Source organism: Rudaea cellulosilytica DSM 22992, assembly GCF_000378125.1.
GTDB classification, from domain to species: domain Bacteria; phylum Pseudomonadota; class Gammaproteobacteria; order Xanthomonadales; family Rhodanobacteraceae; genus Rudaea; species Rudaea cellulosilytica.
Map to the genome: position 1 here is coordinate 55,271 of NZ_KB899241.1, position 229,821 is coordinate 285,091.

Here is a 229,821-nt window from a genome sequence, read left to right on the forward strand (position 1 = left end):
CAGATCTTGTGCTGCGCCTGGGCCACGGCCATCCCGTAGCCTGGAACGATGATGACGTTGTCGGCCATGTACAGCAGCGAAGCCGCATCGTCCGCCTCGATCGGTTTTTGCGAGCCTTTGATCTCCTGTGCGCTCGCGCCACCACCACCGAAGTTCGAGAACAGGACGTTCGCGATCGAACGGTTCATCGCCTTGGCCATGAGGCGCGTCAGCAATGTACCCGCGGCACCGACGACGGTACCGGCGATGATCAGTGCGATATTGCCCTGCACATAGCCCTCGAAGCCGACCGCGAGGCCGGTGAATGCGTTGTACAGCGAAATGACGACCGGCATGTCGGCGCCCCCGATCGGCAATGTCATCAGCACGCCGAACAACAAGGCAAGGGCGAAGAACAGCACGATCCACTGCGTCTGCAGATGCCACACGCTGTAGAGGCCGATCAGCAACGCGGCGAGGAAGCAGGCGCCGTTGACGAGCTTCTGCCCGCCGAAACGGAAGGTCTTGTCCATGCGCCCGTCGAGCTTAGCCCAGGCGATGATCGAGCCGGTCATCGAGATCGAGCCGATCAGCGCACCGATCACGGCGAGCAGGGTCTGCGTCGTGGTCAGATGATTCTCGAAGTGAGTCTGCGTCGCCGCGCCGAGCAGCGCGGCCGCGCCGATCGCCGCAGCCGAGCCGCCGCCCATGCCGTTGTACAGCGCGACCATCTGCGGCATGTCGGTCATCGCGACTTTCTTGCCCCAGATCCATGCGATCGCGGTCGAGGCGGCGATCGCAATGAAGATCAGCGCGGCGTTCTCGATCAGCACGTGACCGGGAACTTCACTATGGAAAAACGTCGCGACCACCGCGATCAGCACGCCGATGCCGGCCCACTGGATGCCGCTGCGCGCGGTCACCGGCGAGGACATGCGCTTGATGCCGAGGATCAGCAGCACCGCGGCGACGAAATAGCTCGCCTGGATCAGCAATGAAACGATCTGGGCCGCTTCCATTACTTGCCCTCCGCTGCGGCCGCCGGCTTCTTCGACGACTTGAACATCTCGAGCATGCGCTCGGTGACGACGTAGCCGCCGGCCGCGTTGCCCGCGCCGAGGAACACGCCGACAAAGCCGATCAGCTGCTGCCACCAGGTCGTCGCCTCGCCGAGCGCGATCATCGCGCCGACGAGGACGATGCCGTGAACGAAGTTCGAGCCCGACATCAGCGGCGTATGCAGGATCACCGGCACGCGCGAGATGATCTCGTGGCCGGTGAAGGCGGCAAGCATGAACAGGTACAGCGCGAGGAATCCGTCGATCATGACTGCGCTCCTTCCACCAATTGCTTCGTCGGCTCGTGTTTGATCTCGCCTGCGTGCGTCACGCAGGTCTTGGCGATCAACTCGTCGTTCCAGTCGAGGTTGAGATCGCCGCCCGACGTGATCGACAGTTCGAGGAAGTTGTACAGATTCTTCGCGTACAGTTCGCTCGCGTGGATCGGCGTGGTCGCGGCGAGGTTGACCGGGCCGATGATCGTCACGCCGTTGTCGGTGACGATGGTCTTGCCGGGTTCGGTCAGCTCGCAGTTGCCGCCGGTCTCGGCAGCGATATCGACGATGACCGAGCCGGCCTTCATGCCGCGGACCATGTCGGCGCTGATGATGCGCGGCGCCTTGCGTCCCGGCACCGCGGCCGTGGTGACGATCACGTCGACACCCTTGATGTGTTCGGCCAGCGCGGCCTGCTGCTGCGCGCGCTCCTCGGCGGTGAGTTCGCGCGCGTAGCCGCCCGCGCCCGCAGCGCTTACGCCGAGTTCGACGTATTTCGCGCCGAGCGACTGGATCTGTTCCTTCGTCTCCGGGCGCACGTCGAAGCCTTCGACTTGCGCACCGAGGCGGCGCGCCGTCGCGATCGCCTGCAGACCGGCGACGCCAGCGCCGACGATCAGCGCCTTCGACGGCCGCACCGTGCCCGCGGCGGTGGTCAGCATTGGAAAGAATTTCGGACTCGCCTCGGCGGCGATCAGCACAGCTTTGTAACCGGCGATGTTCGCCTGCGAGGACAACACGTCCATCGCCTGCGCACGCGTCGTGCGCGGCAGCAGTTCCATCGCGAAACTCGTGATCTTCGCGTCACGCAGCGCCTTGATGCGCTCGGGCGCGAGATGCGGCTGCAAATAGCCGATCGTGACCGCACCGGGCTTGAGCGCGGCAATCTCTTCGAGCGTCGGCGGCTGCACGGTCAGCAACACGTCGGCTGCGGCTAGCGCACTGCGCGCGTCAGGCGCGACCTCGGCATCCTTGTACGCACCGTCGGCAAAACTCGCCGCTTTGCCGGCATCGTGCTCGATGACTAGACCGACCTGCTTAGCCTTCAGTTTCTTCGCCACGTCCGGCGTCAACGCCACTCGGCGTTCGCCCGGCACGGTTTCGCGCACCGTGCTGATCGTGATGCTCATGCGCCAATCCCCAAGGAATACGAAACTTCATCCTAGCCGAGCTTCGCAGCCGGCGCCATACGCCCTTGTGTCCAATGATATCCTGCACTTCGAATTTCAGATGCGAAGCATCCCATTAAGTGCAGACATGTCGCCACTCGATTTCTTGAATAGCCGTCTATCCGTGCCTTCGCGGCAGCTCGGCGAACCGGCGCCGTCGGTGCAACAACTCGAACAACTGCTCGCCGCTGCCGTTCGTGCGCCCGACCACGGCAAGCTTACGCCGGCGCGCCTGCTGCTGATCCGCGGCGAAGCACGCGGGAAGCTCGGCGCAGCGCTTGCGGCAATTCACCACAGGATCGAGCCGAACGCGCCCGAAGCGGCTTTCGCCAAGGATCGCGAACGCTACACCTTCGCGCCGCTGATCGTTTGCGTGGTCGCGCGCATCGACGAGGACCATCCGAAAATCCCCGCGCAGGAGCAGATCCTCTCCGCGGGATGCGTCGCCTACAACCTGCTGCTCGGCGCGCAGGCGCTCGGCTACGGCGCGCAGTGGCTGACCGGCTGGGCGGCCTATGACCGAGACGCGGCCGGACTGCTCGGACTCGCTGCGAACGAACGCGTGATCGGTTTCGTACATATCGGCACGGTGCTGAAGCCCGCCGTCGAAGGACCGCGACCCGTTCTGACAGACATCGTCAGCGAGTTGAAGTTGTGAGCGCGATGCAAACGCTGCATCTGATCGACTCGAGCCTGTACATCTTCCGCGCCTGGCATTCGCTTCCGGACGAGTTCCGCGACGTCGACGGCGCGCCGGTCAACGCGGTGCAGGGTTACACGCGCTTCCTCTGCGATTTCCTCGAACGCACGCGGCCGACGCATGTGCTCGCGGCGTTCGACGAGTCGCTCGTGTCCTCGTTCCGCAATGCGATCTATCCTGAGTACAAAGCCAACCGCGAGCTGCCGCCAGCGGAATTGAAGGTGCAGTTCGCCTACTGCAAGCAGGTCGCGGCGGCGCTCGGCGTCAGCGTGCTCGCGGACGAACAGCTCGAGGCAGATGATCTTATCGGCAGCGCGGTCGAGATGTCGCGCAAGGAAAATTTTCGCAACGTCATCGTCTCGGCCGACAAGGATTTCGGCCAGCTCATCGGCCTGCACGACGAGCAGTGGGATTTCTCGAAGAACGAGCGCTGGGATGCACAGGGTGTCAAGCAGCACCTGGGGGTGCGCCCGGACCAAGTCGTCGACTATCTCGCCCTGACCGGCGATGCGGTCGACAACATTCCCGGCGTACCCGGCATCGGACCGAAAACCGCGGCGACGCTGCTCGCGCACTTCGGTTCGCTAGCCGCGCTGCTGACGCGCATCGAGGAAGTGCCGTTCTTGCGCTTCCGCGGCGCGGCCCAGGCTTATGTGAAGATCAAGGCGAACCGCGAGCAGGCACTGCTGTCGCAACGCCTGTCGGCGATCGTGCTCGATGCGCCGCTGCCAGGCGGGGTCGAAACCTTGCGCTGGCGCGCGCCCGACCACACCGCACTCGATGCGTTGTTCGATCGTCTGCGCTTTGGCCCGCTGACACGTTCACGCTGTCGCCAACTCGCACCTACCAGCGCCTGAATTCCCGCGGCGACGACGCGCCGCGTGGCCTCAGGGATTTCCCGTCGGAGCAGGTGTCGCCGGTTTCTGCACATCTCGTTGCAGGTTGAACCCCTTCGGCGGCGCCTTGCGCATCTGCTCGAGTTCTTCCGGCGTGTACTTGTGCGGTGCCGGCATCGCCGGGGCCTTCTGGTTCCACGCATAGAGCAGGTTGGTGCGGAAGACGTGTACGGGTTCGAGCTTGCCCGCGTCGGTCAACACGCCGAGATCGCTGTAAAGCGCTTTCTGGCTGTTTGCGATGAAATAGAGATCGGTGCCCGATACGGCTCCGACCGTCGGCATCTTGAACGCCTCCTGTGCCGCGTCCAGCGGCTGGGCCTGGACGATGCTGTGTCCGTCGTTGCCGAGTCGCAGACGCATTATGCGCTTGGGCGACATTTCATTCTGGATCGCTATCAGCGTGCCGTCGTACCAGTACAGCCCGTCAATGCCACCGAGCGCGAGGTGGCTCGGATCGTACGCGATGTTGAACGGCTTGCCTTGGGCCAGGTCGATGCCGAACAAGCCGAGCGCGACGTCAGCGAAATAAAGCGTGCGCCCGTCGCCGGATACGGCAAGGCCGCGGATTCCGCTCAGGCTGGGATTGCCGGTGACGAGCTTGAGCGCGCCGTCGTCGAGCCGATAAATCTGCTGGACGACGCCGTCGGCGACATACACTTTGCCATTCCCATCGATCGTGATGCTCGACAGGATGTGCCTGCCATCGTCGACCGGCAGCATCGCCTTGCGCACGAATTTGCCGTTCGACAACACGAATTCATACACGCCGGCGCTGCCGGCCGTGGCCGCATCGAAGTGGTTGAAGTGCGGCACGCCGTTGCTGATCGCGTAGAGCCGGTCATGTGCGGCATCGACCGCGAGACCGAACACGGCCATGAGGCCATTGGCTGCCTCGGCTTTGATGAACTCCTTCACCCCGCCCTTGCCGTCTGCGACATAAATTCCTCCGTCGCGCACACTCCCGACGAGGAACTGCTTGCGCTTCGGATCCCAGGCGATCGACTCGAACAGACTGTCGGTTTTGGGCAGCTCGAAAGCGACTTTGCCTTCGCCGAACGGCTTGTTGTTGTCGTCGAACGTCTTGACGATGTAATCCCACACCTTGGTGCCATGCGCGCCTTCGAAGCGCGGATCCTTGGCGATGTCGTAGTAGTAGCCCTGGGTGATCAGGTGCAGCAGGGTATCGTAGGTTTCCGTCTTCTGTTCTCCGCCGGCATAAGCCATCGCCAACTGCAGGCGCAGGTCGCCGGAATTCGGGAACAACTGGGTCAGGCGCTGCAGCGTCCAGATGAAATGCTCGGGCTCACCGGCGTCCATGTAGATCTGGCCGAGCTTGCTCAGCGCATTGGGATCGCGCGACTGCATGATCTGCTCTTGCGTCAACGCTACCGCCTTCTTCGTCATCTCAGCCTTGGCGGCTTCCTCGGGCGTCTGCGCTTGCGCCGGGGCGACCTGTTCCTGCGCGGCCGGTGCGGGCGCAGACGCGGGCTGCGTCGTGGCAGTGTCGGGCTGCTTCGAGCACGCAGCCAAGGCAATCGCCGCGATCAATGGATAGAATCGTGTTTTCATGGGCATCAGGGAATCGGCGGCCTGCAAGGGCCCTCGGAGTCGAAAGTGAAGACCGCGCTGTGACCACGCGATGCCGGCAAAGTTCGCGGCATGGCCACGCAGGACCGGAAATCGGGAAATTGTACACGATGACAGAAACTGAAATCCTCCATCAGGGTCGCTGGCTGCGCCTGCTCAAGCGCGGACGCTGGGAGTATGCCGAACGCACCAACCCGGGCGGCGCGGTCATCATCATCGCGCTGACCGACGCGGACCGCATCCTGTTCGTCGAACAGTGGCGCGAACCGATCCAGGCGAAAACCATCGAGATGCCGGCAGGCCTGATCGGCGACGTCGCCGGCAGCCACGACGAATCCGCGATCCTTGCGGCCGAGCGCGAGCTGCTCGAGGAAACCGGTTACCGCGCTGCGCGCATCGACTACCTCACCGAAGGGCCGTCGTCGGCCGGCATGAGCAACGAGGTCATCGCCTTCGCGCGCGCCCGCGGACTCACGCGCGAGCACGCCGGCGGCGGCGACAACACCGAGGACATCGTCGTGCACGAAGTGCCGCGAGCCGATGCGCCGCGCTGGCTGGTCGGCAAGATGCGCGAGGGCTATTCGATCGATCCGAAGCTGTTCGCCGGGCTCTACTTCCTCGAGCACGGCGAGGCATTGTTCCGCGACTAGCCGTCGTTCCGAAAGGCTACTTCGTTTCGAGCCGGTTGCCGCGCTTCACGCCGGCTAACTCGACTTCACCCGCGGGCACGATGCGATAGCGCACGCGCACCGTGCCGATCTGCGGGTGCGCCGCATCGCCACCCGCATAGAGCACGCCATCGGCGACGTTGAACGTCGCCGCCATGTTCGGCGGCAGGGCGCTGGTCTTGACGGGATAGTCCTGCGCCGCTTGTGTATCGAGCAGTTTCGGATCGACGACGAGATCGCCTAGCCGGATCTCACCGGCGACAAAGCGCGCATCGGCGAACGGTGCCGGCGGATTCCCGTGCCCTTTCGGTTCACGAAACTTGCCCGAATCGACGTGCTCTGACGACCACGACTTGTCGTACGAGCACGCGCCACCGGCCAATTCGCAGCGCTCGTGCCATTGATACATTTCCACAATGCGCAAAAGTATTGCCGCGTCGGCCACGATGCCGAGCTGGGAATCGCGCGGCGGATGCTTGATGGAGAGTTTGCCGCCCAGCTTGACCGGAACAGCGGCGGTGTCGGTGGACACGACATCCGCCTTGCGCGCCGGCAATGGCAGCTCCGTACTGACCGTCGATATCGCCGACTGCACACGCGCGCGATGCTGCCATGCCCAGATTGCACCCAGGCCGAGCAGGATCAGCGCGACGAAGACCCCGATCCGGCGCGGCGAAACCTTCTGTTTGCGCTTGCGAGCCATTCGAATCCGGGCCTGGCCTACTTGACCACCGCGCCGCCCGAGGTCTGCCGCGGATCGGTGCCCGCATGCAGCTTGTTCGTCGTCCGGTCCCAGCTCACCGCGTTCATGAAGCCCCAGGTGCGCTCGGATTCGCTGACCTTGTGGCCCATCGCCTCGAGCGCCTTCACTTCGTCGGCGCTGAACGCGTTCTTCTCCGCCGAGATCACGTCGGGCAGGTACTGATGGTGGTAGCGCGGGTTGCCGACAAATTTCTCCGGCTGTTCGCCGTCGATGAAGGCGAGGATGCCTTCGAGCACCATCGTGATGATGCGGCTGCCGCCCGGCGTGCCGATCACGCCGATGCGGTCGGCACCGACGACAAAGCTCGGCGACATCGACGACAGCGGCCGACGCCCGGCCGCGGGCGCGTTCGCATCGGTGCCGACCACGCCGTAGACGTTCGGCTTGCCGGCGACCAGCGCGAAATCATCCATCTCGTCGTTGAGCAGGAAACCCGTGCCCGGCACGACCATGCCGGAGCCGAACACGAAGTTCACCGTTTGCGTCGCCGACACGCGGTTGCCGTCCTTGTCGATGATCGAGAAATGCGTCGTATGCGGACCCTGCGGTGGCGTCATGTACGGCGGTAACAGGTCGCTCGGCGTCGCCTTCTCAGGATGGATCGTCGAGCGCAGACCGGCGGCATACATCGGACTCGACAACTCGTCGAGCGGCATCTTCACGAAGTCGGGGTCGCCGAGGTACTGCGCGCGGTCGCGATAAGCGCGGCGCATCGCCTCGACGATCAGATGCGTGCGGTGCACACGGTCGAGCTTGGCCAGATCGTAGCCCGAGAGGATGTTGAGCATCTCCTCGATCGCGATGCCGCCCGAGGACGGCGGCGGCGCGGTGACGATCTGCCAGTCGCGGTACTTGAACGCGATCGGCTCGCGCTCCTTGACCTTGTAGCTGGCAAGATCTTCGAGCGACCAGCGCCCGCCGTTCTTCTTCACGTCGTCGACCAGGCGCGCCGCGAACTCGCCGCGGTAGAAACCCTCGTTGCCTTTGGTCGCAATCAGCTCGAGCGTCTTTGCGATATCGGGATTCTTGAACACCCATCCTGCCTGCGGCACTTCGCCGTCGACGAGGAACAATGACTTCGCCGCCGCATAGCGCTCGAAGATCGGCTTGCGATAGCGCACCTCGTCGACGAAGCGCTTGTCGACCGCGAAGCCCTGGCGCGCGATGCGGATCGCCGGCGCCATCGATTTCGCCAGCGGCAGCTTGCCGTAGTGCTCGGCCAGCCAGACCAGACCCGCCGGCTCACCCGGAATCGCCGCCGACAGCGGCCCGTTGAGCGAATGATCCTTGTCGAGATCGCCATTCGCGGCGAGGTAGTCCTTCGCATCGACTGCCGCCGGTGAGGTTTCGCGCGCATCGACAAAGATGTCCTTGCCGTCGCTGGCACGATGCAGCAGGAACATGCCGCCGCCGCCGATACCCGAACTCTGCGGCTCGACCACCGACAGCGCCGCCGCGACCGCGACCGCCGCGTCGAACGCGTTGCCACCCTGGGCGAGTGCCTCGAAGCCGGCATCGGTCGCGAGCTTGTGCGCGCTCGCGATCGCCGCATGCCCCGGCCTGACAGCACCTTCGGCCTGCTGCGGCGCGGCCGCCTGCGCGCCGGTGGCCACGACGATCAGCGCGAAGGAAAAAGTATACAAAATCCGTCTAGACATCATTCGGCTCCGGCTTGCCCGCCTGATCTGCGGTCAGCACGTGGTATTTTTCAAACAAGGTTTCGCGTGACTCCACGTGCGCCGGGTCGACGATGATGCATTCGACCGGGCATACCTCGACGCACTGCGGCGTGTCGTAGTGACCGACGCATTCGGTGCAGCGCGAGGGTGCGATCTCGTAGATGACCGCGCCGAGCGCAATCGCCTGGTTCGGGCAGACCGGTTCGCAGACGTCGCAGTTGACGCAGGTGTCGAGAATTATGAGAGACATGTACTTTTGCTCTCGTCCCTGATCGCGAAGTTCACAAAGCGAACATCCCTGTCCGCACATTTCAATAAAAGCCACGTCGCCCCGATAGGGAAGCCGGGGCGATGATTCGGCATGCCGATCGCGCTACGCGCTCTCGGGCCGATTCGTCACTTCAACTCGACGAAATAGTAAGTCGCGCCCGTGCGTTCGACTTCCGGCTTGACCCGCTCGGAATCGGCCGGCGTGCCGATGAACAGGATGAACACGCCCTTGAACGAACCGTCCTTCGCATCCTTGAACGCGGCGATCGCGGTGTCGGCCGTATAGGTCGAGCTCGGGCCACCGAAGGCCATGAATGCGCCCGGCAGCACGCCGCGCTGCACCGTGGTCTGGATGTTGTCGAGAGCGTTCTGGCGATCGCCTTTGGCCGCGTCGTCGTCGCCGGCCGGAATGTAGTAGATGAACGGATGGTTGGTCTTCACCGTGGTCGCATTGTCGCGCAGGAACTTGGTGATGACCGCCTTGAAATAGCCCTGCCACTTCGCCTTGTCGTTGATGTCCGTTGGCAGCACGAGCGCGGCGGTTTCCTTGGCCAGCGCCTCGGCCTTGGCGGCGGCTTCGGCAGCCTTGGCCTTCTCCTCTTCGCTCGGCCCGCAGGCGGCGAGCAGCAATACGGCGGCGAGCGCCGCAATCATACGAAAAGTATACTTTTTCATTTTATCTCCCATTACTGATTGCAAGAAAGCTGTCGAACGCAAAACCAAGCATTCGCTTCAGGCATGCCCCCAGCGCTTGCGCATCGCGTGCTGCACTGCTGGATGGACGAAGCCGGACACGTCGCCGCCCAGGCGCGCGATTTCGCGCACGAGCGAGGAGGAGATGAAACTGTACTGCTCCGAGGGCGTCAGGAACAAGGTTTCCGCACGCGGAATCAGATGGCGGTTCATGCTCGCGAGCTGAAATTCGTACTCGAAATCCGAGACTGCGCGCAAGCCGCGCAGAATAACCCCTGCGCCAACCTCTTCGACGAAATGCGCGAGCAGCGAAGAAAACCCGCGCACCTCGACATTGGCGATGTCCGCCAGCGCCTCGCGCGCGAGCGAGATGCGCTCGTCGAGACTGAAACCAGGCCCCTTGTTCGGGCTTTCCGCGACCGCCACGATGATGCGCTCGAACAACGGCGCCGCGCGTATCGTCAGATCGACATGCCCGTTGGTGATCGGATCGAACGTGCCGGGGTAGATCGCAATGCGTGCGCGTTCGGCAGGAATGTGGTTCGGCATGGGATCGCGTCCGGCTCGGGCAATGCCTTCAACTAGGCCGCAAGCTTATCCGATCGGCGATACAGCGCATAGCGCACCGCGCTGGCGTGGCCTTCACGATGCAACTGCCATGCGGACGGCAAATGCAGCGCCTGCCCCCGCGGCGTCTCGACGTAAACCAGCGCCGCGGGCGCGAGCCACGCGTTCGCCTCGAGCAGCCGAGCCGACTCGTCCCACAGATTCGATGCGAACGGTGGATCGAGAAAAACGAGGTCGCAGGGCTGCGTAGGCGACTCACGCAGCACGGTCAGCGCGTCCGTGCTGCGCACGTGCCCGCTTTCCTGGTGCAGCCGCGCCAGGTTCTCGCGCAATGCCTGGGCGAGGCGCGCATCGCGCTCGATGAAATCGACCTGCGCGGCGCCGCGCGACAGCGCTTCGATGCCGAGCACGCCGGTGCCGGCGTAGAGATCGAGGCAACGGGCGCCGGCGATGTACGGCGCGAGCCAGTTGAACAGCGTCTCGCGCACGCGATCGGGCGTGGGCCGCAAGCCCTCGGAGTCGGCGACCACCAGCTTCGATCCGCGCAGGTTGCCGCCAATGATGCGCAGTTTGCCGGTCGCCGCGATCGTGCGGCGATTGCTTGAGATCGACCTCATCGGCCCAAAATCGACGGCGGCGCCAGTGTTAGCATGGCGCCATTGTCTTTCAATTTGTAGCGAAGATGTTCAAGTTCTGGAAGAAAAAACCTGCCGAAGAGCACACGGAAGCAGAAGTCGGCAACCCCGAAGCGGAACGGCCCGAGCGAGCCGACCACGCCGGAATTCCAACCGAGGCCGTCGAAGTGCCGCCCGTCGTCGCGGAATCCGAACAATCCGACGTGGACGACATCACCTCGCCTGCCGAGGCCGGTGCACGGCAAGTCCGCGAAGCGTCCGTGCCAACCCGGCGCAGTTGGCGCGAGCGTCTCGCCGGCAGCATCTTCAACCGCAGCATCGGCAGCCTGTTCGCGCGCAAACCCAAACTCGACGACGCGCTGCTCGACGAACTCGAAACCGCACTTATCGGTGCCGACGTCGGCGTAGCGGCGACTACCTCGCTCGTTGAAGACCTGCGCAAACGCATGAACAAGCGCGAATTCGCCGATGCCGACGCACTGCTTGCCGCGCTCCGCGCCGACCTCGTCGCGCTGCTGCAACCCGTTGCGCAGCCGCTACGCATCGACGCTTCGAGAAAACCGTTCGTCATCCTCATGGTCGGCGTCAACGGCGTCGGCAAGACGACGACGATCGGCAAGCTCGCGCGCCGTTTCCAGAGCCAGGGCCACGGCGTCGTGCTCGCCGCCGGCGACACCTTCCGCGCCGCCGCGGTCGAGCAGCTCAAGACCTGGGGCGAGCGCAACGGCGTGCCCGTCGTTGCGCAGGGCTCGGGCGCCGACTCGGCCAGCGTGATCTTCGACGCCCTGCAGTCGACGCGCTCCAAACAACTCGACATCCTCATCGCCGACACCGCCGGGCGCCTGCACACGCAATCGGGCCTGATGGACGAACTCGCCAAGATTCGCCGCGTGCTCGGTAAGCTCGATGCCGAGGCGCCGCACGAAGTGTTGCTCGTGATCGACGGCACCACGGGCCAGAACGCGGTCAACCAGACGCGTCAGTTCCGCGCCGCGATCGGCGTGACCGGCCTTGTCGTCACTAAGCTCGACGGCAGCGCCAAGGGCGGCGTGGTGTTCGCTCTGGCCAAGGAGTTCGGCCTGCCGATCCGCTACGTCGGCCTCGGCGAAACTGCGGAAGATCTGCGTGAGTTTGAACCCACCGAGTTTGTCGACGCGTTGCTGCCGGCGAGCCTCGGCAACGGCGAAGCCGCGGCGACGTGAGTGACGATTTCGCCCCGCGCTTGCTGCACTGGTTCGACGCGCACGGGCGCCACGACCTGCCCTGGCAGCATCCGCGCACGCCTTATCGTGTCTGGCTTTCCGAGGTGATGCTGCAACAGACCCAGGTGGCCACGGTCATTCCGTACTTTTTGCGCTTTGTGGAAAAGTTGCAAAGTATAGAATCGCTTGCTGCGGCGTCCGAAGATGAAGTCTTCGCACTGTGGTCGGGGCTCGGCTATTACAGCCGCGCGCGCAATCTGCATCGCGCAGCGCAGCTCTGCGTCGAATACCACGGCGGAGAGTTGCCCGAAGACTTTGACGCACTGCTCGCGCTGCCGGGTATCGGCCGCTCGACCGCAGGTGCCATCGCAGCACAAGCCTTCGATCGTCGCCGCGCGATTCTCGACGGCAACGTCAAGCGCGTGCTCGCGCGTTTCCACGGCATCACGGGCTGGCCCGGCGAAACGGCGACGGAAAACCGCCTATGGACGCTCGCCGATGCGCATACGCCGCACGAGCGCGCGGCTGACTACACGCAGGCGATCATGGATCTCGGCGCGACCGTGTGCACGCGCGCGACGCCGCGCTGCGACGCCTGCCCACTCAGTACCGATTGCGTCGCGCATCGCGATGGCCTAACTGCCGCCCTGCCTGCGCGCAAATCCGCAAAGGCACGGCCGACGCGCCGCACGATCATGCTCGTGCTGCGCGACGCACACGGCCGCCTGCTGCTCGAACGGCGCGCGCCCACCGGCGTCTGGGCCGGCCTGTGGAGCCTGCCCGAGGCCGCGGACGAAATTTCCGCGCGCAGCGAAGTCGCGCGTGTGCGCGGCTCCGATGCGGACGCAATCGTCTTTCACGCATTGCCGCCATTCGTGCACGGCTTCAGCCACTACTTGCTCGACGTCACGCCGCTCGCGCTCGACATCGACCCCGCCCCCGGCATCGCCGACGGCGCCGGCCGCCGCTGGCTGCATCCTCGCGACGCCAGCGCGCTTGGCCTGCCCGCGCCGGTGCGCAAGCTGATCGAATCACTTTCCTGAAGATCGAGACTCACCATGTCCCGCACCGTTCATTGCGTCAAACTGCAACGCGAAGCCGAAGGCCTCGCCTATGCACCCTACCCCGGCGAACTCGGCAAGCGCATCTTCGACAACATATCCAAGGAAGCATGGTCACAATGGCTCGCACATCAGACCATGTTGATCAACGAAAACCGCCTGTCTCCGCTCGATCCGAAGGCGCGCAAATTCCTTGAGGGCGAAATGGAGAAATATTTCTTCGGCTCAGGCTCGGCCGCGCCGCAGGGCTATGTCGCGCCGGACGGTTGAGACTTTCTACGACGCCTCGCGAACCATCCTACCTATGGTTTCGCGCAGCTGGGGCCGCAGACGTCCGAACAGGCCGCACTTCACGCCGGCCAGCACCTTGAGCATCTCGCCGCGCAGAATCGGCGCGCGGCCGAGCGGCCCGAACAAAGCATCGCGCCCGCGCGCAACGAGGTCGTGGTCGGACTGGAACAGCGGTGTCAACCAGCGACTGATGAACTGGTAGATCGGCACGTGCGCGCGGCGCGCGCGTGTGTAGGTCGCAAGCGCGGCGTCGATGTCCGCCTCGCGCTGCAGCGCCGTCGCCAGCGCCTGCGCGTCGAGCAAGGCCATGTTCGCGCCCTGCCCGAGTTGCGGACTCATCGCATGCGCCGCATCGCCGAGAAACACGACGCGGTCGCGATACGGCCGGCGCATCACCACGTCGCGATACGACGCTCGCGCAAATTGCATGGGGCTGTGCTTGCCCTCGATAAGTTCCGCGATCTCCGGCCAGTACGCGCGCAAGTCTGTTTTCCACGCATCGAGGTCTTGCTCGGGCCAGCGCGCGAGTGCGTCACCGCGCAGGCTCCAGAAGAAACTGACGCGATGCGCTTCGACGCCCTCATCCGGCAGAATGCCGACGGGCAGCACGCCGCACATGCGCCTCGCGAGGCGGTAGCGTTGCCGCAACTCGCCGTCGAAGCGTCGCGCCGGGTCCGCGCACAGACACCATACCGCGCCCCAGGGATACAGTCGGTCGCGCACCTGCGGCATCAGCGCCTTGCGCAGCGCCGAGGCGGCCCCGTCGGCGGCGATGATCAGGTCGAAGGGTCCGTGCCTGCCGCCGCCAACATCGCGCAGGCCGCGTCCATTATCATCGACGCCGACGATCTCCGCGCCGGAAATGACATCGTTGAAGTGTACAAATCCACTTTTCAACAATTCGAACAGCGCGCCGCGCTGCATACCGAGCCCGAACCAATCCGGGGCGAGATCGCTATAACGCATGTCCATCACGCGACGCCCGGCCGCATTCGTGCCGACCAGACGATGCACCGGCGCGCCGCAGGCCAGGGCGTGACCGAGCAGGCCGAGATCGGCCAACACCGACAACCCGGTCGGCTGCAGCAGGATGCCGGCACCGACCGGACCGAGCGCGGCGCTGCGCTCGAATACCTGCAGGCGATGGCCTTGCCGCTCAAGGTAAATCGCAGCGGCCTGCCCGGCCGTGCCGTAGCCGACGATCGCGATGTCGAGTGCGCCTATCCCCATGCACAAAGCATGACACAGCGTCGCGACCGCCCGTGGCGGACGCGCCCAGCCACCGCGGGCGATTTTCCCCTTGACTCGCCGACGCCGAGCGGCTGTAATACGCGACCTTCCGCGGCCGTGCCTTCTGCGCCCCGCATAGAAAGCCTCTTCGGCCAGGTAGCTCAGTTGGTAGAGCAGGGGACTGAAAATCCCCGTGTCGGCGGTTCGATTCCGTCCCTGGCCACCATTCCAAATCAAACACTTAGCGAGAATGAACCAGACGCAAATTTGCTCGCTGTGTCAAATTTGTGTCGTCAATTCGGCACGCTGCCGCGCGTAGGTTTTCGGTCGCCAGGTGCGCATAACGCAGCACCATTTCATAGCTCGACCAGCCACCCAATTCCATCAGTTCCTGCAGCCGTGTTCCGCGCTACACGTGCCATGACGCCCACGTGTGCCGCAGATCGTGCCACCGGAAATCCTCACTGATTCCCGCGCGTGCAATTGCCTGCTTCCATGCCCTCGTCGAACATCGGTCCACGGGCTTACCCTGAAAAGTAAACACGTATACTTTGTGCTCGCCGAGACGCTCGCGTAACACGCCGAGCGCTTCCTGGTTCAAGGGAACGCCAATGGCCTTCCCGGCCTTGGCCTGGTCTGGGTGTATCCACGCCACACCGCGACTCATGTCGACCTGGTCCCATTGCAGGTACGACACATTGCGCTGTCGTAGTCCCGTGGCGAGCGAGAATCGCGCCATGACCTTGAGGTGCGCCGGCAACTCCGCGAGAAGTCGCCCCGCTTGCTCCTGGGTCAGGAAGCAAATCCGCCGCTTCGGTTCCCGATACAGCCGGACCTTGTGAATGCGATCCACCCATTCCCAATCGTCCTTCGCCCGCCGCAGGATCGAACGAATCAAAGCAAGGTAGCGATTGGCGTTGCTTCGGCTTGATTCTTTCGCTTTGTGCTCCGCAATCTTTTCGATCTCGTCCCGAGTCACCTCGTCCAACATCAGACGACCCAGAAAGCGATCGAGCCACCGCAGCTTCGCTCCCGTGCGAGCGTTTGTCGCTCGTCTCCTTCACCCACCGTACGGCCGCTTAATGTGCCAACCGGATATAGCGTCCGCAAGGCACAAAAATTGATTTACCGAGAAGGTCCTTCCTTCCAGATGAGGTTGATTGACGCGACGTGCGTTACGCGCTGAAATCGCAAAGGAGGTCAGTGATTTCAGCAACGGCTCGAACAGGCCACAGTGGAGAGCGCATGACCAAGAACGAGATGCTGGGAGCCCCGAACAATGTGCTCAACAATTTCATGTTCGGGCTCGTGATGCCGCGCATCACTCCTGACACGGCATGGCAACAGATCACCAACCAGCACGCCACATTCCAGGCTCCTGACGGCTCACTTCTTCGCATCGACCTCACTCCTATCGCGCGTAACATTGGGCGCGCTGAAGATCGCAAAATCCTCGTGAGCGAGTTTGAGAGCGGACTCAAGCGCGCTCTCCTAACTGAAGGCCACGAAGTTCTCTTGGGATACTGTGAGGTAACAAACCAAGTTGCAAAATACAAGGCGCAGTCGTGGTTTCAGTTTGCTCGCATCATGCGCAACGTCGCCTCACATAAGAGTGGCGGTACCCTGCGTCAATGACCAGGTGACCTCACAACGGCCCGGGTCACGTCGGTTGCGTGGCGCAATCGGACGTTTGAGGCATCGCAAGTTGGAAGGAGGTTTCTTTTACTCATAACGAAGCCCTGCAATTGTTCGCTGATCAGCTTGGGTTTGCTAAGCAAGAGCTCGCATGATGGTCCCGTCTACCGGCATTTCGCGATTTCTTCGTCCGTCATGGCTGCCTTGTATTCGCATTTCGGCTTGCTCGACTGCGTCGCCAACCCACCGATGCAGATGAGCCGCCCTCGTCGCCCTCGCGTGTGCCGAGCCTCTCGTAAAGGTTGTTCGTTGAGCCACGGCTCGAAATCGCCGATGCGCTACAGCCGGATGGATTCAGCCGGGCCCGGCGCCGAGCGATAGTAGTCGTGCCGTCGGCGCGCGTGAACCATTGACGTGGACGCTTTCGCCGCTGTGGGCGCCTCCGCGCGCAGGCACGGCCGTCGGAAGCAAGAGCAGCAACGCCAAGACGCTGACAATAGACAGCTTCATGATCCCCTCCCCTGTAGTCCCGACTACATCTGCGATGAAACTGGCAACCGGTTCGCTATTTCGTTGACGGTCTAACGGCACTAAGCGAAATGCGATCGGCGTATAGGCGTACCGTCGAGCGCTTGCTACCCTACCCACCGGGAAGATCTGTCGTGGCTCGATTTCGTAGGGAGATGACATGCAACGTTTAACGCGCCTGCTTTGCCTTCCGATTTTCCTTCTGCTCTCGTTGTTAGCATCCTCAACCGATGCCGCCACGTTGATCGTCACCAGCAACGCCGATTCAGGCCCAGGCACGCTTCGCGAGGCCCTTGCCGTCGCAAGCAGCGGCGATACGATCCTGTTCGACAGCAATATGACAATTGTGGTCGCGAACCTTCTCGTCGTAGCTACCAATGTCACGATCGACGCAACCGGGCATTCCGTTGTGATAGACGGTAACCACGCCGTGGGTGTGTTTTGGGTGAGTAGCGGTAGCTCTACATTTATCCATCTCAATATACAAAACGGCTGGGGTTCCACAGGCGGCGGCGGCATTACCAATAATCTCGGCACACTGACCATCTTTGACAGCTTGCTGTCAGCCAATTCGGCTGTCGGCACCTCTGGCGGTGGCATCTGGAATTCCGGCACGCTGACACTGATTCGCACCACGCTATCGGGCAATACGGCCTCTGGCGGCGTCGGCAGCGGCGTCGGAGGTGGCATCTGGAATTCCGGCACGCTGGCACTGACCAATAGCACCCTGACCGGAAATTCGGCTGGGATGGGTGGCGGCATCTACAATTCTTACGCCGGAATTTTGAATATCACCAACAGTATGTTGTCCGGCAATACGGGAGTCGAGCCCGAAACTCAAGGTGGTGGTATTTGGAATTCCGGATCGATGACGCTGACCCACTGCATCGTTGCAGGTAATAGCGTAAGCGGAATGCTCCACACCACCTATGGCGGCGGAATCTACAATAGCGATAGCGCCACGATTACTCTTGTGGACAGCACCCTTTCCGGCAATAGCGCGATCGGAAGTTTTGGCAGTGGCTACGGTGGCGGCATATTCAACAGAGGCACGATCTCCCTCACTGGCAGTACATTGTCGGGCAATAGCGCGATCGGCGGTGGCACCGCAAACGGTGGTGGCCTCTGGAATGCTGGCAACGGCACGCTGACGAACAGTACGCTTTCGGGAAATAGCGCTTCCGCCGAATTGGCCCTCGGTGGTGGCATTTACAACGTTTCCACCACACCACCCACACTGGTAAGCGTTACGCTGTCTGGAAACAGCGTCATCGGCGGCATCGCAGGTTTTGGCGATGGCATCTCAAACAATGTTGCGAACACGTTTCCGATGTCTCTGACCAATACCGTCATCGCTGATAGCTGCGCAGGGGCCTTCACCGACAATGGCGGCAATCTCGATAGCGGAACGAGCTGCGGATTCACTGCAGCGACCTCGAAGAGCAACGCCACGTTAAACCTTGGCCCGTTGGCAAACAACGGCGGACCAACGCAAACCATGCTGCCGAGCGTGGGTAGCATGGCTATCGACGCAGGAATTGACTCAGTCTGCACCGCAGCGCCGGTAAATGGCGTGGATCAGCGCGGAATTCCGCGTCCGCAAGGCGCACATTGCGATAGCGGAGCGGTGGAAGTCGTGGTGCCGCAGACTTTGTCGGTCGGTATAACGGGCAACGGAACCGTATCGGCTGGAGCCACACCTGCGCCTCAGAGTGGTGGCATCTCGAACTGTACCAACGCGGGCGGAGCGAATTGTTCGGCCATCTATGCCGTGGGACAGGGCGTGACGCTCACTGCCATAGTGCCATCGGGAGAACACGTCACCTGGGGTGGGGCCTGCGTGTCCGCAGGCAGCGCCGCATCCGCTACGGTAACGATGAGTGCAGCTGAGAATTGCACGGCCACATTCGCTTTGAACATCGCGACAACTACCCTGACCAGCCTCTCCTTAAACAGCACTTACGGCCAACCGGTAACATTTATCGCAACCATGACGGTTGCCGCTCCGCTCACGGTCCTGCCGACGGGAACGGTGACATTCCTCGATGGTGGCAGCCCAATCGGTACAGGGACTTTGACGCTTGGCGTAGCGACATTCACCACCAGTGTCCTTTTCGCCGGTTCGCACGCCATCACCGCACAGTACGGCGGGGATGGCAATTTCTTCGCTTCGGCTCCGCAGCCAGTTTCGAACACGCTGGCAATCGCGGTGAGCAAGAAGAACACGACTGTTTCTCTCGCTGCCGCACCGAACCCGATAATGATCGGCCAGCCGGTGACACTCACGGCAACCGTAGCCGGCGATCCGCCGACGGGCTTGGTGAGCTTCAGCGACAACGGCACGACGCTGTCGTGTTCGCCAGTGACCTTGGTGCCAGGCACGACGAGTTCGATCGCGAGCTGCACCGTGACGCTCACCGGCGCGGGATCGCACTCGATCGTGGCGACCTACAGTGGCGACGGCAACTTCGTGGGCGCAACGTCACCTGACCTGGTCATCACGGTGAGCTCGCCCCCGGTTACAGCGCCGACGCTTGATCGCTGCGCGCTGCTGTTGCTCGGCGGTTTGTTGAGCGCTGGCGTGTTCTGGCGACTACGTCGAGCAAATACGCAGGTCTAACAAAAGACCCGCACGTCGGCGGCTTGGCGTGTGTCGCATTGAAATGCGCTGAGCTATTAGTCAAATGACACAGCGAAAACGGGCAAACGCCGCAAATGGCTGATTTAGTTTATATTTCTCGAACTTTCGAGTCCGGCTGAAAATCCCCGTGTCGGCGGTTCGATTCCGTCCCTGGCCACCATATAGATCAATATTTTGCCGCAATTCGGCGATTAGTCCCCGTGACTCGCTGAGCACTTGGTGCCCTCAAGGTGCCCGTAGTGCAATTCCTTGGTTTGTTTCGAGCGATGCAAGCACCTTGTCAGCGCAGGGTGTGCATCGTGCGCGTTGGACTATTCGTCATGTCGGTTGTCGGAACGAAATCTCGTCTTCTGGGAAGAGGCCGAATCGAATCTCAAGTACAAACACACCGCACCAAGCGCATTGGAGCGGAGTTTTTGCTGACCGGCAAAGGCTGCCGAAGCCCACGGCATGAGAATGCCGACCCCGAATAGTTTCATGCTCCACTCAGGGAGAATGTCGATGAAACTGCATACTTTGACAACGATCACTTCGACAATGGCCTTGAGTGTCGCATGGCTTCACAGTCCTAATGCATCGAATGGCGGACGAGCTATGGATTTGTCTAGGTTAAATTCCGCACAATGTTCAAAGACTCGTTCGCGCTTGTCTTTTATCGCGATTTTGGCGTTTACCGCGCTGGCCAATTCGGCATTAGGTCAGGATAGGGGCATCGATCCACACTTCCCGGTACGAGAACCGAGCAACCTTTCGCCACCGATCGTAGACGGGCCGATTCACGAGTGTGCCCTCGAGGTCGAAGTCTCGGGATACCTGCCGAACGCGGTCGTACAAGTCTTTGCCAACGGCTCCGAATTGATCGGCAAAGAAGTGCCGAAACACCCGCCAGCGAAGATTAAGCTCAAGAGAGCCCTGCTTCTCAACGATTCGATCACCGCCACACAAACACTCGGATCGGTGACCAGCGGCCCTTCTTACGATTCGGTCCCGGTCACGGTCTATCCCCATCTCACCACACCGGTTGTGGTGCCAAAAATTTACGAGTGCGGCCAAGTCGTACCGGCCGCCAACTTGGTCGCCAGCACCCACGTGGAAGCGACCGATTCCTCGGTTGCACCCGCTGCGAAAATTGGGAGCGATGAAAACACTGGTGATTGGGATCCGATCGTCACCAGTAAGTTGACTGTCAACCATCACATCAGTGTGCAGCAAATCGCCTGTCCGAACATTCCTACGAAAACTGCGAAGAGCGACCCGTCGGCCCCGCTGCTGGTGACCGCTGCCCCGAACCCTCCACCGACTCCCTCTCTAGACAAGCCGATTCCTGGAACCACGCAAGTCGTGCTACATGGGCTTTTACCTGGCTCACAAGTCGAATTGCACTATGGGAGCACGCTGGTTCCGGCGGGTTTGGCGACAGCAGAAAGCAACGTTGCGGATGTACCTGCAATACCGCCTTCGACGCCGATCACGGTTGCCCAAACGCTCTGCACCGCAAGCGCGCCATCGCCACCGGTTGTTGCGTCCGACAAGCCTGACCCACCAATTCTTGGCGCGCCGATATGTCCCGGCAGCCACTACGTCATGGTCGACAAGACGACGCCCGGTTTGAATGTTGTGTTGCTTCGCAGCGGGTCAGTGATCGGTTATGCGGGTGGATCCCCAGGGACTTTGAAGCTCCCGGTCGGCACCGGTGTTACGCTGGCTGCTGGAGACGTCGTCACTGTCGCGCAATACGTCACGAGCAGCTTCGGCACGTTCCTGAGCAACCCTTCAAATGCAGTAACCATCGGCTGCTCTGGCGGTCGCAACGTCGTCACGCAACACAACGACAACCACCGCACGGGCGTTTATGCATCCGAAACGGTACTGACGCCTAGCGCGGTTCTGGCACGCGGCATGCGCATCAAATGGCAGGCCCCTATTGACGGAGGAATCAATACTCAGCCTCTGTATGTGCATGATGTCGAATTCCCAGGCCACACCGCCAATGGCGTTTTCATCGGCACCGTTTGGACCAACAAGGTCTATGCACTCAACGCCGATACCGGTCAGGAGCAGTGGGTCACGACACTCGTCGACGGCGATCCACACAAGCGTGGTCTCCCGCAGGGAATCGACTCGACGCCCGTGATCGACGTGGCGAATCACCGCATCTATGTGGCGTTCAGCACAAAGAACCAGCAACTCGATGCTGCAGATCGGCCCGACAGCACTCAACCGCTCAATGACGGGAAAGCACACTTCTACCAAGACACGGATCTCAAGAATCTAGATACCGCGTTCTGGATTGTTGCTCTCGACTATCGCAACGGAAAAGAACTGGCGAGAACTTTGGTGAAAGCGTCGAACTATCGGTCAGACGGCAGCACCGTTTCGTTCGAGGCGCCGTTTCAACGGCAGCATCCCGCACTGCTTCTCGACCACGGCTCGCTCTACATCGCCTTCGGTTCCATTGCGGGTTCGGAAGGATTCCTTGACTACCACGGCTGGGTCATGTCCTATCGCGCAGATGACTTGTCGTTCCAGCGATCGTTCAACACGTCCAGGAATTACGCTCCGTCGCGCTCGCCGTACATCTACAACAATCCCGACGATGCTTCGGGAATTTGGCAAGGTGGCGGTGGATTAACCGCCGACATCGACGGAAACATTTTCTTCCTCGTGGGTAACGGCACGGCTGACTTGGCCAACGAGAAATACGGGGACAGTTTCGTCAAACTCACCCCAACCGGCTCATCTTTCGTTCCCTCGGCGTTTGTTCCATCGGACGCGAAAGCCATGGTGGATCACGACGCGGACTTCGGCTCCGGCGGCGCCCTGGCCATTCCCGGAACTGGCTGGGTGATCGGCGGCGGCAAGCCAGGCTACATGTACTTACTCGACCGAAAAGACGTGACGAAGAAGCAACAGGAATTCACAGCTACCACGAACCAATATGACAAGCCTCGCCGAGATGACACATGGGACAAGGGGCCGCATTTGCATGGGTCACCAAGCTATTGGCGAGGCCCAGATCGCCGGTTCGGAAATTTGTATGTATGGGGCGAAAAAGACTATCTCCGGCGTTATCAGTTCGACACGATTTCGGGCAAGATCAACCCTATCCCAATCCAGGGCGCTGTGCTTGCTTTGAGGGACACGATGCCAGGCGGCATGATCTCCATTTCCGCCAACGGCAATCAGGCAGGCACCGGCGTCATTTGGGCGACGCTCCCAGCAGACCGTCCCGATCCGCATCCTGGCCGCTTGTATGCATTCAACGCCGAAACGTTGCAGCCGCTTTGGGACGGCCCATATCCGTCCATGGGCCACTGGCTTGAACCAACGATCGCCGATGGCAAGGTCTTCGTCGGGACATTGTCGAAATTGCTCGTTTGCTTCGAGCTTGGCGGTGAGCGAGCGCATCCGACTACAGTGTGGAAGCCCTACCAACCACACGACATCGGTTCGCAGATGTCGATGAATGGCACGATCCATCTCGACGTGGACGAGGCACCGATGACCCTGTTGCCTCAGAACACCCTGCTCGCCCTCGCGCCTCCTGACGGAGTTTCCAAATACGCGACCTTGACCGGTCACGGTGCAACCACTTTTCGTTCGAAACAAGGGGCCGATGGTAAGTTCATATGGACCGAAGAAGAGTCCTCGGTCGAAGGAATACCGTTGACGGCAGAGCAACCGCTCGGTGAAAGCGCCGAAGTAAAACTTGCGATCTCGCCGGACCTGAAGTGGGTTGCCTCGGACGGAAGCGCCGCGGTGGCGCGGCTCGTGAAGACGTTTAACGCACCCGAGGACGACGGACCTCCTTGGCAGCTCTATGAAGTGAACCATGCAGAAGGCCATGGCATGTTTAGCGATGCCGCTTTCATTGCGCGAGTCATGACACAAGGAGGTTTGCCGCCAGACACCGCTCCGACGAGTACCAGCGCCACTGCTCGATCGGCCTTTGAAGCGCAATACATTCTCTACAAGAAGGATCGACACTGAGCTGCGTCTTAGGCTACGCCGAACTCCATGGAACCGGTCGACCCAGGCAACCGATGCGGTCCGCAATGTTCGACGTTCGGGGTGGGTTACTTTTGGAGTGCGTATCCACTCGGAACAGGTAGGTTCTTGTCGTGGACGGGACCGCTCACAATCGCCAGCTCAACCCTGCTCGGGCTGTTGAATAACCGCCAATTTCACTGAATAGCTTTGTTCACATTTTTCACACTTCCACTCAGTGTCAGCTTTGATTTCGTGCCGCCAAAGTAGCTTTATTGCACCGCAAGCGCCAAGGTGTTCAATCACTCGTCGTCTCTTTGTGAACGTCATGTGGGGAATGGCATGAGAGCTCAGACTATTGTCCTACTAGCTTCATTTGCGCTCGCCGCGGGCTCAGTTCCCTTGCAAGCACAGACACTGTTCGCGTATGCCAATCCGCTATCCGGTCCGCTGAGGTTTGCAGATCACACTTGGGTCACGGATTTCTCTGCAGAGAATGCTACTTGCCCCAATCCTGCACCCAATTACTGGTATGCCACGGGAGGTTGCCATCCTTCTGCAGGCGATAAAGCACCCCGCCCGCTTGGTCAGGCAAACGCCGATCTCCAGATCGCAAACTGTATCGCGCAGCCCAACATCAGCACGTTCGATCCGGGACCGCCGACCGCGCTGATTCGATACGCGATCAACGGTGTGTGCCACCAGATCGCGAATCGTATTCTGGCTTCGACAGCGATCGACGGAACCAAGCCGATTACGGTAAGCAAAGCAAATGGCTATTCGATATCTCGATTCGTCTACGGTGTCTACGGAACGTCATCGCAATGGGCAAAACTCAGAGCTCGGTGCGGCGCATCTAGCGGCAACGCAAAGCTCTTGATGGCGAAGGAGCCGGAACTTGCCGAAGTCGCAAGACAAGCTGATGTGTTGGATAAGTTGCCGGTGCTGCAAAAGGAACAAATAAACTTGAGACGGCGCATCAATGCGATTGATGGACGCGCACGCGCGGGAAATCTAGTCGCTGAAGGGGTCGCCTTTGAAGTCAACGAAGAGGTCAACGCATCATTGCATCGACTGCAGGCCGCAATGACAAAAGACGAGTATGAACGCTTTTTCAACTGGCCTTATGGCCAAGATATCGTCTTGGCGAATCCCGAAATTGCCGAACGTGTTCGATACCAGCAATAAAGTGTTCGAGATGATTTGTCGCTCTGCTTGCTTGATTCGATCGTGATCGCCGAAGACTCGCCCAAGCCTCTCGCCCCGTCGCGGGGAGCCGATTCAAATATTAGTTGACGGCCAAGAAAAGCACGGTCAATTGTTACTGCCTTCGAGCTCGCTGATATTCGCACGAAACTAGCCGAGCACCCTTTGTGGTGCCTACTGGAAGACTGGCTAGCGCAGTTCGCAAGTCGGTTCTGGTCCATGCCGATCAATCACGGGCCACAGAGTCAGGGGGACATATGATCAGCAAACGAACGATCGCGACACGAATGAATCGCGCGAGAAAGTGTTTGGCGGATACTGTTCGATTGCCAAGGATGCTCGCTGTTGTGCTGGCGGGAATCACCGTTATGGCGGCTTCGGTGACGGCTCATGCCGCGATTTTCAACGTCAACAACTCGGCCGACACGGTGGACAGCAGTCCGGGTGACGGCAATTGCGCAGATGCGTTCGGCAACTGCACGCTACGTGCTGCCGTTATGGAGGCCAACGCGCTTCCGGGCGCCCACACGATCAACCTTCCGGCAGGAACTTATATCTTGGCTATTGCTGGAAGGGGTGAGAATGCAGCAGCGACAGGCGACCTCGACATCACTGGCAACCTTACCATCACCGGTGCCGGTGCAGCGTTGACGTTCATCGATGGGGGCACCATCGACAGAGTGTTCGACGTTCTTCCCGGTGCGGTGGCCAGGCTTGATGGCATCACCGTTCGCAATGGCAATCCCGGCCCCGGGGGCGCGACCGGAGGTGGCATATCCAATGCAGGCACGATGGTCCTGTCCAACAGCACGGTTGCGTCCAGCACAGCTGGCGATGGCGGCGGTATCTACAACGGGGGCACGATGGCAGTTGAGGGAAGTCTGGTGGTTGGAAACGCTGGAAACGGCGGAGCGTTCTCTGACACAGACGGGCTTGGCGGGGGCATCTCCAACAGCGGGACGATGACGGTTAACAACAGCACGGTGAGCGGCAATACGGCGCCCGGCGTGTATTGGTGGGGTGTAGCAGGAGGCGGGATATTCAACGATGAAGGGATGGTGACGGTGACCGCCAGCACTATCAGCGGCAACACGGTCGGCAGCGGCGTGGTCAACTTAAATGGCAACGTGATCATCGAGAACAGCACCGTAAGCGGCAACACCGGGAGTACCGGCCTTGGCGGCGGCGGCATCTTTAACGCTTCGTTCGGGGCACATGCCACCCTCAGCCTGATTAGCAGCACTGTCGCTGCGAACCTGGCCGACGCCCCGGACGGTTTTGGCGGGCGCGGTAATGCACTGGCTGAATACGGCAGTCCCCCCGGCAGTATCACGGTCAAGAACAGCATCCTAGCCAGCGTTGTAGGTGGCGGGCTCACCTGCTACACCGCGCCGCTGAACTCCCTGGGACACAACCTGGCCAGCGACAACTCGTGTGGTTTGAGTGGCAGCGGTGACCTGAACAATACGGACCCGATGCTCGGCCCACTCGCGGCCAACGGCGGTCAAACCATGACGCACGCGCTCTTGGACGCCAGCCCTGCAATCGACGCCGTCCCTGTCCCAAATTGCACGAACGCCGCGGGGGTTGCTCTAGTGATTGACCAGCGCGGTGTGAGTCGGCCTCAAGGACCGGCCTGCGACATGGGCGCATTCGAGCACCTTCCTCCGGGGCTTCCCTGTCCTTCGGGCGCGAAGGTCAACGTGCGCTGGCATTACAGCGCGAACGGCTCCTCGGGTGGATGGAGCGGCACGAAGTCGACCAGTTGCGTAGATGGCTCGGTTGCGATCGGGCCACAGGCGATGGAGGGCGACTTGAAGGTCGCGCCGGGCGCGACGCTCAAGGTTGGCTATGACTTCACGCTGCCGGGCAACACCTCACATTTTTCAGCACTCGTCAGCAATGCCAAGGTAGTCTTCCAGGCCCGTTGCGTTTCTGGTGCGGCTCCCTCGATTGCAAGCTTCACAGCGACCATGCCAAACGCCACGTACTCGGTGACCGACCAGAGCTGGTACCCGTCAGCGGATCAGAGAAGTTCGCTGGTTTTTGAGAGATCGCTTTCTGTCCCCGACCTCTGCGGTGGCGGCCAAGTGCGCCTCGACAAGGGAGGAGTGTTCAGTGCCGTGGTGCTGTTGAACTGAACGATTGCGCAAAGCGCCGCAGTTCGGCAAACAGGCTGGGCTTCGCGCTCAGACGCGCCCTTGATGCAATCCGGTCAACACGAGTGACCGAGATTGCGTCAAGGTGCGCAAGCGCGCTTGCGTCTCCACACGTGAGCGTCTGCTTCCAGCAGGCACGAAACGTCGATTCAGCCGAGAATTGCCGTTGGAAAGTCAGCTATCTCGCCCGATTGCTCGCGCACTTCCTCCTATACAGGCAAGCAATGAACTTAGCAGCACCAGCAACCAAGGAGCCAGCGTCGGCGCCACGATGACCGCTGCATTGACCTGCTGCACCTGAGTAATTACAGCGCCTGCATTGTTCGAATCCCCCGAATAGGTCGCCGTGATCGTATTTCTGCCTTGGCTCAATGCCGTAGTCGTGTAAGTCGCCATCCCGCTTGCGTTGAGCGTGACCGTAGCCAACACTGTCGCGCCATCGGCGAAAGTTATCGAGCCGGTCGGGGACGAAGCGGGCATCCCAACTGCGTTGCGCACTGCTGCGCCACCGCCAGCTGTGACTACACTAGGCACTGCGGTCGTTGCTGAAGCCGTCACACTCACTGTCGCCGTGAACGTCACTGCTTGTCCAACCGTTGAGGGGTTGGGTGCGCTGGTCAGCGTCACCTGCGTCGTGGCTGGGCGCACGCCAAGCGAGGTGGTAGCACTACTACCGGCAAAGTCGCCGGCACCCGCATAGGCGGCTGTGAGAATCAAAGTGCCTGCATTCGTCGGCGTCAAACTGCAACTCGTCGCCGGCAGTACGATCTGGCATTGTTCGCCTATCCCATCGTCGATGGTGATCGTGCCTGTCGGCGTACCCACCGCCCCCGGACTCGTCACGCTCAGTATTGTCGCAACGCTCACGCTGTTGCCCAGCGTGATCGCACTCGGCGCGGTGATCGCCAATGTCGTCGTCGCGGGATTTACCGTGATCGTCGTAGTGGCATTCACCGGTGACGAGTAGTTGGTCGCGTCGCTGGGAGCGAATGACACCGACAAAGTCTGGTTCGCGCCAGAATGAAGCACCGTACCCACTGCCGGCGTGTAGGTGAACGTGCCGGCGACCGGATTGTTGTTGAAGCTCGCCGTCGCGTTCAATTGCGCTGCACCCAGCGCGGTACCGTAGGTGATCGCAGTGGGAGACGGCCATGCCAGCATCGGTGTCGCTTGCGTCACGGTCGCGCTGTTGCTCGCCGCGGATGCGGGGCCCCGTCCCGCCGCATTGGTCGCAGCGATAACGAACGTATACACCCCCGGCGGCAGCGAATTGAAGGTCACGCTCGCGCAAGGCGCCGTGCACGAAGCCGTGGCGCCTCCGGGTGATGCCGTTGCGACATAGCTTGTAATCGGCGCGCCTCCGGTGTCTATGCCCGCAGCGAAGCTGATCGTGGCTTGCAGCGCGCCGCCGCTTGCGCTCGGCGTCGCCGGTTTGCCCGGCGTCACCGCTAAAGTCGTATACAACGCGGCGCTTGGTACGCCGTTTACCCATGCCCGTATGCGTACCGGTCCCGCAGGAAAACCCGCGAACGCGCTTGCGCTGCCGGTGAAGTTTGTATCGCTCAGCGACACTGCTTCGCCGTTCGCCACAAACAGCATCTGGTCATTGTCGATGCGCTGCACTTGAAATATCGACGCATTCGTCGCCGAGTTGTTGCTGCCTCCTCCGCTGGCCTCGAAGCGCGGTCGGAAACCTGTCGCGGCGATCGCGCCGTTCGAGTCGGTGGCGCTGCCGATTGCAGTCGCAGCCAGCGCACTGGTTCGCAAAAGGAAGGGGCTGGTCGCACTGAGGTTCGGCTGGCGCTGCGCAACCGGAGTGAGACCGGGATCCGCCAGCTCGGCAGCGCTGGCAAAGATCCCAGTATTGCCGTTGTAACCGCCTTCAAAGAGCACCTTGCCCGAGAGCAGTAAAGTTGCGGTGTGGGCGAGGCGCGCTGTCGCCAAATTTCCCGCATCAGACCAAGTGTTGCTCACCGGATCGTACAGTTCGGCGCTAGCCAGGCATCCGCCGTTATTGACGCCTCCTGCCACGAGCGTCTGACCCGAGGGCAGCAACGTTGCGGTATGACCTATGCGCGCCATCGCCAAACTCCCCGCCGACAACCAAGTATTACTTTCTGGATCGTACAGCTCGGCGCTGGCAAGGTAGCTGTTGGTGTTTTCCCAGCCTCCCACCACTAGGAGCTTGCCGGAGCCCAACAAAGTCGCGGTATGGTCGAAGCGCGCGATCGTCAAGCTCCCCGCCGGCGACCAAGTGTTGCTCGCCGGATCGTACAGCTCGGCGCTGGCGAGGGGTGTGGTGCCATTGCTGCTGCCACCTACTACCAACACCTTGCCGGAGGGCAACAACGTGGCGGTGTGGAGATAGCGCGCGGTCATCAGACTCCCCGCGGACGACCAAGTGTTGCTCGCAGGATCATAAAGCTCGGCGCTGGCGACGACATTGTTGCCGCTGCCAGAGCCAGCCACCACGAGTACTTTGCCCGAGGGAAGCAAGGTTGCTGTGTGGAGTCGACGCGCGGTCGTCATGTCTCCCACGGACGACCAACTGTTGCTTTCCGGATTGTACAGCTCGGCGCTTACCAGATAGCCGCTATCGTCGGCGCCCCCAGCCACGAGCACCTTGCCGGAGGGTAACAAGGTTCCGGTGTGATCGATCCGTGCCATCGCCAAACTCCCTGCGAACGACCAATTGTTACTCTCGGGATCGTACAGCTCGGCGCTGGCTAAGAGGTCGTAACCACCGTGGCTGCCGCCGCCGCCTGCAATAAGCACCTTGCCCGAAGGCAGCAAGGTCGCGATGTGCTTTTGGCGTGCCGTCATCAAACTCCCCGCCGCCGACCAGTTGGCGCTCGCGGGATCGTACAACTCGGCACTTGCCAGGGTGCTGCCGTCGGAGCCTCCGGCCATGAGTACCTTTCCCGACGGCAGCAAGGTCGCGGAGTGCAAAAAGCGTATCTGCGTCAAACCGAGTGCTGGCAGCCAAGTATTGTTCGCCGGATCGTACAGTTCCGCGGTGCTGGACTGGTAGACGCCGCTGGTATTGGTCCCCCCGACCACGAGCACTTGGCCCGAGGGCAGCAGGGCCGCGGTGTGGCCCCAGCGCGACCACGACAAAAGCCCACCCCCCGACCAGGAGTTGCTCGCCGGATCGTACAACTCGGCGTTGCGGTAGGTTGTGAAACCGTCGGTGAGGCCTCCCACGACAAGCACCTTGCCCGACGGCAGCAAGGTCGCGGTGTGGTTTTGACGCCCCGTCGCCATGCTCCCTGCCGACGACCAGGTATTCGTTGCCGGATCGTACAGTTCGGCGCTGGTGATATCGCCGCTGTGGTTTGTACCACTCGCCACGAGCACCTTGCCCGAAGCCAGCAAGGTCGCCGTGTGGCGAGCGCGTTCCGTTGTCAGACTTCCCGCGGCCGACCAGGTATTGCTCGTCGGGTCGTACAACTCGGCGCTGGCGAGGTCATAGCCGGCGGCGCCGGTGGCGCCGGTTCCCCCTGCCACGAGCACCTTGCCCGAGGCGAGCAAGGTTGCAGTGTGCCAACTGCGTGCCGCCGTCAAGCTCCCCGCGGCGGACCATGTGTTGCTTGCCGGATCGTATAGCTCGGCGCTGGCCTGGACGTTACCGCCGATGACAAAACCGCCCACCACGAGCACCTTGCCCGAGGGGAGCAAGGTCGCGGTGTGGTCATGCCGCGCCGTCACTAAGCTCCCCGCGGCCGACCAGGTATTGCTCGCCGGATCGTACAATTCGGCACTGGCGAGATAGTCATTGTTTTGGGTGGCGCCACCCGCCACGAGCACCTTGCCGGAGGGCAGCAAGGTTGCGGTGTGGTTGCTTCGCGCTGCATTCAAACTCGCCGCAGCCGCCCAAGTTCCCGTTTGCGCTTGCGCAGACTGCGAAGCAAGCATTCCGCAAAGGGTCGTCAGGAAGAGACCCAGCAGCGCAATCACTTGCCACGGGTTCATTGCAAGGGCAGGCGTTGCAGGAGCAACTGACGCGACCGCGAATATCTTTGAACCCACACACATGTGCCGATCGTGACAACTGTCAAACATATTCAGCCCCTTAGAGAATATGGATTCCTTCAATCTGCGCACCCGCCCTGCTCCCAGTCGCGGTTCAGTTTGGAGTCTGGGATTACTGTAACCGAGTCTCGGCCAAATGTTTGGCATAACGCCTGGGGCAGCGTCAGGAATCACTCGGGTCACGAAACTATTCCGGCACTTGCGACCTTTTCGCAATTTGTCGCATCTATAGCGTCGTGAGCGGCTCATTCTTCGAACTCGACGTACCCCAAAGCCTCGTCGACCGCGCCCGCGGTGGCGATGTCGCGGCGTTCGAACAGCTTTACCGGCGCTTCGAGCGGCCGGTGTTCAACCTCGCCTGGCGCATGCTCGGCGATGCCGACGCCGCGCGCGAGATCCTGCAGGACGCGATGCTCAAGGTGTTCCAGCGCATCGGCCAGTACCGCAGCGACGCGCCGTTCTGGGCCTGGCTGCGCCAGATCGCGACGAACGAGGCGCTGATGCGCCTGCGCCGCGACAAGCATCTCGACGACCGCGCCGAGGTGCCCGAAATGGTCGACGACTCGGCACCGCCCTGGGTACGTGCGGATTCCGCCGCGCTCGAACGCGCGCTCGCCGGCTTGTCCGCGCTGACGCGCAGTGTGCTCTGGCTCTACCACGTCGAAGGCTACGCACACCACGAAATCGCCGAGCAGCTCGGCAAGACGGCCAGCTTTTCCAAATCCCAGGTTGCGCGCGGTACCGCGCGCCTGCGCGAGCTGCTGGAACCCCGCGATTCCACCGCATTGTCAAAGGGCACGATGTCATGTCCGATAGAACTCAACCCAGCGGCGCTGGCGAATTGAACGCACCCGCGCCGGTTTCCCTGGCCGAGGCGCTGCGTGCCTTGCCGCCGCTCGCGCCGCCCGCGGACGCCTGGACCGAAATGGCGCAGAAGCTGGCATGCGAGCCGGTGCCGGCCGGGCGCAAGCCAGCGAGCACTGCCCGCCGCCCACGCCATCGCATCTGGCCGATCGGCATCGCCGCCGCGCTCGTGCTCGCTTTTTCCGCAGCGGCGGTCCTGCGCATGCAGCATCTGCAACGCTTGCAGCAACCCGAACGCGCCGCAACCGCGCAGGTCGCTGCGACCGAATCGGGCGTCGCCGCATCTTCCGTACACAATGTCGCAAATTCCACAAATTCGCATGATGCTTCGTCCACAGGTGCTGCAGACCTCGCCGCGTTGCAGTTGCGCTCGCGTTCACTCGAGCGTTGGCTGCGCGATACCGGCGCTGCGTCCGCGCCGCAATCGACACAGGACCTTGCCGCCAGCGCGGAGATCGAGGACATGATCGGCCTCGTCGATGTGCAACTCGGCGCGACCGATCCGGCCGATGCGAATGCGGCGCTGTCGCTCTGGCACCGCCGCGTCGCCCTGCTCGAAGATCTGTCGACGCTGCGCTATAGCGCGAACGCGCTGAGCCTGCGCAATGGCATCGCCGTCAACGACGCCTCTGCGAACCGAATGGATGCGGCTCCCGCCGTCTGGAGAAACTAGAGAAACGCCATGAAACACTTTCCGACTATTTCCTCGCTGCTCGCTTTGTTGGCATTCGCTGCCGGCACTGTCGGCGCCGCCGAAACGCCCGCCGCGGCCCCCGTTGCCAAGGTCGACACTCAAACCAGCGCCAACGCCACTCCACGCGCGGACGGGAAGGTCGATGCGCAGGAGGCCCGCCGCGAGCTCGACGGCATGCGCGAACAGATGCGCGAGTTGTCGAAGAAGATGGCCGAGATGTCGGCACGGCTCGGCGACCTTGGCCCGCGCAACTATGCCTACCAGTACATCGGCGACCGGGATCGCGGCATGATCGGCGTGGTGCTGTCGAAGGACGATCGCGGCGCGCGCGTCGACGCGGTGACGCCGGGAGGCCCGGCCGACAAAGCTGGGATCAAGAACGGCGATGTGATCGTCAAGGTGCGCGGCGAGAACCTCGGCGAATCCGGCGACGCATCGCCGAAGATCCTCAACGAGAAGCTGCGCAATCTCAAAACCGGCCAGGAAGTGACGCTCACCCTGCAACGCGACAGCAAGAACGTCGACGTCAAGATCAAGGCCGAGCGCCGTGAGCCGTTCAACTTCGCGTTCTCGTTCGACAACGCCGACATCGAACGCGTCCGTGCAGATGCCGAACGGGCTGCACAGGACGCACAGATGAGCAGGGAGCAGGCCGCACAGATCCGCGAGCAGGTGCGCGAAGCAACGAGGCTTGCCACCGAGCAGGGCCGGCTCGCCGCGGAACAGGGGCGAGAGGTGGCCGAACAAGCACGCGAAATAGCCAACCAGGCGCGCCATCAGGCCTCGGCGAACCGCATTTACTACTCGACGCCGTGGTGGGGACTCAATCTCGCCAGCCTCAATCCCGACCTCGGCAGCTACTTCGGTGCGGACCACGGCGCGCTCGTGCTGTCCGCCGATGCGGAGACGACGAAGACGCTCAAGTCGGGCGACGTGCTGCTCGCGATCGACGGCAAGAAGATCGCGCGTCCCGAAGATGCGATGCGCCTGCTGCGTGAAGGCGAGGAGGGCCGCGAGGTCAAGGTAGAGGTGTTGCGCGCGCACAAGACGCAGACGCTGAGCATGAAGGCGCCGGAGTTCAAGAGTCTGTTCGTGCCCGCACCACCAGCACCTCCCGCGCCGCCCGTCCCGCTGAAACCACTGGCGCCGCTGAAGCCGCCCACTCCTCCCGCCGCACCCGCGCCTCCGGCCCCGCCCACGCCGCCCGCGCCGGTTACACCGGTCGTGCTCGCTCCGGCAATAACTGGGGCGATTGCCGGAAGTTGAACCGATCTTGCGCGATCAAGTGCGATTGATTCAACCGTCCAACGCAACGTTCTCATCACACGCGATCGCCGCGGCAACCTGCTGGCTCAGTGAGGACAATTCCATCGGCGCGCGCGCGCCGAGCACCTGCAGGCAGGGCAGGCGCATCAACGGAAAGCGAACGATGCGAGCGCGCCACGAATCACGCCGCCGCAAAGCGCAACGCAAGAATGCCGCATGCGCACGCCAGCGCGCGGGCGCATGCGCTGCCGCGCGTACAATGCCGCAATCGCCGAGCATCGCATCCCAGGCGAGGTAGTCGGCATCGGGCAGCAGGTACAGGCGCGCGAGACAGGTTGGCTGTGCGTCGATGAGCTCCAGCCATTCTCGCGGACCGTGCGACGTGACCGCGCTGTGCGCTTCGACCGCAACACTGCCCGCGATCGCCGCGAGTACAGGATGATCGAGCAGCAGCGCGCCGTGCGTGCACAGGCGCGCACGCGGAAAGACACTATCGCTGTCGGCACGATGCAGCCACAAAACGGGACCGAGCCGCGCCAGCCAGACAGCCAGGCGGCACCAGTCGATCGCGTCATGTTGCGGACCGCGCGCGCCTTCGCGCGATCTCCACTCGTAGTCGGAAGAAACGTTTGGCTCGGCGCTGCCACGCATTCCGTCGTCACGCACGCTGTCGCTCATCTTCGTTCTCCTCCCGCCATCGACAATGCTCGAGCTTGTCGCACCACCGGGGACGCAAATCGCGCTGCTAGCCGCATGCGGGCGCGGGCGTACGTTTATTTGGTCAGGATCAACTTGCCGTTGCGCGTTTGGCGCAGTCGATACTCCTGGCCGAAATGCGTGATACGCACCTCCTGCGCATCGCCGAACAAAGTGCGGCTGTCGAACTGCCGTTGCGCCGGCACGGCTTGAGCGCGCACGACGGTGCGTAAGGAAGCATCGCCCGAAGGCAGCGGTAGGGTCGCAGTGTGCATGACATGGCTCCGTGGCGAATTCGATTAAATGATAATAATTCTCATTTGCATGTCAAGCGGTTTTCACGCAATCGGCGTGGCCTGTAGGCCCGGCACCGCGTCCGGACAATGCGTATGGAGTGTGCAGTCCGTCTTGCAATTCTTTACACGAAGCGCTTCGACAACCGCGCTATGCATGCGCAAGAATGTCGCAACTCGTTGCGAACCCGCGGAGCTCCCGTGTCACGCCAATTTATTGCGATCGCCCTTTGTGCCGTGGCGATCGCCGCGATCGCTTTCTACAGCGGACGCCGCAGCGCGCCGGCGCAAGGCAGCCTGACCGAAGCCAGAGCCGATGTAGAAAAAGCGGCCATTTCCGCGAAGGAAAAAATGCAAGGGACCGCGACGGCGAAAGCAAAACTCGCCGGAATGACAAGCAATCGCATGCTCGACAGCGCCGTCTCCAACCCGAGCGAACATGCTCCGCTGCCCCCGGCGGGCACGCAGCTCAAGTCCATCCTCGCGGACCTTAAGGCGCGCGCAGATGCCGGCGATGCCGACGCCGCCTCGCGCCTGTTCAAGGACATGCAAACCTGCGCCGAAGTGCAGCGCCTGAACCAGACGATGCCGGGCATGGCCAACCGCGTGCTCAACAATACGTCCAGCGATCCGCGCAGCGGGCGCATGCTCGATTTCGTCCAACGCAATCTCGATTTCACCAAGAACAATGCTGCGATGTGCGCCGACCTCAGCGCCGACGACATGGCCAATCTCGTGCCTGCGACGCTGCAGGCCGCTCAGCTCGGGGACCCCCAAGCGGCGAACTGCTACGTCGGCGCTAACCTCAACAACTGGCCGGGGCTGGTCAACAATCCGCAGTGGGTGCAGGACTACCAGACCAATGCGCTCAATCTCGCCAACAGCGCCCTGCAGCAGGGCGACTGGTCGATGGCGATGCTGATGGCGCAGGCCTACGGCGGCAGTTCGCGCAACATGCTCAACCAGATCACCGGCACAAGCGCCGTACAGGCCTACACCTATGCGAAGCTGATGAGCCTCGGCCAGCCGACCGGCACGCAACAATCGCAACGCTCGACAAATGCATTGAGCAATTTTTCCGGCCAGTTGACGCCAGACCAGATCCAGGCGGCGGACCAGCAGGCGCAGCAGATGTATCAGCAGTACTTCAACAACACGCCGCGCCAGACCGGCCAGATCGCCAGCGCCAATCAGGCCTGCCAGGGCAGCGGACCGGGATTCTGACGCACAGCGACTTGCACGATGTCGGCGAAGTGCGCAGCATCGCCTCGCGAAGACGGGAATTCGAGGAGAGCGAATGCGACGCCATCTCTGGGTCGTTGTGGCGATCATCGCGGCACTCGCTGCGGGTTGGTGGCTTGGACGGAACGCAGCACCGGCGCGCGGCTCGATCGTCGCGGAAAACGCTAATGCCGATATCGGCAGCCCTAGCGCAAACGCTCGACCGAACGCACCGAGGCGCGCAGCTGTACATGCGCAATCAGAGCTGCCGACGAAAATGGCAAGCGCCTCGAAACCACTGCCTCCGCCTGGCACGCCTTTGAAACAGACGTTCGAAGAACTGAAGGCGCGCGCTGATGCTGGTGATGCAGAAGCGGCGTCGCGGTTGTTTCAGGATGCCCAGCGCTGCCGGCGATTCCGGCAATTGATCCGCCGCACTCCGCAGATGGCCAAACGCTGGCTAGATGAAAAGAGCGATGGGGCCACGGCGGAAGATCTGAAGATCACGGACGCGTTCCTCGGCATGGCGCAGTCACAACTGGAATTCCTTCGCAGCAATGCCGCGCTGTGCTCCGACGCGCCGGAGCAAGTCGATTCGTCGCTGCCGCTCGCGTTGCTTGCCGCACAACTCGGCGACTCAGCCGCCGCCAATTGCTATGTCGGAGGCGCGGACACTTTCGGCATCCCCAGCGGCGTGGTCGATCACCCGGAGTGGTTGTCCGAGTACAAGCAGAATGCCCTCGCCTACGCGGACGCTACTGTCGAGAAAGGCGACTGGACCATGGTCAGCCAACTCGCCTTGGCTTACGAGGGGAACGTTCCATCACTGCTCGGCCAGGTCACCGGAATCGATGCGGCAATGACCTATCGTTATCTCACGCTGAGTCGTCTCGGCGTGCAGGACAACAGTAGCGACAAGACCATCAGGTATCTCGACATGCGCCTCAAGACAATGGCGGAGAATTTGACCAACGAGCAGAAACTCGCCGCCGAGAACTGGGCACGCAACGCCTATCAAAGTTACTTCGCAAACAACAGGAAAAACGCGGCATATAACGGTTTCACTATCTGCCAATCGGACGGACCGTGATGAAAGAAGATCGGATGCGACGATAAGCCTCGTTGTGCGATAAGCCAGGTCGTCGATAAACTGCGCGCACTCCATCGGGGAGTAGTCAGCCGGGCTGATTCATAGCCCGGAGTTCCGCGTCAACACACTCGGGCGGCAGCTCGTGGCGCGGGAAACGCGATATCTTTCGCGCTCGACGAGACCTTTGGTTCGCTCGCGTCGCACCAGCCGGGGCCGCGCGGGGGAATCATTGCGTCCACTGCCCCGGCTTCGGAGTTCTTCTTGGAAACCCTACTCATCTCCACGCTGACCGTCACCCTCGGTGAAATCGGCGACAAGACGCAGCTGCTCGCGCTGATCCTTGCGGCGAAGTACCGCAAGCCTTGGCCGATCTGCCTCGGCATCCTCATCGCGACGTTGTTCAACCATGCACTCGCCGGCGCGTTCGGCGCGATCGTGAGCGAATGGCTCTCGCCGCAGACTCTGCGCTGGATCGTCGCGATCAGTTTCCTCGCGATTGCACTGTGGACGCTCAAGCCTGACAAGGCCGACGAGGACGAAGCCACGCACGGCAGTGCGCACGGCGTGCTGATCGCGACAGTGGCGAGCTTCTTCCTCGCCGAGATGGGCGATAAGACGCAGATCGCGACGGCCGTGCTCGCCGCGCAATATCATCCGCTCTGGCAGGTGGTCAGCGGCACCACACTCGGCATGCTGATTGCCGACGTGCCCGTGGTCTGGCTCGGTGCGCGCTTCGCGCACAAGTTGCCGCTGCGTGCGGCGCGCATCGGTGCGGCGCTGCTGTTCGCGGTGCTCGGAGTGTGGATTCTCGTGGGCCTGTGATTCAGCGCCAGACGAACGTCGCCACGCTGCGCGCGGGCATCTCGTAGGTGAACGCGCGCCCTGTCCCTCGTGCGACGAAACGTTGCGCCGACGGCGACGAATTCGCGACGATCATCACGAGCGAGCCGTCGTCGGCGTTGCGAAACACGACATTGTCGACGTCGTTGCGGCCTTCGCTCGACTCGACCCGCCGCGCATCAGGGCGAACGAAGCGGCTCGCGTGCGCGAGGGCGACATAGTCGACGGTGCGCGTGAAGTTTCCCGTCCTCGAATCGATCGTGACGAGGCCGCGGCAATTCTTGCATCCGCCCGCATGCGGGCCGTGGTTTTCATCGAGTGCGAGATTCCATAACAACACGCCGCGCGACCAGCCGCGCACCGATCCGATCAGCAGGCGGCGCGTGATCGTGAGCAGGCCGTCGTCCTTCATCGGCTTCCAGTCGCCGCCTGAGCATTCGGTGAGATAGGCGTCCTTGTCCGGATACGCGTCGTGCACGCGCGTCTGTGCATCGACATAGCCCGCATAGCAATGCCAGGCGACTGCGGCGACGTAGCGATTCGCTGGCGGATCGGCGAGCACGGCCAGCGGCTCCGTCTCGATGTCCCAGTTGTGATCCCAGTCGAAGATCAGCGGCGGCCGTTCGCGCTTCGCCAGTTCAGGTCCGAGATGCTCGCCGATCAGCAGCCGCCGCGCGCCCGCGCTGAGCAACATGCTCGGATAGTCGGGCGGGTTGAAGCGCGGCTCATTCTGCACGGTCAACGCGAAAATCGGCACGCCTGCGGCTGCCATCGCGTCGACGTATTTGACGAGATAGTCGGCAAAGGCGGCATGGTATTCGTACTTGAGCGTTCCATGCAGCAGGCTGTCGTTGGTCTTCATCCACGCCGGCGCGCTCCACGGCGAAGCCATGACCTTCAACTGCGGATTGATCGCAAGCGCCGCGCGAACGACGGGCAACACTTGCTCGGCGCCGGTGTCGGCGATTTTCGGCGCCAGCGAAAAATGGGCGAGCGCCGGATCGGCCTGTCCCGGCGGCATGTCGTCCAGGCTGTAGTGCGCACGCGAGAAGTCCGAGGCGCCGATGGTCAGGCGCGTGAAGTCGATGCCGAGGCCGCCGTCGCCGCGCGCGAACAGTTCGTGCAGCAGCTTGTCGCGCTGCGCGGCATCCATGCGCTTCTCGATCAACCATGCGGATGAATCGGTGATCGCCGCGCCGAAGCCGATCATCGCCTGATGACGCTTGTCTGCATCGATATCGATGATGGTGCTTGCATTCGTCGAGACGTCGAATGCGAGATCAGCTTCGCGCGCCAGTTGTTTTTCGCCATTCGCGGTGCTCAGCCAGACTTGCACCGACGCGCGCTTCGGCAGTCGCGGAGCGGTTGCGCAGGCGGCCAACGCGAGAATGCACAGAGCTGACAGGGCGCATTGGACTTTCATCTGGATAGTCAAAATGGAAACGTTCCCAACTTAAACCTGCCCGGAATATAGCAAAACCGGGAAGCGGCACGCGGCGCCCCGATTGGTCCGCGGCCGATTCCGAACCGCATTGAGGCCAGGAATTTGCTGCGCCGCACGGTGACGTTCGGTTACATCTCGTGCATATTCCGCGGCGAAATTGGTAACGTTTCCAAAAATTCTTTCTTGTTGCGAGGAAAGGGCAAGACGGGGATGCGCGCCGGCACCTGCCGCGCACCGCATGAAACGCAAATGTTTATTCCTGCGATCGTCCGTGGTCGCGAAGATAAAAAGCGGCCAGCCTTGGTCGCACTCTTCAATTTATAAACACCTTGGGAGAGCACCGATGATTCATTCCAGCACGTCGCGCACGTCCATCACGCAGGCCCGCAGGCTGCGCAAACGTCCGCTCGCTGTCGCGTGCGCGACCGCGCTTTTTCTCGTCGCGTCATCGGCAATTGCCGCCGACGAATCCACAGGCGCGATGGCAGCCGGCGGCGCGACCTCGGCCTCAGCGCCCGCCGACCAGGCGCAATCCGGTACCACGCCGGATCAGGGCAAACCCGCCGACCTGAAGAAGGGCACGGGAGATGATGCCGCCGCCACTCTCGACACGATCAAGGTAACCGGCATCAAGGGCAGTATCCAGAGTGCGTTGTCGGTCAAAGAGAACCTCGACAGCATCGCCGAAGCGATCGCGCCCGAGGACCTCGGCAAACTGCCCGATCTGTCGATTGCGGAAAGCCTGGCGCGTCTGCCCGGCCTCGCAACCCAGCGCGTCGACGGCCATGCCGAATACATCTCGATTCGCGGCCTGTCGCCCGATTTCGTCGGCACCACACTGAATGGTCGCGAGCAGGCGTCCACGGGCGAGAACCGCGGCGTGCAGTTCGACCAATATCCCGCCGAACTCATGGGCGGTGCGGTCGTCTACAAGGTGCCCGATGCCACCGTCATCGGCCAAGGTTTGTCCGGCACGATCGATCTGCACACGATTCATCCGCTCGACTTCCAGGAAATGACGATGGCCGCGAACGTACGCGGCGAGCACACGACCAATGGCAATCTCAACCCCGGCAGCGGCGTCGGCACCAACGGCAATCGCCTGAGCTTCTCGTTCGTCGACCAGTTTCTCGACCGCACGTTGGGCGTAGCGTTCGGCGTTGCCCATCTGGATTCGCCCTCGCAGGAAAAGCAGTATCAGGCGTGGTGGTGGAGCATGAACAACGGCGCCGGCAGCATCGAGCAGAACTGGGGTGGACCGCACACGCTTGGAATGCCTGACGGCGTGCTTTCCGAGGAAGGCATGCAGCTTCGCGCGCAATCGCAAGGCCAGGTGCGCGATGGCGCCATCGGCATCATCGAATGGGCGCCGAACGATCGCTACCATTCGACGCTCGACATCTACTACTCGAAGTTCGATCAGGAGAAATACAAGAACGGTCTGCAGTGGTCGAGCAGCCCATGGGACGGCATCGCCTTCTCCAACGTCGGTACATCGCTCGGCGGCCCCTACCCGATCGCCACGTCGGGCACGATGGACGGCCTGCAGCCGATCATGCAGAACGAGTACACCAAGGAGAAGGACTATCTGTTCTCCGCGGGCTGGAACAACCGCTTCGAATTCGACAACCAGTGGCAGGTGACTGCCGATCTGTCGTACTCGCGGGCGAAGGTCAAGCTGCACGACGCCTATGCGTTCACCGGCCTCGCCAACGGCGCTTTCCTTTCGACCAACTTCTCGATGCCCGCCGGCACCGGCTATCCGACGTTCACGCCCGCCACCGACCTGTCGAATCCGGCCAACGTCGTTTTCGCCGACCCGACCAACTACAGCTACAACGGCCGCGCCGAGTACGACAGCCAGAAAGACGAGATCAAGGCATTCCGTCTCGAAGCCTCGCATCCGCTGGGTTGGATTTTCGGCGGCATGAACTTCGGCTTCGACTACTCCGAGCGCACAAAGTCGAAGCAGGCCGACGTGTTCTTTGCCTATCTCAACGGCAACGGCTGCTCGACGTCCTATGGCGGTCCCACTGCGAATCCTCAATGCCAGAACGCGCCGTACAACCCGCACGACTACGTGCCGATCGGCAACCCCGACGGCAGCACCTCGCTCGCCTATGGCGGCATCGGTGGCATTCCGTACTACGACGTGTTGTCTGCCGTTGCCAACCAGTTCTATCTCATTCCCAAGAGCGGCCAGAACGACTGGAACCGCAATTATTCGGTCACTGAAAAGGTGCCGCTCGCCTACGTCAAACTCAACATCGATACCTCGCTTTGGAACATTCCGGTTCGCGGCAACATCGGTGGCCAGTTCGTGCGCACGGAAGTGTCTTCGACCGCCATTCAAAGCAACGGCGATACCTACATCGGCACGCTCCGCGGCAGCGATTCATACAACAAGTTCCTGCCCAGTCTCAACCTGGTCGGCGACCTCGGCGATCGCACCTACCTGCGCTTCGGTTTGGCCAAAACGATGGTGCGTGGACGCATCGACGATGAGAAGATCGCCTCATCCGCTTACGTGAGCCCTTGCGGCGGGACGCCACCGAACGCACAGTGTGCTTCTGTCGGCAACGATCCCACCAAGGGCACCTGGAGCGGCAGCGGTGGCAACATCTTCCTCAGGCCGTGGGTCGCCGTCGGCACCGATCTCTCGTTGGAGAAATATTTCGGCGAGGCCAGCTATCTCTCGGCGGCCGTCTTCAACAAGAACCTGCTGACCTACATCTACAACCAGACAGTCGACAATTACAACTTCGCGGGATACACGAACCCGACGCCGAACATCGCGGCGATTTCCACGATCGGTGTCAACACGATTCCTGAGAACGGAACCGGCGGCAGCATCCAGGGCGTCGAACTGGCCGCGGCGCTCGAAGGAAAGTTGTTTTCATCCTGGCTGGATGGCTTCGGCATCCAGGGCAACTTTTCCTACAACAAGAGCAAGATTCCGACGAGTTCGATCGCTGCAATTCCCGGTGGTCCGACCACCTTGCCGGGTCTGTCGGCGAAAACTGCCAACGTCACCATCTACTACGAGAAGAATGGTTTCTCGGCACGTCTCGCCCAGCGCTATCGCTCCGAGTTCACTGGTGAAGCGGTCGCGTTGTTCGATCAGATCGGCTACACCAAGATCCTCGCCGACAAACAGACAGACTTCCAGGCCGGCTACGACTTCCAGGAAGGCAGGCTGAAAGGACTGTCGGTGCTCCTGCAAGTCAACAACGTGACCGATTCGCCCTACCGTACGCAACAGGTCTCGGGCTTGCCCAATGGCGTCTCGGTAGCGCGACCGCTCGAATACGATACCTATGGCCGCACGATTCTGCTTGGACTGAACTACAAGCTGTGACGATGAGCAAGACGCCCGCGGTAGCGCGAAATCTGCTGTTCCACGCTATCGCGGGCCTTGTGCTGGCCGGCTGCACGGCCGCGACGACCAAGCAGGCTCCCACTGCATCGACGCCGAAAGCCGAGCGTGTCCGCAGCGCCGACAGCCTTGCCGACTGGCCGCAATTGACGAGTCCGATCAAGCCGGATGCAGCGATGGAAGCGCGCATCCGCGAGATTGTCGGCGGCATGACGATCGAGCAGAAGATCGGGCAGATGACCCAGGCCGACATCCGCAAGATCACGCCCGACGAGGTGCGCCGCTTCTACATCGGCAGCGTGCTCAACGGCGGCAACACGCAACCCGACGACACGCGTGGCGCGAGCTTCGCGCAATGGCGCGCGGCAACGGCGCGCTATCACGCCGCGGCGCTCGCCACCGACATGGCGGTGAAGATTCCGCTGATCTGGGGCACCGATGCGGTGCACGGCCATGGCATCGTTTCCGGCACAACGGTATTCCCGCACAACATGGGACTCGGTGCCACGCATGATGCGGGGCTCGTGCGCGAGATCGGCGCGGCGACCGCGCGCCAGGTGCGCGCGACGGGTATCGACTGGGTGTTCGCGCCGACGCTCGCGGTCGTGCAGAACTATCGCTGGGGGCGCAGCTATGAAAGCTTCTCCTCCGACCCAGCGATCGTGCGCGAACTCGGTGCGGCTTATGTCGAAGGTCTGCAGGGCAAGCTCGGCAGCGACACCAGTGCGCTTGCGACCGCGAAGCATTTCATCGGCGACGGCGGCACCGATCGCGGCGTCGACCGGGGCATCAACCTGTCCGGCCACGCTGACTTGATCGCCGTCCACGCCCAAGGTTATTTCGGCGCGCTCGGAGCCGGCGCACAGACGGTGATGGCCTCGTACAGCAGCACGCGCGATTTCGGCAAGATGCACGGCGCTGGATACTTGCTGACCGACGTGCTGAAACAGCGCATGGGCTTCGACGGCTTTGTCGTCTCCGACTGGAACGGCATCGCCGAAGTTACCGGCTGCGAGCGTGACAACTGCGCAGCCGCGATCAACGCCGGCATCGACATGGTCATGGTGCCGCAGAAGTGGGAGAAATTCATCAAGAAGACCGCGCGTCAGGTGCGTCTCGGCGAGATTCCGATGACGCGAGTCGACGACGCAGTGACACGCATCCTGCGCGTGAAGATGCGCGCAGGCCTATTCGAGCGCAAAGCGGACGCCGTGTTTGGCAATGCGAGCGACCTGCAGGCACGCGACCTCGCGCGGCATGCAGTGCGCGAGTCGCTCGTGCTGCTGAAGAACGACGGCGCGGTGCTGCCGCTCAAGCGCGGCGCCAAAATTCTCGTCGTCGGCAAGAGCGCGAACTCGCTGCGCAACCAGTCCGGCGGCTGGACGCTGGACTGGCAGGGCATGAAGAACCACAACGCGGATTTTGTCGCGGGCGATACGATTCTCGCCGGCATCCGCGAAGCGGCGGGAAAAGCGAACGTCGTCTTCGACAAGACCGCGGCGAAGGCAAATGTCGGATCCTTCGACGCGGTCATCGCGGTGATCGGCGAATTGCCCTACGCCGAAATGAAGGGCGACATCCTCGCTCCAGCCAGCCTCGCCGAAAGCGAGCACTTTCCCGAGGATTTGCAGGTGCTGCGGAAAGTCGCCGGCCATGGCAAGCCAGTGATCACCGTGCTCGTGTCCGGACGTCCGCTGTATGCGAACGACCTGATCAATCTGTCGGATGCATTCGTCGCCGCCTGGCTGCCCGGTACCGAAGGCAAGGGTGTAGGCGATGTGTTGTTCCGCGACGCACACGGCGCGATCGCGCACGACTTTCGTGGCACGTTGGCATTCCAGTGGCCACGGTCACCGTGTCAGGCTGCGTTTGCCGTGGGCGAGGGCGAGCCGTTGTTTGCACTCGGCTACGGGCTGAAGTATACAAGTCCGCGACATCTTGGACTTCTCGATGCGCCAGCGGCAACTAGCGGTTGTGCAAAGTAAGGACACGAGAACGACATGGCTACGATCAACGACGTCGCACGCCTCGCCGGAGTCGGACTCGGCACCGCCTCGCGCGTGATCAGCGGCAAAGGCTCGGTGTCGGCGAAGACCGCCGAACGCGTGCGGCGTGCGATCGAGGAACTCAAGTACCGGCCTTCGCACGCCGCGCGCACGCTGCCGACCGGCGCCTCGCACATGATCGGCGTCTACATCCCGATGCTGAAGGGTTCGTTCTACACGCCGATCCTCAACATCATCCATACCGAACTGCGCGCGAACGGACAGAACATGGTCGTCGCCTTCGGCAGCGGCAACGGCGATGCGCGCAAGCAAGCGATGGAAGGCCTCGAATTCCTGATCGAGCGCGGTTGCGACGGCTATCTGCTCGTCAGCGACGCGCTGACCGAGGACGACATCGCCGCGCTCGGCACACAGGCTTCGCGCCTCGTTCTGCTCAACCACTCGCTCAACTCCATCCACAATCAGTGCTTCTCCGCCGACCATCATGCAGGCGGTCGGCTCGCGGCGCAGGCCCTGCTCGAAATGAAGCATCGCCGCATTGCCGTGATTGCGGGTTTCGCGACTTCACGCGACAACGTGGCGCGCATCGAGGGTTTCATGGCGGAACTCGGGAATGCAGGCATCGATACGTCGTCCATTCCGGTGATCGACAGCGATTTTTCGCCCGAAGGCGGCTGGAACTCGGCCGCGGCGCTGATCGCATCGAAGCACAAGTTCACCGCGCTGTTTTGCGCGAACGACGAGATGGGCGTCGGCGCATTGTCGTACTTCCAGCAAGCCGGGATCGCCGTGCCGGGCAAGATCTCCGTGATCGGCTACGACGACACCGCGACCGCGGAATATTCCGCGCCACGCCTGACCTCGGTGCACATCCCGTGGTACGACGTGGCGCTCAACGGCGTGCGCTGGCTGCTCAACCAGTGCTACGAGACGAACAAGCCGGTCAAGCGCAAGTTCGCCGCCAGCGTGACCTGGCGTGCGTCGGTAGCGCGCGTGGCGAACGGCAAATGACGATTCAACAATCCGGACAGCGAAGTTCATGCAAACACGCAGAGAGTTTCTTCAGCTAGGCGCCGCCGGCGCACTTGGCCTCGCCCTGCCGCACGCGTTCGCCAAGGGCGCAGCGATGCGCGCCTGGACCGTGGTCGAAACATCGCGCGATGGCGCACGCCTGGCGTCCGGCACGATCGCGGGAGCGGCGATGTCGAGCGCACCGACCCTGAGTTGCGATCCATCGAAGCGATTCCAGCTGATCAGCGGTTTCGGCGGCGCGCTGACCGAGTCTTCCGCCTACGTGCTCAAACAACTTCCGGAAGCGCAGCGGCTCGAGGTGCTCAAGCGCTACTACGATCCGCACGAAGGCATCGGCTACACGCTGGCGCGCACGCACATCGGCAGCTGCGATTTCTCGCTGTCAACCTGGTCGCTCGCGCCGTCGCCCGGCGACTACGAGCTGCTCGACTTCAGCCTCAAGCCGATGCAGCGTTGGCTGATGCCACTATTGCGCGACGCGCATCGGATTGCCGGCACGGACCGCTTCAAGCTGCTCGCCTCGCCGTGGAGCCCGCCGGCCTGGATGAAGACGAACAATCAGATGGACCGCGGCGGCTCGCTGCGCGAGGAATACGCGGCGACCTGGGCAAACCATTACGTCAAGTTCCTGCGCGCGATGCGCGACGAGGAGAAGATCCCGCTCTGGGGCCTGACCGTGCAGAACGAGCCCGAGGCAACGCAGAGCTGGGAATCGTGCGTCTACACGCCTGAACAGGAGCGCGACTTCGTGCGCAAGCACCTCGGTCCCACACTCGCGCGCGAAGGCTTCGGCGGGATCAAGCTGTATGGCTTCGACCACAACCGCGACACGCTGGAGAAGCGCGCCGACGCGATGCTCGGCGATGCGGAAACGGCCAAGTACATGGCCGGCATGGCCGTGCACTGGTACGTCAGCGACGACTACGCCGCCGAGGCGCGCGTGCTGAAGAAATACCCCGGCAAGGACGTACTGTTCACCGAAGGCTGCGTCGAAGGTGGTGCCAAGCCCGGCGACTGGATGGTCGGCGAGCGCTATGCGCGCAACCTGTTCGGTGACCTCAACGCCGGCGTCTGCGGCTGGATCGACTGGAACATCGCGCTGGACATGCGCGGCGGTCCCAACCACGTCGGCAACTTCTGCGACGCGCCCGTGCTCGTCGATACTGATGGCGGCAAGGTGCTCTACCAGAGTTCGTTCCACGCGATCGCGCATTTCTCGCGCTACGTGAAGCCGGGCGCGCATCGCGTCGAACTGGCCGGAACCCCGCGCGGCCTGCAATCGTGCGCCTTCGCCAATCCCGACGGCAGCATCGCCGTCGTTGCTTTCAATCCGGGCGAGGCTGCGATCGACTTCAATCTCGACATCGCCGGCGAGAGGCGCGGCTGCCGCATACCCGCGCACGCCATCCAGACCTATTTCGCCTGAGGCAGCGCGACGCACCCGCGTTCCCGTCGAGCTTAGCGAGGTAGGTGGCCGCGCAAGTTGCAATTCGGCGCGGCAGCCCGCATTGTTCCGCTCCGTGTTCCGCCATCCCCCGTTTACATGAAGTGGTTCCTGCTCGCCCTGTTCCTCGTGCCCGCGATTTACGTGCATTTCCGCGGGCGCGTGCGCTACAACCCGTTCCGTCAGCTCGGCGACCACTCGACGATCTTCGCGCCGCTGAACCTGTTCATGTACGCGTTCTCGCGCGTGCATGCGCACCCCTACCTGCCGGCGTCCGAACTGGCAGGCATGGACAAGCTGCGCGCGCACTGGAAGGAAATCCGCGACGAGGCGCTGGCGCTGCGCTCTGCACACGAGATCAAAGCCGCGAGCCAGTACAACGACGTCGGCTTCAACTCGTTCTTCCGTTTCGGCTGGAAGCGCTTTTATCTCAAGTGGTACGACGACGCGCATCCCTCGGCGGTGAAGCTGTGCCCGCTGACCACGCAACTGCTGAAGGAACTTCCGCAGGTCAAGGCGGCGATGTTCGCCGAACTGCCGTCCGGTGCGCGCCTGATGAAGCATCGCGACCCGTACGCCGGTTCGCTGCGCTATCACCTCGGCCTGGTCACGCCGAACGACGATGGTTGCTGGATCGACGTCGATGGCCAGCGCTATTCCTGGCGCGACGGCGAAGACGTGGTCTTCGACGAGACCTACATCCACCACGCCAAGAACGAGACACAGACCGACCGCATCATCCTGTTCTGCGACGTCGAACGGCCGATGCGCTACCGCTGGGCGCAGGCGGTCAACGACTGGTTCGGTCGCCATCTCGTGCGTGCGGCTTCGTCTCCCAACGAAGCGGGCGACGCCACCGGCGGCCTCAATCGCGTGTTCAAGTATTTCTACGCGGTGCGCCTCAAGGGCAAGGCGCTCAAGGAAAGCAACAAGCGCCTGTACTACGCGATCAAGTGGTCGATCGGCGTTGCCGTACTCGCGCTGATCATCTGGCTGTAATTCCGGAGTCGCGAATATGGCCGCATTGCGCGTCGATATCTGGTCGGACTTCGTCTGCCCATTCTGCTTCATCGGCGCCCTGCGCCTCGAACAGCTCGCGGCCCAGCGCCCGCTCGACCTGCACTGGCACGCGTTCCAACTGCGCCCCGCGGGCGCGCCGCCGATGGATGCGGCCAAGCGCAGGATGATTGCCGAGCACACGCCCAAGCTCACCGCGCAGATGCGCGAGGAGTTCGGCCTCGATATCAATCGCGGTCCGTTGGACATCGACACGCGCGCCGCGCATCGTCTTTTCGCCGCGGCCGATGTCGCGGGCAAGGGTGCCGGCATGCACGACGCGCTGTTTCGCGCGTACTGGCTGCATGGCGAGGACATTTCTGATCCAAGCGTACTCGCCGCGATCGCAGCTCAGTGTGATTTCGACGGCATCGCCGCGATTTCCGGCAGCGACCAGGCGAGCGAGCGGTCCGTCGCCGCCGATGTGACGCAGGCCGCGCAATACGGATTCCAGGGTGTTCCCGCGATCGTGTTCGGGCAGAAGTACTACGTTAGCGGCGCGCAACCGCTCGCCGTGTTCGCGCAGGCCGCTGAGCAAGCTGCGGCAGAACTCGGCGCCTGACGCGGCGACGGCAATGCATCCGCGCGCCGCCGAGTTGATCGAAACGCTGCGTCTCGAAGCGCATCCCGAAGGCGGCCGCTATCGGCGCGTATACACTTCCACTTCGACACTTGTATACAACGGCGTGATGCGGCCGGTAGCGACCGCGATCCACTATCTGTTGTGCTCCGGCGAAATCAGCCGTTGGCACCGCATCGACGCCGACGAGATCTGGCAGCACCACGAAGGCGACGCGCTCGAACTGATGTTGTTCGACGCCGCAACGGGTGAATTCCAACATCATCGTCTCGGTCGCAGCGAGGCGGCGACGCAAACACGGCCCCTGGTCGGCGTACCGGCCGGAATCTGGCAGGCCGCGCGCCCGCTCGGCGACTACACGCTGGCCGCCTGCAGCGTTGCGCCGGGCTTCGACTTCGCCGGCTTCGCGCTGATCGATACCGAACCCGAAGCGCTGGCCGCACTGGCAGGGGCGATGCCGGACGCACTCCGCTATCGCTGAAGAGCGGCCGCAAGCCAACCGCATCCTGCGTGACGCGATTCGCGGATCGGATCGCTTTGTTGACAGCCCGGATCGGCGGCCGGGATAATGTCTTGATTTTCAAGCAGTAAGGACCCGCGCCTTGAATAAGCCCCGCCGGCCTGTGCTTGTGGTTATCCCCGCTTACAACGAGGCGGCGACAGTCGCTGAGATCGTGCGCAGGGTGATTGCGCACGCGGTCTGCGATGCGGTCGTGGTCAACGACGCGAGTTCCGACGATACTTCCGCACAGGCGCGCGCCGCCGGCGCGGCGGTGATCGACCTACCGCTGAATCTCGGCGCGTGGGGCGCGACGCAAACCGGCATGCGCTACGCGCAGCGCAACCGCTATGCCACGGTAGTGACGCTCGATGCCGACGGCCAACACCATCCGGAATCGTTGCCGGCGATGCTGGCCGCGCTCGAGCAGGATGAGGTCGACGTCGTGATCGGCACCTACACCCAGCGCTTGTCGGTAGCCAAACGCGTGGCCTGGTGGTATTTCCGCCTTTTGACCGGCCTGCCGGTGCAGGATTTCACCTCAGGCCTGCGCGCCTACAGCCGCCGCGCGGCGCGCGCGCTCGCTTCGCGCGAGGCAAGCCTGCTCGACTACCAGGACATGGGAGTGTTGATGTTGTTGTACCAGAAAGGATTCCGCTTGCGCGAACTGCCGACGGTCATGTCGCCGCGCAAGTCGGGCATGTCGCGCGTGTTCGCCTCGTGGTTCGTCGTCGCGCGCTACATGCTGCACACAACCGTGCTCTGTTTCGCCCGCCTGGACGTGCGCGGGCGCATTTCGCAGCGCGTGCCCGCGCGCGCAGGGGCGAGAGCATGATGGTCATCCTTGTCTCCGCAGTAATCGGCATCGCGCTGGCGAGCGTGATCCTCTATCTCGTGCGCCGCGATCACCTGCACGGCAGCTATGCGCTGTGGTGGCTGGTCGTCGCCGCGGCGACACTCCTCGTCGGCGTATTCCCGCATCTGGTCGATCGGCTCGGCGAGCTCATCGGCATCGCCTATCCGCCGATTCTCGCCATCATTCTGGGCATGGGCCTCATCCTGATTCGTATGCTGCTGATGGACGTCGACCGCTCGCGCCAGGAACGCACGCTGCGCCGGCTGACCCAGCGTCTGGCGATCCTCGACCAGGAACTGGGTGAAGCGCGCGCAAAACTCGCCGCTCTGGATTCGCCTCCCGCGGTGGAACCTGCGCTGCCCCGCAAAAGCGCACAGGTGATCGTGTTGCCCAAGTCCGGCGGCGAAGGCTGAGGCGCGGGACGCGACGCAGAATCGTGCGCGTACTCCATATCGGCAAGTTCTATCCGCCCTACGCGGGCGGCATCGAACGCTTCAGCGCCGAGTTGTGCGCCGCGCTGGCCGCGCGCAGCGTCGACGTAATGATGCTCGCGCATGCTTCACCCGGGAACGGCAGGGCAACGAGCTTCCGCAATGACGGTGTCGAAGTACGCCTCGCCGCATGCCACGGCCAACTGCTGTACGCACCGGTCAGTCCCTCGTTTCCGTTGCTGCTTTCACGCCTGATCGGCGAGTTCGCACCCGATCTGCTGCACCTGCATGTGCCAAATACTTCGGCGTTCTGGGCCCTACTCACACCCGCCGCACGGCGCCTGCCCTGGCTCGTGCACTGGCATGCCGACGTGCCGCTCGACGTCCGCCGTCCCGCGCTGCGCGCGATGTACTCGCTCTACCGCCCGTTCGAACAGGCATTGCTGCGACGCGCGGATACGATCATCGCGACCTCGGCGCCGTATCGCGACACGAGCGTCGCGCTTGCGCCCTGGCGCAGCAAGACCCATGTCGTGCCGCTGGGGATCGGCGAGTCGCCGCCGGACCACAGCAGCGTTGAAAAAATGGAAATTGCGGCAAAAGATACTTCTGCACAATCCACGGCATGGCCGGGCACGGGCTTGCGCCTGCTCGCCGTCGGCCGCCTGAGCTATTACAAGGGTTTCGACGTGCTGTTGCGCGCACTCGCGCTCACGCCGGAAGCGAGCCTGCTCCTGATCGGCCGCGGCGAATGCGAGGCCGGCCTGCGCGCGCTGGCGCGCGAGCTGGGCATCGAGCATCGTGTATGTTTCGCCGGCCACGTCGACGACGCGCAGCTCGCCCTGGCCTATGCGCAGGCCCAGGTATTCTGCCTGCCGTCGATCGAGCGCACCGAAGCCTTCGGCGTCGTCCTGCTCGAGGCGATGCGTGCGCGCCTGGCGGTGATAGCAACAACGATCGGAGGATCGGGTGTCGGCTACGTCGTCGCCGACGGTGCCAGCGGCCTGCTCGTCCCGCCAGGCGACGCGGCGACGCTTGCGTCGGCGATTCGCCGCCTCGGCGACGATGCAGCGCTGCGCGCGCGCCTCGGCGAAGCCGGGCAAGCACGCTGGCGGGCCGAATTCACGCTGGATCGCTGCGCGGATCGCGTGCTGGATTTGTACCGCTCACTGCTGCCGGAAAATTGGTATCCCGCAGCAGCAGCACCAGCACCGTCACCCACGCGGGCACGATCTGAAGAACGAGACGGTTGATCGCCGTGTAACTCTGCGCCCAAGCCGACGCGCCGGTGAACAGGAACAGGATAAACAACAACGCGGCGCAAATGCCGAGCAGCAGTGCCGGCAAGCGCAGCCAGTCCTGCGAAATCAGCGCCCGCCACCGCCACACCAACACGACGGGAGTCAGCCACCAGAGCAGATGCCAGTTCGGTTGCGCGAACAGAGTTTCGGCCGCTCCGGTCAATGCCCCCGGCTGCCATTTCAGATCGAGGATGAGCGCGAGAGGTCCCAGCGCGGACATGGCCAGGCTGCCGTCCGCGTTCATCACCCCGGCATGCATGCACCACAGGCGCAGGCCGCCGAGCGGAATCAGCGCCACGAACAGCACAACGCCACCGATTGCCGCCGCCAAACGCCAGCGCTTCGGCAACGCACCGAAGCCGAACGCGGCCAGCAGGCAGATTGCCCACACCCAACCTTCCATCTTGAGCCAGGGCAGCACGAGCGCGAAAAACACGGCTAGGCAAAACTGGCTCCTCTCGCCTTGCCGCAGCCAGCGCATCCATGACAGCACGCTGAAACCGAAGGCGGTGGCCACCCACAAGTCCGCATAGCCGGCAAGCGCAGCGTGCACCGACAGCAGCGGCAACGAACCTAATGCGTATACCGCGACCAGTGCCCGCGCGCGGCTCAGCCCGAGTGCCTGCCACTGCCCGTAGTGGGCCAGCAGCAATGCGGTCCACAGGCCAAGCCAGGGTAGGTTGATCAGCGGCTCGATCCAGCCACCGGCGGCACTCGCGAACCAGACTTCGATCCACGCCAGCGCGTTCGGATAGTGCCAGGCGACTTCGGTATACAAATCCCCTTGCATCGAATGCAACCACTCCGGCATCGACACGAACGGCACATAGTGACCGAGCAGGAACCAGGTCTTCGGCTTTACCGCCCAGGCCGACCAGGCGTCCCAGGGGTAGAGCGGTCGCAGCCAGATCTCGCGGGCAACGATCGCGGCGCGCACGACGAGCGATGCCAGCAGCGCGCCAAGCGCGACTTGTTGCCAGCGCGGCAACGGGGTTGCGCCCGCGGCCGATGCGACCCCGCTTGGGCCGCACCGTCGCCACGCGACCGCGGCGACGATGGCAAGCAAAACAAGAAGGCAAAGCCCTGCATGCACATTCGCTTGCGCCATGTCGGCAGACGCGACAATCGAAGCAGCCAGCGCAACGAACAACATACCGCCGAAGAAGCCGTAGCCGACGGCGCTAGCGTGCCAGCCAGGTGTGCGCTGCGGACTGATCGCCAAGTATGCGGCCGCGCCGGTCGACATAGGCAAGAGCCAGGCAATGAGGTAGGCCCAGCTCATGGATCGAGCCCCTGCGATCGGAAAACGCGAAGATCCTCCTTTTCGTAGACAGGCTCGACTGGGATGGTCAATTCTCCGTTGTCCAACCGTCCAGTCGCCTTGTCGTATTTCCAGTCACCGGCGTACACGACAATCAGCACGTCGCCAGATGGCACTGTTCCCGAGGTCTCCCTCATCGCCTGCTCCAGCGGCGCTGTATTGAGCGGCAGCAGGAAATAGATCAGCCGTAGCAACGTGAAAGGAGAACTGGAGTCGACGAGTACGCGCTTGACGCCTTGCTCCTCGGCGATGCGCGCCACATCGCCGGCAACCCGCGGCGTCGCTTCGTCCGGTTGCAAGGCATATCGCTGCGCCCAAGGCTTGCCGGCGTAGATGGTCTCGATGACTTGATGTTTGTCGAATAAATCCTCGAGCCAGCGCAGATCGAGACCGATCCAAGTGGCTCCGGCGATACAGCACATCACTGCGGCGGCATGTCCACGGGACAAGCGCAACAACAAGCATGCAGCAAGCCCAGAGAGCAGCGCCCCGAGTACCAGTATCGGCATCATCCAGGAACGACCCAGCGTCCCGTTCCCGGGACCAATGGTGTTGATCGATTGCAACGACCAGGGCCGATAGCCGAACCAATCGCTGCTCAAGCGCGCAAGAAGGCTATCCCATGCCGGCGTCTGCAATTGTGCCCATTCGATGCGGAATGGGCTGAACGAAGCAATCATGCTGGGCGGAACCAGTTGCGCCGTCGCATACTCGGCAAATCCCAGCTCGATAATTTCTCCGCGCCATTCCTCGAATCGGGTCAGATCGACCGTGACCTCGCCATTCCCAGGCTTCGGCAGCGAGATGGTCTGTACGTCATCCCGCGCATCGCGACGGCGGAACACGAGCGCCAGTTCGAGCACGTCTGGAAAATCGGTGATGCGGTAGCGCAGTACGGGATATTTCTCCGCGCGGACGTGCGTCAACTTCGCCGTCTGCAATCCGTTTCCACGCGTATCGAAGGCGTTTATCACCAGTTTGTCCAGCTCGATCGTGCCCTCGCCGAGCTGTAGCTGGAAATCGCGCCCCGACAACGCCAAGTGCTCATGCGCTGTCCACGGCGCGTCCCATGGCACGCCGGCCGCCCAGGCGAACAACACCACCCAGATCGCGGCCAGCACGGGGATCAGGACGAGACGGCGGATCATGCGGCGGATTGTGCCATCAAGCGGTTCATTTCCTCTTCGCTGAACCCCGCCGCGCGGCGGGCCGTTTCGTTGAACGGTGGCTTCAATACGAAGCGCGCATATTCTGTGACCAGGTGCGCAAACGTCGCCTGCGCATCGACTCCTTCGCGTGCGCAACACCAGGCGAACCAGCGCGAGCCGGCAGCGACATGCGCGACCTCTTCAGCCAGGATGACGTCGAGAATCTCTATGGTGCGCAGATCGCCGACATCGCGCAGGCGCGCGATCATGCCCGGCGTCACGTCGAGTCCGCGTGCTTCGAGCACACGCGGCACCAGTGCCATGCGCTCGAGACAGGATCCAGACGTCTTTACCGCCATTTCCCAGAGGCCATTGTGCGCATCGAAATCCCCATAGGCATGGCCCATCTCGGCCAGCCGCGCGGACAGCATTTGAAAATGGCGCGTTTCGTCGGCGGCCACCTGCGCCCAATCGAGGTAGTACTCGCCTGGCATCCCGCGGAAACGGTAAATCGCATCCCAGGCGAGGTCGATCGCATTGAATTCGATGTGCGCGACTGCGTGGACGAGGGCGGCGCGACCCTCGACACTGCTCAGGCCGCGTTGCGGCAGTTTGCGCGGAGGAACCAGCCGAGGGCGCGACGGCCTGCCTGGCTGCGCAATCGGTTGGGGCTCGACCGGGGTTTCAGTCGAGAAATCGCCGGTCGCGATCGATGCGGCGGCTGCGCTGCTGCGTGCGAGCTTGTCCTCGACGCTCGTCGCCGACAGGCAAGCTTCGGCCAAAGCAAAAACGTCCATATCCGTTCGCTACTGGAAGATCTGCTTGCACGAAGACGTGGAACGAAACAGCGAGGGTACGCCTCATCCTGTTCGCGTCTTCGTGTGAAGCCGTTTATCCCTGTGCGGTGATATTACGACACATGGCGCCGCTGCGCCTTATTTTCGTCCGCGCGCGCGAATTCGAGTTCGCGCAGATAGGTGCTGTCGACGCCGGTGACGTACTCGCCGGAAAAGCACGAAGTGTCGAAGTGCTTGATCTCCTCGTTGCCGTCGGCGACGGCGGCGATCAGATCCTCGAGGTCCTGGTATACGAGCCAGTCCGCACCGATGAACTGCTGCACTTCGTCTTCGGTGCGGCCGTGCGCGACGAGTTCAGCGGCGGCCGGCATGTCGATGCCGTAGATGTTGGCGAAACGCACCGGCGGCGCGGCCGAGGCGAAATAGACCTGGCGCGCACCGGCGTCGCGCGCCATCTGCACGATCTGTTTCGAGGTCGTGCCGCGCACGATCGAGTCGTCGACCAGCAGCACGTTTTTCTTGCGGAACTCCAGGTGCACCGGATTGAGCTTGCGTCGCACCGATTTCACGCGCTCGCTCTGCCCGGGCATGATGAAGGTACGGCCGATGTAGCGGTTCTTGACGAAACCTTCGCGCATCGGCACGCCGAGCACCTGCGCGAGCGAACTCGCCGCGGTGCGCGACGTGTCGGGAATCGGAATCACCGCGTCGATGTGATGGTCGGGCCGCAGGCGCTTGATCTTCTCGGCGAGGCGCTCGCCCATGCGCAGGCGCGCCTTGTACACCGACACGTCTTCGATCATCGAATCGGGCCGCGCGAGATAGACGTATTCGAAGATGCACGGCGCGTGCAGCGCGCCCTCGGCGCATTGACGGCTGAACAGCTTGCCATCCTCGGTGAGCAGGACGGCCTCGCCCGGCGCGACGTCGCGCACGAGGCGAAAACCGAGAATGTCCATCGCCACCGATTCGGAGGCGACCATGTACTCGCGTCCTTCGGCCGTATCGCGTTCGCCGAGTACGAGCGGGCGGATGCCGTGCGGATCGCGGAACGCGACTACACCGTAGCCGAGCACGAGTGCGACCACGGCATAGCCACCGCGCACGCGCGCGTGCACGCCGGCGACGGCTTTGAAGATGTGGTCCGGTGTCAGCGCGTGGCGCTCCTGGATCTGCAGCTCGTGGGCGAAGATGTTGAGCAGCACCTCCGAGTCGGACTCGGTGTTGATGTGGCGACGATCCTCCTCGTACATCTGTCGGCGCAACTCGACGGTATTGATCAGATTGCCGTTGTGTCCGAGCGCAATCCCGTAAGGCGAGTTGACGTAGAACGGCTGCGCTTCGGCAGCCGCTTCCGAACCCGCGGTCGGATAGCGGCAATGACCGATGCCGATGTTGCCGCGCAGTTTGAGCATGCTGTCGCGGCCGAACACGTCGTTGACCAGGCCAGCGCCCTTGTGCAGGCGCAACTTGTCATTATCGATCGTGGCGATGCCGGCCGCGTCCTGGCCGCGGTGCTGGAGCACGGTCAAGCCGTCGTAGAGCGCCGAAGCGACTTCGGATTTACCGACGATACCGATGATTCCGCACATGAGGGATACAACTCGGGAATGGAGAGGGGAGAAGCTGAGGCCATTCGGCGCGGAACAACGTGGGGCAATTTTACCAAAACTCCAGCGAAGTTTTGTTAGCTGTTCAGTGGCATCGGAACCGGATGCCCGTTCGGAGCCGCCTTTTTGCCATCGTTTTGCGGCGGCTGAGGCAGCAATCCGCGCAGATCGAGATATTTCGTGACCTCAACGGGCATGTGCGCCGAAGCCCATTGCGCAGCCTGCTGGAAGCTCGGAAGCACGCGTGATTCATGCCACCACGGATCGCGCGGGAACGGCGTGAAGCCGAGCAGCAACACGACCAGGGTCACCAGCGCCAGGCCGCGTGCAAGGCCGAACGCAGCACCGAGCAGACGATCGGTACCGCTCAAACCGCTGCCCGCGACCAACTTGCGCAGGAAAAATCCAACGATCGCTCCGGCGATCAGGACGGCGATGAAGCAGAGCGCATAGCCGAGCACGATGCGCGCCGACGGCAGACTGACCGCGGTCAGCGATGCGGCAAGCTGCGGACCTAGCGTCCAGGCGACCCATATCGCGACGAACCACACCGCCAGCGCCAGCACCTCGCCAAGGAAACCGCGCCACAACCCCATCAACACGGACAGACAGAGCGCGGCGATGATGACGTAGTCGGCCCAGTTCATGAGGCTGCTGCGATCACGGCTGGGTTTTGACGATCGCCGCTAGCTGGAACTTCTGCTTGAGCGTCGACACGGCCGCGTCGGCACCGCCACGATCGGCGTAAGGACCGGCGCGCACCTTCCAGAATGTCGTCTCGCCGTCGCCGGACTTCTCGACAAACGCCGCGACGCCGCCGTTGCGCAGCCGATCGCGCAGCTTGTTCGCCTCGTCCTCGGATTTGAACGCACCAGCCTGGACTACATAAGCGCCGGCGCGATTCGCCGGCAGGCTCGGCGCCGGCGCAGCCGGTTCCGCTGCCGCGGATTTTGCCGCCGCCGGCTTCGCCTCGCCTGCCCCGGCCTTGTCGGCGGGTTTGTCGGTGGGCTGATCCGGATCCGCGGTCTGCGCGATGCCGCTCGGCAGCTTCGCATCGATCTGTTTGATCTTCAGGCGCACATTCTCTGCCGATGCGCGTTCGGTATACGGCCCGACGCGCACGCGCTGCGCGGGCTTGCCCTGATAATCCGTGGTCTCGGCAAATGCCGGATAACCGAGCTTCTTCAACTTGTCGACGAGTGCGCTCGCGTGACCCGCATCGGCATACACGCCGAGATTGACCAGGAAACGCCCGTCTGTCGCCACGGCCGGCGCGGGCGGCGGCACGGGAGTCGGGGCCGCAGGCGCGGGAGTCGCCGGCAATGTCTGTGCGTTCGCGGATGCGGTCGTCGGCTTCGCCGCCGGTGCCGGTCGGGTCGCGCTGTCAGGGGCCTCGAAGCTCGCCGGCGCACCGGTGTCGACCGTGGCGAGCTTGTCGCCGGAAGTGGCTGCGGTCGCCGGTGGCGCACTCGGCGCCGGAGTCGGTGCAGCGCCGGGTTTCGGCGGATCGACGCTGAGATTGCGTGTCTCGAAATTGCGCTCGGGTGCCGGCGGGATACTGAGATTCTGCGTCGTCGTGCCATCCGCTTTCGGCGGCGTACCGGAAAAGAACATCGGCACGAAGATGATCGCCAGTGCGATCAGCACGGCCGCGCCGAGCAGGCGTTGTTTCAAGGCAGAATCCATAGGTTATCTCCATCGGCCTTCCCGACCGAAACTAGGCCAGCCATCCAAGCCGGTCTCTTCAAAGAAAGACCAAGTGTCGCCGATTATAGCCACTGCCTGCGCCGAACCCGCGGGCATGCGCCCGCATCGTTCACCTCAGGTTGCGGCGGTGAAGTCGTTGCGCGCGGCCCAGGCCAGCGCGGGCGCGGCGACATGGAACGAACCGAACGCAAGAATACGATCCCGCACCTGCGCCTGCGCGACCGCTGCATCGAGCGCAGTGGCGACATCGCCGAAGACTTCGTGCCGCAACGGCGCGACGGCGGCATCCATGCGCGCGAGGAGATCCGGCGCGGCGAGTCCGCGCGGCGTGTCCGCATCAAGGCCGGCAACGAACCAGCGATCGATCCGCGCGGCGAGCGGCGCGACGATACCGGCGATGTCCTTGTCCGCAAGCGCGCCGAACACGGCCAGCGTGCGTCCACCGGCGGGAGTCTGCGCGAGCCAGCGTGCAAGCACCTCGGCCGCCTGCGGATTGTGTGCGACATCGATCACGAGTTCGGCCGCGCCGGGTTTCACGAAACGCTGCAGGCGGGCGACCACGTGCGCGCTGCGCACGCCCGCAGCCAGCGCTACATCGTCGACGCCAAGCTGATCACGCAGCACGTGCAACGCGGCGATCGCCGCAGCCGCGTTCGCGCGCTGCACGGGCGCGGCGAGCTCGGGATCGGGCAGCGCGATCTCGCGCCCGTGCGCCCGCCAACGCCAACCTCGCGCGGCCGGTTCAAAATGATAATCGCGCCCCGCCTGGAAAATCGTCGCGCCGGTTTCGTGCGCGCTGTGCGCCAGCGCAGCGGGTGCATCGGCGTCGCCGATCACGGCAGGGCGTCCAGCGCGGAAGATGCCGGCCTTCTCGCGCGCGATCTGCTCGCGATCACGACCGAGCCAATCCTCGTGGTCGAGGGCGATCGTGGTCACGATCGACACATCCGCATCGACGATGTTGACCGCATCGAGGCGGCCACCGAGGCCGACTTCGAGCACGGCGACATCGAGGCGGGCATGGGCAAAAATCCACAATGCGGCCAGCGTACCGAATTCGAAGTAGGTCAGCGTGACCGGGTCGTCCGCCTGTTCCAGGCGCGCGGATTCGATGCGCTCGAACGCTTCGACGAGCACTGCATCGTCGGCATCCGTGCCGGCGACGCGCACGCGTTCGTTGTAGCGCAGCAGATGCGGCGAGGTGTAGCAGCCGACGCGCTTGCCGGCCGCGGCCAGCATCGCTTCGAGGAATGCGATCGTCGAACCCTTGCCATTGGTGCCGCCAACGGTGACGACGACCGGCGCGATGCGCGGCGCGTCCATGCGCCGCCACACCTCGCGCACGCGTGCGAGGCCGAGATCGACGCCGAGCGCGTGCACGCGCTGCTGGTAGTCCAACCATTCGTCGAGACTGCGTGGAGTCATTGCAAATTCGCCCCTTCTCTGGCGTCATGGCGGGATGCCGCAGTTGTCTCTCAGCGACCGTCTCGATTCCGCCCTCGCCAAGCTGCCGCCCGGCGCGCTGGCGGTCGGCTACAGCGGCGGCGCGGATTCTAGCGTGTTGTTGCACACGCTCGCGCGCAGCGCGTCCGCACGCGCGCGCGGCTTGCGTGCGATCCACGTCGATCACGGCCTGCATGCCGACAGCGCAGCGTGGTCCGAGCATTGCCGCGCGGTGGCGGCGGAACTCGACGTCGCGCTCGACGTCGTCCGCGTCGAAGTCGAGCGCAGTCGCGGCACCGGTCTCGAGGACTCGGCGCGCGTGGCGCGTCGGGCCGCGTTCGCGCGCCTGCTGCTTCCCCGCGAAATCCTCGCTCTCGCCCACCATCGCAACGACCAAGCCGAAACCGTGCTGCTCAAACTGCTGCGCGGCGCCGGTCCGGAGGGACTCGGCGGCATGCGCGACCTGCGCGGTTTCGGCGCGGGATACCTGTGGCGACCGCTGCTTGCCGAATCGCGCTCGACCTTGCTCGCTTACGCGCACGAATACGAACTGCATTGGCTCGACGATCCGAGCAACTCCGACATGACGTTGCGGCGCAATTTCCTGCGCGGCGACATCCTGCCGCGCCTGCGCAGGCGCTGGCGCGATGCCGACGCCGCGCTCGCGCACAGCGCAGTCTGGGCGCGCAGCGCGGCGGATTTCATCGACGGCGAGGCGCGCAAGGCACTGGCGAAAATGCAAGGCCTCGATCCGGCAACGCTGTTCTGGCGCGATTGGCTCGCGCTGCCCGATGCGCTGCGCGATCCGGTGCTGCGCCTGTGGTTGCGCGAGCTGCGCCTCGACGAACCCGCGCATTTCCACGTCGCCGAACTCGAACGCCAATTGCGCGATTCCGGCGAGGACCGCCTGCCCTGCGTGACCTTCGGCGACAGCGAGCTGCGCCGCTACCGGCATCTGCTTTACGCGTTGCGCCCGCTGCCGGCCGTTCCGGTCGACTGGGAAACCCAATGGGATGGCAGCGGCGCACTGCCGCTGCCCGCCGGCGGCCAGCTCGAGCTCGCCCCGCCACAGAAGTTCGAGCCGCCACTCGTCGTGCGCTATCGCCGCGGCGGCGAACGCATCCGCCCCGCCGGCTCGGCGCACACGCGCGAATTGCGCCTGCTGCTGCAGGAAGCCGGCATGCCGCCATGGCTGCGTGGGCATATCCCGCTGGTCTTTCGCGACGGCCAGCTGATCGCGGTCGGCGATCTGTTTTTCAACAGCGCCCTGGTCGACTCCGGCACACGCATCCGCTTCGATCCTCCCGCCGCCCCTTGACGCTGTGCGGGACGACATTTCCCGTCACGCCGCATTGATTCCGCAACGTGCTTGCGCTAGCTTGCACGCCATGTCGCAGACCGCCGAACCGAACAAGATCGCCGAATTCGAAGCCTCGCTCGACGAGTTGGAAAAACTTGTCGCGCGCATGGAAGGCGGCGAGATGAGCCTGGACGAATCCCTTCACTCCTTCGAGCGTGGCATCGCGCTATACCGTAGCTGCCAGGGCGCGCTCGACGAGGCACAGCTGCGGGTCAAGCTGCTGCGCGACCCGGCCGCGCCGGAGAGCGCCGAAGACTTCGATCCGCAAACGCCGTAAGAATCTGTCCTTAGAGCTACTGCGCTCGATAATTTGCGCGCCGGCGGTGCTCGGAATCCTCATGTACTGACATGTACACTCCGGTTCCTGCGCTCCGGCGACGCACAAATTCTCGTCGCTCGCTACGCTTTAAGGATAGATTCTGACTTACTTCCAAGTGTCCGCCGATTCCGCCAGCGCCGCTATTGCGGCATTGCAGCTGTGGGGCGCGCGCGCCGATGCAGCCCTCGCCGATGCGTTGCCGCACGAGGACGCGCCGCCGCTGGAACTGCACCGAGCCATGCGCTATGCCGTGCTCGGCGGCGGCAAACGCCTGCGTCCCGTACTCGTCTATGCCACCGGCAACGCATTCGAGGCCGCGCCCGAGGCACTCGACTCCTCGGCTTGCGCGGTCGAAATCATCCACGCCTACTCGCTGGTCCACGACGACCTGCCGGCAATGGACGACGACGACCTGCGCCGCGGCCGCCCGACCTGCCACGTGGTGTTCGGCGAAGCGATGGCGATCCTCGCCGGCGATGCGCTGCAGGCGCTGGCTTTCGAAGTGCTCGCCGACGATCCACGACTGCGGGCCGATCCGCGCAATCAGGTCGAGATGCTGCGCACGCTCGCCGCTGCCTGCGGCGCGCATGGCATGGCCGGCGGTCAGGCGTTCGATCTCGCCGCGGTCGGCAAAGCGCTGACCCCGGCCGAACTCGAGCGCATGCACATGTACAAGACCGGCGCGCTGATCCGCGCCTCGGTACGCCTCGGCGCGCTCGCCGCCGGGTGTCGCGACGCGGCCGTGCTAGCCGCGCTCGAACATTACGGCCACGCGATCGGCCTCGCCTTCCAGATCCGCGACGACATCCTCGACATCGAGGGTGATGCGGCGACGATCGGCAAGACCGCCGGCAAGGACGCCACCGACAACAAGCCGACCTACCCTGCCATCCTCGGTATGGCTGGCGCGCGCGCGCATCTCGCCGAACTGACCCGTGCGGCGCTCGATGCCATCACCCCGCTCGGCGAGCGATTCGCGATGTTGGGCGAGCTGGCCCGTTTCATCGCCGAACGCGGCTCGTAACCTGCCCCGGCAAAAAACTCGCTTTGCCCGATTCGGCATTCTGATAAAATGTGATAGATTTCACATTTTATTAAACCCTTAAATCGGTGCGGTCAGAAGCCTCGTCGCCCGACCCCATTGCATTCGGGCCGGCACCGCAACCGCGCAGTTTCATTCGCATGCTTTCTCCCCTTGATTTCACCCGCGCCGATCCCGATCGGGTCGCCCGTGCTGCCGACGAGCTGCGCAAGCATGCCTGGCCGGTGGCGGAACGCCCCGATCCGCCGAAGGCCTTCTATCTCACTGTGCGCACGAAGTACTTCATCGTGCTCGGCTGCTCGCTCGCGTGGACCTTGCTCAGCATAGGCCTTTCGCTGCCCTGGCTGCGCGAGCTTTCGCGCGTGCTCGGGTGGCCGTTGGCGCTGTTCGTGATCGCGTTCATCGCCTACTTTCCCGGCTTCATGAACGCGTTTCTCGTCGGCACGATCCTCGCCGACCGCCGGCCGCAGCGGCGCACGGCGATGCGCTATCCACCGGTGACCGTGCTCGTTGCCTGCTACAACGAGGGCGCGAGCATCCGCGATACGCTCATCAGCCTGAGTCACGAGGACTACCCGGGGCTGCTCGAGATCATCGTCATCGATGATGGATCCACCGACGCCAGCCTCGACATCGCGCGTAGAACGGCAATCGGGCTGCAGCGTGAGCGTCTGCGCATGCGCGTCCTCGCGATGCCGAAGAACGGCGGCAAGGCAGCGGCGCTCAACTACGGCCTGGCGCACTCGACTGCGGAGCTGGTAGCCACCGTCGACGGCGACTCCTGGCTATATCGTTCGGCGCTGCGCCACCTGATCGACCGTTACATGAGCGATCCGCCGGGCACCGTCGCCGTCGCCGGTGCCGTGTTCGTGCGCAACTCGCGCAACAACCTGATCTGCAAGATGCAGGAATGGGACTATTTCCACGGCATCGCCGCGGTGAAGCGCATGCAGAGCATGTATCACGGCACGCTCGTTGCGCAGGGTGCGTTCTCGGTTTACACGCGCCAGGTGCTCGAATCGGTCGGTGGTTGGCCCGAATGCGTCGGCGAAGACATCGTCGTGTCCTGGTCCATTCTCGAACAAGGCCATCGTATCGGTTACTGCGAGGACGCCTGCCTGTTCACCAACGTGCCCGAGACGGTCAAGCAATTCGCGCGGCAGAGGCAACGCTGGTCACGCGGTCTGGTCGAGGCATTCCAGCGCCACTGGCGTCTGCTCTTCCACTGGCGCATGACCACGTTGTTCATCTGGTGGAACCTGCTGTTTCTGCCGATGGATCTGGTTTACACCTGCGCCTTCATCCCCGGCGTTGTGCTCGCCTGCTTCGGCCATTTCTACATCGCCGGACCGATGACGCTCGCGGTGCTGCCGTTGGCCGCGTTCTGGAACGTCGTCATCTTCGACCGCCAGTCGCGCATGTTCCGCCGCCAGGGCCTACGCGTGCGCCGCAGCTGGCGCGGCTTCTTCCTGTTCGCCGTCGCCTACACGCTGATCCTGCAGCCGGTGTGCGTATGGGGCTACGTCAAGGAATTTTTCAAAATGCGCAAGACCTGGGGCACCAAATGAAGCGCTGCCTATGCCTGCTGTTGTTCGCGTTGACGACGACGCTGCGCGCCACGCCGGCGCTCGACGCGCAGACCTTCTACTCATCGGACGGAGCGGGTTTCGATTCCTTCAAGCAACTCGCCGGTTTCGATTTCCGCTTTCGCGACCCCGAGCACTATCTCGGCATCGCCGCGCAGCGTGCACGCTATGAAGGGCCCGGCTTCGACGCTGGCTACAACCGCCTCTATTTCGACTATGCCGACAGTCACGACAACGGCGGCGGCACGAGTTGGAAATGGAACGCACTGCTCGGCGGTGACGGCCATACCTGGCTCGGCAACGCGGAAATTTTCCGCGAGCATGCCGACGGCGGCCGCGACGATGTTTTCCTCGAGCGCGACATTGTCGAGACGCGCGGGGGAACGACGCAAGGCATCTACTACACCCTGCTCGGCATCGCCGAGGACTTCAGTTTCACCCCGCACTGGAGCGGCACCGGCCTCATTGCCGTGCAGGATTTCAGCGGCGCCAACACACGCGCGATCTTCAAAGGCCGCCTCGTCTACGTGCTGTCGGAAGACTGGGGCATCAGCGCGCAACTGCGCACACGCTGGTTCCGCGACTCACATCCCTACGAGTACGACTACTTTTCCCCGCGCTGGTACGGCGAATGGATTCCCACCTTGCAGTTGCGTAGGTTCTACGGCGGCAATCAATTCCGTCTCGCGCTCGGCTACGGCCGCCAGCGCGCCTCGGATCGCGATTGGCAGGCGACCAAACTCGCCGAGATCGGCTGGACGTCGCCCAAACGCGGCGCCTGGTACGCGAAGATCGATGCCGGTTACACGAATACACCGGTCAACACGGGCTACGCGTACGCGTACCGTTATGTCAATGCCCAGTTCGTGCTGCCTTTCCGTTGACCCGCGGCCGCATTGCGCGACCGCGGATCGGTGCAATCACTTGATCAAGCGCAGGCTGATCGGATAGCGGTAGGCCACGCCTTCGTTGGCCTTGACGGCGGCGACGATCATCAGCACGAGCCAGGCGACGCCGGCGATGATGCCGACCGGAATCGCGATCAGCAGGCCGAGGCCGAGCGTGATGATGCTGAGCACAAGCAGCGCCAAACCGACGATCGCGAGCGTGATGTTGAAATTGAGCGCCTCCTTGGCCTGATCGTTGACGAAGGGCAGCGTGTCCTTCTTGATCAGCCAGATCACCAGCGGACCGATGAAGCAGCCCCAGGCGAACATGTGTCCGGTGACGATCGCGCCGAGGAGCGCGGAGAGGTGCGCGAACATTGCCCATTGCCGCTCCTCCGCGCTCGGCGTACCGGAGGGTGCCGGCGGCGGAGTTACGATGTCGTTCGGTGCGGGACCGTTGCTCGGAGGAACGTCGTTCGGCGGAACGCTCATGCGAATCTCCTGCGTGGTTGAAGGCGCGACCAGTTTGGTTCGGACCCGCGGCGAGAGCAAGCCCCGAAGGTCATGCTTGAATTCACGAGCGTGCGCTGCATCTGCCGCGCCGGCTATTGTCCGGCGATCGTCATCCGCTCGACCAGGATCGATCCGGTCAGCACATGCGAGCGCGGATCGACATCGGCGCCGATCGCAGCGATGCCGCGGAACATCTCGCTCAGATTGGACGCAATCGTGATGCCTTCGACCGGATACGCGATCACGCCGTTCTCGACCCAGAAGCCCGAAGCGCCGCGCGAGTAGTCGCCGGTGACGATGGACACGCCCTGCCCCATCACTTCGGTGACGAGCAGGCCGGTGCCGAGCTTGCGCAGCATCGCTTCAAAATCGTCTTCGCCGGTCTTGACGACCAGATTGTGGATGCCGCCCGCATTGCCGGTCGACTCGAGGCCGAGCTTGCGCGCCGAGTAGCTGCCGAGTACGTATCGTTCGAGAACGCCGGCGCGAACCAGGGGGCGTTCGCCAGTCGCCACGCCTTCGCCATCGAAGTTGCCCGACGCATGCCCGCGCGGCAGGCGCGGTTTCTCCACGATGTCGACGAATTGTGGAAGTATACTTTTACCCGCATGATCGAGGAGGAAGCTCGACTTGCGATAGAGCGCCCCGCCTGACACCGCCGAAACGAGATGACCGATCAGGCTGCGCGCGACTTCCGGCGCAAACAGCACGGGCGCCTCGCGCGTGGTCAACTCGCGCGCGTCCAAGCGCGCCAGCGCGCGCTCGGCCGCCTTGCGCCCGATCGCGGCCGGATCGCCGAAATCGCCCTCGGCGCGCACCGATTCGTACCAGTAGTCGCGCTGCATGCCCGCCTCGTCACCGGCGATCAGCGCGCACGACAACATGTGCCGCGTGCCGCGCTCGCGGCCGACAAAGCCGGCCGAGGTGGCGAGCACCGACAGCGACTCGCCGGCCTGTACCGAGGCACCTTCCGAATTGGTGATGCCCCGGTAGGCACGCCCCGCCGCCTCGATCTCGATGCCGAGACGAATGGCGTCGTGTGGGTCGACGCGCCATGGATGCCAGAGATCGAGATCGGGAAAATCCTTCGCCAGCCGCGTCGGATCAGCGAGCCCCGCGCAGGGATCCTCCTCGGTGTACTTCGCGATCGCGCAAGCCTGCTCGATCGTCTTCGTGATCGAATCGGCCGCGAGATCAGCCGTGCTTGCCGAGCCCTTGCGCTTGCCGAAATACACAGTCACGCCGAAGCCGCGGTCGCGCGAATGCTCGACGGTTTCGACCTCGCCCAGACGCACGCCGACGTTAAGCCCCGAGTCGATGCTCGCGCCGACTTCGACCTCGCTCGCGCCGGCCGCGCGGCAGCGGCGGATCACGTCCTCGGCAAGCGAAGCGAGGCGGTCGAGCTGGGCAACACTGTCGTCCTGAGATGCGACTGGGGAATCCTGGATTGCGACGTTCACTCGGCAGTTCCTTAGTTCGATCGGCTATTATCTGTTATATGCAGATCGGCGAGCACGAACTCAATCCATCCGGGCCGGAACAAGACGATGAAGGCCCCAGCCGCAGCCAATTGCGCCGCGAGGCGCTGGACGTGCTCAAGCTCGCGCAGGCGCTGGTCGATCTGACCGATGCCCAGCTTGGCCAGGTCCCGCTGGGCGACGATCTTCTCGAAGAGGTGCGGCGCGCGCGCGCGGTGACGCAGCAGATCGCGCGCAAGCGGCAGACCCAATTCCTCGCCAAGCAGATGCGCAAGCTCGATGATGTCGACGTCGACGCCATCCGCGCCGCGCTTGATCACGACCGCAACAACATCCGCCGCGAAGCCGCGGCCCTGCATCGCGTCGAACAATGGCGCGACCGCCTGCTCGAAGGCGACGACGAGACGCTCAACGAATTCATCGCTCTGCACGCGCAGGCCGACCGCCAGCACTTGCGTACCCTCGCGCGTCAGGCGCGCATCGAGCGTGAGCGCAACAAGCCGCCTCACGCAGCACGCGAGTTGTTCCGCGCGCTGCGTGAAGCGATGGACGAAAGAGGGAAAGGCTGAGCGCGTAACGAATGCTATTCAGCTGGTCCAAATCGTTTCGTTTTCAGCCCAAAAACTCTCGCTCCAGACCAGGATTCACAGGCAAGGCCGGATTAGGCTCGCGCCCCGAATCACGCAAGCTCGAACCGATCCAGGTTCATGATCTTGCCCCAGGCGGCCACGAAATCGTCGACGAACTTCTGCCGCCCGTCGGCGCTGGCGTAGACCTCCGCAATGGCTCGAAGCTGCGCGTTCGAGCCGAAGACGAGGTCGACACGAGTGCCGGTCCACCGGAGCTCGCCCGTCTTGCGATCGCGACCCTCGTACACGTCATTCGCCTCCGAGGCCGGTTTCCATTCGATCGCCATGTCGAGCAGGTTGCGGAAGAAGTCGTTGGTCAGCGCCTCCGGCTGTTTCGTGAAAACGCCGTGCTTGCTCTGCCCGACGTTGGCGTTCAATGCGCGCAGGCCGCCGACGAGCGCGGTCATCTCGGGCGCAGACAACGTGAGCAGTTGCGCCTTGTCGACCAGTAACGCTTCCGCGGGAACGGTGTACTTGCCCTTGAGGTAGTTGCGGAAACCGTCCGCGATCGGTTCGAGCACGGCGAACGACTCCACGTCGGTCTGCTCTTGCGAGGCATCCGTGCGCCCCGGCATGAACGGCACCGTCACTTCGCGACCGGCATTCTTCGCCGCCTGCTCGACGCCGGCGCAACCCGCGAGCACGATCAGATCGGCGAGCGAGACTTTCTTGCCAGCTGACTGCGCGGCATTGAATTCGCTCTGCATGCCTTCGAGCGTGTTCAGCACCTTGGCCAACTGCTCGGGTTGATTGACCGCCCAATCTTTCTGCGGTGCGAGGCGAATGCGCGCGCCGTTGGCGCCGCCGCGTTTGTCGGAACCGCGGAACGTCGATGCCGATGCCCATGCTGTCGACACGAGCTGCGATACGGAGAGACCGGAGGCGAGAATCTTGCTTTTGAGGGCAGCAATGTCCTGCGCATCGATCAACTTATGATCGACTTGCGGAGTCGGATCCTGCCAGATCAATTCTTCGTCCGGCACTTCCGGTCCGAGATAGCGTGCGCGCGGGCCCATGTCGCGGTGGGTCAACTTGAACCACGCGCGTGCGAACGCATCGGCGAACTGATCCGGATGTTCCATGAAGCGGCGCGAAATCTTTTCGTAGGCCGGATCGAAGCGCAGCGAAAGGTCCGTCGTCAGCATGGTCGGTGCGCGACGCTTGGACGAATCAAACGCATCGGGAATGGTGCCCGCGCCAGCACCATTCTTGGCGACCCATTGATGCGCGCCGGCCGGGCTCTTGCTCAATTCCCATTCGTAGCCGAACAGGTTCTTGAAGAAGTCCCCGCCCCATTTCGTGGGCGTCGTGGTCCAGGTGACTTCGAGGCCGCTCGTGATCGCATCGCGTCCCTTGCCCGTGCCGAACGTGTTCGCCCAGCCGAATCCTTGCGCTTCGAGGCCCGCGGCTTCCGGCTCAGGCCCGACATGCGATGCGGGTCCGGCGCCATGGGTTTTGCCGAAGCTGTGGCCGCCGGCGATGAGGGCGACGGTCTCTTCGTCGTCCATCGCCATGCGTGCGAACGTCTCGCGGATATCTCGCGCCGCCGCGACCGGGTCGGGATTGCCGTTCGGCCCTTCCGGGTTCACGTAGATCAGTCCCATCTGCACGGCGGCCAGCGGATTCTCAAGCTCGCGATCGCCTGAGTAGCGCTTGTCGCCCAACCAAGTCGTTTCCGCACCCCAATACACATCTTCGTCCGGACCCCAGGCATCGATGCGACCGCCACCGAAACCGAACGTCTTGAAGCCCATCGATTCGAGCGCGACATTGCCGGTCAGAATGATCAGGTCGGCCCAGGAAATCTTGCGGCCGTATTTCTGCTTGACCGGCCAGATCAGCCGGCGCGCCTTGTCCAGGCTGACGTTGTCCGGCCAACTGTTGAGCGGCGCGAAGCGTTGCTGCCCCGACCCGGCGCCGCCGCGGCCGTCGGCGGTGCGATACGTGCCGGCGCTATGCCAGGCCATGCGAATGAAGAGCGGACCGTAGTGGCCGAAATCCGCCGGCCACCAATCCTGCGAGTCAGTCATCACGGCGAGGAGATCCTTCTTCACTGCGGCCAAGTCGAGGCTCTGGAATTCCTTCGCGTAGTCGAAGTCCTCACCCATCGGATCGGACTCGGCCGGATGTTGCTGCAGGATTCTCAGGTTCAACTGGTGCGGCCACCAATCGCGGTTGGACACGCCGCCGCCAGCGGTGTGGTGGAACGGGCATTTCGACTCGGACGACATGGAGTTCTCCTCAAGAGTTGATGCGAGGTCCAGTCTGGCGCGCCACCTTCAATAGATCAAATTGTCATTTCTGATAACTTCCATAGGAATGACGTATCGAAAGCGTCACGTTGGCCACCTGGAAGTCTGCAGATGAAGAAAACATTGCCATGACGGTATCGAAGCATGGCTGCCGTGGCAGGGCGAAATGATCGCGGCAGCTCCAGGCACGTCCGCGCGTTTGCACATAAAAAAAGCCCGCTGGAAAGCGGGCTTTGACGTGCTAGTCGACTCTTGAGGAGTCGCAAATTCTGATGGTGCCGGAGAAGGGAATCGAACCCCCGACCTACGCATTACGAATGCGCCGCTCTACCAACTGAGCTACTCCGGCACGGAGCCGCATAGTTTAGCTGCACGAACCTCTTCGATCAAGGACGCCGGTTCAGCAGCAGCTTGCCACTGCGCTGTCGGTCATTGCTGCCGCCGACAGAAGCTACGAATGTCGCTCTCGCCTGCGGCCTTTTCCTACACGGCGGCGCGCAATCCGTGGATGGAGCGATTCTGCGCAACTCCCTAGCATGTCGCCGTCCCTGAGAGCCAGGAGATCGACATGCAAGCCATCCGCACTACGCCACAGACCGGCTTCACCCTCGTGGAACTGGTGTTCGTCGTCGCCATCGTCGCCGTGCTAGCCGGTGTCGCGAGCAGCAGCGTCGCCGCCGCGATTCACGCCGCGCGCGGCAGCAACGGACTTGCCAGCTTCGTTGCCTCGCTCACCCGTGCACGCAGCAGCGCGGCGAACGCGGGCGTGGAGATCGTGCTCTGCCCGAGTCTCGATGGTGCGGCCTGCGCATCCGGCGATCATTGGGAGAACGGCTGGATCGCCTTCGCCGCCACGCACGGCGGCAGCGAGCGCCAGCCGGGCGACCCGATCCTCCTGCGCCAGGAAGCGCTACCGCCGAAAGTGCACCTGGTCAGCACAAGCGGGCGCACGCGCATCCACTTCCAGCCCAGCGGCGGCAGCGTAGGCAGCAATGTCACCTTCACGCTTTGCGACGGCCGTGGGGCAGCGAAGGCGAGTGCTTATGCGATGGGCAACAATGGCAATCTGCACCCAACGGCTTCAAACCCTGCGAATGTCGCCGAGGCATGCACCAGCTCATGAATACAGCACAAAATCAGAGATTGCACGACCCGTACGTATAGCTATAGCTAGTAGTTGTCTGGCAATTATTGCCAGCGTTATTGCAGGTAGTCGACGTAGTTAAATTACAGGTTCCTGCGACGGTGTAACTGTTGGTCGTGTTCTTAGTGAAGCCGATAGTGATCAAATCGGGACTGCTCGAATTGGTACTGGAAATTGCCGAAACAGGCAGCGTAACTGTCTGATTTGCTGTCAACCCATACTGACTGGTACCGCCCGCACCAGCTGCAACAACGGAATTCCACCCTGAAGGCGACGCACCAGCAGTCAACGCCGTTCCGTTCACCGAAACCGACGAGACGTCATAGACGAAGCATTGCGTTGCCACCACTGGTGCGCAGCCGGTACCAGTACCCCCCGAGCCGTTTATCTGCTGGTTATATTTTTCCACAGTCAACTGTACGCCTGCTTTGGTCGTACCAACTGGATTGGTCGATACCGGAGATACTGAGTTTGGCGTAGTGGAATAAGTCGTCGTGCAATTGTTCCCATTGCCATTGCAACTTTGGGTGCTAGTAACCCCGCCGACGAACAGGATCGAATACGTCGTTGTGCTTCCGCTCTTCGTACTCGTCTGGTAGATCTGCGGAGCGCCACTCCCGCTACTATTCAACGACGTCGAACCGAACCATCCAGTGACATTCGGATCGAGACTCGTCAATGAATTCGTGGCGATCTGTGGCAGACCACTCAAGGCCACATTGAAGTAGATCGAACCACTGCTGCCACCACTTGTCGCGCTGCTGATCGTGAATTGCCTCTGGTCGGTCAACGTCGTGCTGTAATCGTACGGGGAAATTTGCGGATTCGCCGTGTTGAGGATGCCGGTCAGGCTGGTATTGCCCACTCCGACAGTGCCTACCGCATAGGCACTCGCACCATTGGTCGTGCTCACAGCGCGTACGGTGCCACGGCTCGGATTCGCTGGATTGAACGCAGCGGTCGCCGTCGCCAGGTTGGGAAAGTTGATGATCGACGCCGGTGTCGAGGTCCACGTCGACAATTCGGTCATGTTCACCGTGGTGAAGGGAATTACCGGAAGAACGCAGTCCTCGACTTTTTTCTGGTCAGTCGTGCTCGTGCAGCTGGTGAAGGCATTCTTCAACGCCGTCACTGCCTCGGTCTCGAGATGATCAATGAACAGACCGCGGGTGTACACGAACCGGTTGTCCGTGGACGCGGTCGTGATCGATACCGAGGACGGGCTGAGACTGTAGCCGGCCCACAGGCTCGCCGGCGCGCCGCTGACTTGTGGGCTCGAGCTCGCCGCGTACGGGCCCGTTCCCGCCTGCAAGCTTGTCAGACTGGCGTAGAGGTAGTCCTTCACGAAAGAAGCCGCGCTCGTATCGGTTGCATCACCCGCATATGCGGTTTCCGCGGTAGAGGTCGGCAGTGGGCTGGTTGCGGGGCTGCTCACCGTGCTGGGCGAAGTCGTATTGCAGGACGTGGTTATTCCCGCGGCGACCTCGTTGGTGCAGGTGTCCGTAGTGAGGTTGCCATAGAAATAGTTGTGGAGATCGGTCGCCGTCGCATACGAACCGTTGACGCGAATCAAGCGGCAGGCATTGTCGAAGGAACCGCTTGTAACAGCGGTGAACGTACCGTCGCCGTTATTGACGTAATGCTTAAAATCGTTCGAAAAATTGTCGTACTTGACGGTATCGCTCGAACTGTCGTTGCGATCGCGACAGCAGGTATCGCAATCGGTGTCATTACTAGTCGCTGTGGAGTCGACGCCGGTCGTGGACGAAGTTTGATTTGCCACCAACGCGGGAGAAGTATACTGATAGCCGTTCCAGTACGTCGGCCGGTACGGAGCCGCCGTGACTGTCGCCAAGGAGGAATTCGAGCCCGAAACGTTCGTGGCGCCGCCGTAGGCGCACTTGCATTTGACCACCTTCGTATCCACGCGGTTGTTGATAACGTAACCGCCGTAGGTACTTGTGGTCGACTGATACGTCATCGTGCTGAAGGTGGTACCCGTATTGGTCGTGACCGGAGCCGGGTTCGTCGCCGCGGCATTCTGGCTCGTGCTGATGGCAATCGGAATGACGCCTGGACTGTTCAGATTGTTCCCGGGATTGGCCTGGCGCACGACCGGAGAAGGGATGTCGGCCGTCGTGGGAATGGTTTGCGCTGCCAAGGTATTTCCGATATCGAGCGAAGTGCCGCTCAAAGTCGTGTCGTAGACGAGCGAGCGCGATTGCCCCAGCGAGTCCTTCCAGGTCGTCGTGACGGTCACGGCCGCGTACGAGATCTGCCCCCCGTAAGAGCCGGCGGTTGTAGCTTCCGTGAACGTATTGCCATAACCATCGCCATTGAAAACCCTCGTGGAAATCGAGGTCGACAAATTGCTTACTCCAGCGGCCTGTTGGGCACAATAGGCTGCCTTGGCCTGGCTGCTCATATCCGGGCACGTCGTCGATGTTGCCGGACTGATCGTACTTGAACCTGCTGCGACCGTACCGTATCCGCCTGAACGCATTTGTTCGACCACGCCCTGTGCGTAGGCAGCGATCGTGGAACGTGCCCGCGCATCGGCGGCATTGCGCGCTAATGTGCCTTGGAATACCCCGAGCGCAAGCAATCCGGTTGCAAGCACGATGATCGCTATGAGCACGTCGATCATCGAAAACCCGCGGAGCCTTCCAAGCAAGGTCACTCTAATCGGCTTCGTAGTCACGGCGTATTCTCCGTCAATAGGCATAACGGTCTGTCCAGGAAGCTGGTAATGCCGCTGGAGTCTTCAGCGACGGCAACGTCTTAAGAGCGCCCATTACCGCCGTGCTGTAGACGATTGAAGAGGACCCGTTGAGTTTCTCGCCTGTTCCCTGGATCACGACCGACCCATATATCGTCCCGGTCGAATTGCTTCGAAAATCCGCTGCGCCGCCATACGATGTCGAGGAACCCGCTGCAGTGGTATCGCGTATAAACACCAAACCGAAGACTGTCGCCTGCTGCAAGGTCGCCGACCCGTCCTCGACGAGAATGACGGGCCTGTCCGGATAGCCGATCTGGGAAACCGAATTGAGGCAAGTCCCGGTCTGGTCCCAAATCAGCCCGCCGGTGGAGGCCACGCTGGAAACCAATTGCGAGCAACTCGTAACGCGTTTTGCGGGGTCAATCCAGTTTTTTTGTGTAGCATTCAACGGAAGGATAAACAGCGCGTTTTTGTACAGATAGGCTTCGTCGTATCCAATGACGTGGCCACTGCCTCCATCGGCAAGAACCACCGTCTCGGATTTGTGGTACTCGCAAAAACAATCGGTATTCTTGACCGTGCCATCCAGGGAGGTGCATGCGGAATTTGCGGTTCCCGGAGACTGTACTTGGAGATCATCCCAGGCATGGACGTGGAAGATGAAATAGAACAGATCGCAGGGAAATTCTTTTGCGTTGACGTTGTAATTCGTCTGACATTTGCTGGGATCGGTGCTGCAGGCGCTATCGACGCCGACGATCTTGCCGGACAACTTTTCATTGCAGCCGCCGACCGACTGGTTGGTAAGAATGTCCGCCCCCATTCCCAGGTTGCCTGAGGCCGCGGAAATGGAAGCGTTCGGATCGCTGGAATTGCTGCTGCACGAACACGCCTTGTTGCCACTGCCCGTGCAGATCGGCACAGTGGAGGTCGAACCGTCGTGGTTCGTAGCGAAACTGAAGGTGCCGCTTGTCGCGCGCATCCAATTGCCCATGAAGCACGTGTTTACCGTACCCGCTCCTTGTTCGGTCACACACTGCGGCGACCACACCGTGACCGGCACGCCCGTGCCCCCGGCATTGGGCGCCGTCACAAAGGTACCGTTGCCGGTAAGATCGATGGTGCCCGACGCAGTAATCGTGGGTGCATTCGCCGCCCCCGCTGCCCCGGGGCTCAGGCCGAACGAGGTACTCAAGGTGCTGCTCGCAGACTCGCCAGCAATACTGCCTACCGCGGTCACGGTAAAAATGAATGTACCCGCAGATTGGGTTGCGTCAGCCGTGCACTCCGTCGGATCCGCAACGGTAACCCCGGCTGCGGTGGTAACCCCGGGTTGTTTAACGATGCACAACAACGCTCCGACCCCGTAATTCACCGTAAATCCATTGCTGACAGTGCTCGTCAACTGCGAACCGATAGGCAGCGAACGCGAATCCATCGCGCTGCTCGAGCCGGTCACGCTGTACCCCGCTCCGCCGCTGTAGTAGTACATGTTGCCACGCCGCCCAAGGCCGCCAGGGCAACTGGTCTGACCGTTGGATGTGTTGCCTTTTGAATCTGCGCTTGACGTCGCGCTGGCGCACTGCGGAACGGCGCCGCACGGATACGACGTGTCCGTGGCGGTGCACCGGGTCCATAGGGCAGCGCTAGTGGCATTGGTCAAGTCGGTTTTTGTCTGATTGTTCTTGATCCACTCCGTGCCCTGCGCAAGCGCCGCTTCGAGCGTCTCATGCACGACCCGCGCGCGCATATCCGCCGCTGAAGTGCGCTGGGCAAAAACCCCCACGTTCATCGCGAACAACGCCAGCAAGGACGCAAGGAGAAGCAGGATTAGGACGACGATCAGGGTCGTACCTCTCTGCGAATCTTTTTCCATGCGTGCGCAACGGCTGTCTCTGTTCATATTCAATTCCTCGAACCCCTCATGAGTTTCGGCTCTACTGCACTGCCCCGGACCGAACAAAAATTGGTTGCGCAAAGCTGTGAGTGATCGAATTGGTGTAGCTGTCGCCGGAAAGCAGTTTTCCCTGCAATCTCAAATCAATTTCGGAGCAATACGGGAGCGTTCCCGCCGCGCAGGAAAACGTCAGACCGTAGTCACCAGATGTTGGACTTGTCAGTCTCAGCTGAGACGAATTCAAAGTCGTGACCGTTCCCAAAGTCGTGGAAGGACCGGATGAGCCACAGCTCACCGGAGCTGCCGTAGGCGGGCAACCGGTCCCTGCAGTACAGGTGTAAGTTGCCATCACCACTGAATTCCCGTTCAACCCGATCGCGCGGTAGTTATAGGTTCCCGCGAGATCACCACCGCTGAGATTCGGGTCACTCAACGTCGAATCCTGATATCCGTAAACCAAGCAGGTACCATTCGAATTGTTTGCAGTGATCTTGGTGCCTGAACTGTTGTACAGATTGATCGCATCGAACGTACCGGTCGTCGAGGTCGCCGTACCGACGTTTGAAATTGGGTCGTGCAGTCGCCGGGCCCGTTTGATCTCGTCGGTAACCACGGAGGCGAGTGAACGCAATTCTTGATTGATGCGAGTGCCTTGAATCGTCTCTGAATTGGCCTTGTTGATCGCCACAACGAGACCGATCGCCCCTGCCACGACGATCATCCCAACCACGACCGCAACCATCAACTCGATCAGCGAAAACCCGCTTACGGACAGTTTGTGCGGCGGGCAGCGGCGTATCAACATGATGGATACCCCGATACAAACGAGCTGCTGCTCGGCACGCAAACATTGGTCTGGCCGAGCGGCGAAACAGTAATTTGTGTCGAAAAATTACCAATCGCGACCACGATGGTCGGCGTAGTATTTAGGATGCTACCGCTGGAATCCGTAACGGCCCCCAGCTTGGGATTGAATGTCACTCCGCCGTTGGTGTTTGAAGTATAGGCGATACCGCCATTTGCAGTTGTGATCGTCACTCCGGAATATCCGCTCGAGGACACCAGTGCGCTGCCACCGTCCACGAGACAGGCAACGGTGGTCGCGGTGCAGTCGCATGGACTGTTCGCCAAAGTCAATGCATCCCCTGAACCTGAAACGGGACCCGCTTCCGCAATCGCGCCTGCGCACCAGGACGTCTTGTTGACGGAAACGTTGATCTGCCGCTGGAGCTTCACCGAATTTATGCGCGATGTGTTCAGCAGATTGACGATATCGTCCGTCGCCCCACGTAGGCGCGATTTCTTGATCAGACTGGAAAAGCTCGGTATCGCGAGCGTGGAAAGGATCACCAGCACCGCCAATGTGACCATCAGCTCGACGAGAGTGAATCCAGTTTGCTGTCTATGACGCATAGACACCCCTTACTCCGATTGACCGCGATTCTAGCCATCTGATTTGAGGCTTTCGGAGCGAATCCGACTAGCGGCGCGGATTTCCGGCTAATCGGCTGGACTCACCCAAGACTAGGCTATTAGTATCTGACCCCGAAACGCAATTTGGGGATGGCGCGTGAGCAAGAATCGTGGATTCACCCTGATCGAACTGGTAATCGTCGTTGCGATCGTGGCGATTCTAGCGGCAATCGCGTTGCCAAGCTTCTTATCACAGATTCGCAAATCGCGCCGCAGTGAAGCCCAGGGCGCAATGCAATCGGCGGCGCTTGGAGAGGAGCGGGTACGCGCTGACTGCACGACCTATGTCAATGCTTCGGTAGCCGCGGATTGGACCACCGCCCCCACTGGCTGCGCCTCGACAGTAACGCTTGGCGGCAACCCTTATACATCGGCGTATTACACCTTAACCATAACCGGAAGCAGCGGTACCGCATATACAGTCAACGCCACCGCCATCGCCGGCAAGAGCCAAGTAAACGACACGGCTTATGGTACGCCCTGCAGCACGCTTACATACGCCTACTCCGCCGGCGTAATCACCAAGACTCCTACTGATTGCTGGGCAAAATAGGTCGTGCCGGAGCCAGATGCAAAAGCCTCAGCCAACCATTACAACACGTAGTTCTTTCGGCAACGCAAACGTCACATTCTCCGGATCACCGGCCAGCTCGCCGACCTGCGCGCCCTCGCCGCCCCACTCGCGCAACCGCGCGACAACGCCCTGAACCAGGCTTTCCGGCGCCGACGCACCTGCGGTGACGCCAACGTGTGATTTGCCGACCAGCCACGCGCGGTCGATGTCGTCGGCGCCGTCGATCAGGTGAGCCGGGACGCCCTGCTTCTGCGCGAGTTCGCGCAGGCGGTTGGAGTTGGAGCTGTTCGGCGAGCCGACGACGAGGACTAGGTCACATTGCTGGCCGAGCTTGCGCACGGCGTCCTGGCGGTTCTGGGTGGCATAGCAGATGTCGTCGTGCTTCGGGCCTATGACGGCCGGAAAATGCGCACGCAGGGCTTCGATCACGGCCTTGGTGTCGTCGACCGACAATGTGGTCTGCGTCACATAGGCGATCTGTTCGGGATTCTTCGGCTTGAGCTTCGCCACGTCTTCGGGCGTCTCGACGAGATGGATTTCGCCGCTCGCGCCAGCCTTGTCCCACTGGCCGAGCGTGCCTTCGACCTCGGGGTGGCCGGCGTGGCCGATCAGCACGACGTCGAAACCCGACTTCGCGTAGCGCGCCACCTCGATGTGCACCTTGGTCACGAGCGGACAGGTCGCATCGAACACGCGCAGGTCGCGCACCGCCGCTTCCGCACGTACCTTTTGCGAAACGCCGTGCGCGCTGAAGATCACCGTGGCGCCGTCGGGCACTTCGGAAATTTCGTCGACGAAGATCGCGCCGCGCGCGCGCAGGCCGTCGACGACGAATTTGTTGTGCACGACTTCATGGCGCACGTAGATCGGCGCACCGAACGATTCGAGCGCACGCTCGACGATCTCGATCGCGCGGTCGACGCCGGCGCAGAATCCGCGGGGGTTGGCGAGAAGGATTTGCATGCCAGGGATTTTAACGCGGATAGCCGCGTCAAGATGTTTTTTGCCCCTTCGCGAACAGGCCGAACCAGATCAGCAAGACCGCGCCGACCGTTATCGCCGAGTCGGCGACGTTGAACGCGGGGAAATGCGCCTCGCCCCAGTACACGTCGATGAAGTCGGTGACCTGGCCGAAGCGCAGGCGGTCGATCAGATTGCCGAGTGCCCCGCCTATGACGAGCGACAGCGGCAATGCGTTGTGCCAATCGCTCCGCGGAATCGTCGCAAGCCAGCGCACGAGCGCTGCGCTGACGACGATCGCCAGACCGCTGAACAACCAACGCTGCCATCCCGGCCCGATGTCGAGAAAACTGAAAGCCGCCCCGGTATTGAATGCCAACGTCCAGTTGAGCAGGCCCGGAATGACTTGGTGCGGCTGATAAGGCGGCAACATTGCCAGTACGACGGCCTTGGCCGCCTGGTCGAGCACAATCACCACCAAGGAAAGCACCAGCCAGGCCAATGCGCTGGTCTTCCACGACTCGGGTTTGTCCATCAGAAATACCGCCGTTGCTCGCCCGGACCGTCCGGCAGGTTGGAGACGCAGCGGCCGCAGATTTCCGGGTGTTCGGGGTAGATGCCGACGTCAGGACGGCGGTGCCAGCAGCGGATGCACTTTTGTCCATCGGCGACACTAGCCGAAATCCATGAGGCGCCATCGCCCACTTCCACCTTCACCGCGTTCGCCGGCAGATTCTTGTCGTCGGCGAGATGCAGACCGGAGGTGATGAAGAAGAAACGCAGCTCGTCCGCGACCGGCGCGAGGCGCGCATGCAGCGTTGCATCCGCATGCAGCGCGATATCGGCTTCGAGTGCCGCGCCGATCTCGCCTGCATTGCGCATGCCTTCGAGCAGCTTTGCCGCGGCCGCGCGAATCGTGAGCAGGTCATTCCAGAATGTGCGCTGCTCGGGCTTGCCCTGCGTTGCCACGAGGCCATCGTAGAACGTCTCGAACAGCACCGAGGCATCGCGCTTGCCTGGGATCAACGGCCAGATTTCCTCGGCCGTGAACGACAGGATCGGCGCCAGCCAGCGCACCATCGCCTCGACGATGCGGTACATCGCGCTCTGCGCGCTGCGCCGGCCATGGCTGTTGGCCTGCATCGTGTACAGGCGGTCCTTGGTGATGTCGAGATAAAGCGAGCCCATCTCGTTGGTGCAGAAATTCAGCACGCGCTGCACGACCTCGGGGAAGTCGTAACGCGCGTAGGCGGCGATCACGGCCTGCTGCGTGTCGTAGGCTTGCTGCACGGCCCACTGGTCGAGCAAGAGGCTGTCTTCGACTTTGACCAAGTCCTGCGCCGGATCGAAACCATGCAGGTTGCCGAGCAGGAAGCGCGCGGTGTTGCGAATACGGCGATACGCATCGGCGACGCGTTTGAGGATTTCGTCCGACAGCGCCATCTCGTTGCGGTAGTCGGCCGAGGCGATCCACAGGCGCAGGATGTCGGCGCCGTAGTTCTTCATCACGTCCTGCGGTTCGATGCCGTTGCCGAGCGACTTCGACATCTTGCGGCCCTGCGCATCGACGGTAAATCCGTGCGTGAGCACTTCGTCGTACGGCGCCTTGCCATGCATCGCGACCGAGGTCAGCAGCGAGGAATGGAACCAACCGCGGTGCTGATCGGAACCTTCGAGGTACATGACCTTGTCGCCGGGTTTGCGCGCGAGTTCGGCGCGCTGGTCGAGCACGCAGTAGTGCGTCGTGCCCGAGTCGAACCAGACGTCGAGGATATCGGTGACCTTGTCGTAGTGATCGGCCTCATCGCCGAGCAGTTCGCGCGCATCGAGCGCGTACCACGCATCGGCACCGGCCTGCTCGACGCGCTGCGCGACCTGCTCCATCAGCTCGACGCTGCGCGGATGCGGCTCGCCCGTGGACTTGTGGATGAACAGCGCGATCGGCACGCCCCAGGTGCGCTGACGCGAGATGCACCAGTCCGGACGCCCCGCGATCATGCCGTAGATGCGTTCCTCGCCCCAGGCCGGATACCAGTCGACGTCATCGCGAATTGCCTTGAGCGCGCCGGCGCGAAGACCTGCCGTCTCCATACCGATGAACCACTGCGGCGTCGCGCGGAACACGACCGGCGTGCGGTGACGCCAGCAATGCGGGTAGCTGTGCGTGATCTTCTCGGCGGCAAGCAGCACACCGCGCTCGCGCAGCAGGTCGACGATGGCGTCATTCGCCTTCCAGATGAATTGTCCGGCGAACAATTCCGTGTCCGGCGTGTAGACACCGTTCGGACCAAGCGGATTGACGCCGGCGATGCCGTACTCGCGCGCGACGACGAAGTCTTCCATGCCGTGGCTCGGCGCGGTGTGCACGGCGCCGGTGCCGTCTTCGGTGGTGACGTGGTCGCCGTTGATGACCGGGATTTCGCGCTTGTAGAACGGATGCTGCAGCTTGGTCAGGTCGAGCCCTGCGCCCTTGATGTGGCCGAGGGCGACGGGATTCTCGAGGCCGTAGCGCTTGGCGATTTTTTCCAGCAGCAGTTCCGCAACAACGAGCAGCACGCGCTTGCCGCTGCGCGCCGGCCCTTCGATCAGCACGTAATCGATATCGGGACCGAGCGTGACCGCCACGCTGGCCGGCAGCGTCCACGGCGTCGTCGTCCAGATCGGCACCGCGACGATATCGCCATCGCTAACGGTCACGCCGAATTTGGCCGCGAGCGCCTTCGGATCAAGCGCGTCATACGGCACGTCGATCGCCCACGATTGCTTGTCCTGATATTCGATTTCGGCTTCGGCGAGCGCCGAGCCGCAATCGAAGCACCAGTACACCGGCTTTTCGCCGCGCACGAGATGGCCGTTCGCGATCACCTTCGCCAGCGCGCGAATTTCGTCGGCTTCGAACTTGAAGGCCAGGGTCTCGTACGGACGGCTCCAGTCGCCGAGCACGCCGAGGCGCTTGAAGTCGGTGCGCTGCAGATCGATCTGCTTGGTCGCGTATTCGCGACAGAGCTTGCGGAATTCGGCCGCATCGACCTTGACGCCGACCTTGCCGACCTTCTTCTCGACCGCGACTTCGATCGGCAGGCCATGGCAATCCCAGCCCGGAACGTAGGGCGAACGCAGGCCCGCGACGAGCTTGGACTTGACCACGATGTCCTTGAGGATCTTGTTGACCGCGTGGCCGAGGTGGATCGCGCCGTTCGCATACGGCGGGCCGTCATGCAGAATGAAAGCGTGCTCGCGACCGGCCGTGCGGATCTGGATCTCGTTGTAGCGGTCGACCTTCTCCCATTCGGCAAGCATCGCCGGCTCGCGCCGGGCGAGGTCGGCCTTCATCGCGAAATCGGTCTGCGGCAGGTTGATCGTGGATTTGTAGTCGATGCTCACTTCTTCGCTCCAGTCGCCGCCGTCGTGCGGCAACTTCTTTATTTGTTTCGTGTTCCGGGACGGAACAGACTATTGTCATCTTGTTTCGAGGCGAAACAAGCTATCTATCTATCCTGCTCCGGGGCGAAGCAGGATGTCGCGCGCCTGTTCGGCGTCGCGGTCGATCTGCCTCACCATCGCGTCGAGGTCGCTGAACTTTTCCTCGTCGCGCAATTTTTCCACAAATTCCACTTGTATACGACGACCATACAGGTCGCCGTCGAAATCGAACACATGCGCCTCGAGCAGCGGCTCCTTGCCGTTGACCGTGGGTCGCACGCCAAGGCTCGCCACGCCGGGGCGCACCGAATCATCGATGCCGTGCACGCGCACGGCAAAGATGCCGTCGACTGGCGACGTGCGCGAACCGAGGCGCACATTCGCGGTCGGATAGCCGAGCTTGCGCCCCAGCTGCTGGCCGCGTACGACATGACCGCCGATCGCGAACGGCCGACCGAGCCAGCGCGCCGCGAGTGCGAAACTGCCGCCGGCGAGCGCCTCGCGGATCGCCGAACTCGAAATACGTTCGCCTTCGACCACGACCGGCTCGAGTGCCTGCGCAGTGAAACCGTGTTCGCGGCCGAGACGCTGGAGCAGATCGACGTCGCCACCGCGCGCATGGCCGAAACGAAAACCTTCGCCGACCCAGACTTCGCGTGCGTTGAGCCGCCTGACCAGCACCCGCTCGACGAAATCCTGCGCACTCATCGCCGCAAGCGCGGCGTTGAAGCGCAGCAACAGCGCCCGATCGACCTGCGCCTCGCGGAACTGCTCGATCTTCTCGCGCACATTGCTCAGCCGTGCCACCGCTCGTCCATGCGCGAAGAACTCGCGCGGCAATGGCTCGAAACTGACGACGATCGCATCAAGGTTCAACTCGCGCGCCCGTCCGCGCACGCGCGCGAGCACGGCGCGATGACCCAAATGGACGCCATCGAACGCACCGATGCAGACGACACTGCCTCGCGCGGCGACCGGATCGCCGGCGATGTCCCGGAACAACATACGCATCGCGCGATTATAGCGGCGCTCTTTTGAGAAGTGCGGCCAAGGATGGCCGCTTTTTGACTTTGGCGATCAGGGATGAGCACGCGAATCGCGGCTCCTGCCGGTCAATGCGCGCGCAAATCGCGCAGACGCAGGCCGCCAGCATAGAGAACAGTCACGTAGATGCCACCCGCCGCAATGATGATGGCGCCGAGATGCCAGGCGCGCTGGACCACGCTCACCGAACTCCACTCGGGCCAGATCAGCAATCCTGCGACGATAACGCCCACCATCAGTCCGCAGGCAACGGCAAGGCGCAATAGATGCCTGCCCCAGCCAGGCTCACGCTGGTAGATCGCCTCGCGCTGGAGCGCGCGCCACAGCAGCAGCAGGTTCAGATAGCTCGCCAGGCTGCTCGCGACCGCGACCGCCATGTGCAGCCCGCGTACGTTGGCAATACGCGTGAGCAGGCCCTCGCCGGGCGTCTCGACCCCGCGCCAGAGCAGATACAGCGCACCTACCAGCAACACGTTGAGCACCATGTTCGCGACCATTGCGGCGATGCCGGCGCGCACGGGCGTCTTCGTGTCCTGGCGCGCGTAGAACGCCGGTACCAGCACCTTGACCAGCGCGAACGCAGGCAGGCCGAAACTCAGCGCAGACAGACTCAGCGCGACCATGTCGGCGTCGCCCGCGGTGAATGCGCCGTGCTGGAACAGCGTCGCGACGATCGGCTTGCCGAGCAGGACCAGGCCGAGCATCGCCGGAATCGCGATCAGCAAGGTCGTGCGCAGGCCCCAGTCGAGCGCGCGCGAGAAACCAGCATGGTCGGTGTTGACGTGATGGCGCGACAGGCTCGGCAGGATCACCGTGCCGAGCGCGACGCCGAAGATGCCGAGCGGCAACTCCAACAAACGGTCGCCCTGCTGCAGCCAGGTCTGCGAACCTGTGATCAGCAGCGAGGCGATCACCGTGTCGAGCAGGAGGTTCACCTGCGCGACCGACGAGCCGAACAGGGTCGGGATCATCAGGCGCATGATCCGGCGCACCTCGGGATGCCCCCAGCCCCAGCTCGGCCACGCCAGCAGATCGAGCCGGCGCAGCGCGGGAAACTGGAACAGCAGCTGCAGGATGCCAGCGAGGAAGATCGACCAGGCCAGCGCCTTGATTGGCACGTCGAAATAGCGCCGCCACCACAACGCGCCGGCGATCATGCACAGGTTCAAGATCACCGGCGTCAGCGCCGGCAAAGCAAAGCGATGGAAACTGTTGAGCACGCCGCCGGCGAGCGCAGTCAGCGAAACGAACAGCAGGAATGGGAAGGTAATGCGCAGCAGATCGGAGGTCAGGCGCGCCTTCTCCGGCGTGTCGAGCGCGCCGAACGAGAACAGCCCCGCCACCTGGTCCGAACCGAGGATACCCAATGCGGTGACCAGTAGCAGCACGCCGCCAAGCGTGCCGCTGGTCTTTGCAACGAGCGCCTTCAACTCGGCGTGCGAGCGCCTTTCCTTGACCTCGGTGAATACCGGCACGAAGGCCGTGCTGAACGAACCTTCGGCGAACAGGCGGCGCAAGAAATTCGGGATGCGGAAGGCTACCCAGAACGCGTCCGTCATCCAGCTCACGCCGAACGCGGCGTTGATCGACTGATCGCGCACGAGGCCCAAAATGCGCGAAATGAAGGTCATCGCGCTGAACGAGAACATCGAGCGCAGCAGGCTGGGGGTTTTCATGCCGCGGCCCGATTCCTGTCCTGGTTGACGCAACGCCTCGCAACACTTACAATTTTGGCCCTTTTTACGCCCCCGATTTTCATCCTTTTTTCTGGAGTCATCCTTTGGCCAATATCAAATCCGCGAAGAAGCGTGCGCGCCAGGCTGTCAAGCGCAACGCCCGCAATTCCAGCGCGCGTTCCGCGCTGCGCACCGCCGTGAAGAAGGTCGTCAACGCGATCGCAGCGAAAGACAAGACGGCCGCCGAGGCCGCCTACAAGACCGCCGAACCGATCCTCGATCGCGAGTCGAGCCGCGGCCTGATCCACAAGAACAAGGCTGCCCGTCACAAGAGCCGCTTGAGTGCGCATATCAAGGCGCTGGCGTAAGCCAAGCCTAAACAGATTGCCAAAAAGGCCGGCGCATGCCGGCCTTTTTGTTTTTCCGATTCTCCGTGTGTCCACAGGGAAATCGACGCGGAAACGCACGGACTTCACGCGTCCTCGCTCCGCGACTCCTCCGCTGCCTCGGCGCGCAGCCGGTCGAAGAAGTCCTGGATCTTCAGCGCCACTTCCCACGTGCCCTCGCGTGCGATCGCCGAGACGAGGAACCACGGCTGCTTCCACTTGAGCCTTTTCACCAGTGCCTTGGCGAGCTTCTGGCGCTCGTCCTCGGGCACGAGGTCGGCCTTGTTGAATACGAGCCAGCGCGGACGCTCGAGCAACTCCGCGTCGAATTTCTCCAGCTCCGCCTCGATCGCGCGCACCTGCTCGACCGGGTCGGTCTCGTCATCGAGCGGCGCGACATCGACCAAGTGCAGCAACAACCGCGTGCGCGAGACATGCTTGAGGAACTGGATGCCAAGCCCGGCGCCGTCCGCCGCACCCTCGATCAGGCCCGGGATATCGGCGATGACGAAGCTCTGGTCGGTGCCGATGCGCACGACGCCGAGATGCGGTTGCAAGGTCGTGAACGGGTAATCGGCGACGCGCGGCGTTGCGGCCGAAACGGCGCGAATGAAAGTCGACTTGCCTGCGTTCGGAAAGCCGAGCAGACCGACGTCGGCGAGCACCTTCAGCTCGAGGCGCAGTTCGCGCGTCTCGCCTTCGGTGCCCGGCGTGGCCTTGCGCGGCGCACGGTTGGTCGAGCTCTTGAAATTGACGTTGCCAGCGCCGCCGCGGCCACCTTGGGCAACCTTGATGACCTGGCCGTGATGGGTCAGGTCGCCGATCGTTTCGTCGGTATCGACGTTGATCACGGAAGTGCCGACCGGCACGCGGATGACCTTGTCCTCGCCGGCCTTGCCGGCCATCTGCCGGCCCATGCCGTTCTCGCCGCGCTGCGCACGGAACACGCGGTCATGGCGGAAATCGACCAGGGTGTTGAGACCTTCGTCGGCGACGACAAACACGCTGCCGCCCTCGCCGCCGTTGCCGCCGTCAGGGCCGCCGAACGGAATGAATTTTTCGCGCCGGAAACTCACGCAGCCGCTGCCGCCGCTGCCGGCGTGGACGGTGATTTCGGCTTCGTCGACGAATTTCATTGGATGGCGAGGGACTGTGCGAGGGAAAAGCAAGTATAGAACGCCGCCATTCCCATGTTTCTGACGGGAACGAACAGCAGAAGCTACAGAAAAACAAAGCCCCGCTCGAGGCGGGGCTCTGTCGAATTGCTGGCGCGCGAGGTTTAGCCTGCGACCACGCTGACCGTGCGACGCTGCTTGGCGCCCTTGACCGCGAAATCGACCTTGCCGTCGACCAGCGCGAACAGCGTGTGATCGCGACCAATGCCGACGCCGGTACCCGGATGGAACTGGGTGCCGCGCTGACGCACGATGATGTTGCCGGCTTCGACGGCCTGTCCGCCGTAGATCTTCACGCCGAGGTATTTCGGGTTCGAGTCGCGGCCGTTACGGGTACTGCCGCCTGCCTTTTTATGTGCCATGACTGATTGCTCCTCTTAGCCCGAAATGCCGGTGATTTCGATTTCGGTGAAATGCTGCCGGTGACCCATCTGCTTCATGTGGTGCTTGCGGCGGCGGAACTTGATGATGCGGATCTTGTCGAGACGGCCGTGCGCGACGACCTTGGCTGCGACCGAGGCACCGCTGACGGTCGGCGCGCCGACCTTGATGCCGTCGCCCGAACCGAGCAGCAGGACCTGGTCGAAATTGACCGCGGCGCCGACGTCGGCTTCGAGTTTTTCTACGCGCAGGGTTTCCCCCTGCGCGACGCGGTATTGCTTACCGCCGGTGACGATGACTGCGTACATTGGGCATTCCTCTGTAGTTATTTTGGCTTCTGCCGTACAAAGACAGCCGCGAAATATAACCTTTTCAGGGGATTACCGTCAACCGGCGGCTCGTCTAACCGCCAATCCCGGCCTCAAAGTGTAGCGAGCGAAGGCAGTTCGCGGGCGCGCGGAGCGCAGGAACCGCAGTGTACAGTCGAGTACATGAGGATTCCGAGCACCGTACGCACGCGAAATGCCGAGCGCAGTAGCTTTGAGGGCGGGATTTATTCGACCTCGAGCTCGATGCCGCCAACCACCCCGGCCACAAGGTTGTAGACGAACGCGCCGATCGCCCCGCCGATGAAGCCGAAGATGCCGTAAAGAATCGGCAAGAAGATGACTGCACCGATGCCGCCGATCATGCCGGCTGCCCCCGCGCCGCCGCCCATCTTGGCGAACATCGAGCCGAACACGAGGAAGAACAACCCGGCGAGCAGCCCGAATGCCGCCATGAGGGCGCCCTGGAAGATCGCGAGCTTGAGTACGTTGATGCGTTTGATGACCATGTCTTTTCCCCGAAAAATGAATGGATGCGCAACAGCGTCGCAACCTTAGCGCCGAACCCTTTCGCACGCAATCGCAAGCCTGCTGACACGCCCTGTCAGCAGCGCTCCGGCCGCGCCGCCTTGAATTGCAGCGATGCTGGCACCATGCCTCTTGCCCGCGAACGTCTCGCCAGTCGAGACGACGTTGCGTTGAAATCGTCCGTGCCGCGACTTGACCGGCGCGTTATAGTACTCAGTCGTTCTGAACCCCCACGAGCCATGGACACGATCTGCATCCGCGGCGCACGCACGCACAACCTCAAGAACATCGATCTCGACCTGCCGCGCGACAGCCTGATCGTGATCACCGGCCTGTCGGGCTCGGGCAAATCCTCGCTCGCCTTCGACACCATCTACGCCGAAGGCCAGCGCCGTTATGTCGAATCGCTGTCGGCGTACGCACGCCAATTTCTTTCAGTGATGGAGAAGCCCGACGTCGACCACATCGAGGGCTTGTCACCGGCGATCTCGATCGAGCAGAAGTCGACGTCGCACAATCCGCGCTCGACGGTAGGCACGATCACCGAGATCTACGATTACCTGCGCCTGCTGTTCGCGCGCGTCGGCACCCCGCGCTGTCCGGACCACGGCATCCCGCTCGAAGCGCAGATCGTGAGCCAGATGGTCGACGCCACGCTGGCGATGAATCCCGAGCGCCGCTACATGCTGCTCGCGCCGATCGTGCGCGAGCGCAAGGGCGAGCATCTGCAGGTATTCGAACAATTGCGCGCGCAGGGCTTCGTGCGTGCACGCGTCGACGGCGTGCTGCACGAACTCGACGCGGTGCCCGCGTTGGCGTTGCGCCAGAAGCATACGATCGAAGCGGTGATCGACCGCTTCCGCCCGAGCGAGGAGATCAAGCAGCGCCTCGCCGAATCGTTCGAAACGGCGTTGCGCCTCGGCGACGGCATCGTGCTCGTGGTCGATCTCGACGACGAGAAGGCCAGCCCGACGATCTTCTCCTCACGTTATTCCTGCCCGGTTTGCGACTACTCGCTGCCCGAGCTCGAGCCGCGCCTGTTCTCGTTCAACTCGCCGGTCGGCGCGTGCCCGAGTTGCGACGGCCTCGGCGTGACCCAGGTGTTCGATCCCGCGCGCGTCGTCGTGCACCCGAACCTGTCGCTCGCCGCCGGTGCCGTGCGCGGCTGGGACCGGCGCAACATGTACTACTTCCAGATGATCATGTCGCTGGCTCGACACTACGGCTTCGACATCGACTCAGCATGGGAAACGCTGCCCGAAAACATCCGCAAGGCCGTGCTGTTCGGCTCGGGCGAAGAGCAGATCACGTTCCGCTATCTGACCGAAACCGGCGGTGCGGTGACGCGCAAGCACAAGTTCGAAGGCATCGTGCCGAACCTCGAGCGGCGCTACAAGGAAACCGAGTCGCCCGCCGTGCGCGAGGAACTGGCCAAGTTCATCAGCGAACGCCCCTGCCCCGACTGCCAAGGCCAACGCCTCAACCGCAGCGCGCGCAATGTGTTCGTCGGCGACAGCAACCTGCCCGCGCTGACCGCGCTGCCGATCGACCAGTCGCAAGCGTTCTTCGACGTGCTCAAGCTCGCCGGCTGGCGCGGCGAGATCGCGGCGAAGATCGTCAAGGAGATCCGCGAGCGCCTGAAATTCCTCGTCGACGTCGGTCTTGACTATCTGACGCTCGACCGCCAGGCCGATTCGCTCTCTGGCGGCGAAGCGCAGCGCATCCGTCTCGCCTCGCAGATCGGCGCGGGCCTCGTCGGCGTTATGTACGTGCTCGACGAGCCCTCGATCGGCCTGCACCAGCGCGACAACGAGCGCCTGCTCGGCACATTGACGCGGCTGCGCGACCTCGGCAACACGGTCATCGTCGTCGAACATGACGAGGACGCGATCCGCATCGCCGACCACATCGTCGACATCGGCCCCGGCGCGGGCGTGCACGGCGGCGAAATCGTCGCGCAAGGCAAGCTCAAGGACGTGCTCGAAGCGAAGCGCTCGCTGACCGGGCAGTACCTTTCCGGCAAGCGCGGCATCGAGGTGCCGAAGAAGCGCCATGAGTTCGATCCGCAGGTCGTGCTGCACATCAAGGGCGCGTCGGGCAACAACCTCAAGAATGTCGACCTGGAAATTCCAGCGGGCTTGTTCGTCTGCGTCACCGGCGTCTCCGGCTCGGGCAAGTCCACGCTGATCAACGACACGCTGTTCCGCCACACCGCGGCCGAGCTCAACGGCGCGAACGAGAAGCCGGCACCGTTCGAGAAGGTCGAGGGCTTGGAACTGTTCGACAAGGTCGTCGACATCGACCAGTCGCCGATCGGGCGCACACCGCGCTCGAATCCCGCGACCTACACCGGCCTGTTCACGCCACTGCGCGAGCTGTATTCGCAAGTCCCGGAAGCGAGAGCACGTGGCTACCAGCCGGGGCGCTTCTCGTTCAACGTCAAGGGCGGCCGCTGCGAAGCCTGCGAAGGCGACGGCATGATCAAGGTCGAGATGCACTTTCTGCCCGACGTCTACGTGCCCTGCGACGTCTGCCACGGCAAGCGCTACAACCGCGAGACACTCGAGATCCACTACAAAGGCTACACGATTTCCGACGTGCTCGACATGACGGTCGAGGACGCGCTCAAGTTGTTCGAGCCCGTGCCGGCGCTTGCGCGCAAGCTCGAAACACTGATGGACGTGGGCTTGTCGTACATCAAGCTCGGCCAGAGCGCGACGACACTATCGGGTGGCGAGGCGCAACGCGTAAAGCTGTCGCGCGAACTGTCCAAGCGCGACACCGGGCGCACGCTCTACATCCTCGACGAGCCGACCACCGGCCTGCACTTCCACGACATCGAACAGTTGCTCAAGGTACTGCATCGCCTGCGCGATGACGGCAACACCGTGGTCGTGATCGAACATAACCTCGACGTGATCAAGACCGCCGACTGGGTGATCGATCTCGGCCCCGAAGGCGGGCATCGCGGCGGCCAGATCATCGCGACCGGCACACCGGAGGATATCGCCAGGAACGAAGCGTCACACACGGGTCGGTTCCTTGCGCGCGTACTAGGCAGCGGCAACAAGAAGAGGAAGGCCGCATGAACGAGGCGACGAAACCCGCCTTGCGCAAGATCGCCGAAGTCACGATTGCCCTGCGCTGGGGCGACCAGGACGCGTTCGGCCACGTCAACAACGCGATGTACCTGCGCTATCTCGAGGACGCACGCGTGCGCTGGCTGGCCGACCTCGTCGACGATTGGGATCGCGGCAACGGCAGCAAGCCGATCATGGCCGCCGTGCAGGCCAACTACCGCCGCCCGCTGACCTGGCCCGGCGAGATCGTCGTGCAGTTGTTCTGCGAGAGGCTCGGCAACAGTTCGGTTACGATCGCGCACCGCATCGTCGATGCCCGGGACGCGTCCGTGCTCCACATGGACGGCAATGTGGTCATGGTCTGGATCGATCCGGCAACGGGTAAATCGACAGCGTTGCCTGAAGCGATCCGCGCCGCCTGCGCGTAGTGCTTCCCTTCCCCCCGCTGGAGGAAGGAAGAAAAATCTACGGTGCCGTGTCGCGCACGACGAAATTGGCCGTGGTGCCCTCGCCCGGCTTCGCGGCAATGTGGATTTTTATACTTCCCCCCGATTTTGGCTCGCCCTTCGGCCGCATCAGCATCAGATGCTTGCCGCCGGGCGCGAGAACGACGCTCGCTCCCGCTGCGATTTCGATCGAGCCGAGCGCGTTCATCCGCGCAACGCCGTCGATCTCGATACTTTCGTGCAGCGACACATCGCCGAACGCCTCGCTGTCCGCACCGATCACCGTCAGTGGCGCATCGCCGGTGTTGCGCAGCGTGGCATAGCCCGCCAGCATCATCGCCCCCGGCGGCGCGGTGCGAATCCACGCACCGGTCACTTCGAGGCGCCCCGCTGCCGACGCGGCCTCGATCGATGCCAGCGCGAGCACCATCAGCGTGATCAATCGACGCATCGGAAACATTCCTTGCGGGGTTTCTCGCTATGATAGCCCGCGTGACCTTCACTGCACGGACCGCGACCATGCGCCGCACGATATTCGCCGTTTCCCTGGCCGCCGGAATCGCCGCCACGGCCAGCGCGCAAGCGCCTTCGTCACGCTACGCGCTGTCGATCTACAGCGCGCAGGCGAACAACGGCGACGGGCTGTTCGAAACCGCCACCGAGGCTAGCGCGGACAATGTCGGCGGCTACGCCGTCGTGCGCGACCGGCGCCAGTTCAATTTCAATCCCGGCAACAACGCCATCGAAGTGCGCGAGGTGGCACGCTGGCTCGACCCCTCGGCGCTCAGCGCACGTTTTGTCGAACCCGGCGATGCGACGATCGTCAGTCAGCGTTTCGACGACCAGACGTTGTCGTTCGACGCGCTCGTCCAGCGTCAGATCGGCCATCCGGTCGAGATCGCCGGCAACGGTGCAAATCCCGTGGCGGCGGCAATCAGCGGCACGCTGCTGTCGAACAACGGCGGCCTCACCGTGCAACTGGCCGACGGTCGCGTGACCACGGTGACCGACTACAGCCGCGTGACCTTCCCCGACCTGCCCAAAGGCATGTCGGCCACACCGGCGCTGCATCTCGACGTCAACGCGAAGCAAGGTGGCCCGCGCGGTATCGAACTCGTCTATCCGACCCAGGGTCTGGCTTGGCGCGCCGAGTATTCGGGCTGGATCGGCGCAGGCAGCGACTGCAAGCTGACCTTGTCCGGCTGGGCGCTGATCGCCAACCGCAGCGGCGCGAGCTATCGCGGCGCCCAGGTCAAGCTGATCGCCGGCTCACCGAACCGGGTCGCGCAGCAGAGCGGGCCGCGCCCGGTGATGATGGCGAAAGCAGGTGCCGCCGCACCTGTCGCGGCCGAAAGCGGCACGGTCGGCGACTACCACGAGTACACGATCGACACGCCGCTCGACCTCGTCGACAACGGCCTGCAGCGCGTCGCCCTCTTTCCCGACACGCCGCTCGCATGCCAGCGCCAATACCTGTTCGAAGCGACGCATTTCCGCGCGAATCCCGGCATGGCGCCGATTACCGAACGCAGTTACGGTGCAAGCGGCACGCAGCCGGTACGCTCGACGCTCGCATTCCGCATCGATCGCGCGATGCCGGCCGGACGCGTGCGCATGCTGCAGGCGGCCAACGACGGCGCGCCCGAATTCGTCGGCGAAGACCAGATCGGTCATACACCGAAGAACGAGCCGCTCGCATTGCAACTCGGCGACGCCTTCGACCTGCGTGGCGAACGACGCCAGACCGACTTCGCGATCGACAAGAATCAGCGCAGCTTGAACGAGACGTTCGCGCTGCGCGTGAGCAACGCGGGCGACGCCAGCAGGATTGTTCTCGTGCGCGAACACCTGTATCGCTGGACGCAATGGAACATCACCCAGTCTTCGGCGAAATACGAGAAGAAGAATTCCGACACGGTCGAGTTCAAGCTCGACGTGCCCGCGAACGGCGAGGCGACGGTGACCTATACCGTGCAGTACCAGTGGACCGAATCATTCAAGTGACGCGCGAGGATGCGCATCGCTCCTGCATGGATGTGTCGGCAACACAGAACTCAAATTCGAAAACCGCATGCTCGAACAGCTCCGCCACGATGACATCCTCGAACTGCGCCTCGCGCGTCCGCCGGTCAACGCCTTCGACCTCGAACTGAGTCGCGCGTTGCGTGAAGCAATCGTCGCCGCGCCTGACGGCCGCGCGCGAGGCATCGTGCTGAGCGGTCGGCCAGGCATGTTCAGCGCCGGCCTCGACGTCGCCGCGGTGCTCGAACTCGACGCGGCCGGACGCATGGCCGAGCTGTGGCGCGAATACTCCACGCTGTGCCGCGCGATCGCCGCATCGAGCGTGCCGATCGTCGTCGCGATCGCCGGCCACGCGCCGGCCGGCGGCGCGGTCCTGGCAACGTTTTGCGACTATCGCGTGATGGCGCGCGGGGCATTCCGCATCGGCCTCAACGAAACCCAGGTCGGCCTGTCCGTGCCACCCGAAATCCAGACCGGGTTGCGCCGCCTGGTCGGCGCCTATCGCGCCGAGCGTCTGATGGTCGCGGGCGCCATGGTCGATCCGGACGAGGCGCTGCGCATCGGCTTCGTCGACGAACTGGCCGAAGCCGACGACGTGGCCCCGCGCGCGTTCGCCTGGCTGCGCGCTTTGCTCGCGTTGCCGCCACAGGCGATGGCCAAGACCCGCGCGATAGCGCGTGCGGACCTGGTGACCGCATTCGATGCCGCATACCGCAGCGACGTCGACGCCTTCGTGCGCGACTGGTTCGGCGACGAGTCGCGCACGACACTCAAGGCCGTGCTGGCAAAGTTGAAGTCGAAGTAGGCGCGACGAGCCGTCGGCCTATGCCGCACCGCGTTCAATCGGATTGGCAGGGTCGGAAATCCAACCGCTCCACGACGGCGCGTAGACGCGCGATCCATGCAGTCCCGCGATTTCGAACGCAAGCAGATTCTGGCAGGCGCTGACCCCGGAACCACAACTGTGGACCACCGTCGCGGGCGCATGCGCGCCGATCACGGCGAGCAATTCCTCGCGCAATTCCGCGGCCGGCTTGAAGCGGCCATCTGCGCTGAGGTTTTCGCTGAGAGGGCGATTCAGCGCGCCGGGGATATGGCCAGCGACCGGATCGATGGGCTCGACCTCGCCGCGGAAACGCGCCGCGGCGCGCGCGTCGAGGACCACGGCTGCCGCGCGTTCGCGCAGCGCGTGCAACTCGTCCGTGTATACAATTTCGTTCTTTGCAAATTCGACAGCGACCACGGTCGCCGTGCGCGGCGGCGTTGTCGCCTCGACCGGCAACCCGGCTCGCTGCCATGCTCCCCAACCACCATCGAGCACAGCGGCGTTGCGCGCGCCAACGAGGCGCAGCATCCACCACAGCCGTGCTGCAGCGAGCGCGCCGCCGGCATCGTCGTAGGCGACGACCTGTGTTTGCCGCGTCCAACCCCAGCGCGCGAGTACCGCGGAAAATGCCGTTGCATCGGGCAGCGGATGGCGGCCGAGGCCGGGCTTGGACAGATCGGAAAGGTCGCGATCGAGGTCCGCGTAGACGGCACCCACAACGTGCGCTTCGTTGTAATCGCGCTCGCCGCGGCCCGGATCGCGCGCGCCGGAAGATGGATTGGCCAGATCGAAGCGGCAGTCGACAACGAGCAGATCTGCGTCGCCGAGTCGCGCGGCGAGATCGGTGGCGGAAATCAGCGGCAAGCTATTCATGGCAAGGCAATCTCCAGGCGCTGCACGAAATTGAGCAGCATCGCCGCAGTCGCGCCCCAGATGCGCTGGCCGGCATACCAGAATTCGTGGATGTCGCGCTCCCTGCCCTGGTAGCTCATGCGCACGACATGCTTCTTCGACGGGTCGAGAAAATGTGCCAGCGGCACCTCGAACACTTCGGCGACCTCGCGCGGATTCGGCACGGCATGGTAGCCGGCATCGAGCCAGGCGACGACCGGCGTAATGCGGTAGCTCGAGATCGTTTCGAACGTGTCGAGATACCCGATCGGCTCGATCAGCCCGTGGTCGACGCCGATCTCTTCGTGGGTCTCGCGCAGCGCAGCGGCGATGGCATTCGCGTCGCCCGCATCGATCGCGCCGCCCGGGAAGCTGACCTGGCCCGCATGGTGATTCAAATCATCCGTGCGCCGGGTCAGCAGCACATTGAGGCCATCGTCGCGATTGATCAACGCGACCAGCACAGCGGCGGGACGGCGCACGCCGGCGCCGATCAGAAGACGCATGTCGTCGTGATTCCAGCCGTTCTCGGGCAACAGCGCGTCGAGCGGTCGCACGCCGCGCAGCACGCGTTCGCGCAAGTCGGCCGCGGCGAGAGCAGATATCACGCGGCAGGCCTCGCTTGCGCACGTTGCGGCAACACCTCGTCCATCAAGCGCGTGCGTTCCGCATCGTCCAGCGAACCCCAGCGCGCGATCTCGTCGATGTTGCGATGGCAGCCCTCGCAATGCCCGCTCGCATCGAGCACGCAAACGCCGATGCACGGCGTCAGGATCGCTTTCGGCGGCGGGCTTTTCCAGGAAAACATGCTCTGTATACGATGGCGTCGAATCCCTAAAACATCAACGCCGCGACGAGCGCGGCGTTGAGTTCTTGCGATTCGCTTCTTCTTACGGCTTGACGTCCATGAGCTTGAGCTCGAAAACGAGTGCCTCGTCCGGACCGATGCGGCGACCGTCGCCGCGCTCGCCATAGGCCAGGTCGGACGGCACGTAGACGCGCCAGTAGTCGCCGATCTTCATCAGCGGCAGTACTTCCTGCCAGCCCTTGAGCACTTCGTTGACCTTGAACTTGAACGGCTCGCCGCGCGCGAACGAGGAGTCGAGCTCCTGGCCATTGAGCAGCGACAGGCGGAAATTCGCGGTCACTTCGCTTTGCAAGGTCGGGTGCTTGCTGCCGGTGCCGTCCTCGATCACGACATACTGCACGCCACTCGGCAACGACTTCACGTTCGGCTTGCTCTTGTTCTCGGCGAAGAAGCGCTGCGCCTTGGACTTGTTCTCGGAAGAGAGCTTGTCGTACTCGCTCTTGGCCTTGCTGTACTGCTCGTACTGGAAGCGGCCGAGCACATCGCGCATCGTTTCTACGGCGACGGTCGGCTGGCGCTTGGCGTAGCCGTCCTGCAGCGCCTTGATGACCTGATTGATGTCGACGTCGACTTTGCGGCCAGCGAGATCGTCGCCGATCTGGAAGCCGAGCGCATAGGAAAGATTCGGCCGATCGGCCGCGGTCAGCGGCGGCGGCGGCTTCTGCTGCTGCGCAGCCGCCGGAGCGGCAGCGGGCGCGGCTGCGGCCGCAGGCTTGCTGTCCTGTGCGGAGAACGCGGAACCGGCGACGAGCACGCCCGCCGCGATGAGACCCAGATGCAACTTCATGCAAACCTCCAGAATGAAAATCCCACGCGAACGCCCGAGAAAATACGGCGCCCGAAGCAAACCTGCGCGAAAGCCGGGCATTCTACCCGAGCCAGCCGATGCCAGCCAGCGATACTACGGGAGCCGCCTGAACAGGGGCTGTTCAGGTGTGTATTTGCTTGTGCATTCGCCCACGAATGAGAAAATCGCGAGGCCAGCATTTGTTTATGCGCTCGTCCTCGAGCGCGAGAATCACAAAGCCGCCATCCTTGGCGGCATTTCGATTAACTTTTGCGATCATCCGTGATCGCGAAAATCAAAAAGCGACCGTCCTTGGCCGCACTCTTCAACAAAAAGCGAGTTCTTCATGGCCTATCGAAATCTGCTTGTCGACGACCGTGGCGCGGTGCGCCGCATCACGATCAACCGCCCGGACAAGCTCAATGCGCTCAACCGCGAAACGATTAACGAACTCGGCATCGCGTTCGGCCAGGCCAAAGCCGATGACGCGGTGCGCGTCGTGATCCTCGCCGGCAGCGGCGAAAAGGCCTTCGTCGCCGGCGCAGACATCGCTGAGCTCACCACGCTCACGCCCCTGCAAGCACAGGAAACCGCGCGCCGCGGCCAGGCGATGATGCTCGGCGTCGAACGCCTCGGCAAACCGGTGATCGCGCGCATCCAGGGCTTCGCTCTGGGCGGCGGCCTCGAACTGGCGATGTGCTGCCACCTGCGTATCGCCGGCGACAGGGCCAAGGTCGGCCAGCCCGAGATCAACCTCGGTGTCATTCCGGGCTTCGGCGGCACCCAGCGCCTGCTGCGGCTCGCCGGACGCAGCGCCGCGCTCGAGCTGTGCCTGACCGGCATGCCGATCGACGCGGCGCGCGCGCACGCACTTGGCGTGCTCACGCGCGTCGTCGCACAGGAAGAACTCGACGCGGAAATCGACAAGCTCGCCGACCAGCTCGCCGCGAGCGCGCCGCACGCCATCGCCGGCATCCTCGATGCGATCCTGATCGGCGGCGAATGCGGTATCGAAGCCGGCCTCGACTACGAGACACAGGCGTTCGGCCTCGCCTTCTCGACCGAGGACATGCGCGAGGGAACGAAGGCGTTTCTCGAGCGGCGCAAGCCCGTTTTCACCGGCAAGTAAGGGCTCGATTCACCGAGCCCAGGTCGTTGCAAAAGCGCCGCCGCCCTAGTCGTGCCCGCCGCGGTATTTCTTCTCGCCCGCCGTCACCCGCATATCGAGCCGGTTCTGCTGTGTCGGCAGCGGGCAGGTCGCAAAAGGCGTGAACGCGCACGGCGGGTTGTAGGCCTTGTTGAAGTCGAGAATCAGCTTGCCGTCCTTCGGCATGGCGGCGTAGAGGAAGCGTGCGGCGCCGTAGGTTTCCTTGCCGCTGGTGCGATCGGCGAAGACGAGGAACAGCTCGGTGTCGCCGGGGTTCTCAAGCATCGGCTCGACCTTGTAGGTCCTGCCGGCATGCTCGAACGTTGCCGCGCCCGGTACAGTGACCTTGTCGATCTGGCCGAGGATGTTCGCCTCCTCGATCTGGTGCGGCGGATCGTAGGCTTCCCATTTCGCTTCGACGCGCCAGGAAGGATCGATGTCGAAGCGATCGATGCCGGCAAAATGCACGCGCGTGTCGGCTGCGCTGTCCTTGATGCGCAGGCCGAACTTGTCGTCGCGTTTGATCAGGTAGAAATTGACCGTGCCGAAGCTGACCGTAGTCGGCTTCTCGTGGCTGTCGTCGGCGAGTTCGGCACCGGGCTTTTTCTCGCCATCGATCTTCGCCTCGGTCGCGCGCGGATCGAGCGAGAACGTAGCTTTGCCGCGGTCGAGCACGATATTGCCGAGGTGCGGTGGCGCTTTGGCGATCACGATGGCATTGTCCTTGGCCGAGCCGATCGTGTTCGTGCCCTCCTTGAGCCACTCCAGGCCGACCAGGCTGAGCCAGCCATTTGGCGACTTCAGTCTCTCGACGCGCTTGGCCTGCCAGGTTTCGATTTCCTTGCGATAAGCCGCGTCATCACTGCCGGTCGCAGCAGCGGCACCCGTTGTCAACATGGCAGTCATCAACACGATTCCCAAATAGCGCATCGCAAAATTCCGGTTGGTTGAATGTCGTCACCGACGCGGCTTAGCGTCCGCGCAGGAACATGCGGTCGAGGTCGGCAATCGAGAGCTGCACCCAGGTCGGCCGGCCATGGTTGCATTGCCCCGATCGCTCGGTCGCCTCCATCTCGCGCAACAATGCGTTCATTTCCGGCAGAGTCAAGCGCCGGTGCGCGCGTACCGAGCCGTGGCAGGCCATCGTCGACAGCATATCGTTATGCGCTTCCTGCAAGCGCCGCGTCGTACCGTGCGCGGCGAAATCGGCGAGCACGTCGCGCACGAGCGCGCCGACGTCCGCGCCTTCGAGCAGGCCTGGATAACGCTTGATCGTCACGCTCTGCGGCCCCGCACGCACGATCTCGAAACCGAGTAGCGCAAGTTCGTCCGCATGATCCTCGACCACAGCCGCTTCGCGCGCGCTGACCGCGAGCGCCAACGGCACCAGCAGAAGTTGCGCACGGATGCCGTCGGTCGCCTGCGCCGCCTTGAGCTTTTCGTAGGTGATGCGTTCGTGCGCGGCGTGCATGTCGACGAGGATCAGGCCCTGCGCGTTTTCGGCGAGCACGTAGATGCCGGCAAGCTGGGCCAGTGCATAGCCGAGTGGCGGCACGTCACCCTGCGATGAAGGCAATGCCGCGTCGTTCGCCGCCGACGCATCGCTGGCGTGGTCGGCGCCGCGCGACTTGTCCGCGCCACCTGCGAGCAGAGCGAGGTAATCGACGCGCGGTTCGCGCACGCCAAGGTTCAATCCGGCCTGGCCGCGCCATGCAGCCGGCGCGACAGGTGCGTAGTTCGCCACCTGCGCTGCACGCATCGCGGTATCGAATGACGATACTTGCTGATTCGATTCGACCGGAATCGGCGAAGTACCGGCAATCACAGAGGTGACCGAACCCGCGCGCGTCTGTGCCAGCGCCTCGTGCAGGGTGCGGTACAGGAAATCGTGTACGAGCCGGCTCTCGCGGAAACGCACCTCGGACTTGGCCGGATGCACGTTGACATCGACGATCGCCGGATCAAGTTCGAGGAACAGCACATAGGCCGGATGGCGGCCGTGGTAGAGCACGTCGGCATAGGCCTGGCGCACGGCATGGGTGACGACCTTGTCGCGCACGAGGCGGCCGTTGACGTAGAAGTACTGCTGGTCGGCCTGGCTGCGCGAAGCTGTCGGCAGGCCGACCCAACCCGAAAGGCGCAAGCCGGCACCGGCATGGTCGACACGCAGGCTCTGCGCCGGGAAGTCTTCGCCGAGTATTTCCGCAAGGCGCACCGCCATCGCCGCCTCGCTTTGCGCGGGACGCATCAGACGCGAAGGCTTGCCGTTGTTCGTCACCCGGAATTCGATCCGCGGCCGCGCCAGCGCCAGAGACTTGACCAACTCCTCGATATGCCCGAATTCGGTGCGCTCCGCGCGCAGGAACTTGCGCCGAGCCGGCACGTTGTGGAACAGGTCGCGCACTTCGATCGTGGTGCCCGCCGGATGCTGCGCCGGCCGCGGCACCGAGGTCTGCCCCGCTTCGACTTCGATGCGCGACGCCGTGTCGGCCTCGCGCGCTTTCGACCCGTCTTCATTTTTCACTTCGCGAGGACGCGACGTGATGGAAAAACGCGACACCGACGCGATCGACGGCAATGCCTCGCCGCGGAAACCGAGCGTGCGCACGTGCTCGAGATCCTCGAGCGAGGCGATCTTGCTCGTCGCATGCGGCGACACCGCGAGCGGCAATTCGTCGGCGGCGATGCCGGCGCCATCGTCGCGCACGCGGATCAGGCGCGAGCCGCCGTCCTCGATGTCGATTTCCACGCGTGTCGCGCCCGCATCGAGACTGTTCTCGACGAGTTCCTTGACGACGGAAGCGGGCCGCTCGATGACTTCGCCCGCGGCGATCTGGTTGACGAGTTCCTGCGGAAGCTGACGGATGCGCGGCATCCGTCCATCATAACTCGGCGCTCAACTGCGCGGCACGCGCGCCAGCGCGATACCCTCAGCGGAAGAGTCGTCGCTGTCTTCGACTTTGCGCGAGGCGAGGCGCTCGGGCTTGTTCTTGTCCGCGGCGACCGCGAACTGCGTGCCCGGCGGTGGGGTCGATTGCAGGTAGGTGCGCATGCCGTTGAGGATCGCGGTCGCGAGCAGTTCGCGCTGCTCGGGATTGTTGAGCCGGCGCTCTTCTTCCGGATTGGTGATGAATGCGGTCTCGACGAGAATGGAAGGCACGTCGGGCGAGCGCAGCACGACGAAGTTCGCTTTCTCGACATAGCCGCGATGAGTCGGCCCGAGCTTGCCGATCGCGCGCAGCACCTGCTGCGCGACCGCACCGCTTGCCTCGATCGTCGAGCTTTGCGACAGATCGAGCAGCACCGCAGCGAGCGTATTGTCCTTGCGGTCGAGCTTGACCCCGCCGACGAGGTCGGAATTGTTCTCGCGATCGGCAAGGAAACGCGCTGCTTCGCTGGTCGCGCCGCGCGGCGACAGCATCCACACCGAGGAACCGCGCGCATCGCTGGAAGTGAACGCGTCCGCATGAATCGATACGAACAGGTCGGCCTTCATCTCGCGCGCCTTGTGGTAGCGGTCCTCAAGGCCGACGTAGTAATCGCCGTCGCGCGTCAGCACGGCGCGCATGCCCGGCGTCTTGTCGATCTGGCGTTTGAGTTCGCGCGACACCATCATCGTGATGTTCTTTTCCTGGGTGCCCGCGTTGCCTTTCGCGCCCGGATCATTGCCGCCGTGACCGGGGTCGATCATGACAACGACGTCGCGCGCCTTCGCCGGCGCGACGCGCGCGGACTTGACGACTTCGGCCTTGCCCTTGCCTTTCGGATACAGGTCGACGACGAGGCGATAGCCCTGGCCGCCGTCGGGCGGCATCAAGAAACTCTTGGGCCGCACGTCGGCCGCGAGGTCGAGCACGACGCGCAGGTCAGTCTTGTTCTGTGCACCGGTGCGCAGCGACTTGAGCAGACCCTTGCCGCCCGGCGCGGCGAAGCTCTCGGCCGCCGCAGAGTCGCGCAGGTCGAGCACGATGCGGTCGGGATTGGCGATCTCGAACAGCTTGTAGTCGACCGGGCCTGCGAGATCGAGGAACACGCGCGTGCGCTCCGCTTCGACCGCGATCTTCGCGGTCTTCAGGTCAGCTGCGGAGGAAAACGGCGTCAGCACCAGCAGCAATCCGCCGACGGTCAGGCGACGCAACGATTGGCACGGAATTCCCCACATGCCGCGAATTGAATCTCAAAGCATGAGAAAAATCAAGGATTTTTCTTTACAAATCCGAGTTCTAGATCATATTCCTGAATGACTACTAGAGATTGTGCTCAGCCCGAAGTCTGACCACTAAGGATGCCAAGCCAGCGCGCGCCGCGCGCTGTTTCTGATTCCAGCCGCAGCCGCCTTCTCGGGCCGGCATGCGCCAGATGCACGATCAAGTCCGGCGCGGGCAGCGCGTCGCCGCCGCGCTCCGGCCACTCGGCAAGCAACAGGAATCGCGCCACGGCCAGATCCGACAAACCGAGGAATTCCAGTTCCTCCGGCGCCGCGATCCGGTACAGGTCAAGGTGATGGATCGGCAGGCCGCGCACTTCATACGACTCGATCAGGCTGTAGGTTGGACTCTTGATCCGCGTGCCCACACCGAGCGCACCGAGCAAGGCACGCGCAAACGTGGTCTTGCCCGCGCCGAGGTCGCCACGCAGATGGATCACGCCGCCATCTTCGAGTCGCCCGGCGAGACGTTGTGCGAGCGCGACCAGTCCGGCCTCGTCCAGCTCGACTTCGTCCAACTCTGTTTTGAATCGGCCGCTCATGCCGCGGCAAAATTGTTGCGCAGGCGACGTAGTGGCCCGAGCAGATCGCTCGCGATCAGACCTGCTTCGCCGTCGCGCGCCGCAACGTCGCCTGCGCGCGCATGCAAGGCCACGCCCGTCCAAGCTGCACCCCACGCATCGAACCCCTGGGCGAGCAGGCTCGCGATCACTCCGGTCAGCGCATCGCCCATGCCACCCGTCGCCATGCCCGGGTTGCCCCAAGGACAGACGGCGATATCGCCGCCTGGATTCGCGATCAGCGTCCCCGCGCCCTTGAGCACGACGACTGCGTGATGCCGGCGGGCCAGCTCGCGTGCGGCAGCGAAGCGATCGCGTGCGATCGCTTCAATGTCGACGCCAAGCAGACGCGCTGCCTCGCCGGGATGGGGCGTCAATACGGCCTGCGCCGGCAGTGCCACACCGTCGTTCGCGAGCAGGTTCAACCCGTCCGCATCGAGCACCAGTGGCTTGCCGGCCGCGATCGCCGCATGCCAGAGCGCATGTCCCCAGGCGCGCCGACCGAGGCCCGGGCCGAGGGCGACCACGCTGGCGCGCTCGAGCAGCGGTTGCAATTCCTGGATGCCGGACACCGCGTGCACCATCAGCTCGGGACGTGCGGCATTGATCGCGGTGACATGTTCGGCCCGCGTCGCCACGCTGACGAGCCCTGCGCCCGTGCGCAATGCCGTTTCGCCTGCCAAGCGGATCGCTCCGCCCATGCCGTGATCGCCGCCCACGGCGAGCACGTGACCATAGCGCCCTTTGTGCCCGTCGCGCGCGCGCGGCGGCAGGACGGCGGCAATCATCGCGGTGTCGAGCAAACAGGTATCGCAAGACTCATTTGCGTGGATTTCTTTCGGCAGGCCAAGCGAATCAACGACCACATCGCCGGCGACGTCTGCGGCGACACCGGTGTGCAATCCGCGCTTGTCGGCGATGAACGTGACCGTCATCGTCGCCCGCACGACCGGCCCGGACGCAAATCCCGTGTCGGCGTCCAGCCCCGACGGCACATCGAGTGCCAGCACGGGCGCGGCGACCGCGTTCAACTTTTCGATCAGGTTGCGTGCGGCACCGTCGGCCGCGCGCGCAAGACCGATGCCGAACAGTGCGTCGACGTAGACATCGGCTTGCGGCCATTGCCCATCCGGCGGCAGAGCGGCGCCGCCGCGTGCACACCAATCCGCATGCGCCCGGGCAGCCTCGCTGCCTTCGCGTGGCGAACCAAGCGCGATCACGACCGCATCAAGACCTTCATCACGCGCGAGCCGGGCGACAACGTAGCCGTCGCCGCCGTTGTTGCCGACTCCGCAAAGGACGGCGATGCGGCGCGCACCGGGCCAGCGCAAGCGCAATTGGTCCCACGCGGCAGCGCCGGCCCGACGCATCAGCTCGTCGCCGGGAATTCGCAACGCATCGATCGCCATGCGTTCCAGTGTGCGCACCTGCGCAATGGTATGGAGCGGGTGACCGTTCATGCGAACAATTATACTTATGGTTATGCCCTCGCCCACCGACTACGTCGAACTCGCCGCGCGCATCAAGCGCTGGGGCGTGGAACTCGGCTTCCAGCAGGTCGGCGTCAGCGCAACCGATCTCGGCGCCGACGAAGCGCATCTGCTGAACTGGCTGGCCGCGGAGCGCCACGGCGAAATGGACTACATGCAGCGTCACGGCGTGAAGCGCAGCCGCCCTGCCGAACTCCACGACGGTACGCTGCGCGTGATCTCGGTGCGCATGGACTACGACCCGCCGCAGGCGCGCGACGCTTGGGAAGTGCTCGACGACCCCTCGCTCGCCTATGTCTCGCGCTATGCGCTCGGTCGCGATTACCACAAGCTGTTGCGTGCGCGCCTGCAGAAGCTCGCCGAGCGCATCGCCGCTGAAACCGGCCCGTTCGGCTACCGCGCGTTTGTCGATTCCGCACCGGTGATGGAAAAGGCACTCGCGCGCAACTCGGGCCTGGGCTGGATCGGCAAGCACACCAATCTGATCAACCACAGCGCGGGATCGTGGTTCTTTCTCGGCGAACTGTTCACCGACCTGCCGCTGCCGGTGGACGCCCCCGCAAGCGAGCACTGCGGCACCTGTACGCGCTGCATCGACGTCTGCCCGACCCAGGCCATCATCGCGCCGAACCAGCTCGATGCGCGTCGCTGCATTTCGTATCTGACGATCGAGCTGCGTGGTTCCATCCCGGTCGAATTCCGGCGCGCGATCGGCAACCGCATCTACGGCTGCGACGATTGCCAGCTCGTCTGCCCCTGGAACAAGTTCGCGCAGAAAAGCGCCGAACCCGATTTCATTGCGCGCCATGGCCTCGACAGCGCGACGCTGGTCGAGTTGTTTGCCTGGAGCGAGGAAGAGTTTCTGAAAAACACCGAAGGTTCGGCGATCCGTCGCATCGGCTACGAATGCTGGCTGCGCAATATCGCCGTGGCGCTCGGCAATGCACCGCACAGCGAGGAAGTCGTCGCCGCGCTATCCACGCGCAAGGAGCACCCCTCGGCATTGGTGCGCGAACACGTGCTGTGGGCGCTTACGCCGCCTGCTTCGGAATCGAATTCTTCGTGTGGCTGAGAGCGTTCTTGCGGTCGACGTAGACCAAGGTCGGCTTGAAGTTGGCGACCTCAGCTTCGTTCAACACGCCGTAGGCGCAGATGATGATGATGTCGCCCGGTGCGGCGCGATGCGCGGCGGCGCCGTTGATCGAGATGATGCCCGAGCCTTCGTCCGCGCGGATCGCGTAGGTCGAAAAGCGCTCACCGTTGTTGACGTTGTAGATGTGGATCTGCTCGTACTCGCGGATGCCGGAAATATCGAGCAGGCGCCCGTCAATCGCACAGGAACCTTCATAGTGCAATTCGGCGTGAGTCACCGTCGCCCGATGAATCTTCGCCTTGAGCATATTGAGCTGCATAACCGTCACCGTAGCAAAAAAACAACAAACTTCGTCAAATTCCGGGACTTCATCGCCGGCTTTAAGCTGCCGCACAGAGGTCGGCTTCAACGCCGACAGTCATTGCCGCAGGCGAAGCCTGTCGGCAATAACGCTAATTGTCTCGCGCTATTTGGGTGCATAGCAACAATCTGCAAGGTACCCCAGCACTTTCAATGGGATAGGCAAATCACACAGGCGAAAAAAAACCCTCAACTGAATCCAGTGAGGGTTTGTAAGTCAGAGTGACGATTACCAAACATGCGCCCTGCGTGCACTGGGGCAACGAGCTCGCGTTGCGAAAATCCCAATGACGGTGGTGACTTTACCACACGAAAAACTTTTTTGCTACAGGTTTGTGAGCAAATTTGTCGGGGGAACGTGATTCGCTTCAAACAATCTCCGGATGGGGGCATTCGGGTCGATCGGCATATTGTCTATGAGCCGCGTCTTGCCGAGCCGGGCCGCGATCAATGAGATCAATCCGTCACGCTGGCCGACGGCTGGCTCGAGCAGGGTTTGCGCCGAGCGCACGACGGCATAATCGGCAACGAAGCCCGCTTTTTCGAGAATCGACGCCGCCAGCCGCTCGACCTCGGCGATCGGCCTGCCCACGTTCACCTCGCCCTGCATGCCGAGCAGCACGGAATGAATCAGGCTGGCGCGATCGCGTTCCTCGGCCGACAGGTACTGATTGCGCGAACTCATGGCCAGTCCGTTCGCCTCGCGCACGATGGGCGCGCCGACGATCTCGATCGGCAGGCGCAGATCGCGCACGAGGCGCTCGATCACGAGCAGTTGCTGGTAGTCCTTGCGCCCGAACACGGCGACGTCGGGCTGGACGAGGTTGAACAGTTTCGTGACCACGGTGGCGACGCCGGCGAAATGGCCGGGGCGGCGCTCACCTTCGAGCGGCGCGGATACGACGGGCACTTCGACGCGCACGGTCTGATCGACGCCGAACGGATACATCTCCTCGACCGTCGGTGCGAACACCAGGTCGCAGCCGTGCGCCGCAAGCCCCGCTTGATCCTGGGCCAGCGTGCGCGGATAGCGAGCAAAGTCCTCGTTCGGCCCGAACTGGGTCGGATTGACGAACACGCTGGCTATGACACGGTCGACTTGCCTGCGGCACAAATCGATCAGGGAAAAATGCCCTTCGTGCAGATTGCCCATCGTCGGCACCAGGCCCACACGCGCGCCTTCGTGCCGCCATGCGGCGATGCGTGCGCGCAATTCCACTGCCGTGGCGACGGTATCCATCGTGCTCAGAACGAATGTTCGGGCGCCGGGAACGCACGGCTGCGCACGGCCTTCGCATAGGCTTTGATCGCGTCGAGAACCGAGCCCGAGCCGGCGAGAAAATCCTTGGAGAACTTCGGCCGCTTGCCAGGTGTGATACCGAGCATGTCGTAGATCACGAGCACCTGGCCGTCACAGTCGACGCCGGCGCCGATGCCGATCGTCGGGATGCGCAGTTCGGCGGTGATCGTCTTCGCCAGCGCCGCCGGCACGCACTCGAGCACGAGCAGCGAGGCGCCGGCTTGCTCGACCGCATGCGCATCGGCGATCAGGCGCTCGGCCGCCGACTTGGTCTTGCCCTGCACGCGATAGCCGCCGAACTTGTGCACCGATTGCGGCGTCAGGCCGAGATGCGCACAGACGGGTATCTGGCGACGGTCGAGCGCATCGATCACCTCGAGCACGTAATCGGCGCCCTCGAGCTTGACCATCGCCGCGCCCCCCTCGGCGACAAGGCGCGCGGACGAGCGCAGCGCGGTGTCGACGTCGCGATAGGTCATGAACGGCAGGTCCGCGATCAGCAGCGGCGTGGCCAGGCCGCGCTTCACCGCCGCGGTGTGGTAGACCATGTCGTCGAGGGTCACCGGCAGGGTGCTCTCGCGCCCCTGCACGACGTTGCCGAGGGAATCGCCGACGAGCACCGTATCGACGCCCGCCGCTTCACACTGCGCGGCGAAGCCGGCATCGTAGGCGGTCAGCATGACGATCTTCTCGCCGGCGGCCTTCATCTCGAACAACCGCGGCGCGGTGACGGGCGGCTTGGCAGCGGATTGGGGTTGGGCGGACATGGGGCGCTCGGCGGACGCGGGCCGCGTAGTGTATCGAATCGCCTAGATGCGTGGTGCGGCGCCGCAATTCAAGGGAGCCTCAAGTCGCGCTGTCCACCGGAGCGACGCCATGAGTCGCACCGGCTCGCGCCAACAGCTCACCTACCCGCCCTTGTCCTGGCACGGCGAGATCCGGCGCGATTTCGGCCAGCGGAACGAGCACGAAGGCGCGCTCGTGCAGGCGCGGATGCGGCACCTGCAGGTCGGCGCCCTTGATGCATCCGCTACCGTAGAGCAGCAGGTCGAGGTCGAGTACGCGCGGGCCGTTGCGCTCGCCGTCGCGGCGGCGACCAGCGCGCTGCTCGATCGCGAGCAACTCGCGCATCAGCGTCTGTGCGTCGAGCCCGGTTTCCAGCTGCGCCACCGCGTTGATGAAGTCCGGCTGCTCGACGCCTCCCCAGGGCGCGGTGCGATAGAGACGCGAGCGCGCGACGAGCCGCGTTTGCGGTAACGCATCCAGTTCGAGCAGCGCACGCTCGACCTGTCTGTCCGGGACGTCGAGATTGCTGCCGAGGCCGATGTAGGCGGTAACCACGGTGCTTCGACTACTCGGACGGCGCCTGCACGGCGTCACCGGGCGGCCGCTTGCGGCGACGGCGTGGACGTTTTTTCGGAGCAGCCGCGACGGCGTCGCTTGCGTCTTCGGTGGCGACGGCCGGTGCTGCCGGCATCGAGTTCATCTGCGCGGCCAAATCGTCGTGCTCCAGCGTCTGCGCCTGCGTCCACCACTCCGCCAGTGCGGCAGTCTCGGCGCTTTCGCCAGTGCGCAGGAGAAGAAAATCGTAGGCTGCGCGGAAACGCGGGTGCGCGAGCAGGCGGAACACGCGTTTCTTCTGCCTATTCTCGAAGCGCGGCTGCAGCGACCAGATTTCCTCGATCGCGAGCGCGAACCGACGCGGTATGGCGACGTGTTTCGACTGCTCGTTCATCACGAGGTTGCCGATGCGAATCCATGCCAGATTCATGTCCGTGCCGCGCGCAAGTTCCTTTTCGACCTGCGCCCGTACCGGCCCCCAGAGCAGGATCGCGAACAGAAACGCCGGCGTCACCGGCTTGCCCTCGGCGACACGCGCGTCGGTGTTGGCCATGCCCTGCTCGATCATCGCGCGGAACGTCGCGCCGCTACGGATCGCCAGTGCGCGCGCGGTCAAAGGATAGACGTCGGCGAGCAGACCGGAGGCATCGAGTGCGCGGAAGCTCTTCAGCCCGCTGCCGGCCATGAACATCTTCAGCGACTCGTCGAACAGTCGCGCTGGCGGTGCCTGCAGCAACAACTCGCCGAGCTCGTCGAACGGCGCACGCGCATCGGCCGCGATCGTGAACTCGAGTTTGGCCGCGAGGCGTACCGCGCGCAGCATGCGCACCGGATCCTCGCGATAGCGCAACACGGGATCGCCGATCAGGCGCAGCTCGCGCCGCATCAGATCCTCGTAGCCGCCGACGTAGTCGCGCACGGAGAAATCGGCGATGTCGTAATACAGCGCGTTGACGGTGAAGTCGCGGCGCACTGCGTCTTCCTCGATCGTGCCGTAGACGTTGTCACGCACGATGCGGCCGTCGACGACGTGGCGATCGCCGGTGCCGTCATCGCTGGAACCGCGGAACGTGGCGACCTCGACGATCTCGTTGCCGAACACGACGTGGGCGAGGCGGAAACGACGTCCGATCAGACGACAGTTGCGGAACAGGCGCTTGACGTCCTCGGGCGTGGCGTTGGTCGCCACGTCGAAATCCTTCGGCCGCCCGCCGAGCAGCAGGTCGCGCACCGCACCACCGACGAGGAAGGCGGAAAAACCGGCTTCGTTGAGGCGATAGAGCACGCGCAGTGCGCCCGAAGAAATGTTCTTGCGCGAGATCGTGTGCTGTTCGCGCGGAATGACGCGCAGATTCACCGCTACGGCGGCGCTGGGGCTGGATGGGACAGTCTCGGTCATTCTTGTTGTTTTCGGTTCTTCTTGCAGACAGCTGCGGACGCGTGGGCACCTGTTTCGCGGCCGGTGAAAACGATATACTAACGCGCTTGCGGCACAGACCCAATCCGCTCCCATCGTCTAGAGGCCTAGGACGGGGCCCTCTCAAGGCCTAAACAGGGGTTCGAATCCCCTTGGGAGCGCCAAAAAAACACTTTGGAGCTACTGCGCTCGGTAATTTGCGCGCGTACGGTGCTCGGATTGCTCATGTACCGTGAGTACACTCCGCATCCTGCGCTCCGTGCGCGCGCAAATTCCCTTCACTCGTTACGCTCGAAAGCGATTTTTGCCACGGTTGAGCGCCTTCGCTCGCGACGCTTCTAGCCGAAAAGCCGTTCTATCCAGCACAAAAAAGCACCTCTTATTCGATCATGCCTTTCGTCGTCACCGAAAACTGCATCAAGTGCAAGTACACCGACTGCGTGGAAGTCTGCCCGGTGGATTGTTTCCACGAAGGGCCGAACTTTCTCGTGATCGATCCGGAAGAGTGCATCGACTGCACGCTGTGTGAGCCGGAATGCCCGGCGAACGCGATCTATCCGGAAGACGACGTGCCGGCTGGCCAGGAGCAGTTCGTCCAGCTCAATGCGGAGCTTTCAAAGTCGTGGCCCGTGCTGACCGTACGCAAGGATGCTCCGTCCGATGCGAAGGAATGGGATGGCAAGCCGGACAAGCTGCCGCTGTTGGAGCGTTGAAACTCGATCCGAAATTGTCTTCCGCAAAATGAAAAAGGGCGCGACTTATTCGCGCCCTTCTTTTTTTGCCTCAATGCTTCGACACTCAGGACAAGCGTTCGCGCAAGGCCGCGATCACGCGCTGCGCGGCGGCTTCGCCCGACTTGTCGCCCGGCGCCGGCACGACGCTGACGCGCGAGCCCCCCGCATCCTCGCTGACGTTGACGCGCAACGCCGCCTTCACACTTTGCGTCTGCGCCTTGTCGCTGCCGCCGCCGAACGGGTGCAGGATGCGCGAATACCAGTGATGCTCCTTCGGTGCGGCAGGCTGGTTGGTGACTGCGCCGTCGAAATCGTAGGCGTAGCTATGCGCCGCATCGTCCTTGCTCGCCACCTTGCCGAGCTGGACGCGCTCGAGCGCGAGACCAACACGCTGGTAGGCGTTGTCGACCGAATCGGCGATATGCAGATCCACCGGCCCAGAGACCACGGCCGTCGTCGGTGGTGCGCTGCTGACGCCCGCGGCTGAGGACGCGCCCGCCGCAGGTGCCGTGGTGCCCGGAACGACGAGTTCGCGCGTCGTCGGCGGCGCATCGAGATCGGGCGGGACTTCGAGCGGACGGGTTTCCTGCACGCCCTTGTAGTACTCGGCGCGATCGCGGTGGAACCAGCCGCAGCCGCCGAGCAGGGCGGTGGCAACGATGAGCGTCGGAACGGACCAACGGACAAGAAAATGGCGCTTCACGGTTGCAATCCTGAAATGGGGGGATAGTTTAGTTGCAAATCGGGCATCCTGCCGCCCGATTTTGATTGGATCGGGCAAACAAATGGCCGCGGCAAAGCCGCCACATTTGTCGCATCAAGCGCAAAGCACCTGATGCGCTGGTACATCCTGTACCGGACGAGCCGTTCTTCAAACCGCTCAATTTTAAGCTGCGCTGCTGTGCCGCGGCTGAATCGACGCGGCAAGCTGCATCACCGTGTCGAGCACGCTGCGGGCGCGCCCGTGGTACGCAGCCGACAACGTCGTCAGTGGCAGGCGCAGTTCGCTCGTGCCGATGCCGAGATGGGCAAGCGCCCATTTGAGCGGAATCGGGTTCGGTTCCACGCCGAGCAGATCGAACAGCGGCATCAGCGCGTCGTGCATTGCCTGCGCCTGCGCGCGATCGCCGGCGCGCGCAGCATCGCACAGCGCACGGAACGGTCGCGGCGCGGCGTTGACCGCAACCGAGATTACGCCTTCGGCGCCGGCCAGCATCGCAGCCATGCCGGTCGGATCATCGCCGCTCAGGAAAACGAACTGGGGACCGTTGAGTGCGGCCAGCGCGGCAACGCGCTCGACGTCGCCGACCGCTTCCTTGATGCCGACGATACGATCGTGCAGCGCCAGCTTCGCCACGGTGTCAGGCTTGAGGTCACAGCCGGTGCGTCCCGGGACGTTGTACAGCACCACGGGCAGGCCGCCGCGATCGGCGACTTCGGTGTAGTGCCGCAGCAAGCCTTCCTGGGTCGGGCGGACGTAATAAGGCGTGACAACAAGTGCCGCCTCCGCCCCGAGTCCTTGCGCGCGGCGGGTCAGCTCAATCGTCTTGCGCGTATTCGCCGTGCCAGTGCCGGCGAGGATCGTCGCGCGCCCGCCGGCACGGGAGACGGCGTGCCGAAGCAACTGGTCGTATTCGGTAGTCTCAAGTGCATGCGCTTCGCCGGTGGAGCCGGCAACGACGAGCCCTTGAGTTCCACCTTCGAGCTGGAAATCGATCAATCGAGAGAAGGCATCGAAATCGACCGCGCCTCCGCGAAACGGAGTGGCGAGAGCGCAGATGCTTCCGGCGATGCTCTTCAAGGCGTGCTCGTTGCGAAACGCGGGGATTTCAAGGGACTGGCGATGTTACTTGCGGGTAGGAGGCGTGGCAAGTATTCTGGCCGCATGCCCACGGGCCCAAGAACCATCAGGACGGCCTTGCCTTGACCGACGCAACGCAACGCCCCGCCGCGAACGAAAACTACCTGTTGATCAGCGCGTTCGCGGAGCACGCCAAATCCCCGCTGGTCGCCATCGCCAAACGCATCGCCGACAGCAGTTGCACCCTTGCCGAATCGCGTGTGGCGATGCTCGGCCAGGAAGCCGCCGTGCTCGTGCTCGCCCAGGGGCCGTGGGATGCGATCGCGAAACTCGAATCCGCTCTCGCCCGCCTCGAACGCGAGGAACGCATGCGCCTGTCCTATTCGCGCACCGGCGCAAAGCCCGTCCAGACCAACCTCCTGCCCTACGTCGTCGAGGTCGTAGCGGCCGACAAGCCCGGTATCCTTTACCAGCTCGCCGAGTTCTTTCAACGCCATCAGATCAGCATCGAGCAATTGCAGTCGACGCGCTATCGCGCGATGCAGACCGGCGCGGACATGTTTTCGGCGCAGATCACGATCGGCATTCCGTCCGACACGCACATCGCCGGGTTGCGCGACGACTTCCTCGAGTTCTGCGACGGACTCAATCTCGACGCGATCATGGACCCAATGAAATTCTGAGGTGACGAACCGCACATGAAAGTCGGCGACAAAATTCCAGACCTGCGCGGCGCCGTCGGCGACGACGAGGAGATCCGCCTGCGCGACCTCAAGGGCAAGTACGTCATCGTGTATTTCTATCCGAAGGACGCGACGCCGGGTTGTACGCTCGAAGCGCAAGACTTCCGCGATCACAAGAAGGACTTCGCCAAACGCGACGCCGTCGTGCTCGGCGTCTCGCGCGACTCGCTCACCTCGCACGGCAAGTTCAAGCTCAAGCAAGCACTCAATTTCGAGCTCGTTGCCGACGTCGACGAAACTTGGTGCAAGGCGTTCGATGTGATCCACGAGAAGGTGCTCTACGGCAAGCGTCACCTCGGCGTGGTGCGCTCGACTTTCCTGATCGGTCCTGACGGCAAACTCAGGCGCGAATGGCGCGGGGTCAAGGTGAAAGACCATGCCCGCGCCGTGCTCGAAGCACTCGACGCCGAGCGCAAGTGAGCCAACCGGCATCGTTCAGCTGTCACATTCCTGCCGCACGCTGCGGCCGCATCGCTCCTTTCCACCGACCGACGAGGGTAGCCATCGCATGACCCGAGGCAAGCGCATCTACGTACTCGACACCAACGTGCTGATGCACGATCCGACTGCCCTGTTCCGCTTCGAGGAACATGACGTGTTCCTGCCGATGACGGTGCTCGAGGAACTCGATGCGGCGAAGAAAGGCACTTCGGAAGTCTCCCGCAACGTCCGCCAGGTCAGTCGTTTCATCAACGAACTGATCGAGCAAGGCAACGGCAAGTCGATCGAAGGCGGCCTCGAACTGCGCCTGCCGAAGACGCTGCAGCTGAAGAAGAAAGGTGCGCAGGTCGGCCATCTTTACTTCCAGACGCAGAACTTCACCCCGATCAACGGCGCGGCGGCGAAGAAAAAAGGCATCCCAGACAACCTCATCCTCGCCTCGATCGTCGACTTGCGCGAGCAGCGGCCCGACGTGCCCGTCGTGCTCGTGTCGAAGGACATCAACCTGCGCATTAAAGCCTCGATCTACGGCATCCAAGCCGAGGACTACGAGAACGATCGTGCGCTCGACGACTTCAGCCTGCTCTACAAGGGCTACAACGAACTGCCGGCGAACTTCTGGGAGAAGCATTCCGAAGTGCGTTCGTGGTCCGAGCGTGGCCACACGTTCTACGAGATCAAGCTGAAGAAGGACGAGGCCTGGGTCGCGCAGGAATTCGTCTATTTGCCCGGCGAGGACGAGATCGAGATGCGCGTGCTGCGCGTCGTCGACGGCAAAGCCACACTGCAAATCATCGACGACTACCGCGGCTCGCACGCGGTCTGGGGCGTGCACGCGCGCAACCGCGAGCAGAATTTCGCACTCAACGCGCTGATGGACCCGGAAGTCGATTTTGTCTCCCTGCTCGGCACGGCCGGCACCGGCAAGACCCTTCTCGCGCTCGCCGCAGGCCTCGCGCAGACGATGGACACGCAGCGCTACCGCGAGATCATCATGACGCGCGCGACGGTTTCGGTCGGCGAAGACATCGGCTTCCTGCCCGGCACCGAGGAGGAGAAGATGACACCGTGGATGGGCGCGCTGACCGACAACCTCGAAGTGCTTGCAACGCCGCAGGAAGGCGGCGCCTGGGGCCGGCAGGCAACCAACGATCTGCTCGCCTCGCGCATCAAGATCCGCGCGATGAACTTCATGCGCGGTCGAACATTCTTGAGTCGCTACTTGATTATCGACGAGGCGCAGAATCTGACCTCGAAGCAGATGAAGACGCTGATCACGCGCGCCGGCCCCGGCACGAAGATCGTCTGCCTCGGCAATGTCGAGCAGATCGACACGCCCTACCTGACTGAGACGACCTCGGGCCTCACCTACGGGGTCGATCGCTTCAAGGATTGGCAACATTCCGCTCACGTCACCTTGCGCCGCGGCGAGCGCTCGCGGCTGGCCGACTACGCTTCGGAAATGCTGTAGGTTCGTCTTTGTCCCACACAAAGAAAAACGGCCGCTGCATGCGGCCGTTTTTTTGAATTACTGGCAACCTGCAGGCGGCTGTCCCAGGCGGACTAAGGGCAGCGTGCCGCTGAGCCCCTTGTTCACACCGTCGGTGAAGCTGTAGGTGATGCTCATCGTCGTGCAGGTCGTGAACGCGACGTTGGCGGTGCCAACGGTGACCGTCTTGTAGTTGCTGCCGGGCGGGGTCATGAAGGCACCGCCGGTGCCGGCGAGAATGTCCGCGGTGTACGAGCTGTCACTCGGTCCGGCTTGTTTGGTCTGCAGCGTGAACCAACTTTGGCTTGCGCCACCGCCGGTCTGCTGTCCATTTGGCGTGTAGGTAAACCAGCTACCGAAAAGGGAGGAGCCCTGACTCGTAGTGTAGGGAGTCAGAATCAAACCTTGTCCGCTCGTGCTCGGATTATACCAACTACCGGAATACCGATCGGCAGCAACGGCCATGCCGCTGTCACCGCTTGCCGTACAGGTTGCGCCTCCGGTCAATCGGGTCAGGCCGATGAAGCCCTGGCGATTGCTGCCGTCGCTGAAGGTATAACGCAGCAGGCCGTGCGTACAGTCGGTGAACTGCAGGGTCGCCTGCCCGACCGCAACCGGCGACACGCTAGGAGCGGCGGCGAAATTGCCACCGGTCCCCGTGTAGATCGTCAGCGCTGCCATCTTGTCGGTGCTGCTCACGTCGCCCTGCAACGAATACCAGCGCTGTCCTCCTGCGGCGGTGACGTCGTAGGTGAACCAGCCTGCAAACAGCCTGCCGTGGCCCGCGCCATTTGCATCGGCGGTGGATTCGAGGACGATGCCCTGCCCACTCGTGCTCTGGTTGTACCAGGCACCGGTGAGACCATGCTGGTTCAGATTCACCGTCAGGCCGGCCGAACTGGTGACCGCACTGTAGTTCGGCACCGAGCCGACCGTGATTGGTCCACGCACGATGTTCGCACTCAGATCGAGAATCGCCACGCCATTGCCGCCCGAGAGGTTTACGTACGCAAACGCGCCGTTTGAATCCACCGATATTCCGAGCGGCAACGAGCCGACTATCATTTCCGCGGTCACTTTGTTGGTCACCGTGTCGATGATCGAAACGGTGCCGCTCTGATAGTTGGAAACGTAGACATGGCTACCGTCGGGAGCCATTGCCATGCCGATCGGGCCGATGCCTACCGGTATCGTTGCGACTTCGACATCCTTGGTCACGTCGATTACAGAGACTTTGCCGGCCTGTCCGCTGTCACCCGCACCGTAATCCGCAACGTAGGCGAAGGTGCCCGCCGGATTCACCACGATACCGACCGGATTGCCAAGGCTCAACGCAATCGTGGTACTTGCAGCGGTGTTGCTGGTCGTGTCGATCGCAACCACTCGACTCTTGTCGGCAAGGGTGACGTAGGCCTTTTTCCCATCGGGCGTGAACGCGACGCCGATCGGCACACCCGGGACGGGGATGGTGGTCGTCTGTTTGTTCGTCGCGGTATCGATCACCGACACCGTATTGCCCACGCTGTTGGTGACGTAGGCCGCCGTACCCGCCGGATTCACCGCGACGATCTCCGGCCGCACGCCGACGGTGATCGTGGCGATGACCGTGTTGAGCGTGGCCGAAGTCGGATCGGAATCGACGACGGCTATCGTGCCGTTCGTCTTCAAGTCGGTGCTGTCACCGTAATTGGCGACATATACGCGCGTTCCCGCGGGATTGATCGCGACTCCAAGCGGTCCCACACCGATACCTGGTGTCGCCGCCGCCGTCGTCGTCGCCGCAACCGTCTGCGGAACCGTCGCTACTATCTGATTCGTCGACAGATCGACGACCGAGACGGTGTTGCTCGAATAATTGGCAACATAGTTGAACGGCGCGGCGAATGCCGCGGGCGCGCACAAGGCCAGACACAAGCTTGCAAGGGAGCGCCTCGCGTTACGGAATCTTCTCGAGGAATCGATTGCGCCAGACCAACCCAGCGACACTTTCGGCAACCCCGCGCTGGACGCGTTGCTCATTGCTTGCACCTGTGTTCGGACTACGAGCGCGGAATGATACGTCAAAACCGGCAACGGCTGCGGCGCGATCAGCCTCGTTGCCGGTATCGTTCAGTTCGCGTTCCGGCCACGGCGCAACGCGACGCCGAACTCAGAGGAATCCGTTTCGACGACGCCCACGCAGCCCGAGCAAGGCGGCAGCGAACATCGAAGCGACCAACGCACCAAGACCCATCGGCGACAGCATGGGCGCGCCGACCGTCGCCGTAGGCGGCGGCGGATCCACGCAGACGGGAGGCGCGATCGCCAATCCGCGCATTCTCGACTTATACAAGGGGTTGGTCTTCGGATCCGCAATCGTGCCGAGCGTCGACATCGTGCCTTTCGCCGGATCGATCTGGGCCAGCGTATTGAGCTGGCTCGGCAATGGCGAGTTGTTGAGATCGTTGTAATTGCGCAGCAGACTCCAAAGCGTTCCCGAGGCGTCGAATGCACCATCCACCGGATTCGGCACGGCGATGCCGTATGCACCGATTGCGCCGGCCGTAGCCGTGCTCATATTGATACTGTAGAGGTTCGCGTTGCCGCTGCCGCCGAAGCCATACAGCGTGCCGCCTTTAGCCGCCAAGCTGGTCAGCTTCACGCCGAGGTTGCCGACCAGGCGCGTCTGTCCGTTGGTCGGTGTCACTTCCCAGAAATTGTTGTTTTCGGACGAGGCCATCCATAAACGGCCATCGCAACTGAATGAGAGTGACAGACTCGCGGCGGAAGGAGTCCCCGCAAAGCCGCTGAGTGGGCCCACGACCGAAGCGCTGCCGGACACCGGATTCAAGGTCACCAGTAGCGGTTGGGATGCCTTGAGCGGCAGCCCGACGGCGTACAGTTTCTGATCCGTGCCGAACGTCAGACCGCTGATCAGCAAGAACGGATTGGTTGGATCGGCGTTGTACAGCCCGGCTGATCCCACAGGCACAGTCGACCTCGTCGTAAGATCGACCCTGTAAATCATCTGCGAATTGTCAATCGTCGACGGCTCACCCGCGGTGTAGGCAACACCCTGCGCGCGGCACAAACCGGCGACAACGAGCAAACTCGCGGCGATGAAGGCGCGCAAAGCCATCGGATTTTATTTTTGTAGTAGTAATTATTGGTAATCGTCAGCCAATCGCTAAGTTTCAGCGACAGGCGCGTTCAGCCTAGCACAACGCATGCCGAAAGCAAAGAGCGAGACCCGGACAGGCAATCACATCCCGCACGGGCGTAGATAGGCCGCGGAAGCTGCTTTCGCAGGTGATCGGGATTGCATTGGCAAAGGCACGCGCGATGCCTGCAGACGGCCGCCGAAGCGACTAGAACGTCGTGGTGAGGAGCGCCTCGTAGCGCATGCGGTTCGCCCCGTAGTTGCTCTCCGCGCTATAACTCGGGATGCCGAGCAACTGGATTGGCGCGTAAAGCGCCCTGAACCGGAACAGCGAGCGTTCGCCGAGCGTGAAACCGTAATTGAACTCCCAATCGTGGGAGGAGAGATCCCGCAATTGGAGCAACTGCTGCAGTGCCAGCATGGTCGGAAGCGGCTGTTCGCGTGTGCTGTAACGCAGGGCAAACTCACCCAAAGCGTTGCTGCGCCAAGCCGCGGAGACCGAGTAGACGTCCAGATTTTCCCAAGCGAGCGGACGACCCGACGCCTGCAGGAAGCTGGAGAAATCCGCAGGCAGCGAATAGCCCGCGAACGGCTGTACCTGCGAATACATGATCCGCTCGACATCGGCGCTCAGGCGGATGTTGCGCACCGGTGCCCAATCCACGCCAACGTTGGCGCTCGGCGGAATATCGAAGCTGCCCGCCTGACCAAAGACACCGCGATACGTGTAGAAATTGTCCATGGCCACGCGCGACTGGTAGCCCGCGCGCCAATTCAAACCTTCCGTCAATCGGCCGCCCAAGTCGAGCCGAGAACCGAAGCCGGCCGAGTTTTCCTTGCTGCGCAGAGCAGCCGGATTTTCCGCCCCCTGCCAGCTGTTCGGTTCAAAAGCAGACTGCATACCCTGCAGCGGGGCGAACAAGTCGAATTTCTGATAGGCAAGGATCAGCGAGAATCGCCAGTAGCCCAAATTGTCCAGCGGTTGGGTAAACGACGGCGCGACGATTGTACGGCGCAGGCCCGGCGATTGTTCGGGCAGCAAACTCCCCGCGTCGGCCGCCGCCGTGTAGATCGGCGAATCGGAAATGCGCGCCGTCTGCATCGCGACATTGAATGCCTTGGCGCCTTCAACCGAGGTTTCGGGGAAACGCGCAGCAGGAGTACGCGCCCAATTCGAGCGCGTATGCGTGAAAATCGTCGGCGGCTCGACTGCAGCCTCGCCCGGCTCGCGCGCCCAGGTGAAGTTCGACTTCAGACTGTTCAGCGCGTATTCGCTCCAGCTCTCGACCAGATCGCCGGATGTCGCCATTTCTTGCATGGCTGATGTACGTGCGGCAGCGGCGGCATCTTTCAACTTGCCGGCCGGCGCCGCCGCGAACGACAATGCGGCAGGCACGGTCAAGACCGCACCGATCAGCGCGGCAGGCAGGCGTTGCTTGAAGGTCGTTGACCGCATATCGTCCAGACGCACGTCCAGAGTTCTCCCCGAATCGGGCCGAATGTTGGCAAAAAAACCACATTTCGTCAAGACTCTTTTAACATTCTTTATTCGGCCAATTCCCCATCAGCCCCATATTTCGTGGCTTCGCATCTCCGCGCGTGGCTACACCACGCATCTCAACATGTCGTATTTGTGCAACATTTCCCATTTTCCGCATGCGCCGAACTGACCCACTTCCTTGTGTCCTGAGCATCGCCGGATCGGATTCCGGTTCGGCGGCCGGAGTCCAGGCCGACCTGAAAACCTTGCTTGCCCACGGTGTTCATGGGCTCACTGCCGTGACTGCCATCACTGCGCAAAACACGCAAGCGATCACCGCCATCCAAGTTCTTTCGCAGTCCATGTTGCTTGCGCAGCTCAACGCGGTGCTCGCCGATTTTCGGATTGCCGCGATCAAGATCGGCATGCTCGGCAACGCCGCGAATATCCGCCTCGTCGCACGCTGGTTGCGGCAACATCGCCTGCCTAACGTGATTGTCGACCCCGTGCTCGTCGCCAGCAGCGGCAACCGCCTGCTGGCGGACAATGCCATTGCCGTCCTGCGCCGCGAGCTGCTTCCGCTAGCACAGGTGCTGACGCCGAACGTGCCCGAGGCCGAAGCGCTGATCGGACGCCCTATCCGCACTTACGCGCAGATGCGCGCGGCCGCGCACCATTTGCGCACGATGGGCGCGCAAGCTGTGCTCCTCAAAGGAGGCCACCTCGGCGGCACCACAGTGCGTGACTACTTCGTCGATGCCGCTGGCGAGTTCGAATTCAGCCATCGCAGACTCAACTATCCGGTGCGCGGCACCGGATGCACGCTCGCCTCGGCGATAGCTGCCAACCTTGCCCTCGGCCTTGTGCCGCGCGAGGCCGTGGCGCGTTCCGAATACTACCTGCAGCGGGCGTTCCGGTCGGCGCGTCGGAACGGGCGCGGCGCCGGGCGTGTCCTCCAGCATCTGCCCGGGTGAACCCCTGACCGGCTTAGGTCCTGCGGGAATTTGGGATTTTTTCAGGATTTCGCACCGAGTTCGTACCTATTTAACCTGCGCGCAAGCAAGCTTTGATAGCGTTCCAGCATCGATCCACGAGGATACCGTCATGAGGATGATTTTCCTGCTTGCTCCGCTCCTGGCGGCGAATGCGAGCGCGGCCGAACAGACTGCGGTGCAGGCACAGCCGTTGCTGCTGCCGGTTGGACTGCAGACCGAAGCGAAGGCCATGGTGAAACCCACCGCCGTCTCCAGTCCGAAGATCCACGCGACCGAAGCGACACTCAACAGCGATGGCACGCTCACCGTCGGTTGCGTGGAGCGCCCGAACCCGCACGCGGTCAAGTCGCCGATCAAGACGATTTCGCCGGAGCCGCAGCAATGAATTTACGTATCCCTTTCTCCGCGCTCCTCGTCGTGCTGGGCACGCCGAGCGCGTTCGCTGCAACCGCACTGACGCCTGGCACGCCGCTACCGGTGAACTTTGCGCCGAACACGTTGATCACGAACGCCTACATAGACGTCGATGCCTCGGCGAAACAACTCACGGTCAATGTCGCCGGCACTGGCGGCGATGTCGACGTCTTCCTGCGCTATGGCTCGCCGTTCCCCGACACCGCCAACTGCTCGACCACGGCGACTACACCGTGCATGAGCTATGACATGATCCAGCGCTATGGGCAGTACCACTCGATGAGTTCGTCGTCGAACGAATCGATCGTGGTGACCAACGCAAGCACGATTCCTCTGACGGCGGGACGCTGGTACATCACCGCAATCAACGGTTCGAGCTCGAGTGCCACGGCAACGATCACGGCAACGCCGTCTTCGACGGTATCGACCGCGAACATCACGATCGATTTCGGCCATTCCAGCACGAACGCCACCGATCCGACACAGAATTGCGACATCGCGCCGTGGTCCGATGCGACCGCGGCAACGCCGGTCGGCAACAACCCGGGCACCTCGCTCGGCGACCAGCGCAAGAATGCCTTGCAGTACGCCGTGCAACAACTCGCGCAGCAGCTGAACTCGCCTGTTCCGATCAGCGTGCACGCCTGCTGGGCGCATCTCGGCGGCACAGCCTCGCGCGCCACGCTTGCACACGCCGCCTCAACCAGTCTCGCATTCAGCGACAACAGCTTCCCGATGCCATGGTTGTCGAAACAATTCACCTGGTATACGAATACGCAGATTGCGCGCATGGGCGGAACGAGCTACTGCGGCGCGTTCGGCGGAGACTGTACAAGCGCGGACCAGGACTACGGCAATCTCGTCGAAATCACGTTCAATTCCGATATCGGTACCGCTAGCGTGCTTGGTGGAAGCCCGTTCTATTTCGGCTACACATCGGATTCGAGTTCGAACTCGTCCGACTTCATCGCCATCGCGATGCATGAAATCACGCATGGCCTCGGCTTTCTCGGTCTCGCCAACACGGACCCAAGCGCGGGGCCGATCGGTGCGCGCGCGGGCATCACCAACGGCGCGACAACAGTTACCTACCAGAACTACGACGAAGGTCCGTGGGACGACGTTTTTGGCGACAACGTCGTCAATGTCGCGAGCAATGGACAAAGCTACACCCCGTTCTTCGGCTACGAGTTGAACAGCCAGCCGAACAACGCGGCGCGCACCGCGGCGATGACCTCGGGCAACACCGTCACCGCAACCAGCACCGGCGACCGCTTCGCACCGACCCTGCTGCGCTGGTCCGCTCCACTTGGGCTGAATTTTTCGGGGCAACCGACTGGTAGCCCGCCGACCAGCTTCCCAAGCCTGTACGCACCCTGCGACATGACGAAGACGACGAGTTGCAGCACCTCGGTGGGCTCGACGCTGTCGCATACCGTACAACAGGGCGACCTCATGAACGCGTTCTACAACGTCGGTCAGCAACGCGTAATGGGCCTCGCCGCACCAATGCTCGCCGCGATGGGCTGGTCCACCTCCGCCGCGCCCGCGGCGGCATTCGCCCAGCCTTTCACCGGCATCTGGTACGACCGCGCGCACAGCGGCCACGGTCTCGATTTCCGTCTGGTGTCACACACTCAGGACTACGGTGACGTGTACCTCGCCTACTTTTACACCTATGACGCCACCGGCTCGGTGGAGATGTTCGTGGCTCAAGGCAGCGTGATCGATGGCGTGTTCATTCCGAGCATCATCGGTGCCGACGGCAGCACGCTCGTACGTTTTCATTACGATCCGATCGCGAAGAAAGCAACGCCGACCACGAACACTGGCGGCAGCATCGTCGTCGACTTCAATCAGGCGGCGAATTCGCCGGCTTGCCGCAACACCGATCGCAGCAACGCGATCATGCTCGGGGTGATGAGTTGGTCGTTTGCCGACTCGAACGGCAACGTCACCGAAAAAGGCGATTGGTGCGTGGAACCGCTGACCACACTTGCGCAGAACGCGTCGCCCGATCGCGGCGGCCTCTATTACGGCGGGTCAAGCGATTCCGGCTGGGGCTTTTCCGTACTCGACGTCAACCGTGGCTCCGCGGGCGAGCAGGTGTTCAGTGTCCTCTATTATCCAGATGCGAATGGCAAACCTATCTGGGCGATCGCGAATATGCAGCCGTTCGTCAACGGTCAGACAATTCCGTTGATCCAAAATGCCGCGGGCTACTGCCGCACCTGCACGCCGGTGGCGCAAAATCAGGTACAGGCCGGCACGATCACGCTGAATTTCGGCACGACGAACACGGCGACGATCGTCGCGAACTATCCGGGCGGCTCCTTCACGCGCACGAATGTGCCGCTGGTCAATCTCGGCACACAATAGAGCGTGCGACCCGGCATAAAAAAGCCCGGCTTCTATGCCGGGCTTTTCCTTGTCCAGCTACTCAGCGCAAGCGTTCGATCAGCGCATCGGCAAAACTGTCGGTCGTGCCGCTGCCGCCGAGATCGGGGGTGACGCGATCCTTGGCCGCGATCGTCGCGCGGATCGCAACGCGCAGGCGGTTGGCCTGGTCTTCGAAACCAAGATGACCGAGCATCTGGCAGGCGCCGAGCAGCAGCGCGCACGGATTGGCTATGCCCTTGCCGGCGATGTCCGGCGCGGAGCCGTGCACCGCCTCGAAGATCGCTGCGTGCTCGCCGATGTTGGCGCCGGGCGCGAGACCAAGCCCGCCGACGAGACCCGCGCACAGATCGGAAAGAATGTCGCCGAACAGATTCGTCGTCACGATCACGTCGAACTGCCACGGATTCATCACCAGCTGCATGCAGGTGTTGTCGACGATCATCTCGTTGTGCTCGATCTCAGGATACTGCGCCGATACTTCGCGCGCGACCTTGAGGAACAGGCCCGAGGTCGACTTGAGGATGTTCGCCTTGTGCACGATCGTGACTTTCTTGCGCCCGGCGCTGCGCGCGAGATCAAACGCGTAGCGCACGATGCGCTCGGAACCCTTGCGCGTGATCTTCTGCGTCAGCGTCGCCGTATCGCCATCGGCCGACACCTGCTGACCTTCACCGATGTAGGCGCCTTCGGTGTTCTCGCGCACGGTAAGGATGTCGATGTTCTCGTAGCGCGACTTGGTGCCTGGGAACGAGATCGCCGGACGCACGTTCGCGTACAGGTCGAACTTTTTGCGCAGAGTGACATTGATCGAGGTGAAGCCCTCGCCGACCGGCGTGGTCAGCGGGCTTTTTAGCGCGACCTTGTGCTTGGCGATCGCATCGAGCGTTGCCTGCGGCAGCAATTCGCCGAACTTGTCCTGCGCGGCGAGCCCCGCTTCGACAACGTCGTATTTGAGATCGAGGCCAAGCGCATCGATCACGCGCAACGTGGCCTGCATGATCTCCGGGCCGATACCGTCGCCGGGGATCACTGCAATCGTGGTGGTCATGGAGTTACTCGGAGCGTGGAGGAACCGCGGATTATAAACGCTGACTTGATTCAGGCCGAGGGCCGGAACGGTGCGCTGGATTGAAAAGCGAAGATAAAACGAAGGCCGGCTATGCCGGCATGGCTTCCTGTTGATCCAGAAAATCCACCGCGCGACGCAAGTGCGGAATGACGATCGATCCGCCGACCACGAGGCCGACGCTGAACGCCTCGAAGAACTCGTCGCGGTTCACGCCGGCGTCGCGGCATTGCGCGATGTGGTAGCTGATGCAGTCGTCGCAGCGCAGGACCAGCGACGCGACGAGGCCGAGCAGTTCCTTGGTCTTCAGGTTCAGCGCGCCGTCCTTGTAGGTCTGCGTGTCGAGCGCGAAGAAACGCCGCACGACCTGGTTATCGTGTTCGAGGATGCGTTCGTTCATGCGCTTGCGGAATTCGGTGAACTCCTTGACCCGGTCCGCCGCTTTCGCCTCCGCCTTCACCGGCGCGCGCTTCGTCGCTTTCTTCGGCGCGGCCACAGCCTTTGCCGACGGCTTGCGCACGCTCATGCGGCCGCTCCAATCAGCTGTGCAAGCTTGCCGCTGCGCTCGGCCGCGGCGAGGTCTTCGAAACCGCCGATGTGCTCGCCGTTGATGAATATCTGCGGCACGGTGCGCCGGCTCGCCGAACGCTGCAGCATCTCCTGGAGGCGCGCCGGATCCTGGTCGATGCGGAACTCCTCGTAATCGAGCCCCTTGGCTTTGAGCAGGTTTTTTGCCGCAAAACAGTAGGCGCAGTTTGCGCCGGTGAAAATTTCGACTTTGGTGCCCATTTTTCGATTTCCTTCATGCGCAGTGCGCTTAGTCGAAGTGTGGGGGCTGCGCTGGCGGATTTCCAGCGTTGCGCGGGCTTGAACGCCGTCTGAGCGCAAGGAGCCCGTCAGGCCGCAAACAGTGGATGCGGAACCTTGGCAGGAGTAAGGTAAACCCCTGGTTTCCCCGCAGTCGCGTCACCCCCATGTTCACCAAGCATTTGCTGCCCACACTTCTTGTCGCCGCTCTCGCGACGCTGACCAGCCACGGCTACGCCGCCGACACGCGCCTGCCCAATCTGGGCAGCTCGGCCGGCAACATCGCCTCGCCCGAGGAACAGCGTCAGTACGGCTTCTACGTACTGCACGAGTTGCGCAACCAGAATGCGGTACTCGATGACGCGCTGCTTGCGGACTATCTCAACACGCTCGGCTATAAGCTCGTTTCCTACAGCCCGCAGCCCGATCAGCCGTTCACGTTCTTCATCGTGCGCGACAACGAAATCAACGCGTTCGCGCTGCCCGGCGGCTTTGTCGGCGTCAATGCCGGCCTGATCACGACCAGCGATACGGAAGGCGAGCTCGCTGCCGTGCTCGCTCACGAGGTCTCGCACGTCACCCAGAACCATCTGATCCGAGCGGTCGAAGCCGAGCAGAAGATGACGCCGCTGATGCTCGCTGGCATGCTCCTCGCCGTCGTCGCGGCATCGAAATCGAGTCCGTACAGCACGAGCAATTCGGATATCGGCGCAATCGCCGCCGTGCAGGGCCTCGCCGAGCAGATGCGCATCAATTTCACCCGCGCCGACGAGGCCGAGGCGGATCGCGTAGGCATCGCCACGCTGGCCAAAGCAGGCTTCGATCCCGACGCGATGGCCGGATTCTTCGAACGCATGCAGCGCGCACTGCGCCCGGGCTTCGACGAGAACGACATCCCCGCGCTGCTGATGGATCATCCGGTCACGACCACGCGCATCAGCGAGGCGAAGGCGCGCGCCGAGCAGATCAAGAAGGAATACCGCCCCGTGGTTACCGTTGGCGATGTGCAGGCCGCGCCGAAGGAACTTGCCGGCAAGGCCGACGTCCAGCCCGCGGTCGAGGGCAGCGCGAAAAACGGGTCCGCTACCGCATCGGCAGGAGAGGCGACGGGCAAGCCGGCGCCGATATCGACCGGCTCGCTGCTCGCCTCGATCGGCCCTGCGGCGCGGCCGAATCCGGGCGTGCTGCGTCCAGTCCAGCCGACCGCCGAGCAGCGCGCGCGCGCGCAGGCCTACTACGAACTGATGCGCGAACGCGTGCGCGTGCTGGCCAGCGCGCGCCCGGGCGAATTGATCACGTACTACGCCGACAATCTGCGCAACCACAAGGAATTCGACACGCCGGCCAACCGCTACGGCCATGCGCTCGCGATGATCCAGGGCGGCAAGGCCAAGCAGGCGATCGAACCGCTGCAGAAGCTCGCCGTGGCCGAGCCGGAGAACCTCGTCTTCCAGATCGCACTCGGCACGGCCGAGCTGCAAACGGGCGCGCGCGACGCCGCCTTGCAACGCTATGCGCGCATGCAGAAATCGTTCCCGAACAATCGCGCGCTCGCCCTCGCCCACGCCGACGCTCTGCTCCAATACGGCGACAAGGCCGCCGGCAAGCAGGCGCAGGAAATGTTGCGCTCGCAGATCGCCAAGGACGACGAGGATCCGGCGCTGCAGACCACGTTCGCGCGCGCCTGCGAACTCGCCGGCGATCCGGTGCGCGCCGGCGAAGCGCACGCGACCGCCGCCTATCTCAACGGCCGCGCCGAGGACGCGCTCAACCAGTTGAAGGACATTGCCAAGCGCAGCGACCTCGACTACTACCAGCGCACGCGCGTCGAAGCGCTGATCGCAGCGATGACCCCGCTCGTGCTCGACTATCGCCGCCACAAGATCCGCCCCGAGGACCAGGGCAAACTCATGGCGGACAGCAACTGCCTCAAACCGAAAACCGGATTGAGCTTCAGCGTGCACTCCGATTCAACGAACACGCAAAAGGATGCGTTCGCGCGCGCGGACGAAACACCGAATGCGTTCGACTCGCGTTTTGGCGCGCCACTCGCCAATTCGCGCGCATCGAAACTGTCCTCCGACCCGGCACAGGACAAGGATTCCAAGGCGAATTGCGGCGCACCGTCATTCAATCGTAACAATTGACGTTTGAAATACCGCAATCTGTCATAAAGCGCGCGCCCCGCGTCGCTACGGATTGACCTCGTGCAAAAAAACATCCTCATCGTCGAAGACGAACCCGCGATCCGCGACATGGTCGCCTTCGCCCTGCGCAAAGCCGGCATGGAACCCAGCCATGCCGCCGACGCGCGCGCGGCACAGACGATGATCGTCGAACGCGTGCCCGACCTGATCCTGCTCGACTGGATGCTGCCCGGCATGAGCGGCCTCGACCTCGCCCGCCGCCTGCGCAAGGAAGAACTCACGCGCGACGTGCCGATCATCATGCTCACCGCACGTGGCGAGGAGACCGACCGCGTCGGTGGCCTCGAGGCAGGCGTCGACGACTACGTGGTGAAGCCGTTTTCGCCGCGCGAGCTCATCGCGCGCATCAACGCGGTCATGCGCCGCACCCACGGCGTCGATACCGACGGCGTGATCGAAGTCGGTGCGCTCAAGATCGACAGCGCCGCGCACCGCGTCTACGCCGGCGAGGACAGCGTGCCGATCGGCCCGACCGAATACCGCCTGCTGCATTTTTTCATGACTCACCCCGAGCGCGTGTATTCGCGCAGCCAGCTGCTCGACTATGTCTGGGGTGGCAGCGTCTATGTCGAGGAGCGCACGGTCGACGTGCACATCCGCCGACTGCGCAAGACGCTGGAGCCGCACCGCTGCGACGACCTCGTGCAGACCGTCCGCGGCGCCGGCTACCGGTTCTCGACGACGCCGGTGGCGTGAAGTTCTTCCCTTCTCCGACGGGAGAAGGTGGCGCGAAGCGCCGGATGAGGGAAGCGCATTCGGAATTCAGCGAGTACGCACCCAGAATGCGAGATTCGCTCATCCGCCTTCGGGCACCTTCCGCCGGGTGGAGCAGGGAAGCGGAGTATAATTGTGCACATCCGCATTTCTGTTCATCTAGCCAATGCAGCTGCAATTCCTGCAAAGCCACGCATGGCAAGTCTCGCTGGGACGCTTCGTCGTCCTGCTGACGGTCGCGCTCGCGCTCGGCTGGTGGCTCGGCGCGGTCGAGTATGCGGTCATCGTCGCGCTGCTCGGTTATTCGCTGCGTTCGCTGGTCAGCCTGTACCGGCTGCAAACCTGGCTGCGCTCGCGCCAGCGCACGCCGCCGCCGGAAGACCGCGGCGTATGGTCGGACATCTCTACGTACATGCACATGAAACTGCACGCTGAACGTTCGCGCAAGCGCCGCCTCGTAAACCTGCTGCGCGCGTTCCGCGAGGGTGCTGCCGCGCTGCCCGACGGCGTCGTCGTGCTCGATCGCGGGCGTAGCGTGATCTGGTTCAACGAGGCAGCCGAACGCCTGCTCGGCATGGCCGCGCCGCGCGACCGCGGCGCGCACATCGACGATTTCCTGCCGCTGCCGGCCAAGACTTGGTTCAACGAAGATCCGACGCGCGAACCGTTGCGCGACGCCGCTTCGAACGTCAACGAGAGCGTGCGCCTGTCGTTCCGCCTGATCCCCTATTCCTACGATCACAGCCTGCTCGTCGTGCGCGACATGACGCCGCTGGCGCGGCTGGAACAGGTCCGTCGCGATTTCGTCGCCAACGTGTCACACGAGTTGCGTACACCGTTGACCGTGCTGCACGGATACCTCGAGATGCTCGAACCCGAAGTCATGCCGCAACTGGCCCCCGTGCTCGCCGACCTGCGCGGGCAGTCGCGGCGCATGACCCAGATCGTCGAGGACCTGCTCACGCTGTCGCGCCTGGAGGCACAGCAGCACATCAACGACAACGAACGCGTGTCGATGCGCGCGCTGCTCTCGACCCTGAAGCGCGAAGCCGACGGCCTGTCTCAGGGCCGCCATCACATCGATGTCGTACTCGCCTGCGAATCCGACCTGCGCGGCTCGACCGATTACCTGCACAGCGCGTTCTCGAATCTCGTATCGAATGCCGTACGCTACACGCCCGAAGGCGGGCGCATCGAAATTTCCTGGCAGTCGACCGCGAACGCTGGCGCGCGCTTCGCCGTCGCCGATACCGGCTATGGCATTCCGGCCGAGCACCTGCCGCGCATCACGGAACGTTTTTATCGCGTCTCGACCAGTCGCTCGCGCGAATCGGGCGGCACGGGCCTTGGCCTGTCGATCGTCAAGCACGTACTGCAGTTGCATCAGGCGCGGCTCGAAATCGAGAGCGAGCTCGGCGTTGGCAGCACATTCTCCTGCGTCTTCGCGCGCGAGCGCCTGCTCGCATTCGAACCATTGTCCGAGGAAGCGCAATGAGCGCCGAAGAATCCACCGTTTCCGTCAAGACCACACCGCGTGCCAACGGCAAGACCCACGCCGTTGCCGCCGCGACGGACGCCCCAGCGAAGTCCGTGGACGCGCTGGCCGAAGCCATCAACCTGCGCGATCCCTCGCTCTATCTCAACCGCGAACTCGCCCAGCTTGAATTCAATTTCCGCGTGCTCGCGCAGGCGCAGGATCCGTCGGTACCGCTGCTCGAGCGCATGCGCTTCCTGTGCATCTCCAACTCCAACCTCGACGAATTCTTCGAGGTCCAGGTCGCGATCCTGCGCCATCACGTCGCCTTCGGCGACGCCAAGGCCGGCCCGGATGGAACTTCTCCTGCGGAACTGCTCGCACGCATCCGTGCGCGCGTGCTCGAGCTGGTCAACGCGCAGTACACGTTCTGGAACGAGGCGCTGCTGCCCGAGCTCGATCGCGAAGGCATTCGCTTCATCGCGCGCGACAAATGGACGTCCAAGCAAGCGCGCTGGCTGCAGGGCTATTTCCAGAACGAGGTGCTGCCGGTGCTCTCGCCGCTCGGCCTCGATCCGGCACATCCATTCCCGCGCATCCTCAACAAGAGCCTGAATCTCGCGGTATCGCTCGAAGGCAAGGATGCGTTCGGCCGCGAAGGCCACATGGCGCTGCTGCGTGCGCCGCGCTCGTTGCCGCGCATCGTGCGCCTGCCCGAGGAAGTCGCCGACAAGCCTTACGACTTCGTCTTCCTGTCGAGCATCCTGCACCAGTTCGTCGACGAGCTGTTTCCGGGCATGAAGGTCACCGGCGCGTATCAGTTCCGCGTTACCCGCAACAGCGAGTTGTTCGTCGACGAGGACGACGTCGAGAACCTCGCCCTCGCACTGCGCGACGAGCTGCGCGGCCGTGGCTTCGCGCGTGCTTCGCGAATCGAGATCGCCGACACCTGCCCGAAGCCGGTCGCCGACTACTTGATGCACAACTTCGAGCTCGGCGAGTCGGACGTGTACCGCCTGCCCGGCCCGGTCAACGTCCACCGTATCACCGCGATCTACGACCAGGTCGAACGACCCGATCTCAAGTTTCCGAAGTTCACCTCGCGCCTGATCGCGCCGATCGTCACCGAACGCAGCCTGTTCGAGGCGATTTCGGAACGCGACATCCTGCTGCATCATCCCTACGAATCGTTCGGCGCGGTGACCGAGCTGCTCAAGGAAGCCGCCGCCGATCCCGCCGTGCTCGCGATCAAGCAGACGCTGTATCGCGCCGGCAACGATTCGCCGCTGGTCAATTCGCTGATCGATGCCGCGCGCGCGGGCAAGGACGTCACCGTCGTCGTCGAACTGCGCGCGCGCTTCGACGAGGAGGCGAACATCGGCCTCGCCAATCGCCTGCAGGAAGCCGGCGTGCAGGTCGTCTATGGCGTGGTCGGCTACAAGACGCACGCCAAGGTGCTGCTGATCGTGCGCCGCGAGAAGGCCGGCCTGCGCCGCTACGTGCACCTGTCGACCGGCAACTACCACACGGTCACCTCGCGCTTCTACACCGACTTCGGCCTGATGACCGCGGACAAGGACATCGGCGAGGACGCGCACAAGCTGTTCCAGCAGCTCTCAGGCCTTGGCCCCGTGATCAAGCTCAAGCGCCTGCTGCAATCACCGTTCACGCTGCACAAGGGCGTGATGGAAAAAATCGAGCGCGAGACCGAGCACGCCAAGGCCGGCAAATCCGCGCGCATCATCGCCAAGATGAATGCGCTCAACGAACCGAGCGTGATCGAACTGCTCTACAAGGCCTCGATCGCGGGCGTGCAGATCGATCTGATCGTACGCGGCGCGTGCACGCTCAAACCCGGCCTGCCCGGCATTTCGGAAAACATCCGCGTACGCTCGATCGTCGGCCGCTTCCTCGAGCACAGCCGCGTCTACTGGTTCGGCAACGACGGCGAACCCGAGCTGTATTGTTCGAGCGCCGACTGGATGGAACGCAACCTCCTGCGCCGCATCGAGACTTGCTTCCCGATCCTCGATCCCGACCTTGCCAAGCGCGTCTTCGACGAGAGCCTGGCCAACTACCTGGCCGACAACACCCAGGCCTGGGTGCTGCACGCAGACGGCCACTACGAGCGCACAACGCCCGGCGCCGACAAGGCTCACGCGGCGCAGCAGGCGCTGCTTGCGAAGATCTGCTGAGAAACGCGAGCACGACGCACCTGCTACGCAATTCCGGCAGTTTGTGGCTAGGCTGATTGCACCAGAAACCCCCGCATCTTGGCGTTCGCGCAATGTCCGTCACGCAACGCGCAAAGAACATCGAGCGATCTGTACCAACATCCGGTCGATCGCTTCGCCGTTCCCCTCCCTGGACTACGGATAGTACGCGTTCATGTAGCAATGGCCTGCGACTGCTTCCGCATCGTTCAGCTTGTCGAGTGTCCTTGCATATTCGTCGTACTGGGATGACGCCCGTTGATTGCCGTACGGATCCGAAATCATGATCTGATTTTTCGCCAACCCCATGGAGAGAGCGGCCTGGAGCAGTTCGCCCTCTATTCCGTAAGCGTACGAATACAGGACCGGTGCTCCTGGCGCTCCGCCATTTTTTGCCGCGTCGACGGCAACATCCACATGCGATTTCGCGTCCGCAAGATTCGCGAGCGCAATGCCTACATACTGATCGTTGCTCGCCACGCTGCCCTGCGTAGTCGCGATGTCTGTATTCACGCGTGCTTGCGTTGCAAGCAATAAATCGTAAAGGACGTTGCAAGCGTTCGAGGTGTTCTTGGCGTTCGCTGTGGATACGAATCCGATGAAAATCGCCAACATAGCCACGGCGGTTTTTTCTGTCAGTGCCTTCATGTTTTTTCCTCGTGAGTGGTTGAATGAGGCGAAATCAGAGCTACGGATGTATGGCATCTGCGCTTACCCATGCCTCGTTTACTAGCACGCAAAACCGCGACGGGAGGTGACACGCTTGTACGGTCCCACCGTTCCAGCCGGCAACGTTGGCCCAGTCGGAATTTGAAGCCGGTTCCACGATGCAAGAACGACCGGGCTAGGTGACAAAGGATCGACGAAGAATGTCGCCGCGATCGAGTACACTTGCGCACGCTAAGGGGAAACGCCGATGGGTGTGGCCGACGTCACCGAGCTGGTTCATGCCGCGGGCAACGGCGATGCCGCCGCGCTGCAGCAGCTGTTCGTGGCCGTGTACGACGAGCTGAAGACACTCGCGCACCGCCAACTCGCGCGCGGCGCTGGCGCGACGATCGACACCACTGGCCTCGTCCACGAGACCTACCTCAAGCTGGTCGTACCCGACGCACTCAAGCTGCACGACCGCGGCCACTTCTTCGCCACCGCGGCGCGCGCGATGCGTCAGATCGTCATCGACCACGCACGCCGCCGCCATGCCGACAAGCGTGGCGGCGCGCTGCAGGCGGTGACGCTGGTCGACGATCTCGACGGTGCCGGCCTCGATCCCGAAACGCTAATCCATCTTGACGCCGCGCTGACCCGGCTCGCAGCAATGGAGCCCGCTCTCGCCGAACTGGTCGAGTTGCGCTTCTTCGCCGGCCTATCGGTCGAGCAAGTGGCGGAGCTGCGCGACGTCGCGCCGCGCACGGTGATCCGCGACTGGCGCCGCGCGCGCGCCTTCCTGTTCGATTCGGTCCACCCACAGGCGTGAGCGGAATGCGCCTGGATTCGAATCGGGTGCCGGCCCGGAGGCCGCGCGTCGAGCACATCCGACAAGACAAGTGTCCTGCGACGGCGCGTTCCTGCGTGGGAAAAAACGAGTGTTCGATCGGTCCATGCGATGCCCGCACCAACCCCGTCTTTGACTTGACCCGATGAGCACCGGCGATCCGGAACGCTGGCGCCGCCTTTCCGCCTTGTTCGAGGGTGCGATCGATCTGCCGCGCGAGGCGCGCGAACGCTACATCGTGGAAAAGTGCGCAAACGACAGCGAACTCGAAACCGAGCTGCGTCGCATGCTCGCGGCCGACGAACAAGCCGAGTTAAGCGAGTTTCTGACCACTTCGCTTGCCGCTGCGCAGATCTGCGACTCTGCCGCTGGCGAGGACGGCTATGCTCCAGGCACACGCCGCTTCGGCCCCTACCGTCTGCTGCGCCTGATCGGCCGCGGCGGCATGGGCGAGGTGCATCTCGCCGAGCGGGGCGACGGGCAGTTCGAACAGCGCGTTGCGCTCAAGCTGCTGCCGCAACCGACGCCAGGGCTGCTGCAGCGCTTTCGGCAGGAACGGCAGATCTTGGCTCGCCTCGAACATCCGAACATCGCACGCTTGCTCGATGGCGGCGTCGGCGAGGCGAACATCCCCTACTTCGCGATGGAATTCGTTGATGGCACGCCGATCACCGAATTCGTCGCAGCAAACGATCTCGATGTTACGGCCACGCTGATGCTGTTCCTGCGTGTCTGCGATGCGGTGCAGTACGCGCACCGCAACCTTGTCGTGCATCGCGACCTGAAACCATCGAACGTCCTCGTCGCCCGCGACGGCATGCCCAAACTGCTCGATTTCGGTATCGCCAAGCTGCTCGACACCACCGCCGAGGGTGAAGCCACGCGCACGCAACTGCGTGCATTCACGCCCGACTACGCCGCGCCCGAGCAGATTCGCGGCGAGGCAGTGACCACGGCGACCGACGTCTACGCGCTCGGCGTGGTGCTGTACGAGCTGCTCGCCGGCGCCCGGCCTTACAAACTCAAACGCAACGAATCGCTCGAGCAGGCGATCCTCGTCGTGGAGCCGCCGGAACCTAGCACCGCCGCGGCAAGCACAACGCGCGCTAAGACATTGCGCGGCGACCTGGACCGCATCGTCCTCACCGCGCTGGCCAAGGAACCGGAGCGCCGCTACGCATCGGCCGAAGCGCTAGCCGCGGACATCCGCAACTATCTTGGCGGCCTGCCGATCACCGCGCGCGGCGATGGCGCGATGTACAAGCTGCGCAAGTTCATCCTGCGCAACAAAGCTATCGCTGCAGCCACGGCCGCCGTCGCCCTGATCCTCGTCGCGGCAACCGCGATCAGCACCGGGCAGGCGCTGCGCGCCGAACGCGAGCGCAACAGCGCGGTACGCACCCGCGATTTCGTTCTCGGCATGCTTGCCAATGTCGGGCCGTATCGGCGCAGCGTCGCGCCGCCGCCGACGCTGGCGCGCATGGTCGAGGCGAGCGCCCCGCGCGTGCTCACCGAATTCGCCGGCGACGTGCCGACGCAGATCCCTTTGTTGCGTGCGTTTGCCGGCGTCTATCTCTCGCTTGGCCGCGCGGGCGACTCCGCGACGTACCTGGAGTACGCACTCGAGCGCGAACGCGCGGCGAGTTCCGCCCCACAACTGATCGAGGAAACCCAGTTGGCGCTGGCGAACAATTACTATTACCTGCGCCGCTTCGACGACTCGAACCGGGTCACTGATGCCGTGCTGGCCGATCTCGTGGAAGCCCCCGCCGACGAGGCGCACAAACGCCTTGAGTTTTCCGCACGCGAGATTCGCCTGCTCGCGGCCTGGTCGCGCGGCCACATCGACGAAGCGGAAAAAAATGCGGTCGCACTGCTCGCCGACATGCGCCGTACCCTCGGCGCGGATCATGTCGAAACCGCCTCCGCGGAGGGCTATCACGCCTACATGTTGATCGACCGCGGCGAGTTGTTGCGCGCCGGTGCGCTGATCGAACACCAGTCCCGCGTCGACCTCGCCGCGTTTCCTGCAGGCTATCCGGGCAACTACGGCGATGCGGCGACGATCGCCTGGTGGCTGATCCAGTACGGCGATGCGCAAGCCGCCGAACCGCTGGCCGCACGCGTGCTCACTCTCCGCAATGGCGTGTACTCGGGAGTGGGCTTCGCTCCTGCGTATACACACTTCCTGCGCGGCTGGGCGCGCTGCAAACTCGGTCGCCACGCCGAAGGACTCGTCGATTTCGACGATGCCCAGTCCGTGCTCGCCGACAGCGGCAAAGTCGGCTACATGTACCAGTCGCGCATCCTGCTGCATCAAGCACGCTGCCTGCTCGATGCCGGAGAGCCCGAACAGGCGCGCGTCTTGTACACGCGCGCGCGCGATTTCGCCATCAACGACGGCGGCGCGGACACACCGAACGCGCGCGCCGCCAGCGCAGCGCTCGCCTACGTCGACTGGCGCAATGGCAACAGCATGGCGATTTCTCTTCTGCAGCAAATGCTGCGATCGCAGCAGGCCGCGCGCGATCCGCTTGCGGAGCAAACGCGCGTCTGGTTGATGGAGTCTGGCGCCGACCAGGTGCCGATCACGGCAACTGCGGACCCCGCCGAGCGCACGGAACTCGCCGCCACACGCACGCGCCTGCTCGCACTCGCCGAACAGCTGACCCAGGCGCCGGAGACGAAGTAGCCCCAATTGATGTCCGCGCGACGCTTCACGTATGATCGCCGCGAACCAGGGAGATGGCATGCCTCCCGCTCCGCCGCGAGCGAACCACCGCAAGGTTGATGATGCCTGATGTACCGGCAACGCCGGACGTCGGGCAGTGCGTGCAGCGGCCCGGCGCCCGGACCCTTCGCTCGAACCAGGAAGCGCATGAACATCACTATTCCTTCCCTGCTCGCCGTGCTCGTCGGCGGCGCCATCGGCAGCGTACTGCGCTGGGTGTTAGGTGTCGCACTCAATCCCGTCGTGCCGAACCTGCCGCTCGGTACGCTCGCGGTCAATTTGATCGGCGGCTTCGTCATCGGCGGAGCCATCGCCTATTTCGATCATTTCCACAACCTGCCGCCGGAATGGCGCCTGTTCGTCATCACCGGGCTGTGCGGCGGCTTCACCACGTTCTCGGCGTTTTCGGGCGAGACTGTGAACCTGTTGTTGCGCCAGGAATACGGCTGGACGTTCGCGATAGTCGCCGCGCACGTGCTCGGCTCGCTTGCGATGACGCTGGCCGGCGTCGGCGTCGTGCGTGCCGCGCTCAGGACGTGATCGCCAAAGAACTTGTGACGTAGTCCAGAGCAAGTTCCAGCAGCGGTTCCGATAGATGACATCTATCGAATCCATCGTGACAATCAATTTCACCCTGCCGCGGTTTCGCGCTAGGCTGAAGCCATCCGCAACGCGAGTTGCGGCCGTCCGCTTCCTCCAGCCAATCCAGCAAGAGGTGAGTCATGAGCAATCTGAAAGGTTCCAAGACCGAGGGCAGCCTGAAAGCCGCATTTGCCGGCGAATCGCAGGCCAACCGTCGCTATCTCTACTTCGCATCGAAGGCCGACGTCGAGGGTTACAACGACGTGGCTGCGGTGTTCCGTTCCACCGCCGAAGGCGAAACCGGCCACGCGCACGGCCATCTGGAATATCTCGAAGCGGTCGGCGATCCTGCGACCGGCCTGCCGTTCGGCGGCACCAAGGACAACCTCAAGACCGCGATCGCCGGCGAGACGCACGAGTACACCGACATGTACCCGGGCATGGCCAAGACCGCGCGCGACGAGGGCTTCGGTGAAATCGCCGACTGGTTCGAGACGCTGGCCAAGGCGGAGCGTTCGCACGCGAACCGGTTCACCAAGGCGCTGAACGAACTGGGTTGATCGCCGCCAGGAATGGCGCATGCAGTGGCGCGATCTGTCGCGCCCTGCTTTCTCGGATCAATGCAGGACGCGTCGAATCGCGCCCTACGGAGGCTTGTCATGAGCGCTACCCCGCCCGTCGCACGCGAAGGCAACCTCGAAGCGCCCACACGCCATCCGCTGGACTGGAAGAATCCCGAGTTCTACGACCAGGCCGCGATCGACAAGGAACTCGAGCGCGTCTTCGAGATCTGCCACGGCTGCCGCCGCTGTGTGAGCTTGTGCCAGGCGTTCCCGACCTTGTTCGACCTGGTCGACGAATCGAAGACGATGGAAGTCGACGGCGTCGCCAAGTCCGACTACGCCAAGGTCGTCGACCAGTGCTACCTCTGCGACCTGTGCTACCAGACCAAATGCCCGTACGTGCCGCCGCACGCCTGGAACGTCGATTTCCCGCACCTGATGCTGCGCGCCAAAGCCGCGGCCTTCCAACGAGGTGAAACCAAGCTCGCGGCGAAAATTCTGTCTGCGACTGACGCGGTCGGCAAACTGTCGACGATTCCGGTCGTCGTCCAGGCTGTCAATGCGCTCAACCGTGCGCCGGCCGCGCGCAAGCTGCTCGAAAAATCGCTCGGCGTGGACCGTAATGCGCGCGTGCCCGAGTACACCTCGAATACCGCGCGCAAGCGCCTCAGGCACCTCGACGGCACCGGTGCTGCGCAACCCGCGGGGCGCACGCGCGGCAGCGTCGCGATCTTCGCCACCTGCTACTGCAACTATTCGACGCCGCAGCCGGTCGAGGATCTCGCCGCCGTGCTGCGCCACAACGGCGTCGCGGTGAAGCTGATCGAGCGCGAGGTCTGCTGCGGCATGCCCAAGCTCGAACTCGGCGACCTCGCCTCCGTGGAAAAGTACAAGAAGCAAAACATCCCGGTGCTCGCCGCGGCGGTCCGCAACGGCTGGGACATCAGCGCGACGATCCCGTCCTGCGTGCTCATGTTCAAGCAGGAACTGCCGCTGATGTTTCCCGACGACGAAGATGTGCAACTCGTCAAACGCCACATCTTCGATCCGTTCGAATACCTCTGGCAACGCCATCAGGCCGGCCTGCTCGACACGCGGTTCAGGCAGGGCCTCGGCAAGGTCGCCTACCACGCACCCTGCCACCAACGCGTGCAAAATATAGGGCCGAAGACGCGCGAGGTGCTGAGCCTGATACCCGATACCGAGGTGCAATCGATCGAACGCTGCTCGGGCCACGACGGCACCTATGGCGTCAAGGCGAAGACCTACGCGTTCGCGCGCAAGATCGCCAAACCCGTGGAGACGCGTGTCGAACAGATCGCGCCCGCGCACTTCGCCAGCGACTGCCCGATGGCCGGCAGTCATATCGCGCATGGGCTCGGCGACAAACCGCCCGCGGAAAGCCCGCTCGGCCTGTTGCGCCTGGCTTACGGAATCTGACGATGCAAAAACTCACCCGGGAAGACTTGCTCACCCTAGAAGCGTATGCACGCGAGCGCGCCGCGTTCCGCGCACGAGTGCTCGAGCACAAGAAGACGCGCATCGTCCATGTCGGCGCACACGTCACGCTCGTGTTCGAGGACCGACTCACGATCCAGTATCAGGTCCAGGAAATGCTGCGTGTCGAGCGCATCTTCGAGCCGGCCGGCATCGCCGAGGAACTCGACGCCTACAATCCATTGATCCCCGACGGCCGCAATCTCAAGGCGACGATGTTGATCGAATATCCCGATGAGGGCGAGCGCGGGCGCAAGCTTGTCGAGCTGCACGGCATCGAATATCGCGTCGCGCTGCTGATCGGCGATCTTGCGCCCGTCATTGCCATTGCCGACGAAGACCTCGATCGCAGCACCGACACGAAGACCGCCGCGGTGCACTTCCTGCGCTTCGAGCTCGACGCGACACACGTCGCCGCCTTTGCCGATTTGGAAGTGGTCATCGCGATCGATCACCCCAGCTACTCGGCGCGGCAGACGCTGAACGCTGCGACACGTGCGGCGCTTGCCGTCGATTTTGACTAGACCACCACTGCGCGATTCCCCAGCGGTTGCGGTTCACTGATCACGGCGCAGGGGTCGCCGCGATGGCGACGAGCGCCAAGCGTCCGTCGGTATGGAACGGATCGCCGCCGCCGTTACGTCCCTCGCGCACCGGCTGGAAGTCGTCGACCCAGTCGATCGTCACGCCACCGACGCGGCGCAAATCGGCGAGCAGCTTGTCGCGCTCCGCGTCGATGTCGGCAGAAATATGATGGGTAACGTGATCGGTGACGTGTCCGTTGGCGCGACTGAGGCCGATGCTCGTGTCGTAGGTCGCCGCCGCCATCCATTGCGCGGGACCCGGCGCGTCGATTCGCCAAAAGCGCACGTGATGGCGCTTCGACGGGTTCGCCGCGGCCGGCTGCTCGAAGGCCAGATCCTGCTTTCTGCCGGCCACGTAGAGGCTGCTCACGGGCGCATCGACATACGGTCGACGCACGATGCTGTCCATCGTGATGCGCAGCGAGCTCCGCAGCGTGATCGGATCCGCCGGAAACCAGCCCGCTTTCGCCATCAGGCGCAGCAAGTCGCCTTCGCTGCCGACGAAGGCGAGGTTCAATGGATCGCCCGGCACGCCTTTCAAGGTGAACGAGCGGGTGCCCGCCGCAGCCAGGGCGGGGTAGCTGCCGGAAAAATCCGACAGCGCCGATCGTTCGTCCGCAAGCGCCCGCACAGGACTGCAGCAACACGACACCGCCAAGAGCAGCAATGCGCACGCCATGCGTGCGCCAACGCCCGGCCTTATCCAATTTTTGTTCGCCATCATCTCGGCAAGATACAAAGGCATCGCGAATCTGCGCCACGAATTCTAGAATATGCACTTTGCCACGACACGTGCCGCATCCATGATCCTGCCTCGCTACCACGTCGCCGCCTCGACCATTCCCGGCGCCGGCAAAGGCCTGTTCCTCGACGAGGCCGTCGCGCGCGGACGTCTGATCACCGCACCGGACGATATCCGCAAAGTATACAAATGGAGCGAGGTCGAGGCGTTGCCGAATGCACGCGAGGCGCTTGCCGCCACGGTGCGCTGGTTCGAGGATCGCTACACGGTGACGCCGGAGTGGCCCGACGAGTGCTACATCAATCATTCGTTCGCGCCGAATGGATTGTGGCATCTCGGTTTCGTGTTCGCCTTGCGCGAGCTCGCACAAGGTGAGGAAATCACGGTCGACTACCGCCACCTGCTTGCGCCGGGTCAGAAGGAAGACTTCCGCGACTCGACCACCGGCGGCGAAATTGTCGGCTACACCTGGGCGGAAAGCCTGGCGCTGTCTAGCGCGCAGCTGCAAGAGACCGTCGCCACGCCGCGGTTCGTGCAGACCGCGGCGGACTGCGGATGAGAGGCCGATGAAGATTCGCCATCTGCGTGAAAGCGACTACCGGCGCATGTGCTGGAAGAACGGCGGCGGCTGGACGACCGAGCTGTACAGCCACGCGCTGCGCGACGGCGGCGAAGGATTCGGCTGGCGTGTCAGCATCGCCGACATTGAGAGCAACGGTGCATTTTCCATCTTTCCCGAATGCGACCGCTGGATCGCGTTGCTCGAAGGCAACGGTATGCTCCTGGAATTTAAAGACCATGCGGCCGCGGCACTGGAGGAGCGCCTGCGCTTCGTCGCTTTCTCCGGCGAATGGCAGACGCACGCCAGCCTGATCGACGGCCCGGTGCGCGACTTCAACCTGATCGCGCGGCGCGACCTGTGGCACTGTGAAGTCCGCCATCGTCCGCTCGTCGGCTCGATGCTGTTCGCCGCGAGCGCGGCCGACCTATGGTTCGTCTACTTGGCCGCGGGCTCGGCGCGGATCGAGCATCGCGGCGACCTGCCGTCGATCGACGCGGGCGATTCGCTGCTGCTCGAAGCCGACGGCGAAACTGGCAGCGTGGTGATCGACGGCGGCGGTGAACTCGTGGTGATCGCACTCACGCGCACTACCTCGCTGTAATCGGCAGTTCGTTTTACCGCATTCCTTGACCAGGGGCCCGCATTGCGCGGCCCCCTTTTGCTCGCTCAAGGAGAATTCCATGCGTAATTTCCCCGCTACTCATCCGCAACGCGCGCGAGTCGCGACGCTTGCGGCGGTGCTTGCCTGTGCGCTTGCGACGACGCCGGCGATACAGGCACAGCTTTTGCAATCGGCGGCCGACCACGGCGGCGGCGCACACGTGCTGCCGACTCCGGGGCGTGCTGCCGGCTCGGAGTCGTTGCCGGCGTCGCAGCGCGGCAGCAGTACCCCGGATTCGTTCGCGATCCCCGCCGCGAGCACGAACGACCTGACCTATCACGGCGGCCCGGTCATGCGCGATCCGACCAACTACGTGATCATCTGGAACCCGCCCGGCTCGACGTTCGGCGCGAACTACCAGCAACTGATCGAACAATACTTCACCGACAACGGCGGCACGCCGTTCATGACGATCAACTCGCAATGGAACGACAGCTCGGGCGTACCGGTGCCGAACACCAACCACTTCGGTGGCACCTGGGTCGACACGACGAACGCGTATCCGCATGCGGGCACGGTCGCCGATCCGCTCAACGGTTCGGACATCCGCGACGAGGTCAACCGCGCGATCGCGGCCAATCCGACCTGGCAGGCGCACGGCCTCAGCACGATGTACTTCGTCTATCTCGGCCACAACATCATCGAGTGCTTCAAGGGCAGCGGCGACACGTTCGGCTGCTTCGCCGGCACCGATGTCGACGGTCACTCCCCGCCCGCGCCGTCGGGCAACCCGAACACGGTTGCGGGTGCGGCCACGTATTGCGCGTATCACAGCTCGTTCGACGGCGACAAGATTTACGCGACGATGCCCTACGCCTCCGACGGTTCGTGCTACGGCAGTGCGAGTCCGTTCCCGAACGGCGTCGATCAAGACATCGTCCTGTCGCCGACCTCGCATGAGCAGAACGAGGCCTATTCCGACCCGCAGCTCAACGCCTGGTACAACGACACCAGCGGCAACGAGAACGGCGACAACTGCGCCTATACCTACGGCCAGGTCGAACCGGACGGCACCAACTTCGTCCTCAGCGGGCACCGCTACCAGATCCAACGCGAGTGGAGCAACGCGTTGCCGGGCGGCTGCATCAAGCGCCTCGGCTCCGCAGCGCAGGCGACGATCGTCGGCGACCTCGGCTTCGGCCTCGTGCCGCGCGGCACGAGCACGAGTCGCGACGTGCAGATCCAGAACACCGCTGCGGGCGATCTCAACCTGCTCAACGTGCGCCTCGCCAACGCAGCACCGGTGCAGTTCAGCATCGATCCTTCCTCGCCGCGCTGGGCCACGCTGCCCGCAGGCGACAGCGTGACGGTCAAGGTCAACTTCGCGCCGGGAGGCAGCTCGACCAGCGCCGGTCCGCTGTCGACTTCGCTGATCATCGACACCGACCAGCCCGGACAGGAAACCCAGTCATTCGCCGTGTCCGGCAGCGTCGGCCTGCCGAAGGCCGCGCTGACGCCGGCCGCGCTGAACTTTGACACGGTCTGCAGCGGAACCAGCTCCGACCAGCAACTCACAGTGACCAATACCGGCAACGCGCCGCTGACGATCTTCTCGCTCGCGATCGCCGGGGTCACGCCGGGCCTGTCCATCCTCACGCCGCCGACGCTGCCGCAGACCTTGCCGGTCGGCGGCTCGTTGTCGTTCACGATCCGCTTCACTCCGGTCGGTCCGAATCCTGGGCCGATCAGCGGCTCGATCGTGGTGAACACCGACGATCCGGTGCATCCTTCGCAGTCGATTCCGTTCGGCGGCAGCATCGGTGCAGCCAATGTCACGATCGGTTCGAACGCGCTCGATTTCGGCGGCGTGCCGGTCGACAACCGCACCGATCCGCACAACGCGGACCGCACGCTGACGATCGGCAACACCGGCGCCTGCAACCTTGCGGTCAGCGCGCTTTCGATCGCCGGGACGAACGCGGGCGACTTCAGCCTCGTCGGCGCACCGTCGCTGCCGGTATCGGTCGGCGCCGCTTCGAGCCTGACCGTCACCGTGCGCTTCAACCCGTCCGCAGCAGGACTTCGCGCAGGCACGCTAGGCGTCGCCACGAACGATCCGGCGCACGCCAGCTCGTCGGTCGCGCTGACCGGCACCGGCCTGTTGCCCGCGGTGCAGTCTTCGGCCGACGCGCTCGTCTTCGCGCCGACCGTGATCGCTTCGCAGGCGCCGGGTTACGCCGGTGGAATCCAGAACCTTGCGATCACCAACGTCGGCCAAGCCGAGCTGATCATCGATGCGATGGGCACCAGCGGCGCGCCGTTTGCCGCATCCGCGGCGACACTGCCGCCGGCACGCTACGCGACCAGCGACGGCTTCAACGAGCCGGTGACGTTCGCGCCAACCGCGGTCGGCAAGTTCAACGGCAACTTCAACATCGCTGACACCGATCCAGAGGGCGGCGCGTCGAAGAGCGTCGCGCTGTGCGGCGAAGGCGTGATGCGCGGCATCCGCGTGCTCGCCGTCGACGCGAGCGGCACGCCGATCGCGCAGGTTGCCAAGCTGCACCTGCAGGCGAAAGGCACCGCGCAGAACGTCAACATCAATGCGCAGAACCTGGCGCTGAGCGGCGTGCCGACATCGTGCGACGCGAGCGCAAAGATGCAGTACGAGAACCAGGCGCTGCCGGCGACTGACACCGCCAACCAGCGCAGCTCGTACTACACGCTGTCGGTCACCGCCGGCGGCAAGTCGACCACGATCACCTTCACTCTCGGCGTCGCCGAGTTCAAGGTCCTCGTCGTCACAGTGAAGTGACGCTTTCGCGGGCGCGGCGGCTCATGCCGCGCCCGCTTTCACACCACCGCCGCGCCGCCGATCAGCAGCAATACAAGCATTGCCGCACCGACCACGCTGAACGCCATCTGCTTCGCGCTGCGTCCGCGCGCCCAGAGCAGGATGCCGCTGATGCCGAGCGCGACCATCGCCAGCGCGAACGTGTCGGTGAGAAGAATCCACGCGGGCCCGCCGCCGACGCCTTTGTGCAAACGCGTAAGCACCGCGAGCGGGCTCTGCTCGGTCGTGCTCACGGTGATCGAGGCATTGCCCTCGCTGTATTCGGCCTGCGTCGACACGCGCGCGTTGCCGCCGGAAAACATCCAGCGCGCCGGCGGTTTGATCTTCTGGCCGTTGAGCTCGACCGGCTGTGCGCGCATAACGCGTACGTTGTCGATGTCGAGCTTCTGCGTGTCACGCAGCCAGATGCGCATTGCCTCGGGTGTCGAGCGCACGCCCTCAGGCACGGGCAGTTCGACCTTCGACAGGTCAGACGAACTTCCCTGCGGCAGCTTGAGCACGGCACGATGATTCATGATGAAACCGCTGCTGCCGAACAGGATCGCCGCGATCGCACCCCAGGCGCCGATCCACAGATGCAGTTGGCGTACGATGCGATGCGTACGGTTGCGTCTCGCCGCTTGGGCAGTAACCAACGACTTCGCGATTTCCATTTCCTTTCCCAGTACTCATGCGCTCGTCCTTGATCGCGAAAGTCAAAAAGCGGCCATCCTTGGCCGCACTTCTCAACTATGGCTCGGCCCATCGACGAAGCAGGTTGTGGTAGACACCGGTCAGCTCGACCAGCGCGGGATGGTCGACCTGGCTCTGGCCGAGCTTGCGGATCGCGAGGTCGAGGTCGAACAGCAGCCGGCGTTCGCCCGCGTCGCGCACGAGGCTCTGGATCCAGAAGAACGAGGCAAGCCGTTCGCCACGCGTAATCGGCTCCACCCGATGCACGCTAGCCGCGGAATAAAGCAGCATGTCGCCCGCGGGCAGTTTCACGCGTTGCGCGCCGACCGTGTCCTCGATGACGAGTGCGCCGCCGTCGTACTCATCCGGCGAAGACAGGAACAAGGTCGCCGACAGATCGGTGCGTACGGCCTGCACGAGCTGGCCGCTGCGGTCGTAGCGCACGGCGTTGTCGATGTGTGCACCGAAGCCATCGCCGACGCGGTAGCGGTTGAACAGTGGCGGGAACACGCACTGCGGCAGGGCGGCGGCGAAATACGTCGTGTTCGCCTTGAGCGCCGTGCGCACAAGCGCGCCGAGTTCCGTCGCGACGGGATCGTCCTCGGCCAATTGCAGATTGCGCTTGGCGCGCGCGGACTGGTGGCCCGCCGTAACCTTTCCATCCACCCAGGCCGCTGCCGCGAGTCGTTCACGGAACAAGCGAACCTGAGCCTGGTCGAGGATGGCGGGGATGTGCAGCAGCATGTCGAATTCGCCGATGGATCAGAATTTGTAGGTTGCGGTCACTTGTGCCGAGCGCGCGTCGCCCGGCGTACCCCAGGCGACATCGCCGGCCGTACGCACGCGTGTGAGGTATTTTTCGTTGAGCAGGTTGTTGACGTTGAGCTGCAGCGAAAAATGACGGTTGAACTTGTACGCAACCATCGCGCGCTGCAGCCAGTACGCGTCGACCTCGTTCAATGGTCCGTGCGGGTTCGTCACCGAATGCTGGCTGACGTTGTAACTGCCGACATAGGTCGCGCCGTAGCCGACCTGCAACGCAGCGGACACATCGTACGTCGTCCACAGGCTCAGCGAATTTTCCGGTGTGCTCAACAAGGGATCGCCGCGCGTGTAATCAGCCCCCTGCCCGGCAACATAGTTCGACGCGCCCTGCAACACCTTCGACTTCAGGTGCGCGTAGTTCGCGTACACCGCCCAGTTATCGCTGATGTTGCCGGTCGCGCCGAGCAGCAGGCCGTCGACACGCGCCTTGCCGTCGAGCGACATCTGCCCGGACGGATTGTCGGGATTGCCCGGATCGGCAACAAGGTAGTTCTGTCGGTCGTTGCGGAACACCGAACCGGTCAACGACAGCTTGCCGTCGAGCACGTCCCACTTCGCACCGATCTCGTAGTTGACCGCCGTCTGCGGGTCGACATCGCAGTTCGCCGTACCGGTCGTGCTCGATGCCGCGCAGGAGCCGTTGACCGATGCTGCCGACGGCGTCTTCGAATTGCTGTACGCCGTGTAGATGCTGGCGTTCTCGATAGGCTTGTAGACCAGGCCGACACGCCAGGAGAACAAGTCGTTGGAATTCTTCGCCGGCGCCGCAGCGCCCATGATCGTGCCGATGCCGGTGTTGACCGGGTTCGGCACGGCGACAGTCGGCGCGGTGTAGAGCTTCACCGTGTACGTCGTCGCGCTCGCATCGCTGCGCTCCCAGCGCACGCCGCCGTTGAGCGACCAGTGCTCGTTGAACTTCGCGTTGTCGAAGACGTAAACCGCCGTGTCGTCGAGCGTGCCGTCGATCTTTCCGGTCAACGTGCGATTGGCCGACCCGCTGTAGATCGAATCCGGAACGCCGATCGGCGTGAACGGAAAATATCCCGGAGCGGCATACGGATTCGTGCCGTCGACATTGCGGTACTGGCTGTAGCCGTTGAACGCATAGCTTTCGTGCGAAAGCGAGAGCCCTGCGACAGCCGTGTGTTCGATCGCGCCGGTATGCAAACCGGTGCTCAGGTCGGTCTGGTTGTAGAGAATCTTGTTCGTCGTATCGCGGATATTGCCGCGCGGCCCGCTCGGCATGTAGTAGCCAGCAGGTACAACAATCTGCAACGCGGTGCCCGGATTGAGCGTGCACGAGGCGCCGCTCGGCTGCAGGTTGTTCGCCTCGCAGAATGTGCCCTGCGGCGGATCGACCAGCGAATATTGCGTCACGCGCTGCGCACGCGTGAGATTGCGCAGCGAAAAATCCTCGCTGAAGCGATGCTGGATGATGCTCGTGAACGCGTCGGCGCGGATCTGCTGCGCGTCGTAGTTGCGGTAGCCGTAGTAGGCGTGCGCATCGACGCTCGCAAGGATCTGCCCCTTGTACGTCGGCACGCCGTATTGCGGCACGTTGTCGTCGTGCTGATGGAAATAGCTCAGCGTCACGCTCGTGTCGGTGCCGAGACCGAAGCCGATCGACGGCGCGAAGCCCCAGCGCTTGAAGTTCTCCACGTCGCGCCCGGGCACATCGTTTTCGTGAGCCATCAAGTTGATGCGGAATGCGCTGTTGTCGCCGATCTGCTGATTCGTGTCCGCGGTCAGGCGGCCGTAGTCGTCCGTGCCGACACCCGCTTTCAATTCGGTACGATCGACGAGCATCGGCACCTTGCTGACCAGATTGATCGACCCGCCGACCGAACCGGAGCCGGCGTACACCGAATTCGCGCCGTTAACGAGCTCGACGCTATCGAGATTGAACGGGTCCGATCGTGTGTACTGCGCACTGTCGCGCACGCCGTCGACGGTGATGTCGGTGCTGCCGGTGAAACCACGCAGATTGATGCTGTCACCGTAACCGCCGCCGCCCTCACCCGCGCCGAACGTGATGCCGGGCAGGGTCGTCAAAATATCACGCAGGTTGAGCAGATTCTGCTCGGCGATGACTTTCTGCGGCACGATCGTAATCGTCTGCGGCGTATCGAGCAGCGAAGCGGTCAGCTTCGGCGAGGTCGGTTGGGCATTCGGCGTGGCGTGCACATCGACCTTGTCGAGCTCGGTCGGATTCCTTCGCGACTTTTCGGTGGCATCGTCGGCTCCGGCGGCGTCGGCAGCGATATCTGCCGCCGGCGAGGCGACTCCCGGTGTCGCCGCGGCAGTCACATCCGCGGCGAATGCGACGGTGGGGACAACCGCCGCAAGCATGGCGGCGTAGAGTGGAGAAAACTTCAGCGTGAATCGGTGCATGGCTCGTCGACTTCCTTGAATAGGCGAGTCATCCCTTGCTGTGCTGACTCTTGCGCGCGTGCGCTCGAACCGGACAAAAGCTGAGTAAGACTACGGATGCAAATAAGAATGATTCTTATTATTGCACAATGACAAATCAATGCAAGATCACGTCGAACCGCGCCGCAGCGGGCATACGGCGGCGCCCGGCCTCGCCAGGATGCCGGAGGAATTCCGCACCATATCGAAGATCGAGCGCGGCGAGCTTTCGCAGCGCTGTTCAGTCGAAGCGATCGTCGCGCGTGTAGACCTGTGCGTCTTCCACTTTCACCGGAAATTTCGCGATCGGCTCGTAGGCCGGCGGGCACATCGCCGCACCCGTACGCAGGTCGAAGCGCGCGCCATGGCGCGGGCATTCGACTTCGAAGCCGTGCACCTCGCCGCCGGCGAGTTCGCCGCCGTCGTGCGTGCAGATGTCCTCGACCGCGTACAGCTCGCCGTCGACGTTGAACACCGCGATCGCGGTGTCGCCATCCCAGGCGACCTTGAATTCGCCGGGCAGCAGTTCGGAGCGGGCGCAGACGCGAATCCAGGCGCTCACGGTCGCGCGCTCACAGCGGCTTCACCAGCAATTCGAACTTGAGGTCGTCGCGCTTGGGAATGCCGAAACGCTCGTCGCCGTACGGAAACGGTTTGTACTTGCCGGTGCGCCGATAGCCGCGCCGCTCGTACCAGGCGATGAGTTCGTCGCGTACCGAGATCACCGTCATCTCCATGCGCGTGCAGCCGAAATCGTCCTTGGCGACGCGCTCCGCCTCGGCCATGACCAACTTGCCGAGGCCAGCGCCCTGCTGGGTCGGATCGACCGCGAACATGCCGAAGTAACAAGCGTCGCCCTGCTTCTCGATATGGCAGCAGGCGAGCACGAGCACGCCGCGCCCGGCGAGCAGGACGAGGCTGCCAGCCTTCTCGATGACTTCCTTGAGCCCCGCCGGATCGACGCGCTGCCCGTCGAGCAGGTCGGCCTCGGTAGTCCAGCCCGCGCGGCTCGCATCGCCACGGTAGGCCGAGGTGACCAGCGTTTCGATCGCCGCGATGTCGGCGGTCGTGGCCAGGCGGAATTCGACGGCAGCCTCGTTCGGCAGGTCGTGGATGGAAGTCATCGGTGCTCTCCCTCGGTCGTGGTTTTCGCGGTGCCGGCCAGCGCCGCACGCAATGTCGCGAACGGCAGCAGTGCGCATTTGCGGCGCGACGGATAGTTTGCCAGCGCGGCGAGCGCGTTCAAGTCGCCAAGCGTATCGTCACGTTCCAAATCGCCGCCGATCACGCGTGCGAACCGCGCTTCCAGTTGCGCGATGCCATCTGCGTCGAGCCGCGCCGCGGCCTCGCCGAGCATCGATGCCGTCGCCTTCGCGATCGCGCAAGCTTCGCCGCGGAACGCGATCTCGGCGACGCACCCGTCGACCACGCGCAGCTCGACGTGCAGCGTATCGCCGCATAGCGGATTGGCGCCTTCCGCTCGATGTGTCGGCGCGGCCAGTGCGCCGAAATGATGCGGCGCACGGCTGTGCTCGAGGACAATGCGTTGATACAACTCGCTGGCGGACATCCGGGCATTGTAACGTTGCCGCGCTCGCTCGATGCCCGCAGCGCGCCAGGATTTCGCCATCGACGGCGGCGATGCTCTGCTAAGGATCCCGTGCGAGACTCGACCTTGTGACATCGTTGTTCCGTTCTATTTCGTTCCTCGCCACCGGCTGCCTCGCGCTGCTCGCGACCGCCTCCGCGTTTGCATCCGAAGCCCCTACCGGCAGCAGCGCGGCGTTGCAATCGCGCCTCGCTGCGCTGGCGCAGCGCGCTCGGCCGGGCACGCTCGGCGTCGCTGTACTCGACCTGCGCAGCGGCACGTCCTGGCGCATCAATGCCGGACGTGGCTATCCGATGATGAGTGTATTCAAGGCGCCGCTCGGCGCGGCCGTGCTCGAACGCGTCGATCGCGGCAAGCTCTCGCTGGACCGCGAGATCACGCTGACGTCGGTCGATCTGCGTCCAGGCCCAGGTCCGATCGGCGGCGAAATCCAGGCTGGCCATACCGAATTCAGCGTGCGCCGGCTGCTCGATGCCGCGGTCAGCGAAAGCGACAACACCGCGGCCGATGCGTTGGTCAAACTCGTTGGCGGCCCGACCGCAGTGACCACGTTCCTGCGCGCGCACGGCATCGAAGGCATTCGCGTGGATCGGGATGAGCGCACGCTTGCGCACGATATCGACGGCTTGGCCGCCAAGGTCGACGCGCCGCCTGCCGATGAGTCCGCCGCGGCGAAACTCGCGCGCAAGCGGCGCGGTTACGCCGCCTTTCTCACCGACCCGCGCGACACGAGCACGCCCGAAGCTGCCGTGGCGTTTCTGTGCAAACTCTGGCGCGGCGAGTTGGTGTCACGCACTTCGACCACGCTGATGCTCGAAATGATGACGCACTCGCCGACCGTGCCGAACCGGCTCAAAGGCGGCGTGCCGGCAGGCGCACATCTCGCGCACAAGAGCGGCACGTCGATTACGTTCGAAGCTGTCACGGCGGCGCACAACGACATCGGCATCTTGAGCTGGGCGGACGGACGCACCGTTATCGTCGCCGCGTTTCTTACGGCGTCGCCGGCGTCGGAACAGGAACGCGATGCGATTTTTGCGACATTGACGCGGGACGTGGCTGGCGCGCTGCATCCGTGACGATTTCTTGCCGTGCCATCGCCGCACGGGGAGATTAAACTCGGGTCGACGACACGACACCGGGAGCTACTACCGATGAATCCACAACGGCGCGCCGTGCTCGGCGGCATGGCATTGGCGGCGCTCGCGCCTGCACGCGCGGACACACCCGGCGAACCCGCACCGCAGCAAGCCGTCGACGCACCCGATGCGCCGCCGTGGCCGCCCGCCGAGCGCATCGCCTTGTGGCCCGGCGAACCGCCCGGTATGCCGGCCAAACCGCCCATTCCGGCGCTGACCATGAACGGCGCGCGCGGCGAACGTCAGCTCTGGGTCACCGGCATCGTGCATCCCGAGATCAACGTGTTCCGCGCACCGCGTCCGGACGGTTCGGCCCTGCTCGTGATTCCCGGCGGCAGCTACAGTTTCGTCTCGGTGCAGAACGAAGGCATCGACATCGCGCGGCGCTACACCCCGTTCGGCACCAGTGTGTTCGTGCTGACCTACCGCCTGCCTGGCGAAGGTTGGAAAAACCGCAGCCGCGTGCCGCTCGCCGATGCGCAACGCGCAATGCGCCTGCTGCGCGCGCGCACGGCGGCGCTGCGCATCGATGCGCAACGCATCGGCGTCCTCGGTTTTTCCGCTGGCGGCCATCTCGCCGCCGATCTGGCGACTGCGTTCGACGAAGCCTGTTATGCACCGATCGATGCGACAGACAAACTCTCGGCGCGGCCGCATTTTGTCGGCCTCGCCTATCCGGTTGCCAGCTTGATGCCGAACGTGGTGCATACCGGTTCGCGCGACAACTTGCTCGGCATCGGCGCCAGCGCTGCGCAGGTCGCCAAGCATTCGCCCGCCGAGCAGGTACGCGCGGACACGCCGCCGGCGTTCGTCTTCCACGCGATGGATGACGATGCCGTACCGGTCGGTGCGAGCCTCGACTGGATCGCCGCATGCCGCCGCGCACGCGTGCCGGTCGAGGCGCATTTGTTCGAGAAAGGCGGACACGGCTTCGGCCTGCATGCGCCGATCGATTCACCGACCGCGCATTGGCCGGAATTGTTCGCCGCATGGATGCGCCAGCGACAGAGTTGACGTCTCCAATAATTTCCAATTTCGATAGCCGAAATTTTGCGAGCTCCACTCTGGCGCGATCGAGGTTTCATGCGCACAATCGGGCCATGGAGACACACTACGACGCAATCGTGATCGGCAGCGGCATCAGCGGCGGCTGGGCAGCGAAAGAACTCTGTGACAGGGGCCTGAAGACGCTCGTGCTCGAGCGCGGGCGCGACGTGCAGCACATCAAGGACTACCCGACGATGTCGCTGCGGCGCTGGGACATGGACCTGCGCGGCGAGAATCCGCGCTCAACGAGCGAGGCGAATCCGCTGATCTCGCGCGCCGCCGGCTACGATGCGACGACCAAGCACTTCTTCATCAAGGATGAAGATCATCCGTACGTACAGGAGAAGCCGTTCCTGTGGGTGCGCGGCTATCAGGTCGGCGGCAAGTCGCTGATCTGGGGTCGCGCCTGCGCGCGCTGGTCGCCGATGGATTTCGACGCGCCCAAGCGCCTCGGCTATGGCATTCCGTGGCCGATCGGCTACGACGACGTCGCGCCATGGTACGGCCACGTCGAGAAATTCATCGGCGTCTGCGGCAGCAAGGAAGGCATTGCGACGATGCCCGACGGCGAGTACCTGCCCGCCTACGAACTCAACACGGTCGAACAGCATCTGCAGAAAGTGCTCAAGGAAAAGTTCGGCCGGCACTACATTTCAGGCCGCTGGGCACACATCACCGACGCGCAGGAAATCCATCGCCAGCAAGGGCGCGCCACCTGCCAAAACCGCAACCTGTGCATGCGCGGTTGCCCATTCGGCGGCTACTTCTCATCGAACGCGAGCACGCTGCCGTGGGCGCAGAAGACCGGCAACCTCACCGTGCGCCCGTTCTCGGTCGCGCACTCGATCATCTACGACGACGCGACGCAGCAGGCCAGCGGCGTCAAGGTGATCGATGCGAACACGCACGAGGAACTCGTGTTCAAGGCCAAAGTCGTCTTCGTCAACGCCTCGGCGCTGAATTCGACGCTGGTCCTGCTCAACTCCACCTCGAAGCGCTTCCCAAACGGCCTCGGCAACGACCACGGCGTGCTCGGCAAATACGTCGGTTTCCACAACTACCGCGCCGGCATGAGCGCGGAGATCGAGGGCTTCGAGGACTCGTACTATGAGGTCTACAAGCCGGCCGAGAACATCATCCCGAACTTCCGCAATGTGCAGAAGCAGGATGCCGACTTCCTCGGCGGCTACGTCATTTTCAGCGGCGCGAGCCGGCGCCTGATCGACGACAACGATGCGCACGGCGAGACGATCGGCGCGAAGTACAAACAAGCGATCAGCAAGCCGGGCAAGTGGACCGCGTACATGTACATGCAGGGCGAGACGCTGCCGAACGCTTCAAATCACGTGCGCCTGTCGCCCGACAAGAAGGACCCATGGGGCATCCCGCAACTCGTCATCTCGGTCGGCTACGACGACAACGCCGAGCGCATGGTGCGCGATTTCTTAAGCGAAGGCCGCAAGATGCTCGAAGCCGCAGGGTTCACCAACGTCAGCGCGAACGACAATCACTGGCCGCCCGGCCTCGACATTCACGAGATGGGTGGTGCGCGCATGGGCGCCGATCCGAAGACGTCGATGCTCAACGCGCACAACCAGGTGCACCTGTGCAAAAACGTCTTCGTCACCGACGGCGCGTGCATGACCAGCACGGGCAGCCAGAGCCCGTCGATCCTGTACATGGCGCTGACCGCGCGCGCAGCGAATTACGCGGCCGATCAGCTCAAAAAGCACGGGAGGATTGTCTGATGGATCGGCGAGAGTTGTTGCGCGCCATCGCCGCACTTACCGGCTGCGCCTTTGTTGGCGAACAACGCGCAGAAGCGCTCGTCTACGTCCATACCGATGGCTGGAGCACCTACCTCGACGACAATATCGCACTGCTGGACGAAATCGCAGAAACGATCCTGCCACGCACCGACACCCCTGGCGCGAAGGACGCGCGAGTCGGCGCGTTCATCGCACGCTACTCGTCCGCTTGCTACGCGCCGGCAGATCTGACGATCCTGCGCGAGGGTATTGCCGATCTCGATGTGCATTCACGCAAAGCCTATGGCATGGGCTTCGTGAATTGCACGAGTGCACAGAAACAGAAATTGCTGACCGACATCGATGCGGAAGCCAAACGCCACGCGCGCGAAGCCGCCGATAACCGCGGGCAGTCACCGCACTGGTTCACGCTGTGCAAGCAACTGACCCTGATGAGCTTCTTCACTTCGGAGGCGGGCGCAACGCACGTGGCACGCTATCGTCCCGTTCCCGGTGCGTACAAAGGTGTGGTGGCATACAAGGGTGAGACGTTCTGGGCCTGGTGATACTGTGATCCTTCGGAGACGAATACGAATGAAATATGCCGTTGTGTTTTTTGCCGCCACTCTCGGTTTTGCCGCACATGGTGCCGAATCGGCCAAACCTGACCCAGCCAACACGCTGTCGACAGAGCAACGGCGCGAAGGCTGGAAGCTGCTGTTCGACGGCAAGTCGACCGCGGGTTGGCACCGCTACAACGAGAAGACGATCGGCAAGTCATGGTCGGTCGACGACGGCGGCCTGCATCTCGACACGAGCAACAAGAAAGACGGCTGGCAGGCGCCCGATGGCGGCGACATCGTCTACGACGGCGTGTTCGCCAACTTCGATCTCAAGCTCGACTGGAAGATCGCCCCGGCCGGCAACAGCGGCGTGATGTTCTACGTGCAGGAAGGCCCCGAGCACAAATACCCGTGGCAGACCGGCGTCGAGTCGCAAGTGCTCGACAACGTCGCCGCCGAGGATGCCAAGTTCGACAAGCATCGCGCCGGTGATTTGTACGATCTGATCGCCGGCAAGCCCGAAGCGGTGCGCCCGGCCGGCGAGTGGAATCGCCTGGAGATCATCAGCGACCACGGCCGCTTCGTCGAGAAACTCAACGGCACGGTCGTCGTCGAAACGACGCTGTGGGACGACGCGTGGAAGCGTCTGATCGCGGGCAGCAAGTTCCGCGACATGCCCGGCTTCGGCATGTCTCGCTCCGGCAAGATCGCACTACAGGATCACGGCGCGGACGTCTGGTTCCGCAATATCATGATCCGCGAGTTGAAGTAGTAGCTACGCGAGAAGCTTGCGCACCTTGGCGATCGCGGCGATAAATGCGTCGATTTCCTCGCGCGTGTTGTAGAACGCAAGCGAGGCGCGCGCTGTCGCTGGCACGCCATAGAATTGCATCAGCGGATGCGCGCAATGGTGGCCCGAACGCACGGCCACGCCTTCGTGGTCGAGCAGGGTCGCCAGATCGTGCGCGTGCACGCCGTCGATCAGGAACGAGAACACTGCAGCCTTGTCTTTCGCCTCGCCGAACAGACGCAGGCCAGGGACGGACTTGAGTGCATCGCTCATGTAGGCGGCGAGTTCGCCCTCGATCGCACCGATCGTGTCGAGGCCGATGCGGTTCACGTAGTCGATCGCGGCGCCGAGACCGACGAATCCTGCGATGTTCGGTGTGCCGGCCTCGAACTTGTGCGGCGCGTCAGCGAACGTCGTGCCGTCGAAGCTGACCGTGCGGATCATCTCGCCTCCGCCGAAGAACGGCGGCATTTCGGCCAGCAGTTCCTTGCGTGCCCAGAGCACACCGGTGCCGGTCGGACCGTACAGCTTGTGCCCAGTCAGCGCGTAGAAGTCGCAGCCGAGCGCCTGCACGTCGATGGCCAGATGCGGCGCGGCTTGCGAGCCGTCGACGAGCAGCGGGATTCCACGTGCACGGCAGGCCTTGGCCAATTCGCGAATCGGATTGATCGTGCCGAGCACGTTCGACACGTGCGTCACGCCGGCGAGTTTCACGCGCGGATTCAGGCGTGCGATGAATTCCTCGACGATCAACTCGCCGCTCTGCGTGATCGGCGCGGCAATCACCTTTGCCCCTGTGCGCGCGGCGACAAGCTGCCAAGGCACGATGTTGGCGTGGTGCTCCATCGTCGTGACGAGAATCTCGTCGCCCGGCTGCAGGCGCGGCAGCGCATAGCTGTAGGCGACCGTGTTCATCGCCTGGGTCGTGCCGCTGGTAAAGATCACCTCGTCGCGCGTCGGCGCGTTGATGAAGCGTGCAATCTTGTCGCGTGCGCCCTCGTAGGCCGACGTCGCCGCTTCGCCGAGCGAGTGCACCGCGCGCGCGACATTGGCGTTGGTCTCGCGATAGAAGCGGTCGACCGCGTCGATCACCTCGATTGGCTTCTGTGAGGTATTCGCGTTGTCGAAATAGACCAGCGGCTTGCCGTGCACCTGGCGCGAGAGGATCGGAAAACCGGCGCGGATGCGCGCCACGTCGAACGCGGCGATGTCGCCGCGGCTGGCTTGTGTACTCATCGCGATGCTCCGACCGCCAGCCTTGCCAGCGGCACTCTCGTCGGTACCGACAAGCCTTGTGCGCGGTGGCAATCCGCCGCTTGCTTCAGCCGCCAAGTCCTTGCATGAACGCGGCGAACGCGAGCCACCCCTGGGTCGGAGCGACCAGCACCGCAGCGGTGTTGGAAACGATCATCACCAAGGCGCCGTAGAGATAGGCGGGATACCAGCGACGTTGCGTTCTCCAGTCGTAGATCATCGCAATAGCGAAGAAAATCAACGCAACGAATGTCGGCGGAAGTGCGACGAATGGCGGCGGCGGCCCGCCTTCCAACGCGCCTGGCGGAGCGAAAAGCGTGATGAATACGCGCGCGATCGCGGGAACCATCAGCGCGGCCATCAGCGAATACATGAGCCGCTTGTGGATCTCGGGTCGGCGCAGGTTGGCCAGCGCCGCCACGAACATCACGACCATTGAAAACGCGCCGATGAACGTGATCGCCGAAAAACGGCGAGCCGCATCGCCAAATCCATGCGCGTCGTTGATACGCAAATCGGTAATCTTGAAGACGACGATCGAACAGATCATCAGCGTGAACAGGGAAATCCCCGCGAGTCCCCAGCTGCGATGCGTCGCAATCCGGCCCGAGGCTACCCAGCCGGTTTGGGCCAGATAGAAAAGTGTCCAGGTGAACATGAAGGCGCCGTGGACATGCATGATCGGCGGCCCGTGAAAATTCGCCGTTCCGAGCCGCGCCCAGTAAGTCGGAATGAAGCCGCCGAAAGCGACCAGAACGAATACGACGGCCATCCAGAAGAAAAAGCGCCGTGACTGTACCGACGCATCGATGTTGCGTGCGATTACCGTTTCCAAAGCCATCCCCCTTTGGTTCGTTGCAGCATCGGTTATACGCAACGGTGATGGAACACGCAACTCCACGACATGCGATGTGACCATCGAATTGCAGATTCGTTTGCGGTTGCGCGCTCATGCACTAGCTCCATCCACGTGAGGCACGAGCAGCCCGGCAAGCCTATTGCGCAGATCCACGTCGGTGATGCCGTCGAGCACTTCGCGGCAGAACGCCGTCACCATCATGCGTCGCGCATCGGCGAGCGGAATCCCGCGCGAACGCAGGTAGAACAGCGCGCGCTCGTCGATCTGGCCCACCGTCGCGCCGTGCGCGGCCTTGACCTCGTCCGCGTAGATCTCGAGCACAGGCTGCGTATCGATCTCGGCCAGCGCCGACAGCAACAGATTCTTGTTCGACAGCTTCGCATCGCTGCCATCCGCGCCTTCGGCGACCGTGATCGCGCCGTGGAAAATTCCGCGCGCGCGCTGGTCGGCGACGCCGCGCCAGAGGATATCGCAGGTCGTGTCGCGTGCGACGTGGCGCACGTCGAGCTGCGTGTCGGCATGCGCGCGCCCGCGCAGCGCGAAGACGCCGCGCGATTCCAGTCGCGCCTGTTCGCCGGCGAGTTCGACCTGCATGTCCAGGCGCTGCATGCGCCCGCCGAGCAACACATGCGTCGCGTGCAGCGTCGCCTTCGCAGCGAGGTGCACGTCGAGCAGGCGATACAACGACATCGACTCGGGCAAGTCGCAGAGACTGACCAGATCGAGTCGCGCGCCTTCGCCGATATCGATGCGCCGGCGCGAAGCACCAAGAACGCCGGCTCCGTCGAGGCTTACGTGCTGTTCGATCAGGGTGACGAACCCGTTGACGATCACCATCGAAGTATTCGTCTGCCAGCGGCTCGGCTGCGCAGAAGGAATGCTGACGTAGACGATCTGCATCGGCTCGTCGATTTTTCCGTCGATGCGCACCGCATAGGTTCCACCGGTCTCGCCAACCGTCACCATCGCGCCGACATCGGCCAGGTCCGAATAGCGCTCGGAAACCGCGCCGTTGACGACGACGACACGGCGGCGCCGCGTCGCTGGCCAATCGAATTGCGTGCGCAGCGTCTCCGGCAACTCGGCGTTCGCATCAGCCGCGACAAATTCCTGCTGCGCCAGCGCGCGCAGCGCCATCTTGCTGTAACGCCACGACTCCTCTCTCGCGCGCGCGTCGCCGCGGCCGAATTCCTCGAGCAAAGCCGCGCCCACGTCAGGCGGCTCCTGCGAGCTTGCGCTCTGCAACCCAGGCATAGCCATGCTCTTCGAGCTTGGGCGCGAGACTCGCGTCGCCCGTCTCGACGATGCGCCCGTCGGCGAGCACGTGCACGACATCGGGCACGATGTAGTCGAGCAGGCGCTGGTAGTGCGTTACCACAAGGAAGGCGCGGTCGGGCGAACGCATCGCGTTGACACCGTCGGCGACCATCTTGAGCGCGTCGATGTCGAGGCCCGAATCGGTCTCGTCGAGGATCGCGAGCCTCGGTTCGAGCAGCGCCATTTGGAAAATCTCATTGCGTTTCTTCTCGCCGCCCGAGAAACCCTCGTTGACCGCACGATGCAGCAGTTCGTCTTTCAGATGCAGCACGGCGAGCTTTTCGCGCACGCGCTTCAGGAACTGCATCGAGTCGAGTTCGGCTTCACCGCGATGCTTGCGCTGCGCATTCAACGCCGTACGCAGGAAGTAGGTGTTGTTCACGCCCGGAATCTCGACCGGATACTGGAACGCGAGGAACACGCCTGCGGCCGCACGCTCCTCGGGTTCGAGTTCGAGCAGGTTCTTGCCCGCGTACACGACAGAACCCTGCGTGACTTCGTAACCCTCGCGCCCTGCCAGCACGTTGCCGAGCGTGGACTTGCCCGCGCCGTTCGGCCCCATGATCGCGTGCACTTGGCCCGCTTTCACTTCGAGCGAGAGACCCTTGAGGATTTCCTTGCCCGCGACGCGGACATGGAGGTTTTCGATTTTCAGCATTTCCGTTCTCGCAATTTCTTCGGCGTCAGACGCCCGCAAGTTTTTTCAGTGCGTCGCTTTCGACGCGGCAACCGAGCCATTCCGGCGTCATCTTCGCTCCGAGCGATTCGTAGAATTCGATCGAAGGTTTGTTCCAATCGAGCACCGACCACTGGAAGCGTGCGAGTCTTTCGGCGACGCAGCGCTTCGCCAGGTTCACGATCAGCGCCTTGCCGATGCCGTGACCGCGAAACGCCGGGCGCACGAACAGATCTTCAAGATACAAACCATGGCGGCCGCGGAAAGTTGAGTAGTTGTAGAACCACAACGAAAACCCGGCGACCTCGCCATTCCATTCCGCGATCTCGGCGAACACGCGCGGATTCGGCCCGAACAGATCGCGCCCAATGTCCGGCGCAGTCGCATCGACTTCGTGGCGCAGCTTTTCGTAGTCGGCCAACTCACAGATCAGCGCGTAAATCGCCGCTGCGTCGTCAGGCCGCGCCGCGCGTATCGCGAGGCTTGCGATAGGCGTATCCATCATCAACCCACCGCGCCTTCGAGCGACACTTCGAGCAGCTTCTTCGCCTCTACCGCAAACTCCATCGGCAATTCGCGGAACACCTGCTTGCAGAAGCCGTCGACGATCATCGACACGGCGTCTTCCTCGCCGATGCCGCGCGAGCGACAGTAGAACAGCTGATCGTCGGAAATCTTCGACGTCGTCGCCTCGTGCTCGACGATCGCGCCGGGATTCTTCACCTCGATGTACGGGAACGTGTGCGCGCCGCATTTCTTGCCGATCAGCAGCGAATCGCATTGCGTATGGTTGCGCGCACCCTCGGCGCCTTTCTCGACCTTGACCAGGCCACGATACGTGTTCTGTCCGCGCCCAGCGCTGATGCCCTTGGAGACGATCTTCGACTTGGTGTTGCGCCCGATGTGGATCATCTTCGTGCCGGTGTCGGCCTGCTGGCGATGATGGGTCAGCGCGACCGAGTTGAATTCGCCGACCGAATCGTCGCCGCGCAAAACGCAGCTCGGATATTTCCAAGTGATTGCCGAGCCGGTCTCGACCTGGGTCCACGAAATCTTGCTGCGCGCGCCGCGGCAGTCGCCGCGCTTGGTGACGAAGTTGTAGATGCCTCCTACGCCGTTCTCGTCGCCCGGGTACCAGTTCTGCACGGTCGAATACTTGATGTTCGCATCATCGAGTGCGACGAGTTCGACGACCGCGGCGTGCAACTGATTCTCGTCGCGCATCGGCGCGGTGCAGCCTTCGAGGTAGGACACACTTGCGCGTTCCTCCGCGATCAGCAGCGTGCGTTCGAACTGGCCAGTGTCGCGCGCATTGATGCGGAAATATGTCGAAAGCTCCATCGGGCAGCGCACGCCTTTCGGCACGAACACGAACGACCCATCGGAGAACACGGCCGAGTTCAACGCGGCGAAGTAGTTGTCGCCCGGCGGCACGACGCTACCGAGATATTTCTGCACGAGTTCGGGATGCTCGCGCACCGCTTCGCTGATCGCGCAGAAGATCACGCCGGCTTCGGCCAATTCCTTGCGGAACGTCGTGCCGACCGACACCGAGTCGAACACCGCATCGACGGCGACACCGGCGAGGCGCGCGCGCTCGTGCAGCGGCACGCCAAGCTTGTCATAGGTTTCGAGCAGCTTGGGATCGACGTCGTCAAGCGACTTCGGCCGGTTCTTCGGCTGCGAGTAGTAACTGATCGCCTGGAAATCAATCGGCTCGATCTGCAGCTTCGCCCAGTGCGGCGGCGTCATCGTCAGCCAGTGGCGATACGCCTTCAGGCGCCACTCGGTCAGCCATTCCGGCTCGTTCTTGCGCGCGGAGATCGCGCGCACGACATCCTCGTTCAAGCCCGGCGGCAGGCTTTCGCTTTCGATGTCGGTGACAAAACCGGCGCTGTAGCGTCGATTGAGCGCCTCGGCGACAACGTCAGTTGGTGCTGATTCGTCGGGTACGTCGAGTTCGAGGGGTTGGGTGGCCATTGGCTGCCTGACTTTTTATGCGGTGGCGACTAGGCGCATCGGAATCGCTGCGCGCTTCGGTGGCGGCCGGCGCATGTCGGCCAGCGTCATCTGCTTGAGCGTCGTCTCGATCACCTCGCTGACGCGCCGCCAGTTGCCGCGCACGCCGCAATGTGGCTCGTGCCCGCAGGCGCCGTGATGCGCGCTGCATTCGGTCATGCCGAACGGCCCTTCCATCGCAACGAGGATGTCGGCAAGGCTGATCCGCTCGGGCGCGCGCGCGAGGCGATAGCCGCCGTTGACGCCGCGAAACGATTCGACCAGTTCCGCCTGGGCGAGCTGCTTGAGCAGCTTCGACACGGTCGGCAGTTCGAGATGCGCGCGCTCGGCCAGCGTCTGCGCGCTGAACACCTCGTCGGACGATTCGGCGAGCACGGTCATGACGACGGTGGCGTAGTCGGTGAGTTTGCTGACGCGGAGCATGTTCGCAGCTCTTGTTGAGAAGTGCGGCCGCGGATGGCCGCCTCTTGATTCCCGCGATCACGGACGATCGCGCTTAATACCGTACCGATATAGTACTGTTTTACCATGCACCGGTCAAACCGCAGGCTATAGTCGGATGCTCGAACAAATCCGGGGACAGAAATGATCGTTTCCTTCGTACTCGCGCTGTTGTTTCTGGCGTTCGTCCTGCATCGCCGGCGGCGGCGAACGGCCGGCTTTCTTGCGATCGCCTCAATCACGCTGCTCGTGTCCTCCGGATGCGGCCTTCTGGCGGCACCAATGCTGAGCGATCTACAAACGCCGTTTATCAAATTGCCGCAAGTCAGCTGGGGCTCGAGCAATGCGATTGTCGTGCTCGGCGTCGGCACGGCGAAGTTCGACGGCACGGTCGAACCGACTCCTTTCGCTTACGGACGCATGCTGCGAGCGCTCGACCTCTACGGCAGCTGCAAAAATCACGGCCGTTGCCGGATCATCATCAGCGGCGGCGATCCGCAGCAGCACCGCGCGTCCGAAGCCGCCGTCTATGCGGCGGAGCTCGTCAAGGCGGGTGTCGACCACGCCGATATCGTGCTCGACGAGGCGAGCCGCAACACTTGGGAAAACGCGAAGTTCACCCGAGCGCTGCTTGAACGCGAGGGCGCAGACAACGTCGTGCTCGTCACCGCGGCACTCCATATGAAGCGCAGCTTGCTGTACTTCGCCCATTTCGGAATTGCCGCCACTCCAATCCGCGCCGACGCGGTCGAAGGCGAACTTTCATTGCCGCCAAGCGGCATGAACATCGCCTACTGCGACATCGCACTGCACGAATACATGGGCATCGCCCGATATCACGTCTACAACGCGCTCGGATGGAACGTACCACCGCTCACGGCGTTGCGCCCGTCTGCAGATGCGGCTGCAGGACGCCTGCCACCCAGTTCATGAATACCTGAACGCGCCGCGGCAGATTGCGCCGTTGCGCATAGAGCAGCGACACCGGCATCGGCTCCGCCGAGCATTGCGGCAGCACCTCGACCAGGCGGCCCTGTTCGATCAGGTGACGCACACCGAGAGACGGGACCTGGATCAGGCCGAGTCCGGCCACGCAGGCGGCCTCGTAGGATTCGGCATTGTTCACCGTGAGCGCGCCCGGCATCGGCAGGACGCGATAACGCTCGCCGTCGAAATACTCGAAGCCGTCGGGCTTGGCACCGAACGTCGTCGCGTAGTGGATCAGGCGATGTGCGACGAGATCGTCGAGCGTGCGCGGCGTGCCGTAACGCTTGAGGTAAGCGGGACTCGCGCAATTGACGATGCGATGCGCGCCGAGAGGGCGCGCGACCAGACTGCTGTCGCCAAGCGCACCGACGCGCAGCACGCAGTCGAAACCCTCGCGCACCGGATCGACGCGGCGGTCGGTGCTCGACAGCTCGATTTCGAGGTGTGGATGCGCTTCGAGAAATTCCGGCAGGCGCGGGATGATGAAATTGCGCGCCGTGCCGGTCGGCATGTCGACGCGCAAGCGGCCGCGCAGGGATTCAGCGTCGCGGCGGAACATCGATTGCAGTTCGTCGACATCCGCAAGCAGCTCTTTACCGCGGTCATGAAAAAGCTGGCCGTCCTGAGTCAACTCGACGCGCCGCGTGGTCCGGTGCAGGAGCCGCGTACCGAGACGCGCTTCCAACTTCTGCACGGCCGTAGACGCGCTGGCTTTCGGCAGACCCAGATCATCCGCGGCACGCGTGAAGCTGGCGAGCTCGGCAACGCGGATGAAAATGCGCATGGCTTCTAGGTCGTTCATGGCCAAAGACCTTCAGGAACCAGATGAGTCAATTGTTCGCATATTTTGAACAGACTAATCAATAATCTCCAATTTATACGGCTTTGCCAAACCAATAAAGTGGTATCCGTCATTCACACATCCCGGAGAAACCATGAACACCCAAGACGGCAAAATCGCCCTGATCACCGGCGGCAGCCGCGGCCTCGGCCGCAGCATGGCCCTGCACCTCGCCCGCCAAGGCACTGGCGTCATCCTGACCTACCGCAGCAATCGCACCGAAGCCGACGCGGTCGTCGCCGAAATCGCCAAGCTCGGCGGCCGCGCGGCGAGCCTGCAGCTCGATACCGCCATCGTCGCCGGATTTGACGAATTCATCGCGCGCCTGCGCGAAACTCTGACTAAGACCTGGGGCCGCGACCGCTTCAACTTTCTCGTCAACAATGCCGGCGTCGGCGTGCATGCTTCGTTCGCCGAGACCAGCGAGGTCCAGTTCGATGAACTGATGAACGTGCACCTCAAGGGCGTGTTCTTCCTCACCCAGAAACTGCTGCCGCTGATCGTCGACGGCGGACGCATCGTCAACGTTTCCAGCGGGCTGGCGCGCTTCAGCCTGCCCGGCTATGCGGCATACGCATCGATGAAAGGTGCGATCGAAGTGCTGACGAAATACCTGGCCAAGGAACTCGGCGCGCGCAAGATCACGGTGAACGTGCTCGCGCCCGGCGCGATCGAAACCGATTTTGGCGGTGGCCAAGTGCGCGACAACAGCGAGGTGAACCGTTTCGTTGCCGCGAACACGGCGCTCGGCCGCGCCGGCCTGCCCGACGACATCGGCGGCGCGATCGCAATGCTGCTCTCGCCGGACGGCGGCTGGATCACCGGCCAGCGCATCGAAGCCTCGGGCGGCATGTTCTTGTGATCGAAACTACGATTGACGGACCGGTCGATACGGCATATCTTGTGTTCGTCAACGGCGTCCAACCCAGCATATTGTTGGCGAGGACTTAATCGGGAACCCGGTGAGAGGGATTTTTGCGATCGTCCCCGATCGCGAAGATCAAAAAGCGGCCATCCGTGACCGCACTCCTCAATTCCAGGACTGCCCCGCAGCGGTGACCGGGAACGAACGGTGCCAACAGCACTGGGCCGAAGATGTGGCGAACCACTCGCCGCATTCGACGATCTGGGAAGCGGCATCGCAGTAGGTGAGACAGGCGCTGCGCAAGCTGCCTGTGTCGCGCCCGGGAGTCCGAATACCGGCCCGCGATCGTCGTGCGCAAGCGCGGCGTCTGGCTTGCAGACCTTCGCGGGAAGGATAGCCGGGCAGTGACGGTCGTCGTTCGTTTCGACACCCCGTTCCTGTCTCGTCTCTCCCACCAAGTTCTGTGCTCGCTCGCGGGAGCGAAGGCCGGCGGTTGCGGCCTGTTCCGGTTCCCGCATCGCCTGCCTCGCTTCCTTTCGTAACACCGACAAGGAGAGGCACCCATGTCCCACGTAGAAACCCTCGCGCCCGCGACAACGCCGTTGTTGTCGGCCGCCACCGCCCTCGCCGCTCCGCCGAACCAAACCGGTTTCGCCCTGACCCCGCCGCACAACGCACCCGCGGCGATGCGCGTGACCAAGCGCTCGGGTGCGAGCGAACCGGTCGATCTCAACAAGATCGTGCGCGCGGTGACACGCTGCGGCGATGGTCTGCGCGACGTCGATCCGATGCGCGTCGCGGTGAAGACGATCACCGGCCTCTACGACGGCGCCTCGACGCGCGAGCTCGACGAGCTGTCGATCCGCACCGCCGCCTCGCTGATCGCCGAGGAGCCCGAATACTCGCAACTCGCCGCGCGCCTGCTTGCCGGCTATGTCGACAAGGAAGTCCAGGTACTCGGCGTCTACTCGTTCTCACAGTCGATCCGCCTCGGCTTCGACCTGGGCCTGATCAACGAACGCGTGCTCGCCTTCGTCGAAACCCACGCGCGCAAGCTCAACGATGCGATCGATGCGAGCCACAATGCGCGCTTCGAGTATTTCGGCCTGCGCACGCTCTACGACCGCTACCTGCTCAAGCATCCGCACAAGCGTCAGGTCATCGAAACGCCACAGCATTTCTGGATGCGCATCGCCTGCGCGCTGACGCAGACGACGAGCGATGCGATCGAACTTTACCGCCTGTTCGCCACACTCGACTACGTGCCGAGTTCGCCGACGCTGTTCAATGCCGGTACGCGCCACGAGCAATTGTCGAGCTGTTTCCTGCTCGACTCGCCGGCCGACTCGCTCGACGCGATCTATGAGAAATACAAAGACATCGCGCAGCTGTCGAAATTCTCCGGCGGCATCGGCGTGGCATGGCATCGCGTGCGCGCGGAGGGCTCGCTCATCCGTTCGACCAACGGCCTGAGCAACGGCATCGTGCCGTGGCTGAAGACGCTCGACTCCTCGGTCGCCGCGGTCAACCAGGGCGGCAAGCGCAAGGGCGCGGCCTGCGTGTATCTCGAATCGTGGCACGCCGACGTCGAGTCCTTCCTCGAACTGCGCGAGAACACCGGCGACGAGGCGCGGCGCACGCATCATCTCAATCTCGCCAACTGGGTGCCGGACCTGTTCATGCGCCGCGTCGACGAAGACGGCGCGTGGTCGCTGTTCGATCCCGCGGACGTGCCCGACTTCCCCGATCTCTGGGGTGCCGCATTCGAGCAGGCCTACGTGCAAGCCGAAGCGCGCGGCCTGGCGAAGAAAACACTCAAGGCGCGCGATCTCTACGCGAAGATGATGCGCACGCTTGCGCAGACGGGCAACGGCTGGATGACGTTCAAGGACGCCTGCAACCGCGCCTGCAACCAGACCGCGCAGGCCGAAAACCGCGTGCACCTGTCGAATCTCTGCACCGAGATCATCGAAGTCACCGGCGGCGCAGAAACCGCGGTGTGCAATCTCGGTTCGATCAATCTCGCGCGCTGCGTCATCGACGGCGCCTTCGATTTCGACAAGCTCGCACACACGGTGCAGATCGCCGTGCGCCAGCTCGACCGCGTGATCGATCTGAATTTCTATCCGATCGCGACCGCGCGCGCCTCGAACTTGCGCTGGCGGCCGGTCGGCTTGGGTTTGATGGGCCTGCAGGACGTATTCTTCCAGTTGCGCCTGGCGTTCGATTCGCCCGCCGCGCGCACGCTGTCGGCGCGCATCTCCGAGGAGATCTATTACCACGCGCTGCACACCTCGCTCGAACTCGCGCGCGAGCACGGCGCACACGCCGCGTTCGCGGACACGCGGGCTTCGCGAGGCGAGTTGCAGTTCGATGCGTGGAACGTGACGCCTAGCGATACCGTGCGCTGGAACGCGCTGCGCGAGGAGATCAAGGCACACGGTCTGCGCAACTCGCTGCTGATCGCGATCGCGCCGACCGCGACGATCGCCTCGATCGCCGGCTGCTATGAGTGCATCGAGCCGCAGCTGTCGAACCTGTTCAAGCGCGAGACGCTGTCCGGCGATTTCCTCCAGGTCAACCGCTATCTCGTCGAGGAACTCAAGCGCCTGGGACTGTGGACGACCGAGATCCGCGACGCGATCAAGCTCGCCGAAGGTTCGGTGCAATCGGTAGCCGCGCTGCCCGAAGAACTCAAGGTTATCTATCGCACGGTCTGGGAACTGCCGATGCGCGCGTTGATCGACATGGGCGCCGAGCGCGGTGCCTTCGTCGACCAAAGCCAGTCGCTGAACCTGTTTATCGAGAACCCGAACATCGGCCAGTTGTCGAGCATGTACATGTACGCTTGGAAGAAAGGCTTGAAGACAACGTACTACTTGCGCTCGCGGCCGGCGACGAAGATCGCCAAGACCACGGTGGCGGCGAGCGATGCGACGCCGAAGAAGACCTATTCCGACAGCGATGCCGTCGTCTGCTCGCTCGAGAACCCGGAACTGTGCGAGGCCTGCCAATGACGACCTCGCACCTGCTCGATCCCGGTTTCAACCTCACCCTGCGGCCAATGCGCTATCCGCAGTTCTACGAGATGTACCGCGCCGCGATCAAGAACACCTGGACGGTCGAGGAGATCGACTTTCAGATCGACCTTAACCATCTCGACAAGCGCATGACCCCGGCCGAACGGCACCTGATCGAGCGCCTCGTCGCATTCTTCGCGACCGGCGATTCGATCGTCGCCAACAATCTCGTGCTCAACCTGTACAAGCACATCAACGCGCCCGAAGCGCGCATGTACCTGTCGCGCCAGCTCTACGAAGAAGCGCTGCATGTGCAGTTCTACCTGACCCTGCTCGACAACTATATCCCGCAGGCCGAGCGCCGCGCGCAGGCCTTCGCCGCGATCGAGAACATTCCCTCGATCCGGCACAAGGCTGAGTTCTGCCAACGCTGGATCGACTCGATCCAGCGTCTCGACCGCATCGACAGCGACGCGGACAAGCGCCAGTTCCTGCTCAATCTCACATGTTTTGCCGCATGCATCGAAGGCCTGTTCTTCTTCGCCGCGTTCGCCTACGTCTACTTCCTGCGCTCGCGCGGCCTGCTGCCCGGCCTTGCTGCAGGCACCAACTGGGTGTTTCGCGACGAGTCCGCGCACATGACCTTCGCCTTCGAGGTAATCCGCACGGTACGAAGTGAGCAGCCGGCGTTGTTCGACGAACGATGGGCGAGCGACGTGCGCACGATGCTCGCGGATGCGGTCGAATGCGAAACGCTGTTTGCGGACGATGTGCTGGCCGGCGGCGTCGTCGGCCTGTCGGCGGCGGAGATGCGCCAATATCTCGAATACGTCGCCGACCAGCGCCTGACCATGCTCGGCCTCACGCCGCTCTACGGCGCGAAGAATCCGTTCCCGTTCATGGAACTGCAGGACGTGCAGGAACTGACCAACTTCTTCGAGCGCCGCGTCTCCGCCTACCAGGTCGGCGTGCAGGGCGAGGTCAGCTTCGACCACGCGTTCTGAAAACTGCATTGACGATGGACGTCTAGACATCTAGACTGCCAATTGCTGAAGGTGCCGGAAGTAACGCTCCGGCTGAAAAGGGAATCCGGCGAAAATCCGGAGCTGCCCCGCAGCGGTATGTGGAAACGAATTCGTCAACAGCACTGGGTGTTACGGCCCGGGAAGCGGCGATCAGTAGGAGGGCTCGAATCATCGAACCCGTGTCCACGAGCCCGAAGACCTGCCTTGGCCGAACGGTTTGCGCCGTTCGATACGACTCGGAACTTCGCGGGAAGGTTTCGGGCGAATGCCTGCCTGCGCCTTGCGCGGATGCGCCCTCGCCTTCGATCCCCGCTGAATTCCGTTTCGCCCGCGGGGGCGAGGGTCGACGCTGCGCATGATCTTCTGCGTGACTCGACTCACGGCGGTTGCTCTGCGATAGCGCCTGCTTTCGTTCCTCTGTGTCCATCACGCATGAGGAATTCACATGTCACAAGTCACCAATCTCGGCTTTCCGCGCATCGGCCGCAGGCGCGAACTGAAGATCGCTCTCGAAAGCTACTGGAAAGGCGCGATCGACGCCGACGCGTTGCACGCCACCGCGCGCGAGCTGCGTCAACGTCACTGGCAATTGCAGCGCGAAGCCGGTGCGGATGTCGTGCCGGTCAACGACTTCACCCTGTACGACCACGTCCTCGACACGGCCTGGCTGTTCGGCGCCGTGCCGTCCGGTTACCTCGAACTGGCCAAGACCGATCCACTTGCCGCCTATTTCGCCACTGCGCGCGGATACAAGTCAGCCGGACGCGACCTGCGTGCGCTCGAAATGACCAAATGGTTCGACACGAACTATCACTATCTCGTACCGGAATTGACGCGCGATCAGGCATTCGCTCTGTGTGGCGGCAAACCGATCGCCGAATTTCTCGAAGCGCGCGCACTCGGCCACGAGGCGCGCCCCGTCTTGCTCGGTCCGGTGTCGTTCCTGCTGCTGTCGAAAACCGTCGACGGCGGCGATCGCCTCGCCCTGCTCGACAAGCTCGTCCCGGTCTACGCGGACCTGCTCGGCAAGCTCGCCGACGCCGGTGCGGAATGGGTGCAGATCGACGAACCGTTCCTCGCCCTCGACCTCTGCGACGCCGCCCAACACGCATATCGGTACGCCTACGCCGCGCTCGCCGAGACGCGTACGCCGAAGCTGCTGCTCGCAACCTACTTCTCCGGGCTCGACGAGAACCTGCCGCTGGCGACCTCGCTGCCGGCGCACGGCCTGCACGTCGACCTCGTGCGTGCGCCGCACCTGCTCGACGCCGTGCTCGACCATCTGCCCGACGACCGCGTGCTTTCGTTGGGCCTCGTCGATGGACGCAACATCTGGCGCGCCGATCTGCACGCGGCGTCCGGCTTGATCAAGCGCGCGCGCGCCGCAGTCAGCGCGCACCGCCTGCAGCTCGCACCGTCGTGCTCGCTGCTGCACGTGCCGATCGATGCGGGCATGGAGAGCGCGCTCGAAATACATCCTTGGCTCGCTTTCGCGTGCGAGAAAATCGCCGAGCTGCGCACGCTGGCCGACGCGGCAGAAGGCGACACCGCCGCGCTCGCCGCGGTGGCCGCTTCGCGCGAATTGCAAAAGGCGCGACGCACATCGAAGCTCGTCGTCAACCCGGGCGTGCGCGAACGCCTGAAACAGAGCTCGACGCAATTGCAACGGCGCGGTTCGGATTACGCGGCGCGTAAACTCAGGCAGGCGCAAACGCTGGCCCTGCCGGTCTATCCGACGACGACGATCGGCTCGTTCCCGCAGACCGCCGAGGTGCGTCACGCGCGCGCCGCGTATCGCGCGGGCAAGCTCAGCGAGTCCGAGTACCAGACCTTCCTGGAGAACGAAACCGCTCAGGCGGTACGCATCCAGGAGGGACTCGACATCGACGTGCTCGTGCACGGCGAGTTCGAGCGCAACGACATGGTCGAATACTTCGGCGAGCAGCTCGACGGATTTGTGTTCACCAAGCAGGGTTGGGTGCAGAGCTATGGATCGCGCTGCGTGAAACCGCCGATCATCTATGGCGACGTTTCGCGCCCGCGGCCGATGACAGTCGCCTGGTCGCGCTACGCGCAATCGCTGACGAAGCGGCCGATGAAAGGCATGCTCACCGGGCCGGTGACGATGCTGCAATGGTCGTTCGTGCGCGACGACCAGTCGCGTGCCGAAACGTGCAAGCAGATCGCGCTGGCGCTGCGCGATGAAGTGGTCGACCTCGAGGCGGCCGGCATCCGCGTGATCCAGATCGACGAACCCGCGTTGCGCGAAGGTCTGCCGTTGCGCCACAAGGATCGGGATGCCTACCTCGCCTGGGCGGTCGCCTGCTTCCGCATCGCCGCGGCCGGCGCGCGCGACGAGACGCAGATCCATAGCCACATGTGCTATGCCGAGTTCAACGACATCATCGATGCCGTCGCGGCAATGGATGCCGATGTGATCTCGATCGAAACCTCGCGTTCACGCATGGAGCTGCTCGAGGCATTCACGAAGTTCCAGTATCCGAGCGGCATCGGTCCGGGCGTCTACGACATCCATTCGCCGCACGTGCCCGAACAGACCGACATGCTCGAGTTGCTGTACAAGGCCCGCACGCGGCTCAAGCCCGATCAGCTTTGGATCAATCCCGACTGCGGACTGAAGACGCGCGACTGGCCCGAGGTGAAGGCGGCGCTGAGCGCGATGGTCGGCGCGGCGAAGGCATTGCGCCAGGAGGCCTGATCCACGCGGGAGCCAAGCCGTTACCCGTCAGGCACACCGGCGTGTTTCGAGTTCGAATCGATCGGCGCCACGCTGTCCGCTCGTTCTTCGCAGAGAGCGACGGCGGCGCCGATCGATACGACAACCGCCTCGACGCTCGCAATCTTCCCCGCCTCGTCCGTCTGCTTCGTCGCTTCGCTTGTGCCTTGCCAGAGGCCGATGATGACTCTCTGCTCCGGCGCGATCGACTTGATCTGGCGGCAGATCAGGTCTGCATCGGCGAGCAAGGTCGGCGGCGTCGCCGAAACGACGACGAGATCCGCCGCCTCCTCGCACAATCGCGCTAGCGCGCCGCGTGCTTCGCCACGGTTCGCGGCGACGCGAACATCGAAGCGTTCCAGCCTCAGCACACGGGCAAGCATCAGCGCGGCGAGCAAGTCGCGCCCGGCGCGTGCGGGCAGCACGAGCACGCGATACGCACGCGGCGACGGCGCGGCCGCACCGTCGTAATCTTCGTCGGCATCGATCTCGTCGACCAGCACGCGCAGCGAGCGTGCGAGTGCTTTGCGCTGTTCGGCATTGAGGCGCTGCTCGGCGCGATCGCGTTCGGACGCGCGCACGACTGGCAACAGCACCTGGTCGTAGAACTCGGCCAGCGAATGCGCAGCAACGAAATCCTCCGCCATCTCGCGTCCGCGCACGAACGAACGCGGGCGCAGCAGGCGCCGGTACATCTGCTCGGATGGGGACAGCGCTTCCTCTTCGCCAAGCATCACGTTGAGAAAGGACAGGCTCGGCACGTGTCGCCCCATCACCACGAGACAGACCGTGAGCGGCGTCGACAGCAGCAGCCCGATCGGTCCCCAGATCGTCGTCCAGAACACGGCGGCGACGACGAGCGCGAACGAGGATACGCCCGTGCTCGCACCGTACAGCCACGGTTCGAGCACGTTGCCGGTGACGAGTTCGAGCGCGAGGAACAGCGCCAGCGTCGTCAGCGGTCCCATCCACGACGGCGACACGGCCAGCGACAGCAGCAGCGGCGGAATCGCCGCGATCCACGGCCCGACGTAGGGAACGAAGCGCAGCACCGCCGCAAGCCCGCCCCAGAGCATCGCGTTCGGCACGCCGATGAAATGCAGCCCCGTCGCGAGCGCGGCGCCGTAGATCAGATTGGTCAACAACTGCATGCCGAGGTAGCGGCGGATGCGCGCAGTGCCGTCGTCGATCGCGCGCGCAGTCGCGCCGATGCGCCCGTTGCCGACGAGGCGGATGAAGCGCTCCTGCAGATCGTCGGCCTTGATCGCCATGAACACGACGAGGAGAATGACGAGGAACGTGGTGCCGAGCGGGCCCATCAGCGGCTCGACGTAGGACTGCAGGACCTCGATCGGCGTATTTCTGCCGGTCTGGACGACGCGCACGTCGAGCGGCGCCTTCTCCTGCGCCTGAGCGGCGCCCTTGTCAGGTGCCGCCTGCTCGGCGGTCTTCTGCAGGTCCTGCGACAGGCGGGCGAGCTGGGTGAGCACGCCATTGCCGGCCGGCACGACGTCGCGTATCTTGGTCACGAGATTGCCGCGATACGCCGGCAACTGCTCGGCGAGATCGTGCAACTGCCGCGACAGCACGAAACCGAGTGCGATCAACGCGGCGAGCACGCCGATCAAGACGAGCACGGCAGCGGCGGTACGCCCGATCGCGCGCGCCAGCCAATTCACCAGCGGCTCGAGCATGAAGGCGAACAGCGCCGAGAGTGCGAGCGGTACGAACACCTCGCGGCCGAAGTAGAGCATCGCGAAAATCGAGACGGCGAGCGCCAGCGCCCACAACCCGTGCGTTGCTTCGGCCATGGTGCGCGAGTGCTCGGCCAGCATGCCGAGACGCTCGCGCCGGTCGCCTTCGCGATTCGCCGATCCTTGCATTGCCATGCCGCACCTCCTTCGCTGCTGCGATCACGCCTCCTGCGCTGGATCCGCACCGTCCGCGTCGGCAGGCGCAGACGCAGGCCGGTCCGTTGCTGCAACATGGTGCTCATACAGCTTGAACGCCGCCGAAACGAGAATCGCCGTACCCGCCGTGCGCCACCACAACCGCGCGGCGGAAAAGAGCAATCGGCGACGCGTGGACACGACCCATACGGCAACCGCACCGCACAGCCCGGCGACTGCTACCGCGGTCCACGGACGCTGCTGCACCGCATCTTCGACGACGGGCTGCGCCTGTTCCAGCATGACACGCAGGTTGCCGTGGCGCCAATGCTCGCCGGTCGCATCGGCGATGCTCGACCAAAGTTCGCCCCAGACGCCGGGCGCCGCATTCGCCGAGCCCGCTGCGGCATGGCGGCGCAAATGTGGTTTCCGTGCCAGTGCGATCGCGAGTGCGGACCGGCTCGCCTCCAGCGAACGTACCGCGGCGGCAACGTCCTCGTTCATGCGTCGCCTCCCCGCGTCTCGTCGGCGCCGCGCGCGGCGCGCAGCAATTCGAGATCGCGCTGCAACTGCTGGTTCAGCACCTCCGACATCGGCTGCGGCTTGCGCGTCAGCGCGAACGCGACGCACGCGCCCGCGACGAGCAGGCACACAATCGGTACGGCCCAGGCACGCCAGCTCGCAACGTCGACACCGTTCGACCACAGCGACAGAACCACGGCAGCGCTGACCAGGCCGATCAGCACGAACAGCGCAGCGAGCGCGAACGCGACCACGCGCCACAGCCACGAGCGCAGCGACGCGGCACACTCCACACGGACCAGTTCCGCGTAGCCGAGCGCGTGCTCGCCGACGAGATCGAGATGGCGTGCCAGTGCGAGCAGGAAGCGCAACATGGACTCAATGCCCAAACTGGGCGATAGAGCGCCACGTTACGCGGCTACCCCAGGCGGCAGCACCGATCATCGCCGTGTCGCACCGAGCAGCAGCGCGGCGAGCGCGCCGGCGGCCGCGGCCGCGAGCACGGCCTGCAACGGCCGCTCGACGATGCGCCCGCGCATCGCCGCGAGCGCATCTGCCGCGTGTTCGCGCACGCGCTCGCCCGCGTCGTCCGGCACCGGTTCTTCTATCTTCACGCCGGCCTTGCCGCGTCGGCGGGTCGAGGATCGCGCTGTGGATGGGCGACGGCGCGAGGCGACAGGCGCTTCGGCGTCTGCTGTTTTCGCGTCGGCAGGTGGTTCGCTCGAGCGATCCTCGAAGCTATCGTCGGAAATATCTGGAGACATGAGCCACCTCCTTTCAGGCGATGGGCACGCGGGCTTTCTGTTCCGCCGCAGCCGCACCAATCGCGATGGGGCGACCCGTTTCCCGACGGCTGCCGGCACTTACGGGTCACCCACATACCGATAGTCGCAAAAAGCGGGCGTCTATTCCTAGTGCAGCGGGTTCAGTCGTTCAGGTAGCGACCCATCCGGATGGCACCAACGTGCGGATTCCCCGCCGCTTCAGAACACCATGTTGAGCGCCAGCGCCGGCGTCACCGAGGCCGGCGCCGTGCTCGTGCGCGGAATCACGCGTACTCCGAGCAACAGGCCGATATTCGCGTCCCAGTTGTATTCGACCGCGGGGGCGAGTGCGAACGACGCGTGCGGCCCAGTGTCGACGCGCACGTCATCCGCCGCTGCGTCAGGCGTGGAGCGGCCGACGATGCGCGTGCTCGCGGCATGGCGATAGACGACGTCGGCCGCGAGCACCCAGTTTTGGGTCAAGCTGTATTCGAAGGCAAGATCGACGCTGCCGACGTCGCCCGGGCTCGCCGTACCGCGGAAGCCCCGCTCCGTGCCGTAGACGCTGGCGTCCTCGATGTTCGCATCGCGCGAGAAGGCCCAGGAAAAATTCAGACGCGTGCGCAGGATGCGCCCGTTCGGCATCCAGTAATAGGTCTGCATGTACCAGCCCAGCGTAGTCGTCTGCGCGCCGCTGCCGAAGCCGTCGCCGAGATGGTTGCCGAGGTGGTCGAATTTGCCGGTCGGCAACGACTGCTGCACGTTGAACGCCATCGCCGGCAGGCCGCTGTCGGCGTCGAAGCGGGTGACGCTCCATTGCGCCTGCACGCTGACGTCGCCGATGCCGACATGCGAAGAACCGGCACCGCCGTCGATGCGGTTGTAGCCGAAAGTCGGGATCATGCCGATGGTCAGGCGATCGGTGAGTCCGTAGTTGATGTAGGTCAGCGAGCCGAAGCCGTCGGAGTGTGGCGCCATCACGTCATATAGATACGGTTCGACCAGCCAATGTCCCTGCGGCAGCGCGCCGGCCGACGGCGCCAGCATCGGACCGGTCCACCAGGCTTCGTCCAGCGACTGGCGCGCCGACGGCTCTGCGGCATCGGCGAGCGCGCAGGCCAGCAGCGCCAAAAATCCCGCGGCACGAACGACTGTCGATACGAACGCCACGATCGAGCTCTCCCCCGCCAAAGTGCGCCTATGCTGGCCGTTGACCTGTCGACACGACAGGGTCACTGCGCAGCAAATCGACGGGGCCAATTCCGCATATGTCGCGGGCCCGTGCATCGCCGCGACCGCAGCCGCTACACTGCCGCGCATGACCGATCCGCAATCGTCCCGACGCAGCGAACTGCAGGCTTTCGTCGCCGCGCATTTTCCGCAAGATGGCTTCACTCTGGCCCCCGCCTCGGCCGACGCGAGCTTCCGCAGCTACTGGCGCGTCGACATCGGCGGCGAAACGCGTGTCGTCATGGACGCGCCGCCGGACAAGGAAGACATCGCACCGTGGCTCGACATCGGCGCGCGCTTGCATGATGCGGGCCTGCACACGCCGCAAGTGTTCGCGGTCGACCACGCACGCGGCTTCATCCTCATGGAAGACCTCGGCAACCGCACCTACCTGCCTGAGTTGAACGCGGCCAGCGCGGACGCGCTCTACGGCGACGCACTCGATGCGCTGCTGACGATGCAGACGCGCGTGTCGCCGGCGGGCCTGCCTGCATTCGACGAAGCCCTGCTCCGTACCGGAATGGAAAATCTGCCGATCTGGCTGTTCGAACGGCACCTCGGTTTCGTGCCCGACAGCGAGGATCGCGCCACGATCGAGGCGGCATTCGCCATGCTCGTCGCCAATGCGCGCGCACAGCCGCAGGTGTTCGTGCATCGCGACTTCCACAGCCGCAACCTGATGATCGCGACGCGCGGCAACCCGGGGATAATCGATTTCCAAGGCGCACTGCACGGCCCGATCGCCTATGACCTCGCCTCGCTGCTGCGCGATTGCTATATCGCCTGGCCGCGCGAGCGCGTCGACGTGTGGATGCGCGAATACCACCAGCGCCTGCGCACAGCCGCGGTCATCGATGCCGATGCGGCCACGTTCCGGCGCTGGTTCGACCTTATCGGACTGCAGCGACACACACGCCTGCTCGGCCAGTTCTGCCGACTCAACTATCGCGACGGCAAGCCCGGCTATCTCAACGATCTGCCGCAGACCCTGCGCTACGTGCTCGATGTCGCGCGCGGCTATCGCGAGCTTGCCACATTCGCCGCGCTGATCGAACGCGCCGTCGGCGACCGCGACATCACGCGCCCGCGCGCGCGGGAGCAGCCTGCGTGATCGAGCGCGCCCTGATCTTCGCCGCCGGCCGCGGCGAGCGCATGCGTCCGCTCACCGACGCGACGGCGAAGCCGTTGCTCAAAGTCGCCGGCAAGCGCCTGATCGAATACCACCTCGAAAGCCTCGCACGCGCGGGCGTGCGCGAGGTCGTCATCAATACCTCGCATCTCGCCGAGCAGTTTCCGGCCGCGCTCGGCGACGGCTCGCGCTGGAATTTGCGCATCCGCTATTCGTACGAAGGCCCGACGCCGCTCGAAACCGGCGGCGGCATGCGCCATGCACTGCCCTTGCTCGGGGCCGCCCCGTTCATCGCCGTGAACGGGGATATTTTTACCAATCTGGATTTTTCCACTTTGCCGCAAAATCCATCCGGGCTGGCGCATCTCGTCCTGGTCGACAATCCGCCGCAGCATCCGCGCGGAGATTTCGTGCTGCGCGGCGGTTGGCTATACGACGAGGAAACGCCGCGGCTCACGTTCGCCGGCATCGGCGTTTACCGGCCCGAACTCATCGCCGCGCACGCGCCCGGAAGATTTCCGCTCGCGCCCCTCTTGCGCGAGGCGATGCGAGCGGCAAGAATCTCGGGCGAGCATCACCGCGGCGTGTGGGCCGACATCGGTACGGCGCAACGGCTGGCGACGCTCGAAGCCGACATCCTGGGGGAGCAGGGCGTCGTGCAGCAGAACCCGCAGGTCGGGTAGTACCTGCAATCCACGCGGACCGCATCGCGGTGTGCGGTGGTGCGCTCGACCCGGACCAACACGGACTGCTCGCCGACAGGCTGTCGACAAACACGGTTTTCGGTCGTGGCGTCATCGCGGCGCAATCTGTCGCGGTTCAAATCGTTTGATTGACGCAAACATGGAGACCGTTCATGCCTCATCTCGCAGCACGCCGTCGTCTCGCGCTCGTCATCGCTCTGGCACTGGGCATCGGCAGCCCGCTCGCCATCGCCGCACCCTCGAGCATTGATTACGAAGACCACTTCGAATTCGACGCAAGCCTCGATGCTCCGTATCTCGCCGATGTGGCGCACAGCCGCGAATTCACCCTGCACTTGCGTTTCCCCGGTGCGGCCGACGGCAGCGTCATCGGCTGGAAGCTGGAAATCGTCGATGCCAACGGCGCCGTCGTGCGCACATGGCGCGGCGAGGAAAACCTGCAGCGCGGTTCCGTTGACGCGCAGGTGCGCTGGTCCGAGTTCGATCCGCAGAACAGCGCACTGCCGAACGGCATTTACACCGCGCGCATGTCTGCGTACGCGTTGCCGTCCTACCTCGGCGGCGGTGACACGTACGGCACGCTCGCGCAGCGCGTGGATGCCGCGCTGGGCAATTCCTCGAACGACATCATCGAACAGGATTCCGAAGTCAAGGTGGGCTATGTCGAGCCGCCGCTGATGCCCGCATTCGCGCCGCTGCCAACGAACGCTTCTACGCACGCATCGCAGCCGGACTCGACGGGCCCGCAATCGGCGCAGGCCGCACGCCAATCGACGATCGACTCCACCTCGGCTACCGCGAGCCTGCCCTACACGGTCTACTACGGCAACCTGCACAGCCAGACCGGCCTGTCCGACGGCAGCGGTTATCCGCTGTCGAGCTGCAACAGCGAGCAGAACCCGCAGAGCGGCACGGGCGGCAATGCGACTGCCGCCTACACCTATGCGATGAACCACGGTCTCGATTTTCTTATGACCAGCGAACACAACCACATGTTCGATGGTTCGACCAGCACCAATACCTCGGCCAATCCGACTTCGGTCAAGGCGCTGTACCAGTCCGGCCAGACGATGATGAGCAACTGGAACGCCTCCCACACCAACTTCCTCGCCCTGGCGGGCATGGAGTGGGGCGTGATCAGCAACGGCGGCCATATGAACGTCTTCAACGCCGACAAGCTAGTGGAATGGGAGTACAACAGCTCGAACCAGTTGCTCGGCGACATCTTCGTGGCGAAGAGCGACTACGCCAGCATGTACACGACGATGAAGAACAACGGCTGGATCGGCCAGTTCAACCATCCGGCCAGCACCGGCCAGTTCACGATCAACGGAACCGACCTCGCCTACACCGCCGACGGCGATGCGGTGATGGTCACTTGCGAAATCATGAATTCGTCCGCCTTCTCGAACGTCGAAGACGAGTCGCAGGGCGCGGGCGGTGGCTACGCGGCCGCGTGCAACAAGCTGCTCGAAGCCGGCTACCACGTCGCCTTCTCGTCCGACCAGGACAACCACTGCGCCAACTGGGGTGCCAGCTACAGCAACCGCACCGGCGTGCTGCTGCCGACCGGCCAGGCGCTGAACCGCACGAACTTCCTCGCCGCACTGCAAGCGCGCCACGTGTTCGCTACCTGGGACAAGACCGCGCAGATCGTGCTGACCACCGACGGCGGCCACATCATGGGCGACCAGTTCAGCCATTCGGGCGCACTCACCCTCACCGTCAACTATGCGCCCGGCACCGGCCGCAGCGCATCGACCGTGAAGATCTACCAAGGCGTACCGGGCAGCAATGGCACGGTCACCTCGACCACGCTGAGCGGCAATACCTACACGACCACACCGGCGAACGGCAGCTACTTCTACTATGCCGTGGTCACCCAGGACAACGGCACGCAGCTTTACTCCGCGCCGGTGTGGGTGAACCAGGGCGCGAGCAGCGGCGATACGACACCGCCGACGGTCAGCGCCTCCGAATCGGGCACGAGCGGCACGATCACGCTGTCGGCCACGGCCAGCGACAACGTCGGCGTGAGCAAGGTCGAGTTCTACGTTGACAACGTACTCAACGCGACCGACACGACCTCGCCGTACTCGTCCACGCTCGACTCGACCACGCTCGCCAACGGCAGCCACAACCTGGTCGCCAAGGCCTATGACGCGGCCGGCAATATCGGCACGAGCAGCACGGTCGCTTTCTCGGTCAGCAACTCGACGACCGACACGACACCGCCGACCGTGAGCGCCTCCGAATCGGGCACGAGCGGCACGATCACGCTGTCGGCCACGGCCAGCGACAACGTCGGCGTGAGCAAGGTCGAGTTCTACGTCGACAATGCGCTCAAGGCGACCGACACGGCCTCGCCGTACTCGTCCACGCTCGATTCGACCACGCTCGCCAACGGCAGCCACAACCTCGTCGCCAAGGCCTATGACGCGGCCGGCAACGTCGGCACGAGTTCAACGGTCGCATTCTCAGTCAGCAACACGGTCACCGCGACCGAACTGATCACGAACGGCGGCTTCGAATCCGGCAGCACTGGCTGGACCGCGACAAGCGGCGTGATCACGAATCAGACCGGCGAGTCGGCGCATGCCGGAAGCTACTACGCCTGGCTCGACGGCTACGGCGCGGCTACGACCGACACGGTCAAGCAGAGCGTGTCGATTCCCTCGGCCGCGACCACGGCGACGCTGTCGTTCTGGCTGCACGTCGACACCGCCGAGACGACCACGACGACCAAGTACGACACGCTGACCGTGCAACTGCTCAACAGCTCGGGCACCGTGTTGACGACACTGGCGACCTACTCGAACCTCAACGCGAACACGGGTTACGCGCAAAAGAGCTTCGATGTGAGCACGTACAAGGGCCAGACCGTGCAGGTCTACTTCAAGGGCGTCGAGGACAGCGCGTACCAGACCTCGTTCGTCATCGACGACGTCAGCCTGAAGTCGCAGTAACCGGGCTAGCCAAGCGGCGCGCCCGCGGGACCGGGCGCGCCTTGGCACGAATCCGGCGCGGCGTGCCAGTTCCGGAATGACTTTCCCCCACCCGTGTGGGAACACGATAGATCGGGGTGCTGCGGTACAATCCCGCCATGCGCATCCTCCTGCAAACCCAGCCGCAAGCTGCCGAAGCGCCACGCTACTATCAGATCCAGTTGCAACAGGATTTGCTCGGTGGCTGGACGCTGACGCGCGAGTGGGGCCAGCAGGGCGGACGCGCAAGCCTGAAGCGCGAGGTATTCCTCGAACGCGACGACGCGCTCGCCGCGTTCGAGCACGCGCGCGACACGCAGATCAAGCGTGGCTTTCGCCTGATGTTCAGTCAGGGAATCGATTCGCCGTACTCTTAGCCCTTCTTCTCCCGCCTGGAGAAGAGACCAAAAGAAACTTCCATGCAAAACGATCGTTTCCTGCGCGCGCTTGCGCGCCACCCCGTCGATGCCACACCAGTCTGGATCATGCGCCAGGCCGGACGCTACCTGCCCGAGTACCGCGCCACGCGCGCACGCGCCGGCAGCTTCGTCAATCTGTGCAAGACGCCCGAGTTGGCCTGCGAGGTCACGCTGCAACCGATCGCGCGCTATCCGCTCGACGCGGCGATCCTGTTCTCCGACATCCTGACGATTCCCGATGCAATGGGCCTGGGCCTGTCGGTCGACGAAGGCGTTGGTCCACGCTTCGCGAAGACCGTGCGCACGCTGGCCGAGATTGAAGCGCTCGGCGTGCCCGATGCGGAAACCGATCTGCGCTATGTCATGGACGCGGTTCGCCTGATCCGCCGTGAGCTCGACGGCAAAGTGCCGCTGATCGGCTTCGCCGGCAGCCCGTGGACGCTGGCCTGCTACATGGTCGAAGGTGCGGGCTCGGCGAGCTTCGCGCGACCGAAGGCGCTCGCACTCGAGGCGCCGGCGACGATGCACAAGCTGCTCGACGTGGTTGCGCGTTCGGTCGCCGCCTATCTTGCCGCACAAGCCGCGGCCGGCGCGCAAGCACTGATGGTGTTCGACACCTGGGGCGGCCTTCTGGCGCCGGCGATGTTCCGCGAATTCTCGCTGCGCTATCTCGCGCAGATCGCGCAGACCCTGAAGAACGATGCCGTTGCAAAAAACTTGCCGCTGATTCTTTTTTCCAAGGGCGCGAACGGCCATCTCGAAGCGCTCGCCGACACCGGCTGCGACGCACTCGGCCTCGACTGGACGATCGGCCTCGACGAGGCGCGCATGCGGGTCGGTGCGCGCGTCGCGCTGCAGGGCAATCTCGACCCGGCCGTGCTGCATGCGAGTCCCGAAGCGATCCGCGCCGAGGTCGGCCGCGCGCTCGCGGATTTCGGCGCGCATCCGGGCCATGTGTTCAACCTCGGCCACGGCATCACGCCCGATGTCGATCCCGATCGCCTCGGCGTGCTGATCGACGCCGTGCACGAACTCAGCGCCGGCAAACTCGGCTAGGCCGGTGCGGCTGCCGGCATCGGAATAGGCTGCGGCGCTGCCGGTTGTGCGTACGGCGCGACATCACGCGCGATGTAGTTGCGATCGACGCCGCGCAGGATATTGCGCACGACAGCGATCGCCGGCGACGACTCGAACACGGCAGAATGCGCGCTGTCCTGCGTGTCGATGTAGTCGCTGACGTCGAACTCGAACACGTTGTCCCAGACATTGCCCGGATCGGCGAGACCGCTGCGCCCGAGCCGGCGCGTGCCGAAGTGCTTGAGCCCCGCCGACATGCCGAGCACCTGGTCGAGGCCGGTGTACAGCGCGGCGATGCGATAGCACAGGTTGGCCATCAGGTTGCCATCGCTGCCGGATGGTTGGTCGCGCTCGAACAGGTCGTTGTCGACGTCGGCCGCGATCATGACGAACTGGTTGATCAAGCTGACGAGTTGTGGGTCGTTGAGCTGCTTCGACGCCGCGACGAGCGCCTCCTGCATCACGTAGTTGCCCATGCTGTGCGCGAGTACCGATACCTTCATGCGGCAGAACTTGCCCGGATCGTCGGTACGCGCGGCAATGCGCTGGCGCACGGTCAGGTAATCGCTGAGTTCGACCAGCAGCCCAGAAAGATCGGGCGCGCTGTCACGCGCACTCTCGCGATCGGGCAGGTAACCGGCGACGTTGCCTTTCGACGGCCAGGAGTACAGCACGAGCTGGCCCATGTCGCCGGCGCCTTCCATGAGGCCGTTCTTGATCAACAGATAATCGTTGACGGTGTCTTCCCAGTCCGAGTTGTAGCCATGCACGAACAGGCAGAGCAGCTTCTGATCTTCGTGTTCGGCCTCGGGCACGATCGGGCACTCGGTGCCGATCGCCTTCAACTGTGCGACGAAGGCCTGGCGCGTCACCTTGGTCCACGCCGCGAGCGTATGCAGTTTGCCGGGATCGGCATCGGCCGGCGCGGTGTAGAAGCCCATCGTCGCCAGGCGCGAACCGAGTCGGTCGTCCTCGCGATTGCGATTGCTGATCATCAGGTAGGGGCGCATGGCATTGCCTCCGGCCGCAGTGATACGAAGCCCGATTATGCCCTCATGCGAGCGCCGGTTTGATGACGTGGTTGACGCCTGACTGCAACGCAGCGCCGGTGATCGGTTTGCGCAAGAACGCATCCATGCCGGCCCCCAGGCACAGCGCCTCCTCGTTGCCGGCCGAGCGCGCGCTGATGCCGATCAGCGGCAGGCGCGGCGAACCCGTCTGCGCTTCGCGCGCGCGCAGCGCGCGTGCGAGGGCGAGGCCATCGAGGCCGGGCAGGTCGAGATCGAGCAGGGCCAGGTCGAACGGCGCCGAATCGATCTCGGCAAGCGCGGCAAGGCCATGCTCGACACGGCGCAAACGGTGACCCTGCGCATCGAGCAGGCCGGCGATCACGGCGGCAACGGTCGCATCGTCCTCGACCAGCAGGACGTTCAGGCTGCGTGCCGTGGCGGCTTGCGCCTGCGCGACGTCTGCCGCTTTTATACTTTTATCTTTTTCTACATCCTCGTGCAGCGGCAGGACGACACGGAACGTGCTGCCGACGCCTTCCTCGCTGGCGAGCGCGATCTCGCCGCCCATGCGCGCGACGAGCTCCTGGCAGATCGCAAGTCCGAGGCCGCTGCCACCATGACGCCGCTGCATACCCTGGACCTGCTCGAAGCGCTGGAACAAGCGTGTGCGCGTCGATTCGGCGATGCCAGGGCCGGTGTCGCGTACGCTGAACACGGCGGCGCCATTCGTGTCGCGTGCGAGGGCCTGCGCCACGCTGCCGCGGTCGGTGAACTTGATCGCATTGTTGGCGAGGTTGAGGAACACCTGCTTGATCCGTACCGCGTCGCCGCGTACGTACCGCGGCGCGTCGGATTCGATCTTGCAATCGAAGGCGAGATCCTTCCGCTCGGCGAGCGGGCGCACCAGATCTGCGACCTCGCCGACCAGCGCGTGCAGATCCAGTGGCGCATCCTCGAGTTCGAGATGACCGGCTTCAATGCGTGCCAGGTCGAGCGAATCGTTGACCATGCGCAGCATCATTTGCCCCGAGGACTGGATCGCCTCGGCGTAGCCACGCTGCTTTGCCTCGAGCGGCGTGCGCAGCAGCAGCTCGGTCATGCCGAGCACCCCGGTCATCGGCGTGCGAATCTCGTGACCCATCGTGGCGAGGAAGTCGCTCTTCGCTGCGCTCGCCGCTTCGGCGAAGCGGCGCTGCTGTTCGGCGAGCGCGAGCTCATGACGACGCAGCAGGCGCGCGCGGTAGCTGCGGAAGATCGCCCACCCAAGAAGCAGTGCGGCGAGCGCGTAGCCGGCATAGGCCCAACGCGTCGCCCACGGCGGCGCAGACTGGTCGAAATGCAGTGGCGCCAGCTCGCTCCACACCCCGCTCGCATTCGCCGCGCGCAAATGCAGCGTGTGCCGGCCGGTGGATAGTTGCGAATATTCACGCTCGCCGCGATTGCCGGTGCCGACCCAATCGGTATCGACGCCGCTCATCTTCCATTGATAGCGGTTGGCTGCGGGATTGGCATAGGACAGCGCTGCCGCGCGCAGGCGCAGGTCGCGGTCGTTCCAAGCCAGAGTTGTCGTTGTCGCACCCGCGTCGAGCGCAATGTCGTGCCCGTCTCGGCGCACCGTGAGGTTCTCCAGCACGAGCGGCGGCGGCGCCGGATTGCCGGTGACGCGTTCTGGCACGAAACCAACGATGCCGCCCAACGTGCTGCCGAACACGCTGCCGTCGCGGCGCTTGAGCAGCTGCATGCGCGAGAACTCTGCGTTGGCGAGGCCATCGTGCGCATCGAACTGGCGCACCACATGCGTACGCGGGTCGAAGCGCCACAGTCCACGCGCACTGCTGACCCAGACCACGCCCGCCGCATCGACCTGCATGCCGCCGACGGCGAGCGCCGGCCAGCCCGACTTCGTGTCGATGCGCTCGATCGCCTCGAGGCTGCCACCCTGTTCGCGATAATGTTCGAGCACGCCGGGCAGATGCAGCCAGAGCGTGCCGTCTGCAGCCCAGGCGAACTCCATCACGCGCGATGCCGGTGCGCCGGGCACCGGAGCGAAGTGCTGCACGGTCGTGTCGAAACGGTCGAGGCCGGCGCCGCTGGCGATGATGACCGCGCCGTCGCGATCGAACCCGATCTGATCGACTTCGGCGTTGCGCAGCCCCGAGTTCTGCTCGTCGAAACGTTCGACCGCATGCGTGACCGGATCGATGCGGTGCATCGCATTGCCATTGCTGCTGACCCAGATCGCACCCGAATCGGATTCCGCCATCTGCTGCACCATGCCCGGAGCGAGCGCATCGCGGCGCTTGCGATCCACCGGCAGATCGCTGAACTTGCCGCTGTTTCGATCGTAGACACGCAGACCGCGTCCGTGGCCGATCCATATCTGGTCGTGGTGATCGGCAAGGATCGACCACAGCGCCTTGTCCGGAGCGGGCATGGAGTTGGTCATTCTCTCCACGCGGCCGCTGACCGGATCGAGGCGATCGATGCCGCCCCCCAGGTTCACCGCCCAGATCGCGCCCGCTGCGTCCTCGGCCAAGCCCTGCACGCGATTCGCCGACAGGCTGTCCGCATTGGTCGGATCATTTCGGTACAGACTGAAGTTGCGCCAGTTGGCCGGCAGTCGCGCGATGCCACCCTCAGTTGTGGTGAACCAGAGGCCGCCCTCGTGATCTTGCATTGCATCCAGCACCATGTTGCCGGGCAAGCTTCCGGGCACGGCGGAATTTTCCATGTAACCGTGTAGACGTCCATCTGCATCAATGCGACCGAGGCCGTTGCGCGTGCCGACCCACAGTTCACCGGCTGCGTCGCGTACCACGGAATAGGCGTAGGCGTCGTTCAGCCCGCGCCCGGCGACGACCGTTGCGTTGCCGTCTTTGCCGATGCGTAGCAAGCCGTGGCGCGTACCGGCGAGCAGGCTGCCGTCGCCGTCGTCGACCAGGCTGGTGACGTTGAAGCGCCCGTCACCGGCGACGCCGGAGAGATCGATGTGCTGGATCGCACCGTTCGCCTCGCGCACGTCGATGCCGACATCGGTGCCGATCCACAGGCGGCCGGTGCGGTCGAAATACAGCGCAAGCACATTGTCCGACGTCAGGCCAAGGGTGCTACCCGCCTCCTTGTGCAGGTGCGCGATCTTGCCGCTCGCGGGATCGAGGCGGTCAACGCCGCCACCGTATCCGCCGATCCAGATGGTGCCGTCCGCATCGCTGGTGACCGCCCAGACATCGTTGGAGGATAAACTGGCTACGTCGTTCGCATCGTGGCGATAGTGGATGAAACGATCGCCCGCGGACGGATCGAGCATCGACAAACCATCGTCACCGCCGCACCAGATGCGCCCGTCACGATCGGCGTAGACGGTAGGCACGTCGTTGCTCGCAATCGACCCCGGATCACCTGCGTCATGCCGCCAGACGCGGAATGCCGCGCCGTCGTAACGCGCGAGGCCGTCACGCGTACCGATCCAGACGAAACCCCGGCGATCCTCGATGATCTTGTAGACGTGGCTGGACGGCAGGCCGTCGGCCACGGTCAACACCTGGAAAAACGGCGTGGCGAGCAACGCCGGTGCCGGCATGTCCGGCTTCGCCGTCGCATCGGCTGCCACGACTGCGACCGGAGGCGCTGCGGCGAGCAGCGCGGCGGCAAACATCAGATTGGCGAACATGCGTCCCTCCGCGCCGTTGCTGCCGAGATCATGCCAGAAACGCCATGCGCTCCAGTAGAATCGGACCACTCCCAAGCGGACCCCGCATGGCCAATTCCAGTCGTTCGCTGCGTCTGATCCTGACCGCCGTGCTTGCGCTCGTGCTCGCCGCCGCGCTATGGGCGACGATCGCCACACTGCGGAGCGGCATCGCGTTATGGCAGGAACTGCACGATCTGCCCGTGTGGCTGCAATACGCCGCGAGCGGGCTGATCGCCGCGGTCGTGCTCGGCTTCGCCTGGCTCACCTGGCGCCTGCTGCGGCCGCGACCGCGCAAGCCCGTCGTCGCCAAGGCACCCGAGCGTGCCGAAGTACAGGCGCGTCTCGACGTGCTCGCGCAGCAACGCGCCGACACCGAAGAACTGCAATCCGAACTTGCCGAACTCGACCGCCGGGCGCGCAGCGAGCAACTCTACGTGGCCGTGTTCGGCGAAATCAGCGCGGGCAAGTCGAGCCTGATCCGCGCGCTCGCCGCGGGTGCCGCGCCGACATCGGACGTGCTCGGCGGCACGACGCGTGCGGTCGCGCACTATGCCGGGCATATCGGCGAAGTCGAGCTCATCTATGCCGACGTGCCGGGCACGCATGAAGTTTCCGGGAAGACGCGCGAGGCTGTCGCGCGCGACGAAGCACTGCGCGCACACGTCGTGCTCTACGTCTGCGCGGGCGACCTGACCCGCGACCAGGACGCGGAACTCCACTGGCTGCGCGGCTTCGGCAAGCCGCTCGTGCTCGTGCTCAACAAGGCGGATCAGTTGTTCGCAGCCGAACGGCTCGCGCTCACCGCCGCGTTGCGGCAGAAGTATCGCGACGTCACCGATGCGCAGGTCGTGGTCAGCGCCGGCGGCACGCAGACGATCGAACGCCATTTCGCCGACGGTCGCGTCGAGACGTTGACGCGCGAACGCACAGCCGATGTCGGCGCGCTGATAGAGGTGCTCGCGCGCCAGGCACACAGCGGCGCGGCGGCGTTCGAGCCCGCGCGCGAGGCCGCGGTGCTGAGCCGGGTCGACGCGCGCGCGGCGGAACTCGAAGCCTCGCTGCGCGAACACGAAGCCGAAGCGGTCGTGGCCAAGTACACAAAGCGCGCCGTAGTCGGCGCGCTCGCCGCGGTGATGCCGGGCAGCGATCTCGTCATCCAGGCGGTACTTGCGACCGGATTGGTGCGCGAGTTGTCCAAACTGTACGACGTGCCGGTACGCGACATCGACATCGACGCCTTTGTCGCCCAGGTCAAGCTGAGCGTGCGCACCAGTGCCTCGCTCGTGCTTGCGATTGCGGGCAACGCGGCCAAGGCGTTCCCCGGCCTCGGCACACTCGGCGGCGGCATGCTGCACGCGATCGCCTACGGCCTGATTTTCGACAGCCTCGGGCGCGCGGTCGCGTTGACGTTGCGCGAACGCCACGCGCTCGATCGCGACGCGGCTGCGAGCGCGCTGTCACGCTTGCTAGCCGACACGAGCGCGGAGCGGCTCAGCCGCATCGCACAATACGCACTGGGCAACGAGAACGAAAAGTCGTAGCGCGCCGGTCTCGCATCGGATGAACAGCGAACACATCGTTCCACCGATGAGGCTTGTTCCGGTCACAACCCTATCGCATAGTTCTGTCATGTTCACCGCGCGTGTCATTGCCATCTTCGTACTCGCCGCACCGGCGGCGGCGTTGGCGACGCCGCATGATTACCGGCTCGACACGGTGCATACGCAGGTGACGGCCAGCGCCAGCCACCTCGGCTTCTCGCAGCCGGGCGGCCGCCTGCGCGTGACGGGTGGCTGGTTCCGCTTCGATCCGGACGACTGGAGCATCGCGCAGCTCGACGTGACCGTCGACGCGGCATCGATCGACTTCGGCGATGCGGCGTGGAGCGACAAGCTGCGCTCGCGCGAATTCCTCGACGTCGCGCATCATCCGACCGCGCGATTCGTCGCGGACAAGGTCGAAAAGACCGGCGAGAAAACCGGCGTCGCCCACGGCAAGCTGACCCTGCTCGGTGTAACCCGCCCGCTCGATCTCGCGATCACACTCAACCGCGTCGCCGTGCATGCATTCACGTTCAAATGGACCGCGGGATTCCACGCCAGCGCGCAATTCAAGCGTTCGGAATTCCGCATGACCAAGTATCTTCCCGACGTCGGCGACGAAGTCAGCATCCACATCGAGGCCGAGGGCATTCGCGACGCGGATGCGCAAAAAGCGGCGCCAGCCGCGAACGCCGCATCCCCCGACAGCACCAAGGAACCCTGACATGCCGTTGAAGAGCGATGCACATCAATGGGGCAGCCTGGCAAAAACCTTCCACTGGCTGGTCGTGCTGCTGATCATCGTGCAGGGCGTGCTCGGCCTGTACATGGTCGAGCTGCCGAAGCGGCCAAGCAGCTTTTGGTATTACAACTTGCACAAGTCGATCGGCATGACCGTGCTTACGCTCGCGGTGCTGCGCCTGGCCTGGCGCGCGTTCGATCGGCGCCCTGAGGAACCCGCCTCGACACCGCACTGGCAGACGCTCGGCGCACGCGCAGGACATGCCCTGCTTTACGCGCTGCTGTTCGCCGTGCCGCTGTCGGGTTGGTGGTTCGATTCGGTCACCGCGCTGCGGCCCCTGTATTTCTTCGGCCTGTTCGAGATTCCGCATATCACTGCGGCAAATCCGGACCTGAAGGATTTCGCGCGCGAAACGCATGAATGGCTGTTCTGGCTGCTCGTCGTCGTCGCCTGCGGCCATGCGGCGATGGCGCTCGTGCATCAGTTCGTCAACCGTGACGGCACGCTGTCGCGCATGCTGCCCGGACGTGCGCGCGCGCTTGCGTCCGCGCCTGCAGTCGCCACGTCCGTCGAACCCGCCCCCACTGCTTCGGAGAATGCTCATGTCGAAAACACGCCTGCTGCTTCCATCCTTGCTGCTGATCCTGCCGCTCGCGACCCAGGCGCGTGATTGGGCAACCGATCCCGCGCAGTCGACGCTGACCTTCAAAGGCACGTACCAGAACGAGGCCTTCGCCGGCAAGTTCAAGAAGTTCGACGCGGCGATCAGCTACGACGAGGCCGATCTTTCCAAGGCCAAGTTCGATGTCAAAGTCGACGTCGCCAGCGTCGACACGGCGAGCAGCGAGCGTGACGATTCGCTCAAGGGCGACGAATTCTTCGACCCGAAGAAATTCCCGCAAGCGCACTTCGTCACCGAGTCGTTCGCCAAAGCGGCCGACGGCAGCATCGAGGCCAAGGGCAAGCTGACGATCCGCGACAAGACCCAGCCGGTCACGCTCAAGGTGAAGTTCGCCGCGACGGGCGACAAGGCCATGCTCGACGTCGATACCGTGCTCAAGCGCGCCGACTTCGGCCTCGGCGCCAGCAAGGATTGGAACGACATCGGTGCCGACGTGCCCGTGCATGGGCATCTGCTGCTGAGCGGGAAATAGCGATTGTGTTGCTTCTGTCATTCCCGCGACGGCAGGAATGACGAGCGCGAGCAGTCCGACGCAGTACCATATGTCTTCATTTTCCCTGAGACGACATCGCAATGGCTGCGAGCGACTGGTGGGTCCGTCTACGCGAAAAACTGGGCGGCATCCCGACCTTCGTCGCTCCGTCGAGAAATAGCGAAGCGCGCGTCGCGCAGACCAGCGAAGCGCTGCGTACGCTGCTCGAAGACAAGAGCGTGCCCGCGAACGTGCGCGACGAGCTGACCGAGGACTTCGCCCACGTCCAGGCGTTGCTCGACAAGCTCGCAGCAGGCGAGTTGCACATCGCCGTGTTCGGTCGCGTCAGTGTCGGCAAGTCGGCGCTCGGCAACGCGCTGCTCGGGCGCGAAGCGTTCGCGACTGGAGTACTGCATGGCACGACCCGCGCGCGCAACGCCGAGCGTTGGCACGAGGTCGCAGGCCAGGGCCTGCATCTGATCGATACGCCAGGCATCAACGAGTTGTCGGGCGAGGAACGCGAACGCCTCGCCTTCGATGTTGCCGCGATCAGCGACCTCGTCATCTTCGTCGTCGACGGCGACATGACCCAGAGCGAACTCGACGCGCTGCGCACACTCGGACGGACGCAGCGCCCACTGTTGCTCGCGCTGAACAAAGCCGACCGCTACACCGTCGACGAGCGCGCGCGTCTGCTCGCGCGCCTGCGCGAACACAGCGCCGGACTCGTGCGCGCCGAGGACGTGATCGCCTGCTCCGCGCTGCCGGCCGAGCGCGTCGTGGTCCAGGTCGCCGCCGATGGCAGCGAGAGCGAGACGCGTACGGCACAGCCAAACGACGTCGCCGAACTCGATGCACGCGTGCGCGCGATTGCCGAGCGCGAAGGCAAGACACTGGCCGCACTCAATGCGGGCCTGTTCGCGGGCGACCTTTCCGATCGCGTCGCCCAGCGCGTGGCTTTGGCGCGAAAAGACCTCGCCCAGCGCGTGATCCGCAACTACTGTCTCGCAAAAGGCATCGCCGTCGCGCTCAACCCGGTGCCGGTCGCCGACCTGCTCGCCGCAGCGTCGCTCGACATCGCTCTCGTGCTGCATTTGGGAAAAGTATACGGAATGCCACTGACGCGCAGCGAAGCCGGCACGCTGATCGCAACGATCTGCGCGCAGCTTGCCGCGCTGATGGGCGCAATCTGGGGCGTGCATCTGGTGTCGAGCGCGCTCAAGGGCGTCAGCGCCGGCCTGACTACCCTCGTCACCGCCGGCGCACAGGGCGCGCTGGCTTGGTACGCCACCGAGCTTGTCGGCCGCGCGGCAGAGAAGTATCTCGTGCAGGGCAAGTCCTGGGGCGAAGGCGGCGCCAAACGCGCGGTGGCCGACATCGTGGCCAGCCTCGATCGCGATTCGATTTTGCGCGAGGCGCGCGCGGCGATCCTCGCGCGGCTGCGCGGGCAGCAGACCAGCGCGTAGTGGCATACTTCTTCCTTGGCCGCCCGAACCAGGGAAACTCTTCATGCGAATTGCCGGATCGATCGGCGCCGTTTTTTTTGCACTAGCTGGCTGCGGCAGTCATTCGAATGGGCCGGCCTATGTGGAGTTGCCTGGCTCGGTCGCGCTGCAAAATCCGGACTTCGAGGCGCCGTCTGGCACGGACGATGTCATCCCGGGTTGGGAGACGAGTCAGCATGCCGGCCCTATTTCGTACAAACTCGGCGTCGACCAAAGCGTGAGCGCCACGGGCGTGGCAAGCTTCCGCATCGAACGCATCCGCGAGCAGGTCTACGGGCAGATATCGCAGGAAGCGCCGATCGCCGCCCACGCCGGTCGCACGATCGAACTGACCGCGCAAATGAAAACGGCGGACGTCGGGCCTGCCGGCTGGCAATTGATGCTGACCTTCACCGGCGGCGTGCCGAATCCGCGCCGGTTGGCTAAACCGTTGGCCGGCACCCAGGACTTCCAGAAGGTCGCGATCCGCACTCAGGTTCCACAGGGCGCGCAGAAAGTCGAAATCGCCGCGATACTCAAAGACCACGGCACGGCCTGGCTCGACGATGTACATCTGCGCGTCGTCGATTGAGCATTGCGCAAATCAACGTGCGAGGAAACGCGTGACCGCCGCTGCGTCGAACGGCCAGCCGATCTCCTCGCCCGAATCCTCATCGCGCAACACGGGCACGCGCTCGCCGTAGCGCGCTTCGAGTTGCGCATCGTCATCGACGAACACGCTTTCGAATGCCGGTAGCCGCGCCTGCGCCAGCACCGCGAGCGCGAGATCGCAGAGGTGGCAGTCGTCACGTTGGAAAAGGATCAGGCGCATGGCATGGTGATCTTGGGCATTGAGCTAGAATAGCGCAGCGGGCAAATCCGCATTCTGTCCAAGTTCAGCCGCGCCGCACAGCGGCGACGGCTGCAACGCGGACGTTGCCGCAACCTTCCGGAATAGCCATGGCCGTCAGCGTTTTCGACCTGTTCAAGATCGGCGTTGGTCCCTCGTCCTCGCACACGGTCGGGCCGATGCGTGCGGCTGCACGCTTCTGCACGCGCTGGCTCGAAGAAAAGGGCGATCTCGCGCGCGTCGCGCGCATCCGCGCCGAGGTATTCGGTTCGCTCGCGCTGACCGGGCGCGGCCACGGCACCGACAAGGCCGTGCTCTGCGGCATCGAGGGCGAGTGGCCGGACAAGATCGATCCCGATTCGATTCCCGATCGCCTCAAACGCATCCGCGAGGCGAAGAAGATCCGCGTGCTCGGCAAGCACGATATTGCGTTCGACGAAAAAACCGATCTGGTCATGAACAAGCGCCAGAAGCTGCCGTTCCACACCAACGGCATGCGTTTCACCGCGTTCGACGCGCAAGGCGAAGTGATCGCGACGCGCGATTACTACTCGGTCGGCGGTGGCTTTGTCGTCAACACCGACGAGGCAGCCGACGACAAGATCGTGCCCGATGCTACGCCGCTGCCTTACCCGTTTTCGTCGGGCGATGAATTGCTCAAGCTCTGCGCGGAGTCGGGCAAGACGATCGCGCAACTGATGCTCGAGAACGAAAAGGTCTGGCGCAGCGAAGCCGAGGTGCGTAGCGGCCTTTTGACGATCTGGAAGGCGATGGCCGACTGCGTCGCGCGGGGCATGCGCGAGAAAGGCACGCTGCCGGGCGGACTGAAGGTGCTGCGCCGCGCGCCGACGCTGTCTGAGGAATTGCGCAACCGGCCCGAAGCGGCGCTGCGCGATCCGTTGACGATCCTCGACTGGGTCAATCTGTATGCGCTCGCGGTCAACGAAGAAAATGCCGCCGGCGGCCGCGTCGTCACCGCACCGACCAACGGCGCGGCCGGCATCATTCCGTCCGTGCTGCACTATTACGAGCGCTTCGCGCCCGGCGCGAACGACGCCGGCATCGTCGATTTCCTGTTGACCGCCGGCGCGATCGGCATTCTCTACAAGGAGAACGCCTCGATCTCTGGCGCCGAAGTCGGCTGCCAGGGCGAAGTCGGCGTGGCCTGCTCGATGGCCGCGGGCGGCCTCACCGCCGTGCTCGGCGGCAACATTTATCAGGTCGAGAACGCTGCGGAAATCGGCATGGAACACAACCTCGGCCTCACCTGCGATCCGATTGGCGGCCTCGTGCAGATTCCATGCATTGAACGCAACGCGATGGGCGCGGTCAAAGCGATCAATGCGCAGCGCATGGCTTTGCGCGGCGACGGCAAGCATCGCGTCTCGCTCGACAAGGTCATCAAGACGATGCGCGATACCGGACGCGACATGCAGGACAAATACAAGGAAACGAGTCGCGGCGGCCTCGCCGTGAACGTCATCGAATGCTGACCCCTCTGAACCGGATTTTCGCCGCGCTGCTGCTCGGCTTCGCGCTGCATGCGCACGCACAGGACTATCGCATCGTCGGGTATGTCGGCGCGCGCAATGCCGACGACCGCTGGGATCCCGGCAAGGTCGACACGTTGATCTTCGCCTTCGCCGGGGTGCACGACGGCGAGGTGGCGCTGGACGACAAGGCGATTCCCCGCCTGCAGCGCATTCTCGCGCTGAAAGCCGATCATCCGCGCCTGCGCGTGATGATTTCGGTCGGCGGCTGGGGCTCCGGTGGATTTTCCGAAGCCGCCGCGACCGCGCAGGGCCGCCAGCGTTTTGCACGCAGCGCCGCGGCCATGCTTCGCGCGCAGCATGTCGACGGACTCGACGTGGATTGGGAATATCCCGGCCACCACGAGAGCGGAATCGCGTCGAGCGAACGGGATCGCGCGAATTTCACCGCGCTGCTTGCGGAAGTTCGCGCCCGGCTCGACGAAGCATCCGCGCTCGAAGGCCGCCACGACGCGGACCGTTATACATTGAGCATTGCCATCGCCGATGGGGAGTTCGTCGACCACATCGATCTCGCCGGCGTCGACCGGCAGATCGACTGGTTCAACATGATGACCTACGACTTCGTCAACGGCCTGACCCCGACCACGGGACATCACAGCGGCCTGCACGCATCGACGCTGACGCCGCCGACCGCGCGCACGACCGATCGCGCGGTGAAGCAGTTTCTCGCCGCCGGTGTCGCTGCGCACAAGCTGGTGATTGGCGCCGCGTTCTACGGGCGCGAATTCGCCGAAGTGGACCCGGCACACGATGGCCTGTACCAGCACTACGGCCATTTCGTCGCGTACCGGGGCTGGAAAGTGCTCGGGTCCGACTACATCGACAAGAATGGTTATCAGCGCCGCTGGGATGCCGAAGCACAGGCACCGTTCTTGTGGAACGAAAAGACGCAGCACTTCGTCAGTTACGAAGACCCGCAGGCACTGAAAGCGAAAATCGCCTTTGTCCGGTCGAATCACTTGGGTGGCATCATGTACTGGGAACAGGACGAAGACCCGAAAGGCGAGTTGCTCGACGTGCTGTGGAACGGGCTGCATGGGGCGCCCGCGAAGCCCTAGCCCAGGTTTTCTGGCGGAGTCGCAAGTGCAGACGAAACGTGCCTCGAAACTGTCCCTGGCGACATTTGCATTCGCGCTCGCCGGCCTTATCGTGACGGCGCATGCCAAGCACATGTACCAGTACACTGATGCGCAGGGCATCGTGCACTTCACCGACGTCAAGCCGCCGGACAATACGCCGGGAGTGAAATCCATACTCGTGCACACGGATGCGCAACCGCTGCTGCGCTCGCGCGAGGACGGAACGGACGAGGATCGTACGATCGTTTTCGTCAACAGCACGGGCGGCCCGATCACGGTCGAGATCGACGTCACCGACGCGAAGAACGTGCGCACCGAGCCCGAGGTGCTGCCGGCACGCGTGGTGCTGCCCGGCCGCAGCGAGACGCGCGCACTGCATATCGTCGCGACCAACCCGGCGGCGGGCTTCCGTTACGGCTACAAATACACTTACATGCCCGGCGATTTTCGCGCGGCACCCGACGAGAGCGCGCGTTACGCGCTGCCGTTCCCGGCCTACCTTAAGCTTCGCATCAACCAGGCCTTCGGCGGCAAGTTCAGCCATACCGAGGCGCAGAACAAGTACGCCGTCGACTTCGGCATGCCCGAAGGCACGCCGGTGCTCGCCGCACGCGACGGCATCGTCATGACGGTCGACAACGACTACTACGGCAACGGCCTCGATATGGACAAGTACGGCGACCGCGCCAACAACGTGCGCATCGTGCACGCCGACGGCACGATGGCCGTATACGCGCACCTGCAGCTCGAAAGCGCGCGCGTCCAGGTCGGCGACCAGGTGCGCGCCGGACAAGTGCTGGCGCTGTCGGGTGATACGGGTTACACGAACGGGCCGCACCTGCACTTCGTCGTCCAGCGCAATGCGGACATGACGATGCTGGCGGTGCCGATCCAACTCGTCGGCGCGGACGGCAAAATCCTCACCCCGGAGGAAGGCATGAGCGTGGGCGGGACGCCGTAGCCGCGCTGCGGCTATAATGCGCGCCCCGTCCGCATCCCCTTTGCCATTCCGGCGAATGGCCTGAATTCGCCATGCCGGCGAAGGCCGGCATCCATTTTATCTTCGCTTTTCGTCTTTGAGCCGAAAGCAAGATGGATTCCGGCTTGCGCCGGGATGACAGCACAAAGACATGAATCACATCGACGAAACCCGCCGCCGGCGCACGTTCGCCATCATCTCCCATCCCGACGCGGGCAAGACCACGCTGACCGAAAAGCTGTTGCTGTTCGGCGGCGCGATCCAGATGGCCGGCAGCGTCAAGTCGCGCAAGGCGGCCAAACACGCGACTTCGGACTGGATGGCGCTCGAGAAGGAGCGCGGCATTTCGGTCACCTCGTCGGTGATGCAGTTCCCGTACGAGGGCCGCGTCGTCAACCTACTCGACACACCGGGCCACGCGGACTTCTCCGAGGACACCTACCGCGTGCTGACCGCGGTCGATTCGGCGCTGATGGTGATCGACTGCGCCAAGGGTGTCGAGGAACGCACGATCAAGCTCATGGACGTGTGCCGCCTGCGCGACACACCGATAATGACTTTCATCAACAAACTCGACCGCGAAGGCCGCGCGCCGATCGAACTGCTCGACGAAGTCGAATCGATTCTGAAAATCCAGTGCGCGCCGATCACTTGGCCTATCGGCATGGGTTCGCGCCTGAAAGGCGTGTATCACTTGCTCACGGGCGAAGTGCATGTGTTCGAGCCGGGGCGCAATTTCACGCGCCAGGATTCGACCATCTTCGCCTCGCTCGACGATCCCGCGCTCGAAGCCAAGATCGGCGCGGACATGCTGCGCGAACTACGCGACGAGCTCGAACTCGTGCAGGGCGCTTCGCATCCGTTCGATCTGAAACAATATCTCGCCGGCAAGCAGACGCCGGTGTTCTTCGGTTCGGCGGTGAACAATTTCGGCGTGCAGTTGCTGCTCGATTTCTTCGTCGAGCACGCGCCGGCACCGTCCTCGCACGCCGCGACGACGCGTTCGGTCGAGGCGACGGAGAGCCCGCTCACCGGCTTCGTGTTCAAGATCCAGGCGAACATGGACCCGATGCATCGCGACCGCGTCGCGTTCATGCGCATCTGCTCGGGCACGTTCAGCGCGGGCATGAAGGCGTTCCACGTGCGCACGGCGAAGGAATTGAAACTCGCCAACGCGCTAACTTTCATGGCCAGCGACCGCGACATCGTCGAGAAGGCCTATCCGGGCGACGTGATCGGCATCCACAACCACGGCACGATCTCGATCGGCGACACATTCACCGAAGGCGAAGCGCTCGCGTTCACCGGCATCCCGAACTTCGCACCGGAGCTATTCCGCCGCGCGCGTCTGCGCGATCCGCTCAAGATGAAGCAGTTGCAGAAGGGACTCGCGCAATTGTCCGAGGAAGGCGCGACCCAGTTCTTCCGCCCACTGATGTCGAACGACCTGATTCTCGGCGCGGTCGGCGTGCTGCAGTTCGACGTCGTGGCGTATCGTTTGAAGGACGAGTACGGCGTCGAGTCGACGTTCGAGAACGTCAACGTCGTCACCGCGCGCTGGATCAAGTGTGATAACGCGAAGAAGCTCGAAGAATTCCGCGAGAAGGCGGCACCGAATCTCGCCCTCGACGCGGCCGGAGAACTGGTTTACATCGCGCCGTCACGCGTGAATCTGCAATTGACCGAAGAACGCTGGCCCGACATCACCTTTGCGGCCACGCGCGAGCACGCGAGCGCGGTGGAGGCGTAGTCCCGCGGCTAGGGTTTAGTCGCGGTTGCGCACCGCGGCCACGCCGAGTTCGAAATAGTACTGCCCCGGTCGCGCCGATGCGGCCACGGAACCTTCCGGTGCAGTCGGGTAGAAACCCGTCACTCACCCAGGCATTGAAAATGCTGCCGCAACGATCAAACCGATACCGCCGCAAAAAACGTGGGAAGCCGCTGTTGCATAACCATGTCCTCCGGAGCCGCGAAAGAGGCGTACTACTGCTTGCCCTGCTCGTCGTTCCGCGGCGAGTCGCCGTTGTTCTTTTGAACCGGCTTGCTTTCGCCGACGGTGGTCGGTTCCCCGACTGTCGCCACGCCTTGTTGCAGGTGCGGATCGTAGGGGTTGTCCGTGGAACGCAGCTCGCGGTACGCGATCGTGCCATCAATGCCTGTGGTGCCGGTGATGTCGCGGCCCGAATCCATCGGCGTCGGCGAAGAATTTCCTTGTTTGCCCGGCGTGGGAATGTAGCGCTGATTGAGATTGCCGACCGAAACCGGCCCGTTCTCGGCTCCGAGATGCGACCCCGTGGCGCTGTCGCGCACCTCGCGCCAGCGCAATTTCGCACGCGGTAGCGCAACGGCATCACCGTAGCTAGGAAGCAGTTCCTGCAGGATCCGCTCGGCCTGTGCCAGGCCTTGCTTGTCGAGCTGCATCGCGATCAAGTTGCGCGCCTCGACATATTGCTTGTCGTTGCGCTCGGCCGCGAGCGTCATCCACGCCATTGCGCGCGGCATGTCGACCGCTACGCCTTCGCCGCGCGCATAGATCACACCAAGGTTGAATTCGGCCGTCTTGTACGCCCACGAAGCGGCAACCTGGTACATCTCCACGGCATGCGGATAGTCCTTGTGGCGAACCGCATCGGCGCCGAGGTTGTAGTAGTACTCGCCGGGTCGCGCCGACAGCATCAGTGAATCCTGCGCGGCCGACGACGGGGTTACGTACAGATCCGCCGCGCGGAGCGGCAAAACCGTCATCATTGCCGCTGTCAGCATCACGGCGCAAAACATTTTCGGTCCAGAACGCGATCTCATTTCACACTCCCCATCGAAAACTACGAAGGAAATAGTACGAATGAGATCGTAGTATCTATCCGGAAATGTATCTCTGCAACTGCTCGAGCTGTTCGGCCTGATCGTCGATCACGGCCTTGACCAGATCGCCGATCGAAAGCATGCCGACGACTTTGCCATTCTCGACCACGGGCAGATGGCGGATGTGCTTGTCGGTGACCACGCGCATGCAGCGATGCACGGTGTCGCCGGGCGCCACGCTGATAACGTTCGCAGTCATGATGTCGCGCACCGGCGTGTCGCTCGATGAGCGCCCCTTGAGGATGACCTTGCGCGCATAGTCACGCTCGGAAACGATGCCGAGCAGTTCCTCGCCGCGCATCACGAGCAGCGCGCCGACGAACTTGTCGGCCATGAGCTGGATCGCCGCGAGTACGGGCTGATCGGGACCGATCGAGTAGATCTCACGCTTGTCTTCGATCAATTGCTTGACGATACGCATCGGAGTACTCCTTCAGCAATGGAATAGCTCTTCGTTCCGCTTGAATCTAGTTTACGCTTTCGGGAGCGGAATGGCGCCGTGCATCTCCAACCGATGCGCTCTCCGATTGTGATGCGGGAGCCAACTCGTCGATCAAATACAGCGGCCGCTGCTTCGTTTCGATGTACATGCGCCCGAGGTATTCGCCGATCATGCCTAGAGCCATCAGTTGCACGCCGCCGAGAAACAGGATCACGAGCATCAGCGTGGGATAGCCCTGCACCGCATCGCCGAGCAGCAGCGCCTTGCCGAACACCCACACCGCGTAGACAAAAGCCAGCGCCGCCGTGCCGAGGCCCACGTATGTCGCCAGCTTCAGTGGCGCAGTCGAGAACGAGGTGATGCCCTCGAGCGCAAAATTCCACAGGCGCCAGTAATTGAACTTGCTTTCGCCGGCAAAGCGCGCATCGCGCTCGTAGACGATCGACTTCTGCTTGTAGCCGATCCAGGTGAACAGGCCCTTCATGAAGCGCTGGCGTTCGCGCAGGCGCTTGAGCGCTTCGAGTGCACGCCGACTCATGAGGCGGAAGTCGCCGGTGTCGCGCGGCACCGGCGTGGCGCTGAGCCTTTCCATGACCCGATAGAACGCGGCCGAGGTGAATTTTTTCAGCGGCGTCTCGCCCGCGCGCGTGGAGCGCGTGCCGTAGACGACATCGTAACCTTCGCGCCACAGTCCGATGAATTTCGGTATCAGTTCGGGCGGATCCTGCAGGTCGGCATCGATGACGACGACGGCGTCCGAATCGGCCGCGTCGAGTCCGGCGGTCAGCGCGAGTTCCTTGCCGAAGTTGCGCGCGAGCTTGAGCGTGGCCACACGCGCATCGGCTTCGCGCAGGCTGCTCATCACCGCATAGGTGTCGTCGCGGCTGCCGTCGTCGACATAGAGCACCTCACACTGCATGTCGAGCTTGTCGAACACGGCGGCGAGCCGCGCATGGAACTCGCGCAGGCTTTCGCCTTCGTTGTACGCGGGGACGACGACGCTGAGCTTGGCCATGCAGGGAAATCGCGCAGACTGAACCGGATGATCGAATGCTAGCCGAAGCGCGTGACGATCGACACCGCGGCATGCGCCGCGTCCAGCACCTAGCGGGCGAGGTAGGCCGGGCCGCCAAGCTGGCGCACCTGTCGCTCGATCCAGGCCGCGCGGCGCAGCATGTAGGCCGACGGCGCGTCGACGTGCAGTTTCACCGGGTTGGGCAGGCTCGCGGCAAGCAGAGCAGATTCGCGAACGCTCAGGTCGCGCGCGGGCTTGCCGAAAAATTGCCGCGCTGCCGCCTCGGCGCCGTAGATGCCGTCGCCGAATTCGGCGATGTTCGCGTAGACCTCGAGGATGCGCGCCTTCGGCCAAGTCAGCTCGATCAGCACGGTAAAATGTGCCTCCAACCCTTTGCGCACCAAACTGCGCCCGTTCCACAGGAACAGGTTCTTCGCGGTCTGTTGCGAGATCGTGCTCGCGCCGCGCAAGCGCGCGCCCTCGTCTGCATCGTCCATCGCCTCGCCGATCGCTTGCAGGTCGAAGCCGTGGTGCAGCGGAAACTTCTGGTCTTCCGCCGCGACGAGCGCGATCGGCAGTTCCGGCGACATCTGCGTCAGCGGCACGAAGCGCTGCTTCAAAGCGAAGCCACTCTCTCCGTCACGCCAAGCCTGGATGCGGCGTTCGACCATGAACGCAGAGGTCGACGGCGAGGCGAAACGCAGGATCAGCACCGGCAGCCAGGTCAACGCCAGCATCGCAAGTGCAATCACCGCCAGGCGGCGCGGCCAGCGTCGCCGTCGCGATTGCGGGCGTAAGGGAAGCTTCATGCGGGCAAGAATTCAGGGTGGCAGCTTAAGAAACCGGCCGCCAGCGCGCGAGTTTGCCACGGCTGCGATTGCCCGCACGCAATGGAATGTGATTCATTTGGCACAAATGGCGGAAAATGATTGTTAGGTTTTCATAAATGAGATAGCATCGGGTGGCTGCCGAACATGTGGTTTTGCCAACTGCGGCAGGGAACTAAAGCTGGAAGTGAATACTCTTTAACCACCGGAACCGGTAGCCGGATTTCATGCGCAAACTGCTCGCCCTGATGCTGACTGCTTCGATGCCGCTCGCCGGCGTCGCGCAGTCGCCTGCGCCTGCGCATCTCCAGTCGCCGCAGCCCGCGCCGCAACTGCTTGAACAAATGCTCGGCTCGAGCAGCCTGCTCGGCGGATCGGATGCGCGTGCCGTTCCGCTCTGGAGCACCCCCGACGGCCGCATCCTGACCTTGGTTTCGGCCGGCAGCAATCACAACCCTACCCTGCCCAAGTCGCCGCAGATCGGTGGTGCGAGCGAATGGCGGCTGATCGACGTCACCAACCTCGTCTCCGGCGGTCTGCTGATGCGCATCGGCAACAATGCCAATGCGCAAGTCAGCCTGAGTCGCTCCGCACTGCAGGCGCCGCTCGCCGCAGGCTGCGCATCTGCGACTCCGTGCCTGGGTCCCAGCGCGTTGGCGCGCGGCGGTGACTTCCGCCTCGGCTCGGCCTGGTTCCCGTCCGACAGCATCGAGCTCGGCCTAAGCTACGACATGGCTTGGCTGCACCACGACAATACGGCCAGTGCCTACAGCGCCCCCAGCTACGGACTTGCCGGTTTGGGCAGCCCGTTGTCGCCGCTCGGCCTGTCCGGCTATTCGCTGCTGGACGCGCAAAGCTCGCAGGTCAATGCGCTTGGCCGCTTCCGCCTCGCCGATGAGCAGTCGCTCAACTTCGGCGCCAGCCTCGGCCGTATCCAGCTCTCTGTCCCCGGCACGACCACGCCGCTGACCAGCCTCAACCTGGCCGCGGTCAGTTTCGGCGTGCAATACGGCTCGTTCGGTGGCGATGTGACCGGTCATGTGCTCAGCCCGACAGATGCGCTCGGCACCAGTGCAGCCAGTTCGCGCCTGACCGGAGTCGACCTCGGCATCTCCTGGCGCACGCCCTGGAGCGGCATGTTCCGCTTCGGCACGCAAAACCTGTGGTCTTCCGGCAACCTGCCCTATCTCAACAACGGCCCCGTCTCGCGCGAAATCGAATCGAGCCAGGCGCGCGTGCCTTACGTGCAGTACCACCAGGATCTCTGATCCCTGTCGCCGCCCGCTGGCGACGCCCGACGCAGCTTTCCTCGCATCGCCTCTAAGCGGCCGCGCTCATTGCCGGCCTAAGCGATAGCGTCGCCGCCAACCACCCTTTTCGCCCATCCATCGTGTCGTGATGGTCTCCACAATTTATGCGCGAGTGTAAGTAAATGAAAGAAAATTTGTTCCACTGTTAAATATTTGTTGCTAACATCTTAAATTCGTATGCCCCTGCCTTGGTTCCAGTCCCGGAAGTCTTCCGGCAGGGTGCTATTTCGATGAATTTTCACTTCACCCGTTGGGGAGCGTAGATATATGAATTACAACACCAATAAGCTGGTCTCGGCCGTCCGTTTTGGCCTCGCGATCGGCGCCGTAGCCGCAGTCGGCACCGCCGCCGCGCAGAATGCCGATTCCGGCGAGAAGAAGAGCCATAGCCTCGAGACCATCGTCGTCACCGGCTCGAACATCCGCCGCGTCGACATGGAAACGGCGAACCCGGTCATCACGATCGACCGCGCCGCGATTTCGAAATCGGGCAAGACCACCCTTGGCGACATCGTGCAGGACCTGCCTGCGATCGCGGGCAATGCCAACAACACCAACGTCAACAATGGCGGCGGTGACGGCCAGGCCAACGTGTCGCTGCGCGGCCTCGGTTCTGTGCGATCCCTCGTCCTCATCGACGGCCGTCGCCTGCAGATCGGGGGCACCACCGCGGACGTCAACGCCATACCGGCCAATATGATCGAGCGCATCGAAGTGCTGACCGACGGCGCCTCGGCGATCTATGGCTCCGACGCAATCGGCGGCGTGGTCAACATCATCACGCGCAAGAACTATCAGGGCGTGGAAGTCAGCGGCCAGTACGGCATCTCCGACCGCGACGACGGCCAGCGCAAAGGCTTCAACCTGACCATCGGCCAAACCGGCGAGCGCGGCAGCGTCACGGCCGGCATCGACTACAACAAGCAAGACCAGATTCTCGCCGGCCTGCGCGACTACAGCCGCTACTCGTACACGCGCAACGCCGTCACCGGTGTCGTCGGCTTCACCGGCTCCACGTCGGCGCCGACCGGCTTCATCCGCGCCCCCGCATTTGCCGGCTGTCCGAACGTCGCCGAAGGTGGCGGCGTTCCGGGCGGCACGCTCGATCCGAACGCGCCAGGCGGCAACGGCATTCCGAAGGGGTTCCGCTGCTTCCAGGGCGGCAGCTCCGCCGGCCTCGGCGACCTCTACAACTTCGCCGCTATCAACCTGATTTCGACCCCGTCCGAGCGCACCAACGCGTTCGTCAAGGGCTCGTACAAGCTGACCGATTCGGTCGAAGCCTACATGAACCTGCTGTACAACAAGACCGATTCGGCGTTCCAGATCGCTTCGGTACCTGTCAGCCTGTTCAGCACGGGCTTGCTGATTTCCTCGAAGAACCCGTACAACCCGTTCGGCATCGACATCGGCACCAAGAGCGCGCAAAACGCTTCGCTGCGTCTCGTCGCGCTCGGCCCGCGTCACCAGGCCTACAACACGGAAAACAATCAGGTCACGGCCGGTCTCGGCGGCAACCTGCTCGATACCGGTTGGCAGTGGGACGCGAACATCGGCTTCGGCAAGTTCAGCGCCAACCGCACGCGCTCCGGTTACCTCAATGCCGCGGCGATCACGCAGTCGGGCGCGCTCGGTGCGAACTGCACGCCGGTCAGTGCCGGCCTGAGCAACACCACCTGCCTCGACATCCTCGATCAGAGCGATCCGAACACGGCGACGCTGCTGCAGAAGTACTACGGCAGCACCCTGCACTACCACGCGCTGCAGATCCAGCGCCAAGCCAACGTCAGCGCCAACGGCGATCTGTTCGCGCTTCCGGCCGGCAACGTCAGCATGGCCGCGGGCCTGAGCTACCGCAAGCAGTACGTCGAGAACGACGCCGACCAGGCCACCGTGGCCGACCCGCACAACGGCGGTCGTTGCGGCGGTATTCCAGAAACGTGTACCTCGCCGTTCAGCGGCAACTACGACGTCAAGGAAGCCTATGCCGAAGTGCTCGTGCCGATCCTCAAGGACGCGCCGTTCGCGAACAGCCTGAACCTGATCCTCGGCGACCGTTACTCAAAGTATTCGAGCTTCGGCAGCACCAATAACTGGAAGGCGGCGATCGAGTACAAGCCGCTCGAAGACCTGCTGTTGCGCGGTACCGTCTCCAAGGTGTTCCGTGCACCGAACCTAACCGAGACCTCGGCCGCCCTGCAGAGCTCGTACGACAACTACGTGTCGCCGGGCGCGGGCTTCGGCTCGTCCAACGGCAACCAGGTGCAGGTGCTGTTCTCCGGCGCCAACGTGGCCGGCCAGCCGATCAAGCCGGAAGTCGGCTCGACCTTCGACTATGGCTTCGTCTACGACCCGCACTGGATCGAAGGCCTGAGCGTCAGCGCCGACCTGTGGCGCGTTTACCTGACCGACCTGATCGTGCGTCCGACCGGCCAGACCATCGCCAACTTCTGCTTCGCCGACAAGAGCAACCCATTCTGCAAGTTCATCAACTTCTCCTCGGGCCAGATCGACAGCATTTCCGGCGTCGCCTACACCAACCTCGGTCGCCTCGATGCCGCGGGCGCCGACTTCGGTGCGAGCTACCGTCTGCAGGAAACACCGTACGGCAACTTCCGTTTCGGCCTGCAGGCCACGTACTACAACAAGTACGACAACACCGTTCCGACGGGCACGGGCTCGGCGGTCGTCACCCATGTCGCCGGCGGCTACAACTCTCAGTACGGCAACTTCGCCCGTTGGCGCGCGCTCGGCAGCATCGACTGGTCGATGGGCGATTTCTCGGCTTCGTGGCGTCAGCGTTACCAGAGCCGCGTGCACGTCTTCGCGCTCGGCGACTACCATGTCGGTTCCTGGGTGCGTCATGACCTGTCGGTCGGCTACAACCTGTCGGCGCTCAAGACCCGCATCGACGTGGGCGTCGACAACGTCGGCGACAAGCAGCCGCCGTTCTTCTATCAGGCGGTGACCAACGCCAACACCGACGTCAACACCTACGACACGATTGGCCGCTACTACTGGGGTCGCGTGACCGTCAAGTTCTAAGAAACATCTGCTGCAGCATCGGCCCGCGTGTCCGGCAACGGACGCGCGGGCTTTTTTTTGCGCGTGTGCACAGGCCGATACATCTCTGAATCGAAACCGAACGGGAGTCCCGTCTGCGCCTTGAATGTTTCCTTGTTAAGGATTTGTTGCTAGTATCCGGTGTTATCGAAATTGCGCGTAGGCGTGTTCGTGTGTGCTTTTTCCCCAGGACGGGGAGAAATTTATTTTGTCCCGAAAGATCAACCCTGACGTTGGAGAGTGTATGAAACTCAACGAAATCAACAAGCTATCCTCCTCGGTACGCCTCGCCCTCACGATGGGCGCGGTGGCCACCGCAGGCATCGCCACGACTGCCCAAGCGCAGAACGCCGACACTGGCGACAAGAAGAGCCAGAACCTCGAAACCATCGTCGTTACCGGTTCGAACATCCGCCGCGTCGACATGGAAACCGCCAACCCGGTTCTCACCATCGACCACGCCGCGATCGAAAAGTCCGGCAAGCTCACGCTCGGCGACCTGGTCCAGCAGCTGCCGTCGATCGCCGGTAATGCCACCAACCCGAACGTCAACAACGGCGGCGGTACCGGTGCGTCGACGATCTCGCTGCGCGGCCTCGGTTCCAACCGTTCGCTGCTGCTGATCAACGGTCATCGCATCCCGACCCAGTTGCAAGACTTGAACATCATCCCGACCTCCGCGGTCGAGCGCATCGAAGTGCTGAGCGACGGTTCTTCGGCCGTCTACGGTTCCGACGCGGTCGCCGGCGTGGTCAACATCATCACGCGCACCAACTATCAGGGCGCCGAAGTCGGTGCCGACTACGGCATCACCGATCATGACGACGGTTCGCGCCGCGCCTATCACGCCATGTTCGGCCAGTCGACCGACAAGGGCAGCATCATCCTCGGCATCAACTACAACAAGTCCGATCCGGTGTCGGCGGCCAACCGCGCCTACTCGCACGACGCGCTGTACAAGTACAGCACGGGCTACGTGGTTCACGGCGGTTCGAGCCGCACGCCGAACGGCCGCATCAACCTGCCCACGGGCAATCCGCTGCGTACCGCGCTGGGCTGCTCTTCGGTCACCCGTCTGCCCGGCACGCAAGGCACCTCAACCAGCGATTACCGCTGCTACAAGTCGAGCATCGATGCGTTCAACTTCCAGGCGGTCGGCAACTACGACCAGACACCGTCCGAGCGTACCGGCCTGTTCGCCCTCGGCAACTACAAGCTGACCGACAACGTCGAAGCCTTCATGGAAGTCTTCCACAACAAGACCGTTTCCGCGCAGCAAATCGCGCCGGTGCCGCTCGATACCGGCACCGACGGCATGGTCATCCCGACGAACCAGTACTACAACCCGTTCGGCATCGAGTTCAGCGTGCCCGCATTCAACGCAACGGGTAATGAGCTGCGTACGCGTCTGTCGAGCCTCGGCAATCGTCAGACCCACTTCTCGACCACGCACGATCTGGCCACGATCGGCCTGAAGGGCAGCTTTGCCGACACGACCTGGACTTGGTTCGGCGACTTCACCTACGGCAAGCTCACCCAGCTGCGTTCGAACGCCAACTACATCAACTACTCGAAGCTGGCGTCCAATTTCAACTGCACCTCGCTGGCCTGCGATCCGATCAATATCTTCAACATTTACGATCCGAACACGATCGCGCTGCTCAACAGCGCCAAGCTGACCACCTCCTCGCACCTGAACTACCAGTACAAGCAGGCCCAGGCCGGCGTCAGCGGATCGGTGTTTAGCCTGCCGGCCGGTGATGTCCAGGTCGCCGGTGGCGTATCGTATTCCAAGCAGTACATCAACAACGTGGTCGACTCGGCGGTCCTGATCAACCCCACCGACTTGACGTGCTCGGGTCCGCAATCGATCTGCAGCTCGCCGACCCAGGGTGGCTACAACGTCAAGGAAGCCTACGCCGAGTTGCTCGTGCCGATCCTCAAGGACGCACCGTTCGTGCACTCCCTGAATCTCGACCTCGGCGATCGTTATTCGAAGTACAACCTGTTCGGCAGCACCAGCAACTGGAAGATCGCGCTTGAGTACAAGCCGATCGAGGACCTGCTCGTCCGTGCCACCGTGTCGAAGGTGTTCCGCGCACCGACCGTCACCAACCTTTACGGTGGTCCGTCCAGCGATTCGCCGACCGCAGTCGACCCGCTGAACCCGAACTGCGCGTCCACCGGCACCTGTCAGGTCTCCGGCATCGTCGTCGGTTCGCAGTACGCCAACCAGAACTTCGGCACGAATTCGCAGCTGCTGCCGGAGAACGGCAAGTCCTACGACTACGGCTTCGTCTACGATCCGAGCTGGCTCCCGGGCCTGTCGATCAATGCCGACTACTACCGCATCGTGCTCAACAACCTGATCGTGGCCGGCACCGGCACGGCACAGACGATTCTCAACAAGTGCTATCAGGGCGGTACGACCCCGGTCGGCCCGACCTGCTCGCTGGTGACGCGCACCGCTGGCGGCCTCATCCGCTTCATCTACGAAGCGCCGTTCAACTCGGGCACGCTGGAAACGAAGGGCGTCGACATCGGCGCAGCATATCGTCTGCCGGAAACCTCGTTCGGCAACTTCCGCGTCGAGGCGAAGGCCACCTACATCCAGTCCTACAACATTACCCAGGGTGACATCACCACGGGCTACGCGGGTCATTTCGACAAGACCTACGGCAACTTCGCCCGCTGGCGCGGCCTCACCTCGCTGGACTGGAACTGGGGTTCGTTCTCGGCCTCGTGGCAGATGCGCTACATCGGCCGTATCGCGGTCGGCTTCGCCACGCCGAACTTCGGCGGCAGTTCGGCTACCGTCGACGGCTGCACGAACGGGCCGCTGAGTGCGGATGGCAGCTGCGGCAAGACTGGAGATGCGTATATCGGTTCGCCGTTCAAGTACGGTTCGATGCTGTACCACAACATCTCGTTCGGCTACAACATCGAGCCGCTCAACACGATGGTGCAGGTCGGCATCGATAACGTCGGCGACAAGCAGCCGCCGATCTTCTACCAGAACAACGTGATCAACGCGAACACCGACACGAGCACCTACGACACGATCGGCCGCTACTTCTGGGGCAAGATCACGGTCAAGTTCTAAGCTCGTCTTCAGGAACACTTGCAAACCGCGCGGCTCACCCCGCGCGGTTTTTTTTTGCGCTTCATTTAACTACTTAACACAATTATTTACTTGACATGATTTATTATTTAAGCGTAGTTTTCGACGCATATTTCTAAGTCAAAAAAACAAGCATGCGCGTAATGAGAACTGTCGGAATGCTGCTTCTGCCGATATTATTCTTTATTGTCGGCCTTTATAGCGCACCTATTGCAGTCCGCACCTATCATCAACTGTTCCCAGAGCCAGCATTTCGGATCGGCGATTTTAACGCGCTTCATTCTCAAGCCAATAGCGAAGTAGTGATGTTTAGCACTTCGACGTGCCCTTACTGCAAAGAGGCGAGGGCATTGCTAGATGCGCGAAATATCAATTACAAAGATTACGTCACTGATGTATCCAAAGAAGCGGAGGGCCTCTTTGAAAAGCGCGGAGGTGGAGCAGTCCCCCTCCTATACATCGGCAACAGAGAGATTCGCGGCCTACAGAAGCAAGCCATTTATGAAGCTTTAGCTTCGCTGAAATCCAGTGTATCCAGCAAAAATTAATCTTTTGTAAGCGCCGCGGTCCAGCTTGCAATATTGGTTATGCGACCGCCACCTCTATGGAGAGACCCTCATGAAAGCAAAATTTTGGGCAGTTGCATCATTGGCATTATTTTGCGCAGGAATTGGATCTGGAATTTCTGTCGCAAAAGCGGACGTCTCGTGTACAGATCAATGCGTGCAAGCATATAACACATGCCGGGCCTATAACGGGGCTGACTGCTTAGCCGGGTACAATGCATGCATAAAACTTTGCAACGGTGGTGGAAGATAAACGCTCAGACCAATCAGTTCTTTTGAAAGTTTTATTGCTCAATTGAGCTTGCAAAAGCCACGCTTATCCAGCGTGGCTTTTTTCTTGTGCCGATATTGCTAAGGATGATCCAAACAAAAGATCTTTGCGTGCACCTTTATATTCAAATCATTTGGTCTGCGATTTGAAATTCTGCTTTGAAACCCACGCGGCTCACCCTGCGCGGTTTTTTTTGCGCAAGCGGTGAACCGACCAGTGCTTCAGCCAGGGCCCCAGGGCCTGAATTGCCTTTGCACCGCGAATACGACCAACCCCTGCGCGAGAAACTCCGAATACGGAAACGCCAAGCGGTCGCTCAGCCCGGCAAGGATCTCGGCGACCTCCGCAGGTGGTTCCAGATTGAAGGTATGACCGAGCGGCGTGACGCAGAGGACCGGGTCGGTCAGGCTGTGATACATGCGGCACGACACCGGGCGATGTTCGTAGACACCGCACTGACTTCCCTTCAGCAGTGGACAACCGTGGCCTTTTGCGGCGTAGGCGCGTAGCGCCTGCGTCAGGACATCGGCTGCAGCAGCACCACCCTCGCCCGCTTCCGCGGCGAGCGCCTGGAATTCGTTCGCCTGGCGCAGGAATGCATCGTGGATGCCTGGATAGTCGGGCCGTGTGCGCAATTGCCGATAGAGACTGATGATCTCGAATGAATACACGCCGTGCACCGCCTGCCGGCAGCAGCGCGCACAACCCGCCTGGCACTGTATGCGCAGCCGGCTCGCGCCGATGTTGTGCCTGATGTAACTGTCGTAGAGCGCATGGAACGCATCGAGTTGGTCGAAGAAGCGATCCGGCAACCAACCCGTCGCCGCGAACCTGTCGACCTCCTCGCAGGCAGCCATGTCCTTGGCGATGCGCGTCATCTCCGCAGCGAGGCGCAGCGACTCGGGATCGCCTAGGGATGGAATGGAAAATCCGTCTTGCATGATGTTCCCCGGAATCGGGTGGCTGTCGCCGCCGGCGCGATCATAGCCGCGAGCAAGAAGCTTGGCATCGGCTGCGCGTGAAAGCATCCGCCTTCTGCGTCACAATACGCCGCTGCGGATTCGGCCGCAGTCCGCATCGAACGTCATTCTTCGCATGTCCACTGCCGCGCTACCCATCAATGCCATCAATGACGCCCTGAGCCGCGGGCGGCCACAAGATGCCGAGCGCCTGACTCGCGATTTCCTGCGGCAGTCGCCGACCGACCCGGATGGGCTGATCCTGCTCGGCCTGTGCCTGCGCGAGCAAGAGCGCTGGACCGAGGCGGTCGGGCCGTTCAGCCAACTGACGCGACTGCAGCCGCGCTCGGCGTTGCACTGGAGCAATCTCGGCACCGCGCTGCGCAGCGCGGGGCAGATGCGCGAAGCCGAGGATGCCTATCGGCGCGCGATCGAACTCGATCCGCGCTACTACACGGCGCTGATGGACCTGGGCTTCCTCTACCTGCAGCGCGGCATCTATCCGCAGGCGCGCGATTGTTTCCTCGATGCGCACGCGCTCGAACCGGAATCGCCCGACGCGCGCATCTACGCGGCGCAGATGTGCTTCGCCCTCGACGATCGCAACATCGCCGAACGCCTGATCGAACCATGGCGGACATGGACCGATCTGCCCGATGACCTGGCGCTGGAACTGGCGATCCTCATGACCCAGTTCGGCGATTCCAACCAAGGCAGGCTGATCTTCGAGCGCCTACTCACCGACAATCCACACAACCTGCGCGCGATCGCGCATCTGGCGATGATGTTCGAGCGGATCAACCAACTCGACGAGGCGCGCGCGATGCTCGCGCGCCTGCCGCCACCGGAAGCGATCGCTGATCCTGCGCTGAGCCAGGAAACGATCACCGCGCGCACGATGCTCGCGCTGCGCGAAAAGGACCCGGCGCAGGCGCGCGCCGTGGTCGAGGCCATGATCGCCGGGCAGCAACGCCTGCGCTCGCGCAGCGACTCGCGCGAGGCCGATCTGTGGCTGCAGGACAACCTGTATTTTTCCCTGGCCAAGGCTTGCGACAAACAGGGCGACGTCGATGCCGTGATGCGCGCACTCGAACAGGCGCATGCGTTGCAGATCGACCTCGTGCGCACTTCGCTGCCGCAGCTGCTCGAGCCGGCAGCGCAGCCGCTGCACACGGCGACGAAATGGATCAGCGCCGAAGCGTTCGCCGCGTGGCCGGAGCTGCCGGCACCATCGATGCGCGAGTCACCGATATTCATCGTCGGCTTCCCGCGTTCGGGCACGACCATGCTCGAGCAGATGCTCGATGCGCATCCGCTATTGCAGGCGATGGACGAACGCGCGTTCCTGCAGATCCTGGTCGAACGCATGAGCCGGTTCGGCCTGGTCTATCCCTACGATCTCGGCAAGCTCGACGCGGCCCAAAGCGAGGAGCTGCGCCAGCTCTACTGGAGCCTCACCGCGAAGGTCGCGCCGCGCCGCGAAGGCCAGCGCCTGGTCGACAAGAACCCGCTGAACATGCTGCGCCTGCCGCTGATCCATCGACTGTTTCCGCAGGCGCCGATCATTCTCGCGCTGCGCCATCCCTGCGACGTGATCCTGTCGAACTACATGCAGTATTTCAACTCGAACATGTTCGCCGTGCTTTGCTCGAGCCTGGAACGTCTCGCCCAGGGTTACATCACCGCATTCGATTTCTGGCTGCATCACGCCACGTTGTTCAAACCCAACCTCATCCAGTCGCGGTATGAGGACTTGCTCGACGACTTCCCCGGCAACGTCAAGCGCATCGGTGATTTCCTCGGCCTCGACGATGCGGCGCCGCTGGCGCGCTTCGACCAGCACGCGCGTGACAAGGGCTTCATTTCGACGCCGAGCTACAACCAGGTGATCGAGCCACCGAACAAGAAGGCAGTGGATCGTTGGCGGCGCTACCAGCGCTACTTCGAGCCCGTCCTGCCGATCTTGCAACCGATGCTGCAGCGATTCGGCTATGACAGCTGATCCTCGCCCCGCTCTGCCGCTCGCGGACCTGCGCAGCTACGTGCAGTGGTTCGACGCCGCGTTGCCGCCGGAGTTCTGCACGCAGATGATCACGGCGTTCGAACAGATGACCACGCATCAGGCGCCGAACGGCCGCGGCCACCAGCCCGCGCTCGATGCCAGCGCATGGACCGAGCTCAACATCCAGCCGCACGTCGACACTGCCTTCATGGGCTTCTTCTACGCGAGGATCGACGAATATCTTGCGCGCTACAATGCAAGCCTGCCGATGACGCTGCCGGTGCCGAATCGTCCGAAGCTGGAAGACCTGCGCATCAAACGCTACAGCAGCGCGGCGCGCGACCAGTTCCAGCCGCACTTCGATGCCGGCGATGCGCACATGAATCGCTACATGGTTTTCCTCTGGTATCTGAACGATGTGACGGAAGGCGGCGAAACCGGTTTTCCCGACCTCGGCATCAAGGTTCAAGCGCGCGCTGGCCGGCTATTGATGTTTCCTCCGTACTGGATGTTCCAGCATGTCGGCTTCGCGCCGGTCTCGAACGACAAGTACATCGTCTCGACCTACATGCTGTTTTGATGTCCCACGTCCTCCTGCTTGTAACGAATTTTCGATGAAACCCACTACTTCCGGGCCGTCCGGTTCACGCCTGCAAGGCTTGTCAGCGCAGGCCATCCGCTCGGTGACCGCGGCTGCGCACGCGCTCGACCTGGGCCGCGCCGCCGAGGCCGACCAACAGATCATCGGATTGCTTGCCTTGTACCCCACTCACCCGGAAGTTCTGCGCCTGCTCGCAGGCGTGCAGAGCCTGCAGGGCGATTTCGCCGCCGCAATCTCGACCCTGCAAAACGCCGTCGCCCAGCGTCCCGACGATGCCTTGTATCTGAACACGCTCGGCGCCGCGCTGGTCGAAGCAAATCGCTATGACGATGCGATCGCCGTTCTGCGGCGTGCCTGCGAACTCGATCCACGCCTGACCAGCGCCTGGTACAACCTCGGCCTCGTCCTGATGCGCAGCATGCGCGTCGACGAATCGGCCGCGGCGCTGCGCCGCGCCCTGGCGCTTTCGCCCGAACTCGCGATCAGCGCCCATGCGATCCTCGGCGACATGTTCCGCGCCGAAGGCCGCATCGACGATGCCATGGCGGAGTATCGGGCGGCGCTAGCGCGGCAGCCGCACGCAGGCGCCGCCTGGTGGGGCATGGCCGACATCAAGACGCTGCGTTTTTCCGATGACGACCTCGCGCGCCTGCGCAAGGCAATGAAGCATCCGGGCGCCAGCGAGGAGGACCTCCTCGCCATGGGCTTCGCGCTGGCGAAAGCGCTGGAAGACCGTGGCGAGTATGCCGATTCCCTCGCCGCCATCGCTCAGGCCAACGCGCGCGTGCGCACGCGCCGACGCTGGGACGCGCAAGCTTACAGCGCGCACGTCGGCGCCGTTCTCGAGGCTTTCACACCGCCTCCTGCGAATGGTATGGAAGCTCTTGGCAACGAGGTGATTTTCATCGTCAGCCTGCCGCGCTCGGGCTCGACCCTGGTCGAGCAGGTGCTCGCCTCGCATTCCCGCGTCGGCGGCGGCGGCGAGTTGGCCGACCTGCCGCTCGTGCTCGGCGAAGAATCGCAACGCACGGGCCTGCCCTTCCCGCAATTCATCCACGCACTGAAACCGCAGGATTGGCAACGCCTCGGACAGCGCTACCTCGAGCGCACGGCGAAGTGGCGCGTCGAGCGACCGTGCTTCACCGACAAGCTGCCGAGCAACTGGCTCTACATCGGCGCGATCCGCGCGATGCTGCCAGGCGCACGCATCATCGTCGGCCGACGCGACCCGCTCGAAGCCTGCTTCTCCTGCTACCGGCAACGCCTCGCGAACAACGAATACACGCGCACCTTCGCTGATCTCGCCGCGTACTGGCGTGACTTCGACCGCGCGGTGAAACGCTGGCGCGAACTGCATCCGGCAAACGTCTACGAGAACAGCTACGAAAGGTTGGTGAACGACCCCGAAGCGACGATTCGCGATCTGCTCGCATTTTGCAACTTGCCGTTCGAAGCTGCCTGCCTCGACTTCCACAAGACCGAACGCGACGTGCACACGCCGAGCGCCATGCAGGTGCGCGAGCCGCTGCGCCGCGACACCGCGCGCGCACCGCGCTACGGCGCGCTGCTCGATCCACTGCGCATCGAGCTCGGCTTGCCAAGATATGATTCCGACCCATGACGACGTGCACCTGCCTCAAAATCGTAGCGAGCGAAGGCAGATTGCGTGCCGGGCGCGCGCAGGAACCGGAGTGTACAGTCGAGTACATGAGGATTTCGAGCACGACCGGCGCGCAAGCTGCCGAGCGCAGTAGATTTTGAGGCAGGTGCAATGGGAAATATCGTCTGGCTCGCTTCTTATCCGAAGTCCGGCAATACGTGGCTGCGTGCGTTTCTCGCCAATCTCATCGCAAATCGCCCTGCGCCAGTGCCGCTCGCCGAGTTGCCGAGCTACGGCCGGCTCGAAGCCGAGCCCGAACTGTATTCGCGCATCGCGGGGCGGCCGAGCACGGAACTGGACTTCGCCGAGCTGTGCGCGTTGCGCCCGCAGGTGCACGCCGCGATCGCGGCAGCGGCGACGAAGACCGTGTTCGTGAAGACGCACAGTATGGCTGGCGCGATTGACGGCGTGCCCCTGTTGACGCCGCAGGTGAGCGCCGGCTCGATCTATGTCGTACGCAATCCGCTCGATGTCGCGATCAGCATGTCGCACCACTTCGGCATCGACCAGGATGCGGCGATCGACTATCTCAACAACGAGAATTCGGCGACAGAGAACAGCGAAATGTTCGTGACCGAATTCCTCGGCTCCTGGTCGCAGCACGTGAAGAGCTGGGCCGATATGGAGAGCGAGCGCATTTTGATCTTGCGCTACGAAGATCTGCTCGAGAAACCGGCGAAATGGTTCGGCAAGGTTGCACGCATGGTCGGAACCGAGGATCGCGCGCGCATCGAGCGCGCAATCCGCCATTCCGATTTCCGTGCGCTCGCCGAAATGGAGAAACGCGACGGCTTCGTCGAGGTGCCGATCAAGGGCAAACGTTTCTTCCGCGCCGGGCGCAGCAACCAGTGGCGCGAGAAACTCAGCCGCGAGCAGGTCGCACGCATCATCAAAGCGCATCGCGAACAGATGCAGCGCTTCGGCTACGTGCCGGGCGGTCATTGAGATCGTGATGGCCGCAGCGCCGACGAATCGCGAAGCCACATGGGCGCAGGCGCAGCGACTGCGCGAGGACGGCCGCATCGAGGCTGCCGCCGACGCCGTCATCGCGCTGTGGCAGCAAGTGCGCAACGACCGCGCAGGCGCGCTCGCCACGATCGAGTTTCTCAAGGAATGCGGCGCGCATCAGCGCGCGTTTCCGGTCGCGCGCGATGCGCGCACGCGCTGGCCGCATGACGCGCGCATCGCCGCGGAAGCGGGCGAAATCGCGCTTGCCCTCGGTCACTTCGACGAGGCCGCCGTGGCGCTGCGCGAAGCGATCGATCTCGACCCGAAGCAGGGTGCCGCGTGGCTGCGTCTGGCTTATTGCCGCCGCTTCGTCGAGGACGATGCCGACGTGCAGCGCTTCCGCGGCGGCTGGTCCGATCCGGGTCTCGACGAGGCCGCGCGCATCTGCGCCGGCTTTGCCCTGGGCAAGGCGCTCGACGATCTCGGCGACTGTAGGCAAGCCGCACAGGTACTGACGCAGGCGAATGCGCGCGCGCGCCGCACAGCGAACTGGCACATCGAAACATGGCAGCGTTTCGTCGACGCGCAATTGAACGCGCCGGCGCTGCCAACGTTGCCGCCGGATCCGACTTTCACACCGATCTTCGTCGTCGGCATGCCGCGCAGCGGCACGACATTGGTCGCGAGCACGCTCGCACGCCGCACTGAAGTGCGCGATCGTGGCGAACTCAACTGGATTCCGGCCTTGCATGCGCTGCTGCGCGAACAAGGACAACTGCGCAACCCGCAGGCACTGGCTGCGATCGCCGGCGTGATCCGCGCGCAGATGCGCCGCGACGATGCGCCCGCGCGATTTTATCTCGACAAGAACCCGCTCAACTTCCGCTATCTCGATTTCATCGCCGCGTGCTTTCCGAACGCGAAGATCGTGCATTGCCGGCGCAGTGCGCGCGATACGGCGCTGTCGATCTGGATGCAGCATTTCGCCCATGAGGACCTCGGCTTCGCCTACGACTTCGCCGCGATCGCCGAGGTCGGCAAGGGCTGCGATGCGCTGATGACGCATTGGCGTGCGCGCCTGCCGCTGGCCATCCTCGATGTCGACTACGAGCGCTTCGTCGCCGAGCCGCAGGCACAACGGCACAGGCTGGACGAATTCCTTGACCTGCCCACGCGCAAAGACAACGAAGTCGCGGACAACAACGCGCAGAGCATCACCACCGCCAGCGTCTGGCAGGTGCGCCAACCGGTCTATACGCACGCGGTCGAACGCTGGCGCGGCTACGCGCCGTATCTGCCCGAGCTGACCGCCTTGTTCCCGGAGCCCGCCTAGCAGCTCGGTTCGGCGTCGCGCTACTGCTTGCGCAGCTCGACGTTGCCGCTGAACGACTGCGCGTCGACGCGCGTGCCGGCATCGCCGCCGTCGACGTCAAGCGTGGTGCCGGGACCGAATTCGGCTTTGACGATCTTGCCCCAGTCGCTCTTCAGGCTGCCGCTGAAGGTTTCCGCATGAATGCGCGCGGCGAGATCGGCGCCCAGACGCAGACGCAGGTTGCCGCTCATCGTTTCGGCGCGGATGCGTGCACCTTTGGCCGGCGCGGCGGAGATATCGATCGTGCCCGACACGGATTCCGCGCCGAGCTCGGTTACCGTCGGCGCGGCGAAGGTCAGCGTGCCCGAAACGGTTTCGAGCTTGACACGCCCGTCCGCGCCGTTTGCCTTGATGTCGCCGCTGACGCTCTGCAAGTGGGCACGCTCGGTCGCACCCGCACGCGTGACCTGCAGGGTCACGCCGCCGCTGACGCTGTCGATCTCGACATTGCGTGCGGCGCCGTCGACGCGCACGTTGCCGCTGACGTTGTCGACCTCGATCGACTTGCCGTCGATGTTCTCGACCTTGCCGTCGGCACTGACCACGTCGAGCTTGACCGAGGCGGCGTGCGGGACGTTGAGGACGAGGCTGGTGTCGTTCGTCGGGCCGTGACCGCCGAGCCAGCCGCCCTTCTCCGCCTCGACGTGCAGCTCCAGACGCCGGGCGTCGCCTTCGATGACAAGCTTGGAACCGGCGCCGAGACTGCCGCCGAGCTTGACCTCATTTGCGGCGCCTCCGCTGATCGTGACGCTGCCGCTCACGTTGCTCACGTCGATCAGGCCGTCGGCGGCCAGCGCAAAGCTGCGATCCAGCGTCTTCGCCGCGCCGCCGTCCGCCACGATCGTCTCGTCGACAGCCAGGGCCGGCATCGCGGCAGCGAGCGCAAGCAGGATGCCGGTTGTGATTTTGTATACTTTCGTCATGTCCATCGCCCTCTGTTTCGTATTTTCCGGACTAACCCGAAATCGCCGCCTGACGCACGAGACGCATGCGCTGCGCATTGGTGCGGTTGAGCATGCTGACCAGGAACACCGCGTCCGGGCGCGCCTCGAGCGCGGCCTGCAGATCGGCGCTGGCCTTGTCGAGATCCTGAGCCGCCGCGGCGAGCTTGGGATCGGCCGGCTTGGCCCAGTCGAGCGCGGTCAGCGCTGCGGCGCCAGCGGCTGCGCTGCGCGGGCCGTCGACGGCTACCGTCGTCGGAGCGGAATCCTGACGGCGCAGCTGCGATGCGGTGAATACGGCACCGACGGCGAGCACCAGACTGGCCGCGAGCGCGAACGCAGGGCGGCGCCATTGCCGCCGCGGCGCCATAGCCGCCGGCTGCGCGATGCGCGCGGCGATGTCGGGCCACAGGTCACGCGCCGGCTCGACCGCCTCGTTGAGCTTGCGCATCTGGTTGCGCCACTGGAATTCATTGTCCATCGTTCACCTCGCTGCATCGTATAGGCAGGTCTGCACAACCCCATCCAGGGGTTGGCAGCCCGCGGCGAGTCCGAAGCAAGTTCGGACTCGCCTACGACGAATCAAGCCGTGCTTGATTCGCGGCGGGCCCTCCTTGGCCCGCAGAAAACTCCGGCTTTGGCTGAGTCTCTCAGTAGGCATGACTCAAGCCGCTTCAAGTGTAGTCCGCAACAGGCCGCGCGCACGGTGCAGCTGCGCCTTCGACGACCCGACCGCCATGCCCAATTCCTTGGCGATCTCTTCGTGCTTCCAGCCTTCGACATCGTGCAACACGAGCACCGCCCGCGCACGCGGCGGCAGTTTCGACACCGCCCGCTCGAGGTCGCCGCGTTCGCCAGCGCAGAACGGCACTTCGCCGCCCGCGGCCAGTTCGATCACGGCGTCGTCCACGTTGATCTCGTCGCGCCGGCCGCGCAGTTCCATCAACGCGATATTTACGCCGAGCCGGTGCAGCCAGGTCGAAAACGCCGCGTCGAAGCGGAAACTCGACAGCTTGCGCCAGGCCTGGATGAACGCTTCCTGGGTCAGCTCCTCGGCGCGCGCGCGATCCATGCCGACCAGGCGCAGGATCACGCCGTGCACACGGCCGGCGTGGCTGCGGTAGAGCTGCTCGAACGCGCGCGCATCGCCTGCGAGCGAGGCACGCACCAGCGCATGATCGTCACTGCGATCCGGGCGTGCTTGCGAGCCGGTATCCAAAGGGGTTGCCTGCATGCTGAGAACGGCGCCATCCATTTGTCAGCTTGGATGCGTGGGACGCCAGTATGGTTTAGATGGCGGCGCCTTTCGAGTCCTTCGCCATGGGGCGCCGAGCAAGCCGCGAAGCGGACGAGCCCTGCCTCGAGCCGCCATTCCGGAACAGGCCGGAATGGCGGCCGGGAAAAGGATCGTTCGGCCGCGAACGGCGAGGACTACGGCGTCCCCACCGCCCGCGCCTCGGTTTGCGCGGCTTCGAGCGACGCGCTGACACGGCGGTGTTCGCGCAGCAAGGCCGGCGGGGTGCGTGCGCCGAACGAGGCGAGATATTCGCCGATGTTCTCGTATTCGGCCTGCCAACCTTCGAGATCAACGTCGAGCAGTTCGTCGAGCTTGGCGCGCGACAGGTCGAGACCGGCGAGGTTGAGGTCTTCCGCATGCGGCAGGTTGCCGATCGGCGTAGCCAATGCGTCCTCGCTGCCGGCACAGCGGCCGAGGATCCACTCGAGCACGCGCATGTTGTCGCCGAAGCCGGGCCAGAGGAACTTGCCATCCTCGCCCTTGCGGAACCAGTTGACGTGGAAGATCTTCGGCAGCTTCGCGCCGGGCTGGTCGAACGACAGCCAGTGGCCGAAGTAGTCGGCGAAGTTGTAGCCGCAGAACGGCTTCATCGCCATCGAGTCGCGACGCAGTACACCGACCGCGCCGGTCGCCGCGGCCGTGGTTTCCGAGCCCATCGCCGCACCGGCGAGTACGCCGTGGGTCCAGTCGCGTGCCTCGAACACGAGCGGCAGCAGGTGCTCGCGGCGGCCGCCGAAAATGATCGCCGAGATCGGCACGCCCTGCGCGTCCTCGGCGTGCGGCGAGAAGCTCGCGCACTGCTTGGCCGCAACGGTGAAGCGCGAGTTCGGATGCGCCGCGGGGCCACCGGCCGGCTTGCCGTTCGCGATCGTCACCTCACGGCCCTGCCAGTCCTTGACCGGCACGCCGGGCAGACCTTCCCACCACGGATCATTGTTCGCATCGACCGCGACGTTGGTGAAGATCGTGTCGTGGTCGAGCATCGCCAGCGCGTTCGGATTCGTCTTCGCACTCGTGCCCGGCGCGACGCCGAAGAAGCCCGCCTCCGGATTGATCGCCCACAGGCGGCCGTCCGCGCCGGGTTTCATCCAGCAGATGTCGTCGCCGACCGTCCACACCTTCCAGCCGGCCTTGCGGTAGCTCTCGGGCGGAATCAGCATCGCGAGATTGGTCTTGCCGCAAGCGGATGGGAACGCCGCGGCGATGTAACGCGTCTCGCCCTGCGGATTCTGTACGCCGACGATGAGCATGTGTTCGGCCAGCCAGCCTTCCTCGCGCGCCTGCGCCGAGGCGATGCGCAGCGCATGGCACTTCTTGCCAAGCAGCGCGTTGCCGCCGTAGCCCGAGCCGATCGATTTGATCGAAAGCTCGGCGGGGAAGTGCATGATGAAGCGCTTGTCGGGATCGAGCTCGCCGGTCGAATGCAGGCCTTTGACAAACGTCGCCTCGCGCTCGATGCGTGCCAGCGCGGCCGCGCCCATGCGCGTCATGATGCGCATGTTGGCGACGACGTAGGGGCTGTCGGTGATCTCGACGCCGCAGCGCGACAGCGGCGAATCGATTGGCCCCATGCAATATGGAATCACGTACAGCGTACGGCCCCGCATGCAGCCGGCGAACAGCGCGTCGATCTTCGCGTGCGCCTCGGCCGGAGCCATCCAGTGATTGTTCGGGCCCGCATCGTCGCGGTTCTCGGTGCAGACGAACGTGAGGTGCTCGACGCGCGCGACGTCGGATGGATCGGAGCGGTGCAGATAGCAACCCGGATGGGTTTCCTGGTTCAACGCGACGAGGTCGCCGCGCTTCTGCATCAGCTCGACGAGGGCGGCGTATTCCGCGTCGCTGCCGTCGCACCAGTGGATGTTGTCCGGCTGCGTCAACGCCGCGACTTCCCCGACCCAGCGGTCGAGTGCTTCAAGCTTGCTCATTTTCTCTCCAACCGGCCAGTGGCCGAAAAATAAAAACTGTATTTGTATATTTCTATCCATGCCTCCCGATGAGGGAAGGGATGGTTGACGCTATTGCGGAATCAGGGTCGACATCACGTGTTCGACGTATTCCTCCAATTCTGTGTGATCGATGCGCGGCACGCCGAGCTGCAGCACGAGTTGCAGGAAGCCGACATAGGCCGCGTAGGTCAGCTGCGCGCGATGCAGCGCGTCGGTCGGCGACATGCCGACCTGGCGATAGGCCAGCTTGAGGAAGTCGAGCCGGCGCTGCGAGACGCGCTCCATCACCGGCTGCACGATCGGATGGTCGAGCGCGCGCAGCAGCGCCGAGTAGATGCCGTGCGTGCGCGCCTCGCGGCCGGTGCGGCGAAACAGTTCACGCAGGCGTTCGCGCGGATTCTCGATCGCGGCGATCTGGTCCATCGCCTCGTCGGCATGCGCTTCCCAGTTCTGCAACGCGGCCTTGAGCAAGGCTTCGCGCGTGGCGAAGTGCCAGTAGAAGCTGCCCTTGGTCACGCTGAGGCGGCGCGCGAGCGGCTCGACCGCAAGCGCGGGCACGCCTTGCTCGGCGATCAGGTCCAGCGCACCGGCTTCCCAGTCGGCGGCGGACAGACGCGAGCGTTCGGCTTTCTCGGCGGCTTGCAACATGCCTGCATGGTAGCGGCTGGGGCGCGCAGGCGTAAGGGTCTGTGATGCTGCGTCGCAGCAGTAAACGTTTACAAGCCTTTGTTCGTCAACTGGTTTTTGTTCAATACGCAAGCGTATTGACAGTATCAAAATCCAACTACATACTGCGGCGTATGGTAACTGTCGCCGCGAATTTGTCTTCAGCCTTTCCCGACGTGACTCGCCGGGAAGAAACGCTGACCGCGCAGGATGGTGTCACGCTGGCGATCGAGCATTTCGGCGACGGAAAAAATCCCGCGGTCGTCTTCGCCCATGGCTTCGGCCAGACCCGCCATGCCTGGGACGGCACTGCCAGCGCGCTCGCGCGGGCCGGCTGGCATACCGTGACCGCTGACGCGCGCGGTCACGGCGACAGCGACCGGCGCGGCGACGGCAACTATCACTACGACCAGTTCGTCGACGACCTCGTTCGAGTCGCCCGCGGCAGCGGCGAAACACCCGTGCTCGTCGGCGCATCGATGGGCGGATTGCTCGGTCTCGCCGCGCAGGCGTTGCACGCACCGTTTAGCGCGCTCGTGCTCGTCGACATCACGCCGCGCTGGGAAACCGCCGGTGTCGAACGTATCCTCGCCTTTATGCGCGCTCATCCTGATGGCTTTTCCTCGTACAACGAAGTGGCCGACGAAATCGCACGCTATCTGCCGCATCGTGCTGAGCGCAAATCCGAGGCGAGCCTGGGCCAGTTGCTCGTGCGTGACGACCGCGGCCGCCTGCGCTGGCACTGGGACCCGCGCATGCTCGACTTCGCCACGCGCGATGCCGAAACCCTGCAGCGCGACCTGCTTGCGGCCGCAGCCACGATCCGCGTGCCGATACTGCTCGTGAGCGGCGCGCGCAGCGACGTCGTTTCGGCGGAGACGATCGCCGAATTTCTCGCCCATGTTCCACACGCGCGCCATGTGCGCCTCGCCGATGCGACGCATATGGTCGCGGGCGATGCCAACGATACGTTCACACGAGTCGTGCTGGAATTCGTGCAAACGCTCCAATCGGAAGCCGCACCATCGAACGTCCGCAGTCAACGCGGGCAATGATTGCAACCACAAATCGTTCCAGCATCGTTTGAGAGGTTAGTCGCATGAATTGGTTTCCCCTGCTCGCCGCTCTCGCCGCTTCGCTGGCCTGCGCATATTTCCGCAGCAACCTGCGCGCGTGGACGATCGCAGGCTTCGCCGCAATCCTTGCCGTCGGCGTGCTCGCCGGCAGTCACTGGCTCGCGATCGCGCTGACCGCGCTCGCCTTCGGCCTGCTCAGCGTGCCGCTCAACCTCGACGACTTCCGCCGCAAGAAAATCACCGCACCGCTGCTCGGCGTGTACCAGAAGATCACGCCACAGATCTCGGCCACCGAACGCACCGCGCTCGAAGCGGGCACGGTCGGTTTCGAGGGCGAGCTGTTCAGCGGCAAGCCCGACTGGTCGAAATTGCTCAAACAGCCGGTGCCCGAACTGTCGATCGAGGAAAAGGCGTTCCTCGACGGTCCAGTCGAGGAGCTGTGCCGCATGGCCGATGACTGGCAGATCACGCACGAGCTCGCCGACCTGCCGCCCGAGATCTGGGATTTCGCCAAGAAGAAGAAATTCTTCGGCATGATCATCCCCAAGCAATACGGCGGCCTCGAGTTCTCCGCACTCGCGCAATCGGCCGTGCTGCAAAAGCTGATGGGCGCCTCGGCCTCGTTGTCGGTGACGGTCGGCGTACCCAACTCGCTCGGCCCCGGCGAACTGCTGCTGCACTACGGCACTCAGGAACAGCGCGACTACTACCTGCCGCGCCTCGCCGACGGCCGCGAGGTGCCGTGCTTCGCGCTGACCGGCCCGACTGCGGGCTCCGACGCGACTTCGATCCCCGACTATGGCATCGTCTGCAAAGGCGACTGGCACGGCGCGCAGGTGCTCGGCGTGCGTCTGACCTTCGACAAGCGCTACATCACGCTCGCCCCGGTCGCTACGCTGATCGGCCTCGCCTTCCAGATGCACGATCCCGAGCATCTGCTCGGCGACAAGGAACATATCGGCATCACGCTCGCGTTGATTCCGCGCGATACCAAGGGCCTCGAAGTCGGCCGCCGCCACTTCCCGCTCAACGGCGCGTTCCAGAACGGACCCGTGCGTGGCCACGACATCTTCATCCCGCTCGCGCAATTGATCGGCGGCGCCGACATGGCCGGCCAGGGCTGGCGCATGCTGGTCGAGTGTCTCTCTGTGGGTCGCGCCGTCACCCTGCCGTCGAACGCTGCGGGCGGCTCGCGCTCGGGCGCGATCGCGACCGGCGCCTACGCGCGCCTGCGCAAACAATTCGGCATGGCGATCGGCCGTTTCGAAGGCGTCGAGGAAGCGCTCGCGCGCATCGGCGGTTACACCTATGCAATCACCGCGCTGTCGCGCGCCACGGCCGCGGCGGTCGATCGCGGCGAAAAGCCGGCGGTGCCCTCGGCAATCGCCAAGTATCACTGCACCGAACTGTCGCGCGAAGTCGCGCGCGACGTGATCGACATCCACGGCGGCAAGGGCGTGCAGCTCGGCCCGAACAACTACGCCGGCCGCGGCTGGCAGACCGTGCCGATCTCGATCACCGTCGAGGGCGCGAACATCATGACGAGAAGTCTCATGATTTTCGGCCAGGGCGCGATCCGCTGCCATCCGCACGTGCTCAAGGAGATGCAGGCCGCGCAGATTCCCGACTATGCCACGCGCTTGCGCGCGTTCGACCGCGAGCTGTTCGCACACATCGGTTTCGCCGTCTCGAACGCGGCGCGCAGCCTCGTGCTCGGGCTCACGTTCGCCAAGATCGGCAACGCGCCGGGCGACAAGTACACGAAGCGCTACTACCGCAAGCTCAACCGCTACGCAGCCAACCTCGCCCTCGTCGCCGACACCGCGATGCTGCTGCTCGGCGGCAAGCTCAAGTTCAAGGAATCGCTGTCCGCGCGCCTCGGCGATGTGCTGTCGAACTTGTACATCGCCAGCGCCATGCTCAAGCGCTACGAGGACCAAGGCCGCCCGGTCGCCGACCAGCCATTGCTCGCGTGGGCGTTCCACGACTGCGCGTACCGCATGCAGAACGCGCTCGACGGCGTGCTGCGCAACTTTCCTATTCGTCCGGCTGCTTGGTTGTTGAGAGCGCTCGTGTTTCCGTTCGGCCGCCGCGAAGTGCCGCCGTCGGATCGCCTCGGCCATCGCGTCGCGGCGATCCTGATGGCGCCGAACGAAGCGCGCGAGCGCCTCGGCGAATGGGCTTACCTGACGCCGAACGCGAACAACGTGATCGGCCGCATGAACGCGCTGCTGCCCGACGTCATCGCCGCCGAGCCGATCGAGCGCAAGTTCTCCAAGGCACGCGGCCAGCTCACGAGTCTCGATGCCGCCGCGCAACTCGCCGAAGCCGAGCAGCTCGGCGCGATCACCGCAGACGAGCGCAAACTGCTCGAGCGCGTGCGCGCAGCGATAGCCGAGTTCATTGCGGTGGACGACTTCGATCCGGCCGAGCTGCAGTCGGCGGTGAAGCACTCCAGGCCACCGACGCTGCGCAGCGTGGCGTAGAACTTTTGGCGCGTCATCCCGCAACGGCGGGAATGATGCGTGGAAAAACTCATGCCCGCGTCGCCTCTCAAACTCTTCCGCCTGCTCGGTCGCACCGCGGCCGGACGCTGGACGTTCAGCCGCATCATTTGCGCTAAGGCGCCTTACTTCGCTTCGATCGCACCGCTGATCGAGGCGCTCGCGCCGGGCCGCTGCGTCGTCACGCTGCGCGATCGCCGCCGCGTGCGCAACCACATCGGCACCGTGCACGCGATCGCAATGTGCAACGCCGCCGAACTTGCCGGCGGCCTCGCCACCGACGTGACGATCGCGCCGGGCCAACGCTGGATTCCAAAGGGCATGAGCGTGCGCTACCTGAAAAAAGCGCGCGGCACGCTGACCGCGACAGCGCGCGTCGAAGCCCCACCGGCCGATGCGCCGGCGCAGGAAGCGCACGCGCTCGTCGAAGTGCGCGACGCAGCGAACGAAGTCGTCTTCGACGCCGACATCACGATGTGGGTTTCGCCGCGTCGCGAATGAGCAGCCTGCGATTTCAGAACGCCCAGGCAGCGCTCAGCAGCCAGCGCTGCCGCTGTTCGGGCGAAAGGCTCGGATAAGTGTAGTTGGCGCGATTGACCGCGACGCGCAGCAATTGCACGTCGACGCGATCGAACTTCGCGCCGACGCCAAGGCTGGCATCGAGCGTGCGATCGCGGTCACTATTGCGCGTGGAGTCTGTCTGCTGCACGCCGAAGTGGCCGAGCAGGCGCCAGCGCTCGTCCAGCGCATGCGCATAGTTGAATTCTAGATAAGTCGAACGTCGATGCCGGCCGAAATAGTTCGGCGCGCAGTACAGGCGCAGGTTCCAGTCCAGCGCGGAAAGGCCGACGAAGGTTTCGGCATAGTTCCAGAACGTGAAACCGCTGAAGATCGAATAGGTCGCGCCGATTTCCCAGCTCAATTGCGAAGTCAGCGCGTGCGCGTAACCCGCATCGACGATCCACAACGGCTCCGCATGGCTTTCTCCGTACAGCCGTGTCTGTGCGACCTGGCCACCGAGATACCAGCCGCCGGCGCCATCGTAGTTGAACGCGGCCATGGCTGCGGGCCGGCCATCGTTTAGCGACACACCGCGGTAGATATAGTCGCTCGCCGCACCGACCTGTGCCGACCACTGTGCGTGCGCCGTACCGGCCAGCAGCAGGCTGCACGCACCGAGACGGCAGCGCAGGCGGCCGCTTTCCCTCAACGCGACACGCGCGCCGTTCCTTCGCGGGACGAAAAGCAGTTCAGCGCCGGCGCGGCACGGCGCAAGGTCGCGCAGGCGTCGACGTAGCCTGCCGCACCATCGGGAGAATTCGCCGGAAATCGCGCCCATGCCGAGGATTGTCGCATGTCCGGCGTGCGCTCCAGCTGGCCTGCGAGCGCGAGCATGCCAGCGACCTGGGCCGCGGCGAACGAGGAACCGGAAACGAAGTTCCAGCGCGCACCCGGCGCCGGCGCTGGCACGTCGTCGGCCGGTGCAGACAGGACGGCAGCGCCCGCGCCGACGCGATCGGACACGGCGAGCACGCCCGCATGCGAGGCCGGGAACCCGCCACCCGGAGCGCGTGCATCGACCGCGCCGACGATGATCGCACCGCGTTCGCCCGCCGCGTCGATCAGGCGCGCGAGCAGGCGATCATCCGGACCGGAAAGGCTCAGATTGATCACTTGCGCATCCGCCGCGATCGCGGCCTGCAATGCCTGGGCAAGAGTGAAGCTACTGCACAGCGTCGCCGCTGCCGATTCCTCCCAGCAGGCGCGCAGTGCAAGCAGTTTCGCCTGCGGCGCGATGCCGACTACGCCCGCGCCGCGGTCCGCGTGCGCACCGATGATGCCGGCCACGGCGGTGCCGTGCGCCTCGGCGACGTGCTCGCGCGCATCGACGAAGTTACGCTCGATCTCGATACGCCCGGCGAGATCCGGATGCGTGGCATCGACGCCGCTGTCGATCACCGCGACGCGCACGCCGCGACCGGTGCTGACTTTGTGCAAGTCGTCGAGCTGCCAAAGGCGCGCGCTCGGCTGCAGCGAGTACAGCGAGGCCTTCGCCGCCGTGGGCGGTTCGATGGAGGTGCCGAGTGCGCGGAAGCGTTGCACCGGCTGCGCCCATTCGACGCGACTGTCGTTCGCTAGACGTTTGACGACCTCGTCGAGGTCGGCGCCGGCCGGCACGCGCAGCACATAGCAGTCCACGCCAATCGCCGGCATCGGCCAGCCCGACAGCACGGCCAGGCCCTGTGCGCGGGCGACGCCGTCGGCGATGCGTCGGCGCGCCGCGCGGCCCGCATCGTCGGCATAACCGCCGCCGTAGTTCGCGCCGGAGCGATAGTGCGGCGGCGGCAGGCGCAGCATCACGAGGATCTCGCGCGACGCGTCGGCCGGCGCAGGTGTCTCGTCCGCCGCGGCGACCATGCCCGCGAAGGCCAGCGCGAACAGCAGAGCAACTCTGGCCACGCAGCGTTTCAATGCACTGCCTTCGCTTCGAGCGACTGCACGAGCAGCACCGATTTCTCCGCACGCAGCTGCTGCATGGCGGCCTCAAGCTTTTCCGGGGCGACGGCGAGGATGTAGGCGTCGGCCGCCGTCGGTCCATCGACGATGCGCGCACCGCTGGCGAGCAGCACGCGTCGCAATTCGGCCACCTCGGTGTGCGGCGCGAACGCGACGACGAGGCGCGCCGGGTCCTCCGCCGCAGGGCGCGACAGCGCGCGATACGTATGCGCTTCGTCCGCGGTCTGTACGCGCGTCGACGCGAGCACCACGACAAGAATAGAGATGGCGGCGGTCTGTGCCGCCAGCGCCCAACCGAGCCACGGCCGCGGCAATACATTCTCGCGCCAGGCCTGCAGCCGCGCGCGCCAGGACGGCGTGGCCCGCGCATGCGCAGGCAGGCGTGCACGCAGCGCGGCGAATGCGCGGTCGATATCGCGGCCGGGCAGCCCGACGTTGTTTGCTTCGCGCAACTGACGTTCCCACTCGAGTTCGCCTCGGCAGGCCGCGCAGGTCTGCAGATGTCCGTCGACGAGGCGGCTTTCGGCCTCATCCAGCGTTCCTGCGACAAACCAGGGCAGGAGGTCGCGCACCGCGAGGTGCGTGGAATCCAGATTGACGACTCGTGTGCTCACAGGATGTCCTCCAGGCGTTCGGGCAATAGCGCCTTCAGGCGCCGGCGCGCGTGGAACATGCGCGTCTTCACGGTATCGACCGGGCAACCCATGATCTGCGCGATTTCGTGATAGCCGATCTCGTGGAAGTAGGTCAGTTCGATTACCGCGCGATGATTGGGCGAGAGTGCATCCACCGCCTCGGACAGCACGCGGCGCAGCTGCGCGCGCATCACCTCGTGCCTGGGTTCCGCATCGTCGGCCACGGCTTCGATGCCTTCGTCGGCGTCGACCGGAACGTCGATGTCGCGCAATGCCTTGAGCGACTTGCGCCAGGCGATCGCGAAGATCCAGGTCGAGACCTTGGACGAGCCGTCGTATTTGTGCGCGCCCGTGGAGACAACGAACATCGTGTCGTTGAGGATCTCCTCGACCAGCTCCGGCCGCCGCGTCGTGCGTTCGATGAAACGCGCCAGGCGCGGGAAATAGCCGCGGTACAGGTCCTCGAACGCACGCGTATCGCCGCGCGCAACGCGGGCGACCAACTCTGCATCGCTCGAGCCGGCGTGCGCCCTCGACTGCACAATCGCGTTGGCGCCGGGCCTTGCAAACATGGATGCGTCTCTTGCCATTTCCGTCTATTCCCGGACCGGGCCGGGCGGTTCAATCTTGCGCTCCGCCGGCGTTTGCGCATCCACCGCCGCCATAGTGAACCTTTACGCCGGCGACGGGAATACACGCAGCACAACGGCGGATGCGGCTGGAAATCCGCGACCTTCGCCGATTGTCCTCTCGATGCGCCACCGGAGCCAGCCCATGCCCAAGTACTTTTCCATCCTCTTCCTCCTGCTGTTCACCGCCGCGTCGGCAAATGCCGCGGACCACGGCGTCAGCGTAGGCGGCGGCGGCTTGTCGTTCTCGCCTTCCAACCTGACGATCAACAAGGGCGACACCGTCACCTTCCACAACGCCGGCGGCTTCCACAATGCCGTTTCCGACACGGGACTGTTCACCAGCGGCTCGGCCAGCGACAGCGGATGGAGCTACACCACGCCTGCGTTCAACACCGCCGGCAGTTTTCGCTATTACTGCGAAATCCACGGCGCACCGGGCGGCGTCGGCATGGCGGGCATGATCACCGTGCAGGACAACAGTCCGCCGCCTGCGCCTGATTTCAGCCTTGCCGCACAGGCGAGCAGCCTCAGCGTCGTCCAGGGAAGTAGCGCCAGCGATACGATCACGATCACCCCGGCGAACGGCTTCTCGGGCAATGTCACATTCAGTGCGAGCGGTCTGCCGGATGGTGTCAGCGCGAGCTTCGCAGCCAGCGGAACCGCGGCCAGTGTGCTGACTCTGAATGCGAGCGCGACCGCGGCGACGGGAGCGGTTCCCATCACCGTCACCGGCACATCCGGCAGCCTGACTCATTCAGTGCCGCTGAATCTGACCGTGACGGCGGCTGCACCGACGTTTTCGATCGTGCCCGGCATCACCGGCTCCTGGTACCTGCCGGCGCAATCCGGCCACGGCTTCAACGTCGAGGTGATCGGAGGACCAGGCAATGCCAACGGCATGCTCGCGTTCTGGTACGTCTACGACAACGCCGGCAACAACCTCTGGCTGGTCGGCCAGGGCAGCTACGTCGGCGACACCGCAACGCTCAACGTCCAATCGGGCAGCGGCGGCATGTTCCCACCAAACTTCGACAAGACCAGGATCGTGCGCACCAACTGGGGCACGCTGACCCTGAA

At 63.6% G+C, this 229,821-nt stretch carries 200 protein-coding genes, 3 tRNA genes, 1 pseudogene and 3 riboswitches (1 of these 207 running past the window's edge); of the genes and pseudogenes, 104 read left to right on the forward strand and 100 right to left on the reverse strand.

What is annotated here, in order from left to right:
• The 3 genes in view from F455_RS0100315 to F455_RS0100325 are tightly spaced (each overlapping or abutting the next) and all read right to left on the reverse strand, a layout consistent with a single transcriptional unit that may run on beyond the window.
• On the reverse strand, nt 1-998 hold the 5' portion of the coding sequence (locus F455_RS0100315; RefSeq protein WP_018971256.1) for an NAD(P)(+) transhydrogenase (Re/Si-specific) subunit beta. 436 nt of this gene lie to the left of the window's left edge; the window shows 998 of its 1,434 coding nt (coding positions 1-998); its start codon is at nt 996-998; its stop codon lies beyond the left edge, outside the window.
• Nucleotides 998-1,306 (reverse strand): NAD(P) transhydrogenase subunit alpha part 2, encoded by a 309-nt coding sequence (locus F455_RS0100320; RefSeq protein ID WP_018971257.1) that lies wholly within the window; start codon nt 1,304-1,306, stop codon nt 998-1,000. The genes F455_RS0100315 and F455_RS0100320 overlap by 1 nt, the downstream gene beginning before the upstream one ends.
• Complete coding sequence (locus F455_RS0100325) at nt 1,303-2,442, reverse strand: Re/Si-specific NAD(P)(+) transhydrogenase subunit alpha (RefSeq protein WP_018971258.1); 1,140 nt, start codon at nt 2,440-2,442, stop codon at nt 1,303-1,305. The genes F455_RS0100320 and F455_RS0100325 overlap by 4 nt, the downstream gene beginning before the upstream one ends.
• A gap of 127 nt (nt 2,443-2,569) precedes the next feature.
• Between F455_RS0100325 and F455_RS0100330 the strand changes: the two genes are divergently transcribed.
• Together F455_RS0100330 and F455_RS0100335 are read left to right on the forward strand one after the other, a co-directional pair.
• On the forward strand, nt 2,570-3,139 hold the full coding sequence (locus F455_RS0100330) for a nitroreductase family protein (protein ID WP_018971259.1): 570 nt from the start codon (nt 2,570-2,572) through the stop codon (nt 3,137-3,139).
• Nucleotides 3,140-3,144: 5 nt separating this feature from the next.
• Nucleotides 3,145-4,038 carry a 5'-3' exonuclease gene (locus F455_RS0100335; RefSeq protein ID WP_033408984.1) on the forward strand — a complete coding sequence of 298 codons (894 nt, stop codon included), beginning with the start codon at nt 3,145-3,147 and terminating at the stop codon, nt 4,036-4,038.
• A gap of 30 nt (nt 4,039-4,068) precedes the next feature.
• On the opposite strand, the gene F455_RS0100340 is transcribed toward F455_RS0100335, so the two are convergent.
• Complete coding sequence (locus F455_RS0100340) at nt 4,069-5,646, reverse strand: hypothetical protein (protein WP_157578349.1); 1,578 nt, start codon at nt 5,644-5,646, stop codon at nt 4,069-4,071.
• Nucleotides 5,647-5,774: 128 nt separating this feature from the next.
• Between F455_RS0100340 and F455_RS0100345 the strand changes: the two genes are divergently transcribed.
• Entirely contained in the window at nt 5,775-6,314 is a 540-nt protein-coding gene (locus F455_RS0100345; protein ID WP_018971262.1) for an NUDIX hydrolase, read from the forward strand.
• Nucleotides 6,315-6,330: 16 nt separating this feature from the next.
• Here F455_RS0100345 and F455_RS0100350 read toward each other — a convergent pair whose 3' ends face one another.
• The 6 genes from F455_RS0100350 to rsmD form a co-directional block, all read right to left on the reverse strand.
• Nucleotides 6,331-7,035 carry a TMEM43 family protein gene (locus F455_RS0100350; protein ID WP_018971263.1) on the reverse strand — a complete coding sequence of 235 codons (705 nt, stop codon included), beginning with the start codon at nt 7,033-7,035 and terminating at the stop codon, nt 6,331-6,333.
• Between the two features lie 17 nt (nt 7,036-7,052).
• Nucleotides 7,053-8,753: a gamma-glutamyltransferase gene (gene ggt / locus F455_RS0100355; RefSeq protein WP_083918732.1), complete on the reverse strand. Its 1,701-nt coding sequence runs from the start codon at nt 8,751-8,753 to the stop codon at nt 7,053-7,055.
• Nucleotides 8,746-9,024 (reverse strand): YfhL family 4Fe-4S dicluster ferredoxin, encoded by a 279-nt coding sequence (locus F455_RS0100360; RefSeq protein WP_018971265.1) that lies wholly within the window; start codon nt 9,022-9,024, stop codon nt 8,746-8,748. Before F455_RS0100360 ends, ggt begins: the two co-directional genes overlap by 8 nt.
• A gap of 146 nt (nt 9,025-9,170) precedes the next feature.
• Nucleotides 9,171-9,719 (reverse strand): hypothetical protein, encoded by a 549-nt coding sequence (locus F455_RS0100365; RefSeq protein ID WP_026292921.1) that lies wholly within the window; start codon nt 9,717-9,719, stop codon nt 9,171-9,173.
• Nucleotides 9,720-9,776: 57 nt separating this feature from the next.
• Nucleotides 9,777-10,286, reverse strand: coding sequence for a pantetheine-phosphate adenylyltransferase (gene coaD / locus F455_RS0100370; protein ID WP_018971267.1), 510 nt, complete (start codon nt 10,284-10,286; stop codon nt 9,777-9,779).
• A 32-nt stretch (nt 10,287-10,318) separates the two neighbouring features.
• Complete coding sequence (gene rsmD / locus F455_RS0100375; RefSeq protein ID WP_018971268.1) at nt 10,319-10,921, reverse strand: 16S rRNA (guanine(966)-N(2))-methyltransferase RsmD; 603 nt, start codon at nt 10,919-10,921, stop codon at nt 10,319-10,321.
• 65 nt (nt 10,922-10,986) lie between these two features.
• Between rsmD and ftsY the strand changes: the two genes are divergently transcribed.
• Genes ftsY through F455_RS0100390 form a run of 3 tightly spaced genes read left to right on the forward strand, consistent with a single transcriptional unit; the run spans nt 10,987 to nt 13,472 of the window.
• Nucleotides 10,987-12,141 (forward strand): signal recognition particle-docking protein FtsY, encoded by a 1,155-nt coding sequence (gene ftsY, locus F455_RS19150; RefSeq protein ID WP_018971269.1) that lies wholly within the window; start codon nt 10,987-10,989, stop codon nt 12,139-12,141.
• On the forward strand, nt 12,138-13,184 hold the full coding sequence (mutY, locus tag F455_RS0100385) for an A/G-specific adenine glycosylase (RefSeq protein WP_018971270.1): 1,047 nt from the start codon (nt 12,138-12,140) through the stop codon (nt 13,182-13,184). Before ftsY ends, mutY begins: the two co-directional genes overlap by 4 nt.
• Before the next feature lie 15 nt (nt 13,185-13,199).
• Nucleotides 13,200-13,472: an oxidative damage protection protein gene (locus tag F455_RS0100390; protein WP_018971271.1), complete on the forward strand. Its 273-nt coding sequence runs from the start codon at nt 13,200-13,202 to the stop codon at nt 13,470-13,472.
• Between the two features lie 6 nt (nt 13,473-13,478).
• Here the strand turns inward: F455_RS0100390 and F455_RS0100395 are convergent, their stop codons facing one another.
• On the reverse strand, nt 13,479-14,723 hold the full coding sequence (locus F455_RS0100395; protein ID WP_018971272.1) for an FAD-dependent oxidoreductase: 1,245 nt from the start codon (nt 14,721-14,723) through the stop codon (nt 13,479-13,481).
• 150 nt (nt 14,724-14,873) lie between these two features.
• Here F455_RS0100395 and F455_RS0100400 point away from each other — a divergent pair.
• Nucleotides 14,874-14,949 (forward strand) — tRNA-Phe (locus F455_RS0100400).
• 183 nt (nt 14,950-15,132) lie between these two features.
• Here F455_RS0100400 and F455_RS21535 read toward each other — a convergent pair.
• On the reverse strand, nt 15,133-15,714 hold the full coding sequence (locus F455_RS21535) for a tyrosine-type recombinase/integrase (RefSeq protein WP_051084108.1): 582 nt from the start codon (nt 15,712-15,714) through the stop codon (nt 15,133-15,135).
• A gap of 254 nt (nt 15,715-15,968) precedes the next feature.
• Between F455_RS21535 and F455_RS0100410 the strand changes: the two genes are divergently transcribed.
• On the forward strand, nt 15,969-16,358 hold the full coding sequence (locus tag F455_RS0100410) for a hypothetical protein (protein WP_018971273.1): 390 nt from the start codon (nt 15,969-15,971) through the stop codon (nt 16,356-16,358).
• Between the two features lie 354 nt (nt 16,359-16,712).
• Here the strand turns inward: F455_RS0100410 and F455_RS22750 are convergent, their stop codons facing one another.
• Nucleotides 16,713-16,868 carry a hypothetical protein gene (locus tag F455_RS22750; protein ID WP_157578350.1) on the reverse strand — a complete coding sequence of 52 codons (156 nt, stop codon included), beginning with the start codon at nt 16,866-16,868 and terminating at the stop codon, nt 16,713-16,715.
• 178 nt (nt 16,869-17,046) lie between these two features.
• Here F455_RS22750 and F455_RS22305 point away from each other — a divergent pair, with 178 nt between their 5' ends.
• The 4 genes from F455_RS22305 (at nt 17,047) to F455_RS0100450 (ending at nt 26,861) form a co-directional block, all read left to right on the forward strand.
• Nucleotides 17,047-19,506: an Ig-like domain-containing protein gene (locus F455_RS22305; protein WP_083918733.1), complete on the forward strand. Its 2,460-nt coding sequence runs from the start codon at nt 17,047-17,049 to the stop codon at nt 19,504-19,506.
• A gap of 522 nt (nt 19,507-20,028) precedes the next feature.
• Nucleotides 20,029-23,517 (forward strand): DUF3455 domain-containing protein, encoded by a 3,489-nt coding sequence (locus F455_RS0100435; RefSeq protein ID WP_169337266.1) that lies wholly within the window; start codon nt 20,029-20,031, stop codon nt 23,515-23,517.
• A 339-nt stretch (nt 23,518-23,856) separates the two neighbouring features.
• Entirely contained in the window at nt 23,857-24,702 is an 846-nt protein-coding gene (locus F455_RS22755) for a hypothetical protein (protein WP_157578352.1), read from the forward strand.
• A gap of 275 nt (nt 24,703-24,977) precedes the next feature.
• Nucleotides 24,978-26,861 carry a right-handed parallel beta-helix repeat-containing protein gene (locus tag F455_RS0100450; RefSeq protein WP_157578353.1) on the forward strand — a complete coding sequence of 628 codons (1,884 nt, stop codon included), beginning with the start codon at nt 24,978-24,980 and terminating at the stop codon, nt 26,859-26,861.
• 192 nt (nt 26,862-27,053) lie between these two features.
• On the opposite strand, the gene F455_RS21660 is transcribed toward F455_RS0100450, so the two are convergent.
• Complete coding sequence (locus F455_RS21660; protein WP_083918734.1) at nt 27,054-31,160, reverse strand: Kelch repeat-containing protein; 4,107 nt, start codon at nt 31,158-31,160, stop codon at nt 27,054-27,056.
• Here F455_RS21660 and F455_RS0100460 point away from each other — a divergent pair.
• Genes F455_RS0100460 through F455_RS21540 form a run of 3 tightly spaced genes read left to right on the forward strand, consistent with a single transcriptional unit; the run spans nt 31,148 to nt 33,735 of the window.
• Complete coding sequence (locus F455_RS0100460) at nt 31,148-31,756, forward strand: RNA polymerase sigma factor (protein ID WP_018971283.1); 609 nt, start codon at nt 31,148-31,150, stop codon at nt 31,754-31,756. The genes F455_RS21660 and F455_RS0100460 overlap by 13 nt on opposite strands.
• Nucleotides 31,717-32,448 (forward strand): hypothetical protein, encoded by a 732-nt coding sequence (locus F455_RS19170; protein ID WP_157578355.1) that lies wholly within the window; start codon nt 31,717-31,719, stop codon nt 32,446-32,448. Before F455_RS0100460 ends, F455_RS19170 begins: the two co-directional genes overlap by 40 nt.
• Nucleotides 32,449-32,457: 9 nt before the next feature.
• Nucleotides 32,458-33,735, forward strand: coding sequence for a PDZ domain-containing protein (locus F455_RS21540; RefSeq protein WP_018971285.1), 1,278 nt, complete (start codon nt 32,458-32,460; stop codon nt 33,733-33,735).
• 30 nt (nt 33,736-33,765) lie between these two features.
• Here the strand turns inward: F455_RS21540 and F455_RS21665 are convergent, their stop codons facing one another.
• Both F455_RS21665 and hemP read right to left on the reverse strand, forming a co-directional pair.
• On the reverse strand, nt 33,766-34,413 hold the full coding sequence (locus F455_RS21665; protein ID WP_018971286.1) for a hypothetical protein: 648 nt from the start codon (nt 34,411-34,413) through the stop codon (nt 33,766-33,768).
• Between the two features lie 95 nt (nt 34,414-34,508).
• The gene (hemP, locus tag F455_RS19190; RefSeq protein ID WP_018971287.1) at nt 34,509-34,706 is read right to left on the reverse strand and encodes a hemin uptake protein HemP; all 198 of its coding nucleotides are present in this window, start codon (nt 34,704-34,706) and stop codon (nt 34,509-34,511) included.
• 219 nt (nt 34,707-34,925) lie between these two features.
• Between hemP and F455_RS0100485 the strand changes: the two genes are divergently transcribed.
• The 3 genes from F455_RS0100485 (at nt 34,926) to F455_RS0100495 (ending at nt 37,857) form a co-directional block, all read left to right on the forward strand.
• Complete coding sequence (locus F455_RS0100485; RefSeq protein ID WP_157578356.1) at nt 34,926-35,948, forward strand: hypothetical protein; 1,023 nt, start codon at nt 34,926-34,928, stop codon at nt 35,946-35,948.
• A 73-nt stretch (nt 35,949-36,021) separates the two neighbouring features.
• Nucleotides 36,022-37,035: a hypothetical protein gene (locus F455_RS0100490; protein WP_018971289.1), complete on the forward strand. Its 1,014-nt coding sequence runs from the start codon at nt 36,022-36,024 to the stop codon at nt 37,033-37,035.
• A 261-nt stretch (nt 37,036-37,296) separates the two neighbouring features.
• The gene (locus F455_RS0100495; protein ID WP_018971290.1) at nt 37,297-37,857 is read left to right on the forward strand and encodes a TMEM165/GDT1 family protein; all 561 of its coding nucleotides are present in this window, start codon (nt 37,297-37,299) and stop codon (nt 37,855-37,857) included.
• Between the two features lies 1 nt (nt 37,858).
• Here F455_RS0100495 and F455_RS0100500 read toward each other — a convergent pair whose 3' ends face one another.
• On the reverse strand, nt 37,859-39,298 hold the full coding sequence (locus F455_RS0100500) for a glycoside hydrolase family 30 protein (RefSeq protein ID WP_083918735.1): 1,440 nt from the start codon (nt 39,296-39,298) through the stop codon (nt 37,859-37,861).
• Between the two features lie 123 nt (nt 39,299-39,421).
• Between F455_RS0100500 and F455_RS22760 the strand changes: the two genes are divergently transcribed.
• From F455_RS22760 to F455_RS22310, 11 genes are all read left to right on the forward strand, one after another.
• Entirely contained in the window at nt 39,422-39,643 is a 222-nt protein-coding gene (locus F455_RS22760; protein ID WP_157578357.1) for a hypothetical protein, read from the forward strand.
• Between the two features lie 19 nt (nt 39,644-39,662).
• Nucleotides 39,663-42,677, forward strand: a complete 3,015-nt coding sequence (locus F455_RS0100505) for a TonB-dependent receptor (protein ID WP_018971292.1) — start codon at nt 39,663-39,665, stop codon at nt 42,675-42,677.
• A 2-nt stretch (nt 42,678-42,679) separates the two neighbouring features.
• Entirely contained in the window at nt 42,680-44,680 is a 2,001-nt protein-coding gene (locus F455_RS0100510) for a glycoside hydrolase family 3 protein (RefSeq protein ID WP_018971293.1), read from the forward strand.
• Between the two features lie 15 nt (nt 44,681-44,695).
• Entirely contained in the window at nt 44,696-45,712 is a 1,017-nt protein-coding gene (locus F455_RS0100515; RefSeq protein WP_018971294.1) for a LacI family DNA-binding transcriptional regulator, read from the forward strand.
• Nucleotides 45,713-45,740: 28 nt separating this feature from the next.
• On the forward strand, nt 45,741-47,159 hold the full coding sequence (locus F455_RS0100520; protein ID WP_018971295.1) for a glycoside hydrolase family 30 protein: 1,419 nt from the start codon (nt 45,741-45,743) through the stop codon (nt 47,157-47,159).
• Nucleotides 47,160-47,276: 117 nt separating this feature from the next.
• The gene (gene lpxO / locus F455_RS0100525) at nt 47,277-48,176 is read left to right on the forward strand and encodes a lipid A hydroxylase LpxO (RefSeq protein WP_018971296.1); all 900 of its coding nucleotides are present in this window, start codon (nt 47,277-47,279) and stop codon (nt 48,174-48,176) included.
• A gap of 16 nt (nt 48,177-48,192) precedes the next feature.
• A complete protein-coding gene (locus tag F455_RS0100530; protein ID WP_018971297.1) occupies nt 48,193-48,795 on the forward strand; it encodes a DsbA family oxidoreductase in 603 nt (200 codons plus the stop codon).
• Between the two features lie 13 nt (nt 48,796-48,808).
• A complete protein-coding gene (locus F455_RS0100535; RefSeq protein WP_018971298.1) occupies nt 48,809-49,294 on the forward strand; it encodes a cupin domain-containing protein in 486 nt (161 codons plus the stop codon).
• Nucleotides 49,295-49,415: 121 nt separating this feature from the next.
• Nucleotides 49,416-50,147 (forward strand): glycosyltransferase family 2 protein, encoded by a 732-nt coding sequence (locus F455_RS19195; protein WP_033408876.1) that lies wholly within the window; start codon nt 49,416-49,418, stop codon nt 50,145-50,147.
• Nucleotides 50,144-50,581, forward strand: a complete 438-nt coding sequence (locus F455_RS19200) for a DUF2304 domain-containing protein (protein ID WP_018971300.1) — start codon at nt 50,144-50,146, stop codon at nt 50,579-50,581. The genes F455_RS19195 and F455_RS19200 overlap by 4 nt, the downstream gene beginning before the upstream one ends.
• A 23-nt stretch (nt 50,582-50,604) precedes the next feature.
• Complete coding sequence (locus tag F455_RS22310) at nt 50,605-51,852, forward strand: glycosyltransferase (protein WP_026292924.1); 1,248 nt, start codon at nt 50,605-50,607, stop codon at nt 51,850-51,852.
• Nucleotides 51,853-53,178: 1,326 nt separating this feature from the next.
• Here F455_RS22310 and F455_RS0100560 read toward each other — a convergent pair.
• The 6 genes from F455_RS0100560 to folC all read right to left on the reverse strand — a co-directional run bounded on the left by F455_RS0100560 (nt 53,179) and on the right by folC (nt 59,908).
• A complete protein-coding gene (locus F455_RS0100560; protein ID WP_018971304.1) occupies nt 53,179-54,369 on the reverse strand; it encodes a hypothetical protein in 1,191 nt (396 codons plus the stop codon).
• A complete protein-coding gene (locus F455_RS0100565; protein ID WP_018971305.1) occupies nt 54,366-55,166 on the reverse strand; it encodes a ferritin-like domain-containing protein in 801 nt (266 codons plus the stop codon). Before F455_RS0100565 ends, F455_RS0100560 begins: the two co-directional genes overlap by 4 nt.
• Nucleotides 55,167-55,279: 113 nt before the next feature.
• A complete protein-coding gene (gene purF, locus F455_RS0100570) occupies nt 55,280-56,758 on the reverse strand; it encodes an amidophosphoribosyltransferase (protein ID WP_018971306.1) in 1,479 nt (492 codons plus the stop codon).
• Nucleotides 56,759-56,853: 95 nt separating this feature from the next.
• Nucleotides 56,854-57,423 carry a CvpA family protein gene (locus F455_RS0100575; protein ID WP_018971307.1) on the reverse strand — a complete coding sequence of 190 codons (570 nt, stop codon included), beginning with the start codon at nt 57,421-57,423 and terminating at the stop codon, nt 56,854-56,856.
• Nucleotides 57,424-57,436: 13 nt separating this feature from the next.
• A complete protein-coding gene (locus F455_RS0100580; RefSeq protein ID WP_018971308.1) occupies nt 57,437-58,462 on the reverse strand; it encodes an SPOR domain-containing protein in 1,026 nt (341 codons plus the stop codon).
• Nucleotides 58,463-58,597: 135 nt separating this feature from the next.
• Nucleotides 58,598-59,908 carry a bifunctional tetrahydrofolate synthase/dihydrofolate synthase gene (gene folC / locus F455_RS0100585; RefSeq protein ID WP_018971309.1) on the reverse strand — a complete coding sequence of 437 codons (1,311 nt, stop codon included), beginning with the start codon at nt 59,906-59,908 and terminating at the stop codon, nt 58,598-58,600.
• A 43-nt stretch (nt 59,909-59,951) separates the two neighbouring features.
• Between folC and tilS the strand changes: the two genes are divergently transcribed.
• The 5 genes from tilS to F455_RS0100610 all read left to right on the forward strand — a co-directional run bounded on the left by tilS (nt 59,952) and on the right by F455_RS0100610 (nt 65,117).
• Nucleotides 59,952-61,244, forward strand: coding sequence for a tRNA lysidine(34) synthetase TilS (gene tilS, locus F455_RS0100590; protein WP_026292925.1), 1,293 nt, complete (start codon nt 59,952-59,954; stop codon nt 61,242-61,244).
• 70 nt (nt 61,245-61,314) lie between these two features.
• The gene (locus F455_RS0100595) at nt 61,315-61,563 is read left to right on the forward strand and encodes an exodeoxyribonuclease VII small subunit (RefSeq protein WP_018971311.1); all 249 of its coding nucleotides are present in this window, start codon (nt 61,315-61,317) and stop codon (nt 61,561-61,563) included.
• Nucleotides 61,564-61,720: 157 nt separating this feature from the next.
• Nucleotides 61,721-62,629, forward strand: coding sequence for a (2E,6E)-farnesyl diphosphate synthase (gene ispA / locus F455_RS0100600; protein WP_018971312.1), 909 nt, complete (start codon nt 61,721-61,723; stop codon nt 62,627-62,629).
• Between the two features lie 158 nt (nt 62,630-62,787).
• The gene (locus F455_RS0100605) at nt 62,788-64,215 is read left to right on the forward strand and encodes a glycosyltransferase family 2 protein (RefSeq protein ID WP_018971313.1); all 1,428 of its coding nucleotides are present in this window, start codon (nt 62,788-62,790) and stop codon (nt 64,213-64,215) included.
• Nucleotides 64,212-65,117, forward strand: a complete 906-nt coding sequence (locus tag F455_RS0100610; protein WP_018971314.1) for a hypothetical protein — start codon at nt 64,212-64,214, stop codon at nt 65,115-65,117. Before F455_RS0100605 ends, F455_RS0100610 begins: the two co-directional genes overlap by 4 nt.
• 36 nt (nt 65,118-65,153) lie before the next feature.
• On the opposite strand, the gene F455_RS19210 is transcribed toward F455_RS0100610, so the two are convergent.
• Complete coding sequence (locus F455_RS19210; RefSeq protein ID WP_018971315.1) at nt 65,154-65,612, reverse strand: DUF4870 domain-containing protein; 459 nt, start codon at nt 65,610-65,612, stop codon at nt 65,154-65,156.
• 113 nt (nt 65,613-65,725) lie between these two features.
• A complete protein-coding gene (gene pmbA, locus F455_RS0100620; RefSeq protein ID WP_018971316.1) occupies nt 65,726-67,093 on the reverse strand; it encodes a metalloprotease PmbA in 1,368 nt (455 codons plus the stop codon).
• A gap of 38 nt (nt 67,094-67,131) precedes the next feature.
• On the opposite strand from pmbA, the gene yjgA reads away from it, so the two are divergent.
• Entirely contained in the window at nt 67,132-67,680 is a 549-nt protein-coding gene (yjgA, locus tag F455_RS0100625) for a ribosome biogenesis factor YjgA (RefSeq protein WP_018971317.1), read from the forward strand.
• Nucleotides 67,681-67,790: 110 nt separating this feature from the next.
• Here the strand turns inward: yjgA and katG are convergent, their stop codons facing one another.
• Entirely contained in the window at nt 67,791-69,971 is a 2,181-nt protein-coding gene (katG, locus tag F455_RS0100630) for a catalase/peroxidase HPI (RefSeq protein WP_018971318.1), read from the reverse strand.
• Nucleotides 69,972-70,265: 294 nt separating this feature from the next.
• Nucleotides 70,266-70,341, reverse strand: a tRNA-Thr gene (locus tag F455_RS0100635).
• A gap of 219 nt (nt 70,342-70,560) precedes the next feature.
• Between F455_RS0100635 and F455_RS21680 the strand changes: the two genes are divergently transcribed.
• On the forward strand, nt 70,561-71,115 hold the full coding sequence (locus tag F455_RS21680; protein WP_018971319.1) for a GspH/FimT family pseudopilin: 555 nt from the start codon (nt 70,561-70,563) through the stop codon (nt 71,113-71,115).
• A 13-nt stretch (nt 71,116-71,128) separates the two neighbouring features.
• On the opposite strand, the gene F455_RS0100645 is transcribed toward F455_RS21680, so the two are convergent.
• From F455_RS0100645 to F455_RS21685, 4 genes are all read right to left on the reverse strand, one after another.
• On the reverse strand, nt 71,129-73,783 hold the full coding sequence (locus F455_RS0100645) for a PilV family protein (RefSeq protein WP_018971320.1): 2,655 nt from the start codon (nt 73,781-73,783) through the stop codon (nt 71,129-71,131).
• Between the two features lie 67 nt (nt 73,784-73,850).
• The gene (locus F455_RS0100650; RefSeq protein WP_157578358.1) at nt 73,851-75,761 is read right to left on the reverse strand and encodes a hypothetical protein; all 1,911 of its coding nucleotides are present in this window, start codon (nt 75,759-75,761) and stop codon (nt 73,851-73,853) included.
• A 34-nt stretch (nt 75,762-75,795) separates the two neighbouring features.
• Entirely contained in the window at nt 75,796-76,560 is a 765-nt protein-coding gene (locus tag F455_RS22320) for a prepilin-type N-terminal cleavage/methylation domain-containing protein (protein ID WP_083918738.1), read from the reverse strand.
• Nucleotides 76,554-77,168, reverse strand: coding sequence for a prepilin-type N-terminal cleavage/methylation domain-containing protein (locus tag F455_RS21685; protein WP_083918739.1), 615 nt, complete (start codon nt 77,166-77,168; stop codon nt 76,554-76,556). The genes F455_RS22320 and F455_RS21685 overlap by 7 nt, the downstream gene beginning before the upstream one ends.
• A gap of 157 nt (nt 77,169-77,325) precedes the next feature.
• Here F455_RS21685 and F455_RS22325 point away from each other — a divergent pair, with 157 nt between their 5' ends.
• Entirely contained in the window at nt 77,326-77,781 is a 456-nt protein-coding gene (locus F455_RS22325) for a type IV pilin protein (protein WP_083918740.1), read from the forward strand.
• A 27-nt stretch (nt 77,782-77,808) separates the two neighbouring features.
• Here the strand turns inward: F455_RS22325 and ispH are convergent, their stop codons facing one another.
• The 5 genes from ispH to murJ form a co-directional block, all read right to left on the reverse strand.
• Nucleotides 77,809-78,765 (reverse strand): 4-hydroxy-3-methylbut-2-enyl diphosphate reductase, encoded by a 957-nt coding sequence (gene ispH, locus F455_RS0100660; protein ID WP_018971323.1) that lies wholly within the window; start codon nt 78,763-78,765, stop codon nt 77,809-77,811.
• A 28-nt stretch (nt 78,766-78,793) separates the two neighbouring features.
• Nucleotides 78,794-79,297 (reverse strand): signal peptidase II, encoded by a 504-nt coding sequence (gene lspA, locus F455_RS0100665; protein WP_018971324.1) that lies wholly within the window; start codon nt 79,295-79,297, stop codon nt 78,794-78,796.
• Complete coding sequence (gene ileS, locus F455_RS0100670; protein WP_425413738.1) at nt 79,297-82,095, reverse strand: isoleucine--tRNA ligase; 2,799 nt, start codon at nt 82,093-82,095, stop codon at nt 79,297-79,299. The genes lspA and ileS overlap by 1 nt, the downstream gene beginning before the upstream one ends.
• Nucleotides 82,096-82,254: 159 nt before the next feature.
• Nucleotides 82,255-83,196 carry a bifunctional riboflavin kinase/FAD synthetase gene (locus tag F455_RS0100675; protein WP_026292929.1) on the reverse strand — a complete coding sequence of 314 codons (942 nt, stop codon included), beginning with the start codon at nt 83,194-83,196 and terminating at the stop codon, nt 82,255-82,257.
• A 101-nt stretch (nt 83,197-83,297) separates the two neighbouring features.
• Nucleotides 83,298-84,905, reverse strand: coding sequence for a murein biosynthesis integral membrane protein MurJ (gene murJ / locus F455_RS0100680; protein ID WP_018971327.1), 1,608 nt, complete (start codon nt 84,903-84,905; stop codon nt 83,298-83,300).
• Between the two features lie 104 nt (nt 84,906-85,009).
• On the opposite strand from murJ, the gene rpsT reads away from it, so the two are divergent.
• Complete coding sequence (gene rpsT / locus F455_RS0100685; protein WP_018971328.1) at nt 85,010-85,273, forward strand: 30S ribosomal protein S20; 264 nt, start codon at nt 85,010-85,012, stop codon at nt 85,271-85,273.
• Nucleotides 85,274-85,377: 104 nt separating this feature from the next.
• On the opposite strand, the gene cgtA is transcribed toward rpsT, so the two are convergent.
• The 4 genes from cgtA to F455_RS0100705 form a co-directional block, all read right to left on the reverse strand.
• Nucleotides 85,378-86,427 carry an Obg family GTPase CgtA gene (gene cgtA / locus F455_RS0100690; RefSeq protein ID WP_018971329.1) on the reverse strand — a complete coding sequence of 350 codons (1,050 nt, stop codon included), beginning with the start codon at nt 86,425-86,427 and terminating at the stop codon, nt 85,378-85,380.
• A gap of 143 nt (nt 86,428-86,570) precedes the next feature.
• Nucleotides 86,571-86,828 (reverse strand): 50S ribosomal protein L27, encoded by a 258-nt coding sequence (gene rpmA, locus F455_RS0100695; protein ID WP_018971330.1) that lies wholly within the window; start codon nt 86,826-86,828, stop codon nt 86,571-86,573.
• Nucleotides 86,829-86,843: 15 nt separating this feature from the next.
• Entirely contained in the window at nt 86,844-87,155 is a 312-nt protein-coding gene (gene rplU, locus F455_RS0100700; protein ID WP_018971331.1) for a 50S ribosomal protein L21, read from the reverse strand.
• Nucleotides 87,156-87,400: 245 nt separating this feature from the next.
• Complete coding sequence (locus F455_RS0100705; protein WP_018971332.1) at nt 87,401-87,682, reverse strand: hypothetical protein; 282 nt, start codon at nt 87,680-87,682, stop codon at nt 87,401-87,403.
• Between the two features lie 258 nt (nt 87,683-87,940).
• Between F455_RS0100705 and uvrA the strand changes: the two genes are divergently transcribed.
• A complete protein-coding gene (uvrA, locus tag F455_RS19230) occupies nt 87,941-90,790 on the forward strand; it encodes an excinuclease ABC subunit UvrA (RefSeq protein WP_018971333.1) in 2,850 nt (949 codons plus the stop codon).
• Entirely contained in the window at nt 90,787-91,209 is a 423-nt protein-coding gene (locus tag F455_RS0100715; protein WP_018971334.1) for an acyl-CoA thioesterase, read from the forward strand. Before uvrA ends, F455_RS0100715 begins: the two co-directional genes overlap by 4 nt.
• Before the next feature lie 37 nt (nt 91,210-91,246).
• On the opposite strand, the gene F455_RS19235 is transcribed toward F455_RS0100715, so the two are convergent.
• Nucleotides 91,247-91,678 (reverse strand): copper chaperone PCu(A)C, encoded by a 432-nt coding sequence (locus F455_RS19235; protein ID WP_169337268.1) that lies wholly within the window; start codon nt 91,676-91,678, stop codon nt 91,247-91,249.
• Between the two features lie 68 nt (nt 91,679-91,746).
• On the opposite strand from F455_RS19235, the gene F455_RS21690 reads away from it, so the two are divergent.
• Together F455_RS21690 and F455_RS0100730 are read left to right on the forward strand one after the other, a co-directional pair.
• Nucleotides 91,747-93,231 (forward strand): DUF4139 domain-containing protein, encoded by a 1,485-nt coding sequence (locus F455_RS21690; RefSeq protein ID WP_157578359.1) that lies wholly within the window; start codon nt 91,747-91,749, stop codon nt 93,229-93,231.
• 67 nt (nt 93,232-93,298) lie between these two features.
• The gene (locus F455_RS0100730) at nt 93,299-94,054 is read left to right on the forward strand and encodes an enoyl-CoA hydratase/isomerase family protein (RefSeq protein WP_018971337.1); all 756 of its coding nucleotides are present in this window, start codon (nt 93,299-93,301) and stop codon (nt 94,052-94,054) included.
• 18 nt (nt 94,055-94,072) lie between these two features.
• On the opposite strand, the gene F455_RS0100735 is transcribed toward F455_RS0100730, so the two are convergent.
• From F455_RS0100735 to F455_RS0100745, 3 genes and pseudogenes are all read right to left on the reverse strand, one after another.
• Nucleotides 94,073-94,948 (reverse strand): sulfurtransferase, encoded by an 876-nt coding sequence (locus F455_RS0100735; RefSeq protein WP_018971338.1) that lies wholly within the window; start codon nt 94,946-94,948, stop codon nt 94,073-94,075.
• Nucleotides 94,945-95,774, reverse strand: a pseudogene (locus tag F455_RS21545) (CoA pyrophosphatase). The gene F455_RS0100735 and the pseudogene F455_RS21545 overlap by 4 nt, the downstream one beginning before the upstream one ends.
• Nucleotides 95,775-95,856: 82 nt before the next feature.
• Complete coding sequence (locus F455_RS0100745; protein ID WP_018971339.1) at nt 95,857-96,621, reverse strand: FKBP-type peptidyl-prolyl cis-trans isomerase; 765 nt, start codon at nt 96,619-96,621, stop codon at nt 95,857-95,859.
• A gap of 346 nt (nt 96,622-96,967) precedes the next feature.
• Between F455_RS0100745 and F455_RS0100755 the strand changes: the two genes are divergently transcribed.
• Nucleotides 96,968-97,750, forward strand: coding sequence for an enoyl-CoA hydratase/isomerase family protein (locus F455_RS0100755; RefSeq protein WP_018971341.1), 783 nt, complete (start codon nt 96,968-96,970; stop codon nt 97,748-97,750).
• Between the two features lie 45 nt (nt 97,751-97,795).
• Here F455_RS0100755 and F455_RS0100760 read toward each other — a convergent pair whose 3' ends face one another.
• The 5 genes from F455_RS0100760 to F455_RS0100780 all read right to left on the reverse strand — a co-directional run bounded on the left by F455_RS0100760 (nt 97,796) and on the right by F455_RS0100780 (nt 103,995).
• Entirely contained in the window at nt 97,796-98,674 is an 879-nt protein-coding gene (locus F455_RS0100760; protein WP_245539928.1) for a DUF1684 domain-containing protein, read from the reverse strand.
• 64 nt (nt 98,675-98,738) lie between these two features.
• On the reverse strand, nt 98,739-100,643 hold the full coding sequence (gene mutL, locus F455_RS0100765) for a DNA mismatch repair endonuclease MutL (RefSeq protein WP_018971343.1): 1,905 nt from the start codon (nt 100,641-100,643) through the stop codon (nt 98,739-98,741).
• A 21-nt stretch (nt 100,644-100,664) separates the two neighbouring features.
• A complete protein-coding gene (locus F455_RS0100770; protein ID WP_157578360.1) occupies nt 100,665-101,930 on the reverse strand; it encodes an N-acetylmuramoyl-L-alanine amidase in 1,266 nt (421 codons plus the stop codon).
• Nucleotides 101,931-102,028: 98 nt separating this feature from the next.
• Nucleotides 102,029-102,517, reverse strand: coding sequence for a tRNA (adenosine(37)-N6)-threonylcarbamoyltransferase complex ATPase subunit type 1 TsaE (tsaE, locus tag F455_RS0100775; protein ID WP_018971345.1), 489 nt, complete (start codon nt 102,515-102,517; stop codon nt 102,029-102,031).
• Complete coding sequence (locus F455_RS0100780; RefSeq protein WP_018971346.1) at nt 102,514-103,995, reverse strand: bifunctional ADP-dependent NAD(P)H-hydrate dehydratase/NAD(P)H-hydrate epimerase; 1,482 nt, start codon at nt 103,993-103,995, stop codon at nt 102,514-102,516. Before F455_RS0100780 ends, tsaE begins: the two co-directional genes overlap by 4 nt.
• A gap of 22 nt (nt 103,996-104,017) precedes the next feature.
• On the opposite strand from F455_RS0100780, the gene queG reads away from it, so the two are divergent.
• Complete coding sequence (queG, locus tag F455_RS19250; protein ID WP_018971347.1) at nt 104,018-105,097, forward strand: tRNA epoxyqueuosine(34) reductase QueG; 1,080 nt, start codon at nt 104,018-104,020, stop codon at nt 105,095-105,097.
• Here the strand turns inward: queG and panD are convergent.
• The 5 genes from panD to pcnB form a co-directional block, all read right to left on the reverse strand.
• Nucleotides 105,057-105,437: an aspartate 1-decarboxylase gene (gene panD / locus F455_RS0100790; RefSeq protein WP_018971348.1), complete on the reverse strand. Its 381-nt coding sequence runs from the start codon at nt 105,435-105,437 to the stop codon at nt 105,057-105,059. The two genes, queG and panD, sit on opposite strands and share 41 nt — an antisense overlap.
• A 366-nt stretch (nt 105,438-105,803) precedes the next feature.
• Nucleotides 105,804-106,718 (reverse strand): pantoate--beta-alanine ligase, encoded by a 915-nt coding sequence (gene panC, locus F455_RS0100795; RefSeq protein WP_018971349.1) that lies wholly within the window; start codon nt 106,716-106,718, stop codon nt 105,804-105,806.
• A gap of 5 nt (nt 106,719-106,723) precedes the next feature.
• Complete coding sequence (gene panB / locus F455_RS0100800; protein WP_018971350.1) at nt 106,724-107,545, reverse strand: 3-methyl-2-oxobutanoate hydroxymethyltransferase; 822 nt, start codon at nt 107,543-107,545, stop codon at nt 106,724-106,726.
• A gap of 79 nt (nt 107,546-107,624) precedes the next feature.
• Entirely contained in the window at nt 107,625-108,119 is a 495-nt protein-coding gene (folK, locus tag F455_RS0100805) for a 2-amino-4-hydroxy-6-hydroxymethyldihydropteridine diphosphokinase (RefSeq protein WP_018971351.1), read from the reverse strand.
• 10 nt (nt 108,120-108,129) lie between these two features.
• Entirely contained in the window at nt 108,130-109,518 is a 1,389-nt protein-coding gene (pcnB, locus tag F455_RS0100810; protein ID WP_026292932.1) for a polynucleotide adenylyltransferase PcnB, read from the reverse strand.
• A gap of 106 nt (nt 109,519-109,624) precedes the next feature.
• On the opposite strand from pcnB, the gene F455_RS0100815 reads away from it, so the two are divergent.
• Nucleotides 109,625-109,700 (forward strand) — tRNA-Glu (locus F455_RS0100815).
• Nucleotides 109,701-109,925: 225 nt separating this feature from the next.
• Nucleotides 109,926-110,249, forward strand: a complete 324-nt coding sequence (gene fdxA / locus F455_RS0100820) for a ferredoxin FdxA (RefSeq protein WP_018971353.1) — start codon at nt 109,926-109,928, stop codon at nt 110,247-110,249.
• Between the two features lie 85 nt (nt 110,250-110,334).
• Here the strand turns inward: fdxA and F455_RS21695 are convergent, their stop codons facing one another.
• On the reverse strand, nt 110,335-110,973 hold the full coding sequence (locus F455_RS21695) for a hypothetical protein (protein ID WP_018971354.1): 639 nt from the start codon (nt 110,971-110,973) through the stop codon (nt 110,335-110,337).
• A 183-nt stretch (nt 110,974-111,156) separates the two neighbouring features.
• Nucleotides 111,157-112,071: a 4-hydroxy-tetrahydrodipicolinate synthase gene (gene dapA / locus F455_RS0100830; protein WP_018971355.1), complete on the reverse strand. Its 915-nt coding sequence runs from the start codon at nt 112,069-112,071 to the stop codon at nt 111,157-111,159.
• Nucleotides 112,072-112,193: 122 nt separating this feature from the next.
• Between dapA and F455_RS0100835 the strand changes: the two genes are divergently transcribed.
• The 3 genes from F455_RS0100835 (at nt 112,194) to F455_RS0100845 (ending at nt 114,726) form a co-directional block, all read left to right on the forward strand.
• Entirely contained in the window at nt 112,194-112,754 is a 561-nt protein-coding gene (locus F455_RS0100835; RefSeq protein ID WP_018971356.1) for a glycine cleavage system transcriptional repressor, read from the forward strand.
• Between the two features lie 15 nt (nt 112,755-112,769).
• Entirely contained in the window at nt 112,770-113,234 is a 465-nt protein-coding gene (locus F455_RS0100840) for a peroxiredoxin (protein WP_018971357.1), read from the forward strand.
• An 88-nt stretch (nt 113,235-113,322) separates the two neighbouring features.
• A complete protein-coding gene (locus F455_RS0100845) occupies nt 113,323-114,726 on the forward strand; it encodes a PhoH family protein (RefSeq protein WP_018971358.1) in 1,404 nt (467 codons plus the stop codon).
• 57 nt (nt 114,727-114,783) lie between these two features.
• Here the strand turns inward: F455_RS0100845 and F455_RS21700 are convergent, their stop codons facing one another.
• The 3 genes from F455_RS21700 to F455_RS0100860 all read right to left on the reverse strand — a co-directional run bounded on the left by F455_RS21700 (nt 114,784) and on the right by F455_RS0100860 (nt 118,985).
• Nucleotides 114,784-116,763 carry a beta-propeller fold lactonase family protein gene (locus tag F455_RS21700; RefSeq protein WP_083918742.1) on the reverse strand — a complete coding sequence of 660 codons (1,980 nt, stop codon included), beginning with the start codon at nt 116,761-116,763 and terminating at the stop codon, nt 114,784-114,786.
• Nucleotides 116,764-116,893: 130 nt separating this feature from the next.
• The gene (locus F455_RS0100855; protein ID WP_018971360.1) at nt 116,894-117,862 is read right to left on the reverse strand and encodes an NHL repeat-containing protein; all 969 of its coding nucleotides are present in this window, start codon (nt 117,860-117,862) and stop codon (nt 116,894-116,896) included.
• Between the two features lie 229 nt (nt 117,863-118,091).
• Nucleotides 118,092-118,985: a hypothetical protein gene (locus F455_RS0100860; protein ID WP_157578361.1), complete on the reverse strand. Its 894-nt coding sequence runs from the start codon at nt 118,983-118,985 to the stop codon at nt 118,092-118,094.
• Here F455_RS0100860 and F455_RS22765 point away from each other — a divergent pair.
• The 4 genes from F455_RS22765 to F455_RS0100875 all read left to right on the forward strand — a co-directional run bounded on the left by F455_RS22765 (nt 118,969) and on the right by F455_RS0100875 (nt 123,151).
• Nucleotides 118,969-119,553, forward strand: a complete 585-nt coding sequence (locus F455_RS22765) for a hypothetical protein (protein ID WP_157578362.1) — start codon at nt 118,969-118,971, stop codon at nt 119,551-119,553. The genes F455_RS0100860 and F455_RS22765 overlap by 17 nt on opposite strands.
• Nucleotides 119,540-120,337, forward strand: a complete 798-nt coding sequence (thiD, locus tag F455_RS0100865; protein WP_026292933.1) for a bifunctional hydroxymethylpyrimidine kinase/phosphomethylpyrimidine kinase — start codon at nt 119,540-119,542, stop codon at nt 120,335-120,337. The genes F455_RS22765 and thiD overlap by 14 nt, the downstream gene beginning before the upstream one ends.
• 130 nt (nt 120,338-120,467) lie before the next feature.
• On the forward strand, nt 120,468-120,743 hold the full coding sequence (locus F455_RS0100870; protein ID WP_157578363.1) for a hypothetical protein: 276 nt from the start codon (nt 120,468-120,470) through the stop codon (nt 120,741-120,743).
• The gene (locus F455_RS0100875; protein ID WP_020684026.1) at nt 120,740-123,151 is read left to right on the forward strand and encodes a hypothetical protein; all 2,412 of its coding nucleotides are present in this window, start codon (nt 120,740-120,742) and stop codon (nt 123,149-123,151) included. The genes F455_RS0100870 and F455_RS0100875 overlap by 4 nt, the downstream gene beginning before the upstream one ends.
• Before the next feature lie 61 nt (nt 123,152-123,212).
• Here F455_RS0100875 and F455_RS0100880 read toward each other — a convergent pair whose 3' ends face one another.
• The 3 genes from F455_RS0100880 to grxC all read right to left on the reverse strand — a co-directional run bounded on the left by F455_RS0100880 (nt 123,213) and on the right by grxC (nt 125,027).
• The gene (locus F455_RS0100880; protein ID WP_018971364.1) at nt 123,213-124,220 is read right to left on the reverse strand and encodes an isocitrate dehydrogenase; all 1,008 of its coding nucleotides are present in this window, start codon (nt 124,218-124,220) and stop codon (nt 123,213-123,215) included.
• 109 nt (nt 124,221-124,329) lie between these two features.
• Nucleotides 124,330-124,638, reverse strand: a complete 309-nt coding sequence (locus tag F455_RS0100885; protein WP_245539967.1) for a carboxymuconolactone decarboxylase family protein — start codon at nt 124,636-124,638, stop codon at nt 124,330-124,332.
• A 122-nt stretch (nt 124,639-124,760) separates the two neighbouring features.
• Nucleotides 124,761-125,027, reverse strand: a complete 267-nt coding sequence (gene grxC / locus F455_RS0100890; protein ID WP_018971366.1) for a glutaredoxin 3 — start codon at nt 125,025-125,027, stop codon at nt 124,761-124,763.
• A 185-nt stretch (nt 125,028-125,212) separates the two neighbouring features.
• Here grxC and F455_RS19265 point away from each other — a divergent pair, with 185 nt between their 5' ends.
• From F455_RS19265 to ppk1, 4 genes are all read left to right on the forward strand, one after another.
• Nucleotides 125,213-127,192, forward strand: a complete 1,980-nt coding sequence (locus F455_RS19265) for a M48 family metalloprotease (RefSeq protein ID WP_018971367.1) — start codon at nt 125,213-125,215, stop codon at nt 127,190-127,192.
• Nucleotides 127,193-127,252: 60 nt separating this feature from the next.
• Complete coding sequence (phoB, locus tag F455_RS0100900; protein WP_018971368.1) at nt 127,253-127,948, forward strand: phosphate regulon transcriptional regulator PhoB; 696 nt, start codon at nt 127,253-127,255, stop codon at nt 127,946-127,948.
• A 184-nt stretch (nt 127,949-128,132) separates the two neighbouring features.
• A complete protein-coding gene (phoR, locus tag F455_RS0100905) occupies nt 128,133-129,461 on the forward strand; it encodes a phosphate regulon sensor histidine kinase PhoR (protein WP_018971369.1) in 1,329 nt (442 codons plus the stop codon).
• Nucleotides 129,458-131,635: a polyphosphate kinase 1 gene (gene ppk1 / locus F455_RS0100910; RefSeq protein ID WP_018971370.1), complete on the forward strand. Its 2,178-nt coding sequence runs from the start codon at nt 129,458-129,460 to the stop codon at nt 131,633-131,635. Before phoR ends, ppk1 begins: the two co-directional genes overlap by 4 nt.
• A 174-nt stretch (nt 131,636-131,809) precedes the next feature.
• On the opposite strand, the gene F455_RS0100915 is transcribed toward ppk1, so the two are convergent.
• Nucleotides 131,810-132,301, reverse strand: a complete 492-nt coding sequence (locus F455_RS0100915; protein WP_018971371.1) for a hypothetical protein — start codon at nt 132,299-132,301, stop codon at nt 131,810-131,812.
• 268 nt (nt 132,302-132,569) lie between these two features.
• Here F455_RS0100915 and F455_RS0100920 point away from each other — a divergent pair, with 268 nt between their 5' ends.
• The 6 genes from F455_RS0100920 to F455_RS0100945 all read left to right on the forward strand — a co-directional run bounded on the left by F455_RS0100920 (nt 132,570) and on the right by F455_RS0100945 (nt 139,045).
• Nucleotides 132,570-133,130, forward strand: coding sequence for an ECF-type sigma factor (locus F455_RS0100920; RefSeq protein WP_018971372.1), 561 nt, complete (start codon nt 132,570-132,572; stop codon nt 133,128-133,130).
• A gap of 163 nt (nt 133,131-133,293) precedes the next feature.
• Nucleotides 133,294-135,840: a serine/threonine protein kinase gene (locus F455_RS21705; RefSeq protein ID WP_018971373.1), complete on the forward strand. Its 2,547-nt coding sequence runs from the start codon at nt 133,294-133,296 to the stop codon at nt 135,838-135,840.
• Between the two features lie 40 nt (nt 135,841-135,880).
• Nucleotides 135,881-135,955, forward strand: a riboswitch (Fluoride riboswitch).
• A gap of 71 nt (nt 135,956-136,026) precedes the next feature.
• Nucleotides 136,027-136,419, forward strand: coding sequence for a fluoride efflux transporter CrcB (gene crcB / locus F455_RS0100930; protein WP_018971374.1), 393 nt, complete (start codon nt 136,027-136,029; stop codon nt 136,417-136,419).
• Nucleotides 136,420-136,601: 182 nt separating this feature from the next.
• The gene (locus F455_RS0100935) at nt 136,602-137,021 is read left to right on the forward strand and encodes a rubrerythrin family protein (RefSeq protein ID WP_018971375.1); all 420 of its coding nucleotides are present in this window, start codon (nt 136,602-136,604) and stop codon (nt 137,019-137,021) included.
• 99 nt (nt 137,022-137,120) lie between these two features.
• Nucleotides 137,121-138,464, forward strand: coding sequence for a heterodisulfide reductase-related iron-sulfur binding cluster (locus tag F455_RS0100940; protein WP_018971376.1), 1,344 nt, complete (start codon nt 137,121-137,123; stop codon nt 138,462-138,464).
• 2 nt (nt 138,465-138,466) lie between these two features.
• Nucleotides 138,467-139,045, forward strand: a complete 579-nt coding sequence (locus F455_RS0100945; RefSeq protein WP_018971377.1) for a DUF3501 family protein — start codon at nt 138,467-138,469, stop codon at nt 139,043-139,045.
• 40 nt (nt 139,046-139,085) lie between these two features.
• On the opposite strand, the gene F455_RS0100950 is transcribed toward F455_RS0100945, so the two are convergent.
• On the reverse strand, nt 139,086-139,736 hold the full coding sequence (locus tag F455_RS0100950) for an LssY C-terminal domain-containing protein (protein ID WP_169337270.1): 651 nt from the start codon (nt 139,734-139,736) through the stop codon (nt 139,086-139,088).
• A gap of 172 nt (nt 139,737-139,908) precedes the next feature.
• On the opposite strand from F455_RS0100950, the gene F455_RS0100960 reads away from it, so the two are divergent.
• The 3 genes from F455_RS0100960 to F455_RS0100970 all read left to right on the forward strand — a co-directional run bounded on the left by F455_RS0100960 (nt 139,909) and on the right by F455_RS0100970 (nt 143,825).
• Nucleotides 139,909-140,406 (forward strand): SET domain-containing protein-lysine N-methyltransferase, encoded by a 498-nt coding sequence (locus F455_RS0100960; RefSeq protein ID WP_033409024.1) that lies wholly within the window; start codon nt 139,909-139,911, stop codon nt 140,404-140,406.
• Nucleotides 140,407-140,413: 7 nt separating this feature from the next.
• Nucleotides 140,414-141,010 (forward strand): HutD/Ves family protein, encoded by a 597-nt coding sequence (locus tag F455_RS0100965; protein ID WP_018971381.1) that lies wholly within the window; start codon nt 140,414-140,416, stop codon nt 141,008-141,010.
• Nucleotides 141,011-141,089: 79 nt separating this feature from the next.
• On the forward strand, nt 141,090-143,825 hold the full coding sequence (locus F455_RS0100970) for a choice-of-anchor D domain-containing protein (RefSeq protein WP_020684028.1): 2,736 nt from the start codon (nt 141,090-141,092) through the stop codon (nt 143,823-143,825).
• Between the two features lie 38 nt (nt 143,826-143,863).
• On the opposite strand, the gene F455_RS19275 is transcribed toward F455_RS0100970, so the two are convergent.
• From F455_RS19275 to sufU, 6 genes are all read right to left on the reverse strand, one after another.
• A complete protein-coding gene (locus F455_RS19275; RefSeq protein ID WP_018971382.1) occupies nt 143,864-144,517 on the reverse strand; it encodes a PepSY-associated TM helix domain-containing protein in 654 nt (217 codons plus the stop codon).
• Between the two features lie 76 nt (nt 144,518-144,593).
• The gene (locus F455_RS0100980) at nt 144,594-145,280 is read right to left on the reverse strand and encodes a Fe2+-dependent dioxygenase (protein WP_018971383.1); all 687 of its coding nucleotides are present in this window, start codon (nt 145,278-145,280) and stop codon (nt 144,594-144,596) included.
• An 18-nt stretch (nt 145,281-145,298) separates the two neighbouring features.
• Nucleotides 145,299-147,752 (reverse strand): TonB-dependent receptor, encoded by a 2,454-nt coding sequence (locus tag F455_RS0100985; RefSeq protein ID WP_018971384.1) that lies wholly within the window; start codon nt 147,750-147,752, stop codon nt 145,299-145,301.
• A 259-nt stretch (nt 147,753-148,011) separates the two neighbouring features.
• Complete coding sequence (locus tag F455_RS0100990) at nt 148,012-148,332, reverse strand: non-heme iron oxygenase ferredoxin subunit (RefSeq protein ID WP_018971385.1); 321 nt, start codon at nt 148,330-148,332, stop codon at nt 148,012-148,014.
• A 10-nt stretch (nt 148,333-148,342) separates the two neighbouring features.
• Nucleotides 148,343-148,894: a GNAT family N-acetyltransferase gene (locus tag F455_RS0100995; RefSeq protein WP_018971386.1), complete on the reverse strand. Its 552-nt coding sequence runs from the start codon at nt 148,892-148,894 to the stop codon at nt 148,343-148,345.
• Nucleotides 148,891-149,340 (reverse strand): Fe-S cluster assembly sulfur transfer protein SufU, encoded by a 450-nt coding sequence (gene sufU, locus F455_RS0101000; protein WP_026292940.1) that lies wholly within the window; start codon nt 149,338-149,340, stop codon nt 148,891-148,893. Before sufU ends, F455_RS0100995 begins: the two co-directional genes overlap by 4 nt.
• Before the next feature lie 116 nt (nt 149,341-149,456).
• Between sufU and bla the strand changes: the two genes are divergently transcribed.
• From bla to F455_RS0101025, 5 genes are all read left to right on the forward strand, one after another.
• Nucleotides 149,457-150,458 carry a class A beta-lactamase gene (bla, locus tag F455_RS0101005; protein ID WP_018971388.1) on the forward strand — a complete coding sequence of 334 codons (1,002 nt, stop codon included), beginning with the start codon at nt 149,457-149,459 and terminating at the stop codon, nt 150,456-150,458.
• Nucleotides 150,459-150,533: 75 nt separating this feature from the next.
• On the forward strand, nt 150,534-151,532 hold the full coding sequence (locus tag F455_RS0101010; protein ID WP_018971389.1) for an alpha/beta hydrolase: 999 nt from the start codon (nt 150,534-150,536) through the stop codon (nt 151,530-151,532).
• Between the two features lie 86 nt (nt 151,533-151,618).
• Complete coding sequence (locus F455_RS0101015; RefSeq protein WP_018971390.1) at nt 151,619-153,313, forward strand: GMC oxidoreductase; 1,695 nt, start codon at nt 151,619-151,621, stop codon at nt 153,311-153,313.
• Nucleotides 153,313-153,879, forward strand: coding sequence for a gluconate 2-dehydrogenase subunit 3 family protein (locus F455_RS0101020; RefSeq protein WP_018971391.1), 567 nt, complete (start codon nt 153,313-153,315; stop codon nt 153,877-153,879). The genes F455_RS0101015 and F455_RS0101020 overlap by 1 nt, the downstream gene beginning before the upstream one ends.
• A 28-nt stretch (nt 153,880-153,907) precedes the next feature.
• Complete coding sequence (locus F455_RS0101025; protein WP_018971392.1) at nt 153,908-154,648, forward strand: 3-keto-disaccharide hydrolase; 741 nt, start codon at nt 153,908-153,910, stop codon at nt 154,646-154,648.
• Between the two features lie 3 nt (nt 154,649-154,651).
• On the opposite strand, the gene F455_RS0101030 is transcribed toward F455_RS0101025, so the two are convergent.
• The 7 genes from F455_RS0101030 to F455_RS0101060 form a co-directional block, all read right to left on the reverse strand.
• Entirely contained in the window at nt 154,652-155,902 is a 1,251-nt protein-coding gene (locus tag F455_RS0101030) for an aminotransferase class V-fold PLP-dependent enzyme (RefSeq protein ID WP_018971393.1), read from the reverse strand.
• A gap of 85 nt (nt 155,903-155,987) precedes the next feature.
• The gene (locus F455_RS19280; protein WP_157578365.1) at nt 155,988-156,839 is read right to left on the reverse strand and encodes a hypothetical protein; all 852 of its coding nucleotides are present in this window, start codon (nt 156,837-156,839) and stop codon (nt 155,988-155,990) included.
• Nucleotides 156,840-156,869: 30 nt separating this feature from the next.
• Nucleotides 156,870-157,991: a Fe-S cluster assembly protein SufD gene (gene sufD / locus F455_RS19285; protein ID WP_169337264.1), complete on the reverse strand. Its 1,122-nt coding sequence runs from the start codon at nt 157,989-157,991 to the stop codon at nt 156,870-156,872.
• A 1-nt stretch (nt 157,992) separates the two neighbouring features.
• Nucleotides 157,993-158,754 carry a Fe-S cluster assembly ATPase SufC gene (gene sufC, locus F455_RS0101045; RefSeq protein WP_018971396.1) on the reverse strand — a complete coding sequence of 254 codons (762 nt, stop codon included), beginning with the start codon at nt 158,752-158,754 and terminating at the stop codon, nt 157,993-157,995.
• A 25-nt stretch (nt 158,755-158,779) separates the two neighbouring features.
• Nucleotides 158,780-159,274, reverse strand: coding sequence for a GNAT family N-acetyltransferase (locus tag F455_RS0101050; RefSeq protein ID WP_157578367.1), 495 nt, complete (start codon nt 159,272-159,274; stop codon nt 158,780-158,782).
• 2 nt (nt 159,275-159,276) lie between these two features.
• Nucleotides 159,277-160,752 carry a Fe-S cluster assembly protein SufB gene (gene sufB / locus F455_RS0101055; protein WP_018971398.1) on the reverse strand — a complete coding sequence of 492 codons (1,476 nt, stop codon included), beginning with the start codon at nt 160,750-160,752 and terminating at the stop codon, nt 159,277-159,279.
• Nucleotides 160,753-160,767: 15 nt separating this feature from the next.
• Entirely contained in the window at nt 160,768-161,214 is a 447-nt protein-coding gene (locus F455_RS0101060; RefSeq protein WP_018971399.1) for an SUF system Fe-S cluster assembly regulator, read from the reverse strand.
• A 162-nt stretch (nt 161,215-161,376) separates the two neighbouring features.
• Here F455_RS0101060 and F455_RS0101065 point away from each other — a divergent pair, with 162 nt between their 5' ends.
• Nucleotides 161,377-162,165, forward strand: a complete 789-nt coding sequence (locus tag F455_RS0101065) for a YdcF family protein (RefSeq protein WP_018971400.1) — start codon at nt 161,377-161,379, stop codon at nt 162,163-162,165.
• Here F455_RS0101065 and F455_RS0101070 read toward each other — a convergent pair.
• On the reverse strand, nt 162,107-163,021 hold the full coding sequence (locus tag F455_RS0101070; RefSeq protein ID WP_018971401.1) for a LysR family transcriptional regulator: 915 nt from the start codon (nt 163,019-163,021) through the stop codon (nt 162,107-162,109). The genes F455_RS0101065 and F455_RS0101070 overlap by 59 nt on opposite strands.
• Before the next feature lie 133 nt (nt 163,022-163,154).
• Between F455_RS0101070 and F455_RS0101075 the strand changes: the two genes are divergently transcribed.
• The 4 genes from F455_RS0101075 (at nt 163,155) to metE (ending at nt 170,689) form a co-directional block, all read left to right on the forward strand.
• Nucleotides 163,155-163,922 (forward strand): SDR family NAD(P)-dependent oxidoreductase, encoded by a 768-nt coding sequence (locus tag F455_RS0101075; protein WP_018971402.1) that lies wholly within the window; start codon nt 163,155-163,157, stop codon nt 163,920-163,922.
• Between the two features lie 35 nt (nt 163,923-163,957).
• Nucleotides 163,958-164,282: riboswitch (cobalamin riboswitch) on the forward strand.
• Nucleotides 164,283-164,611: 329 nt separating this feature from the next.
• Nucleotides 164,612-166,942: a ribonucleoside-diphosphate reductase subunit alpha gene (locus F455_RS0101080; RefSeq protein ID WP_245539968.1), complete on the forward strand. Its 2,331-nt coding sequence runs from the start codon at nt 164,612-164,614 to the stop codon at nt 166,940-166,942.
• Entirely contained in the window at nt 166,939-167,949 is a 1,011-nt protein-coding gene (locus F455_RS0101085; RefSeq protein WP_018971404.1) for a ribonucleotide-diphosphate reductase subunit beta, read from the forward strand. The genes F455_RS0101080 and F455_RS0101085 overlap by 4 nt, the downstream gene beginning before the upstream one ends.
• Before the next feature lie 32 nt (nt 167,950-167,981).
• Nucleotides 167,982-168,191: riboswitch (cobalamin riboswitch) on the forward strand.
• 224 nt (nt 168,192-168,415) lie between these two features.
• Nucleotides 168,416-170,689, forward strand: coding sequence for a 5-methyltetrahydropteroyltriglutamate--homocysteine S-methyltransferase (gene metE / locus F455_RS0101090; RefSeq protein WP_018971405.1), 2,274 nt, complete (start codon nt 168,416-168,418; stop codon nt 170,687-170,689).
• A gap of 20 nt (nt 170,690-170,709) precedes the next feature.
• Here the strand turns inward: metE and F455_RS19290 are convergent, their stop codons facing one another.
• From F455_RS19290 to F455_RS0101115, 5 genes are all read right to left on the reverse strand, one after another.
• Complete coding sequence (locus tag F455_RS19290) at nt 170,710-172,596, reverse strand: AI-2E family transporter (RefSeq protein ID WP_083918745.1); 1,887 nt, start codon at nt 172,594-172,596, stop codon at nt 170,710-170,712.
• A 24-nt stretch (nt 172,597-172,620) separates the two neighbouring features.
• Nucleotides 172,621-173,100 (reverse strand): hypothetical protein, encoded by a 480-nt coding sequence (locus tag F455_RS0101100; RefSeq protein ID WP_018971407.1) that lies wholly within the window; start codon nt 173,098-173,100, stop codon nt 172,621-172,623.
• Complete coding sequence (locus F455_RS0101105) at nt 173,097-173,492, reverse strand: phage holin family protein (RefSeq protein ID WP_018971408.1); 396 nt, start codon at nt 173,490-173,492, stop codon at nt 173,097-173,099. Before F455_RS0101105 ends, F455_RS0101100 begins: the two co-directional genes overlap by 4 nt.
• 66 nt (nt 173,493-173,558) lie before the next feature.
• Nucleotides 173,559-173,882: a hypothetical protein gene (locus F455_RS0101110; protein ID WP_018971409.1), complete on the reverse strand. Its 324-nt coding sequence runs from the start codon at nt 173,880-173,882 to the stop codon at nt 173,559-173,561.
• A 219-nt stretch (nt 173,883-174,101) separates the two neighbouring features.
• Complete coding sequence (locus F455_RS0101115) at nt 174,102-175,052, reverse strand: transporter (RefSeq protein ID WP_018971410.1); 951 nt, start codon at nt 175,050-175,052, stop codon at nt 174,102-174,104.
• A gap of 148 nt (nt 175,053-175,200) precedes the next feature.
• On the opposite strand from F455_RS0101115, the gene F455_RS0101120 reads away from it, so the two are divergent.
• The 5 genes from F455_RS0101120 to hemE all read left to right on the forward strand — a co-directional run bounded on the left by F455_RS0101120 (nt 175,201) and on the right by hemE (nt 181,404).
• Nucleotides 175,201-176,223, forward strand: a complete 1,023-nt coding sequence (locus F455_RS0101120; RefSeq protein ID WP_018971411.1) for an aminoglycoside phosphotransferase family protein — start codon at nt 175,201-175,203, stop codon at nt 176,221-176,223.
• On the forward strand, nt 176,223-176,924 hold the full coding sequence (gene murU, locus F455_RS0101125; RefSeq protein ID WP_157578609.1) for an N-acetylmuramate alpha-1-phosphate uridylyltransferase MurU: 702 nt from the start codon (nt 176,223-176,225) through the stop codon (nt 176,922-176,924). Before F455_RS0101120 ends, murU begins: the two co-directional genes overlap by 1 nt.
• 173 nt (nt 176,925-177,097) lie before the next feature.
• Nucleotides 177,098-179,911, forward strand: a complete 2,814-nt coding sequence (locus F455_RS0101130) for an Ig-like domain-containing protein (protein WP_018971413.1) — start codon at nt 177,098-177,100, stop codon at nt 179,909-179,911.
• 137 nt (nt 179,912-180,048) lie between these two features.
• A complete protein-coding gene (locus F455_RS0101135; RefSeq protein ID WP_018971414.1) occupies nt 180,049-180,306 on the forward strand; it encodes a WGR domain-containing protein in 258 nt (85 codons plus the stop codon).
• A gap of 42 nt (nt 180,307-180,348) precedes the next feature.
• The gene (gene hemE / locus F455_RS0101140; protein ID WP_018971415.1) at nt 180,349-181,404 is read left to right on the forward strand and encodes a uroporphyrinogen decarboxylase; all 1,056 of its coding nucleotides are present in this window, start codon (nt 180,349-180,351) and stop codon (nt 181,402-181,404) included.
• Here hemE and F455_RS19295 read toward each other — a convergent pair.
• On the reverse strand, nt 181,401-182,435 hold the full coding sequence (locus tag F455_RS19295; RefSeq protein ID WP_018971416.1) for an alpha/beta hydrolase: 1,035 nt from the start codon (nt 182,433-182,435) through the stop codon (nt 181,401-181,403). The two genes, hemE and F455_RS19295, sit on opposite strands and share 4 nt — an antisense overlap.
• 43 nt (nt 182,436-182,478) lie before the next feature.
• Entirely contained in the window at nt 182,479-186,105 is a 3,627-nt protein-coding gene (locus tag F455_RS0101150; RefSeq protein WP_026292944.1) for a hybrid sensor histidine kinase/response regulator, read from the reverse strand.
• A gap of 86 nt (nt 186,106-186,191) precedes the next feature.
• Between F455_RS0101150 and F455_RS19300 the strand changes: the two genes are divergently transcribed.
• From F455_RS19300 to F455_RS0101180, 6 genes are all read left to right on the forward strand, one after another.
• Nucleotides 186,192-187,667: a GTPase gene (locus F455_RS19300; RefSeq protein WP_018971418.1), complete on the forward strand. Its 1,476-nt coding sequence runs from the start codon at nt 186,192-186,194 to the stop codon at nt 187,665-187,667.
• A gap of 88 nt (nt 187,668-187,755) precedes the next feature.
• Entirely contained in the window at nt 187,756-188,391 is a 636-nt protein-coding gene (locus tag F455_RS0101160; protein WP_018971419.1) for a YceI family protein, read from the forward strand.
• 1 nt (nt 188,392) lies between these two features.
• The gene (locus F455_RS19305; RefSeq protein WP_018971420.1) at nt 188,393-189,079 is read left to right on the forward strand and encodes a cytochrome b; all 687 of its coding nucleotides are present in this window, start codon (nt 188,393-188,395) and stop codon (nt 189,077-189,079) included.
• On the forward strand, nt 189,012-189,563 hold the full coding sequence (locus F455_RS0101170; RefSeq protein ID WP_026292945.1) for a YceI family protein: 552 nt from the start codon (nt 189,012-189,014) through the stop codon (nt 189,561-189,563). The genes F455_RS19305 and F455_RS0101170 overlap by 68 nt, the downstream gene beginning before the upstream one ends.
• A 101-nt stretch (nt 189,564-189,664) precedes the next feature.
• Complete coding sequence (locus tag F455_RS0101175) at nt 189,665-191,029, forward strand: GTP-binding protein (RefSeq protein WP_018971422.1); 1,365 nt, start codon at nt 189,665-189,667, stop codon at nt 191,027-191,029.
• A 43-nt stretch (nt 191,030-191,072) separates the two neighbouring features.
• On the forward strand, nt 191,073-191,639 hold the full coding sequence (locus F455_RS0101180) for a hypothetical protein (protein ID WP_018971423.1): 567 nt from the start codon (nt 191,073-191,075) through the stop codon (nt 191,637-191,639).
• A gap of 12 nt (nt 191,640-191,651) precedes the next feature.
• Here the strand turns inward: F455_RS0101180 and F455_RS0101185 are convergent, their stop codons facing one another.
• Nucleotides 191,652-191,879 (reverse strand): glutaredoxin family protein, encoded by a 228-nt coding sequence (locus tag F455_RS0101185; RefSeq protein ID WP_018971424.1) that lies wholly within the window; start codon nt 191,877-191,879, stop codon nt 191,652-191,654.
• A 128-nt stretch (nt 191,880-192,007) separates the two neighbouring features.
• Here F455_RS0101185 and F455_RS0101190 point away from each other — a divergent pair, with 128 nt between their 5' ends.
• The 4 genes from F455_RS0101190 (at nt 192,008) to F455_RS0101205 (ending at nt 197,258) form a co-directional block, all read left to right on the forward strand.
• Entirely contained in the window at nt 192,008-193,390 is a 1,383-nt protein-coding gene (locus tag F455_RS0101190; protein WP_018971425.1) for an L-serine ammonia-lyase, read from the forward strand.
• Nucleotides 193,384-194,508: a glycoside hydrolase family 18 protein gene (locus F455_RS0101195; protein WP_018971426.1), complete on the forward strand. Its 1,125-nt coding sequence runs from the start codon at nt 193,384-193,386 to the stop codon at nt 194,506-194,508. The genes F455_RS0101190 and F455_RS0101195 overlap by 7 nt, the downstream gene beginning before the upstream one ends.
• Before the next feature lie 25 nt (nt 194,509-194,533).
• On the forward strand, nt 194,534-195,490 hold the full coding sequence (locus F455_RS19310) for a peptidoglycan DD-metalloendopeptidase family protein (RefSeq protein WP_018971427.1): 957 nt from the start codon (nt 194,534-194,536) through the stop codon (nt 195,488-195,490).
• Between the two features lie 169 nt (nt 195,491-195,659).
• Nucleotides 195,660-197,258 carry a peptide chain release factor 3 gene (locus F455_RS0101205; protein WP_018971428.1) on the forward strand — a complete coding sequence of 533 codons (1,599 nt, stop codon included), beginning with the start codon at nt 195,660-195,662 and terminating at the stop codon, nt 197,256-197,258.
• A 233-nt stretch (nt 197,259-197,491) separates the two neighbouring features.
• On the opposite strand, the gene F455_RS19315 is transcribed toward F455_RS0101205, so the two are convergent.
• The 4 genes from F455_RS19315 to mtgA form a co-directional block, all read right to left on the reverse strand.
• On the reverse strand, nt 197,492-198,184 hold the full coding sequence (locus F455_RS19315) for a tetratricopeptide repeat protein (RefSeq protein ID WP_157578369.1): 693 nt from the start codon (nt 198,182-198,184) through the stop codon (nt 197,492-197,494).
• A gap of 181 nt (nt 198,185-198,365) precedes the next feature.
• Nucleotides 198,366-198,791 (reverse strand): CBS domain-containing protein, encoded by a 426-nt coding sequence (locus F455_RS0101220; protein ID WP_018971431.1) that lies wholly within the window; start codon nt 198,789-198,791, stop codon nt 198,366-198,368.
• Between the two features lie 46 nt (nt 198,792-198,837).
• Entirely contained in the window at nt 198,838-199,827 is a 990-nt protein-coding gene (locus tag F455_RS0101225) for a glycosyltransferase family 2 protein (protein WP_018971432.1), read from the reverse strand.
• Nucleotides 199,828-199,916: 89 nt separating this feature from the next.
• A complete protein-coding gene (gene mtgA, locus F455_RS0101230) occupies nt 199,917-200,636 on the reverse strand; it encodes a monofunctional biosynthetic peptidoglycan transglycosylase (protein WP_018971433.1) in 720 nt (239 codons plus the stop codon).
• Nucleotides 200,637-200,881: 245 nt separating this feature from the next.
• Here mtgA and F455_RS21710 point away from each other — a divergent pair, with 245 nt between their 5' ends.
• From F455_RS21710 to F455_RS22330, 4 genes are all read left to right on the forward strand, one after another.
• Nucleotides 200,882-201,922, forward strand: coding sequence for a hypothetical protein (locus tag F455_RS21710; RefSeq protein ID WP_018971434.1), 1,041 nt, complete (start codon nt 200,882-200,884; stop codon nt 201,920-201,922).
• A 309-nt stretch (nt 201,923-202,231) separates the two neighbouring features.
• On the forward strand, nt 202,232-205,009 hold the full coding sequence (locus tag F455_RS0101240) for a TonB-dependent receptor plug domain-containing protein (protein WP_018971435.1): 2,778 nt from the start codon (nt 202,232-202,234) through the stop codon (nt 205,007-205,009).
• A gap of 262 nt (nt 205,010-205,271) precedes the next feature.
• Nucleotides 205,272-208,130 carry a TonB-dependent receptor plug domain-containing protein gene (locus tag F455_RS0101245; RefSeq protein ID WP_018971436.1) on the forward strand — a complete coding sequence of 953 codons (2,859 nt, stop codon included), beginning with the start codon at nt 205,272-205,274 and terminating at the stop codon, nt 208,128-208,130.
• A 176-nt stretch (nt 208,131-208,306) separates the two neighbouring features.
• Nucleotides 208,307-208,696, forward strand: a complete 390-nt coding sequence (locus tag F455_RS22330; RefSeq protein ID WP_169337271.1) for a glutaredoxin family protein — start codon at nt 208,307-208,309, stop codon at nt 208,694-208,696.
• Between the two features lie 510 nt (nt 208,697-209,206).
• On the opposite strand, the gene F455_RS0101250 is transcribed toward F455_RS22330, so the two are convergent.
• The gene (locus tag F455_RS0101250; RefSeq protein ID WP_018971437.1) at nt 209,207-210,013 is read right to left on the reverse strand and encodes a YkgJ family cysteine cluster protein; all 807 of its coding nucleotides are present in this window, start codon (nt 210,011-210,013) and stop codon (nt 209,207-209,209) included.
• 67 nt (nt 210,014-210,080) lie between these two features.
• Between F455_RS0101250 and F455_RS0101255 the strand changes: the two genes are divergently transcribed.
• From F455_RS0101255 to F455_RS19325, 5 genes are all read left to right on the forward strand, one after another.
• Nucleotides 210,081-211,946, forward strand: a complete 1,866-nt coding sequence (locus tag F455_RS0101255) for a sulfotransferase (protein ID WP_018971438.1) — start codon at nt 210,081-210,083, stop codon at nt 211,944-211,946.
• The gene (locus F455_RS0101260) at nt 211,936-212,526 is read left to right on the forward strand and encodes a 2OG-Fe(II) oxygenase (protein ID WP_018971439.1); all 591 of its coding nucleotides are present in this window, start codon (nt 211,936-211,938) and stop codon (nt 212,524-212,526) included. The genes F455_RS0101255 and F455_RS0101260 overlap by 11 nt, the downstream gene beginning before the upstream one ends.
• 34 nt (nt 212,527-212,560) lie before the next feature.
• Nucleotides 212,561-214,168: a tetratricopeptide repeat-containing sulfotransferase family protein gene (locus tag F455_RS0101265; RefSeq protein ID WP_026292949.1), complete on the forward strand. Its 1,608-nt coding sequence runs from the start codon at nt 212,561-212,563 to the stop codon at nt 214,166-214,168.
• Between the two features lie 150 nt (nt 214,169-214,318).
• On the forward strand, nt 214,319-215,152 hold the full coding sequence (locus tag F455_RS0101270; RefSeq protein ID WP_018971441.1) for a sulfotransferase domain-containing protein: 834 nt from the start codon (nt 214,319-214,321) through the stop codon (nt 215,150-215,152).
• A 7-nt stretch (nt 215,153-215,159) separates the two neighbouring features.
• Nucleotides 215,160-216,488 (forward strand): tetratricopeptide repeat-containing sulfotransferase family protein, encoded by a 1,329-nt coding sequence (locus tag F455_RS19325; RefSeq protein ID WP_018971442.1) that lies wholly within the window; start codon nt 215,160-215,162, stop codon nt 216,486-216,488.
• 20 nt (nt 216,489-216,508) lie between these two features.
• Here the strand turns inward: F455_RS19325 and F455_RS0101280 are convergent, their stop codons facing one another.
• The 5 genes from F455_RS0101280 to F455_RS0101300 form a co-directional block, all read right to left on the reverse strand.
• Nucleotides 216,509-217,450: a DUF4097 family beta strand repeat-containing protein gene (locus tag F455_RS0101280; protein ID WP_169337272.1), complete on the reverse strand. Its 942-nt coding sequence runs from the start codon at nt 217,448-217,450 to the stop codon at nt 216,509-216,511.
• Nucleotides 217,451-217,481: 31 nt separating this feature from the next.
• Entirely contained in the window at nt 217,482-217,949 is a 468-nt protein-coding gene (locus F455_RS0101285; RefSeq protein ID WP_018971444.1) for a hypothetical protein, read from the reverse strand.
• Nucleotides 217,950-218,132: 183 nt separating this feature from the next.
• Nucleotides 218,133-218,702, reverse strand: a complete 570-nt coding sequence (locus F455_RS0101290) for an RNA polymerase sigma factor (RefSeq protein ID WP_051084141.1) — start codon at nt 218,700-218,702, stop codon at nt 218,133-218,135.
• A 197-nt stretch (nt 218,703-218,899) separates the two neighbouring features.
• Nucleotides 218,900-220,693 (reverse strand): phosphoenolpyruvate carboxykinase (GTP), encoded by a 1,794-nt coding sequence (locus tag F455_RS0101295; RefSeq protein WP_018971446.1) that lies wholly within the window; start codon nt 220,691-220,693, stop codon nt 218,900-218,902.
• 90 nt (nt 220,694-220,783) lie between these two features.
• Complete coding sequence (locus tag F455_RS0101300; RefSeq protein ID WP_018971447.1) at nt 220,784-221,362, reverse strand: TetR/AcrR family transcriptional regulator; 579 nt, start codon at nt 221,360-221,362, stop codon at nt 220,784-220,786.
• 152 nt (nt 221,363-221,514) lie between these two features.
• Here F455_RS0101300 and F455_RS0101305 point away from each other — a divergent pair, with 152 nt between their 5' ends.
• From F455_RS0101305 to F455_RS0101315, 3 genes are read left to right on the forward strand one after another with little or no spacing between them, the layout of a single operon-like run.
• Nucleotides 221,515-222,435 (forward strand): alpha/beta fold hydrolase, encoded by a 921-nt coding sequence (locus F455_RS0101305; protein ID WP_018971448.1) that lies wholly within the window; start codon nt 221,515-221,517, stop codon nt 222,433-222,435.
• Nucleotides 222,436-222,479: 44 nt separating this feature from the next.
• A complete protein-coding gene (locus tag F455_RS0101310; RefSeq protein ID WP_018971449.1) occupies nt 222,480-224,942 on the forward strand; it encodes an acyl-CoA dehydrogenase in 2,463 nt (820 codons plus the stop codon).
• 51 nt (nt 224,943-224,993) lie between these two features.
• Nucleotides 224,994-225,461: a hotdog fold domain-containing protein gene (locus F455_RS0101315; RefSeq protein WP_018971450.1), complete on the forward strand. Its 468-nt coding sequence runs from the start codon at nt 224,994-224,996 to the stop codon at nt 225,459-225,461.
• Between the two features lie 13 nt (nt 225,462-225,474).
• Here F455_RS0101315 and F455_RS0101320 read toward each other — a convergent pair whose 3' ends face one another.
• The 4 genes from F455_RS0101320 to F455_RS0101335 are packed head-to-tail and all read right to left on the reverse strand — an operon-like array spanning nt 225,475 to nt 228,684.
• Complete coding sequence (locus F455_RS0101320) at nt 225,475-226,170, reverse strand: TorF family putative porin (protein ID WP_018971451.1); 696 nt, start codon at nt 226,168-226,170, stop codon at nt 225,475-225,477.
• A complete protein-coding gene (locus tag F455_RS19330; RefSeq protein ID WP_018971452.1) occupies nt 226,167-227,420 on the reverse strand; it encodes a S8 family peptidase in 1,254 nt (417 codons plus the stop codon). Before F455_RS19330 ends, F455_RS0101320 begins: the two co-directional genes overlap by 4 nt.
• 8 nt (nt 227,421-227,428) lie before the next feature.
• Entirely contained in the window at nt 227,429-228,091 is a 663-nt protein-coding gene (locus F455_RS0101330) for a zf-HC2 domain-containing protein (RefSeq protein ID WP_018971453.1), read from the reverse strand.
• Complete coding sequence (locus F455_RS0101335; RefSeq protein ID WP_018971454.1) at nt 228,088-228,684, reverse strand: RNA polymerase sigma factor; 597 nt, start codon at nt 228,682-228,684, stop codon at nt 228,088-228,090. The genes F455_RS0101330 and F455_RS0101335 overlap by 4 nt, the downstream gene beginning before the upstream one ends.
• Before the next feature lie 202 nt (nt 228,685-228,886).
• Between F455_RS0101335 and F455_RS21715 the strand changes: the two genes are divergently transcribed.
• On the forward strand, nt 228,887-229,821 hold a 935-nt coding region (locus F455_RS21715), incomplete at its 3' end, for a plastocyanin/azurin family copper-binding protein (protein WP_211212271.1).

What these genes read in the sequence shown, in the direction of transcription:
- F455_RS0101195 (WP_018971426.1), top strand. Translation starts at nt 193,384, where the DNA reads ATGCTGACCCCTCTGAACCGGATTTTCGCCGCGCTGCTGCTCGGCTTC.
- F455_RS0100530 (WP_018971297.1), top strand. Translation starts at nt 48,193, where the DNA reads ATGGCCGCATTGCGCGTCGATATCTGGTCGGACTTCGTCTGCCCATTC.
- F455_RS0100840 (WP_018971357.1), top strand. Translation starts at nt 112,770, where the DNA reads ATGAAAGTCGGCGACAAAATTCCAGACCTGCGCGGCGCCGTCGGCGAC.
- F455_RS0101300 (WP_018971447.1), bottom strand. Translation starts at nt 221,362, where the DNA reads ATGTTGCAAGCCGCCGAGAAAGCCGAACGCTCGCGTCTGTCCGCCGCC.
- queG (WP_018971347.1), top strand. Translation starts at nt 104,018, where the DNA reads ATGCCCTCGCCCACCGACTACGTCGAACTCGCCGCGCGCATCAAGCGC.
- F455_RS0101160 (WP_018971419.1), top strand. Translation starts at nt 187,756, where the DNA reads ATGTTCACCGCGCGTGTCATTGCCATCTTCGTACTCGCCGCACCGGCG.
- F455_RS22330 (WP_169337271.1), top strand. Translation starts at nt 208,307, where the DNA reads ATGCTGCTTCTGCCGATATTATTCTTTATTGTCGGCCTTTATAGCGCA.
- F455_RS19275 (WP_018971382.1), bottom strand. Translation starts at nt 144,517, where the DNA reads ATGGAAATCGCGAAGTCGTTGGTTACTGCCCAAGCGGCGAGACGCAAC.
- grxC (WP_018971366.1), bottom strand. Translation starts at nt 125,027, where the DNA reads ATGGGCACCAAAGTCGAAATTTTCACCGGCGCAAACTGCGCCTACTGT.
- F455_RS19300 (WP_018971418.1), top strand. Translation starts at nt 186,192, where the DNA reads ATGGCCAATTCCAGTCGTTCGCTGCGTCTGATCCTGACCGCCGTGCTT.
- mutL (WP_018971343.1), bottom strand. Translation starts at nt 100,643, where the DNA reads ATGCCGCGCATCCGTCAGCTTCCGCAGGAACTCGTCAACCAGATCGCC.
- F455_RS0100970 (WP_020684028.1), top strand. Translation starts at nt 141,090, where the DNA reads ATGCGTAATTTCCCCGCTACTCATCCGCAACGCGCGCGAGTCGCGACG.
- F455_RS0100360 (WP_018971265.1), bottom strand. Translation starts at nt 9,024, where the DNA reads ATGTCTCTCATAATTCTCGACACCTGCGTCAACTGCGACGTCTGCGAA.
- F455_RS0101260 (WP_018971439.1), top strand. Translation starts at nt 211,936, where the DNA reads ATGACAGCTGATCCTCGCCCCGCTCTGCCGCTCGCGGACCTGCGCAGC.
- F455_RS0101180 (WP_018971423.1), top strand. Translation starts at nt 191,073, where the DNA reads ATGCGAATTGCCGGATCGATCGGCGCCGTTTTTTTTGCACTAGCTGGC.
- phoR (WP_018971369.1), top strand. Translation starts at nt 128,133, where the DNA reads ATGCAGCTGCAATTCCTGCAAAGCCACGCATGGCAAGTCTCGCTGGGA.
- F455_RS0101295 (WP_018971446.1), bottom strand. Translation starts at nt 220,693, where the DNA reads ATGAGCAAGCTTGAAGCACTCGACCGCTGGGTCGGGGAAGTCGCGGCG.
- F455_RS0100560 (WP_018971304.1), bottom strand. Translation starts at nt 54,369, where the DNA reads ATGATCCGCCGTCTCGTCCTGATCCCCGTGCTGGCCGCGATCTGGGTG.
- panD (WP_018971348.1), bottom strand. Translation starts at nt 105,437, where the DNA reads ATGCAGCTCAATATGCTCAAGGCGAAGATTCATCGGGCGACGGTGACT.
- F455_RS0101285 (WP_018971444.1), bottom strand. Translation starts at nt 217,949, where the DNA reads ATGGACAATGAATTCCAGTGGCGCAACCAGATGCGCAAGCTCAACGAG.
- F455_RS0100395 (WP_018971272.1), bottom strand. Translation starts at nt 14,723, where the DNA reads ATGGGGATAGGCGCACTCGACATCGCGATCGTCGGCTACGGCACGGCC.
- F455_RS0101025 (WP_018971392.1), top strand. Translation starts at nt 153,908, where the DNA reads ATGAAATATGCCGTTGTGTTTTTTGCCGCCACTCTCGGTTTTGCCGCA.
- F455_RS0100390 (WP_018971271.1), top strand. Translation starts at nt 13,200, where the DNA reads ATGTCCCGCACCGTTCATTGCGTCAAACTGCAACGCGAAGCCGAAGGC.
- metE (WP_018971405.1), top strand. Translation starts at nt 168,416, where the DNA reads ATGTCACAAGTCACCAATCTCGGCTTTCCGCGCATCGGCCGCAGGCGC.
- F455_RS0100985 (WP_018971384.1), bottom strand. Translation starts at nt 147,752, where the DNA reads ATGCACCGATTCACGCTGAAGTTTTCTCCACTCTACGCCGCCATGCTT.
- F455_RS0100675 (WP_026292929.1), bottom strand. Translation starts at nt 83,196, where the DNA reads ATGCGTATGTTGTTCCGGGACATCGCCGGCGATCCGGTCGCCGCGCGA.
- F455_RS0100575 (WP_018971307.1), bottom strand. Translation starts at nt 57,423, where the DNA reads ATGAACTGGGCCGACTACGTCATCATCGCCGCGCTCTGTCTGTCCGTG.
- purF (WP_018971306.1), bottom strand. Translation starts at nt 56,758, where the DNA reads ATGTGCGGAATCATCGGTATCGTCGGTAAATCCGAAGTCGCTTCGGCG.
- F455_RS21535 (WP_051084108.1), bottom strand. Translation starts at nt 15,714, where the DNA reads ATGTTGGACGAGGTGACTCGGGACGAGATCGAAAAGATTGCGGAGCAC.
- F455_RS0100880 (WP_018971364.1), bottom strand. Translation starts at nt 124,220, where the DNA reads ATGACCACCACGATTGCAGTGATCCCCGGCGACGGTATCGGCCCGGAG.
- F455_RS22755 (WP_157578352.1), top strand. Translation starts at nt 23,857, where the DNA reads ATGAGAGCTCAGACTATTGTCCTACTAGCTTCATTTGCGCTCGCCGCG.
- F455_RS19265 (WP_018971367.1), top strand. Translation starts at nt 125,213, where the DNA reads ATGTTCACCAAGCATTTGCTGCCCACACTTCTTGTCGCCGCTCTCGCG.
- F455_RS0100365 (WP_026292921.1), bottom strand. Translation starts at nt 9,719, where the DNA reads ATGAAAAAGTATACTTTTCGTATGATTGCGGCGCTCGCCGCCGTATTG.
- F455_RS19305 (WP_018971420.1), top strand. Translation starts at nt 188,393, where the DNA reads ATGCCGTTGAAGAGCGATGCACATCAATGGGGCAGCCTGGCAAAAACC.
- murJ (WP_018971327.1), bottom strand. Translation starts at nt 84,905, where the DNA reads ATGAAAACCCCCAGCCTGCTGCGCTCGATGTTCTCGTTCAGCGCGATG.
- F455_RS0100410 (WP_018971273.1), top strand. Translation starts at nt 15,969, where the DNA reads ATGACCAAGAACGAGATGCTGGGAGCCCCGAACAATGTGCTCAACAAT.
- F455_RS0101050 (WP_157578367.1), bottom strand. Translation starts at nt 159,274, where the DNA reads ATGGATACGCCTATCGCAAGCCTCGCGATACGCGCGGCGCGGCCTGAC.
- panB (WP_018971350.1), bottom strand. Translation starts at nt 107,545, where the DNA reads ATGTCCGCCCAACCCCAATCCGCTGCCAAGCCGCCCGTCACCGCGCCG.
- tsaE (WP_018971345.1), bottom strand. Translation starts at nt 102,517, where the DNA reads ATGAGCGGCCGATTCAAAACAGAGTTGGACGAAGTCGAGCTGGACGAG.
- folC (WP_018971309.1), bottom strand. Translation starts at nt 59,908, where the DNA reads ATGACTCCACGCAGTCTCGACGAATGGTTGGACTACCAGCAGCGCGTG.
- F455_RS19290 (WP_083918745.1), bottom strand. Translation starts at nt 172,596, where the DNA reads ATGGCAATGCAAGGATCGGCGAATCGCGAAGGCGACCGGCGCGAGCGT.
- F455_RS22305 (WP_083918733.1), top strand. Translation starts at nt 17,047, where the DNA reads ATGCAACGTTTAACGCGCCTGCTTTGCCTTCCGATTTTCCTTCTGCTC.
- rsmD (WP_018971268.1), bottom strand. Translation starts at nt 10,921, where the DNA reads ATGAGGTCGATCTCAAGCAATCGCCGCACGATCGCGGCGACCGGCAAA.
- F455_RS0101030 (WP_018971393.1), bottom strand. Translation starts at nt 155,902, where the DNA reads ATGAGTACACAAGCCAGCCGCGGCGACATCGCCGCGTTCGACGTGGCG.
- F455_RS0101105 (WP_018971408.1), bottom strand. Translation starts at nt 173,492, where the DNA reads ATGTTGCGCTTCCTGCTCGCACTGGCACGCCATCTCGATCTCGTCGGC.
- F455_RS0101265 (WP_026292949.1), top strand. Translation starts at nt 212,561, where the DNA reads ATGAAACCCACTACTTCCGGGCCGTCCGGTTCACGCCTGCAAGGCTTG.
- F455_RS0100535 (WP_018971298.1), top strand. Translation starts at nt 48,809, where the DNA reads ATGCATCCGCGCGCCGCCGAGTTGATCGAAACGCTGCGTCTCGAAGCG.
- rpmA (WP_018971330.1), bottom strand. Translation starts at nt 86,828, where the DNA reads ATGGCACATAAAAAGGCAGGCGGCAGTACCCGTAACGGCCGCGACTCG.
- F455_RS0101065 (WP_018971400.1), top strand. Translation starts at nt 161,377, where the DNA reads ATGATCGTTTCCTTCGTACTCGCGCTGTTGTTTCTGGCGTTCGTCCTG.
- F455_RS0101170 (WP_026292945.1), top strand. Translation starts at nt 189,012, where the DNA reads ATGTCGAAAACACGCCTGCTGCTTCCATCCTTGCTGCTGATCCTGCCG.
- F455_RS0100565 (WP_018971305.1), bottom strand. Translation starts at nt 55,166, where the DNA reads ATGGACGTTTTTGCTTTGGCCGAAGCTTGCCTGTCGGCGACGAGCGTC.
- F455_RS0101135 (WP_018971414.1), top strand. Translation starts at nt 180,049, where the DNA reads ATGCGCATCCTCCTGCAAACCCAGCCGCAAGCTGCCGAAGCGCCACGC.
- F455_RS0100515 (WP_018971294.1), top strand. Translation starts at nt 44,696, where the DNA reads ATGGCTACGATCAACGACGTCGCACGCCTCGCCGGAGTCGGACTCGGC.
- F455_RS19295 (WP_018971416.1), bottom strand. Translation starts at nt 182,435, where the DNA reads ATGCGCCCCTACCTGATGATCAGCAATCGCAATCGCGAGGACGACCGA.
- F455_RS0100845 (WP_018971358.1), top strand. Translation starts at nt 113,323, where the DNA reads ATGACCCGAGGCAAGCGCATCTACGTACTCGACACCAACGTGCTGATG.
- yjgA (WP_018971317.1), top strand. Translation starts at nt 67,132, where the DNA reads ATGCAGATCGGCGAGCACGAACTCAATCCATCCGGGCCGGAACAAGAC.
- F455_RS0100580 (WP_018971308.1), bottom strand. Translation starts at nt 58,462, where the DNA reads ATGGATTCTGCCTTGAAACAACGCCTGCTCGGCGCGGCCGTGCTGATC.
- lspA (WP_018971324.1), bottom strand. Translation starts at nt 79,297, where the DNA reads ATGGACAAACCCGAGTCGTGGAAGACCAGCGCATTGGCCTGGCTGGTG.
- F455_RS19325 (WP_018971442.1), top strand. Translation starts at nt 215,160, where the DNA reads ATGGCCGCAGCGCCGACGAATCGCGAAGCCACATGGGCGCAGGCGCAG.
- F455_RS21705 (WP_018971373.1), top strand. Translation starts at nt 133,294, where the DNA reads ATGAGCACCGGCGATCCGGAACGCTGGCGCCGCCTTTCCGCCTTGTTC.
- F455_RS0101130 (WP_018971413.1), top strand. Translation starts at nt 177,098, where the DNA reads ATGCCTCATCTCGCAGCACGCCGTCGTCTCGCGCTCGTCATCGCTCTG.
- crcB (WP_018971374.1), top strand. Translation starts at nt 136,027, where the DNA reads ATGAACATCACTATTCCTTCCCTGCTCGCCGTGCTCGTCGGCGGCGCC.
- F455_RS0100345 (WP_018971262.1), top strand. Translation starts at nt 5,775, where the DNA reads ATGACAGAAACTGAAATCCTCCATCAGGGTCGCTGGCTGCGCCTGCTC.
- F455_RS21660 (WP_083918734.1), bottom strand. Translation starts at nt 31,160, where the DNA reads ATGAGCCGCTCACGACGCTATAGATGCGACAAATTGCGAAAAGGTCGC.
- F455_RS0100350 (WP_018971263.1), bottom strand. Translation starts at nt 7,035, where the DNA reads ATGGCTCGCAAGCGCAAACAGAAGGTTTCGCCGCGCCGGATCGGGGTC.
- F455_RS0101245 (WP_018971436.1), top strand. Translation starts at nt 205,272, where the DNA reads ATGAAACTCAACGAAATCAACAAGCTATCCTCCTCGGTACGCCTCGCC.
- panC (WP_018971349.1), bottom strand. Translation starts at nt 106,718, where the DNA reads ATGGATACCGTCGCCACGGCAGTGGAATTGCGCGCACGCATCGCCGCA.
- F455_RS21665 (WP_018971286.1), bottom strand. Translation starts at nt 34,413, where the DNA reads ATGAGCGACAGCGTGCGTGACGACGGAATGCGTGGCAGCGCCGAGCCA.
- F455_RS0101255 (WP_018971438.1), top strand. Translation starts at nt 210,081, where the DNA reads ATGTCCACTGCCGCGCTACCCATCAATGCCATCAATGACGCCCTGAGC.
- F455_RS19210 (WP_018971315.1), bottom strand. Translation starts at nt 65,612, where the DNA reads ATGAGCGTTCCGCCGAACGACGTTCCTCCGAGCAACGGTCCCGCACCG.
- F455_RS0101305 (WP_018971448.1), top strand. Translation starts at nt 221,515, where the DNA reads ATGGTAACTGTCGCCGCGAATTTGTCTTCAGCCTTTCCCGACGTGACT.
- F455_RS0100770 (WP_157578360.1), bottom strand. Translation starts at nt 101,930, where the DNA reads ATGTGGGGAATTCCGTGCCAATCGTTGCGTCGCCTGACCGTCGGCGGA.
- F455_RS0100450 (WP_157578353.1), top strand. Translation starts at nt 24,978, where the DNA reads ATGATCAGCAAACGAACGATCGCGACACGAATGAATCGCGCGAGAAAG.
- F455_RS0100980 (WP_018971383.1), bottom strand. Translation starts at nt 145,280, where the DNA reads ATGCTGCTGCACATCCCCGCCATCCTCGACCAGGCTCAGGTTCGCTTG.
- F455_RS0101010 (WP_018971389.1), top strand. Translation starts at nt 150,534, where the DNA reads ATGAATCCACAACGGCGCGCCGTGCTCGGCGGCATGGCATTGGCGGCG.
- F455_RS0101250 (WP_018971437.1), bottom strand. Translation starts at nt 210,013, where the DNA reads ATGCTTTCACGCGCAGCCGATGCCAAGCTTCTTGCTCGCGGCTATGAT.
- F455_RS22320 (WP_083918738.1), bottom strand. Translation starts at nt 76,560, where the DNA reads ATGTTGATACGCCGCTGCCCGCCGCACAAACTGTCCGTAAGCGGGTTT.
- F455_RS0101205 (WP_018971428.1), top strand. Translation starts at nt 195,660, where the DNA reads ATGAATCACATCGACGAAACCCGCCGCCGGCGCACGTTCGCCATCATC.
- F455_RS0100645 (WP_018971320.1), bottom strand. Translation starts at nt 73,783, where the DNA reads ATGATCGACGTGCTCATAGCGATCATCGTGCTTGCAACCGGATTGCTT.
- F455_RS0100605 (WP_018971313.1), top strand. Translation starts at nt 62,788, where the DNA reads ATGCTTTCTCCCCTTGATTTCACCCGCGCCGATCCCGATCGGGTCGCC.
- F455_RS0101290 (WP_051084141.1), bottom strand. Translation starts at nt 218,702, where the DNA reads ATGCAGGCAACCCCTTTGGATACCGGCTCGCAAGCACGCCCGGATCGC.
- F455_RS0100760 (WP_245539928.1), bottom strand. Translation starts at nt 98,674, where the DNA reads ATGACTGCCATGTTGACAACGGGTGCCGCTGCTGCGACCGGCAGTGAT.
- F455_RS0101085 (WP_018971404.1), top strand. Translation starts at nt 166,939, where the DNA reads ATGACGACCTCGCACCTGCTCGATCCCGGTTTCAACCTCACCCTGCGG.
- F455_RS0101315 (WP_018971450.1), top strand. Translation starts at nt 224,994, where the DNA reads ATGCCCGCGTCGCCTCTCAAACTCTTCCGCCTGCTCGGTCGCACCGCG.
- F455_RS21680 (WP_018971319.1), top strand. Translation starts at nt 70,561, where the DNA reads ATGCAAGCCATCCGCACTACGCCACAGACCGGCTTCACCCTCGTGGAA.
- F455_RS0101020 (WP_018971391.1), top strand. Translation starts at nt 153,313, where the DNA reads ATGGATCGGCGAGAGTTGTTGCGCGCCATCGCCGCACTTACCGGCTGC.
- sufU (WP_026292940.1), bottom strand. Translation starts at nt 149,340, where the DNA reads ATGTCCGCCAGCGAGTTGTATCAACGCATTGTCCTCGAGCACAGCCGT.
- F455_RS0101110 (WP_018971409.1), bottom strand. Translation starts at nt 173,882, where the DNA reads ATGTCTCCAGATATTTCCGACGATAGCTTCGAGGATCGCTCGAGCGAA.
- ggt (WP_083918732.1), bottom strand. Translation starts at nt 8,753, where the DNA reads ATGTCTAGACGGATTTTGTATACTTTTTCCTTCGCGCTGATCGTCGTG.
- F455_RS22765 (WP_157578362.1), top strand. Translation starts at nt 118,969, where the DNA reads ATGCGCGCCGTCTGCATCGCGACATTGAATGCCTTGGCGCCTTCAACC.
- F455_RS21690 (WP_157578359.1), top strand. Translation starts at nt 91,747, where the DNA reads ATGCGCCGCACGATATTCGCCGTTTCCCTGGCCGCCGGAATCGCCGCC.
- F455_RS19235 (WP_169337268.1), bottom strand. Translation starts at nt 91,678, where the DNA reads ATGCGTCGATTGATCACGCTGATGGTGCTCGCGCTGGCATCGATCGAG.
- rplU (WP_018971331.1), bottom strand. Translation starts at nt 87,155, where the DNA reads ATGTACGCAGTCATCGTCACCGGCGGTAAGCAATACCGCGTCGCGCAG.
- F455_RS0100745 (WP_018971339.1), bottom strand. Translation starts at nt 96,621, where the DNA reads ATGAAGTTGCATCTGGGTCTCATCGCGGCGGGCGTGCTCGTCGCCGGT.
- F455_RS0100960 (WP_033409024.1), top strand. Translation starts at nt 139,909, where the DNA reads ATGATCCTGCCTCGCTACCACGTCGCCGCCTCGACCATTCCCGGCGCC.
- F455_RS0100510 (WP_018971293.1), top strand. Translation starts at nt 42,680, where the DNA reads ATGAGCAAGACGCCCGCGGTAGCGCGAAATCTGCTGTTCCACGCTATC.
- F455_RS19315 (WP_157578369.1), bottom strand. Translation starts at nt 198,184, where the DNA reads ATGCTGTCGGCGCGACCCGGCGAGTACTACTACAACCTCGGCGCCGAT.
- F455_RS0100855 (WP_018971360.1), bottom strand. Translation starts at nt 117,862, where the DNA reads ATGGCTTTGCGCGCCTTCATCGCCGCGAGTTTGCTCGTTGTCGCCGGT.
- F455_RS19280 (WP_157578365.1), bottom strand. Translation starts at nt 156,839, where the DNA reads ATGGTCACATCGCATGTCGTGGAGTTGCGTGTTCCATCACCGTTGCGT.
- ileS (WP_425413738.1), bottom strand. Translation starts at nt 82,095, where the DNA reads ATGAAGGCCGACCTCGCCCGGCGCGAGCCGGCGATGCTTGCCGAATGG.
- F455_RS0101270 (WP_018971441.1), top strand. Translation starts at nt 214,319, where the DNA reads ATGGGAAATATCGTCTGGCTCGCTTCTTATCCGAAGTCCGGCAATACG.
- F455_RS0100335 (WP_033408984.1), top strand. Translation starts at nt 3,145, where the DNA reads ATGCAAACGCTGCATCTGATCGACTCGAGCCTGTACATCTTCCGCGCC.
- F455_RS0100755 (WP_018971341.1), top strand. Translation starts at nt 96,968, where the DNA reads ATGGCCTATCGAAATCTGCTTGTCGACGACCGTGGCGCGGTGCGCCGC.
- F455_RS0100320 (WP_018971257.1), bottom strand. Translation starts at nt 1,306, where the DNA reads ATGATCGACGGATTCCTCGCGCTGTACCTGTTCATGCTTGCCGCCTTC.
- sufB (WP_018971398.1), bottom strand. Translation starts at nt 160,752, where the DNA reads ATGGCCACCCAACCCCTCGAACTCGACGTACCCGACGAATCAGCACCA.
- F455_RS0100435 (WP_169337266.1), top strand. Translation starts at nt 20,029, where the DNA reads ATGAAACTGCATACTTTGACAACGATCACTTCGACAATGGCCTTGAGT.
- F455_RS0100935 (WP_018971375.1), top strand. Translation starts at nt 136,602, where the DNA reads ATGAGCAATCTGAAAGGTTCCAAGACCGAGGGCAGCCTGAAAGCCGCA.
- F455_RS0100325 (WP_018971258.1), bottom strand. Translation starts at nt 2,442, where the DNA reads ATGAGCATCACGATCAGCACGGTGCGCGAAACCGTGCCGGGCGAACGC.
- F455_RS0100705 (WP_018971332.1), bottom strand. Translation starts at nt 87,682, where the DNA reads ATGGTCATCAAACGCATCAACGTACTCAAGCTCGCGATCTTCCAGGGC.
- F455_RS0101240 (WP_018971435.1), top strand. Translation starts at nt 202,232, where the DNA reads ATGAATTACAACACCAATAAGCTGGTCTCGGCCGTCCGTTTTGGCCTC.
- F455_RS21710 (WP_018971434.1), top strand. Translation starts at nt 200,882, where the DNA reads ATGCGCAAACTGCTCGCCCTGATGCTGACTGCTTCGATGCCGCTCGCC.
- F455_RS0100870 (WP_157578363.1), top strand. Translation starts at nt 120,468, where the DNA reads ATGAGGATGATTTTCCTGCTTGCTCCGCTCCTGGCGGCGAATGCGAGC.
- F455_RS21540 (WP_018971285.1), top strand. Translation starts at nt 32,458, where the DNA reads ATGAAACACTTTCCGACTATTTCCTCGCTGCTCGCTTTGTTGGCATTC.
- hemP (WP_018971287.1), bottom strand. Translation starts at nt 34,706, where the DNA reads ATGCACACTGCGACCCTACCGCTGCCTTCGGGCGATGCTTCCTTACGC.
- mtgA (WP_018971433.1), bottom strand. Translation starts at nt 200,636, where the DNA reads ATGAAGCTTCCCTTACGCCCGCAATCGCGACGGCGACGCTGGCCGCGC.
- katG (WP_018971318.1), bottom strand. Translation starts at nt 69,971, where the DNA reads ATGTCGTCCGAGTCGAAATGCCCGTTCCACCACACCGCTGGCGGCGGC.
- F455_RS0101190 (WP_018971425.1), top strand. Translation starts at nt 192,008, where the DNA reads ATGGCCGTCAGCGTTTTCGACCTGTTCAAGATCGGCGTTGGTCCCTCG.
- hemE (WP_018971415.1), top strand. Translation starts at nt 180,349, where the DNA reads ATGCAAAACGATCGTTTCCTGCGCGCGCTTGCGCGCCACCCCGTCGAT.
- lpxO (WP_018971296.1), top strand. Translation starts at nt 47,277, where the DNA reads ATGAAGTGGTTCCTGCTCGCCCTGTTCCTCGTGCCCGCGATTTACGTG.
- F455_RS0100735 (WP_018971338.1), bottom strand. Translation starts at nt 94,948, where the DNA reads ATGAATAGCTTGCCGCTGATTTCCGCCACCGATCTCGCCGCGCGACTC.
- F455_RS0100490 (WP_018971289.1), top strand. Translation starts at nt 36,022, where the DNA reads ATGCGACGCCATCTCTGGGTCGTTGTGGCGATCATCGCGGCACTCGCT.
- F455_RS19200 (WP_018971300.1), top strand. Translation starts at nt 50,144, where the DNA reads ATGATGGTCATCCTTGTCTCCGCAGTAATCGGCATCGCGCTGGCGAGC.
- F455_RS0100940 (WP_018971376.1), top strand. Translation starts at nt 137,121, where the DNA reads ATGAGCGCTACCCCGCCCGTCGCACGCGAAGGCAACCTCGAAGCGCCC.
- cgtA (WP_018971329.1), bottom strand. Translation starts at nt 86,427, where the DNA reads ATGAAATTCGTCGACGAAGCCGAAATCACCGTCCACGCCGGCAGCGGC.
- F455_RS21700 (WP_083918742.1), bottom strand. Translation starts at nt 116,763, where the DNA reads ATGAGCAACGCGTCCAGCGCGGGGTTGCCGAAAGTGTCGCTGGGTTGG.
- F455_RS0101100 (WP_018971407.1), bottom strand. Translation starts at nt 173,100, where the DNA reads ATGAACGAGGACGTTGCCGCCGCGGTACGTTCGCTGGAGGCGAGCCGG.
- F455_RS0101185 (WP_018971424.1), bottom strand. Translation starts at nt 191,879, where the DNA reads ATGCGCCTGATCCTTTTCCAACGTGACGACTGCCACCTCTGCGATCTC.
- F455_RS0101060 (WP_018971399.1), bottom strand. Translation starts at nt 161,214, where the DNA reads ATGCTCCGCGTCAGCAAACTCACCGACTACGCCACCGTCGTCATGACC.
- F455_RS0100995 (WP_018971386.1), bottom strand. Translation starts at nt 148,894, where the DNA reads ATGACTTCCATCCACGACCTGCCGAACGAGGCTGCCGTCGAATTCCGC.
- ppk1 (WP_018971370.1), top strand. Translation starts at nt 129,458, where the DNA reads ATGAGCGCCGAAGAATCCACCGTTTCCGTCAAGACCACACCGCGTGCC.
- F455_RS0100945 (WP_018971377.1), top strand. Translation starts at nt 138,467, where the DNA reads ATGCAAAAACTCACCCGGGAAGACTTGCTCACCCTAGAAGCGTATGCA.
- coaD (WP_018971267.1), bottom strand. Translation starts at nt 10,286, where the DNA reads ATGCCGAACCACATTCCTGCCGAACGCGCACGCATTGCGATCTACCCC.
- F455_RS0101225 (WP_018971432.1), bottom strand. Translation starts at nt 199,827, where the DNA reads ATGGCCAAGCTCAGCGTCGTCGTCCCCGCGTACAACGAAGGCGAAAGC.
- F455_RS0100875 (WP_020684026.1), top strand. Translation starts at nt 120,740, where the DNA reads ATGAATTTACGTATCCCTTTCTCCGCGCTCCTCGTCGTGCTGGGCACG.
- F455_RS0101220 (WP_018971431.1), bottom strand. Translation starts at nt 198,791, where the DNA reads ATGCGTATCGTCAAGCAATTGATCGAAGACAAGCGTGAGATCTACTCG.
- ispH (WP_018971323.1), bottom strand. Translation starts at nt 78,765, where the DNA reads ATGCAAATCCTTCTCGCCAACCCCCGCGGATTCTGCGCCGGCGTCGAC.
- F455_RS0100595 (WP_018971311.1), top strand. Translation starts at nt 61,315, where the DNA reads ATGTCGCAGACCGCCGAACCGAACAAGATCGCCGAATTCGAAGCCTCG.
- ftsY (WP_018971269.1), top strand. Translation starts at nt 10,987, where the DNA reads ATGTTCAAGTTCTGGAAGAAAAAACCTGCCGAAGAGCACACGGAAGCA.
- F455_RS0101075 (WP_018971402.1), top strand. Translation starts at nt 163,155, where the DNA reads ATGAACACCCAAGACGGCAAAATCGCCCTGATCACCGGCGGCAGCCGC.
- F455_RS0100650 (WP_157578358.1), bottom strand. Translation starts at nt 75,761, where the DNA reads ATGAACAGAGACAGCCGTTGCGCACGCATGGAAAAAGATTCGCAGAGA.
- F455_RS0101280 (WP_169337272.1), bottom strand. Translation starts at nt 217,450, where the DNA reads ATGACGAAAGTATACAAAATCACAACCGGCATCCTGCTTGCGCTCGCT.
- F455_RS0101015 (WP_018971390.1), top strand. Translation starts at nt 151,619, where the DNA reads ATGGAGACACACTACGACGCAATCGTGATCGGCAGCGGCATCAGCGGC.
- F455_RS0100330 (WP_018971259.1), top strand. Translation starts at nt 2,570, where the DNA reads ATGTCGCCACTCGATTTCTTGAATAGCCGTCTATCCGTGCCTTCGCGG.
- F455_RS0100715 (WP_018971334.1), top strand. Translation starts at nt 90,787, where the DNA reads ATGAACGAGGCGACGAAACCCGCCTTGCGCAAGATCGCCGAAGTCACG.
- F455_RS0100965 (WP_018971381.1), top strand. Translation starts at nt 140,414, where the DNA reads ATGAAGATTCGCCATCTGCGTGAAAGCGACTACCGGCGCATGTGCTGG.
- F455_RS0100520 (WP_018971295.1), top strand. Translation starts at nt 45,741, where the DNA reads ATGCAAACACGCAGAGAGTTTCTTCAGCTAGGCGCCGCCGGCGCACTT.
- F455_RS0101335 (WP_018971454.1), bottom strand. Translation starts at nt 228,684, where the DNA reads ATGTTTGCAAGGCCCGGCGCCAACGCGATTGTGCAGTCGAGGGCGCAC.
- pcnB (WP_026292932.1), bottom strand. Translation starts at nt 109,518, where the DNA reads ATGACCGAGACTGTCCCATCCAGCCCCAGCGCCGCCGTAGCGGTGAAT.
- F455_RS0101310 (WP_018971449.1), top strand. Translation starts at nt 222,480, where the DNA reads ATGAATTGGTTTCCCCTGCTCGCCGCTCTCGCCGCTTCGCTGGCCTGC.
- sufC (WP_018971396.1), bottom strand. Translation starts at nt 158,754, where the DNA reads ATGCTGAAAATCGAAAACCTCCATGTCCGCGTCGCGGGCAAGGAAATC.
- F455_RS0101150 (WP_026292944.1), bottom strand. Translation starts at nt 186,105, where the DNA reads ATGTTCGCCAATCTGATGTTTGCCGCCGCGCTGCTCGCCGCAGCGCCT.
- F455_RS0101175 (WP_018971422.1), top strand. Translation starts at nt 189,665, where the DNA reads ATGGCTGCGAGCGACTGGTGGGTCCGTCTACGCGAAAAACTGGGCGGC.
- fdxA (WP_018971353.1), top strand. Translation starts at nt 109,926, where the DNA reads ATGCCTTTCGTCGTCACCGAAAACTGCATCAAGTGCAAGTACACCGAC.
- F455_RS0100920 (WP_018971372.1), top strand. Translation starts at nt 132,570, where the DNA reads ATGGGTGTGGCCGACGTCACCGAGCTGGTTCATGCCGCGGGCAACGGC.
- uvrA (WP_018971333.1), top strand. Translation starts at nt 87,941, where the DNA reads ATGGACACGATCTGCATCCGCGGCGCACGCACGCACAACCTCAAGAAC.
- thiD (WP_026292933.1), top strand. Translation starts at nt 119,540, where the DNA reads ATGCGCCGAACTGACCCACTTCCTTGTGTCCTGAGCATCGCCGGATCG.
- F455_RS0100505 (WP_018971292.1), top strand. Translation starts at nt 39,663, where the DNA reads ATGATTCATTCCAGCACGTCGCGCACGTCCATCACGCAGGCCCGCAGG.
- F455_RS0100730 (WP_018971337.1), top strand. Translation starts at nt 93,299, where the DNA reads ATGCTCGAACAGCTCCGCCACGATGACATCCTCGAACTGCGCCTCGCG.
- F455_RS0101070 (WP_018971401.1), bottom strand. Translation starts at nt 163,021, where the DNA reads ATGAACGACCTAGAAGCCATGCGCATTTTCATCCGCGTTGCCGAGCTC.
- F455_RS0100500 (WP_083918735.1), bottom strand. Translation starts at nt 39,298, where the DNA reads ATGAAAGTCCAATGCGCCCTGTCAGCTCTGTGCATTCTCGCGTTGGCC.
- F455_RS0100885 (WP_245539967.1), bottom strand. Translation starts at nt 124,638, where the DNA reads ATGAACGAACGCATCCTCGAACACGATAACCAGGTCGTGCGGCGTTTC.
- F455_RS22750 (WP_157578350.1), bottom strand. Translation starts at nt 16,868, where the DNA reads ATGAAGCTGTCTATTGTCAGCGTCTTGGCGTTGCTGCTCTTGCTTCCG.
- F455_RS0100340 (WP_157578349.1), bottom strand. Translation starts at nt 5,646, where the DNA reads ATGAAAACACGATTCTATCCATTGATCGCGGCGATTGCCTTGGCTGCG.
- F455_RS0100860 (WP_157578361.1), bottom strand. Translation starts at nt 118,985, where the DNA reads ATGCAGACGGCGCGCATTTCCGATTCGCCGATCTACACGGCGGCGGCC.
- F455_RS19170 (WP_157578355.1), top strand. Translation starts at nt 31,717, where the DNA reads ATGTCCGATAGAACTCAACCCAGCGGCGCTGGCGAATTGAACGCACCC.
- F455_RS0100780 (WP_018971346.1), bottom strand. Translation starts at nt 103,995, where the DNA reads ATGAACGGTCACCCGCTCCATACCATTGCGCAGGTGCGCACACTGGAA.
- F455_RS0101080 (WP_245539968.1), top strand. Translation starts at nt 164,612, where the DNA reads ATGCGCGTGACCAAGCGCTCGGGTGCGAGCGAACCGGTCGATCTCAAC.
- F455_RS0101120 (WP_018971411.1), top strand. Translation starts at nt 175,201, where the DNA reads ATGACCGATCCGCAATCGTCCCGACGCAGCGAACTGCAGGCTTTCGTC.
- F455_RS0100610 (WP_018971314.1), top strand. Translation starts at nt 64,212, where the DNA reads ATGAAGCGCTGCCTATGCCTGCTGTTGTTCGCGTTGACGACGACGCTG.
- F455_RS21685 (WP_083918739.1), bottom strand. Translation starts at nt 77,168, where the DNA reads ATGCGTCATAGACAGCAAACTGGATTCACTCTCGTCGAGCTGATGGTC.
- F455_RS0100915 (WP_018971371.1), bottom strand. Translation starts at nt 132,301, where the DNA reads ATGAAGGCACTGACAGAAAAAACCGCCGTGGCTATGTTGGCGATTTTC.